This window comes from Streptomyces sp. NPDC090032, assembly GCF_044748025.1.
Lineage (GTDB): Bacteria > Actinomycetota > Actinomycetes > Streptomycetales > Streptomycetaceae > Streptomyces.
The window spans coordinates 73091-298334 of record NZ_JBIVFF010000012.1 but is presented as its reverse complement, the minus strand read 5'-3'; the positions used below and the strand labels follow the sequence as shown (position 1 = coordinate 298334).

Annotated in this window: 211 protein-coding genes, 4 tRNA genes, 2 pseudogenes and 2 riboswitches (3 of these 219 running past the window's edge); of the genes and pseudogenes, 141 read left to right on the top strand and 76 right to left on the bottom strand. The window is 70.1% G+C overall.

The genetic code is table 11. The annotated features are described in order from the left end of the window. On the top strand, positions 1–2 hold a 2-nt sliver of the coding sequence (locus ACIPWY_RS29275) for an Hsp70 family protein (protein ID WP_362904047.1). 2635 nt of this gene lie to the left of the window's left edge; a 2-nt sliver of its 2637-nt coding sequence is all that appears in the window; the start codon falls outside the window, past its left edge; its stop codon straddles the left edge of the window (only 2 of its three bases are visible, at positions 1–2). Then, positions 1–514, top strand: partial view of a tetratricopeptide repeat protein gene (locus tag ACIPWY_RS29270; protein ID WP_401535671.1) — the 3' portion only. Its footprint begins 2 nt before the window's first position; 514 of the gene's 516 nt are visible here — the last part of the coding sequence; its start codon straddles the left edge of the window (only 1 of its three bases is visible, at position 1); the stop codon is at positions 512–514. Before ACIPWY_RS29275 ends, ACIPWY_RS29270 begins: the two co-directional genes overlap by 4 nt. On the opposite strand, the gene ACIPWY_RS29265 is transcribed toward ACIPWY_RS29270, so the two are convergent. The 3 genes from ACIPWY_RS29265 to ACIPWY_RS29255 all read right to left on the bottom strand — a co-directional run bounded on the left by ACIPWY_RS29265 (position 429) and on the right by ACIPWY_RS29255 (position 3526). Beyond that, positions 429–2465 carry a CHAT domain-containing protein gene (locus ACIPWY_RS29265; protein ID WP_362904051.1) on the bottom strand — a complete coding sequence of 679 codons (2037 nt, stop codon included), beginning with the start codon at positions 2463–2465 and terminating at the stop codon, positions 429–431. The genes ACIPWY_RS29270 and ACIPWY_RS29265 overlap by 86 nt on opposite strands. Next, positions 2462–2887: a hypothetical protein gene (locus ACIPWY_RS29260; protein ID WP_362904053.1), complete on the bottom strand. Its 426-nt coding sequence runs from the start codon at positions 2885–2887 to the stop codon at positions 2462–2464. Before ACIPWY_RS29260 ends, ACIPWY_RS29265 begins: the two co-directional genes overlap by 4 nt. 150 nt (positions 2888–3037) lie before the next feature. After that, positions 3038–3526, bottom strand: a complete 489-nt coding sequence (locus ACIPWY_RS29255) for a YajQ family cyclic di-GMP-binding protein (RefSeq protein WP_362904055.1) — start codon at positions 3524–3526, stop codon at positions 3038–3040. 216 nt (positions 3527–3742) lie between these two features. Here ACIPWY_RS29255 and ACIPWY_RS29250 point away from each other — a divergent pair. Beyond that, positions 3743–3824: transfer RNA gene (locus tag ACIPWY_RS29250), tRNA-Tyr, on the top strand. 131 nt (positions 3825–3955) lie between these two features. Here the strand turns inward: ACIPWY_RS29250 and ACIPWY_RS29245 are convergent. Beyond that, a complete protein-coding gene (locus ACIPWY_RS29245; RefSeq protein WP_393703329.1) occupies positions 3956–4363 on the bottom strand; it encodes a hypothetical protein in 408 nt (135 codons plus the stop codon). A 916-nt stretch (positions 4364–5279) separates the two neighbouring features. Here ACIPWY_RS29245 and ACIPWY_RS29240 point away from each other — a divergent pair. The 3 genes from ACIPWY_RS29240 (at position 5280) to ACIPWY_RS29230 (ending at position 10093) form a co-directional block, all read left to right on the top strand. After that, entirely contained in the window at positions 5280–6209 is a 930-nt protein-coding gene (locus ACIPWY_RS29240) for a calcium-binding protein (protein ID WP_362904059.1), read from the top strand. Between the two features lie 1069 nt (positions 6210–7278). Beyond that, a complete protein-coding gene (locus tag ACIPWY_RS29235) occupies positions 7279–8535 on the top strand; it encodes a calcium-binding protein (RefSeq protein WP_393703331.1) in 1257 nt (418 codons plus the stop codon). 760 nt (positions 8536–9295) lie between these two features. Beyond that, on the top strand, positions 9296–10093 hold the full coding sequence (locus tag ACIPWY_RS29230) for a hypothetical protein (protein WP_393703333.1): 798 nt from the start codon (positions 9296–9298) through the stop codon (positions 10091–10093). Between the two features lie 268 nt (positions 10094–10361). Here ACIPWY_RS29230 and nadE read toward each other — a convergent pair whose 3' ends face one another. Then, on the bottom strand, positions 10362–11192 hold the full coding sequence (gene nadE, locus ACIPWY_RS29225; protein WP_362904065.1) for an ammonia-dependent NAD(+) synthetase: 831 nt from the start codon (positions 11190–11192) through the stop codon (positions 10362–10364). Between the two features lie 184 nt (positions 11193–11376). On the opposite strand from nadE, the gene ACIPWY_RS29220 reads away from it, so the two are divergent. Then, entirely contained in the window at positions 11377–11601 is a 225-nt protein-coding gene (locus tag ACIPWY_RS29220) for a hypothetical protein (RefSeq protein ID WP_362904067.1), read from the top strand. 246 nt (positions 11602–11847) lie between these two features. Here ACIPWY_RS29220 and ACIPWY_RS29215 read toward each other — a convergent pair whose 3' ends face one another. Beyond that, positions 11848–12504, bottom strand: coding sequence for an SDR family oxidoreductase (locus ACIPWY_RS29215; RefSeq protein ID WP_393703336.1), 657 nt, complete (start codon positions 12502–12504; stop codon positions 11848–11850). A 76-nt stretch (positions 12505–12580) separates the two neighbouring features. Here ACIPWY_RS29215 and ACIPWY_RS29210 point away from each other — a divergent pair, with 76 nt between their 5' ends. Further along, entirely contained in the window at positions 12581–13678 is a 1098-nt protein-coding gene (locus tag ACIPWY_RS29210) for a hypothetical protein (RefSeq protein WP_393703338.1), read from the top strand. An 83-nt stretch (positions 13679–13761) separates the two neighbouring features. Here the strand turns inward: ACIPWY_RS29210 and ACIPWY_RS29205 are convergent, their stop codons facing one another. Further along, complete coding sequence (locus tag ACIPWY_RS29205) at positions 13762–15024, bottom strand: amidohydrolase family protein (RefSeq protein WP_362904073.1); 1263 nt, start codon at positions 15022–15024, stop codon at positions 13762–13764. Positions 15025–15310: 286 nt separating this feature from the next. On the opposite strand from ACIPWY_RS29205, the gene ACIPWY_RS29200 reads away from it, so the two are divergent. From ACIPWY_RS29200 to ACIPWY_RS29175, 6 genes and pseudogenes are all read left to right on the top strand, one after another. Beyond that, positions 15311–15383: transfer RNA gene (locus ACIPWY_RS29200), tRNA-Thr, on the top strand. A gap of 45 nt (positions 15384–15428) precedes the next feature. Then, positions 15429–15501: transfer RNA gene (locus ACIPWY_RS29195), tRNA-Met, on the top strand. An 87-nt stretch (positions 15502–15588) separates the two neighbouring features. Then, complete coding sequence (gene rpmG, locus ACIPWY_RS29190) at positions 15589–15753, top strand: 50S ribosomal protein L33 (protein WP_100594914.1); 165 nt, start codon at positions 15589–15591, stop codon at positions 15751–15753. A gap of 128 nt (positions 15754–15881) precedes the next feature. After that, entirely contained in the window at positions 15882–16334 is a 453-nt protein-coding gene (locus ACIPWY_RS29185; protein ID WP_362904075.1) for a MaoC family dehydratase N-terminal domain-containing protein, read from the top strand. Positions 16335–16336: 2 nt separating this feature from the next. Further along, on the top strand, positions 16337–16765 hold the full coding sequence (locus ACIPWY_RS29180) for a MaoC family dehydratase (protein WP_362904077.1): 429 nt from the start codon (positions 16337–16339) through the stop codon (positions 16763–16765). Positions 16766–16835: 70 nt separating this feature from the next. After that, positions 16836–17906: pseudogene (locus ACIPWY_RS29175) on the top strand (UDP-N-acetylmuramate dehydrogenase); the annotation flags it as partial. A 28-nt stretch (positions 17907–17934) separates the two neighbouring features. On the opposite strand, the gene ACIPWY_RS29170 reads toward ACIPWY_RS29175, so the two are convergent. Continuing rightward, the gene (locus tag ACIPWY_RS29170) at positions 17935–18567 is read right to left on the bottom strand and encodes an SDR family oxidoreductase (RefSeq protein ID WP_362904081.1); all 633 of its coding nucleotides are present in this window, start codon (positions 18565–18567) and stop codon (positions 17935–17937) included. Between the two features lie 88 nt (positions 18568–18655). Between ACIPWY_RS29170 and ACIPWY_RS29165 the strand changes: the two genes are divergently transcribed. Then, positions 18656–19252 (top strand): helix-turn-helix domain-containing protein, encoded by a 597-nt coding sequence (locus ACIPWY_RS29165; RefSeq protein WP_362904083.1) that lies wholly within the window; start codon positions 18656–18658, stop codon positions 19250–19252. Between the two features lie 46 nt (positions 19253–19298). On the opposite strand, the gene ACIPWY_RS29160 is transcribed toward ACIPWY_RS29165, so the two are convergent. Further along, entirely contained in the window at positions 19299–20327 is a 1029-nt protein-coding gene (locus ACIPWY_RS29160; protein WP_362904085.1) for an adenosine deaminase, read from the bottom strand. A gap of 161 nt (positions 20328–20488) precedes the next feature. Further along, positions 20489–21727 carry a pyridoxal phosphate-dependent aminotransferase gene (locus ACIPWY_RS29155; RefSeq protein ID WP_393703342.1) on the bottom strand — a complete coding sequence of 413 codons (1239 nt, stop codon included), beginning with the start codon at positions 21725–21727 and terminating at the stop codon, positions 20489–20491. A gap of 190 nt (positions 21728–21917) precedes the next feature. Between ACIPWY_RS29155 and ACIPWY_RS29150 the strand changes: the two genes are divergently transcribed. The 6 genes from ACIPWY_RS29150 to ACIPWY_RS29125 all read left to right on the top strand — a co-directional run bounded on the left by ACIPWY_RS29150 (position 21918) and on the right by ACIPWY_RS29125 (position 25661). Continuing rightward, a tRNA-Trp gene (locus ACIPWY_RS29150) sits at positions 21918–21990 on the top strand. A gap of 109 nt (positions 21991–22099) precedes the next feature. Further along, on the top strand, positions 22100–22387 hold the full coding sequence (gene secE, locus ACIPWY_RS29145; RefSeq protein WP_100594904.1) for a preprotein translocase subunit SecE: 288 nt from the start codon (positions 22100–22102) through the stop codon (positions 22385–22387). 77 nt (positions 22388–22464) lie between these two features. Next, positions 22465–23373: a transcription termination/antitermination protein NusG gene (nusG, locus tag ACIPWY_RS29140; RefSeq protein ID WP_362904089.1), complete on the top strand. Its 909-nt coding sequence runs from the start codon at positions 22465–22467 to the stop codon at positions 23371–23373. Between the two features lie 177 nt (positions 23374–23550). Beyond that, positions 23551–23985 carry a 50S ribosomal protein L11 gene (gene rplK / locus ACIPWY_RS29135; RefSeq protein ID WP_100594902.1) on the top strand — a complete coding sequence of 145 codons (435 nt, stop codon included), beginning with the start codon at positions 23551–23553 and terminating at the stop codon, positions 23983–23985. Between the two features lie 86 nt (positions 23986–24071). Continuing rightward, positions 24072–24800, top strand: a complete 729-nt coding sequence (gene rplA / locus ACIPWY_RS29130; RefSeq protein ID WP_362904091.1) for a 50S ribosomal protein L1 — start codon at positions 24072–24074, stop codon at positions 24798–24800. Positions 24801–24941: 141 nt separating this feature from the next. Then, positions 24942–25661 (top strand): hypothetical protein, encoded by a 720-nt coding sequence (locus tag ACIPWY_RS29125; RefSeq protein WP_362904093.1) that lies wholly within the window; start codon positions 24942–24944, stop codon positions 25659–25661. Between the two features lie 36 nt (positions 25662–25697). Here ACIPWY_RS29125 and ACIPWY_RS29120 read toward each other — a convergent pair whose 3' ends face one another. Further along, entirely contained in the window at positions 25698–25826 is a 129-nt protein-coding gene (locus ACIPWY_RS29120) for a hypothetical protein (protein WP_401535661.1), read from the bottom strand. Between the two features lie 543 nt (positions 25827–26369). Between ACIPWY_RS29120 and rplJ the strand changes: the two genes are divergently transcribed. From rplJ to ACIPWY_RS29100, 4 genes are all read left to right on the top strand, one after another. Next, positions 26370–26900: a 50S ribosomal protein L10 gene (gene rplJ / locus ACIPWY_RS29115; RefSeq protein WP_362904097.1), complete on the top strand. Its 531-nt coding sequence runs from the start codon at positions 26370–26372 to the stop codon at positions 26898–26900. Between the two features lie 111 nt (positions 26901–27011). Next, entirely contained in the window at positions 27012–27395 is a 384-nt protein-coding gene (rplL, locus tag ACIPWY_RS29110; RefSeq protein ID WP_383895941.1) for a 50S ribosomal protein L7/L12, read from the top strand. Between the two features lie 701 nt (positions 27396–28096). Further along, entirely contained in the window at positions 28097–31582 is a 3486-nt protein-coding gene (rpoB, locus tag ACIPWY_RS29105; protein WP_362904099.1) for a DNA-directed RNA polymerase subunit beta, read from the top strand. Between the two features lie 123 nt (positions 31583–31705). Further along, positions 31706–35605, top strand: coding sequence for a DNA-directed RNA polymerase subunit beta' (locus ACIPWY_RS29100; RefSeq protein ID WP_401535658.1), 3900 nt, complete (start codon positions 31706–31708; stop codon positions 35603–35605). An 82-nt stretch (positions 35606–35687) separates the two neighbouring features. Here ACIPWY_RS29100 and ACIPWY_RS29095 read toward each other — a convergent pair whose 3' ends face one another. The 6 genes from ACIPWY_RS29095 to ACIPWY_RS29070 form a co-directional block, all read right to left on the bottom strand. Further along, the gene (locus tag ACIPWY_RS29095) at positions 35688–36980 is read right to left on the bottom strand and encodes a M48 family metalloprotease (RefSeq protein WP_393703350.1); all 1293 of its coding nucleotides are present in this window, start codon (positions 36978–36980) and stop codon (positions 35688–35690) included. 256 nt (positions 36981–37236) lie between these two features. Beyond that, entirely contained in the window at positions 37237–37764 is a 528-nt protein-coding gene (locus ACIPWY_RS29090) for a Pycsar system effector family protein (RefSeq protein WP_393703352.1), read from the bottom strand. Then, a complete protein-coding gene (locus tag ACIPWY_RS29085; RefSeq protein WP_362904107.1) occupies positions 37761–38996 on the bottom strand; it encodes a PE-PGRS family protein in 1236 nt (411 codons plus the stop codon). The genes ACIPWY_RS29090 and ACIPWY_RS29085 overlap by 4 nt, the downstream gene beginning before the upstream one ends. A gap of 18 nt (positions 38997–39014) precedes the next feature. Then, positions 39015–41138 carry a hypothetical protein gene (locus tag ACIPWY_RS29080; protein WP_393703354.1) on the bottom strand — a complete coding sequence of 708 codons (2124 nt, stop codon included), beginning with the start codon at positions 41136–41138 and terminating at the stop codon, positions 39015–39017. Next, entirely contained in the window at positions 41135–42031 is an 897-nt protein-coding gene (locus tag ACIPWY_RS29075; RefSeq protein ID WP_393703356.1) for a hypothetical protein, read from the bottom strand. The genes ACIPWY_RS29080 and ACIPWY_RS29075 overlap by 4 nt, the downstream gene beginning before the upstream one ends. 144 nt (positions 42032–42175) lie before the next feature. Next, positions 42176–42886, bottom strand: a complete 711-nt coding sequence (locus tag ACIPWY_RS29070; protein ID WP_362904445.1) for a Crp/Fnr family transcriptional regulator — start codon at positions 42884–42886, stop codon at positions 42176–42178. A gap of 363 nt (positions 42887–43249) precedes the next feature. Between ACIPWY_RS29070 and rpsL the strand changes: the two genes are divergently transcribed. From rpsL to tuf, 4 genes are all read left to right on the top strand, one after another. Beyond that, a complete protein-coding gene (gene rpsL, locus ACIPWY_RS29065) occupies positions 43250–43621 on the top strand; it encodes a 30S ribosomal protein S12 (RefSeq protein WP_003948652.1) in 372 nt (123 codons plus the stop codon). A gap of 2 nt (positions 43622–43623) precedes the next feature. Beyond that, the gene (rpsG, locus tag ACIPWY_RS29060) at positions 43624–44094 is read left to right on the top strand and encodes a 30S ribosomal protein S7 (protein WP_362904113.1); all 471 of its coding nucleotides are present in this window, start codon (positions 43624–43626) and stop codon (positions 44092–44094) included. Positions 44095–44133: 39 nt separating this feature from the next. Continuing rightward, positions 44134–46260, top strand: a complete 2127-nt coding sequence (gene fusA, locus ACIPWY_RS29055) for an elongation factor G (RefSeq protein WP_362904115.1) — start codon at positions 44134–44136, stop codon at positions 46258–46260. Positions 46261–46397: 137 nt separating this feature from the next. After that, positions 46398–47591 (top strand): elongation factor Tu, encoded by a 1194-nt coding sequence (gene tuf / locus ACIPWY_RS29050; protein ID WP_362904117.1) that lies wholly within the window; start codon positions 46398–46400, stop codon positions 47589–47591. 149 nt (positions 47592–47740) lie between these two features. Here tuf and ACIPWY_RS29045 read toward each other — a convergent pair whose 3' ends face one another. Then, entirely contained in the window at positions 47741–49663 is a 1923-nt protein-coding gene (locus ACIPWY_RS29045) for a PIG-L family deacetylase (RefSeq protein WP_393703556.1), read from the bottom strand. Positions 49664–49981: 318 nt separating this feature from the next. Then, a complete protein-coding gene (locus ACIPWY_RS29040; protein WP_393703359.1) occupies positions 49982–50329 on the bottom strand; it encodes a hypothetical protein in 348 nt (115 codons plus the stop codon). Positions 50330–50633: 304 nt separating this feature from the next. On the opposite strand from ACIPWY_RS29040, the gene ACIPWY_RS29035 reads away from it, so the two are divergent. Together ACIPWY_RS29035 and ACIPWY_RS29030 are read left to right on the top strand one after the other, a co-directional pair. Next, positions 50634–50936 carry a hypothetical protein gene (locus ACIPWY_RS29035; protein WP_393703558.1) on the top strand — a complete coding sequence of 101 codons (303 nt, stop codon included), beginning with the start codon at positions 50634–50636 and terminating at the stop codon, positions 50934–50936. Positions 50937–51107: 171 nt separating this feature from the next. After that, positions 51108–51581: a hypothetical protein gene (locus tag ACIPWY_RS29030; RefSeq protein WP_401535653.1), complete on the top strand. Its 474-nt coding sequence runs from the start codon at positions 51108–51110 to the stop codon at positions 51579–51581. Positions 51582–51928: 347 nt separating this feature from the next. Here the strand turns inward: ACIPWY_RS29030 and ACIPWY_RS29025 are convergent, their stop codons facing one another. The 5 genes from ACIPWY_RS29025 to ACIPWY_RS29005 are packed head-to-tail and all read right to left on the bottom strand — an operon-like array spanning position 51929 to position 56509. Next, positions 51929–53230 (bottom strand): YrhB domain-containing protein, encoded by a 1302-nt coding sequence (locus ACIPWY_RS29025; protein WP_393703363.1) that lies wholly within the window; start codon positions 53228–53230, stop codon positions 51929–51931. A 2-nt stretch (positions 53231–53232) separates the two neighbouring features. Continuing rightward, a complete protein-coding gene (locus tag ACIPWY_RS29020) occupies positions 53233–53529 on the bottom strand; it encodes a YrhB domain-containing protein (protein ID WP_362904123.1) in 297 nt (98 codons plus the stop codon). Next, positions 53530–55245 carry a putative T7SS-secreted protein gene (locus ACIPWY_RS29015; protein WP_393703366.1) on the bottom strand — a complete coding sequence of 572 codons (1716 nt, stop codon included), beginning with the start codon at positions 55243–55245 and terminating at the stop codon, positions 53530–53532. Next, the gene (locus ACIPWY_RS29010) at positions 55245–55916 is read right to left on the bottom strand and encodes a hypothetical protein (protein ID WP_393703368.1); all 672 of its coding nucleotides are present in this window, start codon (positions 55914–55916) and stop codon (positions 55245–55247) included. Before ACIPWY_RS29010 ends, ACIPWY_RS29015 begins: the two co-directional genes overlap by 1 nt. Then, positions 55913–56509, bottom strand: a complete 597-nt coding sequence (locus ACIPWY_RS29005; RefSeq protein WP_362904128.1) for a hypothetical protein — start codon at positions 56507–56509, stop codon at positions 55913–55915. The genes ACIPWY_RS29010 and ACIPWY_RS29005 overlap by 4 nt, the downstream gene beginning before the upstream one ends. A gap of 579 nt (positions 56510–57088) precedes the next feature. On the opposite strand from ACIPWY_RS29005, the gene rpsJ reads away from it, so the two are divergent. From rpsJ to truA, 31 genes are all read left to right on the top strand, one after another. Beyond that, entirely contained in the window at positions 57089–57397 is a 309-nt protein-coding gene (rpsJ, locus tag ACIPWY_RS29000; protein ID WP_003948644.1) for a 30S ribosomal protein S10, read from the top strand. A gap of 17 nt (positions 57398–57414) precedes the next feature. Continuing rightward, positions 57415–58059 (top strand): 50S ribosomal protein L3, encoded by a 645-nt coding sequence (gene rplC, locus ACIPWY_RS28995; protein WP_362904130.1) that lies wholly within the window; start codon positions 57415–57417, stop codon positions 58057–58059. A 7-nt stretch (positions 58060–58066) separates the two neighbouring features. Then, a complete protein-coding gene (rplD, locus tag ACIPWY_RS28990; protein ID WP_362904132.1) occupies positions 58067–58720 on the top strand; it encodes a 50S ribosomal protein L4 in 654 nt (217 codons plus the stop codon). After that, complete coding sequence (gene rplW, locus ACIPWY_RS28985; RefSeq protein ID WP_362904134.1) at positions 58720–59136, top strand: 50S ribosomal protein L23; 417 nt, start codon at positions 58720–58722, stop codon at positions 59134–59136. Before rplD ends, rplW begins: the two co-directional genes overlap by 1 nt. Before the next feature lie 39 nt (positions 59137–59175). Beyond that, complete coding sequence (rplB, locus tag ACIPWY_RS28980) at positions 59176–60012, top strand: 50S ribosomal protein L2 (protein WP_362904136.1); 837 nt, start codon at positions 59176–59178, stop codon at positions 60010–60012. Between the two features lie 12 nt (positions 60013–60024). Further along, a complete protein-coding gene (gene rpsS, locus ACIPWY_RS28975) occupies positions 60025–60306 on the top strand; it encodes a 30S ribosomal protein S19 (RefSeq protein WP_020132632.1) in 282 nt (93 codons plus the stop codon). Positions 60307–60348: 42 nt separating this feature from the next. Next, positions 60349–60696, top strand: coding sequence for a 50S ribosomal protein L22 (rplV, locus tag ACIPWY_RS28970; protein WP_026249422.1), 348 nt, complete (start codon positions 60349–60351; stop codon positions 60694–60696). After that, on the top strand, positions 60696–61541 hold the full coding sequence (gene rpsC / locus ACIPWY_RS28965; RefSeq protein WP_362904139.1) for a 30S ribosomal protein S3: 846 nt from the start codon (positions 60696–60698) through the stop codon (positions 61539–61541). Before rplV ends, rpsC begins: the two co-directional genes overlap by 1 nt. 5 nt (positions 61542–61546) lie before the next feature. Further along, complete coding sequence (gene rplP, locus ACIPWY_RS28960) at positions 61547–61966, top strand: 50S ribosomal protein L16 (RefSeq protein WP_030782563.1); 420 nt, start codon at positions 61547–61549, stop codon at positions 61964–61966. Further along, positions 61966–62190 carry a 50S ribosomal protein L29 gene (gene rpmC / locus ACIPWY_RS28955; RefSeq protein WP_010036720.1) on the top strand — a complete coding sequence of 75 codons (225 nt, stop codon included), beginning with the start codon at positions 61966–61968 and terminating at the stop codon, positions 62188–62190. Before rplP ends, rpmC begins: the two co-directional genes overlap by 1 nt. Continuing rightward, positions 62190–62474, top strand: coding sequence for a 30S ribosomal protein S17 (gene rpsQ / locus ACIPWY_RS28950; RefSeq protein WP_100594880.1), 285 nt, complete (start codon positions 62190–62192; stop codon positions 62472–62474). The genes rpmC and rpsQ overlap by 1 nt, the downstream gene beginning before the upstream one ends. Positions 62475–62602: 128 nt before the next feature. Continuing rightward, complete coding sequence (gene rplN / locus ACIPWY_RS28945; RefSeq protein WP_003974257.1) at positions 62603–62971, top strand: 50S ribosomal protein L14; 369 nt, start codon at positions 62603–62605, stop codon at positions 62969–62971. Between the two features lie 2 nt (positions 62972–62973). Beyond that, positions 62974–63297, top strand: a complete 324-nt coding sequence (gene rplX, locus ACIPWY_RS28940) for a 50S ribosomal protein L24 (RefSeq protein ID WP_100594879.1) — start codon at positions 62974–62976, stop codon at positions 63295–63297. Beyond that, the gene (gene rplE, locus ACIPWY_RS28935; RefSeq protein ID WP_100594878.1) at positions 63297–63854 is read left to right on the top strand and encodes a 50S ribosomal protein L5; all 558 of its coding nucleotides are present in this window, start codon (positions 63297–63299) and stop codon (positions 63852–63854) included. The genes rplX and rplE overlap by 1 nt, the downstream gene beginning before the upstream one ends. A 5-nt stretch (positions 63855–63859) precedes the next feature. Beyond that, entirely contained in the window at positions 63860–64045 is a 186-nt protein-coding gene (locus ACIPWY_RS28930) for a type Z 30S ribosomal protein S14 (RefSeq protein ID WP_003948630.1), read from the top strand. A gap of 223 nt (positions 64046–64268) precedes the next feature. Beyond that, positions 64269–64667: a 30S ribosomal protein S8 gene (gene rpsH / locus ACIPWY_RS28925; protein WP_030221010.1), complete on the top strand. Its 399-nt coding sequence runs from the start codon at positions 64269–64271 to the stop codon at positions 64665–64667. A gap of 21 nt (positions 64668–64688) precedes the next feature. Beyond that, positions 64689–65228, top strand: a complete 540-nt coding sequence (gene rplF, locus ACIPWY_RS28920; protein WP_362904142.1) for a 50S ribosomal protein L6 — start codon at positions 64689–64691, stop codon at positions 65226–65228. Between the two features lie 3 nt (positions 65229–65231). Beyond that, complete coding sequence (gene rplR, locus ACIPWY_RS28915) at positions 65232–65615, top strand: 50S ribosomal protein L18 (protein WP_100594876.1); 384 nt, start codon at positions 65232–65234, stop codon at positions 65613–65615. A 42-nt stretch (positions 65616–65657) separates the two neighbouring features. Next, on the top strand, positions 65658–66263 hold the full coding sequence (rpsE, locus tag ACIPWY_RS28910) for a 30S ribosomal protein S5 (RefSeq protein ID WP_362904144.1): 606 nt from the start codon (positions 65658–65660) through the stop codon (positions 66261–66263). Continuing rightward, the gene (rpmD, locus tag ACIPWY_RS28905) at positions 66263–66445 is read left to right on the top strand and encodes a 50S ribosomal protein L30 (protein WP_041985698.1); all 183 of its coding nucleotides are present in this window, start codon (positions 66263–66265) and stop codon (positions 66443–66445) included. Before rpsE ends, rpmD begins: the two co-directional genes overlap by 1 nt. Before the next feature lie 2 nt (positions 66446–66447). Beyond that, complete coding sequence (rplO, locus tag ACIPWY_RS28900) at positions 66448–66903, top strand: 50S ribosomal protein L15 (RefSeq protein WP_100594874.1); 456 nt, start codon at positions 66448–66450, stop codon at positions 66901–66903. Positions 66904–67184: 281 nt separating this feature from the next. After that, entirely contained in the window at positions 67185–68498 is a 1314-nt protein-coding gene (gene secY, locus ACIPWY_RS28895) for a preprotein translocase subunit SecY (protein ID WP_362904147.1), read from the top strand. Next, positions 68498–69151: an adenylate kinase gene (locus tag ACIPWY_RS28890; protein ID WP_362904148.1), complete on the top strand. Its 654-nt coding sequence runs from the start codon at positions 68498–68500 to the stop codon at positions 69149–69151. Before secY ends, ACIPWY_RS28890 begins: the two co-directional genes overlap by 1 nt. A gap of 101 nt (positions 69152–69252) precedes the next feature. After that, positions 69253–70089 (top strand): type I methionyl aminopeptidase, encoded by an 837-nt coding sequence (gene map, locus ACIPWY_RS28885; RefSeq protein WP_362904150.1) that lies wholly within the window; start codon positions 69253–69255, stop codon positions 70087–70089. A gap of 187 nt (positions 70090–70276) precedes the next feature. Further along, the gene (gene infA, locus ACIPWY_RS28880; RefSeq protein WP_003948620.1) at positions 70277–70498 is read left to right on the top strand and encodes a translation initiation factor IF-1; all 222 of its coding nucleotides are present in this window, start codon (positions 70277–70279) and stop codon (positions 70496–70498) included. Between the two features lie 59 nt (positions 70499–70557). Further along, complete coding sequence (gene rpmJ, locus ACIPWY_RS28875) at positions 70558–70671, top strand: 50S ribosomal protein L36 (protein ID WP_003974245.1); 114 nt, start codon at positions 70558–70560, stop codon at positions 70669–70671. 188 nt (positions 70672–70859) lie between these two features. Beyond that, on the top strand, positions 70860–71240 hold the full coding sequence (gene rpsM, locus ACIPWY_RS28870) for a 30S ribosomal protein S13 (protein ID WP_116511038.1): 381 nt from the start codon (positions 70860–70862) through the stop codon (positions 71238–71240). Positions 71241–71305: 65 nt separating this feature from the next. Next, complete coding sequence (gene rpsK / locus ACIPWY_RS28865; RefSeq protein ID WP_003948617.1) at positions 71306–71710, top strand: 30S ribosomal protein S11; 405 nt, start codon at positions 71306–71308, stop codon at positions 71708–71710. A gap of 144 nt (positions 71711–71854) precedes the next feature. Beyond that, on the top strand, positions 71855–72877 hold the full coding sequence (locus tag ACIPWY_RS28860; protein ID WP_003966937.1) for a DNA-directed RNA polymerase subunit alpha: 1023 nt from the start codon (positions 71855–71857) through the stop codon (positions 72875–72877). Positions 72878–73051: 174 nt separating this feature from the next. After that, positions 73052–73549, top strand: a complete 498-nt coding sequence (gene rplQ, locus ACIPWY_RS28855) for a 50S ribosomal protein L17 (protein ID WP_362904152.1) — start codon at positions 73052–73054, stop codon at positions 73547–73549. 79 nt (positions 73550–73628) lie between these two features. Then, positions 73629–74498, top strand: a complete 870-nt coding sequence (truA, locus tag ACIPWY_RS28850) for a tRNA pseudouridine(38-40) synthase TruA (protein ID WP_362904154.1) — start codon at positions 73629–73631, stop codon at positions 74496–74498. A gap of 4 nt (positions 74499–74502) precedes the next feature. On the opposite strand, the gene ACIPWY_RS28845 is transcribed toward truA, so the two are convergent. Beyond that, positions 74503–75360, bottom strand: coding sequence for a hypothetical protein (locus ACIPWY_RS28845; protein ID WP_393703377.1), 858 nt, complete (start codon positions 75358–75360; stop codon positions 74503–74505). A 432-nt stretch (positions 75361–75792) separates the two neighbouring features. On the opposite strand from ACIPWY_RS28845, the gene rplM reads away from it, so the two are divergent. The 3 genes from rplM to glmM all read left to right on the top strand — a co-directional run bounded on the left by rplM (position 75793) and on the right by glmM (position 78328). After that, the gene (gene rplM, locus ACIPWY_RS28840) at positions 75793–76236 is read left to right on the top strand and encodes a 50S ribosomal protein L13 (RefSeq protein WP_100594865.1); all 444 of its coding nucleotides are present in this window, start codon (positions 75793–75795) and stop codon (positions 76234–76236) included. A 44-nt stretch (positions 76237–76280) separates the two neighbouring features. Further along, complete coding sequence (rpsI, locus tag ACIPWY_RS28835) at positions 76281–76802, top strand: 30S ribosomal protein S9 (protein ID WP_362904158.1); 522 nt, start codon at positions 76281–76283, stop codon at positions 76800–76802. 167 nt (positions 76803–76969) lie between these two features. Then, positions 76970–78328, top strand: a complete 1359-nt coding sequence (gene glmM, locus ACIPWY_RS28830; protein WP_383895712.1) for a phosphoglucosamine mutase — start codon at positions 76970–76972, stop codon at positions 78326–78328. A gap of 1 nt (position 78329) precedes the next feature. Here the strand turns inward: glmM and ACIPWY_RS28825 are convergent, their stop codons facing one another. Beyond that, positions 78330–79286, bottom strand: a complete 957-nt coding sequence (locus tag ACIPWY_RS28825) for a DUF389 domain-containing protein (protein ID WP_393703380.1) — start codon at positions 79284–79286, stop codon at positions 78330–78332. A 43-nt stretch (positions 79287–79329) separates the two neighbouring features. Beyond that, positions 79330–80334 carry a type I pantothenate kinase gene (gene coaA / locus ACIPWY_RS28820; RefSeq protein WP_390013044.1) on the bottom strand — a complete coding sequence of 335 codons (1005 nt, stop codon included), beginning with the start codon at positions 80332–80334 and terminating at the stop codon, positions 79330–79332. A 221-nt stretch (positions 80335–80555) separates the two neighbouring features. On the opposite strand from coaA, the gene ACIPWY_RS28815 reads away from it, so the two are divergent. The 8 genes from ACIPWY_RS28815 (at position 80556) to ACIPWY_RS28780 (ending at position 88272) form a co-directional block, all read left to right on the top strand. Continuing rightward, entirely contained in the window at positions 80556–80789 is a 234-nt protein-coding gene (locus ACIPWY_RS28815; protein ID WP_362904166.1) for a hypothetical protein, read from the top strand. A gap of 23 nt (positions 80790–80812) precedes the next feature. After that, on the top strand, positions 80813–82672 hold the full coding sequence (gene glmS / locus ACIPWY_RS28810) for a glutamine--fructose-6-phosphate transaminase (isomerizing) (RefSeq protein ID WP_362904168.1): 1860 nt from the start codon (positions 80813–80815) through the stop codon (positions 82670–82672). Positions 82673–82702: 30 nt separating this feature from the next. Continuing rightward, the gene (locus ACIPWY_RS28805) at positions 82703–83071 is read left to right on the top strand and encodes a holo-ACP synthase (protein ID WP_362904170.1); all 369 of its coding nucleotides are present in this window, start codon (positions 82703–82705) and stop codon (positions 83069–83071) included. Between the two features lie 96 nt (positions 83072–83167). Beyond that, positions 83168–84613 carry an NAD(P)H-hydrate epimerase gene (locus tag ACIPWY_RS28800; protein WP_362904172.1) on the top strand — a complete coding sequence of 482 codons (1446 nt, stop codon included), beginning with the start codon at positions 83168–83170 and terminating at the stop codon, positions 84611–84613. 446 nt (positions 84614–85059) lie between these two features. After that, complete coding sequence (gene alr, locus ACIPWY_RS28795; protein ID WP_362904174.1) at positions 85060–86223, top strand: alanine racemase; 1164 nt, start codon at positions 85060–85062, stop codon at positions 86221–86223. Further along, positions 86216–87421 (top strand): alpha/beta fold hydrolase, encoded by a 1206-nt coding sequence (locus ACIPWY_RS28790; RefSeq protein ID WP_393703384.1) that lies wholly within the window; start codon positions 86216–86218, stop codon positions 87419–87421. Before alr ends, ACIPWY_RS28790 begins: the two co-directional genes overlap by 8 nt. Further along, entirely contained in the window at positions 87393–87908 is a 516-nt protein-coding gene (gene tsaE / locus ACIPWY_RS28785) for a tRNA (adenosine(37)-N6)-threonylcarbamoyltransferase complex ATPase subunit type 1 TsaE (protein ID WP_351986533.1), read from the top strand. Before ACIPWY_RS28790 ends, tsaE begins: the two co-directional genes overlap by 29 nt. A gap of 136 nt (positions 87909–88044) precedes the next feature. Then, positions 88045–88272, top strand: a complete 228-nt coding sequence (locus ACIPWY_RS28780; RefSeq protein ID WP_362904485.1) for a hypothetical protein — start codon at positions 88045–88047, stop codon at positions 88270–88272. Positions 88273–88323: 51 nt separating this feature from the next. Here ACIPWY_RS28780 and ACIPWY_RS28775 read toward each other — a convergent pair whose 3' ends face one another. Beyond that, positions 88324–88878 (bottom strand): hypothetical protein, encoded by a 555-nt coding sequence (locus ACIPWY_RS28775; RefSeq protein WP_362904178.1) that lies wholly within the window; start codon positions 88876–88878, stop codon positions 88324–88326. Between the two features lie 108 nt (positions 88879–88986). Here ACIPWY_RS28775 and tsaB point away from each other — a divergent pair, with 108 nt between their 5' ends. The 5 genes from tsaB to ACIPWY_RS28750 all read left to right on the top strand — a co-directional run bounded on the left by tsaB (position 88987) and on the right by ACIPWY_RS28750 (position 92640). Then, positions 88987–89640, top strand: coding sequence for a tRNA (adenosine(37)-N6)-threonylcarbamoyltransferase complex dimerization subunit type 1 TsaB (tsaB, locus tag ACIPWY_RS28770; protein WP_362904179.1), 654 nt, complete (start codon positions 88987–88989; stop codon positions 89638–89640). Between the two features lie 17 nt (positions 89641–89657). Further along, positions 89658–90161, top strand: coding sequence for a ribosomal protein S18-alanine N-acetyltransferase (gene rimI / locus ACIPWY_RS28765; RefSeq protein WP_362904449.1), 504 nt, complete (start codon positions 89658–89660; stop codon positions 90159–90161). Next, a complete protein-coding gene (tsaD, locus tag ACIPWY_RS28760; RefSeq protein ID WP_362904181.1) occupies positions 90154–91251 on the top strand; it encodes a tRNA (adenosine(37)-N6)-threonylcarbamoyltransferase complex transferase subunit TsaD in 1098 nt (365 codons plus the stop codon). Before rimI ends, tsaD begins: the two co-directional genes overlap by 8 nt. Further along, positions 91248–91505 carry a hypothetical protein gene (locus ACIPWY_RS28755; RefSeq protein ID WP_401535636.1) on the top strand — a complete coding sequence of 86 codons (258 nt, stop codon included), beginning with the start codon at positions 91248–91250 and terminating at the stop codon, positions 91503–91505. Before tsaD ends, ACIPWY_RS28755 begins: the two co-directional genes overlap by 4 nt. A 130-nt stretch (positions 91506–91635) precedes the next feature. After that, positions 91636–92640 (top strand): LCP family protein, encoded by a 1005-nt coding sequence (locus tag ACIPWY_RS28750; protein ID WP_362904451.1) that lies wholly within the window; start codon positions 91636–91638, stop codon positions 92638–92640. 4 nt (positions 92641–92644) lie between these two features. On the opposite strand, the gene ACIPWY_RS28745 is transcribed toward ACIPWY_RS28750, so the two are convergent. Continuing rightward, on the bottom strand, positions 92645–93283 hold the full coding sequence (locus tag ACIPWY_RS28745; protein WP_401535634.1) for a class I SAM-dependent methyltransferase: 639 nt from the start codon (positions 93281–93283) through the stop codon (positions 92645–92647). A gap of 191 nt (positions 93284–93474) precedes the next feature. Between ACIPWY_RS28745 and ACIPWY_RS28740 the strand changes: the two genes are divergently transcribed. Beyond that, positions 93475–93831, top strand: coding sequence for a YciI family protein (locus tag ACIPWY_RS28740; protein ID WP_362904187.1), 357 nt, complete (start codon positions 93475–93477; stop codon positions 93829–93831). 81 nt (positions 93832–93912) lie between these two features. Next, a complete protein-coding gene (locus ACIPWY_RS28735) occupies positions 93913–95178 on the top strand; it encodes a DUF6596 domain-containing protein (RefSeq protein ID WP_362904189.1) in 1266 nt (421 codons plus the stop codon). Between the two features lie 77 nt (positions 95179–95255). Here ACIPWY_RS28735 and ACIPWY_RS28730 read toward each other — a convergent pair whose 3' ends face one another. Further along, the gene (locus ACIPWY_RS28730) at positions 95256–96488 is read right to left on the bottom strand and encodes a methyltransferase domain-containing protein (protein WP_401535631.1); all 1233 of its coding nucleotides are present in this window, start codon (positions 96486–96488) and stop codon (positions 95256–95258) included. 91 nt (positions 96489–96579) lie between these two features. Here ACIPWY_RS28730 and ACIPWY_RS28725 point away from each other — a divergent pair, with 91 nt between their 5' ends. The 4 genes from ACIPWY_RS28725 (at position 96580) to groL (ending at position 100995) form a co-directional block, all read left to right on the top strand. Beyond that, entirely contained in the window at positions 96580–97542 is a 963-nt protein-coding gene (locus tag ACIPWY_RS28725; RefSeq protein WP_393703393.1) for a polysaccharide deacetylase family protein, read from the top strand. Between the two features lie 578 nt (positions 97543–98120). After that, complete coding sequence (locus ACIPWY_RS28720) at positions 98121–98702, top strand: polysaccharide deacetylase family protein (protein WP_393703395.1); 582 nt, start codon at positions 98121–98123, stop codon at positions 98700–98702. A gap of 248 nt (positions 98703–98950) precedes the next feature. Beyond that, positions 98951–99259 carry a co-chaperone GroES gene (groES, locus tag ACIPWY_RS28715; RefSeq protein WP_073810087.1) on the top strand — a complete coding sequence of 103 codons (309 nt, stop codon included), beginning with the start codon at positions 98951–98953 and terminating at the stop codon, positions 99257–99259. A 110-nt stretch (positions 99260–99369) separates the two neighbouring features. Further along, positions 99370–100995, top strand: coding sequence for a chaperonin GroEL (gene groL, locus ACIPWY_RS28710; protein WP_362904198.1), 1626 nt, complete (start codon positions 99370–99372; stop codon positions 100993–100995). A 150-nt stretch (positions 100996–101145) separates the two neighbouring features. Here groL and ACIPWY_RS28705 read toward each other — a convergent pair whose 3' ends face one another. The 4 genes from ACIPWY_RS28705 to ACIPWY_RS28690 all read right to left on the bottom strand — a co-directional run bounded on the left by ACIPWY_RS28705 (position 101146) and on the right by ACIPWY_RS28690 (position 104000). Next, the gene (locus tag ACIPWY_RS28705) at positions 101146–101853 is read right to left on the bottom strand and encodes an ester cyclase (RefSeq protein WP_362904200.1); all 708 of its coding nucleotides are present in this window, start codon (positions 101851–101853) and stop codon (positions 101146–101148) included. 119 nt (positions 101854–101972) lie between these two features. Continuing rightward, on the bottom strand, positions 101973–102746 hold the full coding sequence (locus ACIPWY_RS28700) for an SDR family oxidoreductase (RefSeq protein ID WP_362904202.1): 774 nt from the start codon (positions 102744–102746) through the stop codon (positions 101973–101975). 106 nt (positions 102747–102852) lie between these two features. After that, entirely contained in the window at positions 102853–103101 is a 249-nt protein-coding gene (locus tag ACIPWY_RS28695; RefSeq protein ID WP_362904204.1) for a hypothetical protein, read from the bottom strand. Between the two features lie 191 nt (positions 103102–103292). Continuing rightward, entirely contained in the window at positions 103293–104000 is a 708-nt protein-coding gene (locus ACIPWY_RS28690) for an MOSC domain-containing protein (RefSeq protein ID WP_362904205.1), read from the bottom strand. A gap of 80 nt (positions 104001–104080) precedes the next feature. Here ACIPWY_RS28690 and ACIPWY_RS28685 point away from each other — a divergent pair, with 80 nt between their 5' ends. Further along, the gene (locus tag ACIPWY_RS28685) at positions 104081–105028 is read left to right on the top strand and encodes a LysR family transcriptional regulator (RefSeq protein WP_362904207.1); all 948 of its coding nucleotides are present in this window, start codon (positions 104081–104083) and stop codon (positions 105026–105028) included. An 81-nt stretch (positions 105029–105109) separates the two neighbouring features. Here ACIPWY_RS28685 and ACIPWY_RS28680 read toward each other — a convergent pair whose 3' ends face one another. Further along, entirely contained in the window at positions 105110–105448 is a 339-nt protein-coding gene (locus tag ACIPWY_RS28680; protein WP_362904209.1) for a WhiB family transcriptional regulator, read from the bottom strand. Positions 105449–105830: 382 nt separating this feature from the next. On the opposite strand from ACIPWY_RS28680, the gene ACIPWY_RS28675 reads away from it, so the two are divergent. The 4 genes from ACIPWY_RS28675 (at position 105831) to ACIPWY_RS28660 (ending at position 110195) form a co-directional block, all read left to right on the top strand. Further along, on the top strand, positions 105831–106442 hold the full coding sequence (locus ACIPWY_RS28675; RefSeq protein WP_003948568.1) for a response regulator transcription factor: 612 nt from the start codon (positions 105831–105833) through the stop codon (positions 106440–106442). A gap of 252 nt (positions 106443–106694) precedes the next feature. Beyond that, on the top strand, positions 106695–107279 hold the full coding sequence (locus tag ACIPWY_RS28670) for a sigma-70 family RNA polymerase sigma factor (RefSeq protein ID WP_362904211.1): 585 nt from the start codon (positions 106695–106697) through the stop codon (positions 107277–107279). 171 nt (positions 107280–107450) lie between these two features. Continuing rightward, on the top strand, positions 107451–108956 hold the full coding sequence (gene guaB / locus ACIPWY_RS28665) for an IMP dehydrogenase (RefSeq protein WP_393703401.1): 1506 nt from the start codon (positions 107451–107453) through the stop codon (positions 108954–108956). A 114-nt stretch (positions 108957–109070) separates the two neighbouring features. Continuing rightward, the gene (locus ACIPWY_RS28660; RefSeq protein ID WP_362904215.1) at positions 109071–110195 is read left to right on the top strand and encodes a GuaB3 family IMP dehydrogenase-related protein; all 1125 of its coding nucleotides are present in this window, start codon (positions 109071–109073) and stop codon (positions 110193–110195) included. 87 nt (positions 110196–110282) lie between these two features. Here the strand turns inward: ACIPWY_RS28660 and ACIPWY_RS28655 are convergent, their stop codons facing one another. Next, a complete protein-coding gene (locus tag ACIPWY_RS28655) occupies positions 110283–111536 on the bottom strand; it encodes a nucleotide sugar dehydrogenase (RefSeq protein ID WP_393703403.1) in 1254 nt (417 codons plus the stop codon). A 285-nt stretch (positions 111537–111821) separates the two neighbouring features. On the opposite strand from ACIPWY_RS28655, the gene ACIPWY_RS28650 reads away from it, so the two are divergent. Continuing rightward, complete coding sequence (locus ACIPWY_RS28650) at positions 111822–113528, top strand: glycerol-3-phosphate dehydrogenase/oxidase (protein ID WP_393703405.1); 1707 nt, start codon at positions 111822–111824, stop codon at positions 113526–113528. 174 nt (positions 113529–113702) lie between these two features. Here the strand turns inward: ACIPWY_RS28650 and ACIPWY_RS28645 are convergent, their stop codons facing one another. Next, positions 113703–114764 carry a serine hydrolase domain-containing protein gene (locus tag ACIPWY_RS28645; protein WP_393703407.1) on the bottom strand — a complete coding sequence of 354 codons (1062 nt, stop codon included), beginning with the start codon at positions 114762–114764 and terminating at the stop codon, positions 113703–113705. Positions 114765–114878: 114 nt separating this feature from the next. On the opposite strand from ACIPWY_RS28645, the gene ACIPWY_RS28640 reads away from it, so the two are divergent. From ACIPWY_RS28640 to ACIPWY_RS28610, 7 genes are all read left to right on the top strand, one after another. Further along, the gene (locus ACIPWY_RS28640) at positions 114879–116972 is read left to right on the top strand and encodes a serine/threonine-protein kinase (protein WP_401535623.1); all 2094 of its coding nucleotides are present in this window, start codon (positions 114879–114881) and stop codon (positions 116970–116972) included. A 129-nt stretch (positions 116973–117101) separates the two neighbouring features. After that, complete coding sequence (locus ACIPWY_RS28635; RefSeq protein ID WP_393703411.1) at positions 117102–119639, top strand: protein kinase; 2538 nt, start codon at positions 117102–117104, stop codon at positions 119637–119639. Positions 119640–119936: 297 nt separating this feature from the next. Continuing rightward, positions 119937–121502: a serine/threonine-protein kinase gene (locus tag ACIPWY_RS28630; protein ID WP_266676555.1), complete on the top strand. Its 1566-nt coding sequence runs from the start codon at positions 119937–119939 to the stop codon at positions 121500–121502. Between the two features lie 100 nt (positions 121503–121602). Further along, on the top strand, positions 121603–123219 hold the full coding sequence (locus ACIPWY_RS28625) for a protein kinase (protein WP_401535620.1): 1617 nt from the start codon (positions 121603–121605) through the stop codon (positions 123217–123219). A 70-nt stretch (positions 123220–123289) separates the two neighbouring features. Continuing rightward, positions 123290–125017 carry a serine/threonine-protein kinase gene (locus ACIPWY_RS28620; protein WP_393703413.1) on the top strand — a complete coding sequence of 576 codons (1728 nt, stop codon included), beginning with the start codon at positions 123290–123292 and terminating at the stop codon, positions 125015–125017. Between the two features lie 127 nt (positions 125018–125144). After that, complete coding sequence (locus tag ACIPWY_RS28615) at positions 125145–126773, top strand: succinic semialdehyde dehydrogenase (RefSeq protein ID WP_362904231.1); 1629 nt, start codon at positions 125145–125147, stop codon at positions 126771–126773. A gap of 30 nt (positions 126774–126803) precedes the next feature. Further along, positions 126804–128639: a GMC oxidoreductase gene (locus ACIPWY_RS28610; RefSeq protein ID WP_393703415.1), complete on the top strand. Its 1836-nt coding sequence runs from the start codon at positions 126804–126806 to the stop codon at positions 128637–128639. Between the two features lie 88 nt (positions 128640–128727). On the opposite strand, the gene ACIPWY_RS28605 is transcribed toward ACIPWY_RS28610, so the two are convergent. Continuing rightward, positions 128728–129732 (bottom strand): LAETG motif-containing sortase-dependent surface protein, encoded by a 1005-nt coding sequence (locus ACIPWY_RS28605; RefSeq protein WP_393703417.1) that lies wholly within the window; start codon positions 129730–129732, stop codon positions 128728–128730. Positions 129733–130034: 302 nt separating this feature from the next. Between ACIPWY_RS28605 and ACIPWY_RS28600 the strand changes: the two genes are divergently transcribed. Further along, complete coding sequence (locus ACIPWY_RS28600) at positions 130035–130760, top strand: hypothetical protein (protein ID WP_393703419.1); 726 nt, start codon at positions 130035–130037, stop codon at positions 130758–130760. Positions 130761–131386: 626 nt separating this feature from the next. On the opposite strand, the gene ACIPWY_RS28595 is transcribed toward ACIPWY_RS28600, so the two are convergent. Beyond that, entirely contained in the window at positions 131387–131680 is a 294-nt protein-coding gene (locus ACIPWY_RS28595; RefSeq protein WP_100594826.1) for a chorismate mutase, read from the bottom strand. A 321-nt stretch (positions 131681–132001) separates the two neighbouring features. Here ACIPWY_RS28595 and guaA point away from each other — a divergent pair, with 321 nt between their 5' ends. After that, positions 132002–133588, top strand: a complete 1587-nt coding sequence (gene guaA, locus ACIPWY_RS28590; RefSeq protein WP_362904241.1) for a glutamine-hydrolyzing GMP synthase — start codon at positions 132002–132004, stop codon at positions 133586–133588. A 79-nt stretch (positions 133589–133667) separates the two neighbouring features. Here the strand turns inward: guaA and ACIPWY_RS28585 are convergent, their stop codons facing one another. Then, a complete protein-coding gene (locus ACIPWY_RS28585) occupies positions 133668–134150 on the bottom strand; it encodes a pyridoxamine 5'-phosphate oxidase family protein (RefSeq protein WP_393703422.1) in 483 nt (160 codons plus the stop codon). Positions 134151–134280: 130 nt separating this feature from the next. On the opposite strand from ACIPWY_RS28585, the gene ACIPWY_RS28580 reads away from it, so the two are divergent. The 3 genes from ACIPWY_RS28580 (at position 134281) to ACIPWY_RS28570 (ending at position 137203) form a co-directional block, all read left to right on the top strand. Further along, positions 134281–135072: a class II aldolase/adducin family protein gene (locus ACIPWY_RS28580; RefSeq protein WP_362904245.1), complete on the top strand. Its 792-nt coding sequence runs from the start codon at positions 134281–134283 to the stop codon at positions 135070–135072. A 210-nt stretch (positions 135073–135282) separates the two neighbouring features. After that, positions 135283–136548, top strand: coding sequence for a hypothetical protein (locus ACIPWY_RS28575; protein ID WP_393703424.1), 1266 nt, complete (start codon positions 135283–135285; stop codon positions 136546–136548). A gap of 127 nt (positions 136549–136675) precedes the next feature. Beyond that, positions 136676–137203 (top strand): DoxX family protein, encoded by a 528-nt coding sequence (locus ACIPWY_RS28570; protein ID WP_362904249.1) that lies wholly within the window; start codon positions 136676–136678, stop codon positions 137201–137203. A 320-nt stretch (positions 137204–137523) separates the two neighbouring features. Here ACIPWY_RS28570 and ACIPWY_RS28565 read toward each other — a convergent pair whose 3' ends face one another. Both ACIPWY_RS28565 and ACIPWY_RS28560 read right to left on the bottom strand, forming a co-directional pair. Then, entirely contained in the window at positions 137524–137748 is a 225-nt protein-coding gene (locus tag ACIPWY_RS28565) for a hypothetical protein (RefSeq protein WP_362904251.1), read from the bottom strand. After that, a complete protein-coding gene (locus ACIPWY_RS28560) occupies positions 137735–139126 on the bottom strand; it encodes a PspC domain-containing protein (protein WP_393703427.1) in 1392 nt (463 codons plus the stop codon). Before ACIPWY_RS28560 ends, ACIPWY_RS28565 begins: the two co-directional genes overlap by 14 nt. Positions 139127–139288: 162 nt before the next feature. Here ACIPWY_RS28560 and ACIPWY_RS28555 point away from each other — a divergent pair, with 162 nt between their 5' ends. The 3 genes from ACIPWY_RS28555 to ACIPWY_RS28545 are packed head-to-tail and all read left to right on the top strand — an operon-like array spanning position 139289 to position 141993. Further along, complete coding sequence (locus ACIPWY_RS28555) at positions 139289–140578, top strand: PspC domain-containing protein (RefSeq protein WP_393703429.1); 1290 nt, start codon at positions 139289–139291, stop codon at positions 140576–140578. Continuing rightward, entirely contained in the window at positions 140575–141300 is a 726-nt protein-coding gene (locus ACIPWY_RS28550) for a LuxR C-terminal-related transcriptional regulator (protein WP_393703431.1), read from the top strand. The genes ACIPWY_RS28555 and ACIPWY_RS28550 overlap by 4 nt, the downstream gene beginning before the upstream one ends. A 6-nt stretch (positions 141301–141306) precedes the next feature. Next, a complete protein-coding gene (locus ACIPWY_RS28545) occupies positions 141307–141993 on the top strand; it encodes a hypothetical protein (protein WP_362904259.1) in 687 nt (228 codons plus the stop codon). A gap of 197 nt (positions 141994–142190) precedes the next feature. On the opposite strand, the gene ACIPWY_RS28540 is transcribed toward ACIPWY_RS28545, so the two are convergent. Next, positions 142191–142829, bottom strand: coding sequence for a hypothetical protein (locus ACIPWY_RS28540; protein WP_393703433.1), 639 nt, complete (start codon positions 142827–142829; stop codon positions 142191–142193). Between the two features lie 32 nt (positions 142830–142861). Continuing rightward, positions 142862–143932 carry an NlpC/P60 family protein gene (locus ACIPWY_RS28535; protein ID WP_393703435.1) on the bottom strand — a complete coding sequence of 357 codons (1071 nt, stop codon included), beginning with the start codon at positions 143930–143932 and terminating at the stop codon, positions 142862–142864. 293 nt (positions 143933–144225) lie between these two features. Between ACIPWY_RS28535 and ACIPWY_RS28530 the strand changes: the two genes are divergently transcribed. Then, positions 144226–144579 carry a hypothetical protein gene (locus tag ACIPWY_RS28530; protein ID WP_116510905.1) on the top strand — a complete coding sequence of 118 codons (354 nt, stop codon included), beginning with the start codon at positions 144226–144228 and terminating at the stop codon, positions 144577–144579. Between the two features lie 24 nt (positions 144580–144603). On the opposite strand, the gene ACIPWY_RS28525 is transcribed toward ACIPWY_RS28530, so the two are convergent. After that, on the bottom strand, positions 144604–145476 hold the full coding sequence (locus ACIPWY_RS28525; protein ID WP_393703564.1) for a tellurite resistance/C4-dicarboxylate transporter family protein: 873 nt from the start codon (positions 145474–145476) through the stop codon (positions 144604–144606). Positions 145477–145578: 102 nt separating this feature from the next. Beyond that, entirely contained in the window at positions 145579–146748 is a 1170-nt protein-coding gene (locus ACIPWY_RS28520; protein ID WP_393703437.1) for an NlpC/P60 family protein, read from the bottom strand. Between the two features lie 8 nt (positions 146749–146756). Then, positions 146757–146919, bottom strand: a riboswitch (cyclic di-AMP (ydaO/yuaA leader). A gap of 253 nt (positions 146920–147172) precedes the next feature. On the opposite strand from ACIPWY_RS28520, the gene pcrA reads away from it, so the two are divergent. Then, complete coding sequence (gene pcrA / locus ACIPWY_RS28515) at positions 147173–149689, top strand: DNA helicase PcrA (RefSeq protein WP_393703439.1); 2517 nt, start codon at positions 147173–147175, stop codon at positions 149687–149689. 31 nt (positions 149690–149720) lie between these two features. Here pcrA and ACIPWY_RS28510 read toward each other — a convergent pair whose 3' ends face one another. Together ACIPWY_RS28510 and ACIPWY_RS28505 are read right to left on the bottom strand one after the other, a co-directional pair. Continuing rightward, positions 149721–151361, bottom strand: coding sequence for a M23 family metallopeptidase (locus ACIPWY_RS28510; RefSeq protein WP_393703441.1), 1641 nt, complete (start codon positions 151359–151361; stop codon positions 149721–149723). 232 nt (positions 151362–151593) lie between these two features. After that, entirely contained in the window at positions 151594–152580 is a 987-nt protein-coding gene (locus ACIPWY_RS28505; protein ID WP_362904273.1) for an alpha/beta fold hydrolase, read from the bottom strand. Between the two features lie 436 nt (positions 152581–153016). Between ACIPWY_RS28505 and ACIPWY_RS28500 the strand changes: the two genes are divergently transcribed. Next, positions 153017–153433 (top strand): cobalamin B12-binding domain-containing protein, encoded by a 417-nt coding sequence (locus ACIPWY_RS28500; protein WP_362904275.1) that lies wholly within the window; start codon positions 153017–153019, stop codon positions 153431–153433. Between the two features lie 82 nt (positions 153434–153515). Here ACIPWY_RS28500 and ACIPWY_RS28495 read toward each other — a convergent pair whose 3' ends face one another. Further along, positions 153516–155153: a DUF5691 domain-containing protein gene (locus ACIPWY_RS28495; protein ID WP_393703443.1), complete on the bottom strand. Its 1638-nt coding sequence runs from the start codon at positions 155151–155153 to the stop codon at positions 153516–153518. Between the two features lie 64 nt (positions 155154–155217). Then, positions 155218–156630, bottom strand: coding sequence for an SWIM zinc finger family protein (locus tag ACIPWY_RS28490; protein ID WP_393703445.1), 1413 nt, complete (start codon positions 156628–156630; stop codon positions 155218–155220). Between the two features lie 180 nt (positions 156631–156810). Between ACIPWY_RS28490 and ACIPWY_RS28485 the strand changes: the two genes are divergently transcribed. The 7 genes from ACIPWY_RS28485 to sucD all read left to right on the top strand — a co-directional run bounded on the left by ACIPWY_RS28485 (position 156811) and on the right by sucD (position 166886). Further along, the gene (locus ACIPWY_RS28485; protein ID WP_393703447.1) at positions 156811–157950 is read left to right on the top strand and encodes an AAA family ATPase; all 1140 of its coding nucleotides are present in this window, start codon (positions 156811–156813) and stop codon (positions 157948–157950) included. Further along, positions 157947–160391, top strand: coding sequence for a DUF5682 family protein (locus ACIPWY_RS28480; RefSeq protein WP_393703449.1), 2445 nt, complete (start codon positions 157947–157949; stop codon positions 160389–160391). The genes ACIPWY_RS28485 and ACIPWY_RS28480 overlap by 4 nt, the downstream gene beginning before the upstream one ends. Next, positions 160391–161590, top strand: coding sequence for a VWA domain-containing protein (locus ACIPWY_RS28475; RefSeq protein WP_393703451.1), 1200 nt, complete (start codon positions 160391–160393; stop codon positions 161588–161590). The genes ACIPWY_RS28480 and ACIPWY_RS28475 overlap by 1 nt, the downstream gene beginning before the upstream one ends. Positions 161591–161745: 155 nt before the next feature. Then, positions 161746–162753 (top strand): hypothetical protein, encoded by a 1008-nt coding sequence (locus ACIPWY_RS28470; RefSeq protein ID WP_362904286.1) that lies wholly within the window; start codon positions 161746–161748, stop codon positions 162751–162753. Between the two features lie 149 nt (positions 162754–162902). Beyond that, a complete protein-coding gene (locus ACIPWY_RS28465; protein ID WP_393703454.1) occupies positions 162903–164300 on the top strand; it encodes a hypothetical protein in 1398 nt (465 codons plus the stop codon). 501 nt (positions 164301–164801) lie between these two features. Then, the gene (gene sucC / locus ACIPWY_RS28460) at positions 164802–165983 is read left to right on the top strand and encodes an ADP-forming succinate--CoA ligase subunit beta (protein ID WP_362904290.1); all 1182 of its coding nucleotides are present in this window, start codon (positions 164802–164804) and stop codon (positions 165981–165983) included. A 21-nt stretch (positions 165984–166004) separates the two neighbouring features. Next, on the top strand, positions 166005–166886 hold the full coding sequence (sucD, locus tag ACIPWY_RS28455) for a succinate--CoA ligase subunit alpha (protein ID WP_362904293.1): 882 nt from the start codon (positions 166005–166007) through the stop codon (positions 166884–166886). Between the two features lie 140 nt (positions 166887–167026). Here sucD and ACIPWY_RS28450 read toward each other — a convergent pair whose 3' ends face one another. After that, on the bottom strand, positions 167027–168190 hold the full coding sequence (locus ACIPWY_RS28450; RefSeq protein WP_393703457.1) for a helix-turn-helix domain-containing protein: 1164 nt from the start codon (positions 168188–168190) through the stop codon (positions 167027–167029). Positions 168191–168312: 122 nt separating this feature from the next. Between ACIPWY_RS28450 and ACIPWY_RS28445 the strand changes: the two genes are divergently transcribed. Then, positions 168313–170175 carry a DUF6350 family protein gene (locus ACIPWY_RS28445; protein WP_393703566.1) on the top strand — a complete coding sequence of 621 codons (1863 nt, stop codon included), beginning with the start codon at positions 168313–168315 and terminating at the stop codon, positions 170173–170175. 2 nt (positions 170176–170177) lie between these two features. On the opposite strand, the gene ACIPWY_RS28440 is transcribed toward ACIPWY_RS28445, so the two are convergent. Continuing rightward, positions 170178–170999, bottom strand: a complete 822-nt coding sequence (locus ACIPWY_RS28440; RefSeq protein WP_393703459.1) for a hypothetical protein — start codon at positions 170997–170999, stop codon at positions 170178–170180. A 213-nt stretch (positions 171000–171212) separates the two neighbouring features. Between ACIPWY_RS28440 and purN the strand changes: the two genes are divergently transcribed. Continuing rightward, positions 171213–171878 carry a phosphoribosylglycinamide formyltransferase gene (gene purN / locus ACIPWY_RS28435; RefSeq protein ID WP_362904456.1) on the top strand — a complete coding sequence of 222 codons (666 nt, stop codon included), beginning with the start codon at positions 171213–171215 and terminating at the stop codon, positions 171876–171878. Then, a complete protein-coding gene (gene purH / locus ACIPWY_RS28430) occupies positions 171875–173437 on the top strand; it encodes a bifunctional phosphoribosylaminoimidazolecarboxamide formyltransferase/IMP cyclohydrolase (RefSeq protein WP_362904299.1) in 1563 nt (520 codons plus the stop codon). The genes purN and purH overlap by 4 nt, the downstream gene beginning before the upstream one ends. 386 nt (positions 173438–173823) lie before the next feature. Here purH and ACIPWY_RS28425 read toward each other — a convergent pair. Both ACIPWY_RS28425 and ACIPWY_RS28420 read right to left on the bottom strand, forming a co-directional pair. After that, positions 173824–174033, bottom strand: a pseudogene (locus tag ACIPWY_RS28425) (FHA domain-containing protein); the annotation flags it as partial. A 204-nt stretch (positions 174034–174237) separates the two neighbouring features. Then, complete coding sequence (locus ACIPWY_RS28420; protein ID WP_362904301.1) at positions 174238–174873, bottom strand: hypothetical protein; 636 nt, start codon at positions 174871–174873, stop codon at positions 174238–174240. Between the two features lie 236 nt (positions 174874–175109). Between ACIPWY_RS28420 and ACIPWY_RS28415 the strand changes: the two genes are divergently transcribed. The 9 genes from ACIPWY_RS28415 (at position 175110) to ACIPWY_RS28375 (ending at position 187383) form a co-directional block, all read left to right on the top strand. Continuing rightward, positions 175110–175973 (top strand): bifunctional methylenetetrahydrofolate dehydrogenase/methenyltetrahydrofolate cyclohydrolase, encoded by an 864-nt coding sequence (locus ACIPWY_RS28415; RefSeq protein ID WP_100594794.1) that lies wholly within the window; start codon positions 175110–175112, stop codon positions 175971–175973. Next, positions 175963–176430, top strand: a complete 468-nt coding sequence (locus ACIPWY_RS28410; protein WP_393703462.1) for a DUF3017 domain-containing protein — start codon at positions 175963–175965, stop codon at positions 176428–176430. The genes ACIPWY_RS28415 and ACIPWY_RS28410 overlap by 11 nt, the downstream gene beginning before the upstream one ends. Before the next feature lie 646 nt (positions 176431–177076). Then, positions 177077–178237: a DUF2690 domain-containing protein gene (locus tag ACIPWY_RS28405; protein WP_401535603.1), complete on the top strand. Its 1161-nt coding sequence runs from the start codon at positions 177077–177079 to the stop codon at positions 178235–178237. Between the two features lie 399 nt (positions 178238–178636). After that, positions 178637–179629, top strand: a complete 993-nt coding sequence (locus ACIPWY_RS28400) for a malate dehydrogenase (protein WP_362904305.1) — start codon at positions 178637–178639, stop codon at positions 179627–179629. Positions 179630–179982: 353 nt separating this feature from the next. Then, positions 179983–181485 carry an aldehyde dehydrogenase family protein gene (locus tag ACIPWY_RS28395; RefSeq protein ID WP_401535600.1) on the top strand — a complete coding sequence of 501 codons (1503 nt, stop codon included), beginning with the start codon at positions 179983–179985 and terminating at the stop codon, positions 181483–181485. A 102-nt stretch (positions 181486–181587) separates the two neighbouring features. Beyond that, on the top strand, positions 181588–183126 hold the full coding sequence (locus tag ACIPWY_RS28390) for a GMC oxidoreductase (RefSeq protein ID WP_362904309.1): 1539 nt from the start codon (positions 181588–181590) through the stop codon (positions 183124–183126). After that, positions 183126–184382 carry a glycine betaine/L-proline ABC transporter ATP-binding protein gene (locus ACIPWY_RS28385; protein WP_362904311.1) on the top strand — a complete coding sequence of 419 codons (1257 nt, stop codon included), beginning with the start codon at positions 183126–183128 and terminating at the stop codon, positions 184380–184382. Before ACIPWY_RS28390 ends, ACIPWY_RS28385 begins: the two co-directional genes overlap by 1 nt. Beyond that, on the top strand, positions 184382–186355 hold the full coding sequence (locus tag ACIPWY_RS28380) for an ABC transporter permease subunit (RefSeq protein WP_362904313.1): 1974 nt from the start codon (positions 184382–184384) through the stop codon (positions 186353–186355). Before ACIPWY_RS28385 ends, ACIPWY_RS28380 begins: the two co-directional genes overlap by 1 nt. A gap of 86 nt (positions 186356–186441) precedes the next feature. Beyond that, the gene (locus tag ACIPWY_RS28375) at positions 186442–187383 is read left to right on the top strand and encodes an ABC transporter substrate-binding protein (protein WP_362904460.1); all 942 of its coding nucleotides are present in this window, start codon (positions 186442–186444) and stop codon (positions 187381–187383) included. Between the two features lie 465 nt (positions 187384–187848). On the opposite strand, the gene ACIPWY_RS28370 is transcribed toward ACIPWY_RS28375, so the two are convergent. After that, positions 187849–188397, bottom strand: a complete 549-nt coding sequence (locus ACIPWY_RS28370; protein ID WP_393703469.1) for a carboxymuconolactone decarboxylase family protein — start codon at positions 188395–188397, stop codon at positions 187849–187851. A gap of 47 nt (positions 188398–188444) precedes the next feature. Between ACIPWY_RS28370 and ACIPWY_RS28365 the strand changes: the two genes are divergently transcribed. After that, positions 188445–189869 (top strand): PLP-dependent aminotransferase family protein, encoded by a 1425-nt coding sequence (locus ACIPWY_RS28365; RefSeq protein WP_393703471.1) that lies wholly within the window; start codon positions 188445–188447, stop codon positions 189867–189869. A gap of 297 nt (positions 189870–190166) precedes the next feature. Here ACIPWY_RS28365 and ACIPWY_RS28360 read toward each other — a convergent pair whose 3' ends face one another. Beyond that, positions 190167–191012 carry a hypothetical protein gene (locus ACIPWY_RS28360; RefSeq protein WP_393703569.1) on the bottom strand — a complete coding sequence of 282 codons (846 nt, stop codon included), beginning with the start codon at positions 191010–191012 and terminating at the stop codon, positions 190167–190169. Between the two features lie 200 nt (positions 191013–191212). Continuing rightward, positions 191213–192511 carry an ornithine--oxo-acid transaminase gene (rocD, locus tag ACIPWY_RS28355; protein WP_393703473.1) on the bottom strand — a complete coding sequence of 433 codons (1299 nt, stop codon included), beginning with the start codon at positions 192509–192511 and terminating at the stop codon, positions 191213–191215. Positions 192512–192556: 45 nt separating this feature from the next. Further along, positions 192557–192641: riboswitch (ZMP/ZTP riboswitch) on the top strand. Between the two features lie 61 nt (positions 192642–192702). Between rocD and ACIPWY_RS28350 the strand changes: the two genes are divergently transcribed. Further along, complete coding sequence (locus tag ACIPWY_RS28350; RefSeq protein ID WP_362904319.1) at positions 192703–194151, top strand: glycine hydroxymethyltransferase; 1449 nt, start codon at positions 192703–192705, stop codon at positions 194149–194151. A 103-nt stretch (positions 194152–194254) separates the two neighbouring features. Here ACIPWY_RS28350 and ACIPWY_RS28345 read toward each other — a convergent pair whose 3' ends face one another. The 3 genes from ACIPWY_RS28345 to ACIPWY_RS28335 form a co-directional block, all read right to left on the bottom strand. Then, positions 194255–195004 carry a hypothetical protein gene (locus ACIPWY_RS28345; protein ID WP_393703476.1) on the bottom strand — a complete coding sequence of 250 codons (750 nt, stop codon included), beginning with the start codon at positions 195002–195004 and terminating at the stop codon, positions 194255–194257. Between the two features lie 134 nt (positions 195005–195138). Next, entirely contained in the window at positions 195139–196005 is an 867-nt protein-coding gene (locus tag ACIPWY_RS28340) for a hypothetical protein (RefSeq protein WP_393703478.1), read from the bottom strand. After that, positions 195998–196561 carry an RNA polymerase sigma factor gene (locus tag ACIPWY_RS28335; RefSeq protein WP_401535701.1) on the bottom strand — a complete coding sequence of 188 codons (564 nt, stop codon included), beginning with the start codon at positions 196559–196561 and terminating at the stop codon, positions 195998–196000. Before ACIPWY_RS28335 ends, ACIPWY_RS28340 begins: the two co-directional genes overlap by 8 nt. 274 nt (positions 196562–196835) lie before the next feature. Here ACIPWY_RS28335 and trpS point away from each other — a divergent pair, with 274 nt between their 5' ends. Further along, positions 196836–197849, top strand: a complete 1014-nt coding sequence (gene trpS / locus ACIPWY_RS28330; RefSeq protein WP_326774440.1) for a tryptophan--tRNA ligase — start codon at positions 196836–196838, stop codon at positions 197847–197849. A gap of 65 nt (positions 197850–197914) precedes the next feature. Further along, on the top strand, positions 197915–198496 hold the full coding sequence (locus tag ACIPWY_RS28325) for a 2'-5' RNA ligase family protein (RefSeq protein WP_393703480.1): 582 nt from the start codon (positions 197915–197917) through the stop codon (positions 198494–198496). A 36-nt stretch (positions 198497–198532) separates the two neighbouring features. Here ACIPWY_RS28325 and ACIPWY_RS28320 read toward each other — a convergent pair whose 3' ends face one another. Further along, entirely contained in the window at positions 198533–199288 is a 756-nt protein-coding gene (locus ACIPWY_RS28320; protein WP_393703482.1) for a decaprenylphospho-beta-D-erythro-pentofuranosid-2-ulose 2-reductase, read from the bottom strand. Positions 199289–199487: 199 nt separating this feature from the next. After that, positions 199488–200825 (bottom strand): FAD-binding protein, encoded by a 1338-nt coding sequence (locus ACIPWY_RS28315; RefSeq protein WP_393703573.1) that lies wholly within the window; start codon positions 200823–200825, stop codon positions 199488–199490. A gap of 345 nt (positions 200826–201170) precedes the next feature. Here ACIPWY_RS28315 and ACIPWY_RS28310 point away from each other — a divergent pair, with 345 nt between their 5' ends. The 4 genes from ACIPWY_RS28310 (at position 201171) to ACIPWY_RS28295 (ending at position 204263) form a co-directional block, all read left to right on the top strand. After that, positions 201171–201689, top strand: coding sequence for a phosphatase PAP2 family protein (locus ACIPWY_RS28310; RefSeq protein ID WP_401535595.1), 519 nt, complete (start codon positions 201171–201173; stop codon positions 201687–201689). A gap of 101 nt (positions 201690–201790) precedes the next feature. Beyond that, a complete protein-coding gene (locus ACIPWY_RS28305; protein WP_401535593.1) occupies positions 201791–202741 on the top strand; it encodes a decaprenyl-phosphate phosphoribosyltransferase in 951 nt (316 codons plus the stop codon). A gap of 149 nt (positions 202742–202890) precedes the next feature. Continuing rightward, the gene (locus ACIPWY_RS28300) at positions 202891–203355 is read left to right on the top strand and encodes a GtrA family protein (RefSeq protein ID WP_393703577.1); all 465 of its coding nucleotides are present in this window, start codon (positions 202891–202893) and stop codon (positions 203353–203355) included. Next, entirely contained in the window at positions 203343–204263 is a 921-nt protein-coding gene (locus ACIPWY_RS28295) for a YihY/virulence factor BrkB family protein (RefSeq protein WP_362904336.1), read from the top strand. The genes ACIPWY_RS28300 and ACIPWY_RS28295 overlap by 13 nt, the downstream gene beginning before the upstream one ends. Positions 204264–204589: 326 nt before the next feature. On the opposite strand, the gene ACIPWY_RS28290 is transcribed toward ACIPWY_RS28295, so the two are convergent. Further along, a complete protein-coding gene (locus ACIPWY_RS28290; RefSeq protein ID WP_401535591.1) occupies positions 204590–206143 on the bottom strand; it encodes a D-alanyl-D-alanine carboxypeptidase in 1554 nt (517 codons plus the stop codon). Here ACIPWY_RS28290 and ACIPWY_RS28285 point away from each other — a divergent pair. The 3 genes from ACIPWY_RS28285 to ACIPWY_RS28275 all read left to right on the top strand — a co-directional run bounded on the left by ACIPWY_RS28285 (position 206082) and on the right by ACIPWY_RS28275 (position 209709). Next, the gene (locus ACIPWY_RS28285) at positions 206082–206321 is read left to right on the top strand and encodes an SCO4848 family membrane protein (RefSeq protein WP_234374403.1); all 240 of its coding nucleotides are present in this window, start codon (positions 206082–206084) and stop codon (positions 206319–206321) included. The two genes, ACIPWY_RS28290 and ACIPWY_RS28285, sit on opposite strands and share 62 nt — an antisense overlap. Positions 206322–206351: 30 nt before the next feature. Further along, positions 206352–207650 (top strand): metallophosphoesterase, encoded by a 1299-nt coding sequence (locus tag ACIPWY_RS28280; RefSeq protein WP_401535589.1) that lies wholly within the window; start codon positions 206352–206354, stop codon positions 207648–207650. 502 nt (positions 207651–208152) lie between these two features. Beyond that, positions 208153–209709: an ABC transporter substrate-binding protein gene (locus tag ACIPWY_RS28275; RefSeq protein WP_401535586.1), complete on the top strand. Its 1557-nt coding sequence runs from the start codon at positions 208153–208155 to the stop codon at positions 209707–209709. On the opposite strand, the gene ACIPWY_RS28270 is transcribed toward ACIPWY_RS28275, so the two are convergent. After that, positions 209642–211288 (bottom strand): ATP-binding protein, encoded by a 1647-nt coding sequence (locus ACIPWY_RS28270; protein ID WP_401535584.1) that lies wholly within the window; start codon positions 211286–211288, stop codon positions 209642–209644. The two genes, ACIPWY_RS28275 and ACIPWY_RS28270, sit on opposite strands and share 68 nt — an antisense overlap. Before the next feature lie 62 nt (positions 211289–211350). Further along, positions 211351–212025, bottom strand: a complete 675-nt coding sequence (locus tag ACIPWY_RS28265; protein ID WP_401535582.1) for a response regulator transcription factor — start codon at positions 212023–212025, stop codon at positions 211351–211353. Between the two features lie 418 nt (positions 212026–212443). On the opposite strand from ACIPWY_RS28265, the gene ACIPWY_RS28260 reads away from it, so the two are divergent. Then, positions 212444–214921, top strand: a complete 2478-nt coding sequence (locus tag ACIPWY_RS28260; RefSeq protein WP_401535697.1) for an MMPL family transporter — start codon at positions 212444–212446, stop codon at positions 214919–214921. On the opposite strand, the gene ACIPWY_RS28255 is transcribed toward ACIPWY_RS28260, so the two are convergent. After that, positions 214851–216173 carry an MFS transporter gene (locus tag ACIPWY_RS28255; protein WP_362904350.1) on the bottom strand — a complete coding sequence of 441 codons (1323 nt, stop codon included), beginning with the start codon at positions 216171–216173 and terminating at the stop codon, positions 214851–214853. The two genes, ACIPWY_RS28260 and ACIPWY_RS28255, sit on opposite strands and share 71 nt — an antisense overlap. 124 nt (positions 216174–216297) lie before the next feature. Between ACIPWY_RS28255 and ACIPWY_RS28250 the strand changes: the two genes are divergently transcribed. Continuing rightward, on the top strand, positions 216298–216804 hold the full coding sequence (locus tag ACIPWY_RS28250; protein WP_362904352.1) for a MarR family transcriptional regulator: 507 nt from the start codon (positions 216298–216300) through the stop codon (positions 216802–216804). A 52-nt stretch (positions 216805–216856) separates the two neighbouring features. Here the strand turns inward: ACIPWY_RS28250 and ACIPWY_RS28245 are convergent, their stop codons facing one another. The 6 genes from ACIPWY_RS28245 to ACIPWY_RS28220 form a co-directional block, all read right to left on the bottom strand. Continuing rightward, positions 216857–218065, bottom strand: a complete 1209-nt coding sequence (locus tag ACIPWY_RS28245; protein WP_401535579.1) for a D-alanyl-D-alanine carboxypeptidase family protein — start codon at positions 218063–218065, stop codon at positions 216857–216859. Between the two features lie 52 nt (positions 218066–218117). Then, positions 218118–218807: a TetR family transcriptional regulator gene (locus ACIPWY_RS28240; RefSeq protein WP_362904471.1), complete on the bottom strand. Its 690-nt coding sequence runs from the start codon at positions 218805–218807 to the stop codon at positions 218118–218120. Positions 218808–218921: 114 nt separating this feature from the next. Continuing rightward, on the bottom strand, positions 218922–219431 hold the full coding sequence (locus ACIPWY_RS28235) for a DCC1-like thiol-disulfide oxidoreductase family protein (RefSeq protein ID WP_362904473.1): 510 nt from the start codon (positions 219429–219431) through the stop codon (positions 218922–218924). Between the two features lie 5 nt (positions 219432–219436). After that, positions 219437–219847 (bottom strand): hypothetical protein, encoded by a 411-nt coding sequence (locus ACIPWY_RS28230; RefSeq protein ID WP_362904356.1) that lies wholly within the window; start codon positions 219845–219847, stop codon positions 219437–219439. Between the two features lie 133 nt (positions 219848–219980). Further along, on the bottom strand, positions 219981–220382 hold the full coding sequence (locus ACIPWY_RS28225) for a VOC family protein (RefSeq protein WP_362904358.1): 402 nt from the start codon (positions 220380–220382) through the stop codon (positions 219981–219983). Between the two features lie 44 nt (positions 220383–220426). Next, positions 220427–221356 carry an SMP-30/gluconolactonase/LRE family protein gene (locus tag ACIPWY_RS28220; protein ID WP_393703500.1) on the bottom strand — a complete coding sequence of 310 codons (930 nt, stop codon included), beginning with the start codon at positions 221354–221356 and terminating at the stop codon, positions 220427–220429. Positions 221357–221490: 134 nt separating this feature from the next. On the opposite strand from ACIPWY_RS28220, the gene ACIPWY_RS28215 reads away from it, so the two are divergent. Further along, positions 221491–221931: an Lrp/AsnC family transcriptional regulator gene (locus ACIPWY_RS28215; protein ID WP_362904475.1), complete on the top strand. Its 441-nt coding sequence runs from the start codon at positions 221491–221493 to the stop codon at positions 221929–221931. Positions 221932–222022: 91 nt separating this feature from the next. Here ACIPWY_RS28215 and ACIPWY_RS28210 read toward each other — a convergent pair whose 3' ends face one another. The 4 genes in view from ACIPWY_RS28210 to sdhC are tightly spaced (at most 23 nt apart) and all read right to left on the bottom strand, a layout consistent with a single transcriptional unit that may run on beyond the window. Beyond that, positions 222023–222787 carry a succinate dehydrogenase iron-sulfur subunit gene (locus ACIPWY_RS28210; RefSeq protein ID WP_100594761.1) on the bottom strand — a complete coding sequence of 255 codons (765 nt, stop codon included), beginning with the start codon at positions 222785–222787 and terminating at the stop codon, positions 222023–222025. Then, positions 222787–224541 carry a succinate dehydrogenase flavoprotein subunit gene (sdhA, locus tag ACIPWY_RS28205; protein ID WP_362904362.1) on the bottom strand — a complete coding sequence of 585 codons (1755 nt, stop codon included), beginning with the start codon at positions 224539–224541 and terminating at the stop codon, positions 222787–222789. The genes ACIPWY_RS28210 and sdhA overlap by 1 nt, the downstream gene beginning before the upstream one ends. A gap of 23 nt (positions 224542–224564) precedes the next feature. Beyond that, on the bottom strand, positions 224565–225053 hold the full coding sequence (locus tag ACIPWY_RS28200) for a succinate dehydrogenase hydrophobic membrane anchor subunit (RefSeq protein WP_362904364.1): 489 nt from the start codon (positions 225051–225053) through the stop codon (positions 224565–224567). 8 nt (positions 225054–225061) lie between these two features. After that, positions 225062–225244 carry the 3' end of a succinate dehydrogenase, cytochrome b556 subunit gene (gene sdhC / locus ACIPWY_RS28195; RefSeq protein WP_100594758.1) on the bottom strand. It continues 198 nt past the right edge of the window, so 183 of the gene's 381 nt are visible here — the last part of the coding sequence; its start codon lies beyond the right edge, outside the window; its stop codon occupies positions 225062–225064.

The following is a 225244-nucleotide window of genomic DNA, read 5'->3' as shown; positions in this document are numbered from 1 at the left end:
GACGTCCGACCCGGGCCGCCTCGCCTGCCCTCTGCCGCGCTGCCGGGCCGTCAACAGCGCCACGGCGGAGACCTGTCAGGCCTGCGGCACGCCGCTGCGCGCGTGGGCGCGGCTGAGGGCCCACCCGGCGAAGCTCTTCAACGCGGGTCTTCAGGAGGCCAGGTCCGGCCGCACGGCCACCGCGCGCGACCACTTCGCCGCCGTCGTCCACTGGTGCCCCGGCGACGCCGAGGCGCGCAGTGCCCTCGCGCTGGCCTGCCTCCTCCTGGACGACCCGGAGGAGGCCCGCGACCACTGGCACCAGGTCCTCACCCGCCGCCCGAACGACACGACGGCCCTGAAGGGCCTGGCCCACCTGGCCCAACTGGACTCCCGGACCTCGACCCCGGAGCCGACATCGACACCGGCACCGGAGACGGGGCCGGGGGTCACGGAAAGTCTGGAGAGTCCGGAGCCTCCCCGGACTCCGCAGACGCCTGAGACTGGGCAGAAGGAGCCCGCAGCGTCTGAATGACCAGCTCCGGCGCCACCCCCAGGCGCCGCAGCATCGTCCGGGCCGTGGAGTCCTCGTCGGTGAGCAGCGCTATCAGCAGCGTCTGCTCGTCGACGGGCTCCTGCGCGTCCCGGCAGGCCTCCTGGACCTTGGACAGCGTCCGCGAGGAGAACTCCCGCGGCTTGGGATTCCCGAGCCCGGCAAGCTTCCGGAACGCGGCCGCGCCGTCCTCGCCCTGCGCGGCCAGCGCCCCGCGCAGCGCCTCGCTCCCGACGATTCCGAAGGCCCGCAGCATCATGTACGTGCTGACCTTCTTGCGCTGCACCGAGGCGAGCAGCCGGGCGCACTGCACGGCCGCGGCCGCGCGCGGGTCGAGCGCGCCGATGTCCACCCGCTCGTCGTCGGCCTGCGCCGGCGCCTCCGAGTGCGGCAGCAGCAGCCGCTCGGGCGCGACCCCGATGAGCTGCAACAGCTCGGCGCAGCTCCCGCCGCCGGTCGCGAGGAACGCCAGGGAGATGTCGTCGACGCCGATGTCCCGGCCGGCCTCCTGCGCCCGCGCCTCGGCCCCGTCGAGGACCCGGGTCACGGTGCCGGACAGGCCGATCCGGGGCCGGTTGCCGTTGACGGCGGTGAGCGAGGCGCTGCTCGCCCCGGCGTGGGTCCCGCTCCCGCGGGGCGTCTGGCCCTGGATCTCGCGCAGCACCTTGGCGAGCAGGTCCATGCGCTGGGCCCCGATCCGCGCGGCGGCCCGCTCCCGTACCTCTTCGTTCTCCAGCAGGGCCATCAGCAGATCGACGGAGGTGACCAGGCCGCGTACGGCAGCGAACTTCCGTGTCTTGTGCAGCAGTTCGGCCGCTTCCGGGGTGAACTCGGGCCGCTCCGGCGCGGGGGCGGGCAGTGTGGCGGGCCCGGCCGCGGTGGAGATCCGCACCTCGGGATCCCCGTAGAGCACGAACGACGCCCAGGCCCAGTCCGCCCGCCGCTCCAGATCGGCCCGCGCCTGCCGCATCGCGGCCCCTGCGGTGATCTGGTCCTGGAGCTGGCCGTAGAAGGCCTCCGCGAAGCGCAGCGCGCTCGCGTCCCCGACCGGCGTCCGGGTACCGACGACGGTCTTGGCCCCCATGACCATGAAGGACATGCAGGCGCTCATGGTGAGGGAGGCCTCGGCGAGCGCCCGCGAGGCCGGTTCGAGCGTGGGGTCGGCGGACGCGCAGCCGTTGATGAAGACGACGGGCGGCGCCCCGAGCCCGGCCAGCGGCTGCAGGGCGTCCATGTCGATGAGCTTGCGGTTGTGCACCATGAGCCCGGCGGCCCCGTCGACCCCGGACACATGCCCCGAGTAGTGGAAGAGGTCGTACGGCTCCTCGTCCTCGGCCAGCTCCTGGATCACCCGGACCAGGGTCGCGTCCCGCCCGATGAGGACCGTGCACGCGACGCCGTGCCCCTCCAGCCAGGCGCTGATCCGCTCGCTCTCCTCGCGGGCCGACGCCAGGTCCCCCAGGGTGTCCCCGACGATGAGCGCCCGCCGCACCTGCGTGCACTCGCGCCCGCCGACCACCGGCCTGCTGACGACGGACCGCCGGCCGAGCTCGTGCACGAGGCCGAGGAAACTGTCCCCGTCGTGCAGCAGCTCCCACGGCACCAGGGACTCGTTGGTGCTCACCAGGAGCGAACCCGTCGACTCCTTCAGCTGCCGCACCATCTCGCCCCCGCCGGTGCGCGGAAACAGCGAGGCGAAGAGAAGTCTCCCCTTCTGCTTGAGCACCCGGCCCAGCGCCGGGTCGTCGTCACGGGCGTCCTTGAGCGCCTCGTCGATGTCCTTGCACAGGTCCTTGACCAGGTCCTGGCTGACATCGACGGCATGCTCCTGCTCCAGCGGCCCCACCACGGACCCGCCACCGGACTTCAGCCCGTACGCGTACTGGGTGCGCCCCGGACCGTGCGCCGAGGTCCGCACGTCGAGGGTGGTCATCGCCCGTCCCGCCGGTGCAGGTCCAGAAAGCGCGCGATGGCATCGCTCTGCGCCCGGTCCGACGGATACGTGATCTCCAGGCGCTGCTCACCGATGGTGATGACGACGGACGGGACCACGTCGTCCGCGCCGGCCGGGGCGGGCCGCCGCGCGGCAGCCTCCCGCCGCCCGGCGAGCCAGCCGCGTACGGCCTCGACGATCGCGACGACGTCCACCGCCCCGCCGACGAGCAGCGTGCAGACCTGGACCAGCTCGGCGACCCGCTGGTCGGAGCCGGGCGCCGTGAGCCGTACCTGATCGACACTGGCGGCCCCCGCGGCCGTCAGCGCCTCGTGGAGGGTGGCCAGATCGGGCCCCGGATCCGGCCCGTGCAACGCCAGTTCGAGGGTGGAACCTGCGCCGACCGTGGGTTCTGCCGCCACAACAACCTCCAGTGCCCTGTGGGCAGCGGGAATCTAGTCCCACCAGCCTCGCACCGGGAGCGGCGGCAGACCATCACGTCAGGACAATTGCCCCTGCTTCAGCGACAGTTGCGGTCACCCTCTGACCTTGCCCGCCGTTCTTGCCTGTCCTTACCGGTAGTTCACGAACTGCAGCGCGAAGTCGAAGTCCTGGCCCTTGAGAAGCGCCTGCACGGCCTGGAGGTCGTCCCGGCTCTTCGAGCTGACGCGCAGCTCCTCGCCCTGGACCTGCGCCTTGACGCCCTTGGGGCCCTCGTCGCGGATGAGCTTCGCGACCTTCTTGGCGTTGTCCTGCGAGATGCCCTCCTCGATGGAGGCGAAGATCTTGTACTCCTTGCCGGAGAGCTGCGGCTCTCCCGCGTCCAGGGACTTCAGCGAGATCCCGCGCTTGACCAGCTTGGTCTGGAAGACGTCGAGGATCGCGTTGACGCGGTCCTCGGAGTTCGCCTCCATCAGGATCTTCTCGCCGGACCACGAGATCGAGGCGCCGACGTTCTTGAAGTCGTAGCGCTGCGAGATCTCCTTGGCGGCCTGGTTGAGGGCGTTGTCGACCTCCTGCCGCTCGACCTTCGAGACGATGTCGAAACTGGAGTCGGCCATGTCCTGTGGCTCCTTGTATAGGGGTGTGAAACGGCTTGCGCCTGCATACGTCATCCACGGCCCTGGCTCCCTGGGCCGCACCCGCCAAGCCTAGCCACCGCCCCGCCCTCGGATGCCGATCAATCGGGTGGCGAAGCACCCCCGTCCATCAGGTATCGTTTACGTCGTTGCCACGGAGCACCGCCCCACAGCGGAGATCCAAAGCAGCAAACCCATGGCGGTGTGCCCGAGCGGCCAAAGGGAGCAGACTGTAAATCTGCCGGCTCAGCCTTCCCAGGTTCGAATCCTGGCGCCGCCACATGGTGGAGAACCCCCTCCGAACTGCGGAAACGTAGTTCGGAGGGGGTTCTTTGTTTCGAACGACGATCTTCGCGATTAGCCCGAAATGCGTGGCTTGTCTCACCCTGTAGCGCCCGCATCCCGGTCTGATCAGCGCATGTCCCCCAGGCGTCCCCCGGGGGAAGCGCCATCTCCGTCCCATTCCCGCAGGCCGGCCTCGATCTGGCGATTCGCTCGCTCCTGAGCCTGCGCGAGGATCTTGGCGTAGACGCGAAGGAGTACGGCCACCGAGTGACCGGCCCGACGCGCGACTTCCATGTCGACCTCCTCTGCGGACATCGGCGCCGTCCACTTCACCGTGGACAGCGGGTTCACGGGGACGCTGAAATACCGGCGTTCGACCGCGAGACCGAGAACGTCGCTCAGACAGGCTCGCTTGCGGTGAGCGGTCCGCCCGGCGGCGGGGGAGCCGTCCAGGAGCGTCGACAGGGCATCGAGCGCCAGACGGAGCGTGGCGGGCTCTTCGAGTGCGGAGACAGGCAGAGAGTTCTTCTCCACCCGGCGCAGCGCGCTTGCTACTTCGGCGGGCGGTTCTTGGTCCCAACGGCTCTTGTTGTAAGCCCATCCGTACAGGGCGGTGCGGAGAGTGCGGAGCGACGGTCGGCCGGCCGTGCTTCATGAGCGCGGGCGTGATCGTGGCGAGTGAATCGGCGTCGTTGCGGCGGGACTTGGCGGGAAGGCGGTCCCATCTGCGGTCGACGTACGCGCGGGTGTGCTCGTACCAAGTCACGGAGCCGTTCTGCGCGCGCAGCTCGGAGGCAGGGAGACCCGTTTCCGAGTCGAACTGCTCGCCCTTGCGGAGCGCGGTCATCAGCTCCGAACGCCGCCCGTCGGCTTGAGCTTTGACGGTGTAGCTCTTGGAGTGCTTCTGTGCGCCAACGAGCCAGCGGACGCGGTAGGGCTTCGGGCGGTCGCGGCGAGTCTCGATGCTGTAGATGCGAACGTCGTACGTGAGGGGCATGGCTCTCCGGGCATGAAAGGGGCCCGCCTCCGTGGGAGGCGGGCCCGGGGGCGGCGGGTACTACTAGGCGGCGCGTTCCTCGCAGCTCTCCCACCAGCGGAGCGGCTGACGCGGACGTGGCCGTTGGGGAGCTTGCGGAGGCGAGGGGCTTGGCCGCGGGCGAGGACACGACGCCGGATCTCGCGCTCGCACTGGAGGAGCTACACCCGAGCCCGAACGGGGAGGCGACCTAGGGGCTCTCGTTCGGATCACTGGGCGGACGTGTCCCAGGTGGTGTCTTGGATGGGTGTAGCGCTCCGGTGATGCACCTCACACGCCTGACCTGTCGCTCGCGTACAACCCTTTCGCTTCATCACCGATCAAGACTTTGCGGCCGCTGTGGCCGTGCGTGATCAGGGTTCGCCCGTCTGCGACCTGCATCTGCCCATGGATAGTCGATAACGGAGCCTCCTCATGTCCCAGCACTCCCGCAAAAAGTTGACGTCCGGCAAGAAGGTGACCCTGGGCGCCAGCGCACTGGCCGCCTCCGGGCTCGCCGTCGGCCTGCTCGTCACACCGTCCGCGATGGCCGGCGGGACCGGAGCGGCTGAGGCGCAGGAGCAGAGCAAGGCCGCGGCCGCCGACGCGTCGGCGGCGAAGGCCGCCGCGCCCAAGCCCAGGTCCCTGGCCGCGAGCACTGCCGACTCCACCGTCGTCTCCGGCGTCACCGTCAACGGCGGCAACAGCGCCCAGGTCGGGACGGCGAACACGCAGACGATCACCGTGAAGTGGACGCTTAACGGCGGGTCGAAGCTCTACGGCAGCAACGCTTCGCTCTGGCGCGGCACCGACACCGACAGCGGAATGAAGCAGTGGTTGAACTCCGAGCAGTTCAATGCGGACACCGACCCCTGCGTTCAGTCTGGCGACGCCACGTACAGCTGCACGGCCACCTTCAAGATCGACCCCCAGAGCCTCCTGACGAACGAGGATGCCGGCGCCTGGAAGATCTCCCTCTGGGCGGTCACCGACGCGACCACCGACGTGGACACCGACAACGCCATGACCTGGTACCTCAAGCGCTGGTCCCGGCTGAGCAACAACGCGGCCCCCGAGCCCGTCGCCAAGGGCAAGACGATCACGATCACGGGCAAGCTGGAGCGCGCCAACTGGGACACCCACAAGTACGCGGGCTACACCCAGCAGACCGTCCGCCTCCAGGAGCGTTCGCTGACCGGCTCGTACGCCACCACCAGCAGCCACATCACCGGCACCGGCAGCCTGGCGGGCGTCGAGAAGCAGACTCGCACCGCCACCACCGACCGCTGCTACCGCTACAAGTTCGAGGGCACCTCCACCACGCCGCCGGTCACCGCCACCGGTGACTGCGTGGACGTGCGGTGAGCCCGCTGCCCTGGCTAGAAGACAGCCACCACCTACCTGGCCGGACTGGAGACTTCTCGGCTTGTCGGCAGTTTCGGGACAGCCTTTAGAGGGTCGCGGCTCTGGTGAAAGAGCCTGTGCGGTGCCCCCGAGGTGGGGCCTCCCCGGAATCTGTACGGAACCTCCGAGGTCAACTGCCAACGACCGACAACGACCGCAGGTCAGTTGAGGTCCGCACTCCGCTGACCAGGCCCGAAAAACGGGCGGTCGAAACCCAGGGCAAGAAGAAGTGGTGTCCTGGAGGTCTGTCCCAGGTGAGTGTCTGACTGCGTGACAACCGCGACAGACAAGCACGAACAACCGTGGACGTCGGCGGACCATCAGCGCAGGTGACAGACACAGCAGCCCAAGAACAGTGAGCATCCCAAGTTGCTTCGGGAAGAAGAGGTCGTGGTCTCACGGCAATGCCGCGACGGACGGGCTCATCACTACGAGGCGGCCTGAGGTCGTGATTCCCCCAGGTGTCCCCCAAGGAGCGTCTGACCGCCGGTTTCCCCAGGTCGGCAGGGGCAAGATCGGCCCGCTGTAAATCTGCCGGCTCAGCCTTCCCAGGTTCGAATCCTGGCGCCGCCACTGGAAGGTAAAAGGTCCCCGTCCTGCTGTTTCAGCAGGACGGGGACCTTTTCTTTTGCCCTCACGCGGGGGCGGGACTGTCTCGCTCTCTCTCGCTCTCGAACGCTCCGTCTCAGAGCGCGTGGACGGGGCGTGGACGGGATCTCCAGGTCCTGTCCGGCGGATCATGTGGCCAGCAGCGGAGGGATCCCTGTTCCTATGGTGGGCGGGTTGGCCTGGCAGGGCATCGGTCCGCTTGGCAACGGATCGCAGCATCGAGTGCGGGGTCGGCAGCGTCTGGTCGGTGGATTGCGGGCGGTATGACGGTGTGTCTGTATGGCCGCCCGGGTTGCGTGTGGCTTGATCGTCGGGCGGTCCCGGGTGGGGCCTGCACCCCCAACCGGCGTCCGTGGCACGTGCTGAGTGCCGCGCTCTTTGTCGAGGAGCCCTCATCGTGAGACCGACCCTGCAACATGCCATGTTCCTTCGACGTGGCGTCGGCGCCGCGGGTGAGCGGCGGCGCCCGGTGCGGCGTGCTGCCGTTTTGCTCGCCACGGTGGCGCTGCCGGCGGCACTGGTGGTGCCCACGGCCACGCCCGCTGCTGCGGCGGTGCCCGTGACGGTCACTTTCAACGCCGGTGCGGACCAGCCCTTCACCGTCCCGGCCGGCGTCAGCCAACTGACCGTCACCGCCACCGGCGCCGCAGGCCAGAACGGGGCCAACGGCGGCGCAGGCGGCAACGGCGCCACCGTCACCGGCAACGTCACCGTGCCGCCGAGCACCACCACCCTCTATGTCAACGTCGGCACGGGCGGAGGCGCCGGCGGCGGAGTGGTGGGTTTCCCGGGCGGTGCCGGCGGCGGTTCCAGTGATGTCCGCACCTGCAGCTCGGCCGGCCCCGGCTGCACTCTGACCGGCGTCCCCGGCACCGACCCCCGCCTCATCGTCGCGGGCGGAGGAGGCGGCGGCGGAACCGGCGTCCCCGGAGGCCAGGTCCCGGAGGCCACCGGCGGAAACGCCGGAAACACCGGGGGTGCCGGCGGCGAGAGAACGAACAGCGGCCGCGGCGGCGGCGGCGGAACCCAGACAGCCGGCGGCGCGGGCGGAGCCGCATGCCCCACCATCGGTTCATCCGGCACTCCGGGCACCGGCGGTGCGGGCGGCACCGGCGGAGGCGGCTTCGGGGCCGGCGGAGGCGGGGGCGGCTGGTTCGGTGGAGGCGGCGGCGGAGGCTGCAACATCATCACGAGTGGCGCCTCTCCCAGTGGCGGTCCCGGTGGTGGCGGTGGTGCGTCGAACCTCGTCCCCACGGGTGGTACCTCCGCTCCCGCCGCGGGAGCGGCCCAGGTGACCATCACCTACGAGCCGGCGCCCCCCACCTGCGCGAACGCCACGGCCACCATCACCGGTACCAACGGCAACAACGTCCTGATCGGCACTCCCGGCAATGACGTGATCTTCGCCCTCGGCGGCAACGACGTGGTCGACGGCCGTGGTGGCAACGACATCATCTGCGGCGGCGACGGCAACGACGTACTGTCCGGCGGTGACGGCAACGACCGCATCGAAGGCGGCAACGGCGCCGACAACCTGAACGGCAACAACGGCAACGACGCCCTCTTCGGCGGCCCCGGCAACGATGCCCTCTTCGGCGGTTCCGGCACCAACACCAACGACGGCGGCACCGGCACCAACGCCTGCTTCAGCCCCTCCACCGGACCCGGCTGCTTCTGACACCGCACACGCCCCCGGCCTGATCGACGTACATCAGAAACCGGCCCCGGCCCGTCCCTCGTCGCAGCGGCGACCCACGCACGAGGGCCGTTTCAACGCTTTGTCCATCCGAGGCGCGTAAGCCTGCTCGCACGCGGAGCCCGAGGCCGGAGGCAGGCGTACAGCAGTGAAGTACCGCAACCCAGCAGCCGCCCCCGAACGGGGCGCACTCGGGGATTCGGCCACGAAGTCGTGGCAGGCGGGCCGAACCGCGATGCGCCGGACACGCTCTAGTGGGGCCGGCGTGGGGCAATGCGCTAGTCCCTCAGGAAAGGGCCAGGTCAGACCCACTCGCCTGAGGGGACTGTAAATCTGCCGGCTTCGCCTTCCCAGGTTCGAATCCTGGCGCCGCCACATGGTGGAGAACCCCCTTCGCACTGCGTTTCCGTAGTGCGAAGGGGGTTCTTCGTATGCGCACGACGATCTTCGGGATTCGCCACCGGATTTCCTCCGCCGCCCGACCCGACCCGCCCCGGCCCCGCCCCGCCCGGTTCGGCCCGTCGGACGACGGCGAGACCACGCATCGGAAACGGAGAGTGACCTCTGTCAGGTCACCCCAAGTGCGTATTAGCTGAATTGGTAGATATAAGGAGTATGTCGCTGCCGGATCTGCTACGGAGAGTTATGTACGGTGACGCCCGTCGGCCGATCGGGCGTCGGCCCGCGCCTGGTTCTTCCACCAGGCGCATGTTGGCTCTTCAAGCACCCAGAAGGAGTTAGCGTGAACCGTCGCTTTGGCATGAGCCGGGGAACGGCACTCGTGGTCACCGCACTGGCCGCGATCGTCGCCTCGACCCTCCCGGGATCGGCATCTGCATCTGCCGAGACGGGCGGAACCGGAGGATCCGATCACTGGGGCGTCATCGCGCGCAACACGATGGGCTCTCCCGTCGCCGCGCTGCGCAAAGGCCCGTTCGGCACCTTCGGCGTGCAGGGCCCCCTCGCCGCGCCGCCCTATGGAGCGGGCAGCCTCGGAATCGAGGTGGCGGACCATGCCACCTCGCTGGCGGATCCCGCCGAGAAGATCGACTTCGGCAACGAGGTCGACTTCTACAACAAGCCGGTGCTGGACTTGAACAAGCTCGGCTTCCACGTCTTCCAGACCGGCGAGAACGTCGCGTACGGGGGCGCGAAGAACCTGCCGACCATCAGGTTGGAGATCGACGCCAACCTGAACGACCCGACGACGGACGACTACACCACCTTGACGTGGGTGCCGGACGCGCTTCCGGTGACCAACCAGTGGAGCGGCTACATCGACGCCACCACCTCCGGCTACTGGTTCCTCACCGGCGCCGAGGGCACCGCCACCGGCTGCACCATTTCCGCTGCCACGCCGTGCACCTTCGCCCAGGTGAAAGCCGCCCTCGACGACGGCGGCGACGCACCCAAGATCCTTACGGTCGCCGTGGGCAAGGGCCGCGACCACCTCTGGGCCGGCGCTGTCGACGGCCTCCGGATCAACGACACCATCTACGACTTCGAGGCCAACGGAGTCAGAGCCCTCCGCGCCAACTGACGCGACCGGCCCGCCCCGCGTAGTCCGTCGGAACGGGGTGATCTGACGCCTCGGCAGTCCAGGCGCATTCTCGGCGGAGCGGACGGTCAGGGAGCCAGAGACCCTGGCGCCGTCGTATGGCAAAGAACCCCCTCCGAAATGCGGAAACGCAGTTCGGAGGGGGTTCTTTGCATTCCGTGCCCCGTGCGTGGCATTCCGTGCCCCGTGCGTGAGAGGTACGAGACCGCGTTGGACAGGCGGTCTCGTACCTATGCCCCCGCACTGCCCGCTAGGGCGCGATCGGGAGTTGGCGCTTGTGGTCCGTGAGGCGGTAGCGATCGACGATCGTCTTGAAGGCCCGCTCGTCCACCGGCTTGCCCTCGAGGAAGTCGTCGATGTCGTCGTAGGTCACCCCGAGCGCGTCCTCGTCCGCCTTGCCGGGGTCGAGGGTCTCCAGGTCGGCCGTCGGGACCTTCCACACCAGCTCGGCGGGCGCGCCCAACGCGTCCGCGACGGCACGCACGCGGCGCTTGGTCAGGCCGGTCAGCGGGACCAGGTCGGCTGCGCCGTCGCCGAACTTGGTGAAGAAGCCGGAGACGGCCTCGGCGGCGTGGTCGGTGCCGACGACCAGGCCGTTGTGCGCACCGGCCACCGCGTACTGGGCGATCATGCGCTGCCGGGCCTTGATGTTGCCGTGCACGAAGTCCTGGTGGCCCTCGTCGCGGAAGCTCACACCGGCGGTGAGCGAGGCCTGGAGCGCGGCGTCGCCGGCGGGCTTGATGTCCACGGTCAGTACGTGGTCGGCCCGGATGAAGGAGAGCGCGAGCTGCGCGTCGTGCTCGTCGGCCTGGATCCCGTAGGGCAGCCGCATCGCGTAGAACCGCGCCTCGTGTCCGGCGGCCCGGGCCCGCTCGACGGCGAGCTGGCACAGCCGGCCGGCGGTGGTGGAGTCGACGCCGCCGCTGATGCCGAGCACGAGCGAGCGCAGGCCGGTGGAGGTCAGCCGGTCGGCGAGGAAGGACACCCGGCGCTCGATCTCATGCTCGGCCTCGAAGGTCTCGGTGACCTGGAGTTCCCGGGCGATCTCCTGCTGTAGGCCGTTGGATGCCGGCTCGCTCACGTCTGCTCCTTGCTCCGGTTCCTGAGGTGCTGTCGCGCCCAGCCTACTGGGGGTGTCCGGCCGGTCAGGGGGCGCGGACGCGTCCCTCCGGGCTGTGACATCAGCGTTGGGAGAGGGCTTTCGCATGCGCGTACAGCCTGTGCGTACAGCCTGTCGGTACAGTCCGTGGCGCAGACTGATCCTCATGTCCGTACCGTCGGCGTCTCGCCGCAGAAACTGCCCCGAGTGCCGCCGCGACATCGCCGTCGTGGCCGGCCGCTTCGCCCGCCACGACCCGCCCGGGGCCCGCAGCGCGGGAGAACTCGTGTCCTGTCCCGGCTCCCGCAGGCCCGCGCAGCTCGGCGCCGCGCAGCCGTCCCTCGACGGCTACGTGGTCCCGGAAGTGCCCGGCCAGCTCCCGCTCTTCTGAACCGAGCTCAGTCTCCCGTGACCGTCACCCGCGCTCAGTCTCCTGCGACCGTCACCGGACTCAGTTCCCCGCGACCGACACGGCGCTCCGTCTCCCGTGACCGTCACCGCGCTCAGTTCCCCGTGACCGTCACCGGGCTCAGTTCCCCGCGACCGACACGGCGCTCAGTCTCCCGTGACCGTCACCCGCGCTCGGTCTCCCGTGACCGTCACCCGCGCTCGGTCTCCCGCGAACCGTCACCCGCGCTCAGTTCCCCGCGACCGACTTGACCGCCACCGACACCGGCGCCGACCCGGAGATCAGCTCCAGCGTCAGCCCCGCGGTGGCGGGCGTGTCCAAAAGCTCCGCGAGCACTGCCGCCACGTCGTCCCGCGGCACCGGACCCCGCCCGGTGGACGCCTCCAGGCGTACGAGCCCAGTGCCCGCGTCGTCCGTGAGCATCCCGGGGCGCAGGATCGTCCAGTCGAGGCCGGACCGGGCCCGTACGTACGCGTCCGCCTCGCCCTTCGCCCGCAGATACGCGTCGAAGACCTCGTCACCCTGATGGGCCGGGTCCGCGCCCATCGACGACACCACGATGAAGCGCCGCACCCCGGCCCGCTCCGCCGCGTCCGCGAACAGCACGGCCGCGCCGCGGTCCACGGTGTCCTTGCGTTCGGCCGTGCTGCCGGGCCCCGCACCGGCCGCGAACACGGCTGCGTCCGCGCCCTCCAGAAGCCCGGCGACCTCCTCCACGGACGCCGATTCCAGGTCGCACACAAGGGGCTCGGCCCCGGCCTCCCGCAGGTCGTCCGCCTGCTCGGCACGGCGGATGATGCCCGCGACCTCGTCTCCGCGCGCGGCGAGCAGACGCTCGAGCCGCAGCGCGATCTGACCATGACCCCCAGCGATGACAATGCGCATGCTTCCGACCGTACGCCGGGCCGCTCCCGTTCGCCGCGCAACCTTGCGCGTGCCTCGCGAGTCTCCTCAGCGACCCGTGCCGCCGACGGCGGCCGGGTCTCTCATCGGACCTCTGCGGGAGACAGACATCAGCGCCATACGCACCACCACCCTCACCGCGGCCGGCTGCGCCGCACTGCTGCTCGCGACCACCGCCGCCTGCGGCACCGTCGAGAACCTGACGGCTGGTCAGAAGATCACCAGGGCCGCGGACAAGCTCGGCGAACAGAAGTCGCTGTCCTTCGAGTTGGGCCTCGAAGCGAAGCCGGACGCACTCCTGGACCTGGCCGGTGGACAGGGTGACGAGGCCATGCCGCCGACGGTCGCCAAGGCGCTCGCCGGTGCCCACGTCACCTTCTCCGTACGGTCGAGGAAGCCGCTGTCCGACTCGGGCGAGAAGGACTTCGTCGGGATGGGCATGAAGCTCTCGGTCCCGGGCGGCACCCTGGCCGAGTACCGGCTCGCCGGAGATTTCGTCTACTTCCGCCTCGACATGCAGAAGTCGTCGGAGCTCATGGGCTTCCCCCTCCCTTCGCCGAAGGACCTCCCGAAGGGTGAGGAAGGGCTCGCGAAGGCCCTCGAAGGCGAGTGGGTCAAGGTGGACGTCACGGACCTCAAGAAGAACGCTTCGGGCAAGGGCTCCAGCGATTCCACGGGCTCCAAGGGCTCAACGGGTTCCAAGGACTCTCTCGACGAGAAGACCCAGCGGAAGGTCCTCAAGGCCCTGCGCGGCGTCATCGCCGACGACGTCACCCTCCGCAGCGCCGGTACCGAGAACGGTACGGAGCACATCGTCGCCAAGGCGTCCTTCCGTGAGTTCCTGACGGACCTCTTCGACAAGCTCGGGCCCCTGAAGGACGAACTGCCGCCCGGCGCCGGATTCCCCACCGCCAAGGACCTCAAGGACGCCCCGGCAAAGAAGGTCGCCGTCGACTTCTCCCTCACCAACGGCACGCTGTCGAAGATCTCCTTCGACCTCGCGACCCTCGCCGACGGCAAGAAGGGTGCGAAGGTCCCGCTCGTGGTCAAGTTCGGCAAGGCGGGTGACGTCGGCGCACCGTCCGGCGCGACCGAGGTCCCGCTCGGCGAGCTCGGCGGCCCGCTCCTGTCGGGTGCCCCGATGGGCGGCTTCTGACAGTCCGTCAATGTCGTTGGTGAGGGCGGCAGATGGGATTGCAGAGGTTAGGTCAAGGGGCCCCGCGTGCGGGCGGGGCCCTGTCAATCCTGGCCGCAGCCTCCGCCCTCCAGCGGCTTACCCGCCCGCCCCTGCCGCGGCAGATCGAGCGCCGAGGCCGAGTCGCAGAACTCCCGTACCGCGCTGGTGCGCGCCACCACCCGCCCACGGTGCACCACGATCCGGCTGTACGCGAGGGAGAGCGCACCCGCGAGCCCGTCGCCGCGTACGGCGATGAGCTCCGCGGGGAAGCCCGCTTCCACCCGCACCTCAGGCAGCCCGAGCGCGGCCCGCGCCGCCCCGCTGACACAGTCGTACGCATCCTCCGGGCGCAGCCCGCAGCGTGAGGCCAGCAGGTACGCGGCTTCCAGCGGATCGCCGCGCCCCACCGGGTTCGCGACGTCCCGCAGCGCCCCGCTGCCCGCCGCGACCCGCACCCCGGCCGCACGCAGGAGCCGTACGGGAGCCGTGCCGCGATGGTCGACGCCCGTGCAGCCGCCCTGCGGCAGGCAGGCCACCGTGACGCCCGCGGCGGCGAGTTGGTCGGCGGTGCGCGCGGCGACCTCGCGCGGCAGCCGCCCCAGCCCGCCGCACGGCCCGATCGTGACGCCGGGCCGCAGCCCTCCGGCCATCGTCGCGATCCGCCCCAGCCGGGCCGGATCGCCGCCGTCCGTATGCAGATCCACCGCGCAGCCGTGCTCCGCCGCGATCTCCAGGACGGCCTCCACATGGCCGGTCGGGTCGGGGTCGAGATCCGGGCACCCGCCCACCACGGACGCGCCCATCTTCACCGCGTCCCGCAGCATCGACAGGCCGTCGGCGCCCGCCAGGCCCGTCAGGATCCGGGGCATGGCCACGGTCCGCAGATCGGCCAGGCAGCGCAGCGACCGCCATGCCTGGAGCACCGCCTCCATGGGGCCGAGGCCGTGCATGTCCCCGATCCGTACGTGCGCGCGCTGCGCGGTGGCCCCGTGCCCGAGCTGCAGCAGCGCGGCCTCGGTGGCCCGCCGCTGCACGTCGGGCCCGTCGTACGAGACCGGCCCCTCCGTCGCCGCGGACAGTGCCGTGTCGCCATGGGCGTGGGGTTCGGCGGGGGCGGGGAGCAGGAGGTAGCCGCTGAGATCCACGCGCGCGGGGTGGGCGCTGAGGCTGCCGGCCGTGCCGACGGCCTCGATGCGCCCGTCACCGAGCCGCACGTCCACGGTCCGGCCGTCGGTGAGCCGGGCACCGCACAGGAGGAGTGCGGTGCCCTCGGCTGTGGAGTCGTTACCGGGGGAGTGGGGGTGCTGCGACCGGCTGTCGGGCATCGCGCTCCTGGGGTTCGGGGGCGGCGGCCGCGTGGGCGGGGGCCGCCCCGGACCGGGGCGGGCCGGAAGGGGCGTACAAGATCACGCAGCGCGGGTCGAGCCTAGGGCTGCGGCAGGCCCGCTTCGCGGAGGAGCGCAATAGTCGTACTGCTGTGGTGCGAGGTGCCGATGGGGCGGCCATGGGCGGCTGTTGCGGCTCCGGAAGGGCCGAGGTCCTGCCCATGGACGGCGGCCGCGAAACGGATTTGGGCGATCGGCGGGCGAGCGTGTAATGTCTTCATCGCTCGCCCCAATAGCTCAGTCGGTAGAGCGTCTCCATGGTAAGGAGAAGGTCTACGGTTCGATTCCGTATTGGGGCTCTGGTGTGAAGTTCCCTCACCTTCGGGTGAGGGGCATCGCATCAAAGCGGTGTAGCTCAGTCGGTAGAGCAAGCGGCTCATAATCGCTGTGTCACCGGTTCAAGTCCGGTCACCGCTACACACAGTAGCCGATTGTGGGGTCGGTCCTCCGGTCGGCTACTATTCATGCGTTCATCCGTCAACCGTCCGTCCAAGGAGCACTCACGTGGCTGCCACCGACGTCCGCCCGAAGATCACGCTGGCCTGCGTGGAGTGCAAGGAGCGGAACTACATCACCAAGAAGAACCGGCGTAACGACCCGGACCGTCTTGAGATGAAGAAGCACTGCCCGCGCTGCAACCAGCACACGGCGCACCGCGAAACGCGCTAACTCAGGCTCGTACATGAGGCCGTCCCCTTACCGAGGGGGCGGCCTCATGTCGTTATCGCGTGTGTGCGGCCGGCCGTAAGATCCGGCAACATCCGGCAACAGTGCGAAATCCAGGAGGTGCCGAGTCCATGGCGCTCGACCAGTCCTTCGTGGGACGGTCCTACCCGCCCACCGACCCCTATGAGGTCGGCCGGGAGAAGATCCGTGAATTCGCGGAGGCGGTGCGGGACACCAATCCCGTCTATGTCGATCCGGAGGCGGCCAAGGCACTCGGTCACCCCGATGTGATCGCTCCGCCGACCTTTGTGTTCGCCATCACGTTCAAGGCCGCGGGCCAGGTGATCGAGGACCCGCAGCTGGGCCTCGACTACAGCCGCGTCGTGCACGGCGACCAGAAGTTCGCCTACAAGCGCCCGGTGCGCGCCGGTGACCGGCTCACCGTGACCTCGACGATCGAGGCGATCAAGTCCCTCGCGGGCAACGACATCCTGGATATTCGCGGCGAGGTCCACGACGAGGCCGGCGAGCACGTCGTGACGGCGTACACCAAGCTCGTGTCGCGCGCGGCCGAGGGGGCGTGACCATGACGACGACGATTCAGTACGCGGATGTGGAGATCGGCACGGAGCTGCCGGCCCAGACCTTCCCCGTGACCCGTGCCGCGCTCGTGCAGTACGCGGGTGCCTCCGGGGACTTCAACCCGATCCACTGGAACGAGAAGTTCGCGGTCGAGGTCGGGCTCCCGGACGTCATCGCCCACGGCATGTTCACCATGGCCGAGGCGATCCGCGTCGTGACCGACTGGGTCGGTGACCCGGCTGCCGTCGTGGAGTACGGGGTGCGCTTCACCAAGCCCGTCATCGTCCCGAACGACGACAAGGGCGCGACGATCGAGGTCAGCGGCAAGGTCGCCGCCAAGCTCGACGACGGCCGTGTGCGCGTCGACCTCGTCGCGACGAGCGCGGGCCAGAAGGTGCTCGGCATGTCGCGCGCGGTCGTGCAGCTGGCGTAACGGCTGCTCCGTAGGAACCTGAGCATCCGCAGGAGAAGAACGGCCCCGCCACGACCGGTGGGGCCGTTCTCGTACTCTTGAGCGCGTGCAGGAACTCCACGACGCCCCCCTCGCCCCCCTGACCACCTTCCGACTCGGCGGCCCCGCGGCACGGCTGCTGACGGCGACGACCGACGACGAGGTGATCGCCGCCGTCCGTGAGGCCGACGCGGCGGGTACTCCGCTGCTGATCGTCGGCGGTGGCAGCAACCTGGTCATCGGCGACAAGGGCTTCGCGGGCACGGCCCTGCGGATCGCCACGAAGGGGTTCTCACTCGACGGTACGAGCCTTGAGCTCGCGGCCGGCGAGGTGTGGACCGACGCCGTCGCCCGCACTGTCGAGGCGGGCCTCGCGGGCATCGAGTGCCTCGCCGGAATCCCGGGCTCCGCCGGTGCCACGCCGATCCAGAACGTCGGCGCGTACGGCCAGGAGGTCTCGTCGACGATCACCGAAGTGATCGCGTACGACCGCAAGGCCGACGAGACGGTCACGATTCCGAACGAGGAGTGCGCCTTCTCGTACCGGCGCAGCCGTTTCAAGGCCGATCCCGACCGGTTCGTGGTGCTGCGCGTGCGGTTCGGGCTCGAGGACGCGGGCGGCATGAGCGCCCCGGTCAAGTACCCCGAGACGGCCCGCACCCTCGGCGTCGAGGCGGGCGACCGGGTCCCCGCCGCCCTCGCCCGCGAGACCGTCCTGAAGCTGCGCGCGGGCAAGGGCATGGTCCTCGACCCCGAGGACCACGACACCTGGTCGGCCGGGTCGTTCTTCACCAACCCGATCCTCACCGAGGAGGAGTTCGCCGCGTTCCACGCACGCGTGGCGGACCGACTCGGCCCCGACACCGCCCCGCCCGCCTTCCCCGCCGGCGAGGCCCGCGTGAAGACCTCGGCTGCCTGGCTCATCGACAAGGCCGGCTTCACCAAGGGGTACGGCAGCGGGCCCGCCCGTATCTCCACCAAGCACACGCTCGCCCTCACCAACCGCGGCGAGGCGACCACCGACGACCTCCTCGCGCTCGCCCGAGAGGTCGTGGCCGGCGTCCACGACGCCTTCGGCGTGACGCTGGTCAACGAGCCGGTCACGGTGGGCGTGACCCTCTGACCTGCTCGTACGCGACCGCGATGCCCAGCTAGTACGCGACCCCGACGCCCTGTTTCACCGTCGCGGGGTCGTCGATCATGGCCAGCATCGCGTGCGCCACGTCGGCCCGCGAGATGCTCCGGCCGCTGCGCGGATTCCCGCCGACCACGCTCCGGTACGTGCCCGTGAGCGGCTTGTTCGTGAGCTTCGGCGGGCGTACGGAGGTCCAGTCCGTGGCGCTGGCCGCGAGCTCGCCCTCCATGGCCCGCAGGTCGTCGTAGACGGGCTTGAGCAGCGAGTTGATGACGCCGAACATGGCGCGGTCGACGAGCGGTGAGCGCTCGGGCTCGGGGCCGACCGGCGCCGCGCTGACGACGAGCAGACGCCGTACGGCCTCGGCCTCCACCGCCCCCAGCACCGACCGTGTCAGCTGGGTCGCGATGCCCGCGTCCCCGCGCTTGCGGGCGCCGAGCCCGGACAGGACCGCGTCCCGACCGGCGACCGCGGGGCGCAGCGCCTCCGGGTCCCGCACATCCGCCCGGAACACCTCCAGGCCCCCGCCCGTCACCGTGAACCGCGCCGGGTCCCGGACGACCGCGGTGACCTGGTGTCCCGACGCCAGCGCCTGCCGGACGATTTCCTGGCCGATACCGCCGGTCGCTCCGAAAACGGTGATCCTCATGGCACACCCTCCTAGGGTGGGTAAGTGTTCACTCACCCCCTAGAGTGAGTGGATACTCACCTGCTCGTCAAGCTCTGTTGGAGTCCGCATGCATCAGAAGCCGGCCCGGGTCCGTATCGTCGACGCGGCCCATGAACTCATGCTGAGCATCGGCCTCGCGCGCGCCACCACCAAGGAGATCGCCAAGGCGGCCCAGTGTTCGGAAGCGGCGCTCTACAAATACTTCGCGAACAAGGAAGAGCTGTTCGTGACCGTTCTCAGCGAGCGGCTGCCCAAGCTCGGACCCCTTCTGACCGAGCTCACCAAGGAGCCGGGCGCGCGCAGCGTCGAGGAGAACCTCACGGAGATCGCCATCGAAGCCGCCCTCTTCTACGAGCAGACCTTCCCGATGGCCGCGTCCCTGTACGCGGAACCCCAGCTCAAGCGCCGTCACGAGGCCGGCCTGCGCGAGATGGGCGCGGGCCCCCACCGGCCGATCCAGGGCCTGGACGCCTACCTCAGGTCCGAACAGGACGCGGGCCGGATCAGCGCCGAGGCCGACACCTACGCCGCCGCGTCCCTCCTCCTCGGAGCGTGCGCCCAGCGCGCGTTCGCGTACGACGCGGCCCCCGACCGCAAGCCCCCGCAGCCGCTGGACGAGTTCGCCGCGGGCCTCGCTCGCACTCTGCTCACGGGAATCGCGTAGAGCCCCCACTTTTGTCGGTGCTGGTGGCGGCGCTGACCGGACCTGATCAGGAGGCGGCGGCCAGCCAGTCGTCGACCCCCGACAGCAGCTTCGCCTTGACGTCCTGCGGCGCCGCCGAGCCGTGCACCGACTGCCGTGCCAGCTCGGCCAGTTCGGCGTCGTCGAAGTCGTGATGGCGGCGCGCGATCTCGTACTGGGCGGCCAGACGCGAGCCGAACAGGAGCGGGTCGTCGGCGCCGAGCGCCATCGGCACCCCGGCCTCGAACAGAGTGCGCAGGGGTACGTCCTCGGGCTTCTCGTAGACGCCGAGTGCGACATTGGAGGCGGGGCAGACCTCGCAGGTCACCCCCCGGTCCGCGAGCCGCTTCAGGAGCCGGGGGTCCTCGGCGGCCCGCACCCCGTGCCCGATCCGCACGGCCTCCAGATCGTCCAGGCAGTCGCGTACGGAGGCGGGCCCGGTCAGCTCGCCGCCGTGCGGCGCGGCCAGCAGGCCGCCCTCCCTGGCGATGGCGAACGCCCGGTCGAAGTCCCGGGCCATGCCGCGCCGTTCGTCGTTGGACAGTCCGAAGCCGACGATGCCGCGATCCGCGTACCGCACGGCGAGGCGGGCCAGCGTGCGCGCGTCCAGCGGATGCTTCATACGGTTCGCGGCCACCAGGACGCGCATACCGAGACCCGTGTCGCGCGAGGCGGTCTCGACGGCGTCCAGGATGACCTCCAGGGCCGGGATCAGCCCTCCGAGCCGCGGCGCGTACGACGTCGGGTCGACCTGGATCTCCAGCCACCCCGATCCGTCCGCGAGATCCTCCAGCGCGGCCTCGCGCACCAGCCGCTGAATGTCCTCGGGCTCGCGCAGGCAGGCCCGCGCGGCGTCGTACAGCCGCTGGAAGCGGAACCAGCCTCGCTCGTCGGTGGCCCGCAGCTTCGGCGGCTCGGCCCCGGTCAGGGCGTCCGGCAGCCGGACCCCGTACTTGTCGGCAAGCTCTAGCAGGGTCGTGTGCCGCATCGACCCGGTGAAGTGCAGATGAAGATGGGCCTTGGGCAGCTGCCTTACATCACGTGGTACGCGCTCCATTCCAGGATCTTGCCGCACGCACCCGCCGCCCGGGAAGCGGCTTCCTCTTTCGTGGCCTTGCCCGAACGAAGATCCGGACGAAGATCTGGATGGAAATCCGGACGAAAAAACGGGCCGCCCCCGGGAACCCCGGAGACGGCCCGCACCACGCGTCAGTCGCGTCAGTCGCGCGCCTCGGCGAGCAGCTTCTGGATCCGCGAGACACCCTCGACCAGGTCCTCGTCGCCCAGGGCGTACGACAGACGCAGGTAGCCCGGCGTGCCGAAGGCCTCGCCCGGGACGACCGCGACCTCGGACTCCTCAAGGATCAGCGCGGCCAGCTCGACGGAGCTCTGCGGACGCTTGCCGCGGATCTCCTTGCCGATCAGCTCCTTCACCGAGGGGTACGCGTAGAACGCGCCCTCGGGCTCGGGGCAGAACACGCCGTCGATCTCGTTCAGCATGCGCACGATCGTCTTGCGGCGGCGGTCGAAGGCCTCGCGCATCTTCGCGACGGCCGTCAGGTCGCCGGACACGGCGGCGAGCGCGGCGATCTGCGCGACGTTCGACACGTTCGACGTGGCGTGCGACTGCAGGTTGGTCGCGGCCTTCACGACGTCCTTCGGGCCGATGATCCACCCGACGCGCCAGCCGGTCATCGCGTACGTCTTGGCGACGCCGTTCACGACGATGCACTTGTCGCGCAGCTCGGGCAGGAGCGCCGGCAGGGACGTGAACTTGGCGTCCCCGTAGACCAGGTGCTCGTAGATCTCGTCGGTCAGGACCCACAGGCCGTGCTCGACGGCCCAGCGGCCGATCGCCTCGGCGTCGGCCTCGCTGTAGACCGCGCCCGTCGGGTTCGACGGCGACACGAACAGGACGACCTTGGTGCGCTCGGTGCGAGCCGCCTCCAGCTGCTCCACGGAGACGCGGTACCCGGTCGTCTCGTCGGCCACGACCTCCACCGGGACACCACCGGCGAGACGGATCGACTCGGGGTACGTCGTCCAGTACGGCGCCGGGACGATGACCTCGTCGCCCGGGTCGAGGATCGCGGCGAAGGCCTCGTAGATGGCCTGCTTGCCGCCGTTGGTGACCAGGACCTGCGAGGCGTCGACCTCGTAGCCGGAGTCGCGCAGCGTCTTCGCGGCGATCGCGGCCTTCAGCTCGGGCAGACCGCCGGCGGGCGTGTACCGGTGGTACTTCGGGTTCTTGCAGGCCTCGATGGCCGCTTCGACGATGTAGTCCGGGGTCGGGAAGTCGGGCTCACCCGCGCCGAAACCGATCACCGGACGCCCGGCGGCCTTGAGGGCCTTGGCCTTGGCGTCGACGGCGAGGGTCGCGGACTCGGAGATCGCGCCGACACGGGCGGAGACCCGGCGCTCGGTGGGCGAAGAGGGAGGAGTAGCAGCAGCGCTCATAACCCCATCGTTCCAGACCGGAAACCCGACGGGCACACGGGTTTCACGGACGATCAACGACCGGCCCGGTTCTTTCTGTTCGACGGAGGGCCGCGGAACACGTACACTCACTGCTCGTTGGCCTTCACCGGCCGCCCTCTTCAGGCGCACAACGTGCAGCCGGAAGGATGCGGTACGTTGGGGCAGACAAAGGGTCGTAGCTCAATTGGTAGAGCACTGGTCTCCAAAACCAGCGGTTGGGGGTTCAAGTCCCTCCGGCCCTGCTACACACTCCTTCGCCAGGACGTGTGCGCATGTACGTACTGCAAATGCACCGCCGTGCGGCTCAACCGGGCGCGGCACGGCCACGACCCGGAATTCAGGTGAGGACGCGTGACGGACGCCGTGGGCTCCATCGACATGCCTGATGCCCAGGATGAGGCGCCGGAGTCCCAGAAGAAGCCCCGTAAAGGTGGCAAGCGCGGCAAGAAGGGCCCCTTCGGCCGTCTCGCGCTCTTCTACCGCCAGATCGTCGCGGAGCTCCGCAAGGTTGTCTGGCCGACTCGAAACCAGCTCACCACGTACACCAGTGTGGTGATCGTGTTCGTCGTCATCATGATCGGTCTGGTGACCGTGATTGACTATGGCTTCAACCACGCCGTCAAGTACATCTTCGGCTGAGCCGAGAGCGAAGGGCGCCGTTCCCGGCGCCCCTTTCGCGTGTTCCACCCCTATGTATCCAGGAAGAAGCAGCCACAGTGTCTGACCCGAACCTGAACGAGGCGATCGAGCCCGTCGAGTCCGTTGAGGACGAGCTCGACATTGTCGAGGCGGCGGACGCCGAGAACGCCGAGGACACGGTCCAGGCCGAGGCTGCCGACGAGGCAGCCACTGAGGCTGACGCGCACGTCGAGGACGAGGTCGAAGCCGCCGAGGAGTCCCTCGAGCACGCCGCCGAGGACGACGCCGACGAGGAGTCCGCCGAGGACGCCCCCGAGGCCGAGGCCGACGAGGAGTCCGTCGAGGAAGCCGCCGAGGAGTCCGAGCCGGTCGACCCGATCGTCGCCCTGCGCGAGGAACTGCGCACGCTGCCCGGCGAGTGGTACGTCATCCACACGTACGCCGGTTACGAGAACCGCGTGAAGACCAACCTCGAGCAGCGTGCCGTCTCGCTGAACGTCGAGGACTTCATCTTCCAGGCCGAGGTGCCGCAGGAAGAGGTCGCGCAGATCAAGAACGGCGAGCGCAAGACCGTCCGTCAGAACAAGCTCCCCGGCTACGTGCTGGTGCGCATGGACCTGACGAACGAGTCCTGGGGCGTCGTCCGCAACACCCCCGGCGTCACCGGCTTCGTGGGCAACGCCTACGACCCGTACCCGCTGACCCTGGACGAGATCGTCAAGATGCTCGCCCCGGAGGCCGAGGAGAAGGCCGCCCGTGAGGCCGCCGAGGCCGAGGGCAAGCCGGCTCCGTCCCGCAAGCTCGAGGTCCAGGTCCTGGACTTCGAGGTCGGCGACTCGGTCACCGTCACCGACGGCCCGTTCGCGACGCTGCAGGCGACGATCAACGAGATCAACGCCGACTCGAAGAAGGTCAAGGGCCTCGTCGAGATCTTCGGCCGCGAGACCCCGGTCGAGCTCAGCTTCGACCAGATCCAGAAGAACTAGCCCCTTCCGGCACCTTCTGGAACAAGCACTTCCGAACAGGTCAGACGGGCTCTCAAAGCCGGTCTGACCTGCTCGGTTTTTAGCCGCACTCGGATACCCGTTATCGTTGTGCGGTATGCCTCCATCCGGATGACCGGGTGGTCGGCTGAAAACTCTCACTAGGACCCGGAGAGAGCAATGCCTCCCAAGAAGAAGAAGGTCACGGGGCTTATCAAGCTCCAGATCCAGGCCGGTGCCGCCAACCCGGCCCCGCCGGTTGGTCCCGCACTGGGCCAGCACGGCGTCAACATCATGGAGTTCTGCAAGGCCTACAACGCCGCGACCGAGTCGCAGCGTGGCTGGGTCATCCCGGTGGAGATCACGGTCTACGAAGACCGCTCCTTCACCTTCATCACCAAGACGCCCCCGGCCGCCAAGATGATCCTCAAGGCCGCGGGCATCGAGAAGGGCTCCGGCGAGCCTCACAAGACCAAGGTCGCGAAGATCACCGACGCGCAGGTCCGCGAGATCGCCACCACCAAGATGGCCGACCTCAACGCCAACGACCTGGACGCCGCCGCGAAGATCATCGCCGGTACCGCGCGTTCCATGGGCGTCACGGTCGAGGGCTGAACACCCTCCTCCCCGTAAGACCTTTCAGTGGCAGGGCCAGCGCCGGCCCGGACCACGAACTCCATACCTGAACTCCAGGAGTAGCAGTGAAGCGCAGCAAGACTCTCCGCGCTGCGGACGCCAAGATCGACCGGGACAAGCTCTACGCCCCGCTCGAGGCCGTCCGTCTCGCCAAGGAGACCTCCGCGACGAAGTTCGACGGCACCGTCGAGGTCGCCATGCGTCTGGGTGTCGACCCGCGCAAGGCCGACCAGATGGTCCGCGGCACCGTGAACCTCCCGCACGGCACCGGCAAGACCGCCCGGGTCCTGGTCTTCGCGACCGGTGACCGTGCCGCGGCCGCGGAAGCCGCCGGCGCCGACATTGTCGGCTCCGACGAGCTCATCGACGAGATCTCCAAGGGCAACCGCCTGAACGAGTTCGACGCCGTCGTCGCCACCCCCGACCTCATGGGCAAGGTCGGCCGCCTCGGCCGCGTGCTCGGTCCGCGTGGCCTCATGCCGAACCCGAAGACCGGCACGGTGACCCCGGACGTGGTCAAAGCCGTGAACGAGATCAAGGGCGGCAAGATCGAGTTCCGCGTCGACAAGCACTCGAACCTCCACTTCATCATCGGCAAGGTGTCCTTCGACGACACCCAGCTGGTGGAGAACTACGGCGCGGCCCTGGACGAGATCCTTCGTCTGAAGCCGTCCGCCGCCAAGGGTCGCTACATCAAGAAGGCCGCCATCGCCACCACGATGGGCCCCGGCGTTCCGCTCGACCCGAACCGCACCCGCAACCTCCTCGTCGAGGAGGACCCGGCTGCGGTCTGAGCCTGACAGCTCAGCCAAGTCGGCTCGGGCCCCGTACCTTTCGAGGTGCGGGGCCCGTTCCCGTTTTTCCGCTAACCCCTCCGGGCGCCGGTGCGCTCCGCTAGCGTGCGGGGTCGACCTGGGGCTCGGCGGGAGGAGCGTATGAACGGCAGGACATGGGTGCGGCACGCGACGGTCTGCCTGGTGGTGGCAGGCCTGGTGTCCTGCGGCACGAAGGACGCGTCCAAGGGCGACGGGAGCGCCATCGCGGCGCTGAAGGCCGCCCGCTCCGAGGTCTCCGCCGCAGGGTCCGCGAGGATCGAGGCGACCAGCAGTACGGGCACCAGCCTGTCCTCGCGGAGCGTCGGCGTGCTGCGCTGGTCGGGCGGGCTGCGCGGCACCCTGAGGGTGACCACGACCGGCGGCTCGATGGCCTCGACGACCCGGCTCATGGGCGGCTCCCCGTCCCAGTCCCGCTTCCTGCCGGACGCGTACTACACGCGCATGACCGACAAGTTCGCCGCGCTGTCGGACGGCAAGCACTGGATCCGATACCCGTACGACTCAGGGGCCGACCTCTCCCCGGCGGCCTCCCTGAAGCTGCTGCTGGCCTGCGGAAACGCGCGCGAGGTGGGCCGGGAGACCGTGCGCGGCGTCCGCGCCACGCACTACACGGGCACGGCCGACGGGCAGCGCGTCGACGTCTGGATCGACCGCGGGCACCTCCTGGTCAAGCGCGTCCAGCGGGCCCGCACCGCCTCCGGTGCCTTCTCCGGGACGGTGCACTACGCCGACTACGGCGCCCGTGCCTCGGCCGAGCGCCCGCCGGCGCGGGACACCGTCGACTTCAAGGACGTCGTTGATCGAAAGCCCGCCGCCTGACCCTTTCGGCAGGGTGCGCCCACGTACGTGTATCGATCACATGTTCCTGGGGTGGGACGGCGGCGGCTCGGGCCGGGTCAACGGCGAGGCCGCGATCAGCGTGAAGCCGATGGCGATGCGGATGAAGATGACCTCGCCCGACCAGGGCTCAGACGGAACCCTCAAGATGCGCGTCACCCGCGGTGCCCTGTACCTCGATGTACGAGGACCTGGGTGTCGGCAAGCTCGCGGTGGGCCTGTGGATCGGCCAGGACGACCGCACCAAGGCTTCCGCACCCGCGGTGCGGCGGACAAGGGCCGCTTCGACATGACGATGACCTTCTTCGACTACGACAAGCCGGTCACCGTGCAGGCCCCGCCCGGCGAGGACGTGGTGGACCTGGCCGCGATGATGAAGGGCGCGACCGGCAGCTGAGTGCCCCGACGGGGGCCGGCGAGGGCGGATTTGCCTGAGGCGGACCCCGTCACGTAATCTCCTCGAGAAGCCAAAGACCGCTGGTCGTTGCCGTGCCCTCGCGAGAGGAACCGGCGACCGAAGGATCTGCTGAAAGCAGACGACCTGCGCAGGTGACTGTGGAAAGTTCCCGGACGCTGTTCTTCATTGAGCACAGCCGGTCGAGCTAAGCCCCGTGCGCCTGCGCCGGGGCGTTTTGTTTTGTACAGCCCCTTCTGAGCGGTCCTCATCACCCGGAAGGAGGCCGACGCTCTATGGCAAGGCCCGACAAGGCTGCCGCGGTAGCCGAGCTCACGGACCAGTTCCGCAGCTCGAACGCCGCCGTGCTGACCGAGTACCGGGGTCTCACCGTGGCGCAGCTCAAGACGCTGCGTCGTTCGCTCGGTGAGAACGCCCAGTACGCCGTGGTGAAGAACACGCTGACCAAGATTGCGGCCAACGAGGCCGGGATCAACACGCTGGACGACCTCTTCAACGGTCCGACGGCGGTTGCCTTCATCACCGGTGACCCGGTGGAGTCGGCGAAGGGTCTTCGTGACTTCGCCAAGGAAAACCCCAACCTCGTCATCAAGGGCGGTGTCCTTGACGGCAAGGCGCTGTCCGCCGACGAGATCAAGAAGCTTGCGGACCTCGAGTCCCGCGAGGTTCTGCTCGCCAAGCTGGCGGGCGCCATGAAGGGCAAGCAGACTCAGGCTGCTCAGGTCTTCCAGGCGCTCCCGTCGAAGTTCGTCCGCACCGCGGAGGCGCTTCGTGCCAAGCAGGCCGAGCAGGGCGGTGCCGAGTAATTCGGCTCGCGCAATGATCGCCGCCCGCTAGGGCGACGGTCGCAGCGGGCCGAACGTACGCCCGCCTACATGTAACTCCGGCACCTGCCGAATTAGTGGAAGGACGCCATCATGGCGAAGCTGTCCCAGGACGACCTGCTCGCGCAGTTCGAAGAGATGACCCTCATCGAGCTCTCCGAGTTCGTGAAGGCCTTCGAGGAGAAGTTCGACGTCACCGCCGCCGCGGCCGTCGCCGTTGCCGGCCCCGCCCAGGGTGGCGGCGCTGCCGAGGTCGTCGAGGAGCAGGACGAGTTCGACGTCATCCTCACCGGCGCCGGCGAGAAGAAGATCCAGGTCATCAAGGTCGTGCGCGAGCTCACCTCCCTGGGCCTCAAGGAGGCCAAGGACCTCGTCGACGGCACCCCGAAGCCGGTCCTCGAGAAGGTCGCCAAGGAGGCCGCTGAGAAGGCCGCCGAGTCCCTCAAGGCCGCCGGCGCCTCCGTCGAGGTCAAGTAAGCGTTCTGCATGCGGCTACCGCCGCATGACGGGAGTCGTCTGACTCCTTGCTGAGCGGCTCTCGCGTAGAGCTGTAACGCGAACGTACTGAAGGGCGATCACCCAACTGGGTGGTCGCCCTTCAGGCTTTTCCGATGCCGCTCGGCGCTCCAGCTCCGGCTGCCTTGCACTGACGGTCCCGGCGAGTATGGTGATCTTCGTTGTGCCTGGAGCCGGTGCCTGGAGCGGGTGTCGGCGGGTGCCTGCTGGTGAGTGCGGCGGTCGGGGCGGCCCTGTTCGTACAGGAGGGGGCCTTGACGAACCGCACGCAGCGCGCAATTCTCAGGACGCGTCGTCACAACGATCCGGATCCGAGGCATGGATCGGCGACGAAGAGGGCAGTAAGGATGTGCGTGCCACGAGTGACGTGGTGACGTGTTGCAGCTGTTGAGAACAACGAGGGTCTGACGAGGGTCGTTGAGGACAACGAGGGTCTCAAAAAACCCGCACTGGACATCAGTGGGCCAAGTGGCTACACTGACCCTTTGCGCTGCCTGTTAGCTGCTCCCTGCCCGTCACCAGGGGCATGCCCTCGCTCCAGCACCGTGGACTGAAACCGTCCTGACCTGGCCCTCACCGGCCGATTCAGGAAGCTTCTGCCTTCGTGCCAGCTTGGGACCGGTACGCGCGTAGTGAGTCCGAGCCCTCGGAAGGACCCCCTCTTGGCCGCCTCGCGCACTGCCTCGACCGCGAATACGAACAACGGCGCCAGCACCGCCCCGCTGCGCATCTCCTTTGCAAAGATCAAGGAGCCCCTCGAGGTTCCGAACCTTCTTGCGCTGCAGACCGAGAGCTTCGACTGGCTGCTCGGCAATGCCGCGTGGAAGGCTCGTGTCGAGGCGGCTCTGGACAGCGGACAGGACGTCCCCACCAAGTCAGGTCTGGAGGAGATCTTCGAGGAGATCTCCCCGATCGAGGACTTCTCCGGGTCGATGTCCCTGACGTTCCGCGACCACCGTTTCGAGCCTCCGAAGAACTCGATCGACGAGTGCAAGGAGCGCGACTTCACGTACTCCGCGCCGCTCTTCGTCACGGCCGAGTTCACCAACAACGAGACCGGTGAGATCAAGTCTCAGACGGTCTTCATGGGCGACTTCCCGCTCATGACCAACAAGGGCACCTTCGTCATCAACGGCACCGAGCGTGTCGTCGTGTCGCAGCTCGTCCGTTCGCCCGGCGTCTACTTCGACTCCTCGATCGACAAGACGTCCGACAAGGACATCTTCTCGGCCAAGGTCATCCCGTCCCGGGGTGCCTGGCTGGAGATGGAGATCGACAAGCGCGACATGGTCGGTGTCCGCATCGACCGCAAGCGCAAGCAGTCCGTCACCGTTCTTCTCAAGGCTCTCGGTTGGACCACCGAGCAGATCCTCGAGGAGTTCGGCGAGTACGAATCCATGCGCGCCACCCTGGAGAAGGACCACACCCAGGGCCAGGACGACGCGCTGCTCGACATCTACCGCAAGCTGCGTCCGGGCGAGCCGCCGACCCGTGAGGCCGCGCAGACGCTGCTCGAGAACCTCTACTTCAACCCCAAGCGTTACGACCTCGCGAAGGTCGGCCGCTACAAGGTCAACAAGAAGCTGGGCGGCGAAGCCCCGCTGGACGCCGGGATCCTGACCGTCGAGGACATCATCTCGTCGATCAAGTACCTGGTGAAGCTGCACGCCGGTGAGACCGAGACCGTGGGTGACAGCGGTGTCTCGATCGTCGTCGAGACCGACGACATCGACCACTTCGGCAACCGTCGTCTGCGTAACGTCGGCGAGCTCATCCAGAACCAGGTCCGCACGGGTCTGGCTCGTATGGAGCGCGTCGTCCGCGAGCGCATGACGACTCAGGACGTCGAGGCGATCACGCCGCAGACCCTGATCAACATCCGGCCGGTCGTCGCCTCCATCAAGGAGTTCTTCGGCACCAGCCAGCTGTCGCAGTTCATGGACCAGAACAACCCGCTGTCGGGTCTCACCCACAAGCGCCGTCTGTCGGCGCTCGGCCCGGGTGGTCTCTCCCGTGAGCGGGCCGGCTTCGAGGTCCGTGACGTGCACCCGTCTCACTACGGCCGCATGTGCCCGATCGAGACGCCTGAAGGCCCGAACATCGGTCTGATCGGTTCGCTGGCTTCCTACGGTCGCGTCAACGCGTTCGGCTTCGTCGAGACGCCGTACCGCAAGGTCGTCGAGGGCGTCGTCACCGACGACGTCGACTACCTGACCGCGGACGAGGAAGACCGCTTCGTGATCGCCCAGGCCAACGCCGGCCTCGGCGAGGACATGCGGTTCACCGAGAACCGCGTCCTGGTCCGCCGTCGTGGCGGCGAGATCGACTACATCCCGGGCGACGACGTCGACTACATGGACGTCTCGCCGCGCCAGATGGTGTCGGTCGCGACCGCGATGATCCCGTTCCTCGAGCACGACGACGCCAACCGTGCCCTCATGGGCGCGAACATGATGCGTCAGGCCGTGCCGCTGATCAAGTCCGAGGCGCCGCTCGTCGGCACGGGCATGGAGTACCGCTGCGCCACCGACGCGGGCGACGTGCTCAAGGCGGAGAAGGACGGTGTGGTCCAGGAGGTCTCCGCGGACTACATCACCACCGCCAACGACGACGGCACGTACACCACGTACCGCCTCGCGAAGTTCTCGCGCTCCAACCAGGGCACCTCCGTCAACCAGAAGGTTGTCGTGGACGAGGGCGCCCGCGTGATCGAGGGCCAGGTCCTGGCCGACGGTCCCGCGACCGAGAACGGCGAGATGGCGCTCGGCAAGAACCTGCTCGTGGCGTTCATGCCGTGGGAGGGTCACAACTACGAGGACGCGATCATCCTGTCGCAGCGCCTCGTGCAGGACGACGTCCTCTCCTCGATCCACATCGAGGAGCACGAGGTCGACGCCCGTGACACCAAGCTCGGTCCGGAGGAGATCACCCGGGACATCCCGAACGTCTCCGAAGAGGTCCTCGCCGACCTCGACGAGCGCGGCATCATCCGTATCGGTGCCGAGGTCGTCGCCGGTGACATCCTCGTCGGCAAGGTCACGCCCAAGGGTGAGACCGAGCTGACGCCGGAGGAGCGTCTGCTCCGCGCGATCTTCGGTGAGAAGGCGCGCGAGGTGCGCGACACCTCGCTGAAGGTGCCGCACGGTGAGATCGGCAAGGTCATCGGCGTCCGCGTCTTCGACCGTGAAGAGGGCGACGAGCTGCCGCCGGGCGTGAACCAGCTGGTTCGTGTCTACGTGGCGCAGAAGCGCAAGATCACGGACGGTGACAAGCTCGCCGGCCGCCACGGCAACAAGGGTGTTATCTCGAAGATCCTTCCGATCGAGGACATGCCGTTCCTCGAGGACGGAACTCCGGTCGACATCATCCTCAACCCGCTGGGTGTGCCGTCCCGAATGAACCCGGGACAGGTCCTGGAGATCCACCTCGGCTGGCTCGCCAGCCGCGGCTGGGACGTCTCCGGCCTCGGTGACGAGTGGGCCCAGCGCCTGCAGGTCATCGGTGCCGACCAGGTCGCCCCCGGCACCAACGTCGCGACCCCGGTCTTCGACGGTGCGCGTGAGGACGAGATCTCCGGTCTCTTCGAGGCCACGATCCCGAACCGAGACGGCGACCGCCTGGTCCAGCCGTCCGGCAAGGCCAACCTGTTCGACGGCCGCTCCGGCGAGCCGTTCCCGGACCCGATCTCGATCGGGTACATGTACATCCTCAAGCTGCACCACCTGGTCGACGACAAGCTCCACGCCCGTTCGACCGGCCCGTACTCCATGATCACCCAGCAGCCGCTGGGTGGTAAGGCTCAGTTCGGTGGTCAGCGATTCGGTGAGATGGAGGTGTGGGCGCTTGAGGCTTACGGTGCCGCTTACGCCCTCCAGGAGCTCCTGACGATCAAGTCCGACGACGTGACCGGCCGCGTGAAGGTCTACGAGGCCATCGTCAAGGGCGAGAACATTCCCGAGCCGGGCATTCCCGAGTCCTTCAAGGTGCTCATCAAGGAAATGCAGTCGCTCTGCCTCAACGTGGAGGTGCTGTCCTCGGACGGCATGTCCATCGAGATGCGCGACACCGACGAGGACGTCTTCCGCGCGGCGGAGGAGCTCGGTATCGACCTGTCCCGGCGCGAGCCGAGCAGCGTCGAAGAGGTCTGACGGGCCTGGCCGGGGGCTCCCACAAGGAGCCCCCGGCCATCCCCGGGACCGTTCAGACCATGATGAAGCGCCTAATTCTCGCTAACGCGAGGGGCACAACCCCGAAAGAGGGATTGACGCACAGTGCTCGACGTCAACTTCTTCGACGAGCTGCGGATCGGCCTTGCCACCGCGGACGACATCCGGACCTGGTCTCACGGCGAGGTCAAGAAGCCTGAGACCATCAACTACCGCACCCTCAAGCCCGAAAAGGACGGACTCTTCTGCGAGAAGATCTTCGGCCCGACCCGGGACTGGGAGTGCTACTGCGGTAAGTACAAGCGTGTCCGCTTCAAGGGCATCATCTGCGAGCGCTGCGGCGTCGAGGTCACTCGCGCCAAGGTGCGTCGTGAACGGATGGGCCACATCGAGCTGGCCGCCCCTGTCACGCACATCTGGTACTTCAAGGGCGTTCCGTCGCGCCTCGGCTACCTGCTTGATCTCGCCCCGAAGGACCTCGAGAAGGTCATCTACTTCGCGGCGTACATGATCACGTTCGTGGACGAGGAGCGCCGCACCCGCGACCTGCCCTCCCTCGAGGCGCACGTCCAGGTGGAGCGTCAGCAGATCGAGAACCGTCGCGACTCCGACCTGGAGGCCCGCGCCAAGAAGCTCGAGACCGACCTGGCCGAGCTCGAGGCCGAGGGTGCCAAGGCCGACGTGCGCCGCAAGGTGCGCGAAGGCGCCGAGCGCGAGATGAAGCAGCTGCGCGACCGTGCGCAGCGCGAGATCGACCGCCTCGACGAGGTGTGGAACCGCTTCAAGAACCTCAAGGTCCAGGACCTCGAAGGTGACGAGCTGCTCTACCGCGAGCTGCGTGACCGCTTCGGCACGTACTTCGACGGCTCCATGGGTGCCGCTGCCCTGCAGAAGCGCCTGGAGTCCTTCGACCTCGAGGAGGAGGCCGAGCGCCTCCGCGAGATCATCCGTACCGGCAAGGGCCAGAAGAAGACCCGTGCGCTCAAGCGCCTCAAGGTCGTCTCCGCGTTCCTGCAGACCAGCAACAGCCCCAAGGGCATGGTGCTCGACTGCGTGCCGGTCATCCCGCCGGACCTGCGTCCGATGGTGCAGCTGGACGGTGGCCGCTTCGCGACCTCCGACCTGAACGACCTGTACCGCCGCGTGATCAACCGCAACAACCGCCTGAAGCGACTCCTTGACCTCGGCGCCCCCGAGATCATCGTGAACAACGAGAAGCGCATGCTTCAGGAGGCCGTCGACGCGCTCTTCGACAACGGCCGTCGTGGTCGCCCGGTCACGGGCCCCGGCAACCGTCCGCTGAAGTCGCTGTCCGACATGCTCAAGGGCAAGCAGGGTCGTTTCCGTCAGAACCTGCTCGGTAAGCGAGTCGACTACTCGGCGCGTTCCGTCATCGTCGTCGGCCCGCAGCTGAAGCTGCACCAGTGTGGTCTGCCGAAGGCCATGGCGCTGGAGCTCTTCAAGCCGTTCGTGATGAAGCGCCTGGTCGACCTGAACCACGCGCAGAACATCAAGAGCGCCAAGCGCATGGTCGAGCGCGGCCGCACGGTCGTGTACGACGTCCTGGAAGAGGTCATCGCCGAGCACCCGGTTCTGCTGAACCGTGCGCCGACGCTGCACCGCCTCGGCATCCAGGCCTTCGAGCCGCAGCTGGTCGAGGGCAAGGCCATCCAGATCCACCCGCTCGTCTGCACCGCGTTCAACGCGGACTTCGACGGTGACCAGATGGCCGTGCACCTGCCGCTCTCCGCGGAGGCGCAGGCCGAGGCCCGCATCCTGATGCTGTCCTCGAACAACATCCTCAAGCCCGCCGACGGCCGTCCGGTGACGATGCCGACCCAGGACATGGTCCTCGGTCTGTTCTTCCTCACCACCGACGGTGAACTCCGTGACACCAAGGGCGAGGGCCGCGCGTTCGGCTCCGTCGCCGAGGCGATCATGGCGTTCGACGCCGGCGAGCTCGCGCTGCAGTCGCGCGTGGACATCCGCTTCCCGGTGGGCACCATCCCGCCGCGCGGCTGGACCCCGCCGGCCGTCGAAGAGGGCGAGCCGGAGTACCAGCAGGGCGACAGCTTCCGGCTGCGTACGACCCTGGGCCGCGCGCTCTTCAACGAGCTGCTGCCCGAGGACTACCCGTTCGTCGACTACTCGGTGGGCAAGAAGCAGCTCTCCGAGATCGTCAACGACCTCGCCGAGCGCTACCCCAAGGTCATCGTGGCGGCGACGCTCGACAACCTGAAGGCGGCCGGCTTCTTCTGGGCGACCCGTTCCGGTGTCACCGTGGCCATCTCCGACGTCGTCGTGCCCGAGGCCAAGAAGGCCATCGTCAAGGGCTACGAGGAGCAGGACGAGAAGGTCCAGAAGCAGTACGAGCGCGGTCTCATCACGAAGGAAGAGCGCACTCAGGAGCTCATCGCGATCTGGACCAAGGCGACCAACGAGGTTGCCGAGGCGATGAACGCGAACTTCCCGAAGACCAACCCCATCTTCATGATGGTTGACTCGGGTGCCCGAGGAAACATGATGCAGATGCGTCAGATCGCCGGTATGCGTGGTCTGGTGTCGAACGCCAAGAACGAGACGATCCCGCGCCCGATCAAGGCCTCCTTCCGTGAGGGTCTGTCGGTGCTCGAGTACTTCATCTCGACCCACGGTGCTCGTAAGGGTCTGGCTGACACCGCTCTGCGTACCGCCGACTCCGGTTACCTCACCCGTCGTCTGGTCGACGTCTCGCAGGACGTCATCATTCGCGAGGAGGACTGCGGCACCGAGCGCGGTCTCAAGCTCGACATCGCCACGCGCGGCGCCGACGGCGTCCTGCGCAAGGCGGAAGACGTCGAGACCAGCGTGTACGCGCGCTGCCTGGCCGAGGACATCGTCGTCGACGGGAAGGTGCTCGCCCCGGCGGGCGTCGACCTCGGTGACGTGCTCATCGACCAGCTGGTCAACGCGGGCGTCGAGCAGGTCAAGACCCGTTCGGTCCTGACCTGTGAGTCCGCCGTCGGCACCTGCGCCATGTGCTACGGCCGCTCGCTGGCCACCGGCAAGCTGGTCGACATCGGTGAGGCGGTCGGCATCATCGCCGCCCAGTCCATCGGTGAGCCCGGTACCCAGCTGACGATGCGTACCTTCCACACCGGTGGTGTGGCCGGTGACGACATCACCCAGGGTCTGCCCCGTGTCGTCGAGCTCTTCGAGGCTCGTACGCCGAAGGGTGTCGCCCCGATCTCCGAGGCCGCGGGCCGTGTCCGCATCGAGGAGACCGAGAAGACCAAGAAGCTCGTCGTCACCCCGGACGACGGCAGCGACGAGACGCCGTTCCCGATCTCGAAGCGTGCCCGTCTGCTCGTGGGCGAGGGCGACCACGTCGAGGTGGGCCAGAAGCTCACCGTGGGTGCCACCAACCCGCACGACGTGCTGCGCATTCTGGGCCAGCGTGCCGTCCAGGTCCACCTGGTCGGCGAAGTCCAGAAGGTCTACAACTCGCAGGGTGTGTCGATCCACGACAAGCACATCGAGATCATCATCCGGCAGATGCTGCGCCGCGTGACGATCATCAAGTCCGGCGACGCGGAGCTGCTGCCGGGCGAGCTCGTCGAGCGCTCGAAGTTCGAGACCGAGAACCGTCGTGTGGTCACCGAGGGCGGTCACCCCGCCTCCGGCCGTCCGCAGCTGATGGGTATCACCAAGGCCTCGCTGGCGACGGAATCCTGGCTGTCGGCCGCCTCCTTCCAGGAGACGACCCGAGTCCTGACGGATGCGGCGATCAACGCCAAGTCCGACAGCCTCATCGGCCTCAAGGAGAACGTCATCATCGGTAAGCTCATCCCGGCCGGTACGGGTCTGTCCCGCTACCGCAACATCCGGGTCGAGCCGACCGAAGAGGCCAAGGCCGCGATGTACTCGGCCGTCGGTTACGACGACATCGACTACTCGCCGTTCGGCACGGGCTCCGGCCAGGCCGTTCCGCTGGAGGACTACGACTACGGTCCGTACAACCAGTAAGGCGTATGTCTGAGAAAGGGCGCCCACTCCGTTTTTACGGGGTGGGCGCCCTTTCGGTGTTTCCCGGCGTGTTCGGCCGTGCTCAGCGGATGGGCTGGAGGTAGGGCTCCAGAGCGCGCAGCCGGGTGTAGTTGTCGGGGTGGCTGGAGAGCAGCTTGGCCAGCCCTCCGGGCTCGCGGAGCTTCTTGCCCTGCGCGGCGGCGTAGGCCTTCGCCCCGTCCTGTTCGGCCTGGAAGTGATGCAGGACCTGGGCCATTTCGGGGGCGAAGCCGAGGGCCGCGGCGTGCTGGTCGGCCCGCAGCTCACCGCGCCGGCCCGCCGCCGCGAGCAGGTACGGGGCGAGGACGAGCGGGATGGTGATGTACCAGGCGGCGATGAAGCCGATCACCACGAAGGCGCCCATGAAGAGATACATGAGGCCGGCCCCGGCGAACGAGAAGACCCGCGCGACGGCGAGCGCGGCTCTGGCCAGACCCCGGGTCACGGCCCAGGCGATGCGGCCCGGCAGCGAGTACCAGTAGCCGAGCAGCCCGGCCCAGGCGTGGCCGCCGGTGTGGTGGCCGAGTTCATGGGCAAGGACCGCGGCCAGGTTGCTGCTGGGGATCCTGTTGAGCGCGTAGGTGGTGACGCCGACGACATGTCCGGCAGCCGCCATGGCGTTCAGATCGGTGCTGTTCTCGATCATCAGCTCGTACGTGTCCGCTTCCACGCCCGCGCGCGCCGTGACCTCGCGCCAGATCGGCTCCAGGCGGGCGCGTTCCTCGGCCAGGGGCCGGCGGAGCTTCAGCACGTGCCGGGCGAAGGCGAGCTCGGTGGGCCGGTGGAAGATGAGCGCCCCGGAGGCGAGCCAGGCCAGGATCATGATCCAGCCGGCGGTGGAGCCGAACATCGCCACGGAGATCGCTGCGACCACGGCGAGGCTCACGAGAAACCCCGGAACCTGGGTGGCCAGCTGCCCGATCGCGGTGGCATCGGCCCCACGCTGATGGGCCGCCACGTGAACGCGCGAGCCGAGGTGGCGGTAGTGGAGGTCGTCGGGGGCGGGGGGCTGGCTGCCGAAGGCGTGCTGCGGAGGGTGGCCGGGCCAGGGGTGGGCGGGGTTTTGGTGTTGCGGGGTGAGGGTGCCGGGGTACTGAGGGTGGGTGCCGGGGTGGCCGTAACCGGGCTGCGGGGCGGCCGGGTTGGCGTAGGCGCCGGGGTGGCCGGGCTGCGGGGTGGTCGGGTAACCGGGCTGCTGGGCGGTGGGGTAACCGGGCTGCTGGGCGGTGGGGTTCGGGTACTGGGGCGGCAGGTACGGGGTCTGGGGGGTGGTGGCGCCGGGGTACTGGGGTGGGGGAGCGGTGGCGCCGGGGTACGTGGTTGGAGGGCCGGCCATGTCGGGGTATGTGGGTGGTGGTGCGGTCGTGCTGGGGTACTGCGGTGGCGGTGGTGCGGTCGTGCTGGGGTACTGCGGTGGCGGTGGTGCGGCCGTGCCGGGGTACGTGGGTGGGGGCGTCGCCGGGCCGGGGTACTGCGGTGATGTTGCGGTCGGGCCCGGGTATTGGGGCGGGGGAGTGGCGGTGACGGGTTGTTGCGGGTCCGGGGACGTCGGGCCTGGGGGGTGTGACATGAGGGCTCCTTCGGGTGCGGGGTCAGCCGATGAGCAGAGCGGTGGGGAGCAGGGCAGTGCCGGTGCAGAAGGCGATCAGGCCGGTGCGGATCCACTGGTGCTTGCGGGCGGCGATGCGGCTGGTTTCGGTGAGGGCGGCCGTGAGCGCGGCGGCGGGGTCGCGGTCGGTGTCGGCGAGCGCGGACGCCAACAGGCCGTTGTGCAGGGCCTGTTGGATGTCGCCGAAGTAGCACAGCGGTTGGCCGGGGGTCCATGAATCGGTGCGGTACCGGGGGAGTACGGCGAGGAGCAGCGCGAACAGAGAGAGCGCCAGGGCCGCGGCTCCGGCCCACCACAGGGCGATTCCGGCCGGGGACAGCGCCGTTGGCGTCCAGTCCCGTCCCGCCAGCAGCCCGCTGAACACTCCGGCCGTCATTCCGAGTGCCGCCACCAGCACGGACGCCTTGCTGTCCGCGCGGGCGATCTCGCCCCGTAACTCGCCGAGCAACCGCTCGCCGGCACGGGAGCCGAGGGTGACGGCAGGCTCGGGTGGGGCGTCGGGGGTACTCATGCGTGGCCCGCCTCAGGTCCTGCCTCGCCCGAGCCGGGTGCCGGGAGTACCGGGGGTGCCGGGGGTACCGGGGGCACCGCGGGCGTCGGCCCGGCGGCCACGTAGGGCGGCCCGTAAGGGGTGCCGGGGGCCTGCTGGGGGGTGTACGGCGTGCCGGACGTGGACGGCCCGTAAGGGGTCCCGGACGCCTGCTGAGGGACGTACGGCGTACCGGGCACGGGCGGCCCGTACGAATCCCCCGGCGTCGCTCCCCCGGGCAGCGCCCCCTGGCCTGCCGGTGCCGGAGGGTTCTGCTGGTGGATCAGGTCGTTGACCGCCGGCAGCAGCGAGCGGGCGGACTCCGCCTTCTGGAAGTCCTCCAGCGAGTCCCCGGCGATCAGCTCCAACTCGCTCTTGATGAGGGAGAGCTGGTCCTTCTGGATGCTGCCCACGACCAGCTGTGTGTCTTCGGGGTGCTGGGCGAGGTGCAGGGCCCATGCGCCGACGCCGCCGTGCTGGAGCCAGTGCCGGTAGAAGTTGATTTTCGCGGAGACCAGCTCCTGGTCCTGCTGCTGGCGCAGGACTTCCAGCTCGTGTTGCTGGCGGGCCTGGCGGAGCCGGAACTCGTGCGCGGGGCCGAGCAGATCGTTCTCGTAGCGCAGGCTCCGCTGCATGCGCCGCTGGGCGATCGCCTCGTCGTCGAGGCGTAGCCGTAGAACACAGGTGACGGCGAGGCCGATGCCCGCCGCGAATCCGCCCGCCTCCACCGCCTCCTGGACCGTGCGCTCGGCGCGTGGGCTGTCCTCGATCGAGAAGCCGCGGCTGACCGGCCGGGCGAGCTGATGGAGTTCACGGGTCAGCCGCGTCGGGACGTCGCGCTCTCCGCTCGCCACGTAGCCGATCGGATCGGCGACCCGCCAGGTCAGATCGGCCGTGACGCCGAACGAGAACGCGTCGTCGTCGCTGGGCAGCGACAGTTCGAGCTGTACGGGATGGCTGCCCATGTCGACCTCGTACACCGAGGTGTACCGGCGGCTCGCGGCGTCCGACCGGCTCGGCCGGTGCGGCGGTACGTAGACGTCGTACGCGCCCTTCGCCGTGACGAAGACCAGCGCGTGGTCGATCGCGGTGACCGCGCGCCGGGCCGTGTAGTCGAAACGGGCGATGGGGCGGACGGTGAGCACCGGGTCGATCAGTGTGCTGTGCCGGTGGGCTCCTTGCTGCCACTCCGGCTGACGGCGGAAGTCCGCCATGGTTCAACTCCTAGTGGGTCAGGGGGTGTTGGCCTTCGGATGCAGCGCGGCGAGCAGCCGGTCGGCGGCGGGTGGGCGCAGGCCGTCGTCCGGGGAGCGCAGGCCGCGCAGCTCGTGGCTGAGCCGCTTGTGGTCGTCCGCCGTCACGACGAGCGCGGGCAGCAGCAGCTCCAGGGCCGTGGCCACGTCGGCGCTGCGCTCGGCCGCGTACACCCAGGTGTGCAGCGCGTTCAGGGCCGCCCGGGTGTGGGTGCGGTCGCCGAGCGCGGTGCGCCAGAGCGTGGCGAGGTCGCCGGCCGAGTCGGCCTCGTACATGCCGGTGTCGGCGTACCACTCGACGAGCGCGCCGTCCTCGGGGTTGTCGCAGGCGCGTACGAAGGCGTTGAGTGCGAGCGCCCGGACGGCAGGGGTGTCGTGACGGAGCAGGCCGGCGAGTTGGGAGAGCATCTCGCCGCGGTGGCGTCCCACGGAGAGGAGCAGGGCCGTCGACTCGATGAGGTTGGCGCTCTCGGCCTTGCTGCTGCTGTCGGCGCGGGCGCGCGCGGCGAGTGCGCTCAGTGCGGGGCCGACCAGGTCCGGGCGGAGCGGCGTGAGCAGTCCGAACGCACGGATCGCGGTCCAGCGGCGGGCCCAGTGAGGGTCGGTGCACCACTGGGTGAGCAGGCGCACGACGACGGGGGCGTCCAGGATCTGGGCGAGCGTCAGCGCGTTCGCGGCGGTGACGCGGGCGCCGAAGAACTTCGAGACGGCCCAGCCGTCGATCAGCAGCGCGACCGCCGAGGGCAGGTCGGCGCGGGCGAGCAGCGCGGTGGCCGCGGCCGCCCGGGTCCGTACGACAGGGCGGCCGTCCCCGGCCAGCCCCTTCAGCCAGGCGACCAGTGCGGGCCGGGCCGACGGATGGCCGTTCCACACCTCGGTGAGCAGGACGCGCGGGGTGTCCTCCTTGCGGAAGTGCGCGGTGAACTGCGGCACCGGACCCCACTCGGTCTCCTCGTTCCGCACCTTCCCCTCGGCCCGTGCCCGTTCGAGCCGGGTCTCGGCGGAGAGCCCGAACACCGGGATCTCCGGCGGGCGTTCGGGGTGCTGCAAGCGCTGGAAATGGACGTAGAGCTTGTCGGCGAGTTCGGCCGCGAGGACGTACGGCGCCTGGTCGAAGACGGCGAGCGAGATCAGGAAGGCCTTGTCGCGCAGGGTGGTCTCGGGGTCGCTCAGCCACCCGCGGCACTGCTCTTCGACCGCGGCCTGTCCGAAGTCCGAGAGGTGCGCCAGGGCCTGCTCGCTCCCGTCGTAGCCGGTCAGCTGCCGTGCGAACCGGGTGGCCTCGGCCGGGTGGTGGTGCCCGCGGGAGAGGAAGTCCCGTACGGGAGCAAGGGACAGCAGTTCCTCGGCGTCCGTACCGCGGTGCACGTTCAGGTGCGCGCGCACCACCGCCGTCGCCTCCGGCGGATCCCAGACCGCGGGGGTGGCGCCGATCAGGAACGGCGAGTTCTCGACGGTCACCACCAGATACCCGTCGACCTTCTTGAGCTGGTCGCGGGCCGCGTACAGATGGGTGTTCCGCAGGGGCCGGTTGCGGCTCAGCGGCAGGTCGCGCAGGACGTGACCGCCCGGCGACGAGAGCTGGGTGGTGAGGGACGAGGGGCTCGTCTCCGAGGACAGGGCGTGCACGGCCGGCACGCCGAGGCGGTGCAGCAGCATGCAGGCGGCGGTGTAGCGGCCGCCTGCGTGGGCGCCCGCCAGGACCAGGACACGCTCCTCGCGCAGCCGTGCCAGGGCGGACGCGAAGACCGGGCCCTCGACGAAGACCGCGTCCAGCGCGTCGAGATCCCCGCGGGGAATCTCCCCGGAGGCGTACGCGGCCGTAGCGGCCGGACCGTGGTGGTGGATCTCCGTCTTTCCGCCGAGGAACACGTCACCGGCGACCTCACCGCCGGACACCCCGTGCTGGGAGCCGCCCACCAGGCTGCCCCCGAAGCCGGCGTTGTCGAGGATGAAAGCCGGGGTGTGCGAGAAGAGTTCACGTTGCGCGGCGCGCGCCTCCTGCGTCCGCTCCTCGGTCCCGTCGGCGGCCTCGGGGTCCGTCAGGGGCTCTGCGGGCTGTACGTCTTCGGGGGCGGGCGCCGAAGGCGGGGGCACGCTCACGCCGGCTCACCCCCGGACCGGGATCCCGGCCCCGACCCGGACCCGGACCCGGGCCCCGACCCGCCCAGGTGCACGTCTCCCGTGACCTGGCCACCGGATACACCGTGCTGGTCCCCGCCGACGAAGCTGCCGCCGAAGCTGGGGGAGCCGCCGTTGAAGGAGATCACCACGCCTGCCTGAGGCGCCGTGGCCTGTGAAGGGCCGGCGTTCCTCAGGGACCCGCCCGGCGCCGGACGCTCCCCCGAGCCGCCGTCCGGCGCCGGGCTCCCCCCGGGCCCCCGCTCACCGTGGTTCTGGGCATCCGCGTGGTGACCGGCGCCGCCGGTCGCGGCCCCGTGCAGCCAGGCCCGCAGGGGCCCGTTCTTGCTGTCCACGGTCACCGCGTGGAAGTCGGCCGCCGGTACGCCGGTCCGGTCGTGCCGCACGATCCCCGCGTGCACGCTCTCCGACACGCACAGCACGAAGTCGGCCCCGCGTTCCCGCAGGGCCGCGCGCAGCACCTCGCCGTCCAGGAGCCGGCAGGCGTGGTTGAGGTCGGAGCCGACCCAGCCGTCGAGCTCGTCGACCGCGACGTAGCCGGTGGCGAGCACGGCTCGCAGGCGGATCTGAGCCGAGCGCGAGGCCATCCGGTTCACCGCCCGGAGCTGGGCCGGCACCTCGGTGAGCAGCGCCCGCAGGAGAGCGGTCACCGAGGCGTTCGCGTCGATCAGTTCCATGACGGAGTCGCCCCGGTCGGCGCGCAGACGCAGCGTCTCGTCGACGCCGGCGCTCTCAAGGGCCCGGTCGGTGATGTCGTAGAGCATCCGGCGCAGATACGCCTGCTCGACGTCGTCCCGGTCGCTGTACTTCTCGATGTCGAGCAGCAGGATGGTGCGGCTCACGGGGTCGCTCATGTTCGCCCTTCGGTGGGGAGCTGTGCTGCCCAAGACAGTGGCGGCGACCGCGTGCGAGTGGTGAGGGAGGATGACGCACTCGGAGTGTGACCGTGTGCACAGAGTCGCTCTCGGGGGTTCTGTGATCGCTGTCCGTGACGGGGGTCAGGGGTGCTCGGCCCGCGCTATTCGGCGCAGGATGTCGGGGCGCATGATCAGCAGGGCGCGCCGCCCGGTGGCCACCGCGCCGCGCTCCCGCAGCTCCTTGAGCAGCCGCTGCACCATCTCCCGGGAAGCGCCCACGGACCCGGCGAGTTCCTGCTTGCTCAGCGGTACGTCGAGCTCGATGCCTTCGTCCGTACGCCGTCCATGGGTGCGGGCCAGATCGAGCAGCAGGACGGCGAAGCGCTCGCGCACGCTCATGGAGGCGAACTCCAGGCGGCGCCGGTCGGCGGCCCGGGTGCGGTCGGCGGTGAGCCCGAGCAGGGCGAACGAGACGGCGGGGGAGCGGCCGAGGAGGTCGGTGAACCGCTCGTGCTCCACGGCGACCGCCCGCACGGGTTCGAGCGCGGTCACGGTCGCCGAGCGGGGCCGGCCCGTGAGCGCGGCGGACTCCCCGATGATGTCGCCGGGACCGCGCAGGGCGAGCAGGGCCTCGTAGCCGTTGGCGGCCGACGCGGTCACCTTGGTCCAGCCGTGCACGATGAACAGCACGTGCGACGACGGCTCGTGCTGGTGCAGGAGCTCGATGCGGGGCGCGAAGCTCAGCTCGCGGCCGAGCGCCAGCAGGACCGACCGGTCCGCGCTCTCCAGCCGGGCCAGGAAGGGGACGCGGTCGTCGAGACCTCCGTCACCCGTTAAATGCGCCCCTGTCATGTGCCCCCCGATCGTCACAGCGGGCGATCAAGCTACTGAAACCCAGTGGTGCATGAACATGGAATGGCCAGGATCGGGCCACGAACGGATGGTTCGGGGGTGCGACAAGTCCGGCGTGTCGCGGTGGACTGCATTTGTTTTGACCGAACCCGATGAGGTAGGTACGCTCAGACCTTGTGCCTGGGGTGTGCCTGGGCTCTCGTGCGTGTCGTCAGCCGCTACGGGAGTCCGCGATGGGCCGCCGTAATCTGCGCCCTTCCCGCTTGGCGGCGGGAGTCCACAGTATTCGACACACCCGACCGCGTGGGTCGGGAAATGTTCCAGGTTAGCTTTACTATTCGGCACACAGAAACCGGAGAAGTAGTGCCTACGATCCAGCAGCTGGTCCGGAAGGGCCGGCAGGACAAGGTCGAGAAGAACAAGACGCCCGCACTCGAGGGTTCGCCCCAGCGTCGCGGCGTCTGCACGCGTGTGTTCACGACCACCCCGAAGAAGCCGAACTCGGCCCTCCGTAAGGTCGCGCGTGTGCGTCTGACCAGCGGCATCGAGGTCACGGCCTACATCCCGGGTGAGGGACACAACCTGCAGGAGCACTCCATCGTGCTCGTGCGTGGCGGCCGTGTGAAGGACCTGCCTGGTGTTCGTTACAAGATCATCCGCGGTTCGCTCGACACCCAGGGTGTCAAGAACCGCAAGCAGGCCCGCAGCCGCTACGGCGCCAAGAAGGAGAAGTAAGAATGCCTCGTAAGGGCCCCGCCCCGAAGCGCCCGGTCATCATCGACCCGGTCTACGGTTCTCCTCTGGTGACCTCCCTCATCAACAAGGTGCTGCTGAACGGCAAGCGCTCCACCGCCGAGCGCATCGTGTACGGCGCCATGGAGGGCCTGCGTGAGAAGTCGGGCAGCGACCCGGTCATCACGCTGAAGCGCGCGCTTGAGAACATCAAGCCGACCCTCGAGGTCAAGTCCCGCCGTGTCGGTGGCGCCACCTACCAGGTGCCGATCGAGGTCAAGCCTGGTCGTGCCAACACGCTCGCGCTGCGCTGGCTCGTGGGTTACTCCCGCGCCCGCCGTGAGAAGACCATGACCGAGCGCCTCATGAACGAGCTGCTCGACGCCTCGAACGGTCTTGGCGCTGCCGTCAAGAAGCGTGAGGACACCCACAAGATGGCCGAGTCCAACAAGGCCTTCGCGCACTACCGCTGGTAGTCGCTACCCACATCGAGACCGAGAGAAGACTGAGCCGATATGGCTACCACTTCACTTGACCTGGCCAAGGTGCGCAACATCGGCATCATGGCTCACATCGACGCGGGCAAGACGACGACCACCGAGCGGATCCTGTTCTACACCGGTGTTTCGTACAAGATCGGTGAGGTCCACGACGGCGCCGCGACCATGGACTGGATGGAGCAGGAGCAGGAGCGTGGCATCACGATCACCTCTGCTGCCACCACCTGTCACTGGCCGCTGAACGATGTCGACCACACCATCAACATCATCGACACCCCGGGCCACGTGGACTTCACCGTCGAGGTGGAGCGTTCGCTCCGCGTCCTCGACGGTGCCGTGACGGTGTTCGACGGCGTTGCCGGCGTTGAGCCCCAGTCCGAGACTGTCTGGCGTCAGGCGGACCGCTACGGCGTGCCGCGTATCTGCTTCGTCAACAAGCTCGACCGTACGGGTGCCGAGTTCCACCGCTGCGTTGACATGATCGTCAACCGCCTCGGTGCGACCCCGCTCGTCATGCAGCTGCCGATCGGTGCAGAGGCCGACTTCCAGGGTGTCGTCGACCTCGTCACGATGAAGGCGTTCGTCTGGTCCGCCGAGGCGGCCAAGGGCGAGGCGTACGACATCGTCGACATCCCGGCCACGCACACCGAGGCTGCCGAGGAGTACCGCGGCAAGCTGCTCGAGGCCGTCGCGGAGAACGACGAAGAGATGATGGAGCTGTTCCTCGAGGGCGAAGAGCCTTCGGTCGAGCAGCTGTACGCGGCCGTGCGTCGCATCACCATCGCCTCCGGCAAGGGCGGCGACACCACCGTCACCCCCGTGTTCTGCGGCACCGCGTTCAAGAACAAGGGCGTTCAGCCCCTGCTCGACGCCGTCGTGCGCTACCTGCCGTCGCCCCTGGATGTCGAGGCCATCGAGGGCCACGACGTCAAGGACCCGGAGATGGTCGTCAAGCGCAAGCCGTCCGACGAGGAGCCCCTCTCGGCGCTGGCGTTCAAGATCATGAGCGACCCGCACCTCGGCAAGCTCACCTTCGTCCGGGTTTACTCGGGCCGCCTGGAGTCCGGCACCGCCGTGCTGAACTCCGTCAAGGGCAAGAAGGAGCGCATCGGCAAGATCTACCGCATGCACGCGAACAAGCGTGAGGAGATCGAGTCGGTGGGCGCCGGTGACATCGTCGCCGTCATGGGTCTGAAGCAGACCACCACGGGTGAGACGCTCTGTGACGACAAGAGCCCGGTGATCCTGGAGTCCATGGACTTCCCGGCGCCGGTCATCCAGGTCGCCATCGAGCCGAAGTCCAAGGGCGACCAGGAGAAGCTGGGTGTCGCCATCCAGCGCCTCTCGGAGGAGGACCCCTCCTTCCAGGTCCACTCGGACGAGGAGACCGGCCAGACCATCATCGGTGGTATGGGCGAGCTTCACCTCGAGGTGCTCGTCGACCGCATGAAGCGCGAGTTCCGCGTCGAGGCGAACGTCGGCAAGCCGCAGGTCGCTTACCGCGAGACGATCCGTCAGGCCGTCGAGCGTCACGACTACACCCACAAGAAGCAGACCGGTGGTACCGGTCAGTTCGCCAAGGTGCAGATCGCGATCGAGCCGATCGAGAGCGGCGAGACGTCGTACGAGTTCGTGAACAAGGTCACCGGTGGCCGTATCCCGCGGGAGTACATCCCGTCGGTGGACGCCGGTGCGCAGGAGGCCATGCAGTTCGGCATCCTGGCCGGCTACGAGATGACTGGCGTCCGCGTCATCCTTCTCGACGGTGGCTACCACGAGGTCGACTCCTCCGAGCTCGCCTTCAAGATCGCCGGTTCGCAGGCCTTCAAGGAGGCCGCGCGCAAGGCCAAGCCCGTACTGCTCGAGCCGATGATGGCCGTTGAGGTCACCACGCCCGAGGACTACATGGGTGACGTCATCGGTGACATCAACTCCCGCCGTGGCCAGATCCAGGCCATGGAGGAGCGCAGTGGCGCCCGTGTCGTGAAGGGCCTCGTGCCCCTCTCGGAGATGTTCGGCTACGTCGGCGACCTCCGCAGCAAGACGTCGGGTCGCGCAAGCTACTCGATGCAGTTCGACTCCTACGCCGAGGTTCCGCGGAACGTCGCCGAGGAGATCATCGCGAAGGCCAAGGGCGAGTAACTCACCCGAGTTCACGCTTTAGGCTTGACACCGACCGCCGGGGTTCGTAACCCCGGACCCCGGCGGCGGGTTTCCCAGCAAAGATCACCTGGCGCCGATGAAGCAAGGCGTACAGAACCACTCCACAGGAGGACCCAGTGGCGAAGGCGAAGTTCGAGCGGACTAAGCCGCACGTCAACATCGGCACCATCGGTCACATTGACCACGGTAAGACGACCCTCACGGCCGCCATTACCAAGGTGCTGCACGACGCGTACCCGGACCTGAACGAGGCCTCGGCCTTCGACCAGATCGACAAGGCTCCTGAGGAGCGCCAGCGCGGTATCACGATCTCGATCGCGCACGTCGAGTACCAGACGGAGACGCGTCACTACGCGCACGTCGACTGCCCCGGTCACGCGGACTACATCAAGAACATGATCACGGGTGCCGCGCAGATGGACGGCGCCATCCTCGTGGTCGCCGCCACCGACGGCCCGATGCCGCAGACCAAGGAGCACGTGCTCCTGGCCCGCCAGGTCGGCGTTCCCTACATCGTTGTCGCCCTGAACAAGGCCGACATGGTGGACGACGAGGAGATCCTGGAGCTCGTCGAGCTCGAGGTCCGTGAGCTCCTCTCCGAGTACGAGTTCCCGGGCGACGACCTGCCGGTCGTCAAGGTCTCGGCGCTCAAGGCGCTCGAGGGCGACAAGGAGTGGGGTGAGTCGATCCTCAACCTGATGAAGGCTGTCGACGAGTCCATCCCGCAGCCCGAGCGTGACGTCGACAAGCCGTTCCTGATGCCGATCGAGGACGTCTTCACGATCACCGGTCGTGGCACCGTCGTCACCGGCCGCATCGAGCGTGGTGTCCTCAAGGTCAACGAGACCGTCGACATCGTCGGCATCAAGACCGAGAAGACCACCACCACGGTCACCGGCATCGAGATGTTCCGCAAGCTGCTCGACGAGGGCCAGGCCGGTGAGAACGTCGGTCTGCTCCTCCGGGGCATCAAGCGCGAGGACGTCGAGCGCGGCCAGGTCATCATCAAGCCCGGTTCGGTCACGCCGCACACCGAGTTCGAGGCCCAGGCCTACATCCTGTCGAAGGACGAGGGTGGCCGTCACACCCCCTTCTTCAACAACTACCGCCCGCAGTTCTACTTCCGCACCACGGACGTGACCGGCGTCGTGACCCTCCCCGAGGGCACCGAGATGGTCATGCCGGGCGACAACACTGAGATGAACGTTGCGCTCATCCAGCCCGTCGCCATGGAAGAGGGCCTGAAGTTCGCCATCCGTGAGGGTGGCCGGACCGTGGGCGCCGGCCAGGTCACCAAGATCCTCAAGTAATTTCCTTGAGGGTTTGACCTGGTAGCTCCAGCGAGCACCAGAAGGGGCCCGTACGACTTCGGTCGTACGGGCCCTTTCGCATGCGCTCTTCTACGTGATGAGTTCTATGTGATGAGTTCTACGTGATGAGTTCTATGTGATGAGGGAGCTCAGATCTTGCGGGCGGTGCCGGTGCCGGTGGAGCTGTCCGGGCGCCACAGCCACGGCTGGGCGGCGGGGGAGAGGCCCGCGGCCGCGGGGCCGTTCCGGGTGGCGCGGAGTGCGGGTCCGTCGAGCGTGACCAGGTCACGCGCCGCCCGCTGGATCCGGCCACGGTGCAGGAGTTGGAGCGTCCCTGCGGCGTCCCGGCCCAGGAGGTACGGTCCGGCGGCGGTCACGGGGCCGTAGCCGGGGAAGTCGACCGGCGGTCCTGCCGTCGCCGTCAGCGCGGACGAGGCGGGGGTCCGGTAGTAGAGCCGGCCGCCGACGGCGGCGACGGCGTCCGCGGGGACGGGCAGCCCGGCCAGCGGTGCGGGCCCCTCCGGCGTCCAGTGGTGCACCGTGTCGCGTCCCGGCGCGTACACATGGACGCCGCCGTCCTCGCCGCCGACCGCGGTCAGACCGTCCTGCACGGGCCCGCCGCCGAGGGAGCGCCACGGCGACCAGCGTCCGTCGAGCCCACGCACCCGCGTACTGATCCCTTGCTCAGCGTCCCTGACGAACAGATGGACGCGCCCGTCGCGAGCGGTGACAGCGACGGGGACGCCGATGCGGCGGCCCCGCACGGGGTCGGTCTCCGGGTTGCCGAGGCCGGTCCAGGCGCCGAACTCCCCGCCGGCGGCGCGCTGTTCGAGGACGACGATCTCGCGGAGGTCGGAGCCGCCGCGTCCTTCGAGGGCCGCGAGCCGCAGGCCGAGGAGCAGCTGCCGTCCGTCGAGGAGCGACGCGGAACCGAGGGCCGGCGCGAGCGGGCCGCCGCCGAGGTCGGCCGGCCGGCCGAAGACACCTTCCGCGGTCTCGCGCCAGCGGACGGCACGCAGGCCGAGGACGCCGTAGCCGGCCAGCTTCCCGTCCGGCTCCTGGGCGAGAGCGATCCGCGGCCCCGGGTGGCGGTAGTGCGTCGAGCGGACCCAGCCCTTGCGGTTGGTGAGGGGGCGGTCCCCGCCGACGTTGTAGTCCCCGCAGCCGGAGGGGTTCCCGCACTGCCAGTCGGGGGCCGCGCCGTACGGCATCAGGTGCTCGGCCTTGGCGTGCAGCACGGACTCGGGGAGGTTCTCGGGCCAGTGGTGGTTGTAGTAGCCGCGGAAGGCGGTGGCCGCGAACGGGGGCGGCCCGCCCGCCGCGGTCTGCGACCAGCGGATCAGCGCGGCCCAGGTGAACGCGGCCACGGCCGTGTGGTCGGCGTGGTCGGAGAAGCCGGGCTGCTCGCTGTCGCGTATGCGCGTCCGCGGATCGCTGTGCTGGATGTCCGGGTCCGGGTCGAGCGTGTGCACGAGGGTGGGCCGGTAGCGCTCGAAGAGGGCCACGAGTACGTCGACCAGGCCGTCGTAGTCGTACATCTGTGCCCGGCGCAGCGGCGACCCGTCGACGACGACCGTGCGCAGCGGCAGGCCGCTGTCCCGCCACAGCGCAGGGGCGCCCATGTGGCCCGCGGGCGTGTGCATCGCCAGGTCGAGAAAGACCAGTTCGATGCGGCGGCCCCGGTGCTCCAGCGTGTTCACCTCGGCCTGGTGACCGCCGGGGAGAGAGGTGACCTCGGTACGCCAGCGGGTGAACACGGGCAGGCCGAGCTGGGTCGCGTAGGACTGGCGGAGGCCCTGGTGGCGGGCGGAGGCGTACGCGGACTTGTCGGCCGGGGGGTGCGGCCGGCCGGGGATCTTGTTGACGCCGTCGGCCTCGCCCGCGGTGACGTACACGCAGACCAGGGGGATGCCCGCGGCGATGGCCTGGCTGGTGTCCGGGTTCATGAAGTACAGGTCGTCGTCCGGGTGCGCGAGGACCTGGAGCAGCAGGGCGTGATCGCCCTCGGCGGCGGGGCGGCCGGAGGCGGGGGAGGGGGCGGTGGGGTGGGGAGGGGGCGGGGCCTGGTCCATGCGGGCCGTGACGGCGGCGGCGGTGGCGGCGGCGAGGGTGGCGGCCGACCCGAGCAGGACGGCCCGGCGCCCGGGCAGGCGTCGGGTGCCGCCTATTCGACCGTCGACGTCCTCATTCTGGGCACTCTCGTATCCCACGCGCTGTCCTCCGTCCGCCGTACGCAGCGGTCGGAATGTGCGCTGCTTCTCGGTGCTTCAGCCGGGAAGAGGCTCGTCAGTGGGGTCAGGTTCCATGCGCGGACATGTTCTGTTCACGCGTTTTGGGACTCTTGGGCAACTCTTGGTTTCCCGTCGCTACGAGGCCTCAGCCACGCGCCCTCAGCCGCCGAAGGCCCACCGCGCGGCGGCGGTGACTCCGAGCACCAGGGCGGGCGCGACCCACGCCCACCCCATGACGCGCCGGACGGACGGGAGCAGCCACAGCGCCACGGCCGACCCGGCAGCCGCGATCGTGACGACGCAGGACAGGACGATCCCCCGGTACGCGTCGTCGTCCCAGACCCCGGCGGGACGGATGGTGAGGGCCATCCAGCAGAAGTACGCGGCGGTGAGGGTGAGCACGCTGAACGGAAGGGCGAGGACCACCCGGAGGCAGCCCCGGTCGTCGTCCGGAGTCTGCCCGGGGCGGGGAACCAGTTCGTGCCCGTGATCAGCCTGCGTGCTCATGGAGTCCTCCCGCGGGAGTGCACCGGCCACGTTTGTCGGCCGGGGCGCACGGGGTGGGGCGATGCGAACATTGCCGGGTGTTCTCCCTGATCAGTGGGTGTCTGGCTGGTCTATTGCAATGGCTGACGCCTGGGCCGACTTCGTGACGTACACGTCGGGTAGCTGAATCGCCGCCGCCGGCTGGGGGATTCGACGCGCCGCGAGGTGATCGTCACCATGGAAGGCACCGATCACGCGGCCATGCCCTGGCTGCTCCGCTACTCCGGTGTCCCGGACTGTTCGAAAGAATCCGATCTTGACTGACGTGTCACTGCTTGCCGCAGGGGTCGACGGGCCGTCGCCCGTCGTCCTCGCCATCTTCTCGCTCGCCGGCCTCGTCTGCCTGTGGTGCGGGGTGAACTGGGCGTTCGACATACGGGGGATCACCACCCGACGGTCCGAGCGGATCAGGCAGAGGAACGCGGGGATCCTGGGGATGCCGGGCGCGCTCGACGCGCCGACCACCGTCTTCGGGTCGGTGGGCTATCTCCGGTTCCTGGGTGCACTGATGGCGTTCGCGGGGCTGATCCTGCTCGTGGCGACGTACGCGCTCTGGCACCTTCGCTGAGCCGCAGGGCATCAATGCGTCGGAAGTCGAGGTCCCATCCGCTGTGGAGAACGCCATCAAGGGGCGGTTGATCCATGAACTGCGGAAAGTCGGCCGCATCGCCCCCGAAGGGACCGAGAATATCACCGGAGATAAATGGAGGCGGCCACCTCTCGCCGCGGAAGGTTGCAAGTGAAGTACGTTACGGCAGTCTGGGAATCCGACGGGTTCCACTTGGATCCGAGGCCCTATCTGGCCGAAATCCCAAAGCTCCGGGACCAACTTCCTGAAGGCGCCTGGTCCTTTGCCTCGGATCCGGCGCATTATGACATGGGGCGCGGAAACATGCGCTGCGTCAAAGACCTTGAACTGTCTGGCGTCCAGGTGGCCGTCGATAAAAGCGGAGGGTTGACGCTGGATTTTGCTCCGAATCAGTGGAGGCACGATTCCGGGCTGCGTATCACTTATTCGGGAGTGACCCACTTCTCCATCGACTACGAGCACTCCATCGACTGGATGTCGGTCGACACCGTGCTGCTCGACGAGATCCTCCCGGGCGAGGACGGCGGCTGCGTGCACGAAATCGGACTGACCGACGCGACTATGACGGTCCGCTGTCAGGACCTGGAGGCCGTCTGGGGTGACGCGTCGACCCTCACGTCCTGAATGGGCGTGGTCTCGAATGACTGACCCGGGCATCACGACCCGGCGGTCCGAGCGGATCCGTCAGACGAACGCGGACAGGTGGGCGGCTCTGGATCACCTCGACGCGTCTCCGACCATCGAACGCCCACGCGGCCCGTTTCGCCGTGACGGCTGAGGCCTGGGCCGAGTTCGTGACGTACGCGCCGGGGAACTGACGCAGCCCTCAGCCGCCCACGTGGCGAGCCCGGTGGGAATGGCCGCCCGTCGTGCTGGCTCCTCTGCTCCACAGGCCTGTTGCCGTTCCATACCGCGGACATCAAGGCCTCGGCGCCGGTGTTCCACGAGGGGCGTGCCTGCTGGTCCCGTCGTCAGCGGTACCGGATCACGTGCAAGGCCCGTACCCCCGTCGAGTCCATCGCGACCGGCTCGTCCGATGAGCCGTCGACCAAGATTGTGCCCGTCTCCGTGGTCAGCGCCGAGACCAGCCAGCCCACCGCCTCCCTGCCGCGGCCGTCCGTGCGGCGCACCCAGATCAGGGCGCGTGAGCCCGCCGGGAACGACGTGAGTTCGTCCACCGCCGACTGCCAGGTCTGATGGTCGGAAGTGGACAGGACGGGGCCGAGATCGGCCAGTGTCGGCTCGAACCAGTACGCGCGTCCGGGCGCGGGCGGTGGCGGGAACGATCCCGTTCCCGGCGTGCCGCCTTGGTCCCAATGGGCCAGCCAGGCCCACGGGGAGGAGTTGGGCAGGTGGAAGGGCGCGTCCGCGTCTTTGGGGACGACCACTGACGCGTCCAGCAGTGTGTCCTGCCAGCGGCCCTCGCGCAGGTGGCGCCGACCGTCGCAGGAGAACACCCAGCCGCGCTGGGTCTCGTCACCGGGCCCGGGCTCGACCAGCTCCACCTCGCCGCCGTACGTGCTGTCCAGCCACTGCTGTGCCTTGCCGCACGCCGCCTCGAAGCCGTACGCCTCACGCTCCCAGGGCGCGCGGCGGGGAGCGGACGATCCCGGCGCGGCGCGTACGAGAACCAGCTCACGCACGCCGGCCGAGTCCAGCTGCGCCAGCGAGGACGTCAGGCCGTCGAGAAAGACGACGCGGCCCTTGTTGTTGTGGGCGTAGACCAGGTGCCCCGACGCCTCGTACCCGCCGATCTCGCGCCGTACCCACACCACGCCCCGGGTGTCGGGGCCGGTCTCGGCGATCGCCTTGACGGCATCGTCCCAGCTGTTCACCGGCACCGGCTCGAACTCGGGGAAGTACCGGCGGTGCAGCCTGTTCCACCAGCCCGGGGCCTCGTCGGACGGCTGCCAGGGAAGCGCCGTCGACGGCGCGCCGCCGATCATCGCGTTCAGCGTCACCAGGCAACCGCGTGCATTGATCCGGCGCGGCTGGTTCTGTACCCGGGTCAGTGCCTCGTCGTACGACGCGGCGGGCGCGAGGTCCGCGAACGGGGCGCTCGGCGCCGGATGGAACGGAGAGCTCCCGTCCTTGGGCACGACGACCGAGGCGGCGAGCATGGGGGTGTCCGGGTAGCCGGGCTGCGCAAGGGTGCGGCAGGCCATCAGCCAGGCGGTAGGGGACTCGTGTACGGGGTGGGGGGCGGCGAGCTCCACCAGGCCTCGGTAGACCTGGTTCAGCCAGGTCGCGGCCCGCTCAGCAGGACTTGTCACCTTCACTCCTTGGGCGGCCAGTCGCCCGAGGCGCGCCGGTTCATGTAGTCCGCCACCGGGAAGACGCTGGGCGGGAAATGGGCCTTGCCGCCGTCGTGCGGGACGATGACGACGCTGGTGACCGGTGACTGCAGCCAGTCACCGGACTCGATGTGTTCCTTGAAGTCGAAGCGGACGGCCCAGCCATAGGGGTACTCGACACACTTCTCCGGAAGCATTACCAGGGAATCCGCTTTCTCCGGATAAACCCTTCCGAGGAGCGCGGCCGCCGTTTCCACGGCTTCGGCTCTACTCAGCATTTATGGAGCCCCATTTCTGTACGGGACGTGCATGATTTCCTTCGCGTCGCTCTCCAGCATTCCGAGCTTTCCGCTCTGGCCGTCGAGGAACACCACCCCGTGCTCGGTGTTCACCGCGTTGAAGAAGTGTCCGGAGTCCCCGCGGCCGATGAAGACGGCACTTCTCGAACCCTCGCCCCTGGCCTGGAGATCGCGAATCACGTCATCGTAGCTGTCGGCCCGGTGCCAGGCGGTCGACGGATCCTTGACGCCCAGCTGCTCCACGTCCAGGTGGCCCGGTCCCTGCCGGGGTGCCGCACTGACGTCGACGCCGTCGAGGCGACGGTCGACCGTGACCGTGGTGTGCGCGCAGTTCTGGGTGTATCCGTCCTCCCACCGGTTGTTGACGTCCTTCAGCCACGGATACTCCGAGTCCAGGAATTCCTGGGCCTTGTGCGGGTCCACCGAGTCATGGTGAATTGCTTTCTCTTTCACATGCTCGGTACTGCGCGCCAGATCGCTGAAGTTCTTCGGTGCCGCCCCGACCGCGTCGTCGCCGTACTTCAGTCCCTTGGACGCCATGTTCGACGCCGCGGTCTCCATTCCTTCCTTCACACCCAGGCGCAGTCCGCCGCGGGCAAGCCCCGCGCCCTTGGTGCCGACGACTTCCGGGATGAGGCGACCGAAGAATTCGGACGGGTCCTTCTTGAAGCCGTCCACCGCCGCCTGCACCACCCGCTCGGGGTGTGCCGCCGTGGACGTGAGCCCGGAGAGCGTCATGGAGACGTTCTGCATGTACTCGGCGGGGTGGGTGAGGTTGTAGGGGTCGGTGGGGTTGAGGCCGCGGGCGAAGTTGAGCAGGCCCGCGGTGCCCTTGAGGGCGCCGCCGACGACGTGGGTGAGTTCCGTGTTGTAGGCCTGATAGCCATCGGTGACGTTGTTGCCGAGGCGGCTCAGGGGCGGAGGCTCGGCCGGGGCGTGGGCGAGTGCCGCCTTGACCTTGGTCTCCGCAGTGGAGGCAGCCGTGTTGCGCTGCTTGCGGGCCTCCGCCAGCTTCTCCCTGGCCGCCTTGATGTCGGCCTTGCCGGGGTCGTGGAAGGGCTCAAGGGCGGGGCCGGGGTCCTGATCGGCCTTGATCTTGGCCTTGTAGGCGTCGACGCGCTTGTTGTACGCCTCCACGGCTTCCTCGGAGGCGTTCTTGCCCTTCTTGTACAGCTCGATGGCTTCCTTGGCCTGCTCCTGCGCCCACTTGACTGTCCCCGCATACGAGTCGAGCGCCTGGGCTGCCGACTCGCAGGCGTCGGAGGCGTGCAGCCACTTGGTCGGGTGCATCTCGAACTTCTTGCGGAAGCTGTCGCCGCCCTCGCCTCTCCAGTGGGAGGAGTCGAGCTTCTTCATGCCCTGGCCGACGCGGTCGAAGGCGGTGTGGAAGTCCTTGAGGTGCTTGGCGCTCTCCCGGATCTTCTCCGGTTTGCCGTGGACGAGTTCGTCTGCGTCCTCGGTCTGGCCGAGTTGCTGCTCGCCGGGGGTGGCGCCCAGGTCGGAGGCCACGCCGTCGCCCCAGTCCTGCACGGCGTCGGCTGCGCCGTGCAGGCCTACGTGGTCGAGGCCGTCTCCGACCTCGTTCGTGGCCCAGTCGACGCCGTGGCCCAGAGCCTTCTTGCCGGAGTCGATGCCGTCCTCAATGGCCCCGAGGCCGTCGTTGAGCCCGTCCTTGATGTCGCCGAAGACACCCATCAGCCGGCACCCCCGCCCGGCACTCCCTGCTGCTGTTCGGCGGCCTTGGCGCGAGCTTCGGGAGAGGGGCCGAAGGTGTCGTCGAGCCACTTGTCGTACTCGGCGTCGGAGACACCGGCGGCGCTGTGCACGTTCTCGGGGTTGAGGCCCAGAGGACCCGCGGTGTGGGAGGTCGCGATGTCGCGGCCGGCGTCCTTCCAGCCCTGCGCGCTGTTGGCCATGGCCGTCTCGAAGGACTCCTTGCTGTAGTCCGCGTGTGCGAAGGAGTTGTTCTCGGCCAGCTGGCCCCAGCTCATCTTGGTGATGTCGTCCTCGGACGCGTAAGGGTTGCCCATCAGAGAGTTCGCCCCGACCTTCAGAGCGCCCTCGACGTACTGATCCGTCTCGTAGTACGTACCGGCCGAGAGCCCCACGCCCTGCGCGAAGCTGTTGCCCTCGTTGATCAGAGCTCGCACGCCCCACTCCCAGCGTTCGCAGAACGAGGAGAGCGCGTCCGTCACTCCTTGTTCACCCAACTCGAGGCCGGACAGGGCAAGATCGCCGAAGCCGCGCCCGGCCCCGGCCTCGCCGACCATGCCCAGCTCCTTCAGCTCGCCGAGGGCCTCAGTCAGCCCTTTCGCGATGAGAGCCAGACCGCCGGTCTCAAGGTCCTTGCCGCCCGTCCCCGTCATGCCGCGCCCTCTGTGTGCTCGTCGGCATCCACCGCCACCTCGTCCGGCACGATGCCCATCACGGGCGGGAAGACCATGCCGTCCGGGCCGTCCGCACAGTCCAGTGCCACCCCGCAGGGAACCCCGGCGGCGGGCACCGCCACGTCCAGCAGGCGTGCGCCCAGCACGGTCTGGTAGGTCCACTCGCGCTGGTAAGCACCCCGCTCCCGCGCGTACCGGGCCAATGCCTGCTCGTCGGTGAAGGCGAGGATGAACCGGATGCCGTTCAGGTCAGCCGTCAGCATCCCGCGTTCGTCATCGGGACCGGGACCCTCGCCCAACGGCACCAGAACCGGCGTGCGTCGGAACTCGCCCAGTAGCGCGCCGAAGCTCCGCTTGCGGGCCGCGACCTCGGGGCCGTCGAGAACCGGGTCGGCGGGAGGCGGTGGCGCTGGGGGCTCTGCCTCGCCGCGGGGCTGCGGCTCGCGTGGTTGCCCGTCCGTGCCGTCTGCGGCACCGCTCGACACCCCCGCCATATCCGCGTAGTCCGCCAGTCGTGATCTCGGAATGCTGGTCCGTGGCGGTTGGGCCGCCTCGCCCCCGTGCTCAGACATGGCGCACATCATCACAACCGGAATCCGCCCTACGCAACACGCGCAGTGTGTTCCGGCCGGGCCAAGGCCTGAAAGGGAACGGGCATTCCGATCCGGTGAGAGCGGCGACAGACACGGGGTCATCGGTGCCCAGTCGGCGGCGCGCGGGCCACCCGGTTTGACCTTCGTCACCCCAGGGGTAATCTCTACGGCTCGATTGGCCAGGCGCAGGCGCTCTGTGGCAGACTGTCGGGGTTGCTCGGTTGAGTGCCGATGCTGCGCGCCTCCCGCCGGGAGGACCGGAAGCGAGTCCCACAGTACTCGTCGCCCCATCTGCCAGAAGGTCGAAAGATCTGCAGGCAGCGCTAGGGCGGACGTACGGGAATCTTCCGGGAAGTGCAGCGAGGTCGTTCAGCCAGGCGCCCGGTGGGTTTCTTCCCCCGGCTTCGCGGTCCCAGGGCTGCAGCTCCCGAGCAGGGAAATCCGTATGGAAATTTCTGTCAGTGAGACTGCGACACGCCCGACCGCGTGGGTCGGAGGAGGACGGAATAGGACCTGCCAGGTTCCAGAGCGTTTCGAGAGACAGGACTACTAGTAGCCATGGCGGGACAGAAGATCCGCATCCGGCTTAAGGCCTACGACCACGAGGTCATCGACAGCTCGGCGAAGAAGATCGTCGAGACGGTGACCCGCACTGGTGCGTCGGTCGCAGGCCCGGTGCCGCTGCCCACTGAGAAGAACGTGTACTGCGTCATCAAGTCGCCGCACAAGTACAAGGACTCTCGCGAGCACTTCGAGATGCGCACGCACAAGCGCCTGATCGACATTCTCGACCCGACGCCCAAGACCGTTGACTCTCTGATGCGACTCGACCTTCCGGCCGGTGTCGACATCGAGATCAAGCTCTAGGGATCGGTGAGCTGAGAATGGCTAAGCAGATCAAGGGCATCCTGGGCGAGAAGCTCGGCATGACCCAGGTCTGGGACGACAACAACCGTGTCGTCCCGGTCACCGTGGTCAAGGCCGGTCCGAACGTCGTGACCCAGGTCCGTACGAACGACATCGACGGCTACGAGTCGGTCCAGATCGCCTTCGGCGAGATCGACCCGCGCAAGGTGAACAAGCCCCTCAAGGGCCACTTCGCCAAGGCCGACGTAACCCCGCGCCGCCACCTGGTGGAGCTCCGTACCTCCGGCGCCAGCGAGTACACGCTGGGCCAGGAGATCACTGCCGAGGTCTTCGAGTCGGGCGTCAAGGTTGACGTCACCGCGAAGAGCAAGGGCAAGGGCTTCGCCGGTGTCATGAAGCGCCACAACTTCAAGGGTGGCAAGGCGTCGCACGGTGCCCACCGTGTGCACCGTATGCCCGGTTCCATCGGTGGCTGTGCCACCCCCGGCCGTGTCTTCAAGGGCATGCGCATGGCGGGTCGCATGGGCAACGAGCGGGTCACCACCCAGAACCTGACCGTTCACGCCGTTGACGCGGAGAAGGGCCTGCTCCTCATCAAGGGCGCAGTTCCCGGTCCGAACGGTGGCCTCGTCCTGGTCCGTACTGCGGCCAAGGGGGTTTGAGGAACCGATGAGCACCATTGACATCCTTTCGCCGGCAGGCGACAAGGCCGGGACGGTCGAGCTCCCCGCGGAGATCTTCGACGTAGAGAAGATCAGCATCCCGCTTCTCCACCAGGTCGTCGTCGCACAGCTGGCCGCTGCCCGTCAGGGCACGCACAAGACCAAGCGTCGCGGCGAGGTCCGCGGTGGTGGGCGCAAGCCTTACCGCCAGAAGGGCACCGGCCGTGCGCGCCAGGGTTCGACCCGCGCGCCGCAGTTCGCCGGCGGTGGCGTCGTCCACGGCCCGCAGCCGCGTGACTACTCGCAGCGGACGCCCAAGAAGATGAAGGCCGCGGCCCTGCGCCACGCCCTCACCGACCGGGCCCGCAACGCTCGCATCCACGTCGTCACCGGCGTGGTCGACGGCGGAGTCTCCACCAAGGCCGCCAAGTCGCTGCTCGGCAAGATCTCGGAGCGCAAGAACCTGCTCCTGGTGATCGACCGTGCCGACGAGGCCGCGCTGCTCTCCGCTCGCAACCTGCCCCAGGTCCACATCCTGGAGCCGGGCCAGCTGAACACGTACGACGTTCTCGTCTCGGACGACGTGGTCTTCACCCAGGCCGCTTTCGAGTCCTTCGTGTCTGGCCCCAAGGCCGCTGACACCGAAGGGAGCGAAGCCTGATGGCTACGCGTCACCCGAGCATTGCCCCCAAGGCGGCCAAGGCCGCCAAGGCCGCGCGCGTCGCCAAGGCGAAGCGCCACGAGGCCGAGGGCAAGAACACTGTCGAGACGCCGCTGAGCAAGAGCTTCACGGATCCCCGTGACGTCCTCCTCAAGCCGGTCGTCTCCGAGAAGAGCTACGCGCTTCTCGACGAGGGCAAGTACACCTTCGTCGTGGACCCGCGGGCCAACAAGACCCAGATCAAGCAGGCCGTCCAGGCGGTCTTCTCGGTCAAGGTCACCGGAGTCAACACGATCAACCGTCAGGGCAAGCGCAAGCGGACCAAGACGGGCTTCGGCAAGCGTGCGGACAGCAAGCGCGCGATCGTGACCCTCGCTGAGGGCGACCGTATCGACATCTTCGGCCAGGCCTCCTAACGGAGTGCCCTGGTCCGAATATCGGACGAGGACTGAGAAATGGGAATCCGCAAGTACAAGCCGACTACGCCGGGCCGTCGTGGCTCCAGCGTTGCCGACTTCGTCGAGGTCACGCGGTCCACGCCGGAGAAGTCGCTGGTCCGCCCGCTGCACAGCAAGGGCGGCCGTAACAACGCCGGTCGTGTGACCGTTCGCCACCAGGGTGGCGGACACAAGCGCGCCTACCGAGTGATCGACTTCCGTCGTCACGACAAGGACGGCGTGCCGGCGAAGGTCGCGCACATCGAGTACGACCCCAACCGCACCGCGCGCATCGCGCTGCTGCACTACGCCGACGGCGAGAAGCGTTACATCGTCGCTCCGCGTGGCCTGTCGCAGGGTGACCGCGTCGAGAACGGTCCTGGGGCCGACATCAAGCCGGGCAACAACCTGGCGCTCCGCAACATCCCGGTCGGTACCACGATCCACGCGATCGAGCTCCGTCCCGGTGGCGGTGCCAAGTTCGCCCGCTCCGCCGGTGCCTCGGTGCAGCTGCTGGCGAAGGAGGGCACGATGGCCCACCTTCGTATGCCGTCCGGCGAAATTCGCCTGGTCGACGCCCGCTGCCGCGCCACGATCGGCGAGGTCGGCAACGCCGAGCAGTCGAACATCAACTGGGGCAAGGCCGGCCGCAAGCGCTGGCTCGGCGTTCGTCCGACCGTTCGCGGTGTGGCGATGAACCCGGTTGACCACCCGCACGGTGGTGGTGAGGGCAAGACCTCCGGTGGTCGCCACCCGGTCTCCCCGTGGGGTCAGAAGGAGGGTCGTACTCGTTCGCCGAAGAAGGCTTCGAACAAGTACATCGTCCGCCGCCGCAAGACGAACAAGAAGCGCTAGGAGCGGGTTTAGATGCCGCGCAGTCTCAAGAAGGGACCCTTCGTTGACGGCCACCTCGTAAAGAAGGTGGACGCTCAGAACGAAGCCGGTTCCAAGAACGTCATCAAGACCTGGTCCCGTCGCTCGATGATCATCCCGGCCATGCTGGGCCACACGATCGCGGTGCACAACGGCAAGACCCACATCCCGGTGTTCGTCACCGAGTCGATGGTCGGCCACAAGCTCGGCGAGTTCTCGCCGACGCGCACCTTCCGGGGTCACGTCAAGGACGACCGGAAGTCGAAGCGCCGCTAACGCGGGGTGGAATCGACTATGACGAACACTGAAGGGACAACCATGGAAGCCAGGGCCCAGGCGCGGTACATCCGCGTCACGCCCATGAAGGCCCGCCGCGTGGTGGACCTCATCCGTGGCATGGATGCCACGGAGGCTCAGGCGGTCCTGCGTTTCGCCCCGCAGGCCGCGAGCGTGCCGGTTGGCAAGGTGCTGGACAGCGCCATCGCCAACGCTGCACACAACTACGACCACACCGACGCCAATTCGCTGGTCATCAGCGAGGCGTACGTGGATGAGGGCCCGACCCTGAAGCGGTTCCGTCCGCGTGCTCAGGGCCGTGCCTACCGGATCCGTAAGCGGACCAGCCACATCACCGTGGTCGTCAGCAGCAAGGAAGGAACCCGGTAATGGGCCAGAAGGTAAACCCGCACGGGTTCCGGCTCGGTATCACCACGGACTTCAAGTCCCGTTGGTACGCCGACAAGCTGTACAAGGACTACGTCAAGGAAGACGTAGCCATCCGTCGCATGATGACCTCCGGCATGGAGCGCGCCGGTATCTCGAAGGTTGAGATCGAGCGCACCCGTGACCGCGTGCGTGTGGACATCCACACCGCTCGTCCGGGCATCGTCATCGGCCGCCGTGGCGCCGAGGCCGACCGCATCCGCGGTGACCTCGAGAAGCTCACGGGCAAGCAGGTCCAGCTGAACATCCTCGAGGTCAAGAACCCCGAGACGGACGCTCAGCTGGTTGCTCAGGCCGTTGCCGAGCAGCTGTCCTCCCGCGTCTCCTTCCGTCGCGCCATGCGTAAGAGCATGCAGACGGCGATGAAGGCCGGCGCGAAGGGCATCAAGATCCAGTGTGGTGGCCGTCTCGGCGGCGCCGAGATGTCCCGCTCGGAGTTCTACCGCGAGGGCCGCGTGCCCCTGCACACGCTCCGCGCGAACGTCGACTACGGCTTCTTCGAGGCCAAGACGACCTTCGGCCGTATCGGTGTGAAGGTCTGGATCTACAAGGGCGACGTCAAGAACATCGCCGAGGTCCGCGCCGAGAACGCCGCTGCCCGTGCGGGTAACCGCCCGGCCCGTGGCGGCAACGACCGTCCGGCCGGTGGCCGCGGTGGTCGTGGTGGCGAGCGGGGCGGCCGCGGCCGCAAGCCGCAGCAGCAGTCCGCGCCGGCTGCCGAGGCCCCCAAGGCCGACGCTCCCGCCGCCGCTGCCGCTCCGGCTGAGAGCACCGGAACGGAGGCCTGACCGAAATGCTGATCCCCCGTAGGGTCAAGCACCGCAAGCAGCACCACCCCAAGCGCCGCGGTCAGGCCAAGGGTGGTACGACGGTTGCGTTCGGCGAGTACGGCATTCAGGCCCTCACGCCGGCGTACGTGACCAACCGCCAGATCGAGGCGGCTCGTATCGCGATGACCCGCCACATCAAGCGTGGCGGCAAGGTCTGGATCAACATCTATCCGGACCGCCCCCTCACGAAGAAGCCCGCCGAGACCCGCATGGGTTCCGGTAAGGGTTCCCCCGAGTGGTGGGTCGCGAACGTTCACCCGGGTCGGGTGATGTTCGAGCTGTCCTACCCGAACGAGAAGATTGCGCGTGAGGCGCTTACCCGCGCTGCTCACAAGCTTCCGATGAAGTGCCGGATTGTTCGGCGCGAGGCAGGTGAGTCGTGATGTCGGCCGGTACCAAGGCGTCCGAGCTGCGCGAACTGGGCAACGAGGAGCTCCTCAACAAGCTCCGCGAGGCCAAGGAAGAGCTGTTCAACCTCCGTTTCCAGGCGGCGACCGGTCAGCTCGAGAACCACGGTCGGCTGAAGGCCGTCCGTAAGGACATCGCGCGGATCTACACCCTGATGCGTGAGCGCGAGCTGGGCATCGAGACGGTGGAGAGCGCCTGATGAGCGAGAGCAACGTGACTGAAGAGACTGCCGCCCGCGGCTTCCGCAAGACCCGTGAGGGTCTGGTCGTCAGCGACAAGATGGACAAGACCGTCGTCGTCGCTGTCGAGGACCGCGTCAAGCACGCGCTGTACGGCAAGGTCATCCGCCGTACGAACAAGCTCAAGGCGCACGACGAGCAGAACGCTGCCGGCGTCGGCGACCGCGTCCTCATCATGGAGACGCGTCCGCTGTCGGCGACCAAGCGCTGGCGCATCGTCGAGATCCTCGAGAAGGCCAAGTAGGCAATTCCCGCAAGGGAATTCCAACAAGTACAGCTCTGAGGGGTATCCCTCAGGGTTCGTTCCGCCAGGCTCCCGGGGCAGTTCGCTGAACTGCCCCGGGGGAACCGGCAGACAATCAGGAGATAGACGTGATCCAGCAGGAGTCGCGACTGCGCGTCGCCGACAACACGGGTGCGAAGGAAATTCTCACCATCCGTGTTCTCGGTGGCTCGGGTCGCCGCTACGCGGGCATCGGTGACGTCATCGTCGCCACCGTCAAGGACGCGATCCCCGGTGGCAACGTGAAGAAGGGTGACGTCGTCAAGGCCGTCATCGTTCGCACCGTCAAGGAGCGCCGCCGTCCGGACGGCTCGTACATCCGCTTCGACGAGAACGCCGCCGTCATTCTGAAGAACGACGGCGACCCTCGCGGCACCCGTATCTTCGGCCCGGTGGGCCGTGAGCTGCGCGAGAAGAAGTTCATGAAGATCATCTCGCTCGCGCCGGAGGTGCTGTAAGCATGAAGATCAAGAAGGGCGACCTGGTACAGGTCATCACCGGTAAGGACAAGGGCAAGCAGGGCAAGGTCATCGCGGCCTTCCCCCGCGAGGACCGCGTCCTGGTCGAGGGTGTCAACCGGGTCAAGAAGCACACCAAGGCCGGCCCCACCGCCAGCGGTTCGCAGGCCGGTGGCATCGTCACGACCGAGGCCCCTGTCCACGTGAGCAACGTTCAGCTCGTCGTGGAGAAGGACGGCAACAAGGTCGTCACGCGTGTCGGTTACCGCTTCGACGACGAGGGCAACAAGGTTCGCGTTGCCAAGCGGACGGGTGAGGACATCTGATGGCTACCACCACGACTCCGCGTCTCAAGACGAAGTACCGCGAGGAGATCGCGGGCAAGCTGCAGGAAGAGTTCTCCTACGAGAACGTCATGCAGACCCCGGGCCTCGTCAAGATTGTGGTCAACATGGGTGTCGGCGACGCCGCCCGTGACTCGAAGCTCATGGACGGTGCCGTCCGTGACCTGACCACGATCACCGGTCAGAAGCCGGCCATCACCAAGGCCCGCAAGTCCATCGCGCAGTTCAAGCTGCGCGAGGGTCAGCCGATCGGTGCCCACGTCACGCTCCGTGGCGACCGCATGTGGGAGTTCCTGGACCGCACCCTGTCGCTCGCGCTTCCGCGCATCCGCGACTTCCGTGGTCTGTCTCCCAAGCAGTTCGACGGCCGTGGCAACTACACCTTCGGTCTCACGGAGCAGGTCATGTTCCACGAGATCGACCAGGACAAGATCGACCGCGTCCGGGGTATGGACATCACCGTGGTCACCACGGCGACCAACGACGCTGAGGGCCGCGCCCTTCTCCGTCACCTCGGCTTCCCCTTCAAGGAGGCGTAACCGAGATGGCGAAGAAGGCTCTTATTGCCAAGGCTGCTCGTAAGCCCAAGTTCGGTGTGCGTGGCTACACCCGCTGCCAGCGCTGCGGCCGCCCGCACTCCGTGTACCGCAAGTTCGGCCTGTGCCGCGTGTGCCTTCGTGAGATGGCTCACCGTGGCGAGCTGCCGGGCGTGACCAAGAGCTCCTGGTAATCCCCCTTCGTCCTTAGGGACTTGGGAATTACCGGACGCTCTCGGTAAGTATTTGGTCGGCGGGAGCCCTCCCTCACATGCCGTAGGCTTGTGGGGTTGGGCGCCCGCCGCCCATACCGACTTACTACGCCGTAGGTCCCCGCACCGCACCCGTCCCGCCTCTGTGTGGGGAGAGGGATGGCGCATACAGGAAACCCCGGCGAGAGAGGCCGAAGGCCAATTCATGACCATGACTGATCCGATCGCGGACATGCTGACTCGTCTGCGTAACGCGAACTCGGCGTACCACGACACCGTGGCGATGCCGCACAGCAAGATCAAGTCTCACATCGCGGAGATCCTCCAGCAGGAGGGCTTCATCACGGGCTGGAAGACCGAGGACGCCGAGGTTGGCAAGAACCTCGTCCTCGAGCTCAAGTTCGGCCCGAACCGTGAGCGCTCCATTGCGGGCATCAAGCGGATCTCCAAGCCCGGTCTCCGGGTTTACGCGAAGTCCACCAACCTGCCCAAGGTCCTCGGTGGCCTCGGCGTGGCGATCATCTCCACGTCGCACGGTCTTCTGACCGGCCAGCAGGCAGGCAAGAAGGGCGTAGGTGGGGAAGTCCTCGCCTACGTCTGGTAGTCGGGAACGGAGGAAAAGCTAATGTCGCGTATTGGCAAGCTCCCCATCACGGTTCCCGCCGGCGTGGACGTCACCATCGACGGCCGTACGGTCGCGGTGAAGGGCCCCAAGGGTTCCCTCTCGCACACCGTCGTGGCGCCGATCGACATCGCTAAGGGCGAGGACGGCGTTCTGAACGTCACCCGCCCGAACGACGAGCGTCAGAACAAGGCCCTCCACGGCCTGTCCCGCACGCTGGTGGCGAACATGATCACCGGCGTGACCCAGGGTTACGTGAAGAAGCTCGAGATCAGCGGTGTCGGTTACCGCGTCCTGGCGAAGGGCTCCAACCTGGAGTTCTCGCTCGGCTACAGCCACCCGATCCTGATCGAGGCGCCCGAGGGCATCTCGTTCAAGGTCGAGTCGCCGACCAAGTTCTCGGTCGAGGGCATCGACAAGCAGAAGGTCGGCGAGGTTGCGGCCAACATCCGCAAGCTGCGCAAGCCCGACCCGTACAAGGCCAAGGGCGTCAAGTACGAAGGCGAAGTCATCCGCCGCAAGGTCGGAAAGGCGGGTAAGTAAGCCATGGCATACGGTGTCAAGATTGCTAAGGGCGACGCTTACAAGCGTGCTGCCATCAAGCGGCGTCACATTCGTATCCGGAAGCATGTTTCGGGTACGGCCGAGCGTCCGCGCCTGGTCGTGACGCGCTCGAACCGCCACATCGTGGCCCAGGTCATCGACGACGTTAAGGGTCACACCCTCGCGTCGGCGTCGACCCTGGACACCTCGATCCGTGGTGTCGAGGCCGACAAGTCCGCGCAGGCCGGCAAGGTCGGCGCCCTGGTCGCCGAGCGTGCCAAGGCCGCGGGCGTCGAGGCTGTCGTGTTCGACCGTGGTGGTAACCAGTACGCCGGGCGCATCGCCGCTCTGGCGGACGCCGCCCGCGAAGCCGGTCTGAAGTTCTGATCCGGTTCCGTAGCTAGCGGAAAACGAAGAGAGGTAATTCCAATGGCTGGACCCCAGCGCCGCGGAAGCGGTGCCGGTGGCGGCGAGCGGCGGGACCGGAAGGGTCGCGACGGTGGCGCTGCTGCCGCCGAGAAGACCGCGTACGTTGAGCGCGTTGTCGCGATCAACCGCGTCGCCAAGGTTGTGAAGGGTGGTCGTCGCTTCAGCTTCACCGCGCTCGTCGTGGTAGGCGATGGTGACGGCACCGTCGGTGTTGGTTACGGCAAGGCCAAGGAGGTGCCGGCCGCCATCGCCAAGGGTGTTGAGGAGGCCAAGAAGCACTTCTTCAAGGTCCCCCGTATCCAGGGCACCATCCCGCACCCGATCACGGGCGAGAAGGCTGCGGGCGTCGTCCTGCTCAAGCCTGCTGCCCCCGGTACCGGCGTTATCGCCGGTGGCCCGGTGCGTGCTGTGCTCGAGTGCGCCGGCGTTCACGACATTCTGTCGAAGTCGCTCGGCTCGTCCAACGCGATCAACATCGTGCACGCGACCGTGACGGCCCTCAAGGGCCTGCAGCGTCCCGAGGAGATCGCGGCTCGCCGTGGTCTGCCGCTCGAGGACGTCGCCCCCGCGGCTCTGCTTCGTGCACGTGCGGGAGCGGGTGCGTAATGGCCCGTCTCAAGATCACGCAGACGAAGTCGTACATCGGTAGCAAGCAGAACCACCGCGACACCCTGCGTTCGCTCGGGCTCAAGCGCCTGAACGACGTGGTCGTCAAGGAGGATCGTCCCGAGTTCCGCGGCATGGCTAACACCGTGCGGCACCTCGTGACGGTCGAGGAGGTCGACTGATCATGGCGGAGAACAACCCGCTCAAGATCCACAACCTCCGTCCCGCCCCGGGCGCCAAGACCGCGAAGACCCGTGTGGGTCGCGGTGAGGCGTCGAAGGGTAAGACGGCCGGTCGTGGTACCAAGGGCACGAAGGCCCGTTACCAGGTTCCGGAGCGCTTCGAGGGTGGCCAGATGCCCCTCCACATGCGTCTCCCGAAGCTCAAGGGCTTCAAGAACCCGTTCAAGACCGAGTTCCAGGTCGTGAACCTCGACAAGCTGAGCGCGCTGTACCCCGAGGGTGGCGAGGTCACCGTCGAGGGTCTCGTCGCCAAGGGTGCCGTTCGCAAGAACAGCCTCGTCAAGGTGCTCGGCCAGGGTGAGCTCACCGTGGCGCTGCAGGTGACGGTTGACGCCGTCTCCAACTCCGCCAAGGAGAAGATCACCGCCGCCGGCGGTACCGTCACCGAGCTCGTCTGACCTTTTCAGACGTCTCGATGACATGAGCGATTCCCAACCGGGGATGCCCCATATTTGGGGCATCCCCGGTTGGTCGTTCCAAGGGGGGCATGGTCGCCGGTATGGTGGCCTGCACTGTGCTGTATCCGTCTGGGGCTGACGCCCCGGGCCGGGCGGTGTGTCCTGAAGGCGACGAGTCTGACGGATCTTCACCCGGTGCTTGACTGTTACGCATTCCTTCACTCATCGAACCTCAAGACCGTCACCTCTGACGCACGTGCGCGGGGGTCGCAGGAGGCACCGTGCTCACCGCGTTCGCCCGGGCGTTCAAGACGCCCGACCTGCGCAAGAAGCTGCTCTTCACGCTCGGCATCATCGTGATCTACCGCGTCGGTACACACGTACCGATCCCGGGAGTCAGCTACTCGAACGTCCAGACATGTATGGACGCGAACAAAGGCACGCAGGGGCTGTTCGGTCTCGTCAACATGTTCAGTGGTGGCGCGCTCCTGCAGATCACGATCTTCGCGCTCGGCATCATGCCGTACATCACCGCGAGCATCATCCTGCAGCTGCTCACCGTCGTGATCCCGCGGCTCGAGGCCCTGAAGAAGGAGGGTCAGGCGGGTACGGCGAAGATCACGCAGTACACCCGTTACCTGACCGTGGCGCTCGCCATCCTCCAGGGCACCGGCCTCGTCGCGACCGCTCGCAGCGGCGCCCTCTTCCAGGGCTGCCCCGTCGCGAACCAGATCGTCCCGGACCAGTCGATCTTCGTGACGATCACGATGGTCATCACGATGACCGCCGGTACCGCCATCGTCATGTGGCTCGGTGAGCTCATCACCGACCGCGGCATCGGCAACGGCATGTCGATCCTGATGTTCATCTCGATCGCCGCCACCTTCCCGAGCGCCCTGTGGACCATCAAGACGACCGGTGACCTCGCCGGCGGCTGGATCGAGTTCGGCGCCGTGATCCTGGTGGGCCTCGTCATGGTCGGTCTGGTGGTCTTCGTCGAGCAGGCGCAGCGCCGCATTCCTGTCCAGTATGCGAAGCGCATGATCGGTCGCCGGTCTTACGGCGGTACGTCCACGTACATCCCGCTGAAGGTCAATCAGGCGGGTGTGATCCCTGTCATCTTCGCCTCGTCGCTGCTCTACATCCCGGCCCTCGTCGCGCAGTTCGCGGGAGGCAACTCCGGGTGGAAGACCTGGATCAACGACCATCTGACCAAGGGAAATCACCCCTATTACATCGTTTCGTACTTCCTGCTGATCGTTTTCTTCGCGTTCTTCTACGTGGCGATCTCGTTCAACCCCGAGGAAGTCGCGGACAACATGAAGAAGTATGGTGGCTTCATCCCGGGCATCCGGGCTGGCCGGCCGACCGCTGAGTACCTGAGTTACGTACTCAACCGGATCACGTGGCCGGGTTCGCTGTATCTGGGTCTGATCGCTCTCGTACCGACGATGGCGTTGGTTGGCTTCGGGGCAAGCCAGAACTTCCCGTTCGGCGGGACCAGCATCCTCATCATCGTGGGTGTCGGTCTGGAAACGGTGAAGCAGATCGAGAGCCAGCTTCAGCAGCGCAATTACGAAGGGTTCCTCCGCTGATGCGTATCGTCCTCGTCGGGCCGCCCGGTGCGGGCAAGGGAACGCAGGCCGCGTTCCTTGCCAAGAACCTGTCGATTCCGCACATCTCCACGGGCGACCTCTTCCGTGCCAACATCAGCCAGGGCACGGAGCTGGGCAAGCAGGCGAAGGCGTTCATGGACGCCGGAAACCTGGTTCCGGACGAGGTCACCATCGGGATGGCCAAGGACCGCATGGAGCAGCCGGACGCCGTGAACGGCTTCCTGCTCGACGGCTTCCCTCGCAACGTCTCGCAGGCCGAGGCGCTCGACGTCGCCCTCAAGGCGGACGAAGTGAAGCTCGACGCGGTCCTGGACCTCGAGGTCCCCGAGGACGAGGTGGTCAAGCGCATCGCCGGCCGCCGCATCTGCCGCAAGGACTCCGCGCACGTCTTCCACGTGTCGTACAAGCAGCCGAAGCAGGAAGGCGTCTGTGACGTCTGCGGCGGTGAGCTGTACCAGCGCGAGGACGACACCGAGGACACCGTTCGCAAGCGGCTCGAGGTCTACCACTCGCAGACCGAGCCGATCATCGACTACTACCGGGCCCAGGGCCTGGTGCGCACGATCTCGGCGCTCGGCCAGGTCGACGAGGTGACCGCGCGGGCCATGGAGGCCCTCAAGCGCGACAAGTAAGCCGTTACGCTGCTCCGGCCGCGGTGCCCGTACAGGGCGCCGCGGCCGGAGTGTTGTGTAGGTAAAAAACCGTAGTCGGAAGACGGAGAGCGCAGGCCCCCATGGTGCAGATCAAGACCCCCGAGCAGATCGCCAAGATGCGTGAGGCGGGGCTGGTCGTCGCCGCGATCCACGCGGCGACGCGTGAGGCCGCGGTGCCCGGTGCCACCACCCGGGACCTGGACGAGGTCGCGCGCAAGGTGCTCGACGAGCACGGGGCCAAGTCGAACTTCCTCGGCTACGGGGGATTCCCCGCGACCATCTGCACCTCGGTCAACGAGGTCGTCGTGCACGGCATCCCGGATGACAAGACCGTCCTCAAGGACGGCGACATCATCTCCATCGACTGCGGCGCGATCATCGACGGCTGGCACGGGGACGCCGCGTACACGGCGTTCGTCGGCACCGGTCACGCTCCGGAGCTGATCGAGCTCTCCCGGGTGACCGAGGAGTCGATGTGGGCCGGCATCGCCGCGATGAAGAACGGCAACCGGCTGATCGACATCTCCCGCGCCATCGAGTCCTACATCCGCCGCCAGCCCAAGCCGGGCGGCGGCAAGTACGGCATCGTCGAGGACTACGGCGGCCACGGCATCGGCACCGAGATGCACATGGACCCGCACCTCCTGAACTACGTCGAGCGCCGCCGCGGCAAGGGCCCGAAGCTCGTCCCCGGCTTCTGCCTCGCGATCGAGCCGATGGTCTCCCTCGGCACCCCGCGCACCGAGGTCCTCGAGGACGACTGGACCGTCATCACGACGGACGGCACCTGGTCCTCGCACTGGGAGCACTCCATCGCGCTGACCGAACAGGGCCCGCTGGTTCTCACCGCGCCCGACGGTGGCAAGGCGAAGCTGGCGGAGCTGGGCGTGACGGCGGCCCCGGACCCTCTGGCGTGACTCCGGCCGCTGCTCCCGGGGCGGCGGGGATGGGTTCCGCTTGCATAATGATCTTTACTGTGGGGCAAACTTCCCCGATTCGTCTTTCCGGGTGCCCTGACGTAGACTGACTCGTCGGCTCTCGTGCACACGCATGCCTGCATGTACGTGCTGAGTCGATCAAGGTAGTCGATTCGAAGGGCAAAGCGTGGCCAAGAAGCAAGGTGCCATCGAGATCGAAGGCACTGTCGTCGAGTCTCTTCCGAACGCCATGTTCAAGGTGGAGCTCCAGAACGGCCACCAGGTCCTGGCTCACATCAGCGGCAAGATGCGTATGCACTACATCCGTATCCTCCCTGACGACCGGGTCGTGGTGGAGCTGTCTCCGTACGACCTGACGCGTGGCCGGATCGTCTACCGGTACAAGTAGATCTTGCCCGCATCCCGCCTCGCGCGGGGTGGTGGCACTGACCCGGAGAACCTCACCCAATGAAGGTCAAGCCGAGCGTCAAGAAGATCTGCGACAAGTGCAGGGTGATCCGCCGTCACGGCCGGGTCATGGTTATCTGCGACAACCCGCGCCACAAGCAGCGCCAGGGCTGACGCACGACTGCAGTTCGCAGATTTTCGCGCGACGCAATTAAGTACACGTGCAGGACCCGTCCCTCTTCAGATCCTTTGGTAATGGAGGGCGACACCCCCGGTCGGAGGCCGGGGACCCAGGATGTACCTCATACGGCACCTGGGAATGGTCCTGCTGAAGACCTCCGAAGTATCAACAGGAGCCTTGAATGGCACGCCTTGAAGGCGTTGACCTCCCGCGCGACAAGCGCGTAGAGGTCGCCCTCACCTACGTGTTCGGCATTGGCCGCACGCTGTCCCAGCAGACGCTGGACGCCACCGGTGTGGACCGCAACACCCGTGTTCGTGATCTGTCCGAAGAGGACCTGATCAAGATCCGCGAGTACGTGGACGCGAACATCCAGACCGAGGGTGACCTCCGTCGCGAGATCCAGGCCGACATCCGCCGCAAGGTCGAGATCGGCTGCTACCAGGGTCTTCGCCACCGTCGTGGCCTGCCCGTCCGCGGTCAGCGCACCAGCACGAACGCTCGTACCCGCAAGGGCCCGCGTCGCGCCATCGCCGGTAAGAAGAAGCCGGGCAAGAAGTAGTCCTCGCTCAGCGGTCTATCGACAGCTGTCGCTGCAGGACCGACCACCTCCCGTAGGAGTAATAGATGCCCCCCAAGGGTCGTCAGGGCGCTGCCAAGAAGGTGCGCCGCAAGGAAAAGAAGAACGTCGCTCACGGGCACGCTCACATCAAGAGCACGTTCAACAACACGATCGTGTCCATCACGGACCCGACCGGCAACGTGATCTCCTGGGCCTCCGCCGGCCACGTCGGCTTCAAGGGCTCGCGCAAGTCCACTCCGTTCGCCGCGCAGATGGCCGCCGAGTCGGCCGCGCGTCGCGCCCAGGAGCACGGCATGCGCAAGGTTGACGTCTTCGTCAAGGGTCCGGGCTCCGGCCGCGAGACCGCGATCCGCTCCCTCCAGGCCACGGGCCTCGAGGTCGGTTCGATCCAGGACGTCACGCCGACCCCGCACAACGGCTGCCGTCCGCCCAAGCGCCGCCGCGTCTGACGCACGGTTGTCTTAGGTTTTCGGGCGGTACGGCTCTTCGGAGGCGTGCCGCCCGTACCCTTGCAGCAGCACCACATATATCGGGCTACCGCCCGGTGAGTCGGGCATCAAATAGTGGGTGCCCATGACTGAAGGAAATGTTTCATGCTGATTGCTCAGCGTCCCTCGTTGACCGAAGAGGTCGTCGACGAGTTCCGCTCCCGGTTCGTGATCGAGCCGCTGGAGCCGGGCTTCGGTTACACCCTCGGCAACTCTCTTCGCCGGACCCTTCTCTCCTCGATCCCGGGTGCGGCGGTCACGTCCATCCGTATCGACGGTGTCCTGCACGAGTTCACCACCGTGCCGGGCGTCAAGGAAGACGTCACCGACCTCATCCTGAACATCAAGCAGCTGGTCGTCTCCTCGGAGCACGACGAGCCGGTCGTGATGTACCTGCGCAAGCAGGGCCCGGGTCTGGTCACCGCCGCCGACATCGCGCCCCCGGCCGGTGTCGAGGTGCACAACCCCGACCTCGTCCTCGCCACGCTCAACGGCAAGGGCAAGCTGGAGATGGAGCTGACCGTCGAGCGCGGTCGCGGCTACGTCTCCGCCGTTCAGAACAAGCAGGTCGGTCAGGAGATCGGGCGCATCCCGGTCGACTCGATCTACTCGCCGGTCCTGAAGGTCACGTACAAGGTCGAGGCGACCCGTGTCGAGCAGCGCACCGACTTCGACAAGCTGATCGTCGACGTCGAGACGAAGCAGGCCATGCGTCCGCGTGACGCCATGGCGTCGGCCGGTAAGACCCTGGTCGAGCTGTTCGGTCTCGCCCGCGAGCTGAACATCGACGCCGAGGGCATCGACATGGGCCCGTCCCCCACGGACGCCGCTCTTGCCGCTGATCTCGCCCTGCCGATCGAGGAGCTCGAGCTCACCGTTCGGTCGTACAACTGCCTCAAGCGCGAGGGCATCCACTCCGTGGGTGAGCTCGTCGCCCGCTCCGAGGCGGACCTGCTCGACATCCGCAACTTCGGTGCGAAGTCGATCGACGAGGTCAAGGCCAAGCTCGCCGGCATGGGTCTTGCGCTCAAGGACTCGCCTCCCGGGTTCGACCCCACTGCTGCCGCCGACGCCTTTGGTGCCGACGACGACGCGGATGCGGGCTTCGTCGAGACCGAGCAGTACTAGTCGCCTTCGGCGGGGTGCGCGGATTTCCGTGGCCGCCCCGCCGTTGTCGCTGAGGCTTTGTCCTCAAACGCCGGACGGGCTGAGAATGCCCGCCCGGCGCCATCCTCCAGGCGCCCGCCTGTGGGGAACTGACTCCGGTACCTGATACGGCCGGTGCAGAGAAGGAGATACACCATGCCGAAGCCCGCCAAGGGCGCCCGTCTGGGCGGCAGTGCTGCGCACGAGAAGCTGCTTCTCGCGAACCTCGCGAAGTCGCTCTTCGAGCACGGCAAGATCACGACGACCGAGGCCAAGGCCCGTCGTCTGCGTCCGTACGCGGAGCGCCTGGTCACCAAGGCGAAGAAGGGCGACCTTCACAACCGCCGTCAGGTGCTCACGGTCATCACGGACAAGAGCGTCGTCCACACGCTCTTCACCGAGATCGCCCCGCGCTACGAGAACCGTCCGGGTGGTTACACCCGTATCACCAAGATCGGTAACCGCCGTGGCGACAACGCGCCCATGGCTGTCATCGAGCTGGTCGAGGCGCTGACGGTCGCGCAGCAGGCCACTGGTGAGGCCGAGGCCGCCACCAAGCGTTCCGCCAAGGACGCCGAGGCTGCCGCTCCGGCCGCCGAGGTCGTCGAGGACGCCGCAGCGGTCGAGGCCGCTGAGGAGTCGAAGGACGCCTGAGGCTCTGCCTTGATGTGAGCGGGTCCGCCCTTCGGGGCGGGCCCGCTTTCGTATTGCCTTTGCCTGAGAGGATCTGTGTGTGAGTGACGAGGTAGAGCCCGGGTTCGTGCGGGTGCGGCTTGATCTGTCGTACGACGGCAAGGACTTCTCCGGGTGGGCGAAGCAGGCCAGCGGCCGGCGGACCGTGCAGGGCGAGATCGAGGACGCGCTGAAGACGGTGACCCGGTCCTCGCAGACGTACGAGCTGACCGTGGCCGGGCGGACGGACGCGGGGGTGCACGCGCGCGGGCAGGTCGCGCATGTGGATCTCCCGGAGGACGTCTGGGCCGAGCACCAGGACAAGCTGCTGCGCCGGCTCGCGGGGCGGCTGCCGCACGATGTGCGGGTGTGGAAGGTGGCCGAGGCGCCGAGCGGGTTCAACGCGCGGTTCGCCGCGGTGTGGCGTCGGTACGTGTACCGGGTCACCGACAACCCCGGCGGTGTCGACCCGCTGTTGCGCAGTCATGTCCTGTGGCACGACTGGGAGTTGGACCTCGACGCGATGAACGCGGCCGCTCAGCGGCTGCTCGGGGAGCACGACTTCGCCGCGTACTGCAAGCGGCGCGAGGGCGCGACGACGATCCGTACGCTTCAGGAACTGCGCTGGGAGCGCTCGCCCGACGGGATCCTCGAAGCGACCGTGCGGGCCGACGCGTTCTGCCACAACATGGTGCGCTCGCTGGTCGGCGCGATGCTGTTCGTCGGTGACGGGCACCGCCCGCCGGACTGGCCCGCGAAGGTCCTGGCCGCCGGCGTGCGGGATTCGGCGGTGCACGTGGTGCGGCCGCACGGCCTGACGCTGGAGGAAGTCGGTTATCCGGCCGACGAGTTGCTCGCCGCGCGCAGCCGTGAGGCCCGGAACAAGCGGACGCTGCCGGGGGCGCCCTTCTCGGAACCGGGCTGCTGCTGAGCCCCTACTGGGGCGCCTCGGCCGCCGCGGAGGCCTGCGCCTCGCCGCGCCGGGTGATCTGACGGAACGTGAACTCGGCGAGGTCGTCCCCGGTGGTGAACACCGCGCGGTCCTTGGTGGTGACGTCCCGGCTGCCGCTGGTGAACCCGGCGGTCGTGAAGTACGCGTAGCGGCCGTACGAGTTGGTCGTCGAGCGGCAGATCGTCGTACGGCAGAACGCGGGGACGCCCGAGCCGGACAGGGTGGTCACGGTGCCCTTGGTGTACTGGTCCTTGGCCTTGGTGGCCTGGGCCTCCGTGTCGAAGACGGCGACGCCGACGGTGACCGCGACGCCGTCCTTCGCGTAGGTGGCGCGGATCAGGCGCGTGCAGTCGTTGCCCGTCAGGACGCCGCCGAGCGCGCCCTGGGTGGCCGAGGAGCAGTCCTTCGTGCTGGACGTCGCGCCCTTTTTGTAGACGCGGTCGCCGACGGTGAGCTTGGTGCCGGGGAAGAGGGTGTCCGCGCTGAGCGGGGCCTTGTCCTTCTTGGCGCTGGAGACGAAGTCCTTGGGGTCGAGCGGGGGCGGCGGCGTGGTCTCCGCGAACGTCGGGTCCGCCGGCGTGCTGCCACTCGGGATGTCCGCGGTCGTCGGAAGCTTGTCGGCGGGCTTGTTCGAGGCCGAGCTGTTGCCGTTGGCGGAGACGATCGCGAACGCGACGGCCGAGCCGACGGCGATCGTGGCGAGCGCGCCGCCGCCGATCATCAGCCAGCGGCGGCGCCGCTGGCGTGTCTCGGACGCTTCGGCGAGTGCCGCCCAGTCCGGCCCCTGTGAACCACCACTGCCCCCGGAACCCCACTGGGGTCCCCCCTGCCCAAAGCTCATGGGGCGCATCTTAGACCGCCGCGCGAGAGGTGCTAAGGGGCACGGTGGGGTAGGGGGTGTGCAGGGTCGGGCCGGTCTTGTGCGCGCCCCGTGTGTGCGTCCTGTGTGCTGAGGGTCACGCTCGTGCCGCGCTGCCCGCCGCGACGTGCGGTTACCCTGGTTTGTGGCGGGGCTGCCCGGTGCGATGGCGCCGGCGGTGCCGGTGTCCGGATCCGCGTTTTGACCCGTACGGGGAAGCGCGGGTATTCTGCCTATTCGTTGTGTGTATTGGCTTGCTCGCCCTCGCGTGAGGGGCCATGCACAGGTTCCCTGGAGCAGTTACCAGTGGGCGGCATACGGGCGCTGAACCCGGCACTGTCGTCCCCAGCTGCACGATCGCTTCAGTGATGCCACTTTCAGCACCCATCCACTGAAGAAGAAGAAGGCTGCTAAGTGCGTACGTACAGCCCCAAGCCCGGCGACATCACTCGCCAGTGGTACGTCATCGACGCCCAGGATGTCGTCCTGGGTCGTCTGGCGACCACTGCCGCGAACATCCTGCGGGGCAAGCACAAGCCGATTTACGCCCCCCACGTCGATGCCGGTGACTTCGTCATCATCATCAACGCGGACAAGGTGCACCTCTCCGGCAACAAGAAGACCCAGAAGATGGCGTACCGCCACTCCGGTTACCCGGGCGGTCTGCGTTCCGTTCGTTACGACGAGCTGCTGGACAAGAACCCGGAGAAGGCCGTCGAGAAGGCCATCAAGGGCATGATCCCCAAGAACACCCTGGGCCGTCAGGTGCTCTCGAAGCTGAAGGTCTACTCGGGCGACCAGCACCCCCACGCTGCCCAGCAGCCGGTGCCGTTCGAGATCACCCAGGTCGCGCAGTAGTTCCGGCCACACCCCCAAAGACAGAAAAGAATCTGAGGAGAATCGTGGCCGAGACCACCGTTGAGCAGCCGGTCGAAGAGACCGAGATTGTCGACGTCGAGCAGTACACCACCGAGTCCGAGGTCCCCGTCGAGGGCGAGTACACCTCGGAGTCGAACGCGGCGCGCTTCGGCGACCCGCAGCCGGCCGCCGGCCTGGGCCGCCGCAAGAACGCCATCGCGCGCGTTCGCATCGTGCCCGGCACCGGCAAGTGGAAGGTCAACGGGCGCACGCTCGAGGACTACTTCCCGAACAAGGTCCACCAGCAGGAAGTCAACGAGCCCTTCAAGGTGCTCGAGCTCGACAACCGCTACGACGTCATCGCCCGCATCTCGGGTGGCGGCGTCTCCGGTCAGGCCGGTGCGCTCCGTCTCGGTGTCGCCCGTGCGCTGAACGAGGCCGACGTGGACAACAACCGCGCCGCCCTCAAGAAGGCCGGTTACCTCAAGCGTGACGACCGTGCGGTCGAGCGCAAGAAGGCCGGTCTCAAGAAGGCCCGTAAGGCCCCGCAGTACAGCAAGCGCTAAATCGCTGCTGCTTGTTCGTTTCGTTCGCCCCGGCGGCACGCTGTGTGCCGCCGGGGCGTTCGTATATAGCAGCCCTGGGCGTATAACGGCACAAGACGCTCAGGGGTTTGCATGCTCGGATGATTTCCGACGCTTCTTCGAGAATTGCGAAAGTTCGGAGGACACCAGTGGGACGACTGTTCGGCACGGACGGCGTACGAGGTGTCGCCAACGCGGATCTGACGGCCGAGCTCGCGCTCGGACTCTCCGTTGCGGCGGCACATGTACTCGGCGAGGCGGGGACGTTCGAGGGGCACCGTCCGGTGGCCGTGGTCGGTCGTGACCCGCGGGCCTCGGGCGAGTTCCTCGAGGCGGCGGTTGTCGCCGGTCTGGCGAGCGCGGGCGTCGACGTCCTGCGGGTCGGCGTGCTGCCCACCCCCGCGGTGGCGCATCTCACCGGCGCGCTGGGCGCCGACCTCGGCGTGATGCTGTCCGCCAGCCACAACGCGATGCCGGACAACGGCATCAAGTTCTTCGCGCGCGGCGGCCACAAGCTGGCCGACGAGCTGGAGGACCGGATCGAGCAGGTCTACGAGCAGCACCGCACCGGTGCGCCGTGGGACCGCCCGACCGGCGCCGGCGTCGGCCGCGTCAACGACTACGACGCGGGTCTCGACCAGTACGTCGCCCACCTCATCGGTGTGCTGCCGAACCGCCTCGACGGCCTGCGGATCGTCCTGGACGAGGCGCACGGCGCGGCGGCCCGGGTCTCGCCCGAGGCGTTCACGCAGGCCGGTGCCCAGATCGTCACGATCGGCGCCGACCCGGACGGCCTGAACATCAACGACGGCTGCGGCTCCACCCACCTCGACCTGCTGAAGGCCGCCGTCGTCGAGCACGGCGCCGACCTCGGCATCGCGCACGACGGTGACGCCGACCGCTGCCTGGCCGTCGACCACACGGGCGCGGAGATCGACGGGGACCAGATCCTCGCCGTGCTGGCCCTGTCGATGCGGGAGCTCGGTGCCCTGCGCGAGGACACCGTTGTTGCGACCGTCATGTCGAACCTCGGCTTCAAGCTGGCCATGGAGCGCGAGGGCATCCAGTTCGTGGCGACCGCCGTCGGCGACCGGTACGTCCTGGAGTCGATGAAGGAGCACGGGTACGCGCTCGGCGGCGAGCAGTCCGGGCACGTGATCATCCTCGATCACGCGACGACCGGCGACGGCACGCTCACGGGTCTGCTGCTCGCGGCCCGCGTCGCCCAGACGGGCCGCACCCTCCAGGACCTCGCCTCCGTCATGGAGCGCCTCCCGCAGGTCCTGGTCAACGTGCGCGACGTCGACAAGTCCCGCGTCGCGACGTCCGCCGAGCTGGCCGCCGCCGTCACCGACGCCGAGCGCGAGCTGGGTGCGACGGGCCGGGTGCTGCTGCGCTCGTCCGGCACGGAGCCGCTGGTCCGTGTCATGGTCGAGGCCGCCGACATCGAGCAGGCCCGCTCGATCGCCGGGCGCCTCGCCGATGTCGTCAAGTCCGCGCTCGGATAAGTCAGTTCGCGGGATCTAGGCCGGACCGGCCGGCACGCCCCCGCTGCTTCGCCCAGAACCACTTCTGGGCGAGCAGGGTGAGCGTGCCGGCCAGGACGATCCCGCCGAGGTTCGCGAGGAGCTGGCCGGTCGAGCCCCACGTCTGGGCGTAGTCGCTGTACGCGAACGCCACCGCCGCGTTCGCCGCCGCCGGGACCGTCGTCACCGAGATGGCGACGCCGATCAGGGCGCCCGACTTCGCCGACGTGAGGGACAGCGTCCCGGCGATGCCCGCGAGGAACGCCACGACGAACGACATCCAGTCCGGCTTCCAGATGAAGGAAGTGTTCGGCCGGTCCGCCTCGACCATCGAGCGTGTGAACAGGCCGAACAGGTCAAGGAGCCAGCTGAACCCGGCCGTCAGCAACATCGCGGCGGCGAATCCGGCCAGCAGTGCCCACAGCGAGCGCCACACCAGGCGCGGGGCGCGTCGCACCAGCGCCGTGGAGATCCCGGCGAGCGGCCCGAACTCGGGGCCGACGGCCATCGCGCCGACGATCAGGATCGCGTTGTCCAGCATCACACCGCAGGCCGCGAGCATCGTCGCTACGGCCAGGAACGCCACGTAGGTGACGTTGAGCGTCGACTCCTCGTGCGTCGCGTCCGTCAGCGCCTCCCACAGGACCGCGTCCGCGCCCTCGCCCGGCGCCTCGTCCTCCGCCCTGTCGGCCAGCCGCGACAGCGACAGGTCGATGTTCTCGACGGCGATCGAGCCCGTCGTGTCGACGTGGAGGCCGCGCAGCCCGCTGATCAGCTCGTCGCCTGCCTCCCGCGCGACGTCGCACATCACGACGTCGCCCTTCGGGTCGCGGGCCGCGCCCGGCATCACCACGAGATGCGTGGTGCCGACGGTCCTCTCGATCAGGCGGGCCACCGCGTCGGTCTTGTCGGCCGGGGTGATCAGTCGCAGGTGCAGCATGCGCGAAGCGTAGCTTTCCGGTTTTCTGCACCTTCAACGGCTTCTACAGCTTTCGCAGGCTCAGCCGCTGCACCTTGTGGTCGGGGCCCTTGCGTACGACGAGCGTCGCGCGGCCGCGCGTCGGCGCCACATTCTCCAGCAGGTTGGGCTTGTTGATGGTCCGCCAGGTCGTCCGCGCGTAGTCGAGAGCCTCCTCCTCGGAGACCTGCGTGTACTTGCGGAAGTACGAGGACGGGTTCTGGAAGGCCGTCTGGCGGAGCTTCTTGAAGCGGTTGAGGTACCAGCTCTCGATGTCCTCGGCGCGCGCGTCCACGTACACGCTGAAGTCGAAGTAGTCGGCGAGGCCGACGCGGGTGCGGCCGTCCTTGCCGGGCATGGCCGGCTGGAGCACGTTCAGGCCCTCGACGATGAGGATGTCGGGGCGGCGGACCGTGAGCTTCTGGCCGGGCACGATGTCGTAGATCAGGTGGGAGTAGACGGGCGCCGAGACCTCGTCCTTGCCCGCCTTGATGTCGGCGACGAAGCGGGTCAGGGCGCGGCGGTCGTAGGACTCCGGGAAGCCCTTGCGTGACATCAGGCCGCGCCGTTCCAGCTCCTTCGTCGGCAGCAGGAAGCCGTCCGTGGTGACCAGCTCCACGCGCGGGTGCTCCGGCCAGCGGGACAGCAGCGCCTGGAGGAGGCGGGCGACCGTCGACTTGCCCACCGCCACCGAACCGGCGACCCCTATGACGAAGGGCGTGCCGGACTGGGACGCCTTTTCGACGGTCTCGCCGAGGAAGGTGTTGAGGGTGCCGCGCAGGGTGTCGGTGGCGCCGACGTAGAGGTTGAGGAGGCGCGAGAGCGGGAGGTAGATGTCCCGGACCTCGTCCAGGTCGATGACATCGCCCAGGCCGCGCAGTTTCTCCAGCTCATCGGCGGTGAGGGGGAGCGGCGTCTTGTTGCGCAGCGCGCTCCATTCGGTGCGGGTGAGGTCGACGTAGGGAGTCGCCTCCGGCTTGTGCCGGTGGGCGCTCCGCGGTGCCGTCGGGGGTACAGAGACCGAAGAGATCACAGTCCATTGTTACGGCTGTGTGGACGGGGTGGGGGGTGGGGTGCGTCACCTTGGGGGCGGTGGGGTGCGGCGGGTGGGGGCGCGGTGGGTTTCCTGTGCGTGGTTCGTGGCGGAATTCGCGGGTTTCCATGGTCGTGGGTCTGGACCGGGCGGGGGAACGGGGATACGTTCCCGGCACCCGGCGCCGAGCCGCGCCGTCCGGGTGGGAGGGAACCGTCATGGCCGTGCCTCATTTGCGTGACCTCGTCCGGCGCAGACCTGGGCCCGTCGAGGACGAGTTCGCCGGTCAGGTGCGCAGCGAGCTCGCTCTCGACCTGCCTGACGAGGACCTGCGCGAGGATCTCGACGACTGTCTCGACCTCTACGAGATGGGCAGCAAGCCGCGCTGCGAGGAAGTGGAGTACCTGCGTCTGCTCGAAGACGCGCGGGACCGGATCGTCTGGGGCTGCTGACCACGCGGCCTTAGGCTGCCGCCATGTGCGGAATCGTGGGATACGTCGGATCTCAGTCGGCGCTCGACGTCGTGCTCGCCGGCCTGAAGCGGCTCGAATACCGGGGCTACGACTCGGCCGGGATCGCGGTGCTCGCCGACGGCGGCCTCGCCTCGGCCAGGAAGGCGGGCAAACTCGCCAACCTGGAGAAGGCGCTCGTGGAGCGGCCGCTGCCGGCCGGGGCCACGGGGATCGGCCATACCCGCTGGGCCACCCACGGCGCCCCCACCGACGCGAACGCGCACCCGCACACCGACAACGCCGGCCGGGTCGCCGTCGTCCACAACGGCATCATCGAGAACTTCGCCGAGCTGCGCGCCGAGCTCGCAGAGCGCGGGCACGTCCTGGAGTCAGAGACCGACACCGAGGTCGTCGCCCACCTGCTCGCCGAGGAGTTCTCCGCGTGCGCCGATCTCGCCGAGGCCATGCGCCTCGTCTGCCGGCGCCTCGAAGGGGCGTTCACGCTGGTCGCCGTGCACGCCGATGAGCCGGACGTCGTCGTCGGCGCCCGCCGAAACTCGCCTCTCGTCGTGGGCGTGGGGGAGGGCGAGGCCTTCCTCGCCTCCGACGTCGCCGCCTTCATCGCCCACACCCGCTCCGCGATCGAACTGGGCCAGGACCAGGTCGTCGAGCTGCGCCGGGACGGCGTGCGGGACGGGGTGACCGTCACCGACTTCGACGGGCGGCCCGCAGAGGTGCGGTCGTACCACGTCGACTGGGACGTCTCCGCGGCCGAGAAGGGCGGCTACGACTACTTCATGCTCAAGGAGATCGCCGAGCAGCCGAAGGCGGTCGCCGACACGCTGCTCGGTCGCATCGGCGTCGACGGGGCGCTCACGCTGGATGAACTCCGTATCCCCGCGTCCGTGTTGAAGGCGGCCGACAAGGTCGTGATCGTGGCGTGCGGGACCGCGTTCCACGCCGGTCTGATCGCCAAGTACGCCATCGAGCACTGGACCCGGATCCCTTGCGAGGTGGAGCTCGCGAGTGAGTTCCGGTACCGGGATCCCATCCTGGGCGGGCGTTCACTCGTCATCGCCATCTCGCAGTCCGGCGAGACCATGGACACGCTGATGGCGCTGCGGCACGCCCGCGCGCAGGGCGCGACCGTCCTCGCCATCTGCAACACGAACGGGTCGACCATTCCCCGCGAGTCCGACGCCGTGCTCTACACGCACGCCGGGCCCGAGGTCGCCGTCGCCTCCACCAAGGCGTTCCTCACACAGCTCGTCGCCTGCTATCTGGTGGCCCTGTACCTCGGGCAGGTGCGCGGCACGAAGTGGGGGGACGAGATCCGTGCCGTGATCCGGGACCTGGCCGACATCTCCGGTGAGGTCGAGCGCGTTCTGGAGACCATGGAGCCCGTACGGGCGCTTGCGCGCTCGCTCTCCGACAAGCGGACCGTGCTCTTCCTCGGGCGGCACGTGGGCTATCCCGTCGCCCTCGAAGGCGCCCTGAAGCTCAAGGAACTCGCCTATATGCACGCGGAGGGCTTCGCCGCCGGTGAACTCAAGCACGGGCCCATCGCGTTGATCGAGGACGACGTGCCGGTGGTGGTCGTCGTTCCGTCGCCCAAGGGACGGTCCGTCCTCCACGACAAGATCGTGTCCAACATCCAGGAGATCCGGGCCCGCGGGGCGCGCACCATCGTCATCGCGGAGGAGGGGGACGAGGCGGTCGTCCCCTACGCCGACCATCTCGTACGCATCCCTGCCACCCCTACGCTCCTTCAGCCGCTGGTTGCGACGGTGCCGTTGCAGGTGTTTGCTTGCGAGCTGGCCACCGCGCGGGGGAACGAGGTCGATCAGCCTCGCAACCTTGCCAAGTCCGTGACGGTGGAGTGACGGGCCGGATTTCATTACTAGGGGCTGGCTTTGATTATTGGGGTCGGGATCGACGTTGCCGAGATCGAGCGCTTCGAGGCGTCGCTCGCGCGTACGCCCGGAATGGCCGAACGGCTCTTCGTCGAGCGGGAGTTGCTGCTTCCCAGCGGGGAGCGGCGCGGCGGCGCCTCGCTTGCCGCCCGGTTCGCCGCCAAGGAGGCGCTGGCCAAGGCGCTGGGGGCGCCGGCCGGGCTGCGGTGGACCGATGCGGAGGTCTGCGTCGAGGCGAGTGGGCAGCCGCGGCTGCGGGTGGTCGGGACCGTCGCCGCGCGCGCCGAGGAGCTGGGTGTGCGGTCGTGGCACGTGTCGCTCAGCCATGATGCCGGGATCGCGTCGGCGGTTGTGATCGCTGAGGGGTAGGGGCCGGGGGGGGGGTAGGGGCGGCGGGCTCGGTTCTGGTTCGGTTCGGGTGTGCGTTTCGCGCGCCGCGTTCGCCTTTGCGGGAGACTTGGTCCCATGCGTACCGCCTACAGCGTGGACACCGTACGGACCGCCGAACGTGCCCTGATGGCGCGGCTTCCCGAGGGCGCCCTGATGCAGCGCGCCGCCGCCGGGCTCGCCGTCGTCTGTGCCGAGCTCCTCGGCAAGGTGTACGGGGCCAGGGTCGTGCTCCTCGTCGGATCCGGGGACAACGGGGGTGACGCCCTCTACGCCGGTGCCCGGCTTGCCCGTCGTGGCGCCGGGGTCGCCGCCGTGCTTCTGGACCCCGAGCGTGTGCACCGTGCCGGGCTCGCCGCGTTTCTCGCCGCCGGGGGGCGTGTCGCCGGCTCCGCCGAGCGGGCTCTTGCCGGGGCCGATCTCGTGGTCGACGGGATCGTGGGCATCGGCGGGCGGGGTGGGCTTCGCGAGGCCGCTCTGCCTGTTGTGCGTGCTGCTCTGGAGTCCCGTGCCGTTGTCGTTGCCGTGGATCTGCCCAGTGGCGTCGACGCCGATACGGGGCAGGTCGTCGGGGAGGCCGTCCGCGCCGATGTGACCGTCACCTTCGGTGCGTACAAGCCCGGGCTGCTCATCGATCCCGGGCGTGAGTACGCCGGTGCCGTTCAGCTCATTGACATCGGGCTCGAACTGGGGCGTGACGAGGGCGTTCTGGAGGCCCTTCAGCACCGTGACGTGGACGGGCTGTTGCCCGAGCCCACCGGTGAGAGCGACAAGTACCGGCGCGGTGTCGTGGGCATCGTCGCCGGGTCCGCCCGGTATCCCGGCGCCGCTGTGCTCGCCGTTGCGGGGGCTTTGCACGGTGGCGCCGGGGCCGTTCGGTACGTCGGGCCTGCGGCCGGTGCCGTCGTCTCGCGGTTCCCGGAGACCCTGGTGTCCGAAGGCGCGCCTGGGAAGGCGGGACGTGTGCAGGCGTGGGTGGCCGGGCCCGGACTTGGTGATGACGCGTCCGGGCTCGCGGATGTCGTGGGGGCCGATGTGCCCGTTCTGATCGACGCCGATGGGCTGCGGCTCGCCGATCCTGAGGCTGTTCGGGGGCGGGGCGCGCCCACTTTGCTTACGCCTCATGCGGGGGAGGCCGCCGCGTTGTTGGGTGTTTCCCGGCAGGAGGTGGAGGCTGAACGGCTCGCCGCCGTGAGGGAGTTGGCCGACCGGTTCTCCGCGACCGTGCTTTTGAAGGGGTCCACGACCTTGGTTGCCGGGGGGTCGGGTGGGGGTGGTCCGTCTTTGGCGCGGGTCAATTCCACCGGGACCGCCTGGCTGGCCACCGCGGGGAGTGGTGACGTGTTGTCCGGGCTTGCCGGGTCGCTGCTCGCCGCGGGGCTTGGTGCGCTCGATGCGGGGTCCGTGGGGGCCTATCTGCATGGGCTTGCTGCCCGGCGTGTGTCCGGTGGGGCGCCCGTTGTTGCTCAGGATGTGGCTGGGGGGATTGCTGGGGCCTGGGGGGATGTTCGGCGCGGGGGGTAGGGCCGGGGGTTCGGGGGGTGGGCTTGGGCTCGCTCGGGCTCGCTCGGGCTTGGGCTCGGGGCGGGCTCGGGTGCCGTCGTGGGTGCTTCGTCACCTTTCGGGCTTGGCCGCCCCGGGATGTACGTGCTCGCTGTTCTATGGGACGGCCCTTGTCGGCTCAGCGCCCGTAACGGGGTGGAGGTGGCTCCACGCGCACATCCCGGTGCGTCCCCTCCGGTTGTCGTGCGGCTGCCGGGCGGTGGGGATTCCGGGATCCCTGTTGTGGCCTGGCTTCTCGCGTGGCTCGCTGGCTGGCGGTCGCGGGGCTTTCCGTCGTGGTGCCGGTGGTGGTCCTCCCCTTGGTTGGTTGGTCGGTTGGTTGACGTGGGGGTTTGGGGTGGTGTGGGTGGTTTGGGAGGTGGTGGTCACGTGGGGGTGTCGGGGGGCTCTGAGACACTGGGCGCACGATGACTGAGAGAGCACCTGCCATGGGCCGTGCCCGGGCCGAGATCGATCTGGCCGCTCTGCGGGCCAATGTGCGGTCCCTGCGCGAACGTGCGCCTGGGGCCGAGTTCATGGCTGTGGTCAAGGCTGATGCCTACGGCCACGGCATGATCCCCTGCGCGCGCGCCGCGCGGGAAGCGGGTGCCACCTGGATCGGTACGGCCACGCCCGAAGAGGCTCTCGCGGTGCGTGCCGCGGGGATCGGGGGGCGCGTCCTGTGCTGGCTCTGGACGCCCGGCGGGCCCTGGCGCGAGGGCATCGAGGCCGATCTCGACATGTCCGTCAGCGGTATGTGGGCCTTGGACGAGGTCGTTGATGCGGCTCGGGGGCTCGGGCGGGCTGCCCGTATTCAGTTGAAGGCCGATACGGGGCTCGGGCGCAATGGCTGTCTGCCCGGTGACTGGCCCGAGCTGGTGCGGGCCGCCGTCGCCGCGGAGCGCGACGGGCTTGTTGTCGTCACTGGGCTCTGGTCCCACTTCGCCTGTGCCGATGAGCCGGGGCATCCGTCGATCGCCGCTCAGCTCGAGCGTTTTCGCGAGATGGTCTCCTTCGCGGAGGGGGCTGGGGTGCGGCCCGAGGTTCGGCACATTGCGAATTCGCCGGGGACTCTGACCCTGCCCGAGACCCATTTCGATCTGGTGCGTCCCGGCATCGCCATGTACGGGATCTCTCCCAGCCCAGAGATCGGCACGCCCGAGGACTTCGGGCTGCGGCCCGTCATGACCCTGTCCGCCTCGCTCGCCCTGGTGAAGCACGCCCCGGGCGGGCTCGGCGTCAGTTACGGGCATCACTACGTCACCCCGGGCGAGACCACCCTGGGGCTCGTGCCCCTCGGGTACGCGGACGGGATTCCCCGGCATGCCTCGGGGACCGGACCCGTACTCGTCGGGGGCAAGCTGCGGACCGTCGCCGGGCGCGTCGCCATGGATCAGTTCGTCGTCGATCTCGGGGGTGACGAGCTACGGGCGGGGGACGAGGCCGTACTGTTCGGGCCCGGCGACCGGGGCGAGCCGACCGCCGAGGACTGGGCGCAGGCCGCCGGCACCATCGCGTACGAGATCGTCACCCGGATCGGGGCGCGTGTTCCGCGCGTCTATGTGGACGACGGAGGAGCGGGACGTGAGTGAGAGCAGCGGCGAGGTCACGGCGGCCGTCGCGAACTGGCGGCTGGCCGGGCTGGCCGGTGCCGCGATAGGCATCGTCGCGGCCGGTGCCGCGGCCGGTGTAGCCGTCGAGCGCCTCACCGTCGGCCGTGGCATGCGCAGAAAGGCGCGGCTGGCGCTGGATGCCTCCGGCCCCTACGGGTCCCTGCGCGGCACTCCAGGCAGGGCCTACGCCGAGGACGGCACCGAGCTCTACTACGAGGTCGAGGAAGTGGAGAGCGAGGGCGGCGCCGGTCCGCGCAGGCGTCGGCTCTTCGGCCGTAAGGCGCCCGCGCCGGTCACCGTCGTCTTCAGTCACGGGTACTGCCTCAACCAGGACTCCTGGCATTTCCAGCGTGCCGCCCTGCGGGGCGTGGTGCGCTCCGTCTACTGGGATCAGCGCAGCCACGGGCGGTCCGGGCGCGGGGTCGAGCAGGCCGACGGCGGGCCCGACGTCACCATCGACCAGCTCGGGCGCGACCTGAAGGCCGTCATCGACGCCGCCGCCCCCGAAGGGCCGCTCGTCCTGGTCGGGCACTCCATGGGCGGCATGACCGTGATGGCGTTCGCCGACCAGTTCCCCGAGCTCGTGGCCGAGCGGGTGGCCGGCGTCGCTCTCGTCGGGACCTCCACGGGCAAGCTCGGTGAGGTCAGCTACGGGCTGCCCGTGGCCGGCGTCAACGCCGTGCGGCGCGTGCTCCCCGGCGTTCTGAAGGTCCTGGGCCAGCGGGCCGACCTCGTGGAGAAGGGGCGCCGCGCCACCGCGGACCTGTTCGCCGGCATCATCAAGCGCTACTCGTTCGCCTCGCGTGACGTCGATCCCGCCGTTGCCCGCTTCGCCGAGCGCATGATCGAGAGCACCCCGATCGACGTCGTCGCCGAGTTCTACCCCGCATTTCAGGAGCACGAGAAGAGCGCGGTCATCGAGCGCTTCGCGCGGCTGCCCGTACTCGTCCTGGCCGGCGACCAGGATCTGGTCACCCCCAGTGAGCACAGCGAGGCCATCGCGGGGCTGCTGCCCGACGCCGAGCTGGTGCTCGTGCCCGACGCCGGGCACCTGGTCATGCTGGAGCATCCCGAGGCCGTCACCGACCGGCTGGCAGACCTCCTCGCGCGCACGGGAGCCGTTCCCGCAGGGGCTACCGTGGGAAGTTATGGAGACACCGCACAGCCCGGCAGCTGACGCCGCCACCGCCTCGATCACCGTCAACTCGCCCGCCCAGATGGGGGATTTGGGCCGCCGACTCGCCAAGCTGCTGCGTCCGGGTGACCTCGTGATGCTCACGGGCGAGCTGGGCGCGGGCAAGACCACCCTGACCCGCGGGCTCGGCGAGGGCCTCGATGTGCGGGGCGCCGTCACCTCTCCGACCTTCGTCATCGCCCGCGTACACCCGCCCCTCGGTGACGGGCCCGCCCTGGTGCACGTGGACGCGTACCGGCTCGGCGGCGGTCTCGACGAGATGGAGGACCTGGACCTCGACGTCTCGCTGCCCGACTCCGTGATCGTCGTCGAGTGGGGTGACGGCAAGGTCGAGGACCTCGCCGACGACCGGCTCCATGTGGTGATTCACCGCGCCACCGGGGACACGGACGACGAGGTCCGCTCCGTGACGTTGCGTGGTCTCGGGGCGCGCTGGGCCGGGGCCGGCCTGGAGGCACTGGCCGCCTGACTCTCGTACCTTCACCCGAACGTTCCGACATGGCGTCGGCAAAATGTTGCGCGGCGCGCTCTCCGCGTGGTCACATGGATACCAGTCCTGGTTAGGTCTACCTAACTTTGCTGCCCCCGGAGCCCAGGAGGCATCCATGTCGGCTTCAGAACGTGACGTGCCGCAGCAGCCCGGTGTGGCGCCGGGGCACGGGGACATGTCCGGGATCTCCGCCTCCGGGCCGACCGGGCCGTCCAGGCTGTCCATGAGCGATCTGCTCGCGTCCTGTGCCGCCGCGTCCGCCGTCTCCACCCCGCCCGTCGAGGACGGGGAAGGTGGGAGCGACGGGGCCGGGGCCGACGAGGAGCGGCTCGATGCCGCGTGACGGTGCTCGATGCCGCGTGACAGGTGAGTGACGGGGCCTGCTCGACCGGGCCTACTGGACCACGACGATCCTCTTGTCGATCGTCGCGAACTCCCACATCGCGTCGCCGTCCGCCCGCTTCTCGCGGATGCCGCCCGTCTTCTTGGCCGGGTCCGGCTTCGCCATCGAGCCGTTGACCGCCGCACTGAAGCCGATCGCGATGTTGTCGACACTCGCGAACCGCACCACGTGCTCGATCGGCACGCCGTCGCTGCCGGGGACCGCGGCCGAGCGCGACGTCACCACGTACTTGCCGACCGGCGGGTCCACCGTGCTCGGCGTCACCTTGAAGGTGCGCTCCGTCGTGCCGTCCTCCGAGACCAGCCACACCCGGTCGTCGCCCACGGAGTAGACGACCCGCTCACCGGTGCCGGACTGCGCCGGTACCGCCGTCGTGTCCGGCTTGTCCTTGGGAGAGTGGGACGAGGCCGCGGAAGGGGATTTCTCGCTCTTCGGCGGGGCCAGGCTGTCCGGCGCGCTGGCCGACGCCTGGTAGGCGAAGAAGCCGACCACGGCGAGCGCCGCCGCGGTGAGCCCGGCCACGAATCCCGAGCTGCTTCGTGCCACCTGTGTGCCCACCTCTCCTGCCCGTACGTCTTTGTGGTGACGGTAGCAGCAGGCGTCCGGCTCACCGGGGCGGCCGTGGGCGGGGCGCCGGAGCCGTAGGCTGTTTCTGTGCTGTTGCTCGCGCTGGATACCGCCACCCCCGCCGTCACCGTCGCCCTGCACGACGGCTCCTCCGTCGTCGCCGCATCGAGCCAGGTGGACGCCCGCCGGCACGGGGAGCTGCTGCTCCCCGCCGTCGACCGGGTGCTCGCCGAAGCCGGCGTCCGACTCGATGCCGTCACCGGCGTCGTCGTCGGCGTGGGCCCCGGCCCCTACACCGGCCTCCGCGTCGGCCTCATGACCGCCGACACTTTCGGGCTCGCCCTCGGTGTGCCCGTCCACGGCCTGTGCACGCTGGACGGGCTCGCGTACGCCGCCGAGATCGATGGCCCCTTCGTCGTCGCCACGGACGCGCGGCGCAAGGAGGTCTACTGGGCGCGCTACGAGGACCCGCGCACCCGGGTCACCGACCCCGCCGTCGACCGCCCCGCCGACATCGCCGAGCAGGTCGCGGGCCTTCCCGCGGTCGGCGCCGGTGCCGTGCTGTATCCGGACACCTTCCCGGACGCGCGCGCCCCCGAGAACGTGTCGGCGGCCGCCCTCGCCTCGCTCGCCGCCGAGAAACTCGCCGCCGGCGAGCAGCTCGACGCGCCGCGCCCCCTGTATCTGCGCCGGCCCGACGCGCAGGTACCCAAGAACTACAAGGTGGTCACCCCGAAGTGAGCGCGGCACTGCGCGAGATGCGCTGGTGGGACATCGAATCCGTGCACGCCCTCGAGAAGGATCTCTTCCCGCACGACGCGTGGTCCCGCGGCATGTTCTGGTCCGAGCTCGCGCACGCGCGCGGCGCCGGGTCGACCCGCCGCTACGTCGTCGCCCACGACGGCGACCGTCTCGTCGGGTACGCGGGCCTCGCCGCGTCCGGCACGGACTACGAGGGCGGCTCCGGCGTGGGGGCCGACGTGCAGACCATCGCCGTCGTCCGTGACCAGTGGGGCACCGGGCTCGGCGCCCGGCTCCTCACCGCCCTGCTGCGCCACGCGACCGATCTCGAGTGCTCCGAGGTGACGCTCGAGGTGCGGGTCGACAACACCCGGGCGCAGAAGCTCTACGAGCGCTTCGGCTTCGAGCCCATCGGCCTGCGCCGCGGCTACTACCAGCCGGGCAACGTGGACGCGCTCGTGATGCGCCTGACCGACCCCTCCACCTCAGTGACACCCGTACAAGGAACCGAAAATGGCTGACGAACCCCTCGTCCTCGGCATCGAGACCTCCTGCGACGAGACCGGCGTCGGCATCGTCCGCGGCCATACGCTGCTGGCCGACGCGGTCGCCTCCAGCGTCGACGAGCACGCCCGCTTCGGCGGCGTCGTCCCCGAGGTCGCCTCGCGCGCGCACCTGGAAGCCATGGTGCCGACCATCGAGCGCGCCCTGAAGGACGCCGGGGTCGCCGCCTCCGACCTGGACGGGATCTCCGTCACCGCGGGCCCGGGGCTCGCGGGCGCGCTCCTCGTGGGCGTCTCGGCGGCCAAGGCGTACGCGTACGCGCTCGGCAAGCCGCTCTACGGGGTGAACCACCTCGCCTCGCACATCTGCGTCGACCAGCTGGAGCACGGGCCGCTGCCCGAGCCCACGATGGCGCTGCTCGTCTCCGGCGGGCACTCGTCGCTGCTGCTCTCCTCCGACATCACGTCCGACGTGCGCCCCCTCGGCGCGACGATCGACGACGCGGCGGGCGAGGCCTTCGACAAGATCGCCCGGGTGCTGAACCTCGGCTTCCCCGGCGGTCCCGTCATCGACCGGTACGCGAAGGAGGGCGACCCGAACGCGATCACCTTCCCGCGCGGGCTCACCGGGCCGCGCGACCCCGCGTACGACTTCTCCTTCTCCGGACTGAAGACGTCCGTCGCGCGCTGGATCGAGGCGAAGCGCGCCGCCGGTGAGGACGTTCCGGTGCGTGATGTGTCGGCGTCCTTCCAGGAGGCCGTCGTCGACGTGCTGACCCGCAAGGCCGTGCGCGCCTGCAAGGACGAGGGTGTCGACCACCTCATGATCGGCGGCGGTGTGGCCGCCAACTCGCGGCTGCGGGCCCTGGCCCAGGAGCGGTGCGAGGCGGCCGGGATCCGGCTGCGCGTGCCGCGGCCCAAGCTGTGCACGGACAACGGCGCGATGGTCGCGGCCCTCGGCGCGGAAATGGTGGCGCGCAACCGGTCCGCGTCCGCCTGGGACCTGTCGGCCGACTCCTCGCTGCCGGTGACGGAGACGCATGTGCCGGGGCACACGCACGACCACGACCATGTGCACGAGGTCGCGAAGGACAACCTGTACTCATGACCGTCGCGTTGATGTGGGAGGCGCGGGCGGCCGACGGGCGGGGCGAGGAGCTGCTCGCCTGGGCGCGGGGGCAGGTCCTCGCGGCCGCGCCGCTGCGGCGCGAGTTCTTCCGGGCCCCGCAGGGCCGGGTCCTCGTCATCACCTGGTGGGACGCGGCGTACGACGCCGAGCTGCCTGAACTCCCTGAACCCGAGGGCGAGTTGGTGACCCGGGCGGTGCATCGGTGGCGGTTCGAGGCGGTCGCTCCCGACTGAGGCGCTCTCGCCCAGGGACGTGAGAACCGTCTGAGATTCCCGGAAGACGGCGCCTTACTGGTTTACCGTTGTAATAATTCCGACTTATGTTCGCCCTGTGAAGCGAATACAGCGTCGTCGTGGGCGTTTGGTGAAGACGGCCGGTGTCGTGGCCGGCTGCGTTCTCGTCCTCACCGGGGGCGGGGCCGCGTGGGCGTACTGGCATCTCGACCACAACATCCGGGGCGTCGACATCGACAGCGCGCTCGGCGACGACCGGCCCCCGAAGCCGGACCCGGCCACGCCGGAGCCCTCGGCGACCGCACTGCCCTCGGCGACCGCGCTGCCCGCCGGGGCGCTGAACATCCTCGTCCTCGGCTCGGATTCGCGCAGCGGCAGCAAGAACTCCGCGCTCGGCGGCGGCCACAGCGAAGGCGCCCGCTCCGACACCGCGATGGTGGTGCATCTCGACGCGGACCGTTCGGCGGCGACCGTCGTCAGCATTCCCCGCGACACCCTCGTCGAGCGGCCCGCGTGCCCGACCCCGTCCGGCGGACGCACGCAGGCCGCGTACGGCGCCATGTTCAACAGCGCGTACTCCGTGGGCGGTCCCGTCTGTGCCGTGAAGACGGTGGAGAAGCTCACCGGTGTCCGCATGGACCACTATCTGGAGATCGACTTCTCCGGCTTCGCCTCGGTCGTGGACGCGCTCGGCGGCGTGGACGTCACGACGACCGAGGACATCGACGACGACCTGAGCCACCTCCAGCTCGACGCGGGCCACCACCACCTCGACGGCAAGCAGGCCCTCGCCTTCGCCCGCACCCGGCACGGCGTCGGCGACGGCAGCGACCTCGGCCGCATCAAACTCCAGCAGCAGCTGGTCAAGGCCCTGGTGGAGGAGGTCTCGGGGAGTGATCTCCTGACGAACCCGGCCCGCCTCTACCAGGTCGCCGACGCCCTCACCGGAAGCCTCACCACGGACACCGGCCTCGACTCGCTCGGCGAACTCCAGGGCCTGGCGGGCAGCTTGAAGGGGCTGTCGGCCGACGGGGTGAAGACGGTGATGATGCCGGTGCTCCCGGCGCCGTCCGACCCCAACCGTGTCGTCGCCGACGAGCCGGAGGCCGGAAAGCTGTGGGCGTCGCTGCGGTGACGCGTCAGGCGCTGTTGTCGTACGTCAACAGGTAGCGCCAGAAGAGAAGTTGGCGGACTTCGCTGCCGGGGAGGAGGCGGGCGGCCTCGGTGCGGATGTCGGTGAGTGACATGTCGGGTCGGCGCACGGGGGGCTGGAGGGGCGGCCGTGCGGCGCCGCGCAGCCGGTCGCTCACGTGGACCACGGCGCGGGCCGCCGCGTTCGCGGGGACGGCCACGAGGTCCCGGCGCGTCCTGCCCGCGTAGCAGCCGAGGACGAGCAGCGCGCCGCCGGGAGCGAGGGCGGCGCGCAGCCGTGTGACCGTCGCGAACGGCATGTGGTGCAGGCTCGCCAGGCAGGTGATGACGTCGTAGTGCCCCTCGGGCAGATCCGTCGCCGTCACGTCCGCCCGGCGGTAGCGCGGACCGCCGCCGATGGGCTCCGTCTTGCCGATGGCCTCCGCCTCAGCGATGGCCTTCGCTTCGGCGATGACCTCGGCCGAGGGGTCGAGCGCGTCGACCTCGTAGCCACGGGCCGCCAGGCGCCGCGCGAAGCGGCCGGTGCCGCAGCCGATGTCCAGGGCGCGGCGGCCCTCCTCGCGGCCTTCCTTCGGCAGGTGGCGCAGGAGGAGCCGGTGGTAGTGGTCGTTGTGGTCGAAGGGCATGGGGCGTGATGGTGACAGGGGGGCGATAAGCGGCGGGTGAGGAGGGGCTGGGGGCGCTTGGGGAGGGTGCTGGGGAGGGGGCGGAAAACTTCCCGAAGAAATTTCCGCGCGCGTGTCGATCCGCCCCGACCCCGTTCGACGCGTAGACGAGAACGGGGAAAGACCCCGACCGCACCGAACGAGGAGTCACCATGCCGCGCTACATGACGCTGGTCCGTATCGACGAGAGCAAGGCCCCCGCCGAGGGCCCCAGCGAGGCCCTGATGCAGCGCATGGGCGAGCTGATCGAGGAGATGACCAAGGCCGGCGTGATGCTCGACACGGGTGGCCTCCACCCGTCGTCCGAGGGCACCCGCGTGCACTACGAGAACGGCGAGATCACCGTCACCGACGGGCCGTTCACCGAGTCCAAGGAGGTCATCGGCGGCTACGCGATCATCCAGGCCAAGGACCGGGCCGAGATCCTGGAGTGGACCAAGCGCTTCCTGAAGGTGCACGAGGAGCACTGGACGGTCACCTCCGAGATCCGGGAGATCGCTGAGGGCTGAGAGCTGAGGGCTGACCCGCGCCGGAGCCACGCCGGAAAGGCTCTTGGCCGCCGTACGGCCGCGGGTGTCTGATGGTGGGCCGTGACAGCAGAACGTACTGCCGAAGCGGCCCACGCCATCGAGACCGTCTTCCGTCTGGAGGCGCCCCGCATCATCGCCGGTGTCACGCGCATCGTGCGGGACGTGGGCATAGCGGAGGAACTCGCGCAGGACGCGCTCGTCGCCGCCCTGGAGCAGTGGCCGGACGAGGGGATCCCCGACAACCCCGGGGCCTGGCTCATGGCCACCGCCAAGCACCGGGCGATCGACCTCGTGCGCCGCAAGGAGCGGTACGCGCGCAAGCTGGCGGAGGTCGGCCGCGACCTGGAGGCCATGCCGCCCCACCTGGACGAGCCCGCGGATCCGGACGACATCGACGACGACCTGCTCCGTCTCGTCTTCACGGCCTGTCACCCGGTCCTGTCCGCCGAGGCCCGGGTCGCGCTCACGCTGCGGCTGCTCGGCGGCCTGACCACCGCCGAGATCGCCCGTGCCGTGCTGGCCCCCGAGGCGACGGTCGCCCAGCGCATCGTGCGCGCGAAACGCACCCTCGCCACGAAGAACGTCGCCTTCGAAGTGCCCTACGGACCCGACCGGGCGGCCCGCCTCGGCTCCGTCCTCGAGGTCATCTACCTCATCTTCAACGAGGGGTACGCGGCCACGGCGGGCGACGACTATCTGCGCCCCGGCCTGTGCGAGGACGCGCTGCGGCTCGCCCGGCTGCTGGCCGGCCTGATGCCGAAGGAGCCCGAAGTGCACGGCCTGGCAGCCCTGTTGGAGCTCCAGGCCTCGCGCTCGGCCGCCCGTACCGGCCCGTCGGGCCAGCCCGTTCTGCTCAAGGACCAGGACCGTACGCGCTGGAACCAGCTCCTGATCCGGCGCGGGTTCGCGGCGCTCGGCCGGGCGGACGCGGTGTCCACGGGGGGCGGCCCCGGCCCGTACGCCCTCCAGGCCGCGATCGCCGCCAGCCACGCGCACGCCCACACGTACGCGGAGACGAACTGGGCGGGGATCGCCACTCTGTACGGGCTGCTCGCCGCACGTGCGCCGTCTCCCGTCGTGGAGCTGAACCGGGCGGTGGCCGTGTCCATGGCCGAGGGTCCCGCGGCCGGCCTCGCCCTGGTCGACGCCCTGGCCGCTGAACCGGCGCTGCGCGACTACCACTTGCTGCCGAGCGTGCGCGGAGACCTCCTTGAGCGGCTCGGGCGGCGCGAGGAGGCGCGGGCCGAGTTCGAGCGGGCCGCTTCGCTGACCCGCAACGAACGGGAGCGGGAGCTGCTGCTGGCGCGGGCGGAGGCGTGCGATTGAGGCATGCGGATGGGGAGTAGGGATGGGGCTGCGGATGGGGCGTGCGGTCAGGGACCCTCTGATCCGGACGAAAGACCCTAGGGCCTCTCGTTCTTCGGTTCGGGAGAGGCCGCGGCGGTGACCGGTTGCGCGGGCGCGCCGAGGAGCATCGTCGGGGCGCCCGCGACGCGGGTCAGGAAGACCGTCACCGCGTGCGGGCCGTGCCGCTTGGGCAGGGCCTTGCGGCGCAACTCCTCCGGCTCCACCGCCGACCCCCGCTTCTTCACCGTCAGGATCCCGACCTCACGCTCCCGCAGCAGCGCCTTCAATCTCTTTACGTTGAAGGGGAGTTGGTCCGTGATCTCGTACGCGGTGGCGTACGGCGTCGCGTGCAGCGTGTCGGACGTGACGTAGGCGATCATCTCGTCGATCAGCCCGCCCCCGACCTCCTCGGCCACGTCGGCGACCAGGTGGGCGCGGATGACGGCGCCGTCGGGCTCGTACAAGTACCGCCCCACGGGCCGCACTTCGGGGTCGGGGAGGCCGTGGCCGGTGAGTGCGCGCGGCCCCGGGAGCAGTGTCGCCCGCATGCGGCCCGGCTCGGTGCCGAACCAGAGCACGGCCTCCTTCACGTCCCCGCCGTCCGAGATCCACTCGGCGTCGGCCGCGTCGGGGATCGCCTCGTGGGGGATGCCGGGCGCGATCTTCAGGGCCGCGTGCCGGGCGCCGAGCGCCGCGCCGACCGCCCAGGACAGGGGCGGGGAGTACGCCTCCGGGTCGAAGATCCGGCCGCCTCCCCTGCCGCCGCCCCGGCGCGCAGGGTCGACGAACACCGCGTCGTACGGCTCCGTGTCGACCTCGGTGACATCGGCCTTGCGGACCTCGATCAGCCCGTCGAGGCCCAGGGCCCGCGCGTTCGCCCGCGCGACCTCGCAGGTCAGGGGGTCGCGGTCGACGGCGAGTACGGAGATCCCGGCGCGGGCCAGCGCGATCGCGTCGCCGCCGATGCCACAGCACAGGTCGGCGACGGAGCGCACCCCGAGTGCTTCGAACTCCTCGGCGCGGTGGGTGGCGACGCTCGTGCGGGTCGCCTGCTCGACGCCGTTCGCGGTGAAGTACATGCGGCGCGCGTCCCCCTCGCCGAACTTCGCCGCGGCGCGCTGGCGCAGCCTGGCCTGCGCGATGGCCGCCGAGACGAGGTCCGCCGGATGGCCGCGGCGCAGCCGGGTGGCGACGGCGAGCTCCTGCCCGGGGGTGATGTCCCGTACGTCGTCGAGAAGCGCCTGGCCCTCCGGGGAGAGCAGCGAGCTGAAGGAGGCGAGGTCGTTCACCAGGCCCATTGTGGGCCAGTCGGTGGACGGTGCGCGCCCGGCCGCGGTGTCGGGCCCTGATCGGTGCGGTGAGCTGCGAGGATCCGGCGCCATGCGACTTGTGCGACAAAACGACAAAAGGGCCGCGAAGGGGACGGTGGGCCGGAGGGCCCGGCACGGCCGCGCGCGGGCCGGCCTCGCCGTACTCGCCGCCTGCGCGGTCGCCTCGGGGTGCACGGTGGCCGGAGGTGCCGCGTCCGGAGGCGCCGACGCGGTCAAGCCGGCGCCCGGTCCGCAGCCCCTCCACGCTCCGCCCGCCCGCGCGCTCGACTCCTACTCGGGCAACCTGCGCGCCACCCAGGCCGCCCGGGTCGCGATGGCCAAGAAGTGGCGCCTGGCCGAGCCGCCGCTCCTCGCGCCGCCCGCGCCCGCCAGGAAGCCCGTGATCAGGGCTCGCAAGGGCTTCGAGGTCCAGGGCCAGGAGGGCCTGCCGCCCGTCTTCACGACCGTGCCGACCACGGACAAGGTCGTGTTCCTCACCATCGACGACGGTTCCGAGAAGGACCCGGCGTTCCTGGAGATGATGAGCGACCTGAAGATCCCGTACACCGCCTTCCTCAGCGACTACCTGGTGAATGACGACTACGGCTACTTCAGGGACATGCAGTCGCGCGGCGTCACGCTGAACAACCACACGCTGACGCACCCGTATCTGCCGGGCCTGTCCTACGAGGAGCAGCAGCGCGAGATCTGCGGCATGCAGCGCACCATGCAGGAGCAGTACGGCCAGCAGCCCGTGGCCTTCCGTCCGCCCTACGGCAACTACAACCGGGACACGCTGCGCGCCGCCAGGTCCTGCGGCATCAAGTACGCCCCGATCTGGAACGAAGAGGTGTTCGTCGACCACTTCGAGTGGCGCGAGGAGGACAAGGACCTGCGCCCGGGTGACATCATCCTGAGCCACTTCCGCGGCCCCGACGAGTGGAAGGGCACCATGCCCGACATGGTCCGCCGGCTCTTGAAGTACGTCACCGACAAGGGGTACGCGGTGGCCAGGCTGGAGGACTACCTGTGATGTCCGGCCGGGCGCGACGGGCCCCCGTGCGCACCGGGCCCCGGCGGCTGCTCGCCGCCGCCCTGGCCGCCGGTGTCCTCGCACCCGCGCTGCTCACCGGGTGCGCCCGGTCCGTGGACCCGATCGAGCGGCTCAGCAGGAAGGCGGCCGAGAAGGTCAGCCACTCGAGCCACCCGCGCCACCCGAACCACCTGAACCACCTGAACCACCCGGCACCGGCGCCCACGCCGGGCGAGGGTGTGGCCGCCGGTGCCGCCGGGGGTGCCGGGGACGCCGGAAGTGTCGGGGGTGGTTCGTGGGGCGTGCGGAGTGGATCTTGGGGCGCGCGCGGTGGTTCTTGGGGTGCGCCGGGTGGTTCCTGGGGTGCGAGCGAGTCGGCGAGCGCGCCCGGGTCAGGGAAGGCGGCGGGCAGGGCGCCGGCTCATGCCACGCCTCTCAAGGACCACGCTTCTGAGGGCGGCCCCGCTCCGGACGCCTACCGCCGCTGGGGGCTCTCCGCCCCGCTCGCCCCGGCGCCGAGACCCCCCGCACGCCACGCGGCCGGGGCGGGACCGCGCCCGTACGCGCTCCCTCCCGTCGTGGACCACGTCCGCACCAAGGACCGGGTCGTCTTCCTGACCTTCGACGACGGCGTGGAGCGCGACCCGCACTTCGCCGATATGGTCCGCGACCTGCGGCTGCCCGTCAGCGTCTTCCTCACGGACGGTGTCGCGGGCCCCGGCCGCGACCCCTTCGGCAAGCTGCGGACCCTCGGCGCGGGCGTGCAGAACCAGACCCTCAACCGCCACTCCCTGCCCGCACTTCCGTACGCCGAGCAGCACGCCGAGATCTGCGGCCAGCAGGACCGGCTGAAGGACCGCTTCGGCACCCGCCCCCGCCTGTTGCGCCCGCCGTTCGGCGACTACGACCAGGACACCCTGCGTGCGGCCGCCACCTGCGGGGTCGACGCCGTGGTCCTGTGGCACGTCACGTTGCGGAGCGACCACCTGCGTGACGCGGATGCGGCGGGGGACCGGCCGCGTCCCGGAGACATCGTCAGGGCCGAGTTCCGTGACGGCGACGACCCGCACGGAACGGCGCTCACCGACATGACGGCGCGACTGCTGCGCCGTATCCAGGCCCAGGGGTTCACGGTGGGGAGGCTCGAGGACTACCTGTGACGGAACTCTGCCGGAGGGGCCTTTGACGGAACCGGCGGAACTGCCGGAGGGGCCGTGCGGAGGACTCGCCCTCACTGAATTGGCACTCCGCTTGACCGAGTGCTAATCGCAGTCATAGTCTCGGCCCTGGCACTCCCCACTGGAGAGTGCCAATAGCGACGGGCAGGTCCGGCACCCGCGACGACGGATCCACCTGGTCGCCACCTCAGACAGTTAACCCCGTGATCTCCGAAGGGGGAGGTCGGATCGTGACGACCACCAGCTCCAAGGTTGCCATCAAGCCGCTCGAGGACCGCATTGTGGTCCAGCCGCTCGACGCTGAGCAGACCACCGCCTCTGGCCTGGTCATCCCGGACACCGCGAAGGAGAAGCCCCAGGAGGGCGTCGTCCTCGCCGTTGGCCCGGGCCGCTTCGAGAACGGCGAGCGCCTGCCGCTCGACGTGCAGACCGGCGACATCGTGCTGTACAGCAAGTACGGCGGCACCGAGGTGAAGTACAACGGCGAGGAGTACCTCGTCCTCTCGGCTCGCGACGTGCTCGCGATCGTCGAGAAGTAATTCACCCACTGTTTTAGTTCTGCGCCCCTGGCACCCTGCTACTCAGCTGCGACTTTTCTCAGCATGCCGGGCGTCGGGGGCGCAGTTCGTTCGAGAGGACCAACAGCTCCATGGCGAAGATCCTGAAGTTCGACGAGGACGCCCGTCGCGCCCTCGAGCGCGGCGTCAACAAGCTTGCCGACACGGTCAAGGTGACGATCGGCCCCAAGGGCCGCAACGTCGTCATCGACAAGAAGTTCGGCGCTCCCACCATCACCAACGACGGTGTCACGATCGCCCGCGAGGTCGAGATCGACGACCCGTACGAGAACCTCGGCGCCCAGCTGGTGAAGGAGGTGGCGACCAAGACCAACGACATCGCGGGTGACGGCACCACCACCGCCACCGTGCTCGCCCAGGCCCTGGTCAAGGAAGGCCTGCGCAACGTCGCCGCCGGCGCTTCCCCGGCCGCCCTGAAGAAGGGCATCGACGCCGCGGTCAAGGCCGTGTCCGAGGAGCTCCTCGCGACCGCCCGCCCGATCGAGGACAAGGCCGACATCGCCGCTGTCGCCGGTCTGTCCGCCCAGGACTCGCAGGTCGGCGAGCTCATCGCCGAGGCGATGGACAAGGTCGGCAAGGACGGTGTCATCACCGTCGAGGAGTCCAACACCTTCGGGCTCGAGCTGGACTTCACCGAGGGCATGGCCTTCGACAAGGGCTACCTGTCTCCGTACTTCGTGACGGACCAGGAGCGCATGGAGGCCGTGCTCGAGGACCCGTACATCCTGATCAACCAGGGCAAGATCTCCTCCATCCAGGACATGCTGCCGCTGCTGGAGAAGGTCATCCAGGCCGGTGGCTCCAAGCCGCTCCTGATCATCGCCGAGGACGTCGAGGGCGAGGCCCTGTCGACCCTGGTCGTGAACAAGATCCGCGGCACGTTCAACGCCGTCGCCGTCAAGGCGCCCGGCTTCGGTGACCGCCGCAAGGCGATGCTCGGCGACATGGCCACCCTCACCGGTGCCACCGTCATCGCCGAGGAGGTCGGCCTCAAGCTCGACCAGGCCGGTCTCGAGGTGCTCGGCACCGCTCGTCGCGTGACGATCACCAAGGACGACACGGTCATCGTCGACGGTGGCGGCAACTCCGCCGACGTCGCGGGCCGCGTCAACCAGATCAAGGCCGAGATCGAGAACACGGACTCCGACTGGGACCGCGAGAAGCTCCAGGAGCGCCTCGCGAAGCTCGCCGGCGGCGTGTGCGTGATCAAGGTCGGCGCCGCCACCGAGGTGGAGCTCAAGGAGAAGAAGCACCGTCTGGAGGACGCCATCTCCGCGACCCGCGCCGCGGTCGAGGAGGGCATCGTCTCCGGTGGTGGCTCCGCTCTGGTGCACGCCGTCAAGGTCCTCGAGGGCAACCTCGACAAGACCGGCGACGAGGCCACCGGTGTCGCGGTCGTCCGCCGCGCCGCCGTCGAGCCGCTGCGCTGGATCGCCGAGAACGCCGGCCTCGAGGGCTACGTCATCACCTCGAAGGTCGCCGAGCTCGACAAGGGCCAGGGCTTCAACGCTGCGACCGGTGAGTACGGCGACCTGGTCAAGGCCGGCGTCATCGACCCGGTCAAGGTCACCCGCTCCGCCCTGGAGAACGCCGCGTCCATCGCTTCGCTGCTGCTCACGACCGAGACCCTGGTCGTCGAGAAGCCGGCGGAGGAGGAGCCCGAGGCCGGCGGCCACGGGCACGGCCACTCCCACTAGTGCGCTGAGCGACCAGTGCGCTGAGTGACTGGTGCGCTGAGCGATCAGCGCAGCGCCGGTCGCACTGGCGTCTGTTCGTACGAGGCCCGGTTCCGCGCTTGCCGCGGGGCCGGGCCTCGGCGTTCGCGGCGCCGGTCCGGGCCCGTACGGTCAGGATTCGAGCTGATCGAGCGCGCCGAGCTGGGCCATCAGCCCCAGCCGGTCGTTCTGCCACCAGCCCTCGACGATCTTCCCGTCCTCCTGGAACCGGAAGATGGTCGCGCCGGTCATGGTGACCTGTTTGCCCGTCGCCGGGATTCCCATGAAGCCGCCGTTGTGGTTGGCGTTGAAGGTCCACCGCGTGCACACCCGGTCGCCTTCGGTGATCTGGTCGTCGATGGTGAATTCGAGGTCGAACCCGAGGCGGTACATCTCGATCTCTCGCCGCATCGCGTCGAGACCGATGGTGTCCGTCACGTTGGCGGGATCGTGGTCGTGATAGTCCTCCGCGAGCAGGTCGTTGAGCGGGGGCAGTTCACCCTCGGTGGCGAGCGTCTCGAAGAACCGGCGTGCGTTCCCCGCGTACAACTGCTCGTCCCGCACCACGTCCAGATCGGTGAAGGTGGGCATCTCGTCGCAGAGGGCGACCATCTCCTGGAAGATCGTGTCGGTCTCCGGAAGGTTCGAGTTCCGCATCGCCTCCTCGTACGACGGGAACTCCACGATCTCGATGAAGTGCGACGCGTCGGACCGGTCCTTTCCGATCAGGTTGTGCGTCGCGGTCCGCTTCCCCTTTGTCTGCTCGGCCCATGTGTCCATGAGCTGGTTCATCTCGTCGAATCGGCTGGTCTTGCAGTCGATCAGTTGCACGAACGCCATGACGCCGCCTCCCGGCCCCCCTGCATCCCCCTGCGTAAGGTCCGGACAGCTCCATCCTCCCACCGCCGTGTAACGACCGGGCGGGACCGAGTCCCGGTCGAACCGGGACTCGCCGCGCCTTACTGGGGCCCGTACTTACGCCCCGTCTTCGCCGTGACGCCGCCGAGCAGTCCGCGCGGCGCCAGCTTCACGACGCCCATCAATGCCTTGTACCGCGGATCCGGGATCGACAGTGACTTGCCGCGCGCCAGGTCGGCGAGCGCCGCCGCCACCAGCTTGTCGGCGTCGAGCCACATCCACTTGGGGATGTTGTCCGTGCCCATCGCGGCCCGCTCGTGGAACTCCGTACGGACGAAGCCCGGGCAGAGCGCCATCAGCCGCACACCGCTGCCGGCCAGATCCCGCGCCGCGCCCTGCGTGAACTGCACGACCCACGCCTTCGACGCGCCGTACGTCCCGCGCGGCACGAACGCCGCCACCGACGCCACGTTCACCACGCCGCCCCTGCCGCGCTCACGCATCGGCGCCACCGCGGCGGACGTGAGCCGCAGGACCGCCTCGCAGTGCACCTTCAGCATGGTCAACTCGTCGGCGAGCGGAACCTCCAGGTACTGGCCCTTGTTGCCGAAGCCCGCGTTGTTGACCAACAGGTCCACCGGCCGCTTGCGGTCGGTCAGCCGTGCCTCGACGGCGCCGATGCCCTCGTCGGTGGCGAGGTCCGCCGTGAGCACCTCGGCCTCGATGCCGTGCCGGTCGTGGAGCTCGGTGGCCTGCTCCCGCAGCCGCTTGGTGTCACGCGCCACCAGGACGAGGTCGTGGCCGTCCGCGGCGAGCCGGCGCGCGAACGCGGCACCGATCCCCGAGGTGGATCCCGTAATCAGAGCGGTAGTCATGGGGCAAGGCTAGTGACAGCCGTGGGCATGACCACGCTCGGGCGTCCCCGCGCGTGGCCCCTTGACCACGACCACTGCATCCTCCGGCCCTTGAGCCCCGACTCCGTCAGGCCGAAGTGGCGCTCGCGCACCGCCCCTTGGCGTCCGGTATCTCCCATAGGCCTATATATGCTGGTAGTTGAGGTGATGGTGCTCGCAGGGCGTTCGCTGCCCGCAACTGCCGTACAAACCCTTTGCCGACGGTGCCGACGGTGCCGGCGCCGCTCCACAGCCGCACGAAGCCGCCGCCGATAGCGAGTGTCACGACGGCGACGACCGAGCCGGCCGCGAGGAGAACGCGTTTGAATGGGGACATGCGTCGAGCTTCCCGCCCGGCCCACCCCCGCCACATCGGGGACGCCCCCCCACCCGCCCCCGATTCAACCCCCGTACGGCGCCCGGGTTTTCCCTGACAACGGCGCGGATCAGGGCTGCAACCGGCGCATGGGCAAGCCCGCTACCGCCCGACGGGTCAAGCCCGTCGCCGCCTCGCGGGCCAACCCCGCCCTACTCCCGCTGCGCATCTGCCGTTGCCGGGACCCTTTTTCCGTTTCCGTACTTGGCCATGTACGTGCGAGCCGCCTCGACGGCCTCGGGGGCAAGTGCGTCCGCCGCGACGAGCAGGCGCGGCAGCAGCTCGCGATCGGTCGTGACGGCGCGGAACTGGAAGGCGACGGTCACCTCGTGGTCGGGCCGACGCACGATCTCGATCGAGTCGCCCGCCCGGATCGAACCCGGCTCGATCACCCGCAGATACGCGCCCGGTGCGGCGCGCGCCGTGAAGCGCTTGACCCACCCCTTCTCGCCGAGGTGACCCTGGAAGGTGCGGCAGGGGATCCGGCCGGAGGCGACCTCCAGGACCAGGTCCGAGCCGATGCGCCAGCGCTCGCCGATCTTCGCGCCCGTCACGTCGACACCCTCGGTGGTGAGGTTCTCGCCGAACGAGCCGTTGCGCAGATCGTGGCCGAGTGTGCCCTCCCACTCGTCGAGGTCCTCGCGGGCGAAGGCGTACACCGCCTGGTCGTCGCCGCCGTGATGCCGCATGTCGCACACGGCGTCCCCTTCGAGGCCGCTCGCGCCGACCCCCTTGGGCCCGGGCGCCGCCACCCGGACGGGGCCCTGCACCGGCTGCTTGTCGATACCCGTCACGCCCTCGGCCTGGTCGGTGTACTCACTGGCCTCGGGGTGCCCCACATTCAGAGACAGAAGCTTCATGACGGCACGCTAAGCGACGCGGCGCCAAAGCGTCGATGCAATATTTCCCGTTGCATCCAAGGCACCCTTATGCTTGAAGCATGATCGAGGCCCGTCATCTCCGTGTCCTGCGCGCCGTGGCCGCCACCGGCTCCTTCTCGGCCGCCGCCCGCGAACTCGGCTGCACACAGCCCGCGGTCAGCCAGCAGATGAAGGCACTCGAATCCTCCGCCGGCACCCCGCTCCTCATCCGCACCGGCCGCGAGATGCGGCTCACCCAGGCAGGTGAGGCCCTGGTGCGACACGCGGCGGGAATCCTGGCCGGGCTGACCGCGGCGGAGGAAGAGGTCGCGGCCATTGCGGGCCTGCGCGCCGGCCGTGTCCGCCTCGTCTCCTTCCCCAGCGGCAGCTCCACGCTCGTCCCCACTGCGCTGGCCGCCCTGCGCGCAGCGCACCCCGGAACCCGCGTCTCCCTGGTGGAGGCGGAGCCGCCGCGCTCGGTCGAGATGCTGCGCGAGGGTGACTGCGACGTGGCCCTGGCCTTCAGGTACGAGGGGCGGCGTGAAGCGCCTGAGGGCAAGGGTGGGAGACGGGAGGGCCAAGGAGGGGCCCAGGCGGCTGAGGACTGGGACGACCTCGTCGTACGTCCGCTGCTCGCCGACCGTCTCGTCGGCCTCGTCCCAGAGGGGCACCGTCTCGCCAAGTCGGACGCGGTGTCCATCGCCGAGCTGGCCGACGAGCCCTGGATCGCGGGCTGTCCGCGCTGTCGGCGGCAGTTGGTGGAGGTCTGCGAGGGGGCGGGATTCACCCCGCGCATCGACTTCGCCACCGACGACTATCCGGCGGTGATCGGCCTGGTCGGCGCCGGCCTCGGCGTGGCGGTTCTGCCGGAACTCGCCATCGAATCCGTACGCCCCAAGGGTGCACGCACAGTGACCGTGGAACCGGCCGTGCAGCGCGAGATCGTCGCCCTCACACTGCCCGACCTGGCTCAGGTGCCGGCCGTGGCAGCCACGCTCGACCACCTGGCGCGGGCCGCGGCCCGCTGATCGAGTCCTTACAAGCCCGTGGGCACGTCACAACAAATCCGTGGGCACGGCTCTGTGCGCCCACTTTGGAGAAACGTTCCTTCAATTGTTCACCGTGGGGGGCCCGCTGCCTGCGGGCGCCGGTGCGGCGGCGACGAGCCGGTTGCGGGCGCGGCCCATGAGCTCCTCGCGCTCGTCCTCGGTCAGCCCGCCCCATACGCCGTACGGCTCGCGTACCTGGAGCGCATGAGCAGCGCACTCCGCGCGCACCGGACACCTCATACAGACCTCTTTGGCCGAGTTCTCGCGGGCGCTGCGCGCCGCTCCCCGTTCCCCCTCCGGATGGAAGAAGAGCGAGCTGTCCACCCCGCGGCAGGCCGCGAGGAGCTGCCAGTCCCACAGATCTGCGTTCGGTCCGGGAAGGCGGGAGAAATCTGCCATTGCTGTGTCCCCTTGTAGCCGTTCTGCCGCGGATACGGTGCCCAAGAACCGTACATCTACTGTCTAAGGAGATGAAAATATGACTCATTACGAATCTAGCCTCAGACACCACTGAAAGTGAAGAAAAAGGGCTAAATGGGGCACATCTTGTGGTGAATCCTTGCGGGTCGCTTGCGCCGTCTGCTTTGTGTCCGGTCCCTCACGTAGAGTGCCGAAGCAGGCCGCCAAACCCGTAACTCTTTCGGGTGACCGTCGTTGAGAGTGCGGAGGCGGTTGAAGGAACAAGCGCTCGGGCATCTGTCCGAGAGCGTCGACCGCACAGGTGACGATTCGTACCAGCCTGGAGGCCCAAGGTGACGCGCATCAGCTGCGGAGGACGGTCATGACATCCGTCCTCGTCTGCGACGACTCCCCGCTTGCCCGAGAAGCGCTCCGCCGAGCGGTCGCGACCGTCCCCGGCGTGGAGCGCGTGACGACCGCGGCCAACGGCGAGGAAGTCCTCCGCCGCTGGGGCGCCGACCGCTCGGACCTGATTCTGATGGACGTACGCATGCCCGGTCTGGGCGGCGTCGAGACGGTCCGGCGGCTGCTGTCCGCCGATCCCGGTGCGCGCATCATCATGCTCACCGTGGCCGAGGACCTGGACGGTGTGGCGCTGGCCGTCGCTGCCGGTGCCCGTGGCTATCTGCACAAGGACGCCTCGCGCGCCGAGCTGCGGGCGACCGTCACGCAGGCGCTCGCCGACCCGACCTGGCGGCTCGCGCCGCGCAGACTGCGGTCGGCCGAGATGGGTGCGGCGCCGACGCTCACGGCGCGTGAGATCCAGGTGCTCGAGGGCATGAGTCACGGCCGTTCCAACGCGGAGATCGGGCGCGAGCTCTTCCTCTCCGAGGACACGGTCAAGACGCACGCACGCCGCCTCTTCAAGAAGCTCGGCGCCTCGGACCGTGCGCACGCCGTGGCGCTCGGCTTCCGCTGGGGCCTGGTCCGCTAAGGCGCACGATGCGCCGCCGCGGGGCACAGCGATCCCCGTCCGCCCCAGGGCGGACGGGGCTGCGGACGGCCGCCGGTCCTCGTTTCGCCGGACATGCCGCATCCTTGAGTTGTGGAGTTCCTCAGGGACGAGTCGGTCGAGCGGAAGGGGAGGGCGCACGAGATGAGTTCCGGCGCACCTGCTCATAACGCTTCAGTGCACAACTACGGACGCGGTGCCACGGATCGGACGCAGCCAAGGCACCATGGACCGATGCGCGACGACGAGGCAGCCGCCCCAGGAGCCATCGGTGCCCTGGTCCACAGCGCCGTCGAAGGCGACGAGCAGGCCACGCACGACCTCCTCGCGCACGTCCATCCCCTCGCGATCCGCTACTGCCGCAGCCGTCTGACCCGACTGCCGGGTGACGCGCGGCACTTCGTGGAGGATCTCGCGCAGGAAGTCTGTGTCGCGGTGCTCCTGGCGCTGCCGCGCTACAAGGACACCGGGCGCCCCTTCGAGGCGTTCGTCTTCGCCATCGCCGCGCACAAGGTCGCCGACCTGCAGCGCGCCGCCATGCGGCATCCCGGTTCCACCGCCGTGCCCTCCGACGAGATGCCGGAGCGGCCGGACGACTCGCTCGGGCCGGAGGAGAGGGCCCTGCTCAGCAGCGATGCGGAGTGGGCGAAGAAGCTCCTCGCCAACCTTCCGGAGAACCAGCGCGAGCTGCTGCTGCTCAGGATCGCCGTCGGCCTCACCGCCGAGGAGACCGGGCAGATGCTCGGCATGTCGCCGGGCGCCGTCCGCGTCGCGCAGCACCGCGCGCTCAGCCGGCTGAGGGCGCTCGCCGAGCAGTGACCCGACGAGTGAGACGCGCCACGCGCGCGTAAGGCCAACCCCGGGCAGAGCGCGGATTGCGCACGTGTGAACGTACAAATCTGCTCGGTGATCTTGATCGTGGAATGAGACACCTCCGGATCCCGTTAGCATGGACATCCGCACCGATCAAGGCCATTTGGGGAAGGTGTCATGACTGCAAACGTCGACGGAGTGCCCGAGAAATTCGCGACACTCGGGCTGACCTACGACGACGTGCTGCTGCTGCCGGGCGCGTCCGAGGTCCTCCCGAACGCGGTCGACACCTCGTCCCGCATCTCCCGCAACGTGCGCGTGAACATCCCGCTGCTGTCCGCGGCGATGGACAAGGTCACCGAGTCCCGCATGGCCATCGCCATGGCGCGGCAGGGTGGCGTCGGCGTGCTGCACCGCAACCTGTCGATCGAGGACCAGGTCAACCAGGTCGACCTCGTGAAGCGTTCCGAGTCCGGCATGGTGACCGACCCGATCACCGTGCATCCGGACGCGACGCTGGCCGAGGCCGACGCGCTGTGTGCGAAGTTCCGCATCAGCGGCGTCCCGGTGACCGACCCGGCGGGCAAGCTGCTCGGCATCGTCACCAACCGCGACATGGCGTTCGAGTCCGACCGCAGCCAGCAGGTGCGCGCGGTCATGACGCCCATGCCGCTCGTGACCGGCAAGGTCGGCATCTCCGGCGTCGACGCCATGGAGCTGCTGCGCCGCCACAAGATCGAGAAGCTTCCGCTGGTCGACGACTCGGGTGTCCTCAAGGGCCTCATCACGGTCAAGGACTTCGTGAAGGCCGAGCAGTACCCGAACGCCGCGAAGGACGCCGAGGGCCGCCTCCTCGTCGGTGCCGCGGTCGGCGCGAGCCCTGAGGCTCTGGAGCGCGCGCAGGCGCTGGCCGAGGCGGGTGTGGACTTCCTCATCGTCGACACCTCGCACGGTCACAACAGCAACGCCCTGAACTGGATGGCGAAGATCAAGTCCAGCGTCAGCGTCGACGTCATCGGCGGCAACGTCGCGACGCGCGACGGCGCGCAGGCCCTGATCGACGCCGGTGTCGACGGCGTGAAGGTCGGTGTGGGCCCCGGCTCCATCTGCACCACGCGCGTGGTCGCCGGTATCGGCGTCCCGCAGGTCACCGCGATCTACGAGGCGGCGCTCGCCGCCCGTGCCGCCGGCGTCCCGGTCATCGGTGACGGCGGTCTGCAGTACTCCGGCGACATCGGCAAGGCGCTCGCCGCCGGTGCCGACACGGTGATGCTGGGCAGCCTGCTCGCGGGCTGTGAGGAGTCCCCGGGTGAGCTGATGTTCATCAACGGCAAGCAGTTCAAGTCGTACCGCGGCATGGGTTCCCTCGGGGCGATGCAGTCGCGTGGGCAGGGCCGGTCGTACTCCAAGGACCGCTACTTCCAGGCCGACGTCGCCTCCGACGACAAGCTCGTGCCCGAGGGCATCGAGGGTCAGGTGCCCTACCGCGGCCCGCTGGCCAACGTGCTGCACCAGCTCGTCGGCGGTCTGCGCCAGACGATGGGCTACGTGGGCGCCACCTCCATCGACGAGATGGAGACCAAGGGCCGCTTCGTGAGGATCACGTCCGCGGGCCTCAAGGAGAGCCACCCGCACGACATTCAGATGACGGTCGAAGCGCCGAACTACAGCCGCAGCAAGTAGTCGCCGACAGTCGAAGGCAGCGCCAGGGGCGGTCCCGGGGTTCCCGGGGCCGCCCCTGGCGCGTATGTCGGGGATACTGGAAGGCGCTGAGACGCAGAGGGAAAGGCCACACACGTGACTGAGATCGAGATCGGGCGCGGCAAGCGCGGCCGCAGGGCGTACGCCTTCGACGACATCGCCGTCGTACCGAGCCGCCGTACGCGTGACCCGAAGGAGGTCTCGATCGCCTGGCAGATCGACGCCTACCGCTTTGAGCTGCCGTTCCTGGCCGCTCCCATGGACTCGGTCGTCTCGCCGGCCACCGCCATCCGGATCGGGGAGCTCGGTGGCCTCGGCGTGCTGAACCTCGAGGGACTGTGGACCCGCTACGAGGACCCGCAGCCGCTCCTCGACGAGATCGCCGAACTGGACTCCGACGTCGCCACGCGGCGCCTCCAGGAGATCTACGCCGCGCCCATCCAGGCCGACCTGATCGGGCAGCGCATCAAGGAGGTGCGCGACTCCGGTGTCGTCACCGCCGCCGCGCTCTCGCCGCAGCGCACCGCCGAGTTCTCCAAGGCCGTCGTGGACGCGGGCGTCGACATCTTCGTGATCCGGGGGACCACCGTGTCCGCCGAGCACGTCTCCGGTGCCGCCGAGCCGCTGAACCTGAAGCAGTTCATCTACGAGCTGGACGTGCCGGTCATCGTGGGCGGCTGCGCCACGTACACCGCCGCGCTGCACCTGATGCGCACCGGCGCGGCCGGTGTGCTCGTCGGCTTCGGTGGCGGTGCCGCGCACACCACGCGCAACGTGCTGGGCATCCAGGTGCCGATGGCGACCGCTGTCGCCGATGTGGCCGCCGCTCGCCGCGACTACATGGACGAGTCCGGCGGCCGGTACGTGCACGTGATCGCCGACGGTGGCGTGGGCTGGTCCGGCGACCTGCCGAAGGCGATCGCCTGCGGCGCCGACGCCGTGATGATGGGCTCCCCGCTGGCGCGCGCCACGGACGCGCCCGGCAAGGGCCACCACTGGGGCATGGAGGCCGTCCACGAGGACGTGCCGCGCGGCAAGAAGGTCGACCTCGGGACCGTCGGTACGACGGAGGAGGTCCTCACCGGGCCTTCGCACACCCCTGACGGTTCGATGAACTTCTTCGGCGCCCTCAAGCGCGCCATGGCGACGACCGGCTACAGCGAGCTCAAGGAGTTCCAGCGGGTCGAGGTCACGGTGGCGGACTCGCAGCACCGCCGCTGACGCAGTTCTACGGAGATGGGGCCCGCACCGCTTTCGGTGCGGGCCCCATCTCCGTAGAGGGCCGTTACAACTCTTCGTGGAGGGCCTCTACAGGCGGTGGGCCGCGCCTGTCGGGGTGGCGCCCCGGGTGTCCAGGAGGAGCTGGGCCTTCACGGACAGGCCCTGGAGGTCGTACGTGCGGTGCTGCTGGAGCAGGATCGTCAGGTCGGCGTCGGCGGCGGCCTCGTAGAGGGAGTCCGCGCGGGGGACGGGGCGGCCGAGGACGTTCCACGACGGGATGTGCGGGTCGTGGTAGCTGACCGCGGCGCCCAGCTGCATCAGCCGGGTGGCGATCTCCTGGGCGGGGGTGCCCTCCAGGTCGGCGACGTCGGGCTTGTAGGTGATGCCGAGGAGCAGGACGCGGGCGCCGCGGGCCGACTTGCCGTGCTCGTTGAGGAGGGTGGCGGCGCGCTGGATCACGTACTGGGGCATGTGCTGGTTGACCTGCTGGGCCAGTTCCACCATGCGCAGGGGGTGGACCGGGAGGGGCGGGCGTGAGAGGTCCTGGGGGACTCCGTGGCCGCCGACGCCGGGGCCGGGGCGGAACGCCTGGAAGCCGAAGGGCTTGGTCTCGGCGCAGCGGATGACGTCCCACAGATCGACGCCCAGGTCGTGGCAGAGGACGGCCATCTCGTTGACCAGGGCGATGTTGACGTGGCGGTAGTTGGTCTCCAGGAGCTGGACGGTCTCGGCCTCGCGTGGTCCACGCGCGCGTACGACCTTGTCGGACAGGCGGCCGTAGAAGGCGGCGGCCGATTCCGTGCAGGCGGGGGTGAGGCCGCCGATGACCTTGGGGGTCGTGGCGTACGCGTGCGTGCGGCTGCCGGGGTCGAGGCGGCCGGGGGAGTAGGCGAGGTGGAAGTCGCGGCCGGCGCGCAGCCCCGAGCCGTCCTCCAGGAGGGGGCGCAGGACGCTTTCGGTGGTGCCGGGGGCGACCGGGGTCTCGATGATCACGGTGGTGTGGGGGCGCAGGCGGGCGGCGAGGGCGCGTGTGGCGTCGGTGAGCTGTGCGAGGTCGAGGGAGCGGTCCGCGCCGAGGGGGGCGGGGGCGCAGATGACGGCGGTACGGACGCGGCCGAGTTCGACGGGGTCGCCGGTCGGCCGGAAGCCCCCCGAGAGCATCCGGCGGATGTCGGCGGCGGTCAGGGTTCCCTCGGCGCCGTCGCCGGGGAGGCGGCCGGCCGCGAGGTCGGTGGCGCGTGTGGGGTCGTAGCCGATGGTGGCGATGCCGGTGGCGACGGCGGCCTGGGCGAGGGGCAGGCCGAGGTGACCGAGTCCGATGACGGCGAGATCTGCGGGCATGGCGGTGGGCCGTCCTTCCCAATAGCCGGAGCGGGAGGGGAGCGCAAGCCCTGTGGACAAGATGGACGAGCGCAATGTCAGACTAGGAGTAAATATGACCGTTATGCGGTATTGCGGGGCTGGGAATCCGGGAGTGTTGTCCACAGGCTGCGGGTGAGTGGTGGCTGAAGTCGGGCACGGCGGTCAGAATCGGTGAATGGGGGATGAGAGCCGGGGCACACCGGACAGGTGACGCCGGTGGGACCGACTGGACCGACGCCGACTGACCGACAGCGGGAGGTAGCAGTGAGGACAGCGACACTGGGACCGGCGGAGCGTGCCGAGGCGCTCGCGGGAATGGCCGAGCGTGAGCTGGACGTCCTGGTCGTGGGCGCGGGAGTGGTCGGCGCGGGAACCGCGCTCGACGCCGCGACCCGTGGACTGTCCACCGGCCTGGTCGAGGCGCGGGACTGGGCCTCCGGCACGTCGAGCCGGTCGAGCAAGCTGATCCACGGCGGGCTCCGGTATCTGGAGATGCTCGACTTCGCGCTCGTACGCGAGGCGCTCAAGGAGCGCGGTCTGCTCCTTGAGCGCCTCGCCCCACATCTCGTGAAGCCGGTTCCGTTCCTGTATCCCCTCCAGCACAAGGGCTGGGAGCGGCTGTACGCGGGCTCGGGCGTCGCCCTGTACGACGCGATGTCGATGGCGCGCGGGCACGGGCGCGGCCTGCCCATGCACCGTCATCTGAGCCGGCGTCAGGCGCTGCGGGTCGCGCCCGCGCTCAAGAAGGACGCCCTCGTCGGCGCGTTGCAGTACTACGACGCGCAGATGGACGACGCGCGATATGTGGCGACGCTGGTGCGCACGGCCGCGATGTACGGGGCGAAGGTCGCCAACAGGGCGCGTGTGACGGGCTTCCTGCGGGAGGGCGAGCGCGTCGTCGGCGCCCGCGTCGAGGACGTGGAGGGCGGCGGCGAGTACGAGATCCGCGCCCGCCAGATCGTCAACGCGACGGGTGTGTGGACCGACGACACGCAGGCGATGGTGGGCGAGCGGGGCCAGTTCCACGTACGCGCGTCCAAGGGCATCCACCTCGTCGTGCCCAAGGACCGGATCAACTCGACGACCGGGCTCATCCTGAGGACCGAGAAGAGCGTCCTGTTCGTGATCCCGTGGGGGCGCCACTGGATCGTGGGCACCACGGACACGGAATGGGACCTCGACAAGGCGCACCCCGCAGCCTCCAGCGCCGACATCGACTATCTGCTCGAGCATGTGAACTCGGTGCTCGCGGTGCCCCTCACGCGTGACGACGTCCAAGGGGTCTACGCGGGCCTGCGGCCCCTGCTCGCCGGCGAGTCCGACGCCACGAGCAAGCTCTCGCGCGAACACACGGTGGCGCACCCCGTGCCGGGGCTCGTGGTCGTGGCGGGCGGCAAGTACACGACGTACCGGGTCATGGCGAAGGACGCGGTCGACGAGGCGGTGCACGGGCTCGACCAGCGCGTCGCCGACTGCGTCACCGAGGACGTCCCGCTGGTCGGGGCCGAGGGCTATCACGCGCTGTGGAACGCGCGGGCGAGGATCGCCGCGCGGACCGGGCTCCATGTGGTGCGGGTGGAGCATCTGCTCAACCGGTACGGGTCGTTGGCGGAGGAGCTGCTCGACCTGGTGGCGGTCGACCCCGGGCTCGGCGCGCCCCTCACCGGCGCCGACGACTATCTGCGGGCCGAGGTCGTGTACGCCGCCTCGCACGAGGGGGCGCGGCATCTCGACGATGTGCTGACGCGGCGCACACGGATCTCGATCGAGACGTTCGACCGGGGGACGCGGTGCGCGCGTGAGGCGGCGGAGCTGATGGCTCCGGTGCTCGGCTGGGACAAGGACCAGATCGAGCGGGAGGTGGAGCACTACGAGAAGCGGGTGCTGGCTGAGCGGGAGTCCCAGCGTCAGCCGGATGACCTCTCGGCCGACGCCGCGCGATTGGGGGCGCCGGATATTGTGCCGCTCTGATGTGCCGGTCTGTGTGTGCGGGCTGGATGCTTGTGCCGGGGTTGCGCTGGGGGCTGTGCCCCCAGGCCCCCCTTCGCCCTGCGGGCTCGTCCTCAAGCGCCGGACGGGCTGAGTGGTGGGTTTGTGCTTGTCCTCAAGTGCGGGGCGGGCTGAGTGGTGGGTTTGCGCTCGTTCTCAAGCGTCGGACGGGCTGGGAGGGGGCGTCGGGGTGAGGCGTGGGCAGAACTCGGCCGTCAGTAGGCGGCGTTCCAGTCGGGGGGCCTCGGTCAGGGTGTCCGTGTTCGTGCGGAACGTGATGACTGTGGAGGCCGTTCTCGTCGTCGCTGTGCGGACGTAGCTGCCCTCTATGCGGCCGTTGTGGCCCCACACCGTCGTTCCGCAGGGGAGTTTCGTGGGGTAGAGGCCCATTCCGTAGTGGCCTTGTGCGCTACGGGTGTTGAGCATCGCGCGGAGCTGGGTCGGGGGGAGGAGGCGGCCCTTCAGGAGGGCTGTGTAGAAGCGGTTCAGGTCGGTGAGGGTGGAGATCAGTTCGCCCGCGGCGCCGGCCACGCGTGGGTTCAGGGTGGTCACGTCGCGGCCCGACGCGTCGTACGCGCGGCCGTGCGGGCGGGGCAGCTTGGTGCGGGTACCGGGGAAGGACGTGCCCGTGAGGTGGAGCGGTTCGATGATGCGGCGGCGGGCCTCGGTCGCGTACGAGTGCCCTGTGACCTGGCCGATGACCATGCCGAGCAGGACGTAGTTCGTGTTCGAGTACGACCAGTGGCCGCGGGCCTTCGGCGGGTCGGATTCGGCCAGGCGTACGGCCGTTGTGGGGGAGACCGGGGTCGTGCCGTGCGTGCGCGCCGTGAAGTCGGGCAGGCCACTGGTGTGGGTGAGAAGCGAGTGGAGGGAGATGGCGTGGTCACGCAGCCGGCCGGGGAGGTGGTCGTCCACCGTGTCGGAGAGCCGGAGGCGGTGTTCGGCGGCGAGTTGAAGGACGACGGTCGCGATGAACGACTTCGTGATGCTCCCCGCCCGGAAGTGGTCGGCGCGGCGGATCGTGGGGCCGGTGCGCACGAAACGGGTCTTCGTGCCCTCGCGGGCGAGCAGCGCCGCGGCGGGGGCCTTGCCCTGCGTGACCAGCAACGGAAGAGTGGCGTCCGTGGCCGGGGCCGCGAGCGTCGTGGAACTGCCCGGAAACGTCCAGAACAGGGCTGCTGCCAGGGGTATCGCCAGCAGTGTCCGAAGTGCGGGCATGGCGGTTCCTCCCTGTGTGTGGTCCATCATGAGGGACGGCCGACCCTGGGCGTGGAGTGGTCCCCGGGTAAGGGACAATGAAGGCTCTGTCAGGGCGGGTTGCAGAGGGGACGCATGTCGGAGGCGGAGCAGGCGGGCACAGCTCGTCAGGACAAGAGTGCACGTCTCCTCGCCGGTCGCTACCGGCTGGGAGAAGTCCTCGGCCGCGGCGGCATGGGCACCGTGTGGCGGGCGAAGGACGAGACGCTCGGCCGGACGGTCGCCGTCAAGGAGCTGCGCTTCCCGTCGAGCATCGACGACGAGGAGAAGCGGCGCCTGATCACGCGTACGTTGCGTGAGGCGAAGGCGATCGCGAGGATCCGGAACAACAGCGCGGTGACGGTCTACGACGTCGTCGACGAGGACGACCGGCCGTGGATCGTGATGGAACTCGTCGAGGGCAAGTCCCTCGCCGAGCAGATCCGTGAGGACGGCCTGCTGGAGCCGCGGCGCGCCGCCGAGGTCGGGCTCGCGATCCTCGACGTGCTGCGCGCCGCGCACCGTGAGGGCATCCTGCACCGCGACGTGAAGCCGTCGAACGTGCTGATCGCCGAGGACGGGCGCGTCGTCCTCACGGACTTCGGCATCGCCCAGGTGGAGGGCGACCCCTCGATCACGTCCACCGGCATGCTCGTCGGCGCGCCCTCGTACATCTCGCCGGAGCGGGCGCGCGGGCACAAGCCTGGCCCGGCCGCCGACCTTTGGTCGCTCGGCGGGCTGCTGTACGCGTCGGTGGAGGGCGTTCCGCCGTACGACAAGGGGTCCGCCATCGCGACCCTGACGGCCGTCATGACCGAGCCGGTCGACCCGCCCAAGAACGCCGGGCCGCTGGAGAAGGTCATCTACGGCCTGCTCGCCAAGGACCCGGAGCAGCGGCTCGACGACGCGGGCGCGCGGGCGCTCCTCAACGACGTCCTGCACGCGCCCGAGCCCAAGGACGAGGAGCCCGAGCCGGTCGACGCGACGAAGGTCGTGCCGCTGCCGCCCGTTCCCGAGCAGACGCCCAAGGCGCCGAAGACGCCCAAGGTGCGCTTCGGTAAGGGGAGTTCGGGGGCGGGGGCCGCTGCGGGCGCCGGTATCGCTGATTCTGGTTCCGCGGGCGCCGGTTCCGGTGCCGCTGTGACCGAGGGCGCGGGCAAGAGGGGCGAAGAGGCCGCCGAGAAGCTCCGCGGTGCGCTGCGGTCGGTGCGGAAAGCCGCTGCCGCCGCCACGGCCGCGACGGCGGCGAGTGCGGCCGGCAAGAGTGGCGGGACCGAGGCCGGCGGTACGGCGGAGGCCGCCGCGCATCCCGCGGCCGGGCAGGGCGGTTCGGGTGTTCCGGCGCAGCCTGCCGGGCCGCCGCGTACGCCCTCGACCAGGGCCTCGCTCACGGACGTGGTCCCGCGCCGCACCCTCGTGATCGTGGCGGTGCTCGTCGCGCTCGCCGTCATCGGCACCGTCCTCGGTATCGCGTTCAGCGGTGGTGACGACGGCAGTTCCGCCAAGGGCGGCGACAAGGCCACCTCCGCGGGAGCGACCGGAGGCAGTGGGTCCGAAGGCGGCGGCGAGGACAAGGGCAGCGGTTCCGGCGGCGGCAGCGACGCGGCTCAGGACGGCGGCAAGGGCTCCGACAAGGGCCAGGGCTCCGGCTCGGACACCGGCAAGGCTGACGGCGAGGCCGACGGCAAGGGCAGCGACTCCGGCCAAGGGGCGTCGCCCGGCACCACCGGCGGTGGCGGTGGGGTCCCCGGCGGCAGCGGTGCCGCCTCGACCTACCGGCACGACCAGGGCTTCTCCATCGGGCTCCCGAAGGGCTGGAAGTACAGCTCGACGGGTGCGGCGGGGGCCCGCTTCACGGGTCCTGACGGCCAGAAGCTGCTCGTCGGCTGGACGACGACGCCCAAGTCGAACCCGGTCCAGGACTGGCGCAACCAGGAGCAGTACATGCGCCGCGCCCAGTACGACCGGATACGCATAGCGGCCGTCGAATTCCGCGGCTGGGACACGGCGGACTGGGAGTTCACGTACGTCGAGGGGGGCACCAAGTACCGCTCGATAGACCGGGGTTTCGTGGTCAACAGCGGTCTCGGCTACGGCCTGATGTACACGGCCAAGGCCGCCGACTGGGACGGTGCGCAGCGCAAGGCCGCCTGGCAGACGTTCACCAAGACGTTCAAGCCGAAGTCCTGAGCCTGAAGGCAGTCCGGCACGTATCGTGAGTGCTTGCGGACCGTGCGCAGCCGTATCGGTACGCATCACTGCGCACAACAGGGCGCAGAGCGAACGGAATTGACCACCGGGCGGACAGGGGGACGCGTCGTGGAGGACTACGCGGGGCGAGTGCTCGCCGACCGCTACCGCCTGCCGCTGTCCCCCGCCGACGCGTACGAGTTCGCGTCGACGCGGGCGTTCGACACCTACAGCGGCCAGGAAGTCCTGGTGAGGCAGGTGCCGTTACCCGAAGTCGTCGAGGCCGAAGTGCTCGACAGCGAAGGGCTGCCGGACGGCTTCGTGCCGCGCGAGTCGCCTGGCCGGCGCGAGCGGGGGGACGCGGCGCGCACCACACGCAGGCCGACGGACCCCGCGGTGCGCCGCGCCATCGAGGCCGCGCAGGCCGCCGCCCAGATACCCGACCATCCCAGACTCGACCAGGTCTTCGACGTGTTCGCCGAGGGCGGCTCGCTGTGGATCGTCAGTGAGGTCGTCTCCGCGCGCCCGCTCGCCGCGCTGCTCGCCGACGAGCCGCTGTCCCCGTACCGGGCGGCCGAGGTCGCGTCCGACGTCCTCACCGCCCTGCGCGCGCTGCACGCCCACGGCTGGGTCCACCGGAACATCACCGCCCGCACGGTTCTCGTGTGCGACGACGGCCGGATCGTGCTGACCGGGCTCGCGGCCGGCGCGGCGGAGGAGGCGCTGTGCGGTTACGACCCGACGCCGCCGTCCCCGGCCGCAGCAGCACCGCAGGCGCCCCGGCCTTCGGCGCCCGCGCCGCCCGTCACCGCTCCGTCCCCCTTCGCTCCCGCGCCGTCCCGGCCCGCCGCTCTTGAGGCCGGGAGCGACCCTCGGGCCGCGCGCGCGGGCGCGATAGCCGCGTACCGGGCTGGTGCGCGTGCCGCGGCGCGCGGTGGCGTGGACACGGGCGGTACGCCGGGGCCGTCGCAGCGCGGGCCGGGCGCGGAGTCCGGGGGCGAGTCCGGTGCGGGTGCGCCTGGCGCCGGTACGCATGGTGGCGGCGCACAGTCCGGCCGGATCGACGACCCCTACGGCGTACAGGGTTCCCCCGGGCTTCCCTGGCACGGGGCGGTCCCGCGGCCCGGTATGGAGCAGCCCGAGCCGGACGCGCCCGCCCCTGAGGCGCCCGACCCCGCGCCAGGAGCGCTGGAAGCACCCGGCGAACCCGGAGGGCCCGGATCCACGCGGTGGGACCAGCTCATCCCCGCGCAGCAGACGGCGCCGGCGGCTGGTCGCGGGCCCACCACCGCGCTCGCCGCCGACCGCGCGAGGCAGGCGCGGATGACCGTCGTCGGGCCCGTCACCGAGCGCTGGGCGCCCGAGCAGGCGGGGCCCGTGCACGAGAACTGGCAGCTGGCCGCCCCGATCGGCCCGGCCACCGACCTCTGGGCCCTCGGCGCCCTCCTCTTCCGCGCGGTCCAGGGGCATGCGCCGTACCCGGAGGAGAACACCGGCGAGCTGGTGCAGATGGTGTGCGCCGAGCCGCCCGCGTTCGCCGAGGAGTGCGGGCCGCTGCGGCCCGTCGTCGAGTCGCTGCTGCGCCAGGACCCCACCGAGCGGCTCGACTTCGAGGAACTGCGGGGCTGGCTGCGGTCGTTGGTGCGGTCCGCGCCGGAGCCGGAGGCGGGCGCGAACGTCGTGGCCGCGCCCCCCTTCGACGCCACCCGGCTGCCGGTCGTACGGCGCCGGGGCGAGCTCGTGCGCAGGCGCCGCCGGCGCTCCGCCGCCCAGGGCGGGACCGGGGCCGGGCACGCGCGCCACAAGCGGGCCAAGGCGCAGCCGCAGCAGACGGAGCGTGGCAGGCCGGAGCGGCGCACGCAGTCCGAGCGGCGCCCTCAGCCGGAGCGACGCCCGCAGTCGGAGCAGCGCACCCGGAGGCCCCGTTCGCTCGGCCGCACCCTGCTCGTCCTCGTCCTGCTCGGCCTGGCCGCCGCGGTCGCGTACGCCGTGCTCTTCATGCCGAAGGCCGAGCCGAGCGGCGGCACGCCCGGCGACGGCGCCAAGGATCACGCGGGCGCCACCGGCGGGGGCGGGGCCGGCCCCGAGGGCGGCAGGTCCGCGCCGGCGTCCTCGGGCGGCGAGTCCGCCGAGGGCCAGGGGAAGAACGGTGGCAAGAGCTCGTCGACCCCGTCCGCCACCGAGCCGCAGAACGACTCGTCGGAGCCCGAGGTCGCGCAGGGCTTCACGCTGCGCAAGGACCCCGAAGGGTTCCGGGTAGCCGTCGCCAAGGGCTGGAACCGGCAGGGAAAGAACGGACAGGGGCAGGTCCTCTACACGCACGGCGACTTCGAGCTGGTCGTCGTCCCGGGCCGCGACAGCACGTCCGCGTACGGCAGCGACCCGATGACGTACCAGCGGGAGAAGGAACGCGAGTTGCAGCCGTTCCGCGACTCGACGTGGGCGACGTCCAGCGGGATGCGCCGGATCGACGTGGGCGGGCGGGCCATGGCCGAGGGCCAGTTCACGTGGCAGAACTCGGCGGGCCGCGAGACGTACGTACGCAACCTCGCGATGATCGTGGGCGGTCGCTACCACGTGGTCCAGCTGCGGGGACCCGAGGCCGAGCGCGACGAGGTGACGCGCCTGTACGAGCAGGCGTCGGCGACGTATCAGAGCACGGGCTGACGCCCCGTCCGGCTACGCACCTGAGATCGGGCTGACGCGGCCGTCGGCTCGCGCGCCGAATACCCCCGCCAAGCCCTGGTCTGCCCCCGCTCGCCCTCTTTCGGTGCCTGTCGACCCCCCAGTCTGCCCCCGTTCAGCCCCAGTTCGGCCTCTGTCCCGGTAGGGGACAAGCGTCACAGTGCGGTCTCCGTGCACCCCCGCCGGTTCCCAGTGCCCGGGGTGCTCCCTAATGTGGCTCTGTCAAGGCCACGAGCGGCCCTGGCACGACCAATGCGCCTGCGGGGGAACGTGAATCAGATGCAAGGCCTGCTCCTCGCGGGCCGCTATCGGCTCGGTGACTCGATCGGACGCGGCGGCATGGGCCGGGTGTGGCGCGCGCACGACGAAGTGCTGCACCGGGCCGTGGCCGTAAAGGAACTGACGGCGGCCCAGTACGTGCAGGAGGCCGACCGCGCCGTGCTGCTCACGCGGACACAGACGGAGGCGCGGGCCGCCGCCCGGATCAACCACCCGGCGGTCGTCACCGTCCACGACGTGCTGGAGCACGACGACCGTCCGTGGATCGTGATGGAGCTCGTCGAGGGTCCCTCGCTCGCGGACGCCGTGAAGGAGTCGGGCCGTATCCTGCCGCGCGAGGCCGCCCGTATCGGCCTGTGGACGTTGCGGGCGCTGCGCGCCGCGCACGCGGCCGGGGTGCTGCACCGCGACGTGAAGCCGGGCAACGTCCTGCTGGCCCGCGACGGACGGGTGCTGCTCACGGACTTCGGCATCGCGCAGGTCGAGGGCGACTCGACGATCACGCGGACCGGCGAGATAGTCGGCTCGGTCGACTATCTGGCGCCCGAGCGGGTCAGCGGCGCGGCTCCCGGACCCGCGTCCGACCTGTGGGCGCTCGGCGCCACGCTGTTCACGGCCGTCGAGGGGAAGTCCCCGTTCCGGCGCACGTCGCCGATCAGCACGATGCAGGCCGTCGTCGAGGACGAGCCGGGCGAACTCACGCACGCGGACGCCCTCGCGCCCGTCATCCAGGCGCTGTTGCGCAAGGACCCGGCGGCGCGTCCGTCCGCCGACGAGGCCGAGACGATGCTCGCCGAGGCCGCCGAGGGGCGGCGGTCCAGCGCTGCGCAGGCCTACGTGCCCACGCAGGTGCATGTCGCGTCGCCACCGACGCCCCCGGAGAAGTCGACCGCGATAGGCGTGCATCACGCCGTCATGCCGACGGTCCCCGCAGCAGGTCGCCGGAAGTGGCCGCGTGTCGTCGCCGTGGCGCTGGCTGCCGCGCTCGTCGGCGGCGGCGGGACGTTCGCCGCGAACCACTACCTGAGTCACCGGACCTCGTCGAACACGAACTCCGGCAAGGACCAGGCAACGAGTACCTCGTCGGGTTCCGGCAGCGGCGGGCACAAGGCCGGGAGCATCCCGGACGACTGGGTTCGCATCGACGACGTCGAGGGCTACAGCCTCATGCTCCCGAAGGGCTGGAAGCGGCAGGCGGACGGCTCCCAGGTCGACTACACGCCGGACGGCGGCGCCCACTTCGTGCGGATCGCGGTCGACAAGTCCCCCGACTGGCCTGACTCCTACCACCACCAGCTGGACCTGGAGCGGCAGGTCACGAAGCTGCCCGACTACCAGCAGGTCAACCTGCAGTCCAACACTTACCGTGACCGGCCGGGATCCCTGTGGGAGTTCACCTGGACCGCGGGCAACAAGGACACGACGTCGGGTCCGCGGCACGCCATCGAGCAGACGTACGTCGAGAACGACGGCACCGAGTACGCCATCTATCTGTCCGTGCCGTCGGCCGACTGGGACGAGGCGCGGCAGCAGTTCGACGCGATCCTGCGGAGCTGGCAACCGTAGGCATCCCCTGGTGTGTGGGCCCCGCCTGCGGTTTCGTTGATCCTTTGACGGCCCGGAGCACACCCCTCCGGGGTGCGTTCCGTGCGGCATGATGGAACGCATGGGGACCGAGTGGGAGGACAACGTCCGTGTGATCGCCGGGCGTTACCGGCTGGAGGCCCGCATCGGCCGGGGCGGAATGGGCGTCGTGTGGCGCGCGTCCGACCAGCTGCTCGGACGGCGCGTCGCGGTCAAGGAACTCGTGCTCGACGAGACGCTCTCCGCAGACGAGGCCCGGCGCCAGAAGGACCGCACCCTGCGCGAGGCCCGCGCGGTCGCCCAGCTCAGACACCCGAACGTCATCGTCGTCCACGACGTCGTGGAGGACGGCGAACGCCCCTACATCGTCATGGAGTTGATCGAGGGCGGCTCGCTCGCCGACCGGCTCTCGCGGAGCGGTCCCGTCGACGCGCGGGAGGCGGCCCGGATCGGGATCGCGCTCCTCGGCGCGCTGCGGGTCGCGCACGCGGCGGGGGTGCTGCACCGCGATCTGAAGCCGGCGAACGTGCTCGTCGAGGCGGGCAGCGAGCGCGTCGTGCTCACGGACTTCGGGATCGCGCAGGTCAGCGGCGCGACGACGCTCACCGAGACGGGTTCCTTCGTCGGCTCGCCCGAGTACACGGCGCCCGAGCGCATGTCGGGGGAGCGGACCGGGCCCGAGTCGGACCTGTGGTCGCTCGGGGCGATGCTGTGCGCCGCCCTGACGGGCGAGTCGCCGTTCCGGCGCGACTCGCTGGGCGGGATCATGCACGCCGTGGTCGTCGGCGAGATCCGCCCGCCCGCAGAGGCCGAGCCGCTGCTGCCCGTCGTACGGGGACTGCTCGAGCGCGATCCGGCGCGCAGGCTGGGCCTCGACGAGGCCGACCGGCTCCTGCGCGCGTACGTCGACACAGGTACGACTCCGCGAGCCATGGCCGCCTACACGCCCACCGCCAGGAACACCGCCAGGAACGCCACCACGGGCAGCCCCGCGGCGCCGGATTCCGCACCCCCGCAGAAGCGTTCCCCCCGAGCCGTGCTCGCGGCCGCCGCGCTCGTCGCCGCGATGGCCGGGGCCGGCGTCTCGGCGGCAGCGCTCCTCGTGAACGGCGGCGAGGACGGGGGCACCCACCGGCCCACGGCGTCCGCACCGGGTCCCACAGGCGGCACGGGGTCCCCCTCGGATCCGGCCCCGGAGCCCCGTCCGACGGTCACGGTCACGGAGCAGCAGACCGGCCCGCGGCCCGCGTCCCCCGCCGGTTACCGCACGGCGGTCGACCCGAAGGGCTTCTCCCTGGCCGTGCCGGACGACTTCAGCCGGAAGCCGGACGGACCGCGGATCTTCTACATGTCGCCGGGCGACACGTTCAGGATCGGCATCAAGGAGACGGCACCCGACCCGGGCGGCCCCGGCGCCGTGCAGCGCCGCTCCGACGCGAAGGGGCCCGACCACAACCCGGGTTACCGCGACGCTTCGGTCACCGACACGACCCACGGCGGCCGGCCCGCCGCGCTCTGGCGGTTCACGTGGAACGGCTTCAGCACGGCCGAGGGCGCGAGGCACACGTACGACCTGTGCTGGGAGCAGGGCGGCCGGATGTACGACGTGTGGGTGTCGGCGCCGGTCGGCCGGATAGAGGAGGCCAAGCGGTACTTCGACACGGCGGTCGCCACATTCGTGCCCCACGGGGGCGGTTGAGGCATCGGGGCGGTCACAACTGGGCGACCGGAGTGGATCCGGAGGCGTCCCGCACGGTAGGCATGGGGGCATGAGTAACAACGGGGGACCCGGCTACGGCCCGAACGATCCGACGAGCTTCGGACTCCAGCCGCCGCAGCCGCCTCAGCAGCCGCACACGCCCCAGCACGGGAACCCGTACGCCCAGCAGCCCCCGGCCCCGCAGCAGCCCCCCACCGCCTACCCTCAGACCCAGCCCCAGCCCCAGGCCTCGCACCAGCCGCAGCCCACCCAGGTCGTGCCGCCGCAGCAGAGCGCGGAGCCCGAGCCGGGGGCGGGGCGGCTGATCGGCGGGCGCTACCGGCTCCTGAGCAAGCTGGGGCACGGCGGCATGGGCACCGTGTGGCGCGCCAAGGACGAGACGGTGGACCGTGAGGTGGCGGTCAAGGAGCCGCGCGTCCCCGACCATCTTCCGGAGCGCGAGCGGACCACCGTCTTCGAGCGGATGCGGCGCGAGGCGCGCGCGGCGGCCCGGCTCGACCACCCGGCCGTGGTCAACGTCCACGATGTCGCCGTCGAGGACGGACAGCCGTGGATCGTCATGGAGTTCGTGCAGGGCCGCACGCTCGGTGACGCGCTCCAGGAAGGCACGCTCAGCGCCCGCGAGGCGGCGCGGATCGGTCTCGAAGTGCTCGGCGCGCTCGAGGCCGCGCACGCCGCGGGCGTCCTGCACCGCGACGTGAAGCCCGACAACGTGATGCTCGGCCGCCACGACCGCGTGGTCCTCACCGACTTCGGCATCGCCCAGATCGAGGGCGAGACCAATCTGACGGACACCGGAGGCTTCGTCGGCTCGCCCGAGTTCATCGCCCCGGAGCGCGTCCTCGGCCAGCGTCCGGGGCCCGCGTCCGATCTGTGGTCCCTCGGCGTCGTCCTGTACGCGGCCACGGAGGGCGTCTCGCCGTTCCGCCGCAACAACACGCCGGCGACGCTCCAGTCCGTGATCAACGCGACCCCGGCGGCGCCCGCCGCGGCCCAGGGCCCGCTCGCCGAGGCCATCAACGGCCTGCTCGCCAAGGACCCGGCCCGGCGCCCGAACGCGGCGCGCGTGCGCGACCTCCTGGAGCGCGCGGCCAACCCTCCGCAGCAGCCGCCCACCCAGGTCGTCCAGCTCGCGGGCCCCGGCGGTAAGGGCGTCAGCCTCAGCCGCAAGACGCTGCTCGGCCTCGGCGCGGCGGTCGTCGCGGCGGCGGTGGCGGCGTACCTGGTGCTCGCGAACCCGTTCGCGGGACCGCTGCCGGACGGGTGGCAGGACCATCGGGAGAAGACGCTCGCGGCCACGTTCGCGGCGCCGCCGGAGTATGTGCGGGTCCAGGCGGACAACACCTACACCAAGACCGACCACTGGGTCTCCTACCGGGATCCGAGCTACGCCGTCTCGATCACCCTCTATCTCAAGAAGAAGTCCGAGGACACCCTGAACGGGATCGCGAGCTCCGCGTCCGCGCAGGCGTACAAGGACTCCGACGAGATCAACAAGGGCGACAACCCGAAGATGGCGGACAAGCCCGCTCCTCACAGCAGGACCGCCAAGACCACGTACAACGAGCGCGAGTCCGCCGAGAACACGATCACCTACACGGATGACAGTGATTCCGACGCGCCCAAGCCGCGCGAGGCGAAGGTCTTCTACTACAAGACCAAGTCGGGCGACATGTACCAGCTCTGGATCGACTACCCGGGCAAGGGCGACTTCACCGAGCGCGGCCGTGAGGTGGCGAAGGCGGCCGTCGCCAACCTCGACATCAGCACACTCTGAGCGAAGACCCTGACAACCCCCTGATCAGGGGCTTTGTTGCCAGCGATCGCTGGCGGCGTGTGAGTGCTTCGTGAAACCTCGTTACCCGTGGGTACCCAAAACGTTGACGGGCGCTTACGCTCGCGCCATGACGGACTCGCAGGCCATCTCCAAGGACCGTACGGACAAGACCGGCACCAACCCGGTCGCCCCGGCCCCGCAGGGCGCGCGCACCGCGGCCGACGTGGTGACGCCCGAGCTGGTCGCCCAGCTCACCAAGGGGGTGGCCGGCTCGGGCCGCACCGCCAACCACACGCCGTTCAGCGGCGAGAAGCTGGCGGACCTGCCCGAGTCCACGCCCGAGGACGTCGCGAAGGCCTTCGAGCGGGCCCGCGCAGCCCAGGCCGTCTGGGCGAAGGTGCCCGCGCGGCAGCGCGCCGCCGTGCTGCTCCGCTTCCACGACCTGGTGCTCGCCCGCCAGGCCGAGGTCCTCGACCTGATCCAGCTGGAGACCGGCAAGGCGCGCCTGCACGCGCACGAAGAGGTCCAGGCCGTCGCCGTCGCGGCCCGCCACTACGGCCGCAAGGCCCCCGCCTACCTGAAGCCGAAGCGGCACACGGGCGCCGTCCCGACCCTCACGAAGGTCACCGAACTGCGCCAGCCGCGCGGCGTCGTGGGCCAGATCGCGCCCTGGAACTACCCGTTCGAGCTGTCCGTCGGTGACGCGCTCCCGGCGTTCGTCTCCGGCAACGCGGTCGTCATGAAGCCCGACACGGAGACCTGCCTGACGGCTCTGTGGGCGCGCGACCTGCTCATCGAGGCGGGGCTGCCCGCCGAGGTCTTCCAGGTCGTCCTCGGTGAAGGCCCGGTCGTGGGGCCCGAGTTGGTCAAGCACGCCGACTACGTCTCGTTCACCGGCTCCACCCGCACGGGCCGCGAGGTCGCCCAGGGCGCCGCCGCGCGCCTCGTCGGCGTCTCGCTCGAACTCGGCGGCAAGAACGCGATGCTGGTCCTCGCGGACGCCGACATCGACAAGGCGGCGGCCGGCGCGGTCCGCGCCTGCTTCTCCTCCGCGGGCCAGCTCTGCATCTCCATCGAGCGGCTCTACGTCCACGAGTCGATCGCCGACGCGTTCGTCGAGCGGTTCGCCACGCGCACCAAGGCGATGCGCCTCGGCAAGTCCCTCGCGTACGGCGCCGACATGGGATCCCTGGTAGGCGAGCGGCAGTTGGAGACGGTGACGCGGCACGTCGACGAGGCCGTCGCCAAGGGCGCGAAGCTCGTCGCGGGAGGCGTCGCGCGCCCCGACATCGGCCCGTACTTCTTCGAGCCGACCATCCTCGACGGCGTCGAGGCGCCGATGGCCGTCTGCAACGAGGAGACCTTCGGCCCGGTCGTCTCCATCTACCGCTTCACCGACGAGGACGAGGCCGTCGCGCTGGCCAACGGGACGCCGTACGGCCTGAATTCCTCGGTCTGGACGAAGGACGCCAGGCGCGGTCACGACGTCGCCTCCCGGCTGCGCACCGGGACCGTCAACATCAACGAGGGCTACGCGCCCGCGTACGGCAGCGTCCAGTCGCCGATGGGCGGCATGAAGGACTCGGGCCTCGGCCGCCGCCACGGCTCCGAGGGCATCCTCAAGTACACCGAGGCACAGACCGTCGCGCACCAGCGGATCATGCCGATGGCGCCGTCGTTCGGGATGGACGACGAGAAGTACGCGGCGTTCATGAGCCGCAGCCTGAAGGCGATGAAGACCTTCCGTCTTCGTTAGAGCACCACCCGTTCTCAACGAGGAGAGCCAGTGTCACAGGAGAACTCTGTCCGCAGTGAAGCCGGGAGCGCCGACGACGCCGCGTACGACTACGACGTCGTGGTCATCGGATCCGGGTTCGGCGGCTCCGTGTCCGCCCTGCGCCTGACCGAGAAGGGCTATCGCGTCGGCGTGCTCGAAGCGGGCCGTCGCTTCGAGCCCGGCACGCTGCCCAAGAACTCCTGGGACCTCAAGAACTACCTGTGGGCGCCCAAGTTCGGCATGTACGGCATCCAGCGCATCCACCTCCTCGGCAACGTGATGGTCCTCGCCGGGGCGGGCGTCGGCGGCGGCTCGCTGAACTACGCCAACACCCTCTACGTGCCCCCGAAGCCCTTCTTCGAGGACCCGCAGTGGAAGGACATCACCGACTGGCAGGCCGAGCTGAAGCCGTACTACGACCAGGCGCAGCGCATGCTGGGTGTGCGGCTCAACCCGACCATGACGCCGGCCGACGTGCACCTCAAGGCGGCGGCCCAGGACATGGGCATCGGCGACACGTTCCACATGGCGCCGGTGGGTGTCTTCTTCGGTGACGGCAAGGACGCCTGCGGCGAGGACGGGACCGGCTCGGTGAGGGCCGCACCCGGCACCGAGGTCGACGATCCGTACTTCGGGGGCGCGGGCCCGGCCCGCAAGGCGTGCACCGAGTGCGGCGAGTGCATGACGGGCTGCCGCCACGGCGCGAAGAACACCCTCAACGAGAACTACCTGTACCTCGCCGAGAAGGCGGGCGCGGTCGTGCACCCGATGACGACGGTCGTCTCCGTCACCGACGACTCGCAGGGCGGCTATGCGGTCCAGACGCTCCCGACGGACGACAGGAAGAAGGGGGCGGGCCGTACGTTCAAGGCCCGGCGCGTCATCGTCGCGGCCGGCACGTACGGCACGCAGACCCTGCTGCACCGTATGAAGGCCGGCGGTCAACTCCCGTATCTGTCCGCCAGGTTGGGAGAGCTGACGCGCACGAACTCCGAGGCCCTCGTCGGCGCCCAGACCAACAACCGCCGCTACAAGAAGCGCCACGGCAAGCCGAAGGTCGACTTCACGCAGGGCGTCGCGATCACGTCCTCGATCCACCCGGACGAGAACACGCACATCGAGCCGGTCCGCTACGGCAAGGGCTCGAACGCGATGGGCGGCATGACGATCCTCCAGGTCCCGTACGCGCAGGGCTCGTCCCGGGTCGCCGGCTGGCTCGCCAACGTGGCCAAGCACCCGACCCTGCTGGCGCGTTCGCTCTCCAACCACCGCTGGTCCGAGCGGACCATCATCGGCCTGGTCATGCAGTCACTCGACAACTCGCTGACGACGTATCTGAAGCCGGACGGCGTCGGCAAGGGCCTGCTCACGGCCGAGCAGGGCCATGGCGCGCCCAACCCCAAGCAGATCAAGGCCGCCGTGGACGCCGCGTCCACGATCGCCGCCGAGATCAACGGCTTCGCCGGTTCGAACGTCGGCGAGCTGATGGGCACCCCGCTGACCGCGCACTTCCTGGGCGGCTGCCCGATCGGCGACTCCCCGCAGACGGGTGTCATCGACCCGTACCACCGTCTCTACGGGCACCCGGGCATCTCGGTCGTCGACGGCGCCGCGGTCACGGCGAACCTGGGCGTCAACCCGTCCCTGACCATCACGGCGCAGGCCGAGCGCGCGATGTCGTACTGGCCCAACAAGGGCGAGGAGGACCCGCGTCCGGCGCAGGGCGTGGTGTACGCGCGGCTGTCCGCCGTCGCACCGAAGAACCCGGCGGTCCCGCAGGACGCGTTCGGCGCGCTGAAGCTGCCGTTCCTGGGGATGCCGGCGGTCCCGCCCAAGAAGAAGTAGCGGGCCCGTTTCGCCTGCGGACACACGAAAGGACCTGCGCCCCCCTCCGAGCGCAGGTCCTTCCCGTGTGCGCAGCCCCTAGGGGGTGTTACGCGGTGGCGCCGGCCTTGCGGCGGCGCACGGTGAACACGGCACCGGCACCGGCGACGACGGCGACGCCGCCGATGAGGCCGATGGTCGGGACCATGGAGGAGGAACCGGTCTCAGCGAGGCTGCCGGTCACCTCCTGGGTGTTGTTGTCGTTCGGCTTCTCGGTCGGCATCGGAACCTTGCCGCCTTCCTGCGGCTTGGTCCCGTCGGTGTCCGTGCCCGGCTTCACGATCTGGATGACGTAGCTGGCGGAGGCTTCGCCTTCGCAGTTCAGCTCGTCGTCGTTGTAGAAGCCGCCGCCGATGGTCAGGCCCTCGCCGATGGGGGCGTTGGCCTTCACGTTCAGGCGGAGCTGGTAGTTGACGGACTTGCCGGCCTTGACGCCCGACAGGTCGAGGAAGCCGAACGAGTAGCCGTCGCCGTCGTCGATGTCGACCCAGCTGCCGTCGACCTTCGCCTGGAGACGGACCTGGCTCGCCTTGTACGGGTTCTCGGCGCTCTCGTCGTTCGGGCCGACGCCGGCGTAGAAGATCGCCTGGTCGAGGTCGGTCTTCGTCGGGTTCTTCACGTTGAGGGTGAAGCCGTGCCAGCCGCTGCCCGCCGCGATCTTGCCGGGCAGGCCGCTGATGGAGACGGACAGCTTGGACTGGTAGTCCTCGTTGTCCACCTCGCAGATGCCGGTCGGGTCGGTCGGCTCGTCGGACGGCGTCGCGGACGCGGACGGCGACGGCGACGTGGAGTCGGACGGCTTGCCCGACGGGGTGGTGCTGGAGCCGGGGGTCGTCGCGGGCGTGGAGGCCGGCGCCGAGGGCGACTCGGGGGTGGATGCGGTGGTTTCGGGCGACGACGGGGTCGACGGGTCCGACGGCGTCGCGGCCGGCGCCGACGACTCGGTCGTCGTGTCGGGAGATTCCTCGGCGAACGCGGCCGGCGCCGAAAGGAGCGCGATCGGGGCTATCGCAGCCGTCGCGGCCGCGGCGGCCAGGGCACGGCGAAGCTTCATGAAGACCTCGGAAAGTTCCGGCGTACTGCTGTGGCGCAGTACGAGCTGGGAGGCCTCCGCGTTGTGGGGTCGCGGGTGTGGCCGTTGGTTCCGCATGTGTGACCGGCAACCCCGGGAAATGGTTGCCCTCGACCTCACACGATTCTTATGTGAGCTGGCTCACTCGTGGCTGTGTACAACCTTTGTGGCGATCTGCGATCGTTACGCAAAGCGCTGGCAAAGGGGGGTGGGCGCGGGCTTTGATGGCGCCTCGGTACGGGCCGACGCGTGGCGCCGTGCCGCAGCAGACGAAGGTGGGGAATGTGAAGTCAGGTGTGAGGCGTGCCGTGGCGGCCGCCGCCGTGGTCGCGGCTCTGGGTGTGACGACGGCGTGCGGGGGGTCCTCCGGGAGCGGCGACGCCGAGAAGCCGGCCGGTTCGCAGAAGTCCGCGGCACCCGCGAAGCCCGCCGAGGAGGGCGCGAAGGCGCTCACCGCGGCCGAGTTGGAGAAGGCCGTCGTCGCCACGGGCGACGTCAAGGGCTACAAGGTCGAGAAGGTGGGCAAGAACGACCTGCCGCCGACCGTGAGCGTCGCCGCGAAGCCGGCCTCGTGCCAGCCGCTCGCCGACATGTTCATGTTCTCGACCCGGCCGACGGCCAAGGACCGGGTCGTGCGCACGCTCATGGCGACGGACGAGCTCGACCCCAAGGTGACCTCGCTGGCGCTGCTCGCGCACGACGGTGCCGACGCCGCCGAGGTTATGAAGGACCTGCGTACGGCTTCGAAGAACTGCACCGCGTACGAGCACGTCGACTACAAGTACAGCGGCGTCAAGGAGCGGCCCGCGCCCGACGCGGGCGACGAGGCGGTCTCGTACGACGTCAAGGGTGTCATCGACGGCGACAAGGTCCCGATGACCTTCACCGTGGTGCGCAGCGGCTCGACGGTCGTGGCGTTCTACACCATGAACATGCTGGACTCGAGCAAGACCGACGTGCCGCAGGTGATCGTCGACGCGCAGCTCGCGAAGCTGGCGAAGACCGCCTGACCTCGGCTGTCCGGACCGCGGCGTTCGGCTCGGCCGGTGAGCACAGCGAAGGGCCCCGCGGACGTGTCCGCGGGGCCCTTCGCCTTCAGCACCGACGTCAGGGCGGCGTCGGTGCTGGGGAGCGGCGCCGGGGGGTTGCGCCGCTGGTGCGGGTCTGCCAGGGGCGCAACCCCGGCGCGCGGTGGCGCGCGAGTGGGGCGGGCCTGCGGCGATTCACTTGTGAAGCCCGGGACTTGGGGCTTTGTGGGATGTGGGAAGGGATGTGTGGGTTTCTACGCATCGTGCTCGCGGGTCTGTCGTGCGCGCAACCGTTTCGACCGACTTTTGCGACCACAGGAGCGAAGGGGTTCTCCTGGGAGGCCGGCCGGCCCCGGGCGTCCCCGGGACCGGCCGTTCTCTTGGGTGACCGGGCTGCTGTCCCCTGCCGTCCGGTCACAAACGCTGGAGCGAGGTCCCACGACGTACGGCATGGATCCCTACGTCTCATCGCTCCAGCGGAGCCACGCGTGGATTGAGCGGGCCCGCCCCTGGCTGGCACGGACATCGGGACCAACGAAGGGTGCCGCGGACCGGTCACGCGCCGTACGGGTGAGAGCGGATCCGAACGTGGGTGCGCCGCGTAGGCCTCAGACCCGGCCCCGGCACAGCTCCAGGAGCGTCATCGCGAGGCCGGTGCCCGGCTTGCCGAGGGCGTCCCTGTAGTGGCCGAGGACCTCCAGCTCGCGCGCCAGGTTCACGCGGCGTCCGCCCGAGGTGATCCGCGCCTCCTGGATGACGGCCGAGACGGCCATCCGTTCCTGGATCAGGCCGATGATCCGGTCGTCGAGCGAGTCGATGCGCTCGCGGGCGCCGGTGATCACGTCGGCGGCCTCGGAGGTGTGGGCGCCGGTCTTTTCGCTGGGGGTTGCGGTGGTGGTCATCTTGGGGCTCCTCGTCGTATGGGGACGGGTGTCCTGGAGTGGCAAGGACCGGAGATGACAGAGCGCCCCGGGCCTTGTCGGCCCGGGGCGCCCGGTAAGTCGCTTGTCAGGTGATCAAGCAGCTCGACCTCGGCAGCCGGCGGGCCGGTTGCCATAGGTAAAGAGGAAGTCGATGCGGTGCTTGGTCACAAGACCAGTATGCCCCGGCCCGGTGGCCCCGGCCACCGCGTCCGTGGGATGAGACGAAGAGTGTCCTCACGGGCCCGTTAGAATCGACAAAACAGACCCCTGCTCGTGTTCCACCGCCGGAAGGCCGCCGCCGTGCCATCAGCGTCCCCCGCTGCCGCCCCTGACACCGTTCTGGTCGTCGACTTTGGTGCGCAGTACGCCCAGCTCATCGCCCGCCGCGTCCGCGAGGCCCGCGTCTACAGCGAGATCGTGCCGAGCACCATGCCGGTCGAGGAGATGCTCGCCAAGAACCCGAAGGCGATCATCCTCTCCGGCGGCCCCTCGTCCGTGTACGCGGAGGGCGCCCCGCGCCTGGACCGCGCCATCTTCGAAGCCGGCGTCCCCGTCTTCGGCATGTGCTACGGCTTCCAGCTGATGGCCACGACCCTCGGCGGCACCGTCGACGACAACGGCGCCCGTGAGTACGGCCGCACGCCGCTGACCGTCTCCCGCGCCGGCTCCACCCTCTTCGAGGGCACCCCGACCGAGCAGTCCGTGTGGATGTCGCACGGCGACGCCTGCTCGGCCGCGCCCGAGGGCTTCACCGTCACCGCGTCCACGGACGTCGTGCCGGTCGCGGCCTTCGAGAACGACGCCAAGAAGCTGTACGGCGTGCAGTACCACCCCGAGGTCATGCACTCCACGTACGGCCAGCAGGTCCTGGAGCACTTCCTCTACCGGGGCGCCGGCATCGAGCCGACCTGGACCACGGGCAACGTGATCGAGGAGCAGGTCGCCGCGATCCGCGAGCAGGTCGGCACCAAGCGCGCGATCTGCGGTCTGTCCGGCGGCGTCGACTCCGCGGTGGCCGCGGCCCTCGTCCAGAAGGCTATCGGCTCCCAGCTGACCTGCGTGTACGTCGACCACGGCCTGATGCGCAAGGGCGAGACCGAGCAGGTCGAGAAGGACTTCGTGGCCGCGACCGGCGCGAACCTGAAGGTCGTCGACGCGAGCCAGCGCTTCCTCGACGCGCTGGCCGGGGTCTCCGACCCCGAGGCCAAGCGGAAGATCATCGGCCGTGAGTTCATCCGCGTCTTCGAGCAGGCGCAGGCGGAGATCGTCGCCGAGGGCGCGGCCGACGGCGAGGACGTCGCGTTCCTCGTCCAGGGCACCCTCTACCCGGACGTCGTCGAGTCCGGCGGCGGCACCGGCACGGCGAACATCAAGTCCCACCACAACGTGGGCGGCCTCCCCGAGGACCTGGAGTTCGCGCTCGTCGAGCCGCTGCGCCAGCTCTTCAAGGACGAGGTGCGCATGGTCGGCGCCGAGCTCGGCCTGCCGGACGAGATCGTCCAGCGCCAGCCGTTCCCGGGTCCCGGCCTCGGTATCCGCATCGTCGGCGAGGTCACCAAGGACCGGCTCGACCTGCTGCGCGAGGCCGACGCCATCGCCCGCGAGGAGCTGACGGCGGCCGGTCTCGACCGTGACATCTGGCAGTGCCCGGTCGTCCTGCTCGCGGACGTCCGCAGCGTCGGCGTCCAGGGCGACGGCCGCACCTACGGCCACCCGATCGTCCTGCGCCCCGTCTCCTCCGAGGACGCCATGACGGCGGACTGGACGCGCATGCCGTACGACGTCCTGGCGAAGATCTCGACCCGCATCACGAATGAGGTCGCGGACGTCAACCGCGTCGTGCTCGACGTGACGAGCAAGCCGCCGGGCACCATCGAGTGGGAGTAGTCGCTCCCCGACACCGTGTGTGAAGGCGCCGCCCACTGCCGCATGGAGTGGGCGGCGCCTTCGTGTCCGTGGGGGCAGCTCAGGTGCGCTTCAGGGTGCGTACGGGCTGGCCGTCCGGCCTCCACACCTGTACGACCAGGTATTTCTCGTCCTCGATGAAGGTGCGGGTGACCTCGGTCAGCTCGGTGCGGAAGAGGTGGAAGTCGTCCGGGTTGGGGACCTGGACCGAGTCCGTGTACGAGGCGATGACCTCGGGGTCCTCGACCAGCAGCGCCCGGCCCGAGATCCGTACGTCCCCGCCGCCCATCCCGGTCCCGTCGCCCGGGTTGGCCTGGACGGCGAAGCGCGGGTCCCGGAGCAGATCGCGCGCCTTGAGCGAGCCCGGCATCATGCCCAGCCAGAACTCCCCGTGCAGGAACCGCACCTCCAGTCCGCTCGTGCGCGGCGAACCGTCCTTGCGCAGCGTCGCCAGGATGTGGTGCTGGAACCGACCGAAGCGCTCCTCGACCGTCTGGGCGAGGTCCGGTTCGGCCGCGGTGAAAGTGGCCCAGTTCGACGTCATACGACGAGTCTGGCGCGGATACCCGACATCTTCTGTCCGGTATGCGCGGCGCCGCCCGCGACGAGTTCGGCGCACTCTCTTCACCGTCCGCCTCTGTCCTCCTGCGCTCCTCGGAGGTACCTTCCGCTCCATGTCCACGCAGACGCCCCCGCCGGTCCCCACCGAACACCTCCAGTTCGCGATGCCCCCCGTCCACGACTCCCTGGCCGGCGAGCGCCGGCACCGCAAGGAGCGGCTCGCGGGTGCGCTGCGCATCTTCGGGCGTCTCGGCTACGAGGACGGGGTGTCGGGGCACATCTCGGTGCGGGACCCGGAGTACGACGACTGCTACTGGGTGAACCCCTTCGGGCTGCCGTTCAAGCACGTCACCGTGTCCGACCTGGTCCTCGCCAACGGGGACGGGCAGGTCGTCGAGGGCCGCCGCCATGTGAACCAGGCCGCGTTCACCGTCCACGCACAGGTCCACCGGGCGCGGCCCGACGTGGTCGCCGTCGCACACTGCCACTCGCTGCACGGGCGCGCCCTGTCCACGCTCGGTGAGCTGATCGACCCGATCACCCAGGAGGCGTGCGCCTTCTACGAGGACCACGCGCTGCTCGACGAGTACACCGGCGTGGCCGTGGACCCGGACGAGGGGCGGCGGATCGCGGCCGCGCTCGGCTCGTACAAGGCGCTCATCCTGCGCAATCACGGGCTGCTCACGGTGGGCGGCACCGTCGACTCGGCCGCGTGGTGGTTCCTGTCGTTGGAACGCTCCTGCCAGGTGCAGCTCGCCGCACGGGCCGCGGGCCGCCCGATCCTGATCGACCACCGGCAGGCCGTGGCGACGCGGGAGCAGGCGGGCGGGGACCTGGTGGCGTGGATCAACCATCAGCCCCTGTGGCAGGAAATCAGCAGCGCGGAGCCGGATCTGCTGTCCTGAGGCGGCCGAGGGCTGCGGGCAGGGCTGTGGCGTTCCTGCCCAGGGCTGTGGCCTCGGGGGTCAACACGGGCTTCTGCTGTTCACCCCCTCTGACCCGACCAGGCGGCCCTGGACGGCCTCGCGTACGGCACAATTCCCAGTCATTACACGGAAGTTGACGCGCGGCCGGTCGGGTCGGGCGGGCTCCGGATGGGAAGGCGGGCGTACCGGGTGGCGGTCCAGGAGGCGCGAGAGGGAACGCACGGCGGGGGCTGCACCTGCGGCGACTGCCCGCACGGGGCGCGCGAGGGGCACCGCAAAGCTGTGGCCGCGTTCCTCGCCAAGCGGGACGAACTGGCGGCCGGGCAGGGGCTGCCCGCCGCCGTCGCGCACTCGGCGGGCGCGTCCCGCCAGTGGGTCTCGGACGAACTGACCCAGTCCGCGCGGGACATGGCCGACCGCGGGCGCGCCGAGGGCGACGCGTGGCTCGCCGGGCTGTGGCCGCGCACCGTCCGCCTGGTGTGGGGCGGGTGCGCGCTGCTCCTGATCGTGCAGGCGCTCACGGCGATCGGCGCGGGCTGGACGAGCGCGCGCACGGCCGGACTGCTCGCGGCGGTCGTCGTGAGCGGTCTCCTGACCGGCGCGGCCTACGTCCACCGGGCGGCCGGCGGCGTCCTCGCCCCGGTCGTCGGCGAGGACAACCGCCTGTCCACCTCCCGCGCCGTCGCCGCCTGCTGGGTCCTCGTCGTGGTCTACGCGGTGCTCGTCCTGGCGGGCGAACTGGCCGGCGCCTCCGGCCACCGCGAGCGGGACGCGCTGATCTCGGGCCTTGAACTCGCCCGGGGCGCCGGGGTGGTGACCGTCCTCGCGGTCGCCTGCGGGGCCGCCGTCCTGGTCCGGCGGGTCGTGGGGCTGCGCGTGCTCGGCCAGCGACTGCAGAAGGTGCGCGCGGACCGGCCACGCGCCTCCGACCTGTTCACCGACGACTCCGGACGCGGCACCTTCGCCGACATCCAGTACGTGCTGATCTCGGCCGTCGCCCTGGTCTTCGTCGTGGTGTGCCTCGCCCGCCGCCCCGGGCAGCTCCCCGATCTTCCATGGGGACTCGCCCTGCTGGTCCTGGTCTCGGCGGCCACCTACCTCGCGGCCAAGTACGCGGAGGGTGGCCGCCCCGTGATCCTTTCCGTCGTGCGGTCCCGCGAGGCGGGGGACCTGGACGCGCCGATCCGCACCGGCGACGACATCGAGATCCGCGGGGCCGGCTTCGTGCCGCCCGGCGCGGCCACCGCGGACCGGCTCGCCCGCATGGTCGTCCGCATCGGTCCCGTGCACGTCCATGTGCCACTCGTCCCTGTGCAGGGAGGCTTCACCAACCCCACCGACACGACCCTGACGGTCCCGGTCCCCGTCGACGTCGAGCCCGGCCGGGTCGACGTCCAGGTCGTCACCGCGGCGGGCGTGGAGACGAACCGGTGCGCGATCGATGTCTCGGACTGAGTTCCCCCGGGCTCGGCCTGCATCAATGACGAAACGTTACTGAGCGGTTTCGCCCTCTCGTACGTATGGTCTGGTGACGGGCAATTTTGCGGGCACCAGTGCGGGCGCGAGAGGCGGCGGAGGGGCGATGGCTCATGGCATGCGGACGGACATCCACGGCGGCTATGTCAACGGCAGAGGCAGCTGGCGGGACAGCGCCCAGCGGTTCGCACTCCTTCCTCTGAGGATCTTCCTCGGCGTCACCTTCATCTACGCCGGGCTCGACAAGCTGACCGACAGCGCGTTCTTCCACGCCACCGGATCGGGGTCGATCGGTGAGCAGATGCACGGAGTGCGGAACATCTCCGCCATCCCCGCCCTGGTCGACCTCGCGCTCAAGAGCCCGGCCGGCTTCGGCTATGCGATCGCCTTCGGTGAACTGGCCGTCGGTATCGGCACGTTGATCGGACTGCTCGCCCGGCTCGCCGCGGTCGGCGGGATGCTGATCTCGCTGAGCCTGTGGCTGACGGTGAGCTGGGCGACCGAGCCCTACTACCTCGGCAACGACCTCGCCTACCTCATGGCCTGGCTGCCGCTGGTGCTTGCGGGGGCGTCGGTGTTCTCGGTGGATGCGCTCCTCGCGGCTCGGCGCCGGGCCCGGGGCGGGCTCGGCTGACGGGACTTCTTTGCGGCGGTGCGGTTCTTGGGGCCGGGATGTGTGCGGCGGCGCGTCGCTCGGGGCCGGGATGTGTGCGGTGGCCGCGTTGCTTGAGGCCGGGGTGTGTGCGGCGGCGCGCCTAGGGGGCGGCGCGTGCCGTGGTTCGGCTGCGGGTGGTGAGTGGCTGGGCGCGCAGTTCCCCGCGCCCCTGGAGGAGCGCCTGTTGCGACGGCGCCCTCCTCCGGGCTTACGGGGAGAGGAGGCGCCTGCTGCGACCGTGCCCCTCCCGGGCTTACCGGGCGAGGGGCGCCTGTTGTCACCGTGTCCCCTTTCCGGGCTTACCGGGAGTCGGATTCCGTGAGGTTGGATCTTCGGTGGCGGCGGATCGTGTACGTTGCCGTGCCCGTCACTGCGGCCAGGGACAGGCCGGCGCTGACTACGGGGAGCACCGCGAACCACGGCACTTCCCAGCCGCCCAGCGCGTCTCCCAGGGAGAGCACTCCGGCCGCGGTCAGGAACAGGCCCGCGACCAGCTTTCCCGGCCGGAACTCATGACGTGGCACGGGCCACCTCCGCCTGTCCGACACCGACTTCGAGCCGCAGCTCGACCGTGCCGCCGTCCTTGCTGCCCGCGGGCGGTGTGAGGGTCACCCTCTGCTCCTGTCCCGGACGGATGTCCACGTCCTGTGTCTGCTCGTCCGGCAGCCGGATGTCGCCGATGCCCACCTCGGCCCGCAGCACCACCGTCGCGTCCTTCGGTACGACGACCTTGAGCTGCCCCGCCCCGACCTCCGCCCTCGTCGTCAGCGTCTTGCCCTTGCCGACGTCGATCCCGCTCAGATCGAGCGTGCCGACGCCCGTCCCCAGCTCGTATCTCGGCTCGACCTGGGCGGCCGAGGCCGGGGTCCAGTCGGTGCGCACCCAGTGGGTGGTGATGTTGGAGGGGAGTGCGGCCGACGCGGCGAGAAGGCCCGCCGTGATGACCGCGAGGACGATCGAGCCGGCGCCGGTCCGCCCGACGAAGGCGCTGAGCGCGATGCCCAGGCCGAAGACGACGAGCGCGCTCGCGAGACCGGCCTGGAGTGCCGTGCCGAGCGGGTGGCCGTGCCAGGTGGCGGCCGTGCCCGCGCAGCCCGCGGCCAGCGCGAGCAGGAACGTCCAGCCGCCGATCCGGCGCGGCCCGCGCTGCTTGGGCGCCCCGCCTTCCGGGCCGCGGGAGGAGTCGACAGGTCCCCAGGTCGTACGGTGCCCGTGCGCCGTGGGCTCGTACCGGATGTCGACGCCGCTGTCGGGCCCCCAGAAGTAACCGGTGCCTCCGACGTGCGTGCCGTCCTTGACTATCGGGTCCCGCCACCAGGACGGGGCCCCGGCGACGGGCGGCGCCTGCGCCTCGGGCGGAGCGTCGGCCACGGTCTGCGCCGCCAGGGGGTCGGGGTCGGCCCCTCTGCGCTGCCGGGACCAGTACCCCGCGCCGGCGAGGAGCAGGGCGAGGACGGCGGCGAACGTGAGCACCCCGCCGTTGTTCAGCATCGAGAGGAAGAGCCCGCAGCCGACGAGCGCGACGAGCACGGCGGTCAGCGCCGGGCCGTCCACGCGGCCGGAGAGGAGCTTGCGCGCCTCGTTCTCCTCCTCGTCGTCGTACGGGACGAAGAGCCAGGCGAAGCCGTAGAAGATCAGGCCGAGCCCGCCGGTCGCGGCGAGCACGGCGAGGCCGATCCGGAAGATCACCGGATCCATGTCGCAGTGCCGGCCGAGGCCCGCGCACACGCCGCCCAGCGTCCCGTGCCGTCGGTCGCGCCGGAACTTGCCCGGGGGCGCGGGGACGCCGGGCTCCTGTCCCGGTGCGGGCGGCGCGGACGCACCGCCGGAGCCGCGCCCGGGCACCGCGTCCTGCGGCTGCCCGGCCTCCGCTCCCGTCGAGGCGTGCTGGTGATCTGTCATGCGTCCATGGTGACGGGCCCACGTCCGCAGCGGCAGTCGGGACGACCCTGGACGAACCCTGAGATCGCCCCTGACGGCGCTCGGGGCAGGGACGGAGATCAGGGGAGTCTCCGGGCTCAACCCTGATGCCCGGGGTCCGGCCCGCGTGTGACCATCAATGGCATGCCGGAAGCCGCAGCACCACCCATTGATGTCCCGCGGCCGCCGCGCAAGCTCTACCGCTCCAGCGACGGACGCTGGCTCGGCGGAGTGGCGCGGGGGCTCGCCGGGCATCTCGGCCTGCCCGTGATCTGGGTGCGGCTGGTCTTTGCGGGCCTGTTCATGGCGGACGGCCTCGGCGCGCTCCTGTACGCGGCGTTCTGGTTCTTCGTCCCGCTCGGCGTCGGCGGTGTGGGCAGCGAGCGGACCCCTGCGTTCACCACGGAGACGGCGACGGACGGCCGGCGCAGACTCGTCGCCCGTAAGCCGGACAAGGGGCAGATCCTCGCCCTGCTCCTCATGGTCGTCGTGTCGATGATCTTCGTCGGCAATGTGAATCTGGCGGGGAACGCGAAGGCGTATCTGTGGCCGACGCTCCTCGTCGGTGCGGGCGTGGCCCTCGTCTGGCGCCAGGCGGACAATGCGCGCAGGGCCCGCTGGATGGAGGTCGGCCGCCGCAGGCGCACGCTGAATCTGGCGCGGTCCGCAGCCGGTGTCGTACTCGTCGGGGCAGGTGTCACCGGGATCTTCGTGCTCCAGGGGTCGGCCCAGCATCTCGGCTCCATCCTTCAGGCCGCTCTCGCCGTCCTCGTCGGAATCGCCCTCCTCGCCGGCCCCTATCTCGTGCGCATGACGCAGGACCTGTCCGAGGAGCGCCTCATGCGGATCCGGGCGCAGGAGCGGGCGGAGGTCGCGGCCCATGTCCACGACTCGGTGCTGCACACGCTCACGCTGATCCAGCGGAACGCGGAGAGCGCGAGCGAGGTACGGCGCCTGGCCCGGGCCCAGGAGCGCGACCTGCGGGCCTGGCTCTACAGACCGGAGGGGAACGGGAAGGACGAGGCGGAGGAGCCCGGCACGGTCGCGGAGGCGGTCAAGCGCAGCGCCGCCGAGGTCGAGGACAAGCACGGGGTGCCCCTCGAGGTCGTGGTGGTCGGCGACTGCCCGCTCGACGACGGTCTCTCGGCACAGATGCAGGCCGCGCGGGAAGCAATGGTGAATGCCGCCAAGTACGGTGGCGAAGGCGGTGCGGTCCAGGTCTATGCCGAGGTCGAGGAGGAGACGGTGTTCGTGTCCGTACGCGACCGGGGCCCCGGTTTCGACCTCGACTCGATTCCCGCGGACCGGATGGGCGTACGAGAATCGATCATCGGCCGGATGGAGCGCAACGGCGGCACGGCGCGGCTGCGCGCGGTGCCGGACGGCGGCACGGAGGTCGAACTGACCATGAAGAGGGCGGAGCAGACCCCATGAGTGACGAGCAGGTCAAGCCGGACGCGACCGTGGCGAGCGGGCCGGAGACGGAGCCGGTCGGCCGTCACGCCCGCGTGGTCCTTGTCGACGACCACCGGATGTTCCGCACCGGTGTCCAGGCGGAGATCGGCCGCACGGAGACGACGGGCGTCGAGGTGGTCGGCGAGGCCGCGGACGTGGATCAGGCGGTCACGGTCATCACGGCCACCCGCCCCGAGGTCGTCCTCCTCGACGTGCACCTGCCCGGTGGCGGGGGCGTCGAAGTCCTGCGCCGCTGCGCCCCGTTGATGACGGCCGCCGACAACCCGGTCCGGTTCCTGGCCCTTTCCGTCTCGGACGCCGCCGAGGACGTCATCGGTGTCATCCGCGGTGGCGCCCGCGGGTACGTCACGAAGACGATCACCGGCACTGACCTGGTGGACTCGATCTTCCGGGTCCAGGACGGCGACGCAGTCTTCTCGCCGCGCCTGGCGGGCTTCGTCCTCGACGCGTTCGCGTCGACCGACGCTCCGCCGGTCGACGAGGACCTCGACCGCCTGACGCAGCGCGAGCGCGAGGTCCTGCGCCTCATCGCCCGCGGTTACGCGTACAAGGAGATCGCCAAGCAGCTGTTCATCTCCGTGAAGACGGTCGAGTCCCATGTCTCGGCAGTCCTGAGAAAGCTCCAGCTGTCGAACCGCCACGAGCTGACCCGGTGGGCGACGGCACGGCGTCTGGTCTGACGGGCGGTGACGACACGTCTTCCGCAGTCCGCGCTGAGCAGCGGCGCCATATTCCACCTCGTCGGTCTCGCGGCCGACGCGGCGGAATCGGGTGATCCGCTGGAGTGGCAGGTGCTGCGCTATCAGCGGATACAGGGAGTTGAGTACACCCGCTCGCCCTGGAGCTGGCCGCTGCAGCCGGCCGCGGCCCAACTCGACTATCTGGCCCACACGTTCACCGAGGAGTTCTTCTCGACCTGCCCGCCGTCCGCCCGCGCCCTGTGGAGGCGTGCGGCGGGGAAGCGGACTGTGCCCGAGTTCATGAACGACCTGGCGACGCTCCTGAGGATGGCGTGCCGCGAACCCGAGGCGACGTACGAGGAGATCCCGCTCGCCGGCTGGGAGCTGGCGGTGAGATTTCCGCGCCTGCTGGGCTTCGAGACCTGGCTCGAAGCGGCTCTCCCCGACGAAGAGGACCCGGTCCGTGCGGGGATAGAGAGCGAACACCCTTACTGCGCCGAGCACTTGCCGGAGCTGATCGCCCAGGTGACGCAGGTACTCGCCCTCTGCCGGGACTCGGAGGCGTTCGCCGGGCAGTTGCGCGCGCGGTGCGGCGCCGCGACTCCCGAACTGCTGGCCGAAGTGGCGGACCGCGCCTACGCCCACATGGCGCACGAGCACCGGAGCGGCGCGCTCCTGCAGCCGCCCGCGTAGCCCCCGCGAAGCTGCCGTCCGACGCCGTGAGTTCGCAGCGGGCGGTGTCGCCCTCCTTGCCGACGAGCGCTACCGCGAACCCGGTCGCGGCAAGAGGACAAGCGGAGCAAGAGGGAGTGGGCGGGCCACCGAGTATTGCGGTGTGGGCCCCAGGCCCGGCCGTGGTGAAAACCTGACCGCGCCGCGCGAGCTCGCCCTCAGCGGTGTGTGCCGCCCCGTGCCGGTGCCGGGCTCGGCCTCCGCACCGCCCAGCGGTAGTGGCTCAGCGCCTTCCTGACCCCGATGAGGCCCGTCAGCCAGAGGATGGTGCCTGCGCCCATGCCGAGGGCGACATCCGAGTGGGTGTCCCGCCCCGGTTCGGCGTACGCGGCCGCACCGAGAGACGCCCACAGGCCGAGTGCGCACAGCACGAGTGAGGACAGGCACCAGGTGAGACTGGCGCCGGGGGCGCGCAGCCGGGCATCGGTCGCCGGATCAGTGTCCAACGCGACCCAGGCATCGGTGAGTTCGCGAATTTTCCGGTCGCGGCGCATGCCGAGCACGACGCCGACGACCGCGGGGGCGAGCGCCGCCAGGCCGAGGATCACGAAGACCGGGCCGAAGGCGAAGGCGAGCGGATCCTTGTCCTCGATGAGCTGGAGCGTCAGGACCAGCAGGGACCAGCCGATGACGCCGCCGAACCCGCACAGCCACAGCAGCAGGAGGCGGTGCGCCGCGAGGTATGTCCTGCGCAGCTCGCGGAGGGCCATACCGCGGTCGGTGAGCAGTGTCTGCCGGTCCGGCCACGTACGGAGTTGGACAGGGGGCGGAGGCGGCGGCAACGCACGGCTAGGCATGGCCCTGACATTACCGGCGGGCCCGCACCGGCTCACGCCACCCGTGTAGCCCCGGCGAACGGCATCTCGTCGATCGGGGCGATGCGGACCGGGGCGCTCGGGTTCGGGGCGTGGATCATTTTGCCGTTGCCGATGTAGAGACCGACGTGGCTGATGCCCGAGTAGAAGAACACCAGGTCACCCGGCTGCAGTTGGGAGCGAGGGATGCGGGGGCCCGCGTTGATCTGGGAGTACGTGGTGCGCGGCAGGGAGATGCCGGCCGCGCGGTAAGCGGCCTGGGTGAGGCCGGAGCAGTCGAAGGCGTTCGGGCCCGTGGCGCCCCACACGTAGGGGCTGCCGAGGGCGCTGTAGGCGTAGGCGATGGCCGCCGCCGTGCGGGAGTCCGGGGCCTTGGGCAAGGCGCCGGACGGCAGTTCGCGGGAGGTGTCCGAGCGGGAGGCGCGGCCGGCCGTGCCGGTGTCGCCTGCGCCCGCGCCGACGCCGGTGCGCTCGGCCGCCGGTAACTGGGCGAGCAGGCGCTTCGCCTCGGCCAGCTTCCCGGTGACGGTCTTCTTCTGCTTCTTCAGTTCGCCCTGCCGCTTGCGCAGCTCGGCGAGCCGGCCGTCCGCCTCGGAGCGCAGCTGGTCGATCTGCCGCAGTTCGCGCTGCACGCGCCCGATCGCGGATGCCTGCCGCGTGCCGAGCCGGTCGGCGAGCGCCGCGTTGTCGAGGTACTTGGCGGGGTCGGAGGACAGGACGAGCTGGACCGCCGGGTCGAGCGCGCCGGTGCGGTACTGAGCGGCGGCGGCCGAACCGAGCGCCTCGCGCTGGGTGTTGAGCCGGTCCGTCCTGCGGGCCGCCTCGTCCCGCAGTGAGCCGAGCTTCTTCTCGGCCCTGTCCGCCTTCTCCTTGGCGCCGTTGTACTTCTCGGTCGCCTTCTCGGCCTCCTGGTAGAGCTGGTCGACCTTCGCCTTCACCTGGCTCGGGGTGAGCCGGGGATCCGCGTGTGCCGCGCCGTCCAGGACGGTGGCGGTCGCCGCGGAGGCGAGAGCGAGGGTCGCCGCGGTGCGGGCCGTAGGGCCGGTGAGCGAGCGCTGTCGGGGCTTGCGGTGCGCTGCCGACACGAGGGGCACGTCCTTCCGGTACGTACTGCTTACGCGTCCGGCGGCGGCCCGCACAGGGGGAGCGGGCCGCCGCCGGACCTTTCTCGGCGGTAGGTGCCCGGCTTCCGCCTCTGAGCGGGGCGGGGGTGGGATGCCGGTCACCTGAGGAAGGACGCTAAACCTGACCGTCACGGGTTGGTGACGGATTGTCCGCAACTGGTCCTCGAGTTCTGGGTGTGACCGCATGTGACCGCCGGCGGACCGGTGCGGGCCGGTTCATGGGGGCAGTGAGGCCCCGGCTAGGCTCGCCCGTCATGGACGTACTCATCCACCTCTTCGTCGGCCTGCACATCATCGGCATCGCCTCGCTCCTCGGCGGGTTCCTCACCCAGATGAAGGCGATGGGCAAGGGAACGGCCCGGTTCGTCCCGGCGATGCTGCACGGCGCGCTGACCATGCTGGTCACGGGAGTTGTCCTCGTGGGCCTGAATCAGGCGGACGACAACACCGTCAACAACATCAAGATCGGCGTGAAACTCGCGCTGCTGATCGTGATCCTGGGCCTCGTGTACGTGAAGCGGGACGACGAGAAGGTCGACAAGGGCCTGTTCGGCCTCGTCGGCCTCCTGACCACCGCGAACATCTTCATCGCGGTCCTCTGGACCTGAGCCGGCCGGTGTTCGGGACCCGAGTCAGCGTGCTGCTCCGGACCTGAACGTCGCGAACAGGGTGGCGAGCCACGCGGCCACGGCGACCCACACCAGCACCTGCCCCGGCCCCTTGAGCCAGGTCACATCGGCGGCGGCGCCCACGGACAGTGCCGCCGCCGCTGTCATTCCCATCGGGAAGACCGTCGACCACCGCCGGATGTCGTAACGCGGCCGGGGCCACCGCACCTCCGCCAGCACCAGCACGACGTACCAGGTCACGTCCAGCGCGAGCAGCAGAAAGCTCACGGTGCGCAGGACGTCCGTGTCGTCCTCGTTCCACAGACCCGTCGCGACGAGCTTCGACGCCGCGAGCGCGGAGATGGCGAGCGCGCCTCCCGCGACCCACTGGTCCCCGGCGCCGGAGGCCACCTCGCGCAGGTCGAAGCGGAGCAGCGCGAAGCAGTACAGGACGAGCCCGCCCCAGAAGAGCACCATTCCCGTGAACGCGAGCCAGTGCGCCCCGACCGCGGGCGCGAGCGTCGCCGCGAGGACGACGAGGCCCTGTGTCGCGACGCAGCCGAGGAACACGCCTCCCGGCATCCGCGGCTTCCAGTGCCGTACGACGTTGATCATCAGCACCGGCCAGACGACCACGGACAGGGCGAGGAGCGCCTCGGCCAGGGTCTGCCATCCGAACAGGGAGATCCGGGTGCCGAGGACGGCCGTCGCCGCGACCGCGGTGAGCGCGGGCGGGGTGTCCGCCTCGGACTGCCAGCGGTCGCGCTCCCGCACCAGCCGTTTCGCGAAGTCCGCCGCGAGGAGCAGCCAGAGGGCGGCGGCGAGCACCAGCATGATGCCGGACAGCACCGGATAACCGGTCAGTCGCAGGCCGACCGAGATGATGCCGGTGGCCATGACGGCGGCGCCGGCTGCCGGCGGGAGCTGGGACCAGGAGGGTCCGGGGCGTGGGGTTGCGTTCGGGCCGCGCACCGCCCGAACGTAACCCCACGAAGGCGGTCAGGCCGGACGCACCACGCTGTGTATCGGCATGTAGTAGATCGACTCGACGCGGACGTTCGCGCCCGGCTTCGGGGCGTGGATCATCTTGCCGTCGCCGATGTAGATGCCGACGTGGCTGATGTCGTCGTAGAAGAAGACCAGGTCGCCGGGTTGCGCGTTGGCCGTGGTGACGGTCGTGCCGACCTTGACCTGGTCCCAGGTCGTGCGCGGCAGTGAGATGCCGGCCGCCTTCCACGCGGCCTGCGTGAGGCCCGAGCAGTCGTACGAGTCCGGGCCGGTGGCGCCCCACACGTACGGCTTGCCCTCCTGGGACTCGGCGAAGGCGATGACCTTCGCGGCCTTGGCGGCGTAGCCGCTGCCGGTGCTTCCGGAGCCCGTACCCGTACCCGTACCCGTGTCCGAACCGGTGCCGGGGTTCTCCTTCTGCTGCGTCTCCTCGGCCGCCTTGCGCTTGGCCTCCGCCTCGGCCTGCTGACGCGCCAGCTCCTCCGCCTTCTTCCTGGCGGCCTCCTGCTTCTTCTTCTCGATCGCCGCGAGCCGCGCCTTCTCCTCGGCGGTCAACTTCGACAGGAGTTCGCGGGCGTCGCCGAGCTTCTGCTGGACGTCCCTCTTCGTGCTCCTGAGCGTGGCCTGCGAAGTGGTGAGCGTCTCAAGGCTCTTGGCCGCCTCCGTGCGCTTCTTCGTCGTGGCGGCCTGCTCGGTCTGGTAGTCGTCGACGGCCTTCTTCTGGCGGCTCGTGAGCCGGCTCATCAGCTGGTCCTGGTCGAAGTAGTCCTGCGCGTCGTCGGCGAGAAGCAGCGTCGCGGTGTCGGAGACGGCGCCCGTGCGGTACTGGGCCGCGGCGAAGGTGCCGAGCTCCTGGCGGGCCTTGTTGAGCTTCTCGGTGCGCTGTGCGACGTCGTCGAGCAGGTCACCGACGTGCTTTTGCTGCTTGGCGGTGCGCTCCTTGGCCGCGTTGTACTTCTCCGTGGCGACGCCCGCCTGGTGGTAGAGGGTGTCGACCTTCTTCTGGACCTCTTCCAGGCTCGGCTTCGCGGGCGCGGACGGGGCGGCGTTCGCGCTCTGCGAGAGCAGGGCGATGGAGGTGAGGGCCGCCGTGGTGATGCCGACGACGGGGGCCGTGCGGGGACCGGCTGTCCTGGTGCGCGGCTTGCGGTGCGACGCCAAGGGGCGCGTCTCCTTCCCATGACCGCCTACCGGGTTAGCTGTCGGGTTCGGGCGGATATTCGGAAGGCTGCCCTACGGCCGTCCCTGACGGGTCGTCGGCCGATTCACCCCAAAGGTCGTGGGTCCCCGGTTCCATGCCTCTCGGCGTACTGAACTCAGCGGGGGCGACCCGTTCGCGGCGTGGTTGCCGACGGAGGGACGGGCGGCCCGCGGAGCACGCTAGCCAACTCGTGTGGCTGCTGTGAAGGTTGATGTTCGATATGCCCGATACATTTTCGTGACCTTCGGCAATCTTGTTCGTGACCTCCGGTAACCCTTACGGAGCGTGATTCGCGCACTACGAGAGGTGGCCGGGTCCGCGAAGTCGGGCGAAGTTTCCGGGGCGGCCGTGGGTGTCAGTGGGGCGGCCTAGACTCGTAGAGCGATGAGCAGCCTCTTTGACGACAGCTTCCTGGCGGACCTCACGGCTTCGAAGGCCAGTGAGGAACATGCCCCGCCGCCGCCCGAGGACGACACGGCTCCGGAGGACGTTCCGGACGACCTGTTCGACGGGAAGTTCGACGTGCCCCCGGCCAGGGACGCGTACTACCGGGACGGCGCCCCACGCCCGGCGCTCGACCCGGCGGCGCTCCTCGACGGGCTGAACACGAACCAGAAGGCGGCCGTCGTCCACGGCGGCTCCCCGCTGCTCATCGTGGCGGGCGCGGGTTCCGGCAAGACCCGCGTGCTCACGCACCGCATCGCGTACCTCCTCGGTGAGCGCGGTGTGCACCCCGGCCAGATCCTCGCGATCACGTTCACGAACAAGGCCGCGGGCGAGATGAAGGAGCGCGTCGAGTCCCTGGTCGGCCCGCGGGCGAACGCGATGTGGGTGTCGACGTTCCACAGCGCCTGCGTGCGCATCCTGCGCCGCGAGTCGAAGAAGCTCGGCTTCACGTCGTCGTTCTCGATCTACGACGCCGCCGACTCCAAGCGCCTCATGGCCCTGGTCTGCCGGGACCTCGATCTGGACCCGAAGAAGTTCCCGCCGAAGTCCTTCAGCGCCAAGATCTCGAACCTGAAGAACGAGCTGATCGACGAGGAGGACTTCGCGGGCCAGGCCGCCGACGGCTTCGAGAAGACCCTCGCCCAGGCCTACGCGATGTACCAGTCCCGCCTCCGCGAGGCGAACGCGCTGGACTTCGACGACCTGATCATGACGACGGTGCACCTCCTGCGCGCCTTCCCGGACGTCGCCGAGCACTACCGCCGCCGCTTCCGCCATGTCCTGGTCGACGAGTACCAGGACACGAACCACGCGCAGTACGCGCTGGTCAGAGAGCTGGTGGGCTCGGCCGACAGCGGTCGCGCGGAGGACGAGCCGCCCCGCGCGGACGACCTCCCGCCCGCCGAGCTGTGCGTGGTGGGTGACGCGGACCAGTCGATCTACGCGTTCCGCGGAGCCACCATCCGTAACATCCTCCAGTTCGAGGAGGACTACCCGGACGCGACGACGATCCTGCTCGAGCAGAACTACCGCTCGACGCAGACCATCCTCTCCGCGGCCAACGCGGTCATCGAGCGCAACGAATCCCGCCGCCCCAAGAACCTGTGGACGAACGCGGGCGCGGGCGCGCAGATCACGGGCTACGTCGCGGACACCGAGCACGACGAGGCGCAGTTCGTCGCCGACGAGATCGACCGGCTCACGGACGCGCGCGACGCGAAGGCCGGCGATGTCGCCGTCTTCTACCGGACGAACGCGCAGTCCCGTGTCTTCGAGGAGATCTTCATCCGCGTCGGCCTGCCCTACAAGGTCGTCGGCGGAGTCCGCTTCTACGAGCGCAAGGAGGTCAGGGACGTCCTGGCCTATCTGCGGGTGCTCGCCAACCCCGAGGACTCCGTCCCCCTGCGCCGCATTCTCAACGTGCCGAAGCGGGGCATCGGCGACCGCGCCGAAGCGATGATCGACGCGCTCTCCCAGCGCGAGAAGATCTCCTTCCCGCAGGCGCTGCGCCGGGTCGACGAGGCGTACGGCATGGCGGCCCGCTCGACGAACGCGGTGAAGCGGTTCAACACGCTGATGGAGGACCTCCGCACGATCGTCGAGTCGGGCGCGGGCCCGGCCACGGTCCTGGAGGCCGTGCTCGAACGGACCGGCTACCTCGCCGAGTTGCAGTCGTCGACGGACCCGCAGGACGAGACGCGCATCGAGAACCTTCAGGAACTCGCCGCCGTGGCCCTGGAGTTCGAGCAGGAGAGTGCGACGGCGGACGGCGCCACCGAGGGCGCGGCCGAGGGCGAGGCGAGCGTCGGCACGCTGTCCGAGTTCCTGGAGCGGGTCGCGCTCGTCGCCGACTCCGACCAGATCCCGGACGAGGAGGACGACGGCTCCGGCGTCATCACGCTGATGACGCTGCACACCGCCAAGGGCCTCGAATTCCCGGTCGTCTTCCTGACCGGCATGGAGGACGGCGTGTTCCCGCACATGCGCTCCCTCGGCCAGGTCAAGGAGCTGGAGGAGGAGCGCCGCCTCGCCTACGTCGGCATCACACGCGCGCGTGAGCGGCTGTATCTGACCCGCTCCACGCTGCGCAGCGCCTGGGGCCAGCCCTCGTACAACCCGCCGTCACGCTTCCTGGAGGAGATCCCGGACGCGCATCTGGAGTGGAAGCGGACCGGCGCCATGGCGCCCGCCAAGTCGGCGGGACCGGCGAGCGGGATCGCCGCGTCGCTCTCGTCGTCGCGCTCGCGCTCGACACCGGCGTTCGCCACGCGCCGCGCGACCGAGAAGCCGGTCGTTGCGCTGTCCGTGGGGGACCGGGTCACGCACGATCAGTTCGGCCTCGGCACGGTCGTCGGAGTCAAGGGCACGGGGACGAACGCGGAGGCGACGGTCGACTTCGGCGAGCCCAAGCCGAAGCGCCTGCTGCTGCGGTACGCGCCGGTGGAGAAGTTGTAGGGGGCCGGAGGACTGCTGCCGGGGCTCGGCCCTACGTCGGGTCGAGCCCGTGGCTGCGCAGCCACGGGAGCGGGTCGACGGCCGAGCCGCCGCCGGGACGCACCTCGAAGTGCAGGTGCGGACCGGTGGAGTTGCCGGAGTTCCCGGAGTGCGCGATGAGGTCGCCGGCCTTGACCGGTCCGCTCATCACGGCGTGGCTGGAGAGGTGGCAGTACCAGGTCTCCGTGCCGTCCTTCGCCGTCAGGATCGCCATGTTCCCGTACGCGCTGTTCCACTGCGTACGGATGGTGCCGTCGGTCGCGGCCATCACCGGCGTCCCGTACGAGACGGGGAAGTCGATGCCGGTGTGCACGGACATCCAGTTGATACCCGCCTGCCCGTAGTACGCGCTCAGTCCGTGCTGCTTGACCGGGAGGACGAACTTGGGCCGCAGCCGCTCCTTGCGCGCCGCTTCCTCCGCCGCCTGCTTCCGCTCGGCCTGCTGCTTGGCCCTGAGGTCGATACGTTCCTGGGTGCGGCTCGCCCGGTCGGCGAAGTCACCCGCGTCCGCGGAGAGGTCCGCGAGCTGGGTGTCGAGCTTGTTGTTGGCGACGGAGGGCTTCACGGCGGTCGCGTCGGGCGCGGAGGCCGCCGTCGTGTCCTTGCTGTCATCGCCGCCGATGCCGCCGACGGAGGCCGCGGCCACACCCGCGACACCCATCACGCACGCCGAGGGCACCGCGACGGTGAGCAGCGCGGAGCGCTTGGCGGGGGAGCGGCGGCGGGAGCGTGCGCGCTGGGCCGGGGTGACCGGCGCGGGCCGCTCGTCGCGGGCGACGATCTCCTCGACGTCGTCCAGGCCGTCGCCGTAGCTGTCGTGGTGAACGTCGCTGAGGCCGTCGGTGTGCCCGTCGTTGTGGCTCAACTCGGGCTCGGCGGCGTCGGGTTGCCCGTAGTCGTGACGGGCGTCGAGGTCGCTGTCGTCGCCTTCGGTGCCCGCGGAGTTCCACGCGGTGGCGTCGTACGCGCCGGTGTCGAAGGTCTGCGCTTCGAAGGTCTGTGTTGCGAAGGGCTGGGCCTCGAACGTCTGGGTCTCATAGGCCTGGGCCTCGAACGTCTGGGTCTCGAAGCCCTGCGCGTCGAAGGTCCCGGTCCCGTACGTCCCGGTCTCGAAGGCCGCCGGTGCCTGGAAGGTCTGCGTGGCGAACGCGTCCTGCGTGGTGAATCCCTGCGCCTGCGCCCCGAAGGCACTCGCGTCCCACTGCCCGGTCTGGTCGGCCCACGCGCTGTTGTCCCACTGGCCGGAATGGTCCGGTCCGGACTGGGCCGGAATACCGCCGAGTTGCTCGTGAGCGGCGGTCCCCCAGGCGGCGGTGGTGTCGTAACTGCCGGTGCCGTACGCGGAGGCGTGCTGCTGTGCCGCGTACGGGTCGTGGTGCTGGGGTTCCTGCCCCGTCAGCGTCTGGTGCGCGCCGGTCGCCCACTGACTGCTGTCGTACGAGCCGGTGCTCTGCGCGCCGGGAAGGTCGCCGAAGAGCGGGTCGGCCGCGAAACCGCCCGTGGCGTGGCCGTCGTAACCGGTGTAGTCGCCGTACTGCGCGCTCTGCTGGTCATACGGAGCGTAGGGCGCGTAGTCGGCGTCCTGAGCCGGGGCCGGGGAGGTCTGAGTCCCCGACGGGTGACGGTCGTTCACCAACTTCTCTTTCGCCTCGACAACAGGGGCTGCCAGAGCAGTGCGGTGACTGTACCCGGCGGTACGCGGGCTCGACAATCTTCGGCAGGTTTCCCGCTCGCAGGAAACGGGCATTCGGCCGTCTTTCGGCGGACTGTGGGCAGAGCTTTGGCTCTGCGTTCGAGAATCGTTCGACGTTTGGCCAGTTCGGAGACCGATCCGGAGGCAGGATCAGGCCAGGGTCAGGTCGCGGTCAGGCCACTGTCAGACCGCTTACCGAGTCGGTGGCGCGCGTTCCTTCCGTTTCCACGGCGTCGAGCGCCTGCCGGATGCCGGCGGCGACCGCCGGGTGGACGGGGAGCGCGAGGTGCCCGACGCCGGTGACGCGGACGTTCTGCGCGATCAGGTCGGGGTGGTCGATGCAGGCCGTCTCCAGCGGAACCATGATCTGGTCGAGGTCGCTCCAGAAACTCACGAAGTGGGTGCGGCAGCCGGGAGCGGGCCGGGACAGCTCCTCGATGACGGTCGAGCCGGGGCGCATCTGCCGGACGATCGGGTGTGCGTCCAGCAGAGGCGCGATCGTGGTCCCGCTGTGCGGGGTGCCGAGCGACACGAGGGTGCGTACGCGCAGATCGCCGCCCAGGCGCTGCACGTAGTAGCGGGCGATGAGTCCGCCGAGGCTGTGCCCCACGATGTCCACCCGGTCGTGGCCCGTGCGCTCGCAGATCTCCTCGACGTGGCGGGCGAGCAGCGCGGCGGCGGTGCGGATGTCGTAGGTCAGCGGCGAATAGTTGAGTGACTCCACGTGGTGCCTGCCGTGCTGGGCGAGCGAGCGGCGCAGCAGGACGAAGACGGAGCGGTTGTCGATGAAGCCGTGCATGAGGAGGACCGGCGGCTTGCTCTGTGCGGCCGGCAGCCGGGCGCTGCGGTCGGTGTGGGCGTTTTCGGCCCCGGGCCCCGGCAGGGCGGCGCTCTGAGTCAGGTGCGAGGCGTCCTCGCCCCCCTCGTTCACGCCCTCCGGTGTGGGGGCGTAGGCGAGCGGAGGCAGCGCGGGGGCGTCCCGGCGCTCCTGGGTGATGCCGGAGGGGTAGAGGAGGACATGTCCGGCGAGGATCGCGACCTCGAGTGCGGTCGCCTTCAGCAGAGAGACGGAGACTCCGGCCAGCCTGGCGGGGAACACCAACCTGGCGGGAATCAGCTGACAGAGCGGGCGAAAAGGCAGGATCCCTGTGACCTTCATGGCCGACCTCCCGTCGGCACCCGGGAAAACGGCTCTGTCTCCCGTGTGCCCTCATGGGAAGCATGCGCCGAGGTGGCCGACGATGCGCGTCGTACGCGGGCGGTGACCATTTGGTTCCCCTGCGTAATCGTCGCGGTGCGTCACGGAAATCCCGTACGTACCGCGGCGCCGATGCGCCGTGCCGCCCGCCGCGCGGCCCGCGGCGGTGTGGTGCGACTGTCTCTTTGCGGCTCCCCTTGCGCCGACGGCCCCCGTATGCGGCTTCTGAACCGCCTGCGGCGGCTGTGGCGCGCAGCGAACGTGTCCCAACGTGTGATTTCCCCCTCGCTCCGCACCGTGAAACGGCCGCTTGCGGGATGCTGTAGATAACGTTCGTTCACTCCCCGGGTACGCATCAGGTCAGGTATCGGGTGGAAGTCGCTTCATGGAGGCAGTGATGGGTGTGGCAGCCGGTCCGATCCGCGTGGTGGTCGCCAAGCCGGGGCTCGACGGTCACGATCGTGGGGCCAAGGTGATCGCGCGGGCGCTGCGCGATGCCGGTATGGAGGTCATCTACACCGGCCTGCACCAGACGCCGGAGCAGATCGTCGACACGGCGATCCAGGAGGACGCCGACGCGATCGGTCTCTCGATCCTTTCCGGGGCGCACAACACTCTCTTCGCCCGCGTCATCGAGCTCCTCGGGGAGCGCGACGCCGCGGACATCAAGGTGTTCGGCGGCGGGATCATCCCCGAGGCCGACATCGCTCCGCTCAAGGAGAAGGGCGTCGCGGAGATCTTCACCCCGGGCGCGACGACGGCGTCGATCGTGGACTGGGTCAACGCGAACGTTCGCCAGCCTGCCGGGGCCTGATCCCTCCCGAGTCCTCTCCCGGGTGCCGTCCCGGTGCTTCCCGGGGGAGAACGGGCCCTCACCGGCCCTCAACGGGTCCTCATCACGCTGACGCCCCTCTCAACTCGTCCCGCATCGCCTGACGCAGGCGCAACGTGCTGACCAGGCGCTGGAATGCTTCCGACCAGTAGCCGCCGGCGCCGGGGGCCGCGTCCTCCGGTTCGTCCGGGGTGGCGGTGAGGCCTTCGAGCCTGGCCGCCTCGGCGGGGTCCAGGCAGCGTTCGGCCAGGCCCATGACGCCGCTGAAGCTCCAGGGGTAACTGCCCGCGTCCCGCGCGATGTTCAGCGCGTCGACCACCGCCCGCCCGAGTGGCCCGGCCCACGGCTGGGCGCAGACCCCGAGCAACTGGAACGCCTCGGACAGACCGTGTGTCGCGATGAAACCAGCGACCCACTCGGCGCGCTCACCGCCGGGCAGCGCGCCGAGGAGCTTCGCCCGCTCGGACAGCGATACGGCGCCGGGGCCTCCGGCGTCCGGTGACGCGGGGGCGCCCAGGAGCGCGCGCGACCATACGGCGTCTCTCTGGCGCACCGCGGCCCGGCACCAGGCGGCGTGCAGTTCGCCCTGCCAGTCGTCGGCCACCGGCAGCGCGACGATCTCCTCCGGTGCGCGCCCCCCGAAGCGCGCGGTCCAGCAGTCGAGCGGTGTCGCCTCGACCAACTGGCCCAGCCACCAGGACCGTTCACCCCGGCCCGTCGGAGGCTTGGCGGCGACGCCGTCCCGCTCCATGCCCGCGTCGCACTCGTGCGGTGCCTCGACGGTGATCGTCGCCGCGCCCTGGGTGCGGTCGACCGCGACGCAGGAGGCCGCGCGTGACGCCATGCGGGCAGCGAGCGCCGAGCCGGGGAGTGCGGAGAGCAGCTCGGCGGCCGTGGCCCGGACGTTGCGGCTGCGGTCGGACAACGCCTGTTCCAGGAACGGCTCGTCGGCGTCGGCGAGCCCCGACCGCAGCGAGTCGAGGAACATCAGCCGGTCCTCGGCCCGCTCCGCGGACCATGTGGTCGCGAGCAGTTCGCGCGCCGCGGCCGGGCTGTGTGCGCGCACCGTGGCCAGGAGCGCGACCCGCTCGGCGAACAGGCCCTCTTCCCACAGGCGTTGAACGTCGTCCGCGTCCTCGGGCGCCGGGAGCGCTGTGCCGCCGCCGGGGGTGGAGCGCAGCGCGAACTTCCAGTCCGGGTTCAGCCGGGCCAGCCACAGTGCGCGCGGGCCGGCGAACGTGAGGGCCTGCGGCCGCAGATCGGTACGCCCGCGGGCCGCGTCGAGGAGTGCGGGCAGGAGATCCGCGGGCGCCGCGTACCCCTGTTCGTTGGCCCCGGCCAGCCACTGGGGCAGCAGTTCCATCAGGTCGGGGGCTGTTCCGCGGCGGCCGCCGCCGGGGCCGGGGCGGTCGGTGAGCAGCATCGCGAGTCTGCGTCGCGCGAGGGCCGGGAGCGGGGGCCGCGGGTCGTCCGCCGCCCGTGCCGGCGGCGCGGCAGCCGGTGCCGGCCGCAGCCCCGCCCGCCGCCGTACGGTCTGCACGGCGGCCGCGTCGAGCAGCGCGGCGGGTGCGTCGGTGCCGGGCGCGTGGCCCGGTGGCGTCCGCCGGTCCGTTCCGAGCAGGGCGGCCGTGACCAGCTCTTCCCATGGGTCACCGGTGGCCGTCGTGCTCGTGGTGGCCGTCGCGGTCGAAGCTCCGTTCATGTGTCGCTCCTCTCCAGCTTTTGGGTCCGCCTGGTCGTCTCTCGTGTCTGCGTCGTCCGGCTCGTCAGCACAGCGCCACCGCCTCTCCCGGGCCTTCGGGCCAGGCCGTGAGAGGGGTGAAGCCCAGGTGGCCGCATTCGCCGAAGACGGTGACCGGGGCACCGCCGGACAGCGCGGCCAGCCGCCACAGCCCGGCGCCCGACGCCGCCCTCGGCGTGATCGGGAGCGCCAGCCGCTCGGGGGTAAGCCTCCTCGAGGGCGGCTGTTCCGGCGGCGGCTGCTCCAAGTCATCCGCTGCATCCGCCAGTTGCCACCCGCCGCTCGCCTGGTCCGGGGTGGGTATGACCCGGCTCAGCGTCACCGGCCACGACTCCAGCCACGGGTCGCGGCTCAGCGCATCGCCGTACAGCCCCGCCGCCTCCGCCACGCCTGCCCCCTTGGGCCGTACGGCACTTGGGGCGGGCGCTGTGAACTGTTCGCCCAGGTCGGCGCGGAGCTGACCGTCGCCCGCGTGCGCGGAGAGCTCGGCGTCCAGCGCGAGACCGACCGGCAGCGAGAGCGCCGGGGCGCGGCCCGCTGCACCGTAGGAGAGGAGGAGCGCCGTGTGGCCGGACTCCGTCCCGTACAGCCATGTCCGGCGCGTGGTGAGCCGGCTGTCCGCCGAGTCGTACTGCGCCAGGACCAGCCACCGGTCCCGGGTGGGCCGTCCGTCCGCCGGCGCGGGCAGTCCGACGCGGGAGCGGACCGTCGCCGCGAGTCCGGCGGGGAGCAGGTCGCGGCGCAGCCAGCCGCGGTCGAGGAGGTGCAGCAGCGCGCATTCCTCCAGGAGCCGCACCGGCCAGCCGGGACCGGACGAGGGGATCGACCCCAACTCCCTGACCCGCGCGGCCAGTCCGGGCGCCTGAGCGTCCACCATGCGCGCCGCGGTCTCCTCCCACATCCCGTACCCGGCCTGCTCGGCCGAGGCGAGGCCGCCCCGCAGCAGGTCCGTGAGCCGCTGCTCCAGCTCGCTCGCGCCCGCCGTGACCCGCTCGGCGCGGCGCTCGGCCCTGCGGCGCGCGGCCTCGGGGTCAGCGGCGGCGGCCCCGCCCGCATCCGCCTCCCGCTTGGCCTCGGCACGCTTCCTGCGTCCTTGCGCCCACTGCTCCGCCCAGTCCGGGAGCGCCTGCGCGTCCGGCACCGAGCCCTCCGCCCCCGCCCACAGGAGGAGCAGCCCGAGCGCGTGCTTGCACGGGAACTTCCGGCTCGGGCAACTGCACTTGCAGGCCGGGCCCGCCGCGTCCGCGACGTCCACGACCGTCTGATACGGCTTGCTGCCACTGCCCTTGCAGAGCCCCCACACCATCCCCTCGCCCGAACTTCCCGCCTCCGACCACGGCCCGGCGACGCCGAGTCTGCTTCCCGCCTTGCGTGACGGAGCGTCAGGCGCCAGTGCCAGCACCTGGTCCGCCGTCCAGCGCACCCCCTGCTGAGTCATGTTCTCGAAGGTAGGTCCCGCCACTGACAATCGGCCGTGGCACGGGAGTTCGCGCAGGTCAGCGGCGTACGACCGGTGATTGTCAGTGGCGTGGTGCACGGTGGAGTCACATCCCGGCCGAGTGCTCGGGACGTGCCGGACGTGTCGGCTGCGCCCGGCCGAAATCGAGGGGGGATCGCCATGACCGTGTCCGTCGAACCGACCGATAAGAGCACCGCGTCCGCGGGGGATCAGGGCGCCGCGCAGGCCCTGCGGCCGCATGCCGAAGACGCCTTCGCCGCCGAACTGGCGGCGCTGGCCGCGCAGGACGACCGGCCGCGCCCGGAGCGCTGGCGCCTCTCGCCGTGGGCCGTCGCCATGTATCTGCTCGGCGGGACGCTGCCCGACGGCACTGTCATCACACCGAAGTACGTGGGGCCGCGCCGCATCGTCGAGGTCGCCGTCACCACGCTCGCCACCGATCGCGCCCTGCTGCTGCTCGGCGTCCCCGGCACCGCGAAGACCTGGGTCTCCGAGCATCTCGCGGCCGCCGTCAGCGGCGACTCGACGCTGCTCGTGCAGGGCACGGCGGGCACCCCCGAGGAGGCGATCCGCTACGGGTGGAACTACGCGCGGCTGCTCGCGCACGGCCCCAGCCGGGACGCCCTCGTGCCCAGCCCCGTCATGCGCGCCATGTCCGAGGGCATGACGGCCCGGGTCGAGGAGCTGACCCGCATCCCGGCCGACGTGCAGGACACGCTGATCACGATCCTGTCGGAAAAGACCCTGCCGATACCGGAGTTGGGCCAGGAGACACAGGCCGTCAGGGGCTTCAACCTGATCGCCACGGCGAACGACCGCGACCGGGGGGTCAACGACCTGTCGAGCGCGCTGCGCCGCCGCTTCAACACCGTGGTGCTTCCGCTGCCGGAGAGCGCCGAGGCGGAGGTCGACATCGTCTCGCGCCGCGTCGACCAGATCGGCCGGTCCCTCGACCTGCCGGCCGCTCCGGACGGCACGGACGAGATCCGCCGCATCGTCACGGTCTTCCGCGAGCTGCGCGGCGGCGTCACCGAGGACGGGCGTACGAAGCTGAAGTCGCCGAGCGGCACGCTGTCCACGGCCGAGGCGATCTCCGTCGTGACGAGCGGGCTCGCGCTGGCCGCCCACTTCGGGGACGGCGTGCTGCGGCCGTCGGACGTCGCGGCGGGCATCCTCGGCGCCGTCGTCCGTGACCCGGCCGCGGACCGGGTGATCTGGCAGGAGTACCTGGAGGCCGTGGTGCGCGAGCGGGACGGCTGGAAGGACTTCTACCGCGCGTGCCGCGAGGTGAGCGTATGAGCGAGCGGGAGAGGGGGCAGAGGCCGCTGCTGCTGGGGGTACGTCATCACGGCCCCGGTTCGGCCAGGGCTGTCCGGGCGGCGCTCGACGCTTCCGTTCCGCGTGTGGTCCTGGTCGAGGGGCCGCCCGAGGCGGACGCGCTGGTGGCGCTCGCCGCCGATGAGGGCATGGTGCCGCCGGTCGCGCTGCTGGCGCATGTCGTGGACGAGCCGGGGCGTTCCGCGTTCTGGCCGCTGGCCGAGTTCTCCCCGGAGTGGGTCGCTATCCGGTGGGCCCTGGAGCGGGACGTGCCGGTCCGCTTCATCGACCTGCCGGCGGCGCACAGCCTGGCCCTGCGGGAGCAGGCCGTGACACCGGACGAGCCCGAGGGGGACGGGGAGCGGAGCGGGGAGGACACCAGGGAGGCGATGCGCGTCGATCCGCTCGCCGTACTCGCCGAGACCGCTGGGCACGACGACCCGGAGCGCTGGTGGGAGGACGTCGTCGAGCACCGGGGCGCGTCGGGGGACGCGTTCGCGCCGTTCGAGGCACTCGGTGAGGCGATGGAGGCGCTGAGGGAGGAGTACGGCGACGGAGGGCACGGACGGGACCTCGTGCGGGAGGCGTACATGCGCCTTCAACTGCGCTCCGCACAGAAGGAGTTCGGGGCCGAGGTCGCGGTGGTGTGCGGCGCCTGGCACGTTCCGGCGCTGCGGATGAAGGCGACGGTCGCCGCCGACCGGGCCGTCCTCAAGGGGCTGCCCAAGGCCAAGGTCGACATGACCTGGGTGCCCTGGACGCACCGCCGTCTCGCGCGGGCCGGCGGATATGGCGCGGGCATCGACTCGCCCGGCTGGTACGGGCATCTGTTCAGCGCCCCGGACCGGCCCGTCGAACGCTGGATGACCAAGGTCGCCGGGCTGTTCAGGGACGAGGACAGGATCGTGTCCTCGGCGCATGTCATCGAGGCGGTGCGGCTCGCGGAGACGCTCGCCGCGATGCGGGGCCGTCCGCTGGCCGGACTGTCCGAGACGACGGACGCCATCCGCGCCGTGATGTGCGAGGGATCGGACGTACCGCTGTCGCTCGTCCACGACAGGCTCGTCGTCGGCGACGTACTCGGCGAGGTCCCGGACGCGGCGCCCGCCGTACCGCTGCAACGCGACCTCACACGGCTCCAGCGTTCCCTGCGGCTCAAACCGGAGGCTCTGGAACGGGAGTTGGAGCTCGACCTACGCAAGGAGACCGACGCGGCGCGCAGCCGGCTCCTGCACCGGCTCCGCCTCCTCGACGTCGGCTGGGGCGAGCCGGCACGGTCCATGCGCGCCTCCACCGGCACGTTCCGTGAGACCTGGCGGTTGCGCTGGGAACCCGAGCTGTCCGTGCGCGTCGCCGAGGCGGGGGTCTGGGGCACGACCGTGCTCTCGGCCGCCACCGCCAGAGTCGAGGCGGACGCGATCGGCGCACAGGCCCTCGCCGACGTCACGGCCCTCGCGGAGCGCTGCCTTCTCGCCGAACTGCCCGAGGCGCTCCCGGTGGTGATGCGCGTGCTGGCCGACCGCGCCGCGATGGACGCGGACGTCGGCCATCTCGCCCAGGCCCTGCCCGCGCTCGTCCGCTCCCTGCGCTACGGCGACGTGCGGGGCACGGACACCCAGGCGCTGACCGAGGTCGCGGCCGGTCTCGCCGAGCGCGTCTTCGTGGGCCTGCCGCCCGCGTGCGCCGGGCTCGACGGGGACGCCGCGGCCGAGATGCGCGGGCATGTGGACGCGGTCCACGCGGCAGTGGCGCTCCTGGAGGACGACGGGACGGCGGGACACAGAGGCCGCTGGCACACGGTGCTGCGGGTCCTCACCGGACGCGACAGCGTGGCGGGGGTGATCCGGGGACGGTGTGCGCGGCTGCTCCTCGACGACGGACAGCTGGCCGAGGGCGAGGCCGCGCGGCTGATGGGGCTCGCCCTCTCACCGGGCACCGGGCCCGCCGAGGCCGCCGCGTGGATCGAGGGGTTCGTGGGCGGCGGCTCCGGCGGCGGGCTGCTCCTCGTACACGACGAGCGGCTGCTCACGCTCGTCGACGACTGGCTGACGGGTGTCTCCGCGGACGCGTTCACGGACGTACTGCCGCTGCTGCGCCGCACGTTCTCCGCCTACGAATCCGGGGTGCGCCGCACGCTGGGCGAGTTGGTGCGGCGGGGGCCCGCGGGGGCGGGACCCACGGCGGGCGTGGGGACGGCTCCGCCAGGGTTCGCGCCCGGCCTCGACCCGGCCCGCGCCGACGCCGTGCTGCCGGTGCTGCGGCTGCTGCTCGGGACGGACGACGCCGACGGCGACGCCGGATCTGACGCCGACGCCGGATCTGACTCGGGCTCGGGCTCGCGCTCCGGTTCCGGCTCGCGCTCCGGTTCCGGCTCGGGCTCCGGCTCCGGCCGGGGTGACAACGACCTTGTGGAGGTGGCCTGATGGTGGTCGACCAGGTGGACGGGCTCAGTGGGGGAGCCCGGGAGGAGCGGATGCGGCGCTGGCGGCTCGTGCTCGGCGGGGACGAGGCGGACGGCACCGGCTGCGCGCTGAGCGGCCAGGACGCGGCGATGGACGGCGCCCTGACCGCGCTCTACGGGGGAGGCGACAAACCGGGCCGGGGGCGCGACCGCTCGGCCGGCCTCGGGGCGTCCGCCCCGTCCGTGGCGCGCTGGCTCGGCGACATCCGGACGTACTTCCCGTCCTCCGTCGTCCAGGTCATGCAGCGTGACGCCATCGACCGCCTCGGCCTGTCCGCGCTGCTGCTCGAACCGGAGATGCTGGAAGCGGTCGACGCCGACGTGCACTTCGTCGGCACGCTGCTCTCCCTCAACAAGGCGATGCCGGAGACGACGAAGGAGACCGCACGCACCGTCGTGCGCAAGGTCGTCGAGGACCTGGAGAAGCGCCTCGCCACCCGGACCCGCGCGACGCTCACCGGCGCGCTCGACCGCAGCGCCCGTATCAGCAGGCCCCGCCACCACGACATCGACTGGAACCGCACGATCGCGGCCAACCTCAAGAACTACCTGCCGGAGTACCGCACGGTCGTCCCCGAGCGGCTCGTCGGATACGGCCGCGCCTCCCAGTCGGTGAAGAAGGAGGTCATCCTCTGTATCGACCAGTCGGGTTCGATGGCGGCCTCCGTCGTCTACGCCTCCGTGTTCGGCGCGGTGCTGGCCTCGATGCGGTCCATCAACACCAGGCTCGTCGTGTTCGACACGGCCGTCGTGGACCTCACCGAGCAGCTCGACGACCCGGTCGACGTCCTGTTCGGCACGCAGCTCGGCGGCGGCACCGACATCAACAGAGCGCTCGCGTACTGCCAGTCGCAGATCACCCGCCCCGCGGAGACCGTCGTCGTCCTCATCAGCGATCTCTACGAAGGGGGGATCAGGAACGAGATGCTGAAGCGGGTCGCCGCGATGAAGGCGTCAGGAGTGCAGTTCGTCACGTTGCTCGCGCTCTCCGACGAGGGGGCACCCGCGTACGACAGGGAGCACGCGGCGGCGCTCGCGGCCTTGGGAGCACCGGCGTTCGCGTGCACGCCGGACCTCTTCCCGGAGGTGATGGCGGCGGCGATCGAGAAGCGGCCGCTGCCGATACCGGACTCCGGGAACCCGGCGAACGGGACGTCGTAAGTACGGGACGCCGTAAATCCGGACATGACTACCCATCGGTAACAGGGGGCTTGCGCAACCTCCGGCATCCCGTGCAAGGATCGGCGCGGCTGTTCTCATCCCCGCGCCCACGCGTCCCGCGTCCCGCGCCCCTCGTACGGGAGGGTTCCCCCGCCTTGACTTCCCCGGTCGCTCTGCCTGCTGCCGCTCTGCGCGTCGTGCGCGCAGCGGCCGGGCGGCGTGCGCTGAACATGGCGCTCCGGGTGATGCTGCTGGCCGGCGGCCTGGTCATGTTCGGCCTGCTGTGCGGGGGAAGGGCGCACGCGGCGGAGGGAGTTCTGCCGCCGACGGAGGCCACGGGCGAGCAGGCGGTTCACGCGACCGCTCACGCAAGCGCTCACGCGCCGGATCACGGATCCGTCCCCGCGCCCGTTCACGCATCCGTCCCCGCGCAGGCGGCGCACCGCACGTCTCTCGCCGGCGGTTCCCGAGCAGTCGGGGCCGTGCGGGAGCAAGCCGTGGAGCCCGCCCGCAGCCGCGTGGCCGAGCCCGTCCGGACCCATGTGACCGAGCCGGTCCGCACCCAGGTCGCCGCACCCGTCGTGCGCGAAGCGGGCGAAGTGCGGGGAACGGTCCAGGGGGCGGTGCGGGAAGAGGTCCGGGAAGTGGGGGAGTTCGTCGGCGGGCTCGTGGGCGGGCTTGCCGCCGAGGCTCCGCCGCAGTTCCTGCCGGGCCCGCCGTCGATGCCGGGGCTGCCCGGCATCCCGGGACAGATCGGCGAACCCGGCGCCCCCACTCAGCCCGGGAACGGCGCGCACGCGGCGCCGGCTCCGGGCGCCGGAGCCCAGGCGGCCGCCGGGCACAGTGACGGCGCAAGGCCCGGCAAGCGAGAAGCCGCCGTGCCCGTGGGCGACGTGTTCGCCCCGGCAGGCGCCGACGCCGTACCCACGCGGACCCCGGCCACAAAGGCGGCCGGCACCTCGATTCCCGCCGCCCCCGCGTTCCCGAGTGGCAGCACGGTCGGTCAGTCGGCGGGGGACGGCAGTTCCACGCGGCACTCCGATCTCGCCGCCGCGGCGTTCGGCAGCAGTGCGACGGCCCGGCTGCTGCCCGGTGCCACGGCGCCCTCCCATGCCGCGCCCACCCGTGACAGGCACCGAGACATCCCCGAATTCCCCGGCTAGGGCAGCCCGTTCCCCGCTCGCGACCTGCCGCGCGGGGGCGGCACAGGTCTGCCCGCCGGCCGGACCACTCCGGCCGGACGCCGCCGGCTCACCGCTGGACCTCTCCAGCGCGGGACCGGACATGAGAATTCGAAGGATCTGACGCAAGCATGAACAAGAACATCCGCCGTTCCATCGTGATAGCCGCCGGCGTCTCCGGTGCGTGGGCCCTCGGCTCCGCCGTCGCCAGCGCCGACGAAATGCCCGCCCACTCCGTGGCGCTGCCGGACGTGGCCGGTGACGTGGTCGCCGATGTCCAGGGCACGGTCTCCCACGTCCAGGGCACCGTCGACGACGTCACCCACGGCACCGTCGGCTCGGTCACCGGCAAGGCCCGGAACACCGTGTCGGGCGTGACCGGCCAGGCGCGGACGGCCGTGTCCGGCGCGGCCTCCCACGTCTCCGGAACCGTCTCGGGCACGGCCGCCGGCACCGCCGCCAAGGCCGCTCCCCAGGCCGGTCCGGCCGTCGCCGGGGCCCAGGGCGCGGTCCGGCACGCCGATGCCCGCGTCGAGGCCGCCGCCGCGCACGCCAAGCAGCAGGCCCGCACCTACGTCGAGGGCGTCACCGGCGTCGCCGACACCGCCCGCACCACCGCCGCCCGCGCCGCGCACGCCCACACCGACGGGGTCCCGAACGTGTCGGCCGACGCCGTCGCGCAGAACGCCGCCGCCCACGCCGGAGCCGTACAGGACGGCGCCACGCAGGAGATCGACTACCTGTTCGGCCCCCTGTCCGCGTTCGTCCCCGACGCCGACCGCACGGTGACCGGCGCGCAGGGCCACGTCCAGGGCGCCACCGCCCGGGTCGAGGACGTCGCCGCTCTGGCGTACGGCACCGTGTCGCAGGTCCCGGGCTACGCCCAGAACGTCCCGGCCACCGCCTCCGGCACCGTCGGCGGAGTGACCACGGCTGCCGGTCCCGTCGTCGACGAGACCTCCGCCGCGGTGCTTCCCCCCATCGCCGCGACCGCCGTGCACGGCGTGCTCCCGGTCGCCGGCCAGGCCGTCGGTGACGTCGGCACGCTCGCGGGCGGTGCGGTCGGCGACGTGACGCCGTTCGCCGGTGGCGTCGTGGGCCACGTCACGCCGTTCGCCGACGGGGTCGTCGGCCAGGTGCAGCCCTTCGCGCAGTCGGTCGTCGCGGACGACGTGACGCCGTTCGCGGGCGGTGTCGTCGGCGCGGTCCAGCCCCTCGTGCAGGCCGTGTACGACCAGGTGCAGCCGGTCGTCCGGGGCGTCGGCGGCAGCGCGGCGTACCTGGCGCAGGGCGTCGTGGGCGATGTCGCGCCGTTCGCCGGTGGCGTGGTCGGCGACGTGACGCCGTTCGCCGGCGGGGTCGTCGGTGAGGTCTCGCCGTTCGCGCAGGACCTGACCGGCACGGTCGGCGCCGACGCGCAGCCGCTCGCCGGGAACGCCGTTTCCGGCGTCCAGGGCGTGGCCGCCTCGGTCGCCCCCAGCTACCTGACGAACGTCACGGACGCCGCCGCCAACGGCATCGGCCTCTGAGGTTCCGCATCTGAGGTTCCGCACCTGAGAAGTCCGCCTCCGCAACCGCGGATCGCGACGGCGGATCGAGACGGCGGACTGAATACGTCGTCTGCGGGCAGCCGGGGACCGGAGTGACATGCCGGGCCCGGCCCGGCAGATGGCGGCGGGTGGTCCTCATTGGGGTGAGGATCACCCGCCCGGGCCCTTCCCAGCCCGGCGGCAGGGCCCTCCAGGTCCTCCCACCGGGCCTTTCAGGGGCTCTCAGGGGCCCCACCGGGCGCACCCCAGGCCGGTGGGGCCCCGATCTGTGACTGTTATCACCGCCCAGGTGCGATCTGCGATTTAGGGACCCCGGGCGAGCGGCGATAACCTGCGAGACGGACATGCCGCGTACCGGACTCCGTCCTACGCCTCCCTTGTGACAGCGCAGTCACGTTGCCCTTCGCGGCACGCCCACGCAGACAGCTGACCACAAAGCAGCGAGATCGCAGCGAGATCACGGAAAAGGGACGGACGCGCGTGGACCTGTTCGAGTACCAGGCGAGGGACCTCTTCGCCAAGCACGGTGTACCGGTGCTGGCCGGTGAAGTCATCGACACGCCTGAGGCGGCGCGCGAGGCCACCGAGCGACTGGGCGGCAAGTCGGTCGTCAAGGCGCAGGTGAAGGTCGGCGGCCGTGGCAAGGCAGGCGGCGTCAAGCTCGCCGCCACCCCGGACGAGGCCGTCGCCCGCGCGACGGACATCCTCGGGATGGACATCAAGGGCCACACGGTCCACAAGGTGATGATCGCCGAGCTGTCCCCGGAGATCGAGGCGGAGTACTACGTCTCGTACCTCCTGGACCGCACCAACCGCACCTTCCTCGCCATGGCGTCGGTGCAGGGCGGCATGGACATCGAGGAGGTCGCGGAGAAGACTCCCGAGGCCCTCGCGAAGGTTCCGGTCAACGCCGTCGAAGGCGTGAACATCGAGAAGGCCCGCGAGATCGTGGCCCAGGCGAAGTTCCCGGCCGAGGTGGCCGAGGGCGTCGCCGAGGCGATGGTGACCCTGTGGGACACCTTCGTCGCCGAGGACGCGCTCCTCGTCGAGGTCAACCCGCTGGTGAAGACCAAGGACGGCCGCATCCTGGCCCTTGACGGCAAGGTCTCGCTCGACGAGAACGCCGACTTCCGCCAGGCCGACCACGAGGCGCTCGAGGACAAGGACGCAGCCAACCCGCTCGAGGCTGCCGCCAAGGCCAAGAACCTCAACTACGTCAAGCTCGACGGCGAGGTCGGCATCATCGGTAACGGTGCCGGTCTGGTCATGTCGACCCTGGACGTCGTCGCGTACGCCGGTGAGAACCACGGCAACGTGAAGCCGGCCAACTTCCTCGACATCGGTGGCGGCGCGTCCGCCCAGGTGATGGCGAACGGCCTGGAGATCATCCTCGGCGACCCGGACGTCAAGTCCGTGTTCGTCAACGTCTTCGGTGGCATCACCGCCTGCGACGAGGTCGCCAACGGCATCGTGCAGGCCCTGGCGCTCCTCGCCGACAAGGGCGAAGAGGTCACCAAGCCGCTGGTCGTGCGACTCGACGGCAACAACGCGGAGCTGGGTCGCAAGATCCTCAGCGACGCCAACCACCCGCTCGTCCAGCGTGTGGACACCATGGACGGCGCGGCCGACAAGGCCGCCGAGCTCGCCGCGGCTGCGAAGTAAGGAAGAGGGACTCAGACCACCATGGCTATCTTCCTCACCAAGGACAGCAAGGTCATCGTCCAGGGCATGACCGGTGCCACGGGCATGAAGCACACCAAGCTCATGCTCGGTGACGGCACGAACATCGTCGGCGGCGTGAACCCGCGCAAGGCCGGCACGTCCGTCGACTTCGACGGCACCGAGGTCCCGGTCTTCGGCACGGTCAAGGAGGCCATGGAGAAGACGGGCGCCAACGTCACCGTCCTCTTCGTGCCGCCGGCCTTCTCCAAGGCCGCCGTCGTCGAGGCGATCGACGCCGAGATCCCCCTCGCGGTCGTCATCACCGAGGGCATCGCCGTCCACGACTCCGCCGCCTTCTGGGCGTACGCGAAGTCGAAGGGCAACAAGACCCGCATCATCGGCCCGAACTGCCCCGGTCTCATCACCCCGGGCCAGTCGAACGCCGGCATCATCCCGGGCGACATCACGAAGCCGGGCCGCATCGGCCTGGTCTCGAAGTCCGGCACGCTGACGTACCAGATGATGTACGAGCTCCGTGACATCGGCTTCTCGTCCGCCGTCGGCATCGGTGGCGACCCGGTCATCGGTACGACGCACATCGACGCCCTCGAGGCGTTCGAGGCCGACCCCGACACCGACCTGATCGTCATGATCGGCGAGATCGGCGGCGACGCCGAGGAGCGTGCGGCGGACTACATCGCCAAGCACGTCACCAAGCCGGTCGTCGGCTACGTCGCGGGCTTCACCGCCCCCGAGGGCAAGACGATGGGCCACGCGGGCGCGATCGTGTCCGGCTCTTCTGGCACCGCACAGGCCAAGAAGGAGGCCCTCGAGGCCGCCGGCGTGAAGGTCGGCAAGACGCCGACCGAGACGGCCAAGCTGGCGCGCGAGCTGCTCTCGTAGTTCCGCCACCTGCCTGACATCAGTGGGCCCGCACCCTTTCGGGGGTGCGGGCCCACTGCCGTTCGTCCGTGGGGAAACCGGTGCGGGAATCCGGTGAGGGCCTCGGTCGAACTCGGCCGATCGGTCGGCCTCGGACGGCCTCAGTCGGCCTCGGGGGCCAGGCGGTGCGGCCCGCTCTGCACCGCCTTGCGCAGCTTGTCGCGCAGCTTCTTGTCCGCTTTGGTGAGCGGTCCCGACCCCGTCCGCAGCGGTACTCCGCTGATCACGGCGCCGGGGGCGGGAGCGGGTTCGTAGCGGCTCGGCGCGGTGCGCATCGTGAGGGCCGTCGCGCCGACGATCAGGACGGTGAACGCGATGGCGGAGCGGGTCCAGAAGCGGGTCCGTCGCTCGCCCTCCGTGCGGACCAGGGTGGACTTGGGGGCCTGGAGCTTCTCGGCGCCCGCGAGTTCGGTCAGGCGCCGGTGGAGCTGGTCGGGCACGGCGAGGGCGGGCAGCTGCTCGGCGACGGCCTCCCGCGCGTGGAGCAGCCGCTGCGCCGCCGCGGGTGTCGTCGCCTCCGTCTCGGCGGCGGTCTCGGGCAGATCGAGCCCGACCCCGTCATAGAGGAGCAGGGTGCGGCGGTACGAGGGCGGCAGGCTCAGGAGCGCGTCGAGCAGCGCGCGGTCGTCGGCGGCGGCGGGCGGCGCCTCGGGGTGGCGGTGGCTCGGGCGGAGCCGGTGCCAGGGCGACATGGCGTACTCGTACGCGGCGGCCCTGACCCAGCCGGCGGGATCGCGGTCCACGGCGACCTCGGGCCAGCGCTGCCAGGCGAGCTGGAAGGCGCGCTCCACGGACTCGCCGGCGAGGATGCGGCGGCCGGTGAGGAGGTAGGTCTGGCGGACCAGGCCGGGGGCCGTGTGGGTGTAGAGCCGGTCGAAGGCCTCGATGGCGTCATCAGGGGACTCCGCGGGGCTCGGGCCCTCGCCCGGTCCGGCCTTGGCTGCGGGGCCCGCCCATGCTCCGCCGCGTTCCTGGCCCGGGTCGAGTGGGGCGGATTCCTGGTGTCCGGCGGTTCGCCTGGCCCGGGCGGGGGATGCCGTGGCGGCGGCCGGCGCTTGTCCGTCCGCCTCGACGCTCGCCAGGAAATCCGCGTACGCCTCTCCCTGGCGGCCCCTCGGCGTGGTGCGGCCGGACTCCCAGGAGCGGACCGTTTCGCGGGTGACGCCTACTTTCGCGGCGACCTGAGCCTGGGTCAGTGACTTCGACTCGCGGAGCCTGCGGCGCTCCGTGGGCGGCGGGAGAGGGGAGGCGGCGCTCTGCGTCATAGGGAACTCCACACACCCTTTCGCGCGAATAAGTACATAAACGCATCTTCAGCGACACATCCGGTCTTCGCCTGTTACGGGACTAAAGTGCGTGTCATTGGGAGCATGGCCGCGTGACCCAAATGACCGACCGTGGCCAGTCGTTGCCGCTCCTGCTCTCCCGGGTACGTGACCGCTCCCCGGGGCCCGCCGCCTGCGTGTTCGGCGGGGTTGTCGCGGCCGGGCTCGGGCTCGGCGCCTTTGCCGTGCTCGTCACGGTGCTGTGGATCAGTTCGCCCTATCCGGACAGCGGGCCGGCCGGGGCCCTGCACGCAGCGGCCACGCTGTGGCTGCTCGCGCACGGCGCCGAGGTCATCAGGACGGACACGCTCTCCGGGACTCCGGCACCCATCGGTGTCGCGCCACTGCTCCTTCTGGTGCTTCCGGTGTGGCTGCTGCACCGCGCGGGGCGTGACGCGGTGGAGGGCGACGACGAGGGCGCGCCGCAGCCGGCCTGGCGGACCGCGTGGTGCGGGGTCGTCGTCGGGTATCTGTTGGTGGGCGGAGCCGCCGCGTTCTACGCGTCGGGCGGTGAGCTGCGGCCGTCCTGGCCGAGCGCAGCCGCGCATGTGACGGCCGTCGCCGTGGCCGCCGCGGGCGCCGGGATCTGGACGGCCCACGGCCGCCCGCCCACCCCGCTGCCCGCGCTCCTTCGCCATCGGCTCGACGCCCTCCCGGACGGCAGGGGCGAGGCGTTCGTACGACGCCTGCTGCCGGCCGCCGCGCGGGCCGCGGCCGCCGGGGTGCTCGTCCTTGTGGCGGGCGGGGCGCTGATCGTCGCAGTGTCGACGGTGTGGCACGAGGGGGCCGTGCGGCATTCGTTCGAGCAGCTCACGGACGTGTGGTCGGGACGGGTCGCGGTGCTGCTGCTGGCTGCCGCGCTGGTGCCGAACGCGGCGGTGTGGGGCGCCGCGTACGCGCTCGGACCCGGCGTCACGCTCGGCGGGGGGAGCGTGGCCGGGCCGCTCGGGGTGTCGGCGGGCCCGCTGCTGCCCGCGTTCCCGCTGCTCGCGGCGGTGCCGGAGCCGGGCCCCGGGTCGCCGCTCAACTGGTCGACGGCGGCGGTGCCGGTCGTGGCGGGGCTGACAATGGCCTGGTTCGTGGCGGGGGCGGCGGCGCCCCGGCGCGGGGAGCGGCACGAGGCGTGGGCGCGGGGGAGCACGGCGATGACGGTCGTCGTCGCGGCGGTGCTGTGCGGGCTGGTCTTCGCGGGGCTCGCGGCGATGGCGGGCGGGCCGATGGGCGTCGCGGGGCTCGCGGAGTTCGGTCCGGTGGGATGGCTGACGGGGCTCGCGGCGGCGGGGTGGACGGCGCTCGTGGGGCTGCCGGTGGCGGTGGGACTGCGGGCCTGGCGGGTCAGGGTGCCGCGCGACGAGCGGGTCGCTGAGCCGCTTGAGACGAAGGTCGAGGAAGCGCCCGGGGAGCGCGCCCCGTCGTGGTGGAGGCGCCCCCGGATCCCGTCCGTGAGGAGCTGGCTGCCGCGACGGCGCCCGGCGGAGGCGAATCGGGCCGGGCAGGCCGAGTCGGACGAAGCCGCGTTCGAGCCGTACGACTTCTTCCTCGCTGACCCGTTCTCCGCCGGCCCCTTCCCTGCGGACCTCGTTCCCGACGGGCCCGTCCGGCAGGACGGCACCTGGCTGGGCGAGGCCACGAGGGAAGCACGCTGGGCAACGCTCAAGGAGGCGTCGGACACGAGCAGGGACATGGAACCGGAGGGGGCCCCGAAGCGGGGCCCGGAACCGGAGGGCGCCCCGAACAGGGACCCGGGACCGGAGGCGGCCTCGATCAGGGACCCAGGACCGGAGCAGGCCCCGAACACGGACCCGGACCTGAACGCGGACCTGAACACGAACCTGAACGCGGACCTGAACACCGACCCGAACCCGAACCCGGACGTCGGCACGGCCGCGGCCCCCGAAGTGCCCCGCCCGCCCGAGCCGTCCTAGGCCTAGTCGCGCGTGCCGAGCAGCGTGCGCAGCTCCTTCGGGAGCTTCTCGTTGCACGCCTTCGCGGACGTGCTGGTCAGCGCGTCGTTCACGCACGTGTAGTAGTCGCTGTAGACCAGCTGTGCCGTGAACGTGGCGGCGACCAGCGCCAGCGCGAGGGAGCCGGTGACCAGGCCGCTGACGGCCGCCGTGGTCTGCGGTTTCGATCCGGCGGCGGGGCCGGTGGGGGCCGGGGCGTCCGGATTCGGCGTGCGGGGCTTGGCGCGCAGGGCCGTGATGCCCCAGTACAGGGCGAGCGCGCCGAGCAGCAGTGCCACGTAAGGCCAGCTGAACAGGGCGAAGAAGAAGCCCCACATGCCGGAGAGCAGGGCGAAGCGCGCGCGGCGCTGGGCCGGGTCCGTCGGGTCCCAGCGCATGCCGGACCCGGGCCCCTGGGGGCCTTCGGGTCCGCCTTGGCCGCCGCCTTGGCCGCCTCCTTGGCCGGGGCGGTCGCCGAAGTGGCCGCCCTGGGAGCGGCCCGGCTGCCGGTCGCTCCACTGACCGCCCCACGGGTTCCGGTCCCCGCCCGAGCCGTCGCCCTGGCCGTCCTGACCGCCCTCGGGGCGGCGTGGCTGCCACGGGCGGTCGGGCGAGCCCTCCGGCGGCGGCGCGAACGGATTGTCATCCTCGGAGGACCCGGAGGACCCGGAGGACCCGGAGGACTTCTTGGAGGAATCGGTGGACTTGGGCGGTGTGTCCTGGGGCGGAGGAGGCGTGGGACGGCCTTCGCGCAACAGGGTCGAGCCGACGGGCAGCAGCGGCAGGCGGAGGCTTCGGTCCGGCATCAGGTGTGCGTCTTCCCCTAGGTCGATCGTGGCGGCGGCTGCGTGCGAGCCCGTCCTGAAGTGAACGCCCCGCAAGCGGGCGGCGTTCCTTCGGTGGCGAATCCGCCACAGACGCTACCTTCCGGCCGCGCCCCCGTCCCGTGGGGGCCGCTCCATGTGCCGGTATCGTTGCTGACGGTCGACCGCTTCGTAGGGTTCCCCGTATCGGGAACCATGAAGCCTTTGTGCGACCCTACAAACGCACTCCCGAGAAAGGCCCTCGCTGTGGCCAAGCGGCTCGTCGTGCTGGTCTCCGGATCAGGCACGAACCTGCAGGCTCTGCTCGACGCCCTCGCGGCCGAGGGCGCGGAGTGTTACGGCGCCGAGATCGTGGCCGTCGGCGCCGACCGTGACTCCATCGCCGGGCTCGAGCGCGCCGAGCGCGCCGGGCTGCCCACCTTCGTGTGCCGCGTGAAGGACTTCGCCACCCGCGAGGACTGGGACCGGGCGCTCGCCGAGGCCACGGCGGCGTACGAGCCGGACCTCGTGGTCTCGGCCGGATTCATGAAGATCGTGGGCAAGGAGTTCCTCGCCCGGTTCGGCGGGCGGTTCGTGAACACGCACCCCGCCCTGCTCCCCAGTTTTCCCGGAGCCCATGGTGTGCGCGACGCGCTCGCGTACGGCGCCAAGGTCACCGGATGCACCGTCCACTTCGTCGACGACGGCGTCGACACCGGCCCGATCATCGCTCAGGGCGTGGTCGAGGTCCGGGACGAGGACGACGCGAGCGCTCTGCACGAGCGCATCAAGGAAGTCGAGCGCAGGCTGCTCGTCGATGTCGTGGGGCGTCTGGCCCGCAACGGCTATCGCATTGAGGGACGAAAGGTAGTTATCCAGTGACCGCCGAGAGCAACAAGCGGCCCATTCGCCGGGCGCTCGTCAGCGTCTACGACAAGACCGGTCTGGAAGACCTCGCGCGCGGGCTGCACGAGGCGGGCGTGGAGCTGGTGTCGACCGGCTCGACCGCTGCGAAGATCGCCGCCTCCGGTGTTCCCGTCACCAAGGTCGAGGAGCTCACGGGCTTCCCCGAGTGCCTGGACGGGCGCGTCAAGACGCTGCACCCGAAGATCCACGCGGGCATCCTCGCCGACCTGCGCCTGGAGGACCACCGGCGTCAGCTCGACGAGCTCGGCGTGGAGCCCTTCCAGCTCGTCGTCGTGAACCTGTACCCCTTCAAGGAGACCGTCGCCTCGGGCGCCACTCCGGACGAGTGCGTCGAGCAGATCGACATCGGCGGCCCCTCGATGGTGCGCGCCGCCGCCAAGAACCACCCGTCGGTGGCCGTCGTCACCAGCCCCGCCCGGTACGCCGACGTCCTCTCGGCCGTCCGCGACGGCGGCTTCGACCTGACCGCCCGCAAGCGCCTCGCCGGCGAGGCCTTCCAGCACACGGCGGCGTACGACGTCGCGGTCGCGTCCTGGTTCGCCGACGGCTACGCGGCAGCGGACGAGAGCGGCCTCCCCGAGTTCCTCGGCGCGACCTACGGGCGCAAGAACGTCCTGCGCTACGGCGAGAACCCGCACCAGGCCGCAGCCCTCTACGTCGACGGCACCGGCGGTCTGGCGGAGGCCGAGCAGCTGCACGGCAAGGAGATGTCGTACAACAACTACACGGACACGGACGCCGCGCGCCGTGCCGCGTACGACCACGACGACCCGTGCGTCGCGATCATCAAGCACGCCAACCCGTGCGGCATCGCGGTCGCCTCCAGCGTCGCCGAGGCGCACCGCAAGGCGCACGCCTGTGACCCGATGTCCGCGTTCGGCGGCGTCATCGCCGTGAACCGGCCGGTGACGAAGGAGATGGCCGAGCAGGTCGCGGACATCTTCACCGAGGTCATCGTCGCGCCCGAGTACGAGGACGGCGCGCTCGAGGCCCTCACCAAGAAGAAGAACATCCGCGTGCTGCGCGCCCACCAGGGCCCGTCGGCGGTCGTCGAGACGAAGCAGATCGACGGCGGCGCGCTCCTCCAGGTCACGGACCGCGTCCAGGCGGACGGCGACAACCCGGCGACCTGGACCCTCGCCACGGGCGACGCGCTGTCCGCGGGCGAGCTCGACGAGCTGGCGTTCGCCTGGAAGGCCTGCCGCGCGGTGAAGAGCAACGCGATCCTGCTGGCCAAGGACGGTGCCTCGGTCGGCGTCGGCATGGGCCAGGTCAACCGCGTCGACTCCTGCAAGCTGGCCGTGGAGCGCGCGGGCGCGGAGCGGGCGCGCGGCTCCTTCGCCGCGTCGGACGCGTTCTTCCCGTTCCCGGACGGGCCGCAGATCCTGATCGACGCCGGTGTGAAGGCGATCGTCCAGCCCGGCGGCTCCATCCGTGACGAGCAGGTCATCGAGGCCGCGAAGAAGGCGGGCGTGACGATGTACTTCACCGGCACGCGCCACTTCTTCCACTAGGTCCCAGCGAGCGGCACACCACCGCGGGCCGTGCCTTCCCCCGAGAAGGCACGGCCCGCGGTCGTTCCCGTGGCCCCTGACTGCGGCCCGGCTGTCAGGCTCCGCAGGGCTGGAGGGACCAGATCGGGTCCCACGTCGCCCGGCCGGACTGGTAGGCGGTCGACGTCCAGCGGGCGCTGCCGTCCTTGTTGTAGAACTTGGTCGTCCATGAGCCGGATCTGTGCAGGTGTCAGCGCCAGTCGGGCGCGGTGCCCGAACTGGCGTTTCTCCTGCATGCTCTCCGTAATCACATGATTGCTTTACGGCCCTGTTCGCGAGATGGAGTCCAAATACCTACAGCCTGCACAACCACCGGCGGATGAGACGCGGGCTGCGCAGCCGGCTGAGTAACTCCACTTCATGCTCGGCCAGTTCAGTATCCAGAAGGCGCCGTGCGCGGTGATCTCACCGGCCTCGCGGGAGACGCCCTCGTGGTCGATCGCCAGGCCGTTGCCGGCCGACCTTCCGAAGGTGAGTCTCTCGCCGGGCGCGAGTCTGAACTGTGCGTCGCTGCACGGTGGTTCGGTCAGTGGCGGCACGACGACGATGCTGTACAAAAGCCTGTCCCCTCCCAGCCGGACAACCCAGCAGCGTAGGGGAGGGGTACAGCGAAGGGCCGCGCTCCCCTTGTGACGGGAGAGAGCGGCCCTTACGGGAGGGAAGCGGCCCTTACGGATGAAGGGCGCGAAACCCCTGGTTCGCCGCGAACGCGAGCAGTGACGCGGTCAGCGAAGCGAGCAGTGTCGCGATCAGTGAAGCGATCAGTAACGCGGGCGGTTGAACCAGGCCGACGCCTGCGAATTCACCATGGCGGTCAGGATGATGCCGCCGATGACCAGCGCGATGAGGGCGCTGAACACGCCGCTGCTCGTGCCGGACACCAGGTTGACGATGCCGCCGAGGATCATCAGTGACGCGTACACGATGGTCGTGATGCGTACGCCGCTGCCGCCGGTGCTGAACTTCACGGCCAGGATGATGCCGAGTACCGCGAGGACGATCAGGACACCGACCAGGGCGAAGCCGAGACCCGCGAGGCCATCGGTGTCGTCACCGACGCCCGCGCTGCTGGAAACGTCCTGCGCGGCACCGACGATGACGCCGAAGGCGATCGCGCCGAGAATCTGCAGCCCGGACATGATGTAGATCAGGACGCGCGCCGTGGTCATCAGGCCCGGCATCGTCATGGGCATCACGTTGCCGCCCGGGTAGCCGGGGTACGCCTGCTGCTGCGGGTAGCCGTAGCCCTGCTGCGGCGGGACGCCCTGGGGTGCCTGCGGGTACCCGTAGCCGGGCTGACCCTGGGGCGCCTGGGGAGCCTGCGGCGGGTAGCCGGGCTGCTGGCCGGGCTGACCCTGCGGCGGACCGTAGGGGTTGTTCGGGTCGCCGAAACTCATGGCTTTTTCCTCCGTTGCCTTAGTGCGGGGACAACGCGCGGCACCAAGTGGAGGAAAGTTCTACAGAGCGGTCGTCCCCCCGGTACTGCCCGCGGCACTGTTGCCGCTCATGGTTCTTTAGGTGCGGCTTATTTGTCCAGCCGCATTCCGTATGCGTTGTGGAAGTGCAACAACGGTGATCAAGCTGGGACGCCCGGATTGGAACCGGGGCGGTCCCATCCGCGAAGATGGGGGGCATGACCGCCCAGATTCTCGATGGCAAGGCCACCGCAGCCACGATCAAGTCCGATCTGTCCGCCCGCGTGGCGGCCCTGAGGGAGAAGGGCGTCACGCCCGGCCTCGGCACCGTCCTGGTCGGTGAAGACCCGGGCAGCCAGAAATACGTCGCGGGCAAGCACCGCGACTGCGCCCAGGTGGGGATCGCCTCCATCCAGCGCCACCTGCCGGCCACCGCCACGCAGGAGGAGATCGAGGCCGTCGTCCGCGAGCTCAACGAGGACCCCGCCTGCACCGGCTACATCGTCCAGCTCCCGCTGCCCAAGGGCATCGACGAGAACCGCATCCTGGAGCTGATGGACCCGGCCAAGGACGCGGACGGCCTGCACCCGATGAACCTCGGCCGCCTCGTCCTGAACGAGCCGGCGCCGCTGCCCTGCACCCCCTTCGGCATCATCACGCTGCTGCGCGAGCACGGCGTGGAGATCAACGGCGCGGAGGTCGTGGTCGTCGGCCGCGGCGTCACCATCGGCCGCCCGATGCCGCTGCTGCTCACGCGCAAGTCCGAGAACGCGACGGTCACCCAGTGCCACACCGGCACCCGTGACCTGGCCGCCCACCTCAAGCGCGCCGACATCGTCGTCGCCGCCGCGGGCGTCCCGCACCTGATCAAGCCCGAGGACATCAAGCCGGGCGCCGCCGTGCTCGACGTCGGCGTCTCGCGCGACGAGAACGGCAAGATCGTCGGCGATGTGCACCCGGGCGTCACCGAGGTCGCCGGGTGGATCTCCCCGAACCCGGGCGGCGTCGGCCCCATGACCCGTGCCCAGCTCCTCGTGAACGTCGTCGAGGCCGCCGAACGGAACGCCAACGGTGTCGGCTGACGCCGGCACCGGCACCCCGGAAGGCGCCGAGGGTGCGGTGTCGGCCCCGGGCGCCGATGGGAAGCCGCGACGTGCCTCGCGCCGGTTCCCGCTCTTCACCAGGGACACCGCGCGCCCCGAGGGCGGCGGCCGCGCGGCGCCGGGCGATGCCCCGGCCCCGGCGCGCCAGTGGCCGATCCTCGCGGTGATCTCGCTGGTGGGCGTCGGACTGCTGCTCACCGCGTTCGACGTGTTCCGCGTCGGGACGCTGCTGATCGGCGTCGCCCTGATCGGCGGTGCGGTGCTGCGCTGGACGCTCCCGTCCGTGGGCATGCTCGCGGTCCGCTCCCGGTTCACCGACATGCTGACGTACGGGTTCCTGGGCATCGTCATCGTGCTGCTCGCGCTGATGGTGCAGCCGGCCCCCTGGCTGACCATCCCGTTCCTGAACGACACGCTGCACTTCACGATCAGCTGACGCCCGTAGCGCGCGCACAAAGGCGGCGCCCGTCCTCTCCCCCGAGGGAGGACGGGCGCCGCCGGTCATTGGGGCCGGAGTCGTCGACGTGGGCTTCGCCCTCGCCGTGGAGATCTCCGTGCCGTGGTCATCAGAGTCATGGACGCGTCAGGGGGGCTTCAAGGTTGAGCGGGCCGCTGTGGCACGGAAGTGACCATTCCGCCACGGTGTGCGAGGACGGCAACGATCGGTCCGCCGGGCGCTTCCCGTAATGCGCCATTCCTTCTGTGTCGAAGTGTGTTGATGTATCGACAAGTTCGCGGATTTACTGCCAACTGTCTCAACGGCGGGTCTGACGTGGGCAATCGGGACGGTCCGGGGCGACCCGGGCTCTGAGCTGGGGCGTTCGGGGTTCCGCGCGGGGGTGGGGGACCCCGGTGGGACACTGGACCGTGGGCCTGCGGCCGTGCAACGGTGCACGCCGGCGGGTCGAACGCTGTCGAATGCCCCCGTGCGCCCCCGCCTTCGGAACTGACATCCTGGCTGCGCGCATCCCACTGGGTAGCCAGAGTGGGCCGGTGAATCCGACGCCGGCCGAGGGCAGCGCGAGGGGTGCGGCGCGGCGCGGGGGATCAGGGCACATATGGGGGGAATAGGGGGGGAAGTAATGCCTCGTTGGAGGGCGCTACCGGATGAACTCGACCCACAGGTCAGGGAGTTCGCAAGCCAGCTCCGCAGGCTCGTCGACCGCAGCGGTCTGAGCATCGCCGCGGTCGCGGACCGTACCGGGTACAGCAAGACGTCCTGGGACCGGTATCTGAACGGCCGGCTGCTCGCGCCCAAGCGCGCGATCGTGTCCCTGGCCGAGGTGACGGGCACCAATCCGGTCCATCTGACCACCATGTGGGAGCTCGCGGAGCGCGCCTGGAGCCGCTCCGAGATGCGTCACGACATGACGATGGAGGCGATACGGATCTCCCAGGCGCGCGCGGCGCTGGGGGAGTTCGGGCCGACGGCCACGAAGAACGGCAAGAACGGCAGCGGGGGCGCGGACGGCGCCGGCGGGACGGCGGCCAGGCCGTCCGGCGGCAGCGCGACCGGCGTCGCGGGGCCCGCGGGAGTCGCGCCGAGAGTGCCGCCACAGGGGCAGGCGCCCCTGGCGGACTCGGTGCCGTACGGGAGCGAGCGGGAGCAGGGGTTCCGCCCGGGGGAGCGGGCCGGGGCAGGCGTTCCGTACGCGAGCGGGGCGGGGGCCTACGCGAACGCGGGGGATTACGCGGGCGGCGGCGGTGGACCGGCCGGGCAGCCGGGGACCGGCGGCTCGCCGGACCGGCAGCGGCGCAAGCGGCGGCTGACGATGTTCCTCGCGGGTGTCGTGGGCGCGCTCGTCGTCATCGCCGCGGCCGTGTATCTCACGGACGCGGGCAAGGGCGGCAAGGACGACGGCGCGAAGCCGGCGGCGACGCCGACGAGCAGCGCGCCCGAACTGCCCGCGGGCGTCCAGTGCAGCGGCAAGGACTGCACCGGTAAGGACCCCGAGGCGATGGGCTGCGGCGGCGAGTTCGCGCGGACCACGGACTCGGTGCTCGTCGGCCAGGCCAAGATCGAGGTCCGCTACAGCGAGACGTGCGGGGCCGCGTGGGCGCGCATCACGCAGGCGGCGCCGGGCGACGAGGTCCGGATCCAGCAGGCCGGCGGCTCGGGTGCGCAGAAGGGCACGGTCGACGCGGACTTCGACGCGTACACCCCGATGGTGGCCGTCACGAAGGCGAGCGAGGCGAAGGCCTGCGCGACGCTGAAGGCCGGTCAGCAGGGCTGCACACAGTAGAGACGGGCGCAGCGCGGGGCCGTGGCGCAGGCGCCGCGGAATTCAATGCGAAATGGGGGGCATGCCTGCCGCGGACCGGGGCAGGCGCAGCAGTACCCCCACGGGAGTAGTCACCAAGTGGCACCCCCCACAGGCGGCCGTCTGCCCACCTCTCCCGAGCAGGCGGCCGTCTGCCGTTGCGTCACCTCTCGCACCGGTCACGACTCGCACCGGTTGTCTCTCCCGCCGGTCACCTCTCCCGCCGGTCAGCTCGTCCAGTCGCGGGAAGTGGGGCCGCTGTGGGCTGGGCCACACACGCACCCGGAGGTGCGGGGGGTCCGGGGCGCGATAGCCTGACGGGCGGATCTCTTGATGCCGAGAGATCGATCAAAAAAGCCCTGCTGTCATACGGAGAACGCCATGACCCGCACTCCCGTGAACGTCACCGTCACCGGCGCAGCCGGCCAGATCGGCTACGCACTGCTCTTCCGCATCGCCTCCGGCCAGCTGCTCGGCGCGGACGTGCCGGTCAACCTGCGCCTCCTGGAGATCACCCCGGCGCTCAAGGCCGCCGAGGGCACCGCCATGGAGCTCGACGACTGCGCCTTCCCGCTGCTGCAGAACATCGACATCTCGGACGACCCGAACGTCGCGTTCGCCGGCGCCAACGTCGCCCTCCTCGTCGGCGCCCGCCCCCGCACCAAGGGCATGGAGCGCGGCGACCTGCTCTCCGCCAACGGCGGCATCTTCAAGCCGCAGGGCAAGGCGATCAACGACAACGCCGCGGACGACATCAAGGTCCTCGTCGTCGGCAACCCGGCCAACACGAACGCGCTCATCGCGCAGGCCGCCGCCCCGGACGTACCGGCCGACCGCTTCACGGCCATGACGCGTCTGGACCACAACCGCGCGCTCACGCAGCTCGCGAAGAAGACCGGCACGACGGTCGCGGACATCAAGCGCCTCACCATCTGGGGCAACCACTCCGCCACCCAGTACCCGGACATCTTCCAGGCGTCCGTCGGGGGCAAGCCGGCCATCGAGGCCATCGGCGGCGACGAGCAGTGGCTGGCCGACACGTTCATCCCGACCGTCGCCAAGCGCGGCGCCGCGATCATCGAGGCCCGTGGCGCGTCCTCGGCCGCCTCGGCCGCGAACGCCGCGATCGACCACGTGCACACGTGGGTCAACGGCACGGCCGAGGGCGACTGGACCTCCATGGGTATCCCGTCGGACGGCTCCTACGGCGTCCCGGAGGGCCTGATCTCCTCCTTCCCCGTCACCACCAAGGACGGCAAGTACGAGATCGTCCAGGGCCTGGACATCAACGAGTTCTCCCGCGCCCGCATCGACGCGTCGGTGAAGGAGCTCGAGGAGGAGCGCGCCGCGGTCCGCGAGCTCGGCCTCATCTGATCCACGCGTCCCGCAGGTACCTGTAGTCACCTGAGCAATCTGAGTCATCTGCACGCGGCCTGACCCGCGCCCCCGTCCGTCCGGTCGATCCGGAGGGGCGGGGGCGCGGTGTTTGTACGGGGCATTTCTGTGCCGGTGATGTCTGTACGGGGCATGTACCCCGAGTAGCGGCGCCAGTGGTGACATTTCGGGCTTATTGGCTATCTAGGCGGTGACGCGGGCCACTTTCGGCCACGGGTTGTGCATGCTTTCCGATCCCCAGGGCAGGGGCTTCCGACGTCGCGGGCTCTGCTTGAAGAGGGAGTTCCGTGATGTTCAGGGGGACTGTTCGGGAACGGAAGGCAAAACGGGACGTGTCTGAAAACCAGAGCATTTTTGTGGACGGAGAGTGGCGCAGCGCCGCCTCCGGGGCCACGCGCGAGATTCTCGACCCGGCGGATGCCCAGCCGTTCGCGCTGATCGCCGAGGGCGGCACGCGGGACGCGGACGCCGCCGTGGCCGCCGCGCGCCGTGCCTTCGACGAAGGAACGTGGCCGGCGACGCCCGTCGCCGAGCGCGCCGCGCTCCTGCGCCGCGTCGCCGACCTCCTCGTGCGAGACCGGGAGAAGATCGGTCTGCTGGAGAGCCGCGACGCGGGCAAGACGGTCGAAGAGGGCCGCGTCGACGTCGACTGTGTCGCCGACGCCTTCCGCTACTTCGCCGACCTGGTCGTCGGAGAGGGCGGCGGGCGCGTCGTCGACGCCGGGTCCGACGAGATCCACAGCGTCGTCGTGCACGAGCCCGTCGGCGTCTGCTCCCTGATCACGCCGTGGAACTATCCGCTCCTCCAGGCCAGTTGGAAGGTCGCCCCCGCCCTCGCCGCCGGAAACACCTTCGTCATCAAGCCGAGCGAGATCACGCCGCTGACCACGGTGGTCCTCATCGAGCTCCTGGCGGAGGCCGGACTCCCCGCGGGCGTCGCCAACATCGTGACCGGGCCGGGCCGCACCGTCGGCGCCCGGCTCGCCGAGCACCCGGACGTCGACCTCGTCTCCTTCACCGGCGGTCTGATCAGCGGCACGAAGGTCGCGCAGGCCGCGGCCGCCGACGTGAAGAAGATCGCCCTCGAACTGGGCGGCAAGAACCCGAACGTCGTCTTCGCCGACTCCTGCGAGACCGAGGAAGGCTTCGACACCGCCGTCGACCAGGCGCTGAACGCCGCCTTCATCCACAGCGGCCAGGTCTGCTCCGCCGGCGCCCGGCTCATCGTCGAGGAGTCCGTGCGCGAGCGCTTCGTCGCCGAACTCGCCCGCCGCGCCCAGAAGATCAGGCTCGGCCGCGGCACCGAGGACGGCGTCGAGTGCGGCCCCCTCGTCTCCGCCCAGCAGCGCGACAAGACCGAGTCGTACGTGGCCTCGGCCCTCGCCGAGGGTGCCGTCCTGCGCAGCGGCGGCAAGCGGCCCGAGCCCAGTGAGGTACGGCCCGCCGACGGGTACTTCTACGAGCCCACCGTCCTCGACCAGTGCCACCGCGAGATGCGCGTCGTCCGCGAGGAGGTCTTCGGACCCGTCCTGACGGTCGAGACGTTCCGTACCGAGGACGAGGCCGTCGCGCTCGCCAACGACACCGAGTACGGGCTCGCGGGCGCCGTCTGGACCGCCGACGCGGGACGCGCGCGGCGCGTCGCCGGGCGCCTTCGCCACGGCACGATCTGGATCAACGACTTCCACCCCTACCTCCCGCAGGCGGAGTGGGGCGGCTTCGGCAAGAGCGGGATCGGCCGCGAGCTGGGCCCCGCCGGGCTCGCCGAGTACCGCGAGACCAAGCACGTCTACCAGAACCTGGCGCCGAAGCCCGTGCGCTGGTTCGCGGGCTGACCGCCCACCCTTCGCACCGGGCTGACCACCCGTTTCCTTTGCGCCGGGCCGAACCACCGCACTTCGCACCGCCCATTACGCGCAGAACCTTGGAGTTGACGTATGCCTGAGAAGTCCGTGAACACGTACGACTATGTCGTCGTCGGCGGCGGCACCGCCGGGTCCGTCATAGCGTCCCGGCTGACCGAGAACCCCGACGTCACCGTCGCCGTCATCGAGGGCGGCCCGAGCGACATCGATCGCGACGACGTCCTGACCCTGCGCCGCTGGCTCGGCCTCCTCGGCGGCGACCTCGACTACGGCTACACCACCACCGAGCAGCCGCGCGGCAACTCGCACATCCTGCACAGCCGCGCCAAGGTGCTCGGCGGCTGCTCGTCGCACAACACGCTCATCTCGTTCAAGCCGCTGCCCGGCGACTGGGACGAGTGGGCGGCGGCGGGCGCCGAGGGCTGGGACCACAAGGCGATGGACCCGTACTTCGGCAAGCTGCGCAACAACATCGTGGCGGTGGACGAGAAGGACCGGAACGCGATCGCCCGCGACTTCGTCGACGCCGCGCAGACCGCCACGGGCGTGCCGCGTGTGGACGGTTTCAACAAGGCGCCCTTCAAGGACGGCGTCGGCTTCTTCGACCTCGCGTACCACCCGGAGAACAACAAGCGCTCCAGCGCCTCCGTCGCCTATCTGCACCCGCACATGGAGTCGGGCGACCGGCCCAACCTGACGCTCCTCCTTGAGACGTGGGCGTACCGGCTCGAGATGGACGGCACGCGGGCGCGCGGTGTCCACGTACGGACGCAGGACGGCGAGGAGCTGCTCGTCGAGGCCCGGCACGAGGTCGTCGTGTGCGCGGGCGCCGTCGACACGCCCCGGCTGCTCATGCACTCCGGCATCGGCCCGAAGGCCGACCTGGAGAAGCTCGGGATTCCGGTCCTGCACGACCTGCCGGGAGTCGGCGAGAACCTGCTCGACCACCCCGAGTCCGTGATCGTGTGGGAGACGGACGGGCCGATCCCCGACAACTCCGCCATGGACAGCGACGCGGGCCTCTTCGTGCAGCGCGATCCGGAGGCGAGCGGGCCGGACCTGATGTTCCACTTCTACCAGATCCCGTTCACCGACAACCCGGAGCGCCTCGGCTACGTCAGGCCGGAGCACGGGGTCTCGATGACGCCGAACATCCCCAAGCCGCGCAGCCGCGGCCGCCTCTACCTGACCAGCGCGGACCCGCAGGACAAGCCCGCCCTCGACTTCCGTTACTTCACGGACGAGGAGGACTACGACGGCCGGACGCTGGTCGACGGAATCAGGATCGCGCGCGAGATCGCGAAGACCGAGCCGCTCGCCGGCTGGCTCAAGCGCGAGGTGTGCCCCGGGCCCGACGTCGTGGGCGACGAGGAGCTCGGCGAGTACGCGCGCAAGGTCGCGCACACCGTCTACCACCCTGCCGGGACCTGTCGCATGGGTGCCAGGAATGATGAACTCGCCGTGGTGGACCCGGAGTTGAGGATCCGGGGCCTGGAATCGATCCGCATTGCCGACGCGTCCGTCTTCCCGACGATGCCGGCGGTGAACCCGATGATCGGGGTGCTCATGGTCGGGGAGAAGTGTGCCGAGCTGCTGGGTGGTGATGCGTGATGAGTACGAACACGATGTCGAACGCTGAGGTGGCGGACGCGCAGGCGGGTTCGCCGGTGTTCTCCGTGAACAACCTGTGGAAGGTCTTCGGGCCGAAGGCCGACCGGGTGCCGGGTGACACGGAGCTGGCCGGCCTGAGCGCCGCCGAGCTGCGCGCCCGCACCGGGTGCACCGCCGCCGTGCGCGACGTCAGCTTCGATGTGCGCAAGGGCGAGGTCTTCGTCGTCATGGGCCTCTCCGGCTCCGGCAAGTCCACCCTCGTACGCTGCCTGACCCGGCTCATCGAGCCGACCTCGGGCGGCATATCCATCGACGGCGAGGACGTCCTCGGCATGGACAAGGGGCGCCTGCGCGAACTGCGCCGGCACCGCGCCGCCATGGTCTTCCAGCACTTCGGGCTCCTGCCGCACCGCACCGTGCTCGACAACGTCGCGTACGGCCTGGAGATCCAGGGCGTGGGCCGCGCCGAGCGGCGCGCCAAGGCGGCGGAGGTGGTCGCGAAGGTCGGCCTCGAAGGTCTTGAGCAGCGGCGACCCGGGCAGCTGTCCGGCGGTCAGCAGCAGCGTGTCGGGCTCGCGCGCGCCCTCGCGGTCGATCCCGAAGTGCTGCTGTTCGACGAGCCGTTCAGCGCCCTGGACCCGCTGATCCGCCGCGACATGCAGGAGGAGGTCATCCGGCTCCACCGCGAGGAGGGCCGGACCATGGTCTTCATCACGCACGACCTCAGCGAGGCGCTGCGGCTCGGCGACCGGATCGCGCTGATGCGTGACGGCCGGATCGTGCAGCTGGGCACGCCCGAGGAGATCGTGGGCTCGCCCGCCGACGACTACGTACGCGAGTTCGTCCGGGACGTGCCGCGCGAGCAGGTCATGACCGTGCGCAGCGCGATGCGGCCCGCCGACCCCGACGAGCAGGACCGCGGCCCCGCCATCGTGCCCGGCGCGACCGTGTCGGAGGCGATCGAGGCGGTCGCCAGGACCGGGTTCCCGGTGCGGGTCATGGACGACGGGCGGTGCCTGGGAGTCCTGGACCATGCGCGGCTGCTGGGTGTGGTCGCGGGGACGGAGGGGACCTCCGGGGAAGAGGGGGTCTCCGAGGGAGAGGGTGTGGCCGGGGGTGACTCGGGCGGCGCCTCCGGTTCCGGTTCCGGTGCGGCCGTGGCTGATGGGGTCGGTTCCGGTTCCGTTTCCGATGCGGCCGTGGCCGACGTGCCCGCGCCCGGGACCGTTACGCCGCCGGGTGGGGAGGTCGCCTGATGGCCGCCGCCAGTACCGCCACCGCCCCCGCGGCGGACACGCCGCGCCTCGGCGCGCTCCTGCGCAACCGCGCCCTCGGCAAGCTTCTGCTGCTCGCCGTCGTCGCGGCGGTCCTCGTACCGATCGTGAACGCCCAATGGGCGAGCGGAAGTTGGCCGCACGCGCTCACCGTCGACCTGACCGGACCACTGGGCAAGACCAGTGACTGGATCATCGACAACCGGGACAGCCACCCGCTGTTCCTCTACTTCTTCGGCCATATCAGCAACGCCGTCGTCCTGAGCGTGCGCGGCGTCTACCTGGTGCTCCTCGCGGCCGGCTGGGCAGGCGTCACCGCGGCGGCCGGGCTCATCGCCTGGCGCGTCGCGGGCCTGAAGCTCGCGGCGGCCGCCGTCGCCGCGTTCCTCGTGTGCGGCTTGTTCGGCATGTGGGTGCCGACCATGCAGACCCTCGCGCTGATGGTCGTCGCGGTCCTCGCCTCGGTCGTGCTCGGCATGCTCCTGGGACTCGCGGCCGGACTCTCCGACCGCACGTACCGGGCGCTGCGGCCCGTCCTCGACACGATGCAGGTCTTTCCCGCGTACGCGTATCTGCTGCCGGTCGTCCTCGTGTTCGGCATCGGCGTCCCCGCGGCCGTCCTCGCGACCGTCGTGTACGCCGCTCCGCCGATGGCCCGCCTCACGGCGCTCGGCCTGCGAGGCGCCGACGGCGGAGTCATGGAGGCCGTCGCCTCGCTCGGCGCGACCGCGCGCCAGCGGCTCCTCACAGCCCGGCTTCCGCTCGCCCGCAAGGAACTCCTCCTCGGGATCAACCAGACGATCATGATGGCGCTCTCGATGGCCGTCATCGCGTCGGTGATCGGTGCGGGCGGCCTCGGTGACCGCGTGTACCAGGCACTGGCCTCCGTGGACGTCGGGGCGGCCCTCGCGGCCGGTATCCCGATCGTGCTGCTCGCCGTGATCCTGGACCGTACGACGGCCGCGGCGGGGGAGCGGCTCGGCGACGCCGAACCCGACGGCCGCCGTCTGTACGGCGCGTACGGCTGGATCGTCGCCGCCGTTCTCACCGTGGTCGTCGCCCTCGTGGGCCGCCTCGCGGACCGGATCGACTGGCCCGACGCGTGGACCGTGAACATCGCGGACCCGGTCAACAACGCCGTCGACTGGATGACCGACCACCTCTACTCCGGTGTCCCCTACATCGGCGGAACCGCCGACTGGGCCGGCCACTTCACCACCTGGGTCCTCGACCCGATCCGCGACGGGCTGCAATGGCTGCCCTGGTGGTCCGTGCTCCTCATCGTCGCCGCGCTGGCCTGGCTGATCGGCACCTGGCGCACCGCCGTGACGGCCGTGCTCGCCATGGCCGCGATCGGTGTCCTCGGTGTGTGGAAGCCGTCGCTCGACACGCTGTCGCAGGTGCTCGCGGCCGTCGCCGTGACGCTCGTCGTCGGCTTCGCCGTCGGGATCGCGGCGGCGCGCAGTGAGCGACTCGCGCGCCTGCTCAGGCCCGTGCTCGACGTCTTCCAGACGATGCCGCAGTTCGTGTATCTGATCCCGGTGGTCGCGCTGTTCGGCGTCGGCCGCGCCCCCGCGGTCGCCGCCGCCGTCGTCTACGCGCTGCCGGCCGTCGTCCGCATCACGACGCAGGGGCTCCGCCAGGTGGACGGGGCCGCCATGGAGGCGGCCCGGTCGATGGGCGCGACGAGCGGGCAGCAACTGCGCCAGGTCCAGCTCCCGCTGGCCCGGCCCGCTCTGCTCCTGGCCGTGAACCAGGGTGTCGTCCTCGTCCTCGCCGTCGTGATCATCGGCGGTCTCGTGGGCGGTGGCGCGCTCGGTTACGAGGTCGTGTTCGGCCTCGCCCAGGGCGACCTGGCGACCGGGCTCGTCGGCGGTGCGGCGATCGTGTGCCTCGGCCTCATGCTCGACCGGGTCACCCAGCCGACCGAACGCCGCACGAAGAAGGGAGCGTGATCGCCATGCGAGCACTTCGATCTTTCCGCCCGGCGCGGGCGCGCAGGATGACCACGTTGCGCCCGGTGCGGGTGCGCCGGATGACCATGGGGCTCGCGGCGGCGGGCACGCTGCTGGTGGCGACCGGCTGCGGTGCCGCGGACATGACCAAGCAGTCCTCCCCGTACGCCAACGCCCAGGGCGCGAAGACGGTGACCCTGTCCGTCCAGTCCTGGGTCGGCGCGCAGGCCAACATCGCCGTGGCCGAGTACCTGCTCAAGCACGAGCTCGGCTACCGCGTCGACACCGTCCAGGTCGACGAGGTCCCCGCGTGGGACGCGCTCAGCCAGGGCCGCGTCGACGCGATCATGGAGGACTGGGGCCACCCCGACCAGGAGCAGCGGTACGTCAAGGACAAGAAGACGATCGTGAACGGCGGCGACCTCGGCGTCACCGGACACATCGGCTGGTTCGTCCCCACGTACTTCGCCAAGCAGCACCCGGACGTCACGAACTGGAAGAACCTCAACAAGTACGCGTCCCAGCTGCGCACCGCGGAGAGCGGCGGCAAGGGCCAGCTCCTCGACGGCTCCCCGTCGTACGTCACCAACGACAAGGCGCTGGTCAACAACCTGAAGCTGAAGTACCAGGTCGTGTTCTCCGGTTCCGAGGCGGCGCAGATCACCCAGATCAAGCAGTTCGCCAAGGCCAAGAAGCCGTTCCTGACGTACTGGTACCAGCCTCAGTGGCTGTTCAAGAAGGTGCCGATGACGGAGGTGAAGCTGCCCGCGTACAAGGAGGGCTGCGATGCCGACCCGAAGAAGGTGGCCTGCGCCTATCCGAAGACGCCGCTGCAGAAGTACCTGAACGCGGACTTCTCGAAGAGCGGCGGCAAGGCGGCGGCCTTCCTGAAGAACTTCAAGTGGACGACCGAGGACCAGAACGAGGTCTCTCTGCTCATCGCCGATCAGAAGCTGTCTCCGGACGAGGCGGCGAAGAAGTGGATCGACGAGCATGAGTCGACCTGGCGGTCCTGGCTGCCGAAGTAGCCACTTGGCGGCGTAGCCGTCCGGCGGGGTAGCCGTATGGGGCGGGCGGGAAGGCGTGACCCGCAGCTCCTCCCCTCACGCGTGCCGGGTGCCTTTCCTGACGGGGGCACCCGGCACGTCTGTGCGGAGGCTTCGATGGGTGGGGGTGGATGTGGACGTGGCGGTGCGGCTGCGGGTGGGGTGGGGGTGGTGGTGAGCGTGCGGCGTGGGCGGGCGGGCGTGGACATCGGCGTGGGCGTGGGCGTCACGTCACCACTGCGGTCCGCCCGGCGCGATCCGGCGGCTCACCATGAGCCGGTTCCAGCTGTTGATGGCGGTGATCACGCCGAGGAGGTGGGCGAGCTAGTCCTCACCGAAGTGCTTGGCCACCGCCTCGTACGTCTCGTCCGGCACGAAGCCGTCGGTGAGGACGGTGACGGCCTCGGTCAGCGCCAGCGCGGCCCGGCAGGTGCGTTGTACGAGCTGTCACTTGAAGTCGCCCGCGGTGTAGTGCCCGGGCACCATCCGCGTCGACACACCGAACCGGTTCCACGCGTTGATCACCGTGATCGCGGCGATCACCTGCGTCAGCTCCTTCTCGTCGTACACCTTCGCCGCCTTCTCGTACGTCTCGTCGGGCACGAACCCGTCGGTGAGCACCGTGATGGCCTCGGTCAGCTTGATCGCCGCGATCTCCTTGGCCGTGTAGAAGTGCTGCGACTCCTCCCACGCGGCCAGCTGGATGATCCGCTCGACGCTCTCGCCCGCGGCGAGCGCGTCCTTGGAGTGCATGTCGAGGCAGAACGCGCAGTGGTTGATCTGCGAAGCGCGGATCTTGATCAGCTCCAGCGTCACCGGATCGACGCCCTTACGGGCCTCCGCGTCGAGCCGGATCATGGCCTTGTAGACCTCCGGAGCGTGCTTGGCCCAGGCCAGCCGGGGCGTGTGCTCGTGGACGTACTCCTTGGCGTTGCTGCCGGCCTCGGTGGTGGCGTTCTGGCGGGCGCTGTCGGTGGTGTTCTCGTTCGTCGTCATGACATCGACCCTACGAACGGAGTAGCCCACGGGTATGGTCCATTTCCATGGTGGAATCCTGGGCCACTTCGCCCTCCGGTCAAGCGCTCGGTATCGATCTGCATGTCGAGCCGACCGGCTCCGGCCTGCGCAAAGGCCTGACCGACGCGCTCCGTGACGCCGTACGCGGCGGACGTCTCGCCCCGGGTGTCCGTCTCCCTTCCTCCCGCACGCTCGCCGCCGATCTGGGCATCGCCCGCAACACGGTCGCCGACGCCTACGCCGACCTCGTCGCCGAGGGCTGGCTCACCGCGCGCCAGGGCTCGGGGACGCGAGTCGCGGAGCGACCGGTCGAGGCGCCCCGGCCGGTCCCGGCCCGCGGCCATCGCGCTCCTGCCGGACTCCGCTACGACCTGCACCCCGGCACCCCCGACCTCTCCTCGTTCCCGCGCGCCGAATGGCTCAAGGCTTCGCGCCGCGCCCTCAACGCCGCCCCGAACGACGCCCTCGGCTACGGCGATGCCCGCGGCCGCATCGAGCTGCGCACCTCCCTCGCCGGCTACCTCGCCCGCGCTCGCGGCGTCCACGCCGACCCGGACCGCATCGTGATCTGCTCCGGCTTCGTCCACGGCCTGATGCTGCTCGGCGAGGTATTGCGCGGCAGGGGCATGCGCGACGTGGCCGTGGAGACGTACGGCCTCGACATCCACTGGAACATCCTGACGCGGTCAGGTCTGCATACCCATCCCCTTCCCTTCGATCAACTCGGCACCTGCACCGACGAGTTGGCGACCGGCGAACCGGACGTGGGCGCCGCCCTCCTGACCCCCGCCCATCAGTTCCCGATGGGCGGGGCCCTGCACCCCGACCGCCGCACCGCCGTCGTCGACTGGGCCCGCCGCACCGGCGGACTGATCCTGGAGGACGACTACGACGGCGAGTTCCGCTACGACCGCCAGCCCGTCGGCGCCCTCCAGGGCCTCGACCCCGACCGCGTCGTGTACTTCGGCACGGCCAGCAAATCCCTCGCACCCGGACTGCGCCTCGGCTGGCTGGTCCTGCCGCCGTCCGTCATCGGGGAAGTGATCGAGGCAAAGGGCGTCGCCGACTGGTCGTGCGGTGTCCTCGACCAGCTGACCCTCGCGGAGTTCATCGACTCGGGCGCCTACGACCGCCATGTCCGAGGCGCCCGCCTGCGCTACCGCCGTCGCCGCGATCAGCTCGTCGACGCCCTCGCCGAACGCGCCCCCGACGTCCACCCCACCGGAATCGCCGCCGGCCTGCACGCGGTCCTCCAACTCCCACCCGGCACCGAACAGTCCGTGGTCCGTGCCGCCGCCTGGCAGCGCCTCGGAGTCTCCGGCCTCTCCAGCTTCCGCCACGAAGCGGCCCCGGCCGAACCCCCCGTGGACGCCCTGGTGGTCGGCTACGGAACCCCACCGGACCACGCCTGGGCAAGCGCACTTGAGGCCTTGTGCCGAGCACTTCCGTAGGGACCGGGCGGCGGCTGCGTCAGACGCGGGCTGGGTCAGGGGCGGGCCGGGTCAGACGCGGGGTGGTGGGGCGGCGGGCAGGTGAGGTGCGGGCTGGTGTGGGTGTGGGCTGGGTGAGATCTGGGCTGGGGTGAGCTGCGGGCTGGTGTGGGCGCGGGCTGGGGTGAGCTGCGGGCTGGTGTGGGCGCGGGCTGGGGTGAGCTGCGGGCGGGTGTGGGCGCGGGCTGGGGTGAGCTGCGGGCCGGTGTGGGCGCGCGGGCTGGGGTGAGCTGCGGGCGGGTGTGGGCGCGGGCTGGGTCAGACGCGGGTCGGTATGGGCGCGTCCTGCACTGGCGCTTCCCCGAAGCGTGCCAGCGCCAACGCCCCCGCCACGGCCACCACGAACCCGAGAACCGCCAGCCAGCCCAGCCCCTCGCGCGTGCGATCCCCCAGCCAGATCACCCCGACCAGCGCCGGCCCCACCGTCTCGCCCACGACCATTCCCGCGGTGGCCGTGGTCACCGACCCCTTCTGCAGCGCCGAGGTCAGCAGCAGAAACGCCGCACCCCCACCGAGCAGCAGTGCGTACGTCGCAGGATTGGTCAGCAACGCGCCGGGTGACACGTCGTCGATGAGCCGCACCGACACCTCCACCACCCCGAACCCGAACCCCGAGCCGAGCCCCAGCGCGAGCGCCCGGCCCCTCCCCGGCAGCCGCCCGGCCACCGCACCGATCAACAGCACCCCGACCGCCGTTCCCAACATCGCGTACCGCAGAGCGTCCGAACCGGCCTTGTCTCCCTCCGTCCCCGACGCCAGGCCCAACATCGCGAGCCCTGCCACCACCACCCCGACGGCGCCCCACTCGATGCCGCTCAACCGCACGCCCAGCAGCCGCGCTGCGACCACCGCCGTCACCGCCAGACTTGCGGCGAGCGCAGCCCCGACGGCGTAGATCGGAATGGACCGCAGCGCCACGACCTGCAACACGAACCCGAGCAAGTCGAGCCCCAGCCCGGCCACATAACGCCACTGCCGCAGTGCCCGCAGCAACAGCGCCGCGTCGACGCCGGACCCCGACCCCGGTTCCGCGGCCCGAGTGGCCACCGCCTGCAACACGGAAGCCGTACCGAAACAGACCGCCGACCCGAGCGCGCAAACCATTCCAAGAAGCACGAAGCGACTGTAGAGGGTGCTCTCGCGCCGACCGGCCCACGATCGGATTCCCCTCCGGGGTGCCTCCGCGAGGGCCCGGGCCGCGAGTGGCTGGCCCGTGCCGGAGGCGTCCCGCTTTCCCTTCGGCGGGTGCCTCCGCGAGGGCCCCGGACCACGAGTAGGTGGCCTGTGCCGGAGGCGCACCGCCGTCAGACGGCCAGGACCGCTCGGAGCTGGTCGAGCCCCCAGTCCAGGTCCTCCTTGCTGATCACCAGAGGGGGAGCGATCCGGATCGTGCTGCCGTGGGTGTCCTTGACCAGGACGCCCTTGTCCATCAACTTCTCCGAGATCTCCCTTCCCGTCCCGCACGACGGATCGATGTCGACTCCCGCCCACAGCCCGCGTCCCCGTACCTGCGTCACCTTGCCCGTGCCCGTCAGCAGCCTGAGCTCCGCGTGCAGATGCTCGCCCAGCTCGGCCGCCCGCTGCTGGAACTCCCCGGTGCGCAGCATCGCGATGACTTCGAGCGCCACTGCACAGGCCAGCGGGTTCCCGCCGAACGTCGACCCGTGCTCACCCGGCTTGAACACCCCAAGCACCTCGTTGCTCGACACCACCGCCGACACCGGCACGACCCCGCCGCCGAGCGCCTTGCCCAGGACGTACATGTCGGGCACCACGCCCTCGTGCTCACAGGCGAACGTCCGCCCCGTCCGCCCGAGCCCCGACTGGATCTCGTCCGCGATGAACAGGACGTTCCGCTCGCGGGTCAACTCCCTGACCGCCGGTAGATATCCCGCCGGTGGTACGAGGACACCGGCCTCGCCCTGGATCGGTTCGAGCAGCACCGCGACGGTGTTCTCGGTGACAGCGCTGCGCAGCGCCGTCAGATCGCCGTACGGCACGATCTCGAACCCCGGCGTGTAGGGACCGAAGTCCGCGCGCGCCTCCTGGTCCGTGGAGAAGCTGACGATCGTCGTGGTGCGACCGTGGAAGTTGTTGCCCGCCACGATGATCTTCGCCCTGCCGTCGAGCACCCCCTTGACCTGATACCCCCACTTCCTCGCCGTCTTCACGGCGGTCTCCACGGCCTCCGCCCCTGTGTTCATCGGCAGCACCATGTCCATGCCGCACAGCTCCGCGAGCTGGGTGCAGAACTCGGCGAACCGGTCGTGGTAGAAGGCGCGGGACGTCAGCGTCACTCGCTCGAGCTGCGCCTTGGCAGCCTCGATGAGTCTGCGGTTCCCATGGCCGAAGTTGAGAGCCGAGTAGCCGGCGAGCATGTCGAGGTACCGGCGCCCCTCGATATCGGTCATCCACGCCCCCTCCGCCGTAGCGACCACCACGGGCAGCGGATGGTAGTTGTGCGCACTGTGCGCTTCGGACGCGGTGATGAAGGCTTCCGTTGCGGCATTCGGAGGAGTCACAGCAGTCACGGGATCTCCGTTCTTACAGCTTTGATGACGCGAAGACGTGGGCTTGTGGCCCCTTCCTACCGTCGCTCGCATCGTGGACCGGGAAACCCCGCCCTGCGGCGCGCCCGGTAGTGTGGCCCGCAGGGCCGTGACTGGCGCGCTGGGATGGGACTGACCATCGGGGAGCGGCCTGTGAACTGTGCCGTGCGCCTGGGCCGACCCGTGAACCTCCCGCTCTCGACCTCGCTCGAGCAGGGGAGGTCCCATCCGTCCGGAGGTCCGTCATGCCAGAGCCCACCCTCTCCACCGAATCCGTAGCGTTCCGCAGCGCCCTCGACGTGATCCGCGCTGTCGAGCCCCGCGTGGCCGATGCCATCGGCCAGGAGATCTCCGACCAGCGCGAGATGCTCAAGCTGATCGCCAGCGAGAACTACGCCTCCCCCGCCACCCTTCTCGCGATGGGCAACTGGTTCAGCGACAAGTACGCCGAGGGCACCGTCGGCCGCCGCTTCTACGCCGGCTGCCGCAACGTCGACACCGTCGAGGCGCTCGCCGCCGAACACGCCCGCGAGCTCTTCGGCGCCCGCCACGCCTATGTCCAGCCGCACTCCGGCATCGACGCCAACCTCGTCGCCTTCTGGGCCGTCCTCGCCCAGCGTGTAGAGGCGCCCGCCCTGGAGCTGGCCGGCGTCCGCAATGTGAACGACCTCTCCGACGCCGCCTGGGCCGAACTCCGTCAGGCCTTCGGCAACCAGCGCATGCTCGGCATGTCCCTGGACGCAGGCGGTCACCTCACCCACGGCTTCCGCCCGAACATCTCGGGCAAGATGTTCGACCAGCGCAGCTACGGCACCGACCCGCAGACCGGCCTCGTCGACTACGAAGCCCTGCGCGCCACCGCCCGCGACTTCAAGCCGCTGATCATCGTCGCCGGTTACTCCGCGTACCCCCGCCTGGTGAACTTCCGCATCATGCGTGAGATCGCCGACGAGGTCGGGGCGACCCTCATGGTCGACATGGCACACTTCGCGGGCCTCGTCGCCGGCAAGGTCCTCACCGGCGACTTCGACCCGGTGCCGCACGCCCAGATCGTCACCACGACGACGCACAAGTCGCTGCGCGGCCCGCGCGGCGGCATGGTGCTCTGTGACGACTCGCTCGCCGACCAGGTCGACCGCGGCTGCCCGATGGTCCTCGGCGGTCCGCTGCCCCACGTCATGGCCGCCAAGGCCGTCGCCCTGGCCGAGGCCCGCCGCCCCGAGTTCCGTGAGTACGCCCAGTCCATCGTCGACAACGCGCGTGCCCTCGCCGAAGGCCTGACCCGTCGCGGCGCCACCCTCGTCACGGGCGGCACGGACAACCACCTCAACCTGATCGATGTCGCCACCTCCTACGAGCTCACCGGCCGCCAGGCCGAGAACGCTCTCCTCGACTCCGGCATCGTCACCAACCGCAACTCCATCCCTTCCGACCCCAACGGAGCCTGGTACACGTCCGGCATCCGCATCGGCACGCCCGCCCTGACCACCCGTGGCCTGGGCACCGCGGAGATGGACGAGGTCGCGGGCCTCATCGACCGCGTCCTCACCGCCGCCGAACCGGGCACCACCAGCAAGGGCGCGCCCTCCAAGGCGCAGCACATCCTGGACGAGAAGATCGCCGACGAGGTCTCCGCCCGAGCGGCCGACCTGCTGAGCGGCTTCCCGCTCTACCCGGAAGTCGACCTCACCTGATCGCTTGCCCCCTAGCTCCGTGATCTTCTGACCGGCCCGTCACCAGCCGCACCGACGGGCCGGTCAGTGCGTACGCGCAGCCGGGAGAGCTGAAGGGCGACTCTCAGTTGTCGATCAGCTGCTGCCGTGGTTCCGGGTCGGGCGGGGCCCCGCCCGACCGGTGACGCCTCGACAGCCCGCCGGCCAGTGGCCGCAGCCCCAGCGCCAGCGCGCCACCCGCCGCCAGCCCCGGTATCGCCCACCGCCAGTCCACCCCGTCGTCCGACCTGGCCGCGGAGGCTCGCTCGGCTGCGGACTGCCCGACGCCACGACTCCCCGGTGCCGGAGCCCCACCGAGCGCTTCCTTGGACCGGTCGGGCGTCTGCCAGGGGACCGGGAAGATCGGGCTCCCGCCCTTTTGGGACCGCTCACCCATGACTCCCAGGTCTTTCAGCAGCGCGCGCAGCTCCGCCGGCTTCCGCGCCTTGTGCCAGTACCCGTTGTACGAGTCCGGCACGTGCGTCGCTGTGTGTATCCAGACGTCCTTCGTGCCCGGCGAGTCCGGATAGACCCGGTCCACCCGCCACGGCAGCACGTCGTGCAGCAGCCACGTGACATTGAGCTGACGTCCCACGCCTATGCCCAAGCCGGGCGGCTCCTCCCGTCGTCCTTGGTCCGGCTCGCCCAGGAGACTCTCCAGCGGCCCGTACTTCTTGTCGCTGAAGTAGAGCGACGAGCTCTGGCCGCTCTCGGGCGACACCACCAGCACGCTCGTCGGCCCGCCCGCCGATGCCCCTGACGCGCACAACAGCATCGCGGCGAGTGCCGCCGTCAGCGCCACCGCCAGCGCCGTCACCTTTCGTACCGTTCGCATCCGTTCCCCCAGCTGGTCCCGGCACGGCCCGCCCGTGCCGATTCACTTCTGGTACACCGCTCGACCCGACCGGGTTCCCAACTTCGGCGCGCGAGTTCCTGGGTGTGTGAGTGCGCCAGATCTGCCCGCAGACATCAGCGGACGGCGTCCGGCTTTCGTACCGACCGTGCGATCTCCATCGCCCGCTCCCGGGAGTCGACTCCCTCCAGGCGGAGCGTCATCTCCTGCCGGCGAGTCCACAGGAGCGTCGGGCCCGCGGTGCGCTCCGACCGGGTCCATCGGTCGCCGTTGCCGTCGAGCATCCAGAAACTGAGCAGATGCGGCTGGGCGAACCACAGCCCTGCGTCACGGCCGAGGTCGACCCAGCGCGGCTGCATGCGCACCGATTTCGTGTACCCGATGTCGAGCCGCGCCGGGTATTCGTCGAGTCGGATCGTGTGCCCGTCCTCGCGCCAGCACAGCGTGATCAAGAAACGCGACTTCGGTTCCCGCGTCACCGTCACGGCGTCCGGAATCCCCAGTTCGCCCGGCACCAGGGGTTGGAATCCGGCTTCTCGTCGGGCCTCACCCAGCGAGAGCGACGTACCGCACCCCGGGACATGAGCACCGGGCGACGGCAGCGCCGAGGGGTCGTACCGGACCTCCACCCCGCCGAAGCCGAACCAGTCCGCGACCGCCGCTCGCACCGGAGGTGTGAGCGCCAGCACGGTCAGCACTCCGCACATCCCCGCCGTGAGCATCCGCCACCGCTTCCGTATCCAAAGGCGAGCCCGCCGCACCCGGACAGGGCGCGGCGCCGGCTCGGCCACCGGTGCCGGGATCGACTCGGCGAGTATCTGCGCCAGCACCCGCTCGGCCATCGACTCGGCACCGGGGCCCAGACCGTCCAGGGACCTGCCCAGCGCCCGCAGCTCATCCGGCAGCCCAGGACGACCCGCGCGGGGCCCACGCTCCTCGCCGGGGCCGCGGCTCCCGTCGTCCTCGCGACGCGGTTCACTCATGCTCATCACCTCCCTCCCGCGGGTCCAGCTCAGCCGGAAGAATCCGCTTCAACTTCCGCAGCGCACGATTGAGCCTCGACTTCACCGTGCCGCGCGGCCAGCCGAGCGCCTCGGCTGTCTCCGCCTCGTCCATCTCCAGCAGATACCGATACGTGACGACCAGCCGATGCTCCTCGCTCAGCTCCTCGAGCGCGGCGAGCAACGCCGTACGCCGCTCGTCGTGGACGGCCGCGACCGCCGGATCCGTGGTCTCCGGTATCAGCGGCTCGGCCTCTGCCAACGTCGCTTCCCGCCCCACGACCGAACGCTGTCGCACCGCCGAGCGCACTGTGTTCCTCGTCTCATTGGCGACGATCGCGAGCAGCCACGGCTTGAACGACGAGTCGTCCCGAAACTTCCCCAGGGCGCAGTACGCCTTGAAAAAGGCCTGCTGTACCACGTCCTCCGCGTCCGCGCCCGCCCCGAGGGCCCGGGCTGCCCGCAACGCCAGCCCGGTGAAGGCGCGCACCAGCACCGCGTACGCCTCCACATCTCCGGCGCGCACACGAGTGATCACCGCACGCTCGTCGTCGACGACGCGGCCCCCCTCCAGGACCTCCCCCTGTGTCCTCACATCGTTGATACACCGCACCCCGCGTATCGGTTCCCACCCGTCGCACAGGTTTTCCGCACTCGCTCCGCAGGCGGGTCCGAAGGGAGATCCCGAAGCCAGGTGCAGGCGATACACGGGGCGGGTGGGCGGCAGCGCTCCGCACACGGTTCGGCACTTGTCGTGCACCCGTCGCCCACCTGTTTCCAACCAATGAGAGACACCTGAGAGAATGAGGAGCATGGCCTCTGATCGTCCCCGCGTGCTCTCCGGAATCCAGCCCACCGCAGGCTCGTTCCACCTCGGCAACTACCTCGGCGCGGTCCGCCAGTGGGTGGCGCTGCAGGAGTCTCACGACGCGTTCTACATGGTTGTGGACCTGCACGCGATCACCGTGCCGCAGGACCCGAAGGAGCTCCGGGCCAACACTCGGCTCGCCGCAGCGCAGCTCCTCGCGGCCGGCCTCGACCCGGACCGCTGCACGCTGTTCGTGCAGAGTCACGTCCCCGAGCACGCGCAGCTCGGCTGGGTCATGAACTGTCTGACGGGCTTCGGCGAGGCCTCCCGCATGACGCAGTTCAAGGACAAGTCCGCCAAGCAGGGCGCCGACCGCGCGACCGTCGGACTCTTCACGTACCCGATCCTCCAGGTCGCGGACATCCTGCTCTACCAGGCCGACCAGGTGCCCGTAGGCGAGGACCAGCGCCAGCACATCGAGCTGACGCGCGACCTCGCCGAGCGCTTCAACGGCCGCTTCGGCGAGACCTTCACGGTCCCGGCGCCTTACATCCTCAAGGAGACGGCGAAGATCTACGACCTCCAGGACCCGTCGATCAAGATGAGCAAGTCGGCGTCGACGCCGAAGGGGCTCGTCAACCTTCTCGACGAGCCGAAGGTCACGGCCAAGAAGGTCAAGAGCGCGGTCACCGACACCGACACCGTGATCCGGTTCGATCCGGAGAACAAGCCGGGCGTCAGCAACCTGCTCGCCATCTACTCCACCCTCACCGGCACAGGTATCCCGGAACTGGAGCAGAACTACGAAGGCAAGATGTACGGTGCGCTCAAGACGGACCTGGCAGAGGTCATGGTGGACTTCGTGACACCGTTCCGGACCCGCACCCAGGAGTACCTGGACGACCCGGAGACGCTCGACTCGATCCTGGCCAAGGGCGCGGAGAAGGCGCGTGCTGTCGCAGCCGAAACCCTCGCTCAGGCGTACGACAAGGTCGGACTGCTGCCCGCGAAACACTGAGCCGCAGCCCTGCCTGAACCGGCTTGCACCGCCACCCGCCCGCCACACGACGACAGGAGTACGACGTGGGGACCGTAACGATCGGCGTTTCGATCGCGGTCCCGGAGCCACATGGCAGCCAGCTCCAGGAGCGGCGCGCGGGCTTCGGTGACCCTGCGGCGCACGGCATCCCCACGCACGTCACTCTGCTCCCGCCGACCGAGGTGGAGAGCGGGTCGCTGCCTTCGATCGAGGCCCATCTCGAGGAGGTCGCCGCCTCGGGGCGGAACTTCGCGATGCGGCTCGCGGGGACGGGAACCTTCCGTCCGCTGTCTCCCGTTGTGTTCGTACAGGTCGCCGAGGGCGCCGAGGCCTGTACGTGGTTGCAGAAGCAGGTCCGTGACGCGTCGGGTCCGGTCGCGCGCGAGCTGCAGTTTCCGTATCACCCGCACGTCACGGTGGCGCACGGCATCGCGGAGGAAGCGATGGACCGGGCCTACGAGGAGCTCGCCGGGTATGAGGCGGCCTGGCCGTGCACCGGCTTCGCGCTGTACGAGCAGGGCGCCGACGGTGTCTGGCGCAAGCTGCGCGAGTTCCCCTTCGGCGGTCCGGCCGTTCCCGCGCAGGGCCCCGACCGCTCGAAGCGGGGCAGACAGCCGGCTCGCTGACGCGAAGCGAGTCGGCCGGTCGTCATCTGACGCGGCTCACATCGGCAGGCGCCGGAACACCGGCCGCGGGACATGCCGCAGGGCCGACATCACCATGCGCAGAGCTCCCGGCACCCACACGGTCTCCGATCGGCGCCTGAGGCCCGTCTCGATGGCCTGTGCCACCGCCTCCGGCGTGGTGGCCATCGGTGCTTCCGCCATGCCCACCGTCATCTTCGACCGTACGAAGCCGGGGCGGACGACCATCACATGCACGCCGGTGCCGTGCAGCGCGTCGCCGAGGCCCTGTGCGAAGGCGTCCAGGCCGGCCTTGCTCGACCCGTAGATGAAGTTGGACCGCCGGGCGCGCTCACCCGCCACTGACGAGAGCACCACCAGCGAGCCGTGGCCCTGGGACTGCAGCGCGCGGGCGCAGACGAGTCCCGCCGATACCGCGCCGGTGTAGTTGGTCTGCGCGACGCGCACCGCGGAGAGTGGCTCCTCCTCGTCGCGGGCCTGGTCGCCGAGGATCCCGAAGGCCAGCAGCACCATGTCGATGTCGCCCTCGGCGAACACCTTGCCCAGCGTCCCCTCGTGGGCCTCGGAGTCGAGCGCGTCGAAGGCGACGGTCCGGGCGTCGGCGCCCAAGCCGCGGAGTTCGGCGGCCGCACGGTCGAGGGCGGGGGACGGACGGCCGGCCAGCCACACCGTTCGGGTCCGCCGGGCCACGAGGCGTCGGGCGGTGGCGAGGGCGATCTCGGAGGTGCCGCCGAGGACGAGCAGGGACTGGGGGGTGCCGAAGGCGTCCTTCATGAGAACCAAACTCCAGAGTGGCGGGACCGAAATCGGTGGGGGCGGGATGGGAACCCGGACGGCCTGAGCGGTGTACCAAAAGTGAATCGGTGCGGAGGGGCCGTGCCAAGTGAGGGGGATGCGACATGCGTGCGACGTGGGGGAGCGGGATTGTCGAGATGTACGAGGTCCCCGGTCACGCCACCAGGTCCCGTTCCGGTCAGAGTCCGAGGCGCCGGGACAGATCCGAGCGGAACACGCCGCTCGGGTCCAACTCGGCTCGCAGAGCGCGGAATTCGTCGAGGCGGGGATACATGGTGGAGAGGAGTTCGGGTCTCAGCCGCGCGTCTTTGGCGAGGTAGATGCGTCCGCCCGCTGCGGCTACCTCCTCGTCGAGTCCGTCGAGGAACGCGCCGAGTCCCGGCAGGTTCGCGGGAATGTCGAGGGCCAGGGTCCAGCCCGGCATGGGAAAGGACAGCCAGCCGGGATCCCCGTTGCCGAAGCGCTTGAGGACTGCCAGGAAAGAGGGGCATCGGCGCTGCGAGATGCGCTGCACGATGCGGCGAAGAGCTTCCTCCTGGCCGTATCCGACGACGAGTTGGTACTGGACGAATCCACTGCGCCCGTAGATGCGATTCCAGTGCGGTACGCCGTCGAGGGGGTGGAAGAACGTGGACAGCTTCTGGATCTCGCCGACGCGTGACGCGGGGGCCTTGCGGTACCAGAGCTCGTTGAAGAGGCCGACGGTCCTCCGGCCCAGGAGCCCTTCGGGTACGAATCCAGGCGCGGCCGGAAACTCCGTGGGGCGGAATGCCAGTGGTGCCCTGCGGGCCCGTGCGGGAACGGCGTCCAGCGGAGCGTGATCACCGCGGGTGAGTACCGAGCGGCCCATCGACGCTCCGCGGGCCAGGAGGTCGATCCACGCGACTGAGTAGCGGTAGAGGTGATCGGTGTCGGTGAGGCGGGCCATCAAGTCGTCGAGGTCAACGGCACGTTCGGTGTCGACCGACATGAACGAGGTTTCGACAGGGAGGAGTTGGATGGTGGCCGTGAGGATGATTCCGGTGAGTCCCATGCCGCCGGCCGTGGCGTCGAACAGCTCGCTGTCGCGCTCGACGATCCGCACCTCGCCGTCAGCAGTGAGCAGTTCCAGAGCGAGCACGTGGCGGGAGAACGAGCCCGAGACGTGGTGGTTCTTGCCGTGGATATCGGCGCCGATAGCGCCGCCCACCGTGACGTAGCGGGTGCCGGGGGTCACGGGGACGAACCAGCCCAGGGGGAGGAGGACTTCCATGAGGTGGTGCAGAGAGACGCCCGCGTCGCACAGCACGGTCCCGCCGGAGGCGTCGATCGCGTGAATGCGGTCCAGGCCGGTCATGTCCAGGACGCTGCCGCCTGCGTTCTGTGCCGCGTCTCCGTAAGCCCGGCCCAGGCCGCGGGCGATGTTGCCCCGATGGCCAGACGTCCCGCACGCACGGACGATGGCTGCCGCCTCGGCGTAGGAGCGGGGGCGCACGATGCGGGCGGCGGTGGGTGCGGTGCGGCCCCAGCCGGTCATGGGGACGGTGTCGAGGATGCCGCCGGAGCGACCGTCGGGGAAAGGCGACTCGGCGGGGGGAGTGCTGGGTCCGGGGACGGTCGGCGAGACGGGTGCAGGTGCAGCCTTGGGCGCAGGGGTGGACGGCGCGGCTGGGGCGGCTTGGCCGGTGGGTGTGACGGCAGGGGCGGCGGATGGTGTGCGGGCAGTGAGGGGAGCGGGATCGGCAGCCATGAATGCGACCGTATCGCCCATAGATGGGGCCTTCGCCCTAAACAGACCAAGCCCTCACCGAAATGGGTGATTGAAAGGGTGTCACCCCAAATTGTCTGAGTTATGCGTGTTTCGGCCCGCAGAGTGAGCCACATGGACGATATGGACCGCCGATTGCTGTCGGCACTGCGCGACTGCGGAACGGACCGGCGCGTGGCAGCGGTCGCGCGCGCACTGTCCTGGAGCGGGGAACACGGAGCGCTCTGGCTCGGCGCGGGGCTGCTGGGGGCGGCGGTTGACCGGGAGCGGCGGGGGGCGTGGCTGCGCGGTACGGCGCTGACCGCCGCGGCTCATCTGGCCAGCATGGGGGTCAAGCGGGTCGTCCGAAGGCCGCGGCCGGGGGCGGAGATCGGTGGGGAACCGCTCGTGCGGACGGCGGGGCGACACTCCTTCCCCAGTTCGCACGCGGCTTCGGCGGCAGCTGCCGCGGTTGCGTACGGGGCGTTGCGGCCGGCGGGGGCGCGGCTCGTCCCGCCGTTGGCGGCGGCGATGTGCGTCTCGCGCATGGTCGTCGGGGTGCACTACCCGTCGGACGTGGCTGCTGGGGCGGCGCTCGGGGCGGTCGCCGCGCGGCTCGGGGCGCATTGGGTGGCCAGGGGTGCCCGGCGATGACGGAACGGACTGAGCGAAGGGAAGGGGTGGGGGACGCCATGGGTGCGGGGGGAGCGGGAGACGGACCGGCGTTGGCGCATGCTTCCGCCGAAGGGCGGCGGGTGTCGACCGCGGCGTTGTTGGAACGGCCGCGGGAGCAGTCCGTGCCGGGGCCACGCGCGGCGACGACGCCCGGATTGGCGGCCGGGCTGTTGAGGACGGCGAGGCCTCGGCAATGGGTGAAGAACGTGCTGGTCGTGGCCGCTCCCGCGGCGGCCGGTGAGTTGTTCTCATGGCATGCGGCAGCACAACTGGCGCTGGTATTCCTGCTGTTCACCGCCGCCGCCTCAGCGGTGTATCTGATCAACGACGCGCGGGATGCCGAGGCGGACCGGGCGCACCCGGTCAAGCGGAACAGGCCCGTGGCCGCGGGGTACGTGCCGGTGGTGGTGGCCTATGCAGTCGGGGGCGGGCTCGCGGTTCTCGCGCCGCTGGTGGCCGCTGCGCTGTGCACCCCGATGACGGCGGTGCTGCTGACGGCCTACGTCGGGATGCAACTGGCGTACTGCATCAGCCTCAAGCACGTTCTCGTCGTCGATCTTGTCGTGGTGACCACCGGGTTCCTGATGCGGGCCATGATCGGCGGGCTCGCGCTGGGGATTCCGCTGTCGCGGTGGTTCCTGATCACGACAGGGTTCGGGGCGCTGTTCATGGTGTCGGCCAAGCGGTACTCCGAGGCCGTGCAGATGGCCGGGAAGGCGGGGGCGACGCGGGCCTTGCTGGCGGAGTACACGACCGGCTATCTGCGGTTCGTCTGGCAGCTTGCCGCAGGGGTGGCGGTTCTCGCCTACTGCCTGTGGGCCATGGAGGAGGGCGGAGTGGCGAGAGCCAGCATGTTGCCGTGGAGACAGCTGTCCATGGTGGCCTTCATCCTCGCCGTCCTGCGCTATGCGGTCTTCGCCGACCGTGGCACGGCCGGAGAGCCGGAGGACGTCGTTCTGCGGGACAGAGCACTGGCCGTGATCGGTCTGGTGTGGGTGGCGATGTACGGGCTCGCGGTCGCCAACTGGTGAGTGTTTCGACTGGGGGCGTGTCGGGCGGGGGAGTGCGTGGGGAAGGCGCGTCCCGGGAGGGCGTGCCTCGGGAGGGCGTGCCTCGGGAGGGTGTGCCTCGTGGAGACGTGGGGGAGGAGCTGTCGTGGTGGGTTCGGCGGTGGTGGCAGATGAAGGGGCTGGGGCGCGAGCTGGTGGGGTTCGCGGTTGTGGGGAGCTGCGCGTACGTCGTCGACCTGGGGCTCTTCGTGTGGCTGCGGGGGCCGATGGGGTGGGATCCGATCACCGCCAAGTCGCTGTCGTTCCTGGCCGGTTGCACGGTCGCGTACGCGGGGAACACGCTAGGTACCTATCGGCGGGCGGCGGTAGAGGTGCCACGGCTGCGGCAGTACGGGGTGTTCTTCGCGGTCAATGTGGCGGGAGCGCTGGTGCAGTTGTTGTGTCTCGCCGTGTCGCATTACGGGCTCGGGCTCACGTCGCAACGCGCGGACACGGTGTCCGGGGCGGGCCTGGGCATGGCGATGGCCACGGTCTTGCGGTTCTGGGGTACTCGGAGCCTGGTCTTCCGGGTGGTGAGTCCGGCAAGACGTGCGAGAAGGGCCAGGGAGGGCAGGCTCGGATCATGGACTGGCTGAAAAGACTTCCCGGCATCGGGCCGATCGTCGAACGGCTCATGCGTACGCACGCGTGGTGCGCCTACGAGCGGCTCGACCAGGTGCACTGGACGCGGCTCGCGGCGGCGATGACGTTCATCAGCTTCCTGGCGCTGTTTCCGCTGCTGACCGTGGCCGCGGCGATCGCGGCCGGCACGCTCAGCACGGAGCGGCAGAAGTCTCTGCAGGACAAGATCGCGGAGCAGGTGCCCGGTATCTCGGACCAGTTGGACATCGGGGGTCTCGTCGCGAACGCGGGCACGGTGGGTCTGGTGGCGGGGGCGTTGCTGCTCTTCACCGGCATCGGGTGGGTCGGCTCGATAAGAGAGTGCCTGCGCACCGTCTGGGAGTTGGAGGACCCGGAGGAGAACCCGGTCATGCGCAAGGTCACGGATGCCGGGGTCCTGGTGGGGCTGGGCGGGGCCGGGCTTGCCTCGCTGGCGGCGTCGATGCTCGCCTCGACCGCCGTGGGGTGGACGGCGGATCAGCTGGGCATCGCCGACGCCGGATGGGGCGGCGCGCTGCTCAGAGCGGTGGCGTTCGCGATCGCCGTGCTCGCGGACTTCCTGCTGCTGCTCTATGTGCTGACGCTGTTGCCGGGGGTTCACCCGCATCGGTGGGAGCTGGTGACGGCGGCGCTGATCGGGGCGGCGGGGTTCGAGCTGCTGAAGCTGTTGCTGGGCAGCTATATGAAGGAGGTGGCGTCGAAGAGCATGTACGGGGCGTTCGGTACGCCGGTGGCCCTGATGCTCTGGATCAACTTCACCGCGAAGCTGCTGCTGTTCTGCGCGGCCTGGACGGCCACGCGGGGGCGGTCCGGCTCAGAAGTGCCGGACGAGGCCGAACCGGGGGTGGAACCGCCGGGGGCGGCGCGGGCCGGCGCCGCCTGAGCGGACGGCGCCGCCTGAGCCGGACGGCGTCTGGGCCGGCCGGGGTCTGGGCCCCGGGCCGGACGGTGTCTGTGCCGGCAGGCCGGACGGTGTCTGGGCCCCGGGCCGGACGGTGCCTGGGCCCCGAGCCGGATGGCGGTGGCACCTCCGAGCCGGACGGCGCCTGGGCCCCCGAGCCGGATGGCGGTGGCACCTCCGAGCCGGACGGCGCCTGGGTCACCGAGCCGGATGGCGTGGCACCTCCGGGACGGATGGCGGTGGCACCCCTGGGCCGGACGGGGGTGGCACCGCTGGGCCGGAGGGCGTTGGCACCCCCCGGAGGGGCGTCAGCGTCGGGGGATGCGGCGTACCAGTTCGGGCAGGGGCCAGCGGCGGTTGACGAGGAAGGCGGCTCCGGCCAGGAGGATCAGTGCGCCGGCCGTGATGGCCAGGGCGATACCGATGCCGCTGGTGCCGCTCTGGACGGAAGCGTGAGCGGTCGACGCCTTGCCGGGTGCGGCAGCTCCCTTGTCGCCCTTCGGGCTGGCGGAGGAGCCGTCGGCGGCGCCGGTGTCGGCGCTCTTGGGCGGGACGAGCTGTCCCACCGGGGTGACCTTGCCGTCGGACTGGAAACCCCAGTCGAGGAGTCGGGCCGCCTCCTGGTAGACCGCCTGGTTCTCGCCGGACTCGGGGTTCATGACGGTGACGAGGAGGACCTTGCCGTTGCGTTCGGCGACGCCGGTGAAGGTGGCGCCGGCGTTGGTGGTGTTGCCGTTCTTGACCCCGGCGATGCCCTTGTAGGGGTCGAGGCCCATGTCGCCGGTGATGAGACGGTTGGTGTTCTGGATCTGGAAGGAGCTGGTGGTCTTGCCCTTCTTCTGCGACTCGGGGAACTTCGCGGTCGCCGTCGCGCAGTATTCGCGGAAGTCCCTCTTCTGCAGGCCGGAGCGGGCGAAGAGAGTGAGGTCGTAGGCCGAGGAGACCTGGCCGGGGGCGTCGTAGCCGTCGGGGCTGACCACATGGGTGTCGAGGGCCTGAAGATCGTCGGCGTGGGACTGCATGTCCTTGACGGTCTGCGGGACACCGCCGTTGAGGGCGGACAGCACGTGGACCGCGTCGTTGCCGGAGCGGAGGAACACGCCGAGCCACAGGTCGTGGACGGTGTAGGTGTAGTCCTCCTTGACGCCGACCATGCTGGAGCCCTCGCCGATGCCGGCCAGGTCGGAGGGGACGACCTTGTGCGTCTGCGTCTTGGGGAACTTCGGGAGGACCGTGTCGGCGAAGAGCATCTTGAGGGTGCTGGCGGGGGGCAGCCGCCAGTGCGCGTTGTGCGAGGCGAGGACCTGGCCCGACTCGGCGTCCGTGACGATCCAGGAGCGAGCGCTCAGATCCTTGGGCAGGACGGGGGCGCCGTTCGCCAGATTCACCTGTGTGCCCGGCTTGCCCAGTTGCGTGCCGCCCACTGTCGACATCGAGGCCGGCGGCTTCGCCTTGCCTTTGCCGGACCCCGGCTTGTCGTCGGCCAGTGCGGGCGAGGCGCAGCAGACCGAGACGAGAGTGGCGGAGGCGGCGACCGTGGCGGCGACGGCGGACCATCGCCCGGCACGCCGAGGACCGGAAGGCTTCAGACCGGAAGGCTTCAGACCGGAACACTTCAGACTGGAACGCTCAAGACGGGACTCGGTCTTGGCGGAGACGGTCGTGAAATACGACTCATTCGAGGCAGGCACGGTCGTGAACGTACATGGCTGGGACCGGTAAGTCTCCGCCGAGGTGTCCTGTGTCTCCTGCTCCCCACCCCGGCGGCGGCGCGGAACGAGGACTGGCGATACTGAGGGCATGAAGCTCAGCCGCCCCGTCTCCTGGTTCCTGCTCGCCTTCGGTGTCTGGAGCTGGGTCATCTGGGTCACTTTCGTCAAGAACCTGTGGAAGGACGGGAGCGGGCTTGCCTTCGACGACGCCGGCGACCCGACCGCCTACTTCTGGGTGCACCTGACGCTCGCCGTTGTCTCCTTTGTCTTGGGGACGGTGGTTGGGGTCATCGGGTTCCGCGGACTGCGCGCCCTGCGTCGGGCGTGACGTGAAGAACACAACGGGGGGAGCGGCCTTGTGATCGCCGTCGTAGTGATCGCAGGGCTCGCGTCGCTCGCGGCGTTCGCCGGTCTGCACTGGTACGCGTGGCGCCGCTTGGTGCGCGACACCACGGCTCGCGCAGGTCTTGCGCGGCGCGCGGGCACGGTCGTGTTCGTCGCGGGGCCGTTGCTGATGTTCGCGGCGGTGGCGAGTGAGCGGGCCGGTGCGCCGTTCTGGTTGCAGCGGGTCCTGTCCTGGCCCGGGTTCCTGTGGATGGCCTTCTCCATCTATCTGGTCCTCGCGGTCCTCGTCGGCGAAGTGGTGCGTCCCCTGCTGCGGCGTTACCTCGACCGCAGGTCCGCACCGGGCGGCGCGGAGTCGGGGCCTGTGCAGGAACCCGTACTGGTTCCGGGGCGTGAGCCCGACGAACGGCCCTCGATGCCCACTTCCAACCCCAACCCCAAGCCCACCCCCAACGCGACGCCCGTCACGCCATCGGCCGCGTCCGACCCCTCTCGTCGGCTCTTCGTCTCCCGTGTCGTCGGTGGTGCCGCCGTCGTCGCGGCCACCGGGATCGTCGCGAACGGTGCGTACGGGGTGTTGCGGGGGCCGAAGGTGAAGCGGGTCACGGTTCCGCTGGCCCGGCTGCCGCGTTCTGCGCACGGGTTCAGGATCGCGGTCGTCAGCGACATCCACCTGAGCCCGGTACTGGGCCGGGGATTCGCCCAGCGGGTGGTCGACACGATCAACTCCACGCAGCCCGACCTGATCGCGGTCGTCGGAGACCTGGTCGACGGCAGTGTCGACGACCTGGCGTCGGCCGTCGCGCCGCTCGCGGGGCTGCGGGCACGGCACGGCACCTACTTCGTGACGGGCAACCACGAGTACTTCTCGGGCGCCGAGCCGTGGGTCGAGCACGTCCGTGAGATCGGCCTGCGGCCCTTGGAGAACGCGCGCGTGGAGCTGAGCGCGTTCGACCTGGCCGGGGTGAACGACGTGACCGGCGAGAACTACGGCGACGGGCCCGACTACGACAAGGCTCTCGGTGACCGCGACCCCGGCCGCGCCGTCGTCCTCCTCGCCCACCAGCCCGTCATGATCCACGAGGCGGTCAAGCACGGCGTCGACCTCCAGCTCTCGGGTCACACCCACGGCGGCCAGCTCTGGCCGGGCAACTTCATCGCCGACGCGGCGAACCCGACGCTCGCGGGCTTGGAGCGGTACGGCGACACGCAGTTGTACGTGAGCCGGGGCGCCGGTGCGTGGGGCCCGCCGGTCCGGGTGGGAGCGCCCTCGGACATCACGGTCGTCGAGCTGGCATCGAAGCGGGCGTAGACAGACACGGCCGTAGGCAGCAGAGGCGTAAGCAGAGGCGGGCCTAAGCAGAGACGGGCCTAAGCAGTGGTCCGGGGAGGCATCTCCCGGGTCTCCGGGTCTCCGGGTCTCCGGGTCTCCGGGTCTCCGGGTCTCCGGGTCTCCGGGTCTCCGGTCTCCGGGTCTCCGGTCTCCGGGTCTCCGGGTCTCCGGGTCTCCGGGTCTCCGGGCCTCCGGGTCTCCGGGCCTCCGGTCTCCGGGCCTCCGGGTCTCCGGGTCTCCGGGCCTCCGGGTCTCCGGGCCTCCCGCCTCCGGGCAACGCCCTCCGGTCTCCAGGCCACCGATGGACCCCAGAAATGCCCCCACCGTCCCCCCGAAAGACCCCGGCCCGAAACAGGCTCGAAACCCCCTTGCTCACAAGCTCCTCACAGGGTTTCTCTCGGTCTTCAAAACCTCACCACCTCCCCTTCCCAGGGCTCAAACTCCTGTGATTCAGTGATCCACGTCACTGGGGAGGGGCGCGATGCGGTCGATTCGCATGCGGATTTTTGCGACGTTCATGGTGCTTGCCGCTGCCGGAGCCGGCGCCTGGCAGTTGCTTCCGGAGCGGGACGAGCCGGGGAAGACGATCACCGTCGGGACGACCGACGCCGTGACGTCGCTCGATCCGGCCGGTGCGTACGACGCCGGATCGTGGGCGCTGTACAGCAACGTGTTCCAGTCACTCCTGACGTTCGACGCGGGTGGCGCCGCGCCCGTGCCGGATGCCGCGAAGCACTGCGGGTTCGTCGGCCAGGGGCTGGTTACGTACCGTTGCGAGCTGCGTGACGGACTGACGTTCCCGAGTGGTCGGGCGGTCACGGCCAAGGACGTGAAGTTCTCCTTCGACCGGGTCAAGGCCATCGACTCGCCGGTGGGCCCGTCGACCCTGCTCGACACGCTCGGCAAGGTCGAGACGAGCGGGGCGCGGACGGTGACCTTCCAGTTGTCCTCGCCCGACGCGACGTTCCCGTTCAAGGTCGCCACGGGCGCCGGTTCCATCGTCGACAGCACGCAGTACCCGGCGCACAGCCTGCGCACCCGTACCCGCGTCGACGGCACCGGTCCCTACAGCCTCAGCTCGTACGCGCCGGGAAAGCAGGCGAAGCTCGTCCCCAACTCCCGCTACCAGGGCGCCGTCAAGAGCGTCGGCAAGCCCACCACCCTGCGCTATTTCAAGGACTCGGCCGCCCTTGAATCCGCGTGGAAGGCCCGTTCGGTCGACGTCGCCGCGCGACAGCTGCCGCCCGCGCTGCTCGCCTCGTACGCGCCGAGCGACAAGGGTGAGCGGCTCACCGAGGTCGAGAGCGCGGAGACCCGCAATCTCGTCCTCAATGTGCGGACCGGCCGCCCGTTGCACGACAGACGGGTGCGGCAGGCCCTCGCCACGCTCCTCGACCGGGACCGGCTGGTCGCCTCGACGTACCAAGGCACCGTCGACTCCCTCTACTCCCTGATCCCGCGCGGCATCACCGGGCATACGACGGCGTTCTTCGACGCGTATCCGAAGCCGGACGCCGCCCGTGCGCGCACGCTGCTCCAGGAGGCCGGGGTGAGCGCGCCGGTCCGCTTCGAGTTCGCGTACTCGCGCGGCGCCGCGTCCGCGTCCGAGGCGAAGGAGATCAAGCGGCAGCTGGAGGCGAGCGGGCTGTTCAAGGTGAGCCTGCGCTACTACGAGTGGACCGACTTCCAGACGCGGTACGCGAGCGGGAAGCTCGACGCGTACGCGGTCGGGTGGCTGCCGGACTTCCCTGATCCGGACACGTTCACCGCGCAGTTGGTGCGCACCGGGTCCGGGATGCACAACGGATACAGCAGTAAAGAGGTCGACGGCCTGATCCAGGCCAGTCAGCAGTACGAGGACCGCAGCCGCACCATGGGTGACTTCCGCAAGCTTCAGGAGGCGGTCGCGCGCGACGTTCCGCTCATCCCGCTGTGGCAGCGCAAGGAGTACGTGCTGAGTACGGAGGACGTCACCGGCGGGCAGTATCTGTCGGACGGGACCGGGGTGTTCCGGCTGTGGCAGCTCGGCTGGATCTGACCGGCTCCGACGAGGAGGCCTCACTCGCGTGAACCCCACGCACGGGAACCCCACGCACGGGAACCCCACGCACGGGAACCTCACTGGCGGGACCCCTGTCAGCCACAGCCGAGCCCACAGGCCCTTCGCCCACAGGTCCCTCGCCCGCAGGCAGCACCACCGTCACCCGCACCCCCGCCCCCGGAGCCGTTCGCACGGACACCTCTCCGCCGTGGGCCGACACCACCCCCTCCACGATCGCCAGGCCCAGACCGCTGCCCGCGCCGCCGCCCGCCCGGAAGAAGCGGTCGAAGATCCGTGCCGCGTCCTCCTCGGCGAGTCCGGGCCCCTCGTCGGCCACGCTCAGCCGGACCGTACCGTCCGCGCGTTCGAGCGTGACGCTGACGGGGGCGTCCTCCGGTGTGTGGGTGCGTACGTTGGCGAGAAGGTTCCCCAGGACCTGGCGCAGGCCCGACTCGTCGGCGCGGACGAGCAGCGCGCCGTCCGCGGTGACCTGGACCGGCCGGTCCGGCTGCTGCACGCGCAGGTCGTCGGTCGCCTCGCGGACCAGCCGGCTCAGATCGACGTTCCGCAGGCGCAGTTCGGGTCCCTGGTCGAGGCGGGCCAGGGTGAGGAGCTCGTCGACGAGGCGGCCCATGCGGTCGGCCTCGGCGTGGACGCGGCCCAGGGCGCGGGTGCGTTCCGCCGGGTCGCGGAGCATCCCCTTGTCGTAGAGCTGGAGGTAGCCGCGGATCGCCGCCAGTGGTGTGCGCAGTTCGTGGGAGGCGTCCGCGACGAACCGCCGCAGTTGCGCGGAGCTGCGCTCGCGGGTCTCGAAGGCCGTCTCGACCTGGTGGAGCATGGAGTTGAGGGCGAGCCGCAGCTGTTCGACCTCCAGGGCGGTGTCGTGGTGCGGCGGTACGCGCCGGGCGAAGTCGCCGTCGGCGATGGCCGACGCGGTCTCGACCATGTCTTCGAGGGGCCGCATGCGGTGGCTGACGCCGATCATCGTGAGGACGGCGAGCAGAGCGAGCAGGCCCGTGCCGAGGGCGATGTCGAGCCTGAGTGCCTTGTGGATGCCGGTCTGGACGTTGGCCGTCGAGGTGGCGAGCAGCACGGTCGTGCCGTCGGCGAGGCGGGCGCCCACCGCGCGGTACGGGTCGCCGTGCACGGTGACGTCGCGCGGCTCGTCGGCGGTGGCGAGCGCCTTCGGGTCGTCGACCGCGGAGGCGAGGTCGCGCTGGCGGGCGGTGGGTCGCAGGGCGCCGACGTTGATGGGCGCGCCGGCCCGGTCGACGGCAACGAACACGGTTTCGTTGCGCGGCAGTGAACTCGCGCCCGCGTGCGTCGAGTTGGGGCCGGGGGAGAGTTTGTCGAGGGCGATGCCCAGTTCGCTGAGCGACTCGATCTGTTTGAGGGTGAGGCCGGTGCGCTGGAGCGAGGTGCGTGACGAGGTCAGCTCGGCGTCGACGTTCGCGAGGAGGTAGTGGCGCATCCCCATGAGGCTGACGGCGGTCGCGGCGACGATGCCGAGGGCGAGCAGCGCGACGTTGACGAGGGTGAGCTTGGCGCGCAGGGAGTGGAACCGCCCACTCCGCACGCGCGCGCCCCGGCCGCAGACTTGCCGGCCCCGGCCACGGCCCCACAGGCGCGGCGCCCCGTTCACGCCCCACCCGCAAGCCCGTCCCCGACCCCCCGCCGCGTCGTGATCAACGGCGGTCCCAGCGCTTCGAGTTTGCGCCGCAGGTAGCTGATGTACGTCTCGACGACGGTCGACTCGGCGGTGTGCTCGTACTGCCATACGTGACGCAGGAGTTGTTCCTTGGGCACGACGCGGCCGCCGTTGCGCACGAGGAAGCGCAGGAGCGCGTACTCGGTGGGGGTGAGCTGGACCGTGCGGCCCGAGCGGTGGACGGTGTAGGCGGTCTCGTCGAGTTCGAGGTCGCCGTAGCGCAGCGGCGGGCGTTCGGGCAGGACGTCGGCGGGCCGGGTGCGGCGCAGGACGGCGCCCAGCCTGGCCACGACCTCGTCGATGTTGAACGGCTTGGTGATGTAGTCGTCGCCGAAGCCGAGCGCGCCCACGATCTCGGCGGGGGCGTCGCGCGCGGTCAGGAAGACGAGAGCCATATCGGGCCTGCGCGCCCGAAGTTCGCGCCCGAGGGCCCGGCCGTCGCCGTCCGGCAGCATCACGTCGAGGAGCGCGGCGTCGGGCCGGGTGCGCGTGGCGAGGGCGAGGGCCTCGCGGACGGTGCCCGCGGTCATGACCTCGAAGCGGTGGTAGCGCAGGGTTATCGCCAGGACGTCGGCGATGCTCGGTTCGTCCTCGACGATGAGCACGGTGGCTCCGGCGGGGCGCTCCGATTCGTGTGCAGACCCGTTGCTCGCAGGCCCACCATGCGCACCGTTCGCAGGCCCACCATGTGCACCGTTCGCGGGCCCACCATGTGCACCGTTCGCGGGCCCGGCATGCGCAGCGTTCGCAGGCCCAGCATCCCCACCGTCCGCATGCGCAGCGTCCGCAGGCCCACCGTTCATACCCCCAGCGTTCATAAGTCCAGTATCGGCGCGCCCGCCCCCGCTCAGCCCGGCCCGCCCCTTGGAGTTCCTTGAGAGTCATGGCCGCGCCGTGCCGCCGTGCGCCCGCGCCCACGGATGCTGAGGCCGAGGCAGGCCCGGGGGAACCCGCGGAGCCCGCGCCGCAGTTGTGGCCGCGCTCCCGGCGACGAAGACCGAAGGAGTGGCAAACGTGACGGCATTGGCACGGTGGTGCTACCGGCACCGCCTGGTGGTCCTGGTGCTGTGGGTGGGGGCGCTGTTCGGCCTCGGGGCCGCGGGCACCTCGGCGGGGACCGACTACTCGAACGTGTTCTCCCTCCCCGACACGGACTCCAAGCAGGCGTACGACCTGATGACGAAGGCGTTCCCGCAGAGCTCGGGCGACACGGACACCGTGGTATGGCGGTCGTCCGGTGACCAGGGGCCGGTGACGGACTCGGCCGTACGGTCCCGGATCGAGCCCGCGCTGAAGGAGATCGCCGGCATGCGGGGCATCGGCCGGGTCGCGGGCCCCTACGAGAAGAACGGCGCCGCGCAGATCAGCCGGGACGGCCGTACCGCCTACGCGCAGATCACCTTCACCGGCCAGGCGAACGAGGTCCCCAAGGACCTGGTCCAGAAGGTCGTCGACACGGCTCAGGGCGCCGAAAGCGACGGCCTTCAGGTCGAGTTGGGCGGCCAGGCCATCACCCGTATCCAGGAGCCGCCCACCGGTGTCTCCGAGGTGGTCGGCATCGCGGCGGCGGCCGTCGTGCTCTTCCTGGCCTTCGGTTCGCTCTTCGCGATGCTGCTGCCGATCGTCGTGGCGATCATGGGTGTGGGCAGCGGCATGATGGCGACGATGCTGCTCAGTCACGTGACGAACGTGCCCGAAGTGGCCCCGCTGCTCGGCTCGTTGATCGGTCTCGGCGTCGGCATCGACTACGCGCTCTTCATCGTCACCCGGCACCGGCGCGGCATCCAGCGGGGGCTCGACCCTGAGGAGTCGGCGGTGCGGGCCCTCAACACGTCGGGGCGCGCCGTCCTGTTCGCGGGTGGCACCGTGTGCATCGCGCTCGCCGGAATGCTGGTGATGAACCTGCGCTTCCTGGACGGTGTCGTCATCGCCACGTCCCTCACGGTCGTGCTCAGCGTCCTGGCGGCGATCACCCTGCTCCCCGCACTCCTCGGCCTGCTCGGCCCGCGTGTCCTCAGCAGCAAGCAGCGGCGGAAGCTCGCGGCGGCGGGGCCCGATCCCGCCGAGGCGAGCGGTCCCGCGGCGCGCTGGTCGGCGTATGTGCAAAGGCGTCCGCGCGCGATCGCGGCGACGGCGCTGGTCGTCATGGCGGTGCTCGCGCTGCCCGTACTGTCGCTGCGGCTCGGCGCCACCGACCAGGGCAACAACCAGGAGTCGACGACGACCAGGCAGGCGTACGACCTGCTCGCGGAGGGCTTCGGGCCCGGCTTCAACGGGCCCCTTCAGGTCGTCGTGCCGGGCGGCGCCGACACCACGGAGCTGGTCAGGACGATCCGCGCGACGGACGACGTCGCGCAGGCCGCCGCGGCCCCGCCCGTCGAGGGCGTCACTGTCATCCAGGTCGTGCCGGAGACGTCCCCGCAGTCCGTCGGGACGGACCGGCTCATCGACCGGCTGCGGGACGACGTGATCCCCGAGGCCGGTGTCGAGGCGCACGTCGGCGGGGTGACGGCCGTCTTCAAGGACTTCGCGTCGGTGACCGGCGACCGGCTGCCCTACTTCGTGGGCGCCATCATCGGGCTCGGTTTCCTGCTGCTCCTGATCGCGTTCCGCTCGCTCGTCGTGCCGCTGACGGCCGCGCTGATGAACCTCATCGCGGCGGCCGCGTCGTTCGGTGTCCTGGTGGCGGTCTTCCAGTGGGGCTGGGGGACGGAGTTCCTCGGCATCGGAAAGGAGGGGCCGATCACCGCGTTCCTGCCGGTGATCATGTTGTCGCTGCTGTTCGGCCTCTCGATGGACTACCAGGTGTTCCTGGTGAGCCGGATGCACGAGGAGTGGGTGCACACCGGGGACAACGCGCGGGCCGTGCGCGTGGGTCTCGCCGAGACGAGCCGCGTCATCAACTGCGCTGCCCTCATCATGATCTGCGTGTTCTCGGCGTTCGTCCTGAGCGGCGACATGGAGGGCGCGATGGCGGGCATCGGGCTGGCGGCGGCCGTCGCGCTCGACGCGTTCATCCTGCGTACGGCGCTGGTCCCGGCGGCGATGCATCTCCTCGGCCGATCCAACTGGTGGCTGCCGGACTGGCTGGAGCGGCGGCTCCCGCACCTGGCCGTGGAGCCGGCCGAATCGTCGGCCGCGCCGCCCGGCGCACAGCCGACCGAGTCCATCGAAAGCGCCGGCCTCGTCAAGCTCGCGGAGCCCATGGAGGGCAGCAGTACCGGCGGAGCCACGGTCGTCCACGGATTCCTGCGCACCCCCGACGGCGACCCCTTGGACGGTGCCTCGGTGACCCTCGTGTCCAGGGGCGGTCGCCAGCTCGACCGCGTCACGTCCCTCGCCGACGGCTCGTACATCGTGTCGGTGCCCGCGCCGGGGGCGTACGTCCTGGCGGTGACGGCGCACGGAGTGGCGCCGCGCGCCCGCCACATCAGCGTCGGGGGCGGTCCGCTGGTGTACGACGTGGAGCTGACGGACGACGGCGCGGATCTGGTGAACTGACATCCGCGGCAAGGGTGTTGGCAGAGGCGTTGCCCGGGGGGTCGGCGGGGGTGTTCAGCGTGAACTGCCGAACGCCGGGCACCCCCGCCGTGGCCACGCAGGCCAGGCTCACGGCCGCCGCCGCGATCCACAGCGGGGTCGCCTCGCCCCAGGCGTCGGCGGCGAGCGGGGCGAGGACGTAGCCGAGGGGCATCGCGGCCAGCGAGAGCAGCCAGTCGTACGAGGTGACGCGGGCGAGGACCGCCTGGGGAACGGCCGCCTGGACCGCCGTCGACCAAAGGGGGTTGAAGAAGCCGAGCCCGGCCGAGGCGACGCCGAACGCGGCGGCGACCGCCGGGGCCGGGGTGTGCAGGGCGAGCAGCCCCAGCGGCAGGACGTACGTGGTCAGAGCCAGGTTGCCCACGAGGATCGGGCGGCGTGGGCGGGCCCGCCCGGACAGGAGTGACCCGAGGAGCAGGCCGACCGCGCCCGCCTGGGCGATCACGATCCAGGCGCCGTCGCCGCCCAGTTCCTTGACGGCGACGGCCGGTCCGAGGGTGGCGAACACGGCCGCCGCGCCGTTCCAGGTGGCGTGGGCGACGAGGCTCGTCCAGTACCAGTCGCGCGAGCGCACCTCGTGCCAGCCCTCGACGAGGTCGGACCGAAGAGAGCGGTGTTCCTCGCCGGGTGCCGATGCGCGGTTGAGCGTCAGGGTGGCGAGCAGGGCGGCGCTGACGGCGAACGAGGCGGCGTCGAGGACGAACGCCCACCCGGGTCCCGCGGTCAGGACGAGCACCCCGGCGAGGGCCGGACCGCCCGCCAGTGTGGCGCTGCGGACCACGCCGAGCGCGGAGTTGGCGGCCTGCCGGTCCTTCTCGTCGACGATGCCGACGATCAGCGAGGAGAGCGTCGGCATGGCGAAGGCGGAGGCGGCGCCGCCGATCGCCTCGGCGACCGCGATGTGCCACAACTCCGGTGTCCCGGAGAGGAGTTCGATGCCTACGAAGAGCTGGCCGGCGCAGCGCACGAGGTCGGTGGTCAGGGCCACGGTGCGGGGGTTGAAGCGGTCGGCGATCACGCCGCCCAAGGGGAGGAGGACGAGTCGCGGCACCATCGCGCAGCCCAGGACCAGCGCGAGCGCCGAGGCGGAGCCGGTGGCGTGCAGTACGGCGAGGGCGAGGGCGGAGGGGATGACGGCGTCGCCGACCAGGGAGAGGAGGCGACCGAGGAAGAAGCGGCGGAAGGCCGGGTTGTGCCGGAAGGGATGCGGCATGCCGAGGAATATATTTCGGTGCCGAATTATTTGTCAACGAAATATTTGCCTCTGGAAGATCTGGTACCAAAATATCTGATAGCGAAATATCTGATGCCGAAGGATCCAGCCCTAGACTGCCCTCATGGAACGCGACTGGACCGATGGGCATCTGGCGCGCTGGCTGCCGGTCATGCCGGGCCTCGACCCGGACATCGAGGGCGCGGTCACGCGCGCGGGCGAGCTCACCCGGCATCTGCGCAAGGTCCGCGAACAGGCCCTGGTGGACGTGGACCTGGAGCGCTACGAGTACGACACCCTGCACAAGCTCGCGGGCCGCGAAGGCCGCGCGACGCCCTCGGAACTCGCCTCGGACCTGGGCCTCGCCCCGGCCTCCGTCACCGGCCGCCTCGACGGCCTCGAACGCCGCGGCCTCGTCGTCCGTACGCCGTCCAGGACCGACCGGCGCCGGGTCGACGTGGCGCTGACCGACGAGGGCCGTGTGATCTGGCGCAAGGCGATGGACCGGCTCGGCGGCGAGGAGCACCGCGTCCTCGGCGCCCTCGACGCGAAGGAGCGCAAGGTCCTCTCGGACCTGCTGCGGCGCGTGATGGTGGCCGCGGAGTCAGGCCCGGGCGGCCGCCGGTCCTGAGGTCGCCGTCGTGCGCCGCGCCCGGCCGAGCCTGACGGGCATCCCAAGGCCCTCAGTCCTGACGCCGCCTGCGCCCACTCGGCTGCTCCCGCCCTCGCCGCCGCAGCGCCAGCAGCCCTCCGCCCGCAAGCACCGCCACCGCAGCCGAGCCGCCGAACGCCCAGTCGTCGGTGCGAGACATGGTCACGGCGGCCGCGGCGGGAGCGCCCCCCGCGCCCGCGGCCCCCGCACGCGGCTTCGCCGCCGCCGCGCCCTTGGGCTGCTCGCTCAGCGGAGTGACGAGCGTGCCGACCGGATCCGCCTTGCCCGCCGCCGCGAACCCCCAGTCGAGCAGCGCCGCCGTCTCCTCGTACACCGCTTCGTACCCGGATCTGGGGTGCATGACGGTGACGAGCAGGGTGCGCCCGCCACGCGTCGCCGCGCCGGTGAACGTGTTGCCGGCGTGCGACGTGTAGCCGTTCTTCACGCCGATGAGCCCCTGGTACGCGGCCACGCCCTGCCCGGTGAGGAGGCGGTCCGTGTTCTGGATCTGGAACGTCTTCCTGCCCCCGGCCGGGAAGTCGGCCGTCTTCGTGGCGCAGTAGCCGCGGAAGTCCTCGTTCTTGAGCCCGGCGCGCGCGAACAGCGTCAGGTCGTAAGCCGACGACACCTGCCCCTTGTGGTCGAAGCCGTCGGGGCTGACCACATGCGTGTCGTTCGCCTGGAGGTCGTTCGCGCGGGCCTGCATCTGGCGGACGGTCTCGCCCACCCCGCCGTTCATGCCGGCGAGCACGTGCACCGCGTCGTTCCCGGAGCGCAGGAACACGCCCTGCCACAGCTGCTCGACGGTGTACGAGGTCCCGGCCTGGACGCCGACGAGGCTGCTGCCGTACGGGATCCCGGCGAGATCGGCGGCGGTCACCTTGTGGACCGAGGCCCGCCCGAACTTCGGCAGGACCGTGTCCGCGAACAGCATCTTGAGCGTCGAGGCCGGAGGCAGCGCGCGGTGCGCGTCGTACGAGGCGAGGACGTCGCCGCTGTCCTGGTCGGCGACGAGCCACGCCTTCGCGGCGAGTCTCGGCAGCCGGGGCGCGCCGGACGCCACCTGCACACCGGACCTGCCGAGCCGCTCCCCGCCGACGGCGGGTGTCGCGGCCACGGCGCGCTGTCCTGGCAGGGTGACGGAGGCCGCGGCGCCGAGACCGAGGGCGAGCGCGGCGCGACGGCTGACGTGGGGCGATGAAGAGGAGCCGGGCATCAGGCGACCGTACAAGCCGCGCATGAACCAAAGGTAAGAGACCCCCGCCGACCCCCGAAGCCCCAGCCCCCGAAGATCAGCCCGCCCCGTTCCCCGCCCCGTTCCCCTTCTCCCGAGCCGCCGTAGACGCCTCCGTCATCCCCGGCAGGAAGTCGGTGAACAGCTCGTGCACCTCGAGGACGAGCGGCCGAAGCACCCGGAACCGGGCGAGGGCGACCCCGCGCGTCGTCAGGCGTGCCCCCCTTTCGGCGAGGCGCCGGCTGCGCTGCCGGTCCTCGGAGCTGTCGAAGACCCAGTACAGGACGAGCCCCATCTGGGAGAGCCACATCAACTCCGGCAGGATCGCCGCGAGTTCGGCCGGGACCTTCGCCTTCGAGCCGGCCAGCACCTCGCGGTGGACGTCGATCGCCGTCTCGCGGGCGTGCTCCGACTCGGGCGAGAAGGGGCTGAGCGGGCTGGTCGGGTCCGCGGCGGTCTTGAAGAACTGGGCCGCGAACTCGTGGTACGGCTCCGCGATGTCCAGCCAGGCGCGCAGCACCCCGGCGAGCCGCTTCTCCAGGTCGGTCTCCCGGTCGAGCACGGGTCGGACGGCCGCCCGGTGCTCCGCGGCGATCTGGTCGTAGAACCCCTGGATGAGGTGTTCCTTGCCGGCGAAGTAGTAGTACGCGTTGCCGACGGAGACCCCCGCCTCCTTGGCGATGGCCCGCATCGTCGTCTTGTCGTAGCCCCGCTCCCGGAACATCCGCATCGCGGTCTCCAGGATCAGCGCCCGCGTCTGCTCACTCTTGGCGGGACTTTTCGCGGAGCTCGCGGCGGGGCTCGTGGCAGGACTCTTCGCAGCGCTGTCGGGGGTCTCTTTCTCTGCTGGCACGCTCAGAGCCTAATCGGGCACGTGGCAGCCACTGTCGCAGGCCGCGGGGCCGTAGTAGGTCCAGCCGTCGACGCGGTCGTAAGTCCAGCCGTCCGCCCTGCGGTACGCGCCGCCGCCGGCCTTCCTGACCTGCTGGTCCCGGTGGGCCTGGCGGTACTTGGCGGCGCCGAGGACCGCTGCGCGCGCCAGCCGGGCGCCCGCGGGGGTGCTGAACTTGTGGGACAGGGGCCGGTACTCGGACAGGGCCCACAGGGTGACGACCCAGGCGGCGGGACCCCGGTAGATCTGGCCGCTGTCGCCGACGAGCGTGATCTCCGAGAGCGTGGAGACGTGGTCGATCCCGGGGCAGCGGCGCCGGGCCTCTTCGGAACCGGCAGGCACCAGGTCGAGCGGGACGAGCTGCCGCTGCCGGGCGAGCCAGTTCCGCAGGAACGTGCAGAGCGGGCACTGGGCGTCGTAGAGGAGGACGAGCCGGCGGACCGGGGCCCCCGTGGTGCCCCGGTCCGCGACCTCGCTCATCGCCGTCACGCCCCGGCCACCGGCGGCGCGGCCCAGCCCTGCGGGGGAACGGGCGGCTGCTGCTCCCGCTCCATCACGCCCCGCCGCCGGATCTTGTTGAGCACCCACACGTTCCCCAGGTGCATGACGCCGAGCACGAGGAGCACCACGCCGAGCTTCGTCGACAGGGCCTCGAAGATGCCGCGGGTGTCGGCGATGGTGTCGTCCCCGCTCAGGTAGAGCGCCACGAAGCCGAGGTTGACGAGGTAGAAGCCGACCACCAGCAGGTGGTTGACGGCGTCCGCGAGCTTCTCGTTCCCGTGCAGCACGTCGGCGAGGAAGATCTTCCCGTTACGGCTCAGGGTGCGCGCCACCCAGATGGTCAGGCTGATGCTGACGACGAGGTAGACGACGTATGCAACGACTGTGAGGTCCATTTCCCCACCCCTCCTTGAACGCGTTCAAAAACGCTGTCGAGAAGGACTCTAGACTTGTTTTTGAACATGTTCAAGCGAGGGTCGGCCGACGCCGGAGTCGGGCGGGATCAGCGGGGATCGGTGAACCCGGGCATCAACTCCTTGCCAGTTCAGGGCGCTTGAGATAGTCCGTGAGGCCGATGACGTTGCCCCAAGGGTCCGCGATCTCCACGACGTAGCCGGTGGAGGTCGAGAACGGCGGGTCGATGGACGGGATCCCGGCTTCCGTCAGTGCGCGGGCGGCGGCCTTGGCGTCGCGCACCTCAAGCCATACGCGCGGGCCCGGCCAGGGAGGCGGCCGGCGGCCGAAGTCCTCCTCCGCGCGCAGGAGTACGCCGGGTGTCTCCTTGCCGGCTTCGAGGAGCGCGATCCCGGCCTCGTCGAGGCGGAACTTCACACGGAAACCGGCCCGCTCGTAGAAGGAGACCGCCTCGCCGAGATCGCCGACGGGGAACAGCACGTTGTCGAAGCCGAGCAGCTCTAGCTCAAGTGACATTCCGTCAGATTAGCCATGTCCGGAGCGAACCGGACGGCACATCGTCAGCGGCGGATACGTGGCGCGCCGGTCACGGACGTCATCAGGGAGTACAGGGAGGTCGTCGCCGTGATGAACAGGATGTTGTTCTTGGGGCCGCCGAACGCGATGTTCGAGACCGGCTCCGGGACGTTGATGCGGCCGATCCGCGTGCCGTCCGGGTCGTAGCAGTGCACGCCGCCGTGCATGGCGGCGGCCCACAGCCGTCCGCCGTCGTCGAAGCGGATGTTGTCGAAGCGACCGTCGTCGCCGCTGGTCTCGGCGAAGACCTTGCCGTCGCTCAGGCTGTCGCCGTCGTCGAGTACGTCGAAGACGCGGATGCATCCGGCCCGGGTGTCGGAGACGTACAGCTGCCGCTCGTCGGGCGAGAAGACGAGGCCGTTCGGCGCCCCGAAGCCGTCGGCGACCTGGCGCACCTGGCCGGTGGCGGGGTCGATCCGGTAGACGTTGTTGGCGCCGATCTCGGACTCGGCGCGGAAGCCCTCGTAGTCGCTGGTGATCCCGAAGTCCGGGTCGGAGAACCAGACCGAGCCGTCGGAGCGCACCACCGCGTCGTTCGGGCTGTTGAGCCGCTTGCCCTCGAAGCGGTCGGCGAGGACGGTGACGCGCCCGTCGGCCTCGGTGCGGGTGACGCGGCGGCCGCCCTGCTCCGCGCTGATGAGGCGTCCCTCGCGGTCGAGGGTGTTGCCGTTGGTGTGCCCGGCGGGGGCGCGGAAGAGGCTGACCGCGCCGGTCAGTTCGTCCCAGCGCAGCAGGCGGTCGTTGGGGATGTCGCTCCAGATGAGCTGACGCCAGGCGGGCAGGTAGACGGGGCCTTCGGCCCAACGGCTGCCCGTGTGCAGGGTGGTGAGGCTGTCGTCCCCGAAGGCGCACCGTCCGGTGCGGAAGCGCTCGTCCAGAATCTCGTACACGCTGGGCTGGTTCTGGCCAGACATGATTATCCCCCAAGAACTGTAGGCCGAATGACATCCTGTCGTACGGGACTATGGCAGAACGGGATACGGTTACGCCATGGTCGGCGGAGTGAGAGCGAGAAGCGGAGTGAGAGCGGGAGTGGGGCACAGTGGCTGTGGATGACATGGACCGGAAGCTGGTCGCGCTGCTTCAGCGGGACGCGACGACGGCGTACGCGGCGCTCGGCAAGGAGGTCGGCCTCTCGGCGGGCGCGGCCCACGAGCGGGTGCGCAAGCTGCGCGAGCGGGGCGTGATCCGGAGGACGACCGTCGACGTGGACCCGGCCGCGCTCGGGCAGGGCGTGCTCGCCTTCGTGATGGTCGAGTCGTCGTCCTGGATGGGCGAGTCGGCTGGGGAGTTCGCCGCGATCCCCGAGATCCAGGAGGCGCACGTGATCGCCGGCAGTGCTTCGGTCCTGGTGAAGGTGCGCACGCAGACCACGCAGCAACTCCAGGACGTACTGCGGCGGTTGTACGCGATCGAGGGCGTCAGCGGAACACAGGCGACGGTGGCCCTGGAGACGTTCTTCGAGCGCCCTGTGGCAGCAGGCCCGTGACAGCAGGCCCGTGACGCACCGAGGGCCCCGCCCCCGGTGCGAAACCGGAAGCGGGGCCCTCAGGGTTGTGCGGGATGTACGACCGGGAAGGTCAGTAGCGGCGCGTGATCAGCGCGCGCTTGACTTCCTGGATCGCCTTGGTGACCTCGATACCGCGCGGGCAGGCGTCCGTGCAGTTGAACGTCGTGCGGCAACGCCACACGCCGTCCTTGTCGTTGAGGATCTCCAGGCGCTGCTCGCCCGCCTCGTCACGCGAGTCGAAGATGAAGCGGTGCGCGTTGACGATCGCCGCCGGGCCGAAGTACTGGCCGTCGTTCCAGAACACCGGGCACGAGGACGTGCACGCGGCGCACAGGATGCACTTGGTCGTGTCGTCGAAGCGCTCGCGGTCCTCGGCGGACTGCAGACGCTCACGCGTCGGCTCGTTGCCCGTCGTGATCAGGAACGGCATGACGTCCCGGTACGCCTGGAAGAACGGGTCCATGTCGACCACGAGGTCCTTGAGGACCGTGAGGCCCTTGATGGCCTCGACCGTGATCGGCTTCTCCGGGCTGATGTCCTTGATCAGCGTCTTGCAGGCCAGGCGGTTGCGGCCGTTGATGCGCATGGCATCCGAGCCGCAGATGCCGTGCGCGCAGGAGCGCCGGAAGGTCAGCGAGCCGTCGAGCTCCCACTTGATCTTGTGGAGGGCGTCGAGGACGCGCTCCTTCGGATCGATGTCGAGCTGGAAGTCCTCCCAGACCGCGTCCGCGGAGACCTCCGGGTTGAACCGGCGGATGCGGAAGGTGACCGTGATGAGGTGCGAGCCGTTGTCCGCCTCGAGAGCCTCGAGCTTGTCCATGGTCGGGGTAGCCATCAGTACTTACGCTCCATCGGCTGGTAGCGGGTCTGGACGACCGGCTTGTAGTCCAGACGGATGGACTCGGAGCCGTCGTCGCCGACCTCGCGGTACGCCATGGTGTGGCGCATGAAGTTGACGTCGTCGCGGTTCGGGAAGTCCTCGCGGTAGTGGCCGCCGCGGGACTCCTTGCGCGCCAGGGCGGAGGTCGCCATGACCTCGGCCAGGTCGAGTAGGTTGCCCAGCTCGATGGCCTCCAGGAGGTCGGTGTTGAACCGCTTGCCCTTGTCCTGGATCGAGACGTTCTTGTACCGCTCGCGCAGCTCGGCGATCTTCTCGACCGCCGTCTTGATCGTCTGCTCGGTGCGGAACACCATCACGTTGGCGTCCATGCACTCCTGGAGCTCGTTGCGGATCACCGCTACGCGCTCGGTGCCCGTGGAGTTGCGCAGGCGCTCGACGGTCTCGACGACGAGGGACTCCGGGTTCTCCGGGAGCGCCACGTAGTCGTTCTTGGCCGAGTACTCGGCGGCCGCGATGCCCGCACGACGTCCGAAGACGTTGATGTCGAGCAGCGAGTTGGTGCCGAGGCGGTTGGCGCCGTGCACGGACACGCAGGCGACCTCGCCGGCGGCGTACAGACCGGGGACGACGGTGGTGTTGTCCGAGAGGACCTCACCCTCGACGTTCGTCGGGATGCCGCCCATGGCGTAGTGCGCGGTCGGCTGGATCGGGATCGGGTCCGTGTAGGGCTCGATGCCGAGGTACGTGCGCGCGAACTCCGTGATGTCCGGGAGCTTGGCGTCGAGCTGCTCCGGCGGGAGGTGCGTGAGGTCGAGGTAGACGTGGTCGCCCTCGGGACCGCAGCCGCGGCCCTCACGGATCTCCGTGTAGATGGAGCGGGACACGACGTCACGGGACGCGAGGTCCTTCATGACGGGCGCGTACTTCTCCATGAAGCGCTCGCCGTCCTTGTTGCGGAGGATGCCGCCCTCACCGCGGGCGCCCTCCGTGAGAAGGATGCCCATGCGCCAGATGCCGGTCGGGTGGAACTGGAAGAACTCCATGTCCTCCAGCGGCAGACCGCGCCGGTAGCAGGCCGCCTGGCCGTCACCGGTCAGGGTGTGCGCGTTCGACGTCACCTTGAAGAACTTGCCGGTGCCGCCCGAGGCGTAGATGACCGACTTGGCCTGGAAGATGTGGATCTCGCCGGTCGCCAGCTCGTACGCGACGACACCGGCGGAGTGCTTGACCCCGTCGATCTCGGTGATGAGCTGGTCCAGGACGTAGAACTCGTTGAAGAACTCCACGCCCTCCTTCACGCAGTTCTGATACAGCGTCTGAAGGATCATGTGGCCGGTGCGGTCCGCGGCGTAGCAGGACCGGCGGACCGGGGCCTCGCCGTGGTTGCGCGAGTGGCCGCCGAAGCGGCGCTGGTCGATGGTGCCGTCCGGGGTGCGGTTGAACGGCAGGCCCATCTTCTCCAGGTCGAGGACGGAGTCGATGGCCTCCTTCGCGAGGATCTCGGCGGCGTCCTGGTCGACCAGGTAGTCACCGCCCTTGATCGTGTCGAAGGTGTGCCACTCCCAGTTGTCCTCTTCCACGTTGGCGAGCGCGGCGGCCATGCCGCCCTGCGCCGCGCCCGTGTGGGAGCGGGTGGGGTAGAGCTTCGTCAGGACGGCGGTGCGGCTGCGCTTCGTCGACTCGATGGCCGCGCGCATGCCCGCGCCGCCGGCGCCGACGATGACGGTGTCGTACTTGTGGATCTTCATGAGTGGTTACCTCAGCCCCGTGCCTATCGGATGTTCGGGTCGAAGGTGAAGATCACCAGCGTGCCCAGCAGGATCGTGAACACCGTGGCGGTGTACAGGAGGCCCTTCAGCCACAGGCGCGTGTTCGGGCGCTCGGCGTAGTCGTTGATGACCGTACGCAGGCCGTTCGCGCCGTGCAGCATCGCCAGCCACAGCATCAGGAGGTCCCAGCCCTGCCAGAACGGCGAGGCCCAGCGGCCCGCGACGAACGCGAAGCCGATCTTGCTCACGCCGCCGTCGAGGACGAGCTGGATGAGCAGGTGGCCGAGGACCAGGACGACGAGGACGACGCCGGACAGGCGCATGAAGAGCCATGCGGCCATCTCGAAGTTGCCGCGCGTCGAGCGCGGGGTCTTCGAGGTGCGCTTGCGGGGGGCCTCGATGACGGGGGCCGGGTTGTCGACGTCGTAGAGGGCGACGACCTCGACGGGTCCGACGCCGGGCGTCTTCGCAGGGGTGGTGTCAGCAGACATGTCTGGCGTCAGCTCCCGAAGAGTTCACGGACGGCGTGGCCGAGGACCGGGTAGAGCGCGCCCACCATCAGCACGACCCAGATGCCGACGACGGTCCAGAGCATCTGCTTCTGGTAGCGCGGCCCCTTCGACCAGAAGTCGACGGCGATGACACGCAGGCCGTTGAGCGCGTGGAAGAGGATGGCGGCGAC

What these genes read in the sequence shown, in the direction of transcription:
- ACIPWY_RS29265 (WP_362904051.1), bottom strand. Translation starts at nt 2,465, where the DNA reads ATGACCACCCTCGACGTGCGGACCTCGGCGCACGGTCCGGGGCGCACC.
- ACIPWY_RS29255 (WP_362904055.1), bottom strand. Translation starts at nt 3,526, where the DNA reads ATGGCCGACTCCAGTTTCGACATCGTCTCGAAGGTCGAGCGGCAGGAG.
- ACIPWY_RS29240 (WP_362904059.1), top strand. Translation starts at nt 5,280, where the DNA reads ATGTCCCAGCACTCCCGCAAAAAGTTGACGTCCGGCAAGAAGGTGACC.
- ACIPWY_RS29235 (WP_393703331.1), top strand. Translation starts at nt 7,279, where the DNA reads ATGTTCCTTCGACGTGGCGTCGGCGCCGCGGGTGAGCGGCGGCGCCCG.
- ACIPWY_RS29220 (WP_362904067.1), top strand. Translation starts at nt 11,377, where the DNA reads ATGTCCGTACCGTCGGCGTCTCGCCGCAGAAACTGCCCCGAGTGCCGC.
- ACIPWY_RS29215 (WP_393703336.1), bottom strand. Translation starts at nt 12,504, where the DNA reads ATGCGCATTGTCATCGCTGGGGGTCATGGTCAGATCGCGCTGCGGCTC.
- ACIPWY_RS29205 (WP_362904073.1), bottom strand. Translation starts at nt 15,024, where the DNA reads ATGCCCGACAGCCGGTCGCAGCACCCCCACTCCCCCGGTAACGACTCC.
- ACIPWY_RS29185 (WP_362904075.1), top strand. Translation starts at nt 15,882, where the DNA reads ATGGCGCTCGACCAGTCCTTCGTGGGACGGTCCTACCCGCCCACCGAC.
- ACIPWY_RS29180 (WP_362904077.1), top strand. Translation starts at nt 16,337, where the DNA reads ATGACGACGACGATTCAGTACGCGGATGTGGAGATCGGCACGGAGCTG.
- ACIPWY_RS29170 (WP_362904081.1), bottom strand. Translation starts at nt 18,567, where the DNA reads ATGAGGATCACCGTTTTCGGAGCGACCGGCGGTATCGGCCAGGAAATC.
- ACIPWY_RS29165 (WP_362904083.1), top strand. Translation starts at nt 18,656, where the DNA reads ATGCATCAGAAGCCGGCCCGGGTCCGTATCGTCGACGCGGCCCATGAA.
- ACIPWY_RS29160 (WP_362904085.1), bottom strand. Translation starts at nt 20,327, where the DNA reads ATGGAGCGCGTACCACGTGATGTAAGGCAGCTGCCCAAGGCCCATCTT.
- ACIPWY_RS29155 (WP_393703342.1), bottom strand. Translation starts at nt 21,727, where the DNA reads ATGAGCGCTGCTGCTACTCCTCCCTCTTCGCCCACCGAGCGCCGGGTC.
- rplK (WP_100594902.1), top strand. Translation starts at nt 23,551, where the DNA reads ATGCCTCCCAAGAAGAAGAAGGTCACGGGGCTTATCAAGCTCCAGATC.
- ACIPWY_RS29125 (WP_362904093.1), top strand. Translation starts at nt 24,942, where the DNA reads ATGAACGGCAGGACATGGGTGCGGCACGCGACGGTCTGCCTGGTGGTG.
- rplJ (WP_362904097.1), top strand. Translation starts at nt 26,370, where the DNA reads ATGGCAAGGCCCGACAAGGCTGCCGCGGTAGCCGAGCTCACGGACCAG.
- rplL (WP_383895941.1), top strand. Translation starts at nt 27,012, where the DNA reads ATGGCGAAGCTGTCCCAGGACGACCTGCTCGCGCAGTTCGAAGAGATG.
- ACIPWY_RS29095 (WP_393703350.1), bottom strand. Translation starts at nt 36,980, where the DNA reads ATGGCCGGCCCTCCAACCACGTACCCCGGCGCCACCGCTCCCCCACCC.
- ACIPWY_RS29090 (WP_393703352.1), bottom strand. Translation starts at nt 37,764, where the DNA reads ATGAGTACCCCCGACGCCCCACCCGAGCCTGCCGTCACCCTCGGCTCC.
- ACIPWY_RS29085 (WP_362904107.1), bottom strand. Translation starts at nt 38,996, where the DNA reads ATGGCGGACTTCCGCCGTCAGCCGGAGTGGCAGCAAGGAGCCCACCGG.
- ACIPWY_RS29075 (WP_393703356.1), bottom strand. Translation starts at nt 42,031, where the DNA reads ATGAGCGACCCCGTGAGCCGCACCATCCTGCTGCTCGACATCGAGAAG.
- ACIPWY_RS29070 (WP_362904445.1), bottom strand. Translation starts at nt 42,886, where the DNA reads ATGACAGGGGCGCATTTAACGGGTGACGGAGGTCTCGACGACCGCGTC.
- rpsG (WP_362904113.1), top strand. Translation starts at nt 43,624, where the DNA reads ATGCCTCGTAAGGGCCCCGCCCCGAAGCGCCCGGTCATCATCGACCCG.
- fusA (WP_362904115.1), top strand. Translation starts at nt 44,134, where the DNA reads ATGGCTACCACTTCACTTGACCTGGCCAAGGTGCGCAACATCGGCATC.
- ACIPWY_RS29045 (WP_393703556.1), bottom strand. Translation starts at nt 49,663, where the DNA reads ATGGACCAGGCCCCGCCCCCTCCCCACCCCACCGCCCCCTCCCCCGCC.
- ACIPWY_RS29040 (WP_393703359.1), bottom strand. Translation starts at nt 50,329, where the DNA reads ATGAGCACGCAGGCTGATCACGGGCACGAACTGGTTCCCCGCCCCGGG.
- ACIPWY_RS29020 (WP_362904123.1), bottom strand. Translation starts at nt 53,529, where the DNA reads ATGCTGAGTAGAGCCGAAGCCGTGGAAACGGCGGCCGCGCTCCTCGGA.
- ACIPWY_RS29015 (WP_393703366.1), bottom strand. Translation starts at nt 55,245, where the DNA reads ATGGGTGTCTTCGGCGACATCAAGGACGGGCTCAACGACGGCCTCGGG.
- ACIPWY_RS29010 (WP_393703368.1), bottom strand. Translation starts at nt 55,916, where the DNA reads ATGACGGGGACGGGCGGCAAGGACCTTGAGACCGGCGGTCTGGCTCTC.
- ACIPWY_RS29005 (WP_362904128.1), bottom strand. Translation starts at nt 56,509, where the DNA reads ATGTCTGAGCACGGGGGCGAGGCGGCCCAACCGCCACGGACCAGCATT.
- rpsJ (WP_003948644.1), top strand. Translation starts at nt 57,089, where the DNA reads ATGGCGGGACAGAAGATCCGCATCCGGCTTAAGGCCTACGACCACGAG.
- rplC (WP_362904130.1), top strand. Translation starts at nt 57,415, where the DNA reads ATGGCTAAGCAGATCAAGGGCATCCTGGGCGAGAAGCTCGGCATGACC.
- rplD (WP_362904132.1), top strand. Translation starts at nt 58,067, where the DNA reads ATGAGCACCATTGACATCCTTTCGCCGGCAGGCGACAAGGCCGGGACG.
- rplW (WP_362904134.1), top strand. Translation starts at nt 58,720, where the DNA reads ATGGCTACGCGTCACCCGAGCATTGCCCCCAAGGCGGCCAAGGCCGCC.
- rplB (WP_362904136.1), top strand. Translation starts at nt 59,176, where the DNA reads ATGGGAATCCGCAAGTACAAGCCGACTACGCCGGGCCGTCGTGGCTCC.
- rpsS (WP_020132632.1), top strand. Translation starts at nt 60,025, where the DNA reads ATGCCGCGCAGTCTCAAGAAGGGACCCTTCGTTGACGGCCACCTCGTA.
- rplV (WP_026249422.1), top strand. Translation starts at nt 60,349, where the DNA reads ATGGAAGCCAGGGCCCAGGCGCGGTACATCCGCGTCACGCCCATGAAG.
- rpsC (WP_362904139.1), top strand. Translation starts at nt 60,696, where the DNA reads ATGGGCCAGAAGGTAAACCCGCACGGGTTCCGGCTCGGTATCACCACG.
- rplP (WP_030782563.1), top strand. Translation starts at nt 61,547, where the DNA reads ATGCTGATCCCCCGTAGGGTCAAGCACCGCAAGCAGCACCACCCCAAG.
- rpmC (WP_010036720.1), top strand. Translation starts at nt 61,966, where the DNA reads ATGTCGGCCGGTACCAAGGCGTCCGAGCTGCGCGAACTGGGCAACGAG.
- rpsQ (WP_100594880.1), top strand. Translation starts at nt 62,190, where the DNA reads ATGAGCGAGAGCAACGTGACTGAAGAGACTGCCGCCCGCGGCTTCCGC.
- rplX (WP_100594879.1), top strand. Translation starts at nt 62,974, where the DNA reads ATGAAGATCAAGAAGGGCGACCTGGTACAGGTCATCACCGGTAAGGAC.
- rplE (WP_100594878.1), top strand. Translation starts at nt 63,297, where the DNA reads ATGGCTACCACCACGACTCCGCGTCTCAAGACGAAGTACCGCGAGGAG.
- ACIPWY_RS28930 (WP_003948630.1), top strand. Translation starts at nt 63,860, where the DNA reads ATGGCGAAGAAGGCTCTTATTGCCAAGGCTGCTCGTAAGCCCAAGTTC.
- rpsH (WP_030221010.1), top strand. Translation starts at nt 64,269, where the DNA reads ATGACCATGACTGATCCGATCGCGGACATGCTGACTCGTCTGCGTAAC.
- rplF (WP_362904142.1), top strand. Translation starts at nt 64,689, where the DNA reads ATGTCGCGTATTGGCAAGCTCCCCATCACGGTTCCCGCCGGCGTGGAC.
- rplR (WP_100594876.1), top strand. Translation starts at nt 65,232, where the DNA reads ATGGCATACGGTGTCAAGATTGCTAAGGGCGACGCTTACAAGCGTGCT.
- rpsE (WP_362904144.1), top strand. Translation starts at nt 65,658, where the DNA reads ATGGCTGGACCCCAGCGCCGCGGAAGCGGTGCCGGTGGCGGCGAGCGG.
- rpmD (WP_041985698.1), top strand. Translation starts at nt 66,263, where the DNA reads ATGGCCCGTCTCAAGATCACGCAGACGAAGTCGTACATCGGTAGCAAG.
- rplO (WP_100594874.1), top strand. Translation starts at nt 66,448, where the DNA reads ATGGCGGAGAACAACCCGCTCAAGATCCACAACCTCCGTCCCGCCCCG.
- ACIPWY_RS28890 (WP_362904148.1), top strand. Translation starts at nt 68,498, where the DNA reads ATGCGTATCGTCCTCGTCGGGCCGCCCGGTGCGGGCAAGGGAACGCAG.
- map (WP_362904150.1), top strand. Translation starts at nt 69,253, where the DNA reads ATGGTGCAGATCAAGACCCCCGAGCAGATCGCCAAGATGCGTGAGGCG.
- rpmJ (WP_003974245.1), top strand. Translation starts at nt 70,558, where the DNA reads ATGAAGGTCAAGCCGAGCGTCAAGAAGATCTGCGACAAGTGCAGGGTG.
- rpsM (WP_116511038.1), top strand. Translation starts at nt 70,860, where the DNA reads ATGGCACGCCTTGAAGGCGTTGACCTCCCGCGCGACAAGCGCGTAGAG.
- rpsK (WP_003948617.1), top strand. Translation starts at nt 71,306, where the DNA reads ATGCCCCCCAAGGGTCGTCAGGGCGCTGCCAAGAAGGTGCGCCGCAAG.
- ACIPWY_RS28860 (WP_003966937.1), top strand. Translation starts at nt 71,855, where the DNA reads ATGCTGATTGCTCAGCGTCCCTCGTTGACCGAAGAGGTCGTCGACGAG.
- rplQ (WP_362904152.1), top strand. Translation starts at nt 73,052, where the DNA reads ATGCCGAAGCCCGCCAAGGGCGCCCGTCTGGGCGGCAGTGCTGCGCAC.
- ACIPWY_RS28845 (WP_393703377.1), bottom strand. Translation starts at nt 75,360, where the DNA reads ATGAGCTTTGGGCAGGGGGGACCCCAGTGGGGTTCCGGGGGCAGTGGT.
- ACIPWY_RS28825 (WP_393703380.1), bottom strand. Translation starts at nt 79,286, where the DNA reads ATGCTGCACCTGCGACTGATCACCCCGGCCGACAAGACCGACGCGGTG.
- ACIPWY_RS28815 (WP_362904166.1), top strand. Translation starts at nt 80,556, where the DNA reads ATGGCCGTGCCTCATTTGCGTGACCTCGTCCGGCGCAGACCTGGGCCC.
- glmS (WP_362904168.1), top strand. Translation starts at nt 80,813, where the DNA reads ATGTGCGGAATCGTGGGATACGTCGGATCTCAGTCGGCGCTCGACGTC.
- ACIPWY_RS28800 (WP_362904172.1), top strand. Translation starts at nt 83,168, where the DNA reads ATGCGTACCGCCTACAGCGTGGACACCGTACGGACCGCCGAACGTGCC.
- alr (WP_362904174.1), top strand. Translation starts at nt 85,060, where the DNA reads ATGACTGAGAGAGCACCTGCCATGGGCCGTGCCCGGGCCGAGATCGAT.
- tsaE (WP_351986533.1), top strand. Translation starts at nt 87,393, where the DNA reads ATGGAGACACCGCACAGCCCGGCAGCTGACGCCGCCACCGCCTCGATC.
- ACIPWY_RS28780 (WP_362904485.1), top strand. Translation starts at nt 88,045, where the DNA reads ATGTCGGCTTCAGAACGTGACGTGCCGCAGCAGCCCGGTGTGGCGCCG.
- rimI (WP_362904449.1), top strand. Translation starts at nt 89,658, where the DNA reads ATGCGCTGGTGGGACATCGAATCCGTGCACGCCCTCGAGAAGGATCTC.
- tsaD (WP_362904181.1), top strand. Translation starts at nt 90,154, where the DNA reads ATGGCTGACGAACCCCTCGTCCTCGGCATCGAGACCTCCTGCGACGAG.
- ACIPWY_RS28755 (WP_401535636.1), top strand. Translation starts at nt 91,248, where the DNA reads ATGACCGTCGCGTTGATGTGGGAGGCGCGGGCGGCCGACGGGCGGGGC.
- ACIPWY_RS28745 (WP_401535634.1), bottom strand. Translation starts at nt 93,283, where the DNA reads ATGCCCTTCGACCACAACGACCACTACCACCGGCTCCTCCTGCGCCAC.
- ACIPWY_RS28740 (WP_362904187.1), top strand. Translation starts at nt 93,475, where the DNA reads ATGCCGCGCTACATGACGCTGGTCCGTATCGACGAGAGCAAGGCCCCC.
- ACIPWY_RS28725 (WP_393703393.1), top strand. Translation starts at nt 96,580, where the DNA reads ATGCGACTTGTGCGACAAAACGACAAAAGGGCCGCGAAGGGGACGGTG.
- groL (WP_362904198.1), top strand. Translation starts at nt 99,370, where the DNA reads ATGGCGAAGATCCTGAAGTTCGACGAGGACGCCCGTCGCGCCCTCGAG.
- ACIPWY_RS28705 (WP_362904200.1), bottom strand. Translation starts at nt 101,853, where the DNA reads ATGGCGTTCGTGCAACTGATCGACTGCAAGACCAGCCGATTCGACGAG.
- ACIPWY_RS28700 (WP_362904202.1), bottom strand. Translation starts at nt 102,746, where the DNA reads ATGACTACCGCTCTGATTACGGGATCCACCTCGGGGATCGGTGCCGCG.
- ACIPWY_RS28695 (WP_362904204.1), bottom strand. Translation starts at nt 103,101, where the DNA reads ATGTCCCCATTCAAACGCGTTCTCCTCGCGGCCGGCTCGGTCGTCGCC.
- ACIPWY_RS28690 (WP_362904205.1), bottom strand. Translation starts at nt 104,000, where the DNA reads ATGAAGCTTCTGTCTCTGAATGTGGGGCACCCCGAGGCCAGTGAGTAC.
- ACIPWY_RS28685 (WP_362904207.1), top strand. Translation starts at nt 104,081, where the DNA reads ATGATCGAGGCCCGTCATCTCCGTGTCCTGCGCGCCGTGGCCGCCACC.
- ACIPWY_RS28680 (WP_362904209.1), bottom strand. Translation starts at nt 105,448, where the DNA reads ATGGCAGATTTCTCCCGCCTTCCCGGACCGAACGCAGATCTGTGGGAC.
- ACIPWY_RS28675 (WP_003948568.1), top strand. Translation starts at nt 105,831, where the DNA reads ATGACATCCGTCCTCGTCTGCGACGACTCCCCGCTTGCCCGAGAAGCG.
- ACIPWY_RS28670 (WP_362904211.1), top strand. Translation starts at nt 106,695, where the DNA reads ATGCGCGACGACGAGGCAGCCGCCCCAGGAGCCATCGGTGCCCTGGTC.
- guaB (WP_393703401.1), top strand. Translation starts at nt 107,451, where the DNA reads ATGACTGCAAACGTCGACGGAGTGCCCGAGAAATTCGCGACACTCGGG.
- ACIPWY_RS28655 (WP_393703403.1), bottom strand. Translation starts at nt 111,536, where the DNA reads ATGCCCGCAGATCTCGCCGTCATCGGACTCGGTCACCTCGGCCTGCCC.
- ACIPWY_RS28645 (WP_393703407.1), bottom strand. Translation starts at nt 114,764, where the DNA reads ATGCCCGCACTTCGGACACTGCTGGCGATACCCCTGGCAGCAGCCCTG.
- ACIPWY_RS28640 (WP_401535623.1), top strand. Translation starts at nt 114,879, where the DNA reads ATGTCGGAGGCGGAGCAGGCGGGCACAGCTCGTCAGGACAAGAGTGCA.
- ACIPWY_RS28630 (WP_266676555.1), top strand. Translation starts at nt 119,937, where the DNA reads ATGCAAGGCCTGCTCCTCGCGGGCCGCTATCGGCTCGGTGACTCGATC.
- ACIPWY_RS28625 (WP_401535620.1), top strand. Translation starts at nt 121,603, where the DNA reads ATGGGGACCGAGTGGGAGGACAACGTCCGTGTGATCGCCGGGCGTTAC.
- ACIPWY_RS28620 (WP_393703413.1), top strand. Translation starts at nt 123,290, where the DNA reads ATGAGTAACAACGGGGGACCCGGCTACGGCCCGAACGATCCGACGAGC.
- ACIPWY_RS28615 (WP_362904231.1), top strand. Translation starts at nt 125,145, where the DNA reads ATGACGGACTCGCAGGCCATCTCCAAGGACCGTACGGACAAGACCGGC.
- ACIPWY_RS28605 (WP_393703417.1), bottom strand. Translation starts at nt 129,732, where the DNA reads ATGAAGCTTCGCCGTGCCCTGGCCGCCGCGGCCGCGACGGCTGCGATA.
- ACIPWY_RS28595 (WP_100594826.1), bottom strand. Translation starts at nt 131,680, where the DNA reads ATGACCACCACCGCAACCCCCAGCGAAAAGACCGGCGCCCACACCTCC.
- ACIPWY_RS28585 (WP_393703422.1), bottom strand. Translation starts at nt 134,150, where the DNA reads ATGACGTCGAACTGGGCCACTTTCACCGCGGCCGAACCGGACCTCGCC.
- ACIPWY_RS28580 (WP_362904245.1), top strand. Translation starts at nt 134,281, where the DNA reads ATGTCCACGCAGACGCCCCCGCCGGTCCCCACCGAACACCTCCAGTTC.
- ACIPWY_RS28570 (WP_362904249.1), top strand. Translation starts at nt 136,676, where the DNA reads ATGGCTCATGGCATGCGGACGGACATCCACGGCGGCTATGTCAACGGC.
- ACIPWY_RS28560 (WP_393703427.1), bottom strand. Translation starts at nt 139,126, where the DNA reads ATGACAGATCACCAGCACGCCTCGACGGGAGCGGAGGCCGGGCAGCCG.
- ACIPWY_RS28555 (WP_393703429.1), top strand. Translation starts at nt 139,289, where the DNA reads ATGCCGGAAGCCGCAGCACCACCCATTGATGTCCCGCGGCCGCCGCGC.
- ACIPWY_RS28550 (WP_393703431.1), top strand. Translation starts at nt 140,575, where the DNA reads ATGAGTGACGAGCAGGTCAAGCCGGACGCGACCGTGGCGAGCGGGCCG.
- ACIPWY_RS28540 (WP_393703433.1), bottom strand. Translation starts at nt 142,829, where the DNA reads ATGCCTAGCCGTGCGTTGCCGCCGCCTCCGCCCCCTGTCCAACTCCGT.
- ACIPWY_RS28530 (WP_116510905.1), top strand. Translation starts at nt 144,226, where the DNA reads ATGGACGTACTCATCCACCTCTTCGTCGGCCTGCACATCATCGGCATC.
- ACIPWY_RS28525 (WP_393703564.1), bottom strand. Translation starts at nt 145,476, where the DNA reads ATGGCCACCGGCATCATCTCGGTCGGCCTGCGACTGACCGGTTATCCG.
- pcrA (WP_393703439.1), top strand. Translation starts at nt 147,173, where the DNA reads ATGAGCAGCCTCTTTGACGACAGCTTCCTGGCGGACCTCACGGCTTCG.
- ACIPWY_RS28505 (WP_362904273.1), bottom strand. Translation starts at nt 152,580, where the DNA reads ATGAAGGTCACAGGGATCCTGCCTTTTCGCCCGCTCTGTCAGCTGATT.
- ACIPWY_RS28500 (WP_362904275.1), top strand. Translation starts at nt 153,017, where the DNA reads ATGGGTGTGGCAGCCGGTCCGATCCGCGTGGTGGTCGCCAAGCCGGGG.
- ACIPWY_RS28495 (WP_393703443.1), bottom strand. Translation starts at nt 155,153, where the DNA reads ATGAACGGAGCTTCGACCGCGACGGCCACCACGAGCACGACGGCCACC.
- ACIPWY_RS28490 (WP_393703445.1), bottom strand. Translation starts at nt 156,630, where the DNA reads ATGACTCAGCAGGGGGTGCGCTGGACGGCGGACCAGGTGCTGGCACTG.
- ACIPWY_RS28485 (WP_393703447.1), top strand. Translation starts at nt 156,811, where the DNA reads ATGACCGTGTCCGTCGAACCGACCGATAAGAGCACCGCGTCCGCGGGG.
- ACIPWY_RS28480 (WP_393703449.1), top strand. Translation starts at nt 157,947, where the DNA reads ATGAGCGAGCGGGAGAGGGGGCAGAGGCCGCTGCTGCTGGGGGTACGT.
- ACIPWY_RS28475 (WP_393703451.1), top strand. Translation starts at nt 160,391, where the DNA reads ATGGTGGTCGACCAGGTGGACGGGCTCAGTGGGGGAGCCCGGGAGGAG.
- ACIPWY_RS28465 (WP_393703454.1), top strand. Translation starts at nt 162,903, where the DNA reads ATGAACAAGAACATCCGCCGTTCCATCGTGATAGCCGCCGGCGTCTCC.
- sucD (WP_362904293.1), top strand. Translation starts at nt 166,005, where the DNA reads ATGGCTATCTTCCTCACCAAGGACAGCAAGGTCATCGTCCAGGGCATG.
- ACIPWY_RS28450 (WP_393703457.1), bottom strand. Translation starts at nt 168,190, where the DNA reads ATGACGCAGAGCGCCGCCTCCCCTCTCCCGCCGCCCACGGAGCGCCGC.
- ACIPWY_RS28445 (WP_393703566.1), top strand. Translation starts at nt 168,313, where the DNA reads ATGACCGACCGTGGCCAGTCGTTGCCGCTCCTGCTCTCCCGGGTACGT.
- ACIPWY_RS28440 (WP_393703459.1), bottom strand. Translation starts at nt 170,999, where the DNA reads ATGCCGGACCGAAGCCTCCGCCTGCCGCTGCTGCCCGTCGGCTCGACC.
- purN (WP_362904456.1), top strand. Translation starts at nt 171,213, where the DNA reads ATGAAGCCTTTGTGCGACCCTACAAACGCACTCCCGAGAAAGGCCCTC.
- ACIPWY_RS28420 (WP_362904301.1), bottom strand. Translation starts at nt 174,873, where the DNA reads ATGAGTTTCGGCGACCCGAACAACCCCTACGGTCCGCCGCAGGGTCAG.
- ACIPWY_RS28415 (WP_100594794.1), top strand. Translation starts at nt 175,110, where the DNA reads ATGACCGCCCAGATTCTCGATGGCAAGGCCACCGCAGCCACGATCAAG.
- ACIPWY_RS28405 (WP_401535603.1), top strand. Translation starts at nt 177,077, where the DNA reads ATGCCTCGTTGGAGGGCGCTACCGGATGAACTCGACCCACAGGTCAGG.
- ACIPWY_RS28400 (WP_362904305.1), top strand. Translation starts at nt 178,637, where the DNA reads ATGACCCGCACTCCCGTGAACGTCACCGTCACCGGCGCAGCCGGCCAG.
- ACIPWY_RS28390 (WP_362904309.1), top strand. Translation starts at nt 181,588, where the DNA reads ATGCCTGAGAAGTCCGTGAACACGTACGACTATGTCGTCGTCGGCGGC.
- ACIPWY_RS28385 (WP_362904311.1), top strand. Translation starts at nt 183,126, where the DNA reads ATGAGTACGAACACGATGTCGAACGCTGAGGTGGCGGACGCGCAGGCG.
- ACIPWY_RS28380 (WP_362904313.1), top strand. Translation starts at nt 184,382, where the DNA reads ATGGCCGCCGCCAGTACCGCCACCGCCCCCGCGGCGGACACGCCGCGC.
- ACIPWY_RS28375 (WP_362904460.1), top strand. Translation starts at nt 186,442, where the DNA reads ATGGGGCTCGCGGCGGCGGGCACGCTGCTGGTGGCGACCGGCTGCGGT.
- ACIPWY_RS28370 (WP_393703469.1), bottom strand. Translation starts at nt 188,397, where the DNA reads ATGACGACGAACGAGAACACCACCGACAGCGCCCGCCAGAACGCCACC.
- ACIPWY_RS28365 (WP_393703471.1), top strand. Translation starts at nt 188,445, where the DNA reads ATGGTGGAATCCTGGGCCACTTCGCCCTCCGGTCAAGCGCTCGGTATC.
- ACIPWY_RS28360 (WP_393703569.1), bottom strand. Translation starts at nt 191,012, where the DNA reads ATGGTTTGCGCGCTCGGGTCGGCGGTCTGTTTCGGTACGGCTTCCGTG.
- rocD (WP_393703473.1), bottom strand. Translation starts at nt 192,511, where the DNA reads ATGCGAGCGACGGTAGGAAGGGGCCACAAGCCCACGTCTTCGCGTCAT.
- ACIPWY_RS28350 (WP_362904319.1), top strand. Translation starts at nt 192,703, where the DNA reads ATGCCAGAGCCCACCCTCTCCACCGAATCCGTAGCGTTCCGCAGCGCC.
- ACIPWY_RS28345 (WP_393703476.1), bottom strand. Translation starts at nt 195,004, where the DNA reads ATGCGAACGGTACGAAAGGTGACGGCGCTGGCGGTGGCGCTGACGGCG.
- ACIPWY_RS28340 (WP_393703478.1), bottom strand. Translation starts at nt 196,005, where the DNA reads ATGAGTGAACCGCGTCGCGAGGACGACGGGAGCCGCGGCCCCGGCGAG.
- trpS (WP_326774440.1), top strand. Translation starts at nt 196,836, where the DNA reads ATGGCCTCTGATCGTCCCCGCGTGCTCTCCGGAATCCAGCCCACCGCA.
- ACIPWY_RS28320 (WP_393703482.1), bottom strand. Translation starts at nt 199,288, where the DNA reads ATGAAGGACGCCTTCGGCACCCCCCAGTCCCTGCTCGTCCTCGGCGGC.
- ACIPWY_RS28315 (WP_393703573.1), bottom strand. Translation starts at nt 200,825, where the DNA reads ATGACCGGCTGGGGCCGCACCGCACCCACCGCCGCCCGCATCGTGCGC.
- ACIPWY_RS28310 (WP_401535595.1), top strand. Translation starts at nt 201,171, where the DNA reads ATGGACGATATGGACCGCCGATTGCTGTCGGCACTGCGCGACTGCGGA.
- ACIPWY_RS28300 (WP_393703577.1), top strand. Translation starts at nt 202,891, where the DNA reads ATGAAGGGGCTGGGGCGCGAGCTGGTGGGGTTCGCGGTTGTGGGGAGC.
- ACIPWY_RS28295 (WP_362904336.1), top strand. Translation starts at nt 203,343, where the DNA reads ATGGACTGGCTGAAAAGACTTCCCGGCATCGGGCCGATCGTCGAACGG.
- ACIPWY_RS28285 (WP_234374403.1), top strand. Translation starts at nt 206,082, where the DNA reads ATGAAGCTCAGCCGCCCCGTCTCCTGGTTCCTGCTCGCCTTCGGTGTC.
- ACIPWY_RS28290 (WP_401535591.1), bottom strand. Translation starts at nt 206,143, where the DNA reads ATGACCCAGCTCCAGACACCGAAGGCGAGCAGGAACCAGGAGACGGGG.
- ACIPWY_RS28275 (WP_401535586.1), top strand. Translation starts at nt 208,153, where the DNA reads ATGCGGTCGATTCGCATGCGGATTTTTGCGACGTTCATGGTGCTTGCC.
- ACIPWY_RS28255 (WP_362904350.1), bottom strand. Translation starts at nt 216,173, where the DNA reads ATGCCGCATCCCTTCCGGCACAACCCGGCCTTCCGCCGCTTCTTCCTC.
- ACIPWY_RS28250 (WP_362904352.1), top strand. Translation starts at nt 216,298, where the DNA reads ATGGAACGCGACTGGACCGATGGGCATCTGGCGCGCTGGCTGCCGGTC.
- ACIPWY_RS28245 (WP_401535579.1), bottom strand. Translation starts at nt 218,065, where the DNA reads ATGCGCGGCTTGTACGGTCGCCTGATGCCCGGCTCCTCTTCATCGCCC.
- ACIPWY_RS28235 (WP_362904473.1), bottom strand. Translation starts at nt 219,431, where the DNA reads ATGAGCGAGGTCGCGGACCGGGGCACCACGGGGGCCCCGGTCCGCCGG.
- ACIPWY_RS28230 (WP_362904356.1), bottom strand. Translation starts at nt 219,847, where the DNA reads ATGGACCTCACAGTCGTTGCATACGTCGTCTACCTCGTCGTCAGCATC.
- ACIPWY_RS28225 (WP_362904358.1), bottom strand. Translation starts at nt 220,382, where the DNA reads ATGTCACTTGAGCTAGAGCTGCTCGGCTTCGACAACGTGCTGTTCCCC.
- ACIPWY_RS28220 (WP_393703500.1), bottom strand. Translation starts at nt 221,356, where the DNA reads ATGTCTGGCCAGAACCAGCCCAGCGTGTACGAGATTCTGGACGAGCGC.
- ACIPWY_RS28210 (WP_100594761.1), bottom strand. Translation starts at nt 222,787, where the DNA reads ATGGCTACCCCGACCATGGACAAGCTCGAGGCTCTCGAGGCGGACAAC.
- sdhA (WP_362904362.1), bottom strand. Translation starts at nt 224,541, where the DNA reads ATGAAGATCCACAAGTACGACACCGTCATCGTCGGCGCCGGCGGCGCG.
- ACIPWY_RS28200 (WP_362904364.1), bottom strand. Translation starts at nt 225,053, where the DNA reads ATGTCTGCTGACACCACCCCTGCGAAGACGCCCGGCGTCGGACCCGTC.